This is a genomic window from Nocardioides sp. Z30_9 (genome assembly GCF_058215735.1).
Genome location: NZ_JBZAJF010000001.1, coordinates 277,860 through 498,553 on the forward strand (window position 1 = coordinate 277,860; position 220,694 = coordinate 498,553).

Annotated in this window: 230 protein-coding genes, 1 tRNA gene, 1 pseudogene and 1 riboswitch (2 of these 233 cut by a window edge); of the genes and pseudogenes, 111 read left to right on the forward strand and 121 right to left on the reverse strand. The window is 70.1% G+C overall.

Going from position 1 to position 220,694, the window contains the following annotated elements:
• Positions 1-208, reverse strand: partial view of an Rv3169 family protein gene (locus AC4BGB_RS01380; RefSeq protein ID WP_490544174.1) — the beginning only. Its footprint begins 905 nt before the window's first position; the window shows 208 of its 1,113 coding nt (coding positions 1-208); its start codon is at positions 206-208; its stop codon lies off the left edge, out of view.
• On the reverse strand, positions 208-1,335 hold the full coding sequence (locus AC4BGB_RS01385) for a phosphotransferase family protein (RefSeq protein ID WP_490544175.1): 1,128 nt from the start codon (positions 1,333-1,335) through the stop codon (positions 208-210). Before AC4BGB_RS01385 ends, AC4BGB_RS01380 begins: the two co-directional genes overlap by 1 nt.
• 92 nt (positions 1,336-1,427) lie before the next feature.
• On the opposite strand from AC4BGB_RS01385, the gene AC4BGB_RS01390 reads away from it, so the two are divergent.
• Positions 1,428-2,525 (forward strand): NAD(P)-dependent alcohol dehydrogenase, encoded by a 1,098-nt coding sequence (locus AC4BGB_RS01390; protein WP_490544176.1) that lies wholly within the window; start codon positions 1,428-1,430, stop codon positions 2,523-2,525.
• Here the strand turns inward: AC4BGB_RS01390 and AC4BGB_RS01395 are convergent.
• On the reverse strand, positions 2,503-2,937 hold the full coding sequence (locus tag AC4BGB_RS01395) for a DUF309 domain-containing protein (protein ID WP_490544177.1): 435 nt from the start codon (positions 2,935-2,937) through the stop codon (positions 2,503-2,505). The genes AC4BGB_RS01390 and AC4BGB_RS01395 overlap by 23 nt on opposite strands.
• Positions 2,938-2,996: 59 nt before the next feature.
• On the opposite strand from AC4BGB_RS01395, the gene AC4BGB_RS01400 reads away from it, so the two are divergent.
• Positions 2,997-4,148: an FUSC family protein gene (locus AC4BGB_RS01400; protein ID WP_490544178.1), complete on the forward strand. Its 1,152-nt coding sequence runs from the start codon at positions 2,997-2,999 to the stop codon at positions 4,146-4,148.
• Here AC4BGB_RS01400 and AC4BGB_RS01405 read toward each other — a convergent pair whose 3' ends face one another.
• On the reverse strand, positions 4,149-5,207 hold the full coding sequence (locus AC4BGB_RS01405; RefSeq protein WP_490544179.1) for a hypothetical protein: 1,059 nt from the start codon (positions 5,205-5,207) through the stop codon (positions 4,149-4,151).
• 111 nt (positions 5,208-5,318) lie between these two features.
• A complete protein-coding gene (locus AC4BGB_RS01410; RefSeq protein ID WP_490544180.1) occupies positions 5,319-5,486 on the reverse strand; it encodes a hypothetical protein in 168 nt (55 codons plus the stop codon).
• Between the two features lie 108 nt (positions 5,487-5,594).
• Here AC4BGB_RS01410 and AC4BGB_RS01415 point away from each other — a divergent pair, with 108 nt between their 5' ends.
• Positions 5,595-5,729: a hypothetical protein gene (locus AC4BGB_RS01415; RefSeq protein ID WP_490546767.1), complete on the forward strand. Its 135-nt coding sequence runs from the start codon at positions 5,595-5,597 to the stop codon at positions 5,727-5,729.
• A gap of 72 nt (positions 5,730-5,801) precedes the next feature.
• Positions 5,802-6,314 (forward strand): VOC family protein, encoded by a 513-nt coding sequence (locus AC4BGB_RS01420; RefSeq protein WP_490544181.1) that lies wholly within the window; start codon positions 5,802-5,804, stop codon positions 6,312-6,314.
• A gap of 116 nt (positions 6,315-6,430) precedes the next feature.
• Here the strand turns inward: AC4BGB_RS01420 and AC4BGB_RS01425 are convergent.
• Positions 6,431-6,516 (reverse strand) — tRNA-Leu (locus AC4BGB_RS01425).
• Between the two features lie 57 nt (positions 6,517-6,573).
• Positions 6,574-8,010, reverse strand: a complete 1,437-nt coding sequence (locus AC4BGB_RS01430; RefSeq protein ID WP_490544182.1) for a GuaB1 family IMP dehydrogenase-related protein — start codon at positions 8,008-8,010, stop codon at positions 6,574-6,576.
• Between AC4BGB_RS01430 and galK the strand changes: the two genes are divergently transcribed.
• Positions 7,991-9,109 (forward strand): galactokinase, encoded by a 1,119-nt coding sequence (gene galK / locus AC4BGB_RS01435; RefSeq protein ID WP_490544183.1) that lies wholly within the window; start codon positions 7,991-7,993, stop codon positions 9,107-9,109. The two genes, AC4BGB_RS01430 and galK, sit on opposite strands and share 20 nt — an antisense overlap.
• Positions 9,110-9,243: 134 nt before the next feature.
• Here the strand turns inward: galK and AC4BGB_RS01440 are convergent, their stop codons facing one another.
• Together AC4BGB_RS01440 and AC4BGB_RS01445 are read right to left on the reverse strand one after the other, a co-directional pair.
• Entirely contained in the window at positions 9,244-10,212 is a 969-nt protein-coding gene (locus AC4BGB_RS01440) for an HNH endonuclease signature motif containing protein (protein ID WP_490544184.1), read from the reverse strand.
• Positions 10,209-10,505: a hypothetical protein gene (locus AC4BGB_RS01445; RefSeq protein ID WP_490544185.1), complete on the reverse strand. Its 297-nt coding sequence runs from the start codon at positions 10,503-10,505 to the stop codon at positions 10,209-10,211. The genes AC4BGB_RS01440 and AC4BGB_RS01445 overlap by 4 nt, the downstream gene beginning before the upstream one ends.
• A gap of 880 nt (positions 10,506-11,385) precedes the next feature.
• On the opposite strand from AC4BGB_RS01445, the gene cobT reads away from it, so the two are divergent.
• A complete protein-coding gene (gene cobT / locus AC4BGB_RS01450; protein WP_490544186.1) occupies positions 11,386-12,459 on the forward strand; it encodes a nicotinate-nucleotide--dimethylbenzimidazole phosphoribosyltransferase in 1,074 nt (357 codons plus the stop codon).
• Positions 12,452-13,201, forward strand: a complete 750-nt coding sequence (locus AC4BGB_RS01455; RefSeq protein ID WP_490544187.1) for an adenosylcobinamide-GDP ribazoletransferase — start codon at positions 12,452-12,454, stop codon at positions 13,199-13,201. The genes cobT and AC4BGB_RS01455 overlap by 8 nt, the downstream gene beginning before the upstream one ends.
• On the opposite strand, the gene AC4BGB_RS01460 is transcribed toward AC4BGB_RS01455, so the two are convergent.
• The 4 genes from AC4BGB_RS01460 to AC4BGB_RS01475 are packed head-to-tail and all read right to left on the reverse strand — an operon-like array spanning position 13,198 to position 17,847.
• Positions 13,198-14,526 (reverse strand): DUF2252 domain-containing protein, encoded by a 1,329-nt coding sequence (locus AC4BGB_RS01460; protein WP_490544188.1) that lies wholly within the window; start codon positions 14,524-14,526, stop codon positions 13,198-13,200. The two genes, AC4BGB_RS01455 and AC4BGB_RS01460, sit on opposite strands and share 4 nt — an antisense overlap.
• On the reverse strand, positions 14,523-15,158 hold the full coding sequence (locus tag AC4BGB_RS01465) for a hypothetical protein (RefSeq protein WP_490544189.1): 636 nt from the start codon (positions 15,156-15,158) through the stop codon (positions 14,523-14,525). The genes AC4BGB_RS01460 and AC4BGB_RS01465 overlap by 4 nt, the downstream gene beginning before the upstream one ends.
• A 36-nt stretch (positions 15,159-15,194) precedes the next feature.
• The gene (locus tag AC4BGB_RS01470; RefSeq protein ID WP_490544190.1) at positions 15,195-16,409 is read right to left on the reverse strand and encodes an acyl-CoA dehydrogenase family protein; all 1,215 of its coding nucleotides are present in this window, start codon (positions 16,407-16,409) and stop codon (positions 15,195-15,197) included.
• Between the two features lie 52 nt (positions 16,410-16,461).
• Positions 16,462-17,847, reverse strand: coding sequence for an acyl-CoA dehydrogenase family protein (locus AC4BGB_RS01475; protein ID WP_490544191.1), 1,386 nt, complete (start codon positions 17,845-17,847; stop codon positions 16,462-16,464).
• Between the two features lie 78 nt (positions 17,848-17,925).
• On the opposite strand from AC4BGB_RS01475, the gene def reads away from it, so the two are divergent.
• A complete protein-coding gene (gene def / locus AC4BGB_RS01480; RefSeq protein WP_490544192.1) occupies positions 17,926-18,585 on the forward strand; it encodes a peptide deformylase in 660 nt (219 codons plus the stop codon).
• Here the strand turns inward: def and AC4BGB_RS01485 are convergent.
• From AC4BGB_RS01485 to cobA, 3 genes are read right to left on the reverse strand one after another with little or no spacing between them, the layout of a single operon-like run.
• Positions 18,498-20,042 (reverse strand): sensor histidine kinase, encoded by a 1,545-nt coding sequence (locus AC4BGB_RS01485; protein ID WP_490544193.1) that lies wholly within the window; start codon positions 20,040-20,042, stop codon positions 18,498-18,500. The genes def and AC4BGB_RS01485 overlap by 88 nt on opposite strands.
• 25 nt (positions 20,043-20,067) lie before the next feature.
• Positions 20,068-20,886: a TrmH family RNA methyltransferase gene (locus AC4BGB_RS01490; protein WP_490544194.1), complete on the reverse strand. Its 819-nt coding sequence runs from the start codon at positions 20,884-20,886 to the stop codon at positions 20,068-20,070.
• Between the two features lie 2 nt (positions 20,887-20,888).
• Entirely contained in the window at positions 20,889-22,172 is a 1,284-nt protein-coding gene (gene cobA, locus AC4BGB_RS01495; RefSeq protein WP_490544195.1) for a uroporphyrinogen-III C-methyltransferase, read from the reverse strand.
• A 69-nt stretch (positions 22,173-22,241) separates the two neighbouring features.
• Here cobA and AC4BGB_RS01500 point away from each other — a divergent pair, with 69 nt between their 5' ends.
• The 4 genes from AC4BGB_RS01500 (at position 22,242) to AC4BGB_RS01515 (ending at position 24,813) form a co-directional block, all read left to right on the forward strand.
• On the forward strand, positions 22,242-22,769 hold the full coding sequence (locus AC4BGB_RS01500) for a YbhB/YbcL family Raf kinase inhibitor-like protein (RefSeq protein WP_490544196.1): 528 nt from the start codon (positions 22,242-22,244) through the stop codon (positions 22,767-22,769).
• 63 nt (positions 22,770-22,832) lie between these two features.
• The gene (locus AC4BGB_RS01505; protein ID WP_490544197.1) at positions 22,833-23,453 is read left to right on the forward strand and encodes a LysE family translocator; all 621 of its coding nucleotides are present in this window, start codon (positions 22,833-22,835) and stop codon (positions 23,451-23,453) included.
• Positions 23,454-23,480: 27 nt separating this feature from the next.
• Positions 23,481-24,419 carry an alpha/beta hydrolase gene (locus AC4BGB_RS01510; RefSeq protein WP_490544198.1) on the forward strand — a complete coding sequence of 313 codons (939 nt, stop codon included), beginning with the start codon at positions 23,481-23,483 and terminating at the stop codon, positions 24,417-24,419.
• A gap of 37 nt (positions 24,420-24,456) precedes the next feature.
• Positions 24,457-24,813 carry a hypothetical protein gene (locus AC4BGB_RS01515; RefSeq protein WP_490544199.1) on the forward strand — a complete coding sequence of 119 codons (357 nt, stop codon included), beginning with the start codon at positions 24,457-24,459 and terminating at the stop codon, positions 24,811-24,813.
• Between the two features lie 37 nt (positions 24,814-24,850).
• Here the strand turns inward: AC4BGB_RS01515 and AC4BGB_RS01520 are convergent, their stop codons facing one another.
• Genes AC4BGB_RS01520 through AC4BGB_RS01535 form a run of 4 tightly spaced genes read right to left on the reverse strand, consistent with a single transcriptional unit; the run spans position 24,851 to position 28,114 of the window.
• Positions 24,851-25,618: a sulfite exporter TauE/SafE family protein gene (locus AC4BGB_RS01520; RefSeq protein WP_490544200.1), complete on the reverse strand. Its 768-nt coding sequence runs from the start codon at positions 25,616-25,618 to the stop codon at positions 24,851-24,853.
• The gene (locus tag AC4BGB_RS01525; protein ID WP_490544201.1) at positions 25,615-26,799 is read right to left on the reverse strand and encodes an SPFH domain-containing protein; all 1,185 of its coding nucleotides are present in this window, start codon (positions 26,797-26,799) and stop codon (positions 25,615-25,617) included. The genes AC4BGB_RS01520 and AC4BGB_RS01525 overlap by 4 nt, the downstream gene beginning before the upstream one ends.
• A 37-nt stretch (positions 26,800-26,836) precedes the next feature.
• The gene (locus AC4BGB_RS01530) at positions 26,837-27,298 is read right to left on the reverse strand and encodes an NfeD family protein (protein WP_490544202.1); all 462 of its coding nucleotides are present in this window, start codon (positions 27,296-27,298) and stop codon (positions 26,837-26,839) included.
• 30 nt (positions 27,299-27,328) lie between these two features.
• On the reverse strand, positions 27,329-28,114 hold the full coding sequence (locus AC4BGB_RS01535; RefSeq protein WP_490544203.1) for an ABC transporter ATP-binding protein: 786 nt from the start codon (positions 28,112-28,114) through the stop codon (positions 27,329-27,331).
• A 63-nt stretch (positions 28,115-28,177) separates the two neighbouring features.
• Between AC4BGB_RS01535 and AC4BGB_RS01540 the strand changes: the two genes are divergently transcribed.
• The gene (locus AC4BGB_RS01540) at positions 28,178-28,879 is read left to right on the forward strand and encodes an Rv1486c family protein (protein WP_490544204.1); all 702 of its coding nucleotides are present in this window, start codon (positions 28,178-28,180) and stop codon (positions 28,877-28,879) included.
• Positions 28,880-28,912: 33 nt separating this feature from the next.
• Positions 28,913-30,139, forward strand: coding sequence for a phosphoserine phosphatase SerB (serB, locus tag AC4BGB_RS01545; protein ID WP_490544205.1), 1,227 nt, complete (start codon positions 28,913-28,915; stop codon positions 30,137-30,139).
• A 9-nt stretch (positions 30,140-30,148) separates the two neighbouring features.
• Here serB and AC4BGB_RS01550 read toward each other — a convergent pair whose 3' ends face one another.
• A complete protein-coding gene (locus AC4BGB_RS01550; RefSeq protein WP_490544206.1) occupies positions 30,149-30,688 on the reverse strand; it encodes a SixA phosphatase family protein in 540 nt (179 codons plus the stop codon).
• A gap of 34 nt (positions 30,689-30,722) precedes the next feature.
• On the opposite strand from AC4BGB_RS01550, the gene AC4BGB_RS01555 reads away from it, so the two are divergent.
• Together AC4BGB_RS01555 and cphA are read left to right on the forward strand one after the other, a co-directional pair.
• Positions 30,723-31,691 (forward strand): cyanophycinase, encoded by a 969-nt coding sequence (locus tag AC4BGB_RS01555; protein WP_490544207.1) that lies wholly within the window; start codon positions 30,723-30,725, stop codon positions 31,689-31,691.
• Positions 31,688-34,498: a cyanophycin synthetase gene (cphA, locus tag AC4BGB_RS01560; RefSeq protein ID WP_490544208.1), complete on the forward strand. Its 2,811-nt coding sequence runs from the start codon at positions 31,688-31,690 to the stop codon at positions 34,496-34,498. Before AC4BGB_RS01555 ends, cphA begins: the two co-directional genes overlap by 4 nt.
• 13 nt (positions 34,499-34,511) lie before the next feature.
• Here cphA and AC4BGB_RS01565 read toward each other — a convergent pair whose 3' ends face one another.
• The 3 genes from AC4BGB_RS01565 to AC4BGB_RS01575 form a co-directional block, all read right to left on the reverse strand.
• Complete coding sequence (locus AC4BGB_RS01565) at positions 34,512-35,711, reverse strand: NYN domain-containing protein (protein ID WP_490544209.1); 1,200 nt, start codon at positions 35,709-35,711, stop codon at positions 34,512-34,514.
• A 125-nt stretch (positions 35,712-35,836) separates the two neighbouring features.
• Positions 35,837-37,537: a Mur ligase family protein gene (locus tag AC4BGB_RS01570; RefSeq protein WP_490544210.1), complete on the reverse strand. Its 1,701-nt coding sequence runs from the start codon at positions 37,535-37,537 to the stop codon at positions 35,837-35,839.
• A gap of 7 nt (positions 37,538-37,544) precedes the next feature.
• On the reverse strand, positions 37,545-37,757 hold the full coding sequence (locus tag AC4BGB_RS01575; RefSeq protein ID WP_490544211.1) for a dodecin: 213 nt from the start codon (positions 37,755-37,757) through the stop codon (positions 37,545-37,547).
• An 84-nt stretch (positions 37,758-37,841) separates the two neighbouring features.
• Here AC4BGB_RS01575 and AC4BGB_RS01580 point away from each other — a divergent pair, with 84 nt between their 5' ends.
• Together AC4BGB_RS01580 and AC4BGB_RS01585 are read left to right on the forward strand one after the other, a co-directional pair.
• On the forward strand, positions 37,842-38,138 hold the full coding sequence (locus tag AC4BGB_RS01580) for a DUF3099 domain-containing protein (protein WP_490544212.1): 297 nt from the start codon (positions 37,842-37,844) through the stop codon (positions 38,136-38,138).
• On the forward strand, positions 38,135-38,341 hold the full coding sequence (locus AC4BGB_RS01585; RefSeq protein ID WP_490544213.1) for an acetone carboxylase: 207 nt from the start codon (positions 38,135-38,137) through the stop codon (positions 38,339-38,341). Before AC4BGB_RS01580 ends, AC4BGB_RS01585 begins: the two co-directional genes overlap by 4 nt.
• Before the next feature lie 131 nt (positions 38,342-38,472).
• Here the strand turns inward: AC4BGB_RS01585 and moaA are convergent, their stop codons facing one another.
• The gene (gene moaA, locus AC4BGB_RS01590; protein WP_490544214.1) at positions 38,473-39,483 is read right to left on the reverse strand and encodes a GTP 3',8-cyclase MoaA; all 1,011 of its coding nucleotides are present in this window, start codon (positions 39,481-39,483) and stop codon (positions 38,473-38,475) included.
• Between the two features lie 67 nt (positions 39,484-39,550).
• Between moaA and AC4BGB_RS01595 the strand changes: the two genes are divergently transcribed.
• Positions 39,551-40,432 (forward strand): SURF1 family cytochrome oxidase biogenesis protein, encoded by an 882-nt coding sequence (locus tag AC4BGB_RS01595; protein ID WP_490546768.1) that lies wholly within the window; start codon positions 39,551-39,553, stop codon positions 40,430-40,432.
• On the opposite strand, the gene AC4BGB_RS01600 is transcribed toward AC4BGB_RS01595, so the two are convergent.
• The 4 genes from AC4BGB_RS01600 to AC4BGB_RS01615 are packed head-to-tail and all read right to left on the reverse strand — an operon-like array spanning position 40,373 to position 45,571.
• Positions 40,373-41,128: an SDR family oxidoreductase gene (locus tag AC4BGB_RS01600; protein ID WP_490544215.1), complete on the reverse strand. Its 756-nt coding sequence runs from the start codon at positions 41,126-41,128 to the stop codon at positions 40,373-40,375. The genes AC4BGB_RS01595 and AC4BGB_RS01600 overlap by 60 nt on opposite strands.
• A 9-nt stretch (positions 41,129-41,137) precedes the next feature.
• Complete coding sequence (locus tag AC4BGB_RS01605; protein ID WP_490544216.1) at positions 41,138-43,081, reverse strand: ABC transporter ATP-binding protein; 1,944 nt, start codon at positions 43,079-43,081, stop codon at positions 41,138-41,140.
• 57 nt (positions 43,082-43,138) lie between these two features.
• The gene (locus tag AC4BGB_RS01610; protein WP_490544217.1) at positions 43,139-43,930 is read right to left on the reverse strand and encodes an enoyl-CoA hydratase/isomerase family protein; all 792 of its coding nucleotides are present in this window, start codon (positions 43,928-43,930) and stop codon (positions 43,139-43,141) included.
• A 42-nt stretch (positions 43,931-43,972) separates the two neighbouring features.
• Positions 43,973-45,571 (reverse strand): ABC-F family ATP-binding cassette domain-containing protein, encoded by a 1,599-nt coding sequence (locus AC4BGB_RS01615; protein ID WP_490544218.1) that lies wholly within the window; start codon positions 45,569-45,571, stop codon positions 43,973-43,975.
• A 115-nt stretch (positions 45,572-45,686) separates the two neighbouring features.
• On the opposite strand from AC4BGB_RS01615, the gene ypfJ reads away from it, so the two are divergent.
• Positions 45,687-46,601 (forward strand): KPN_02809 family neutral zinc metallopeptidase, encoded by a 915-nt coding sequence (gene ypfJ / locus AC4BGB_RS01620; protein WP_490544219.1) that lies wholly within the window; start codon positions 45,687-45,689, stop codon positions 46,599-46,601.
• 100 nt (positions 46,602-46,701) lie between these two features.
• Positions 46,702-47,289, forward strand: a complete 588-nt coding sequence (locus AC4BGB_RS01625) for a biotin transporter BioY (protein WP_490544220.1) — start codon at positions 46,702-46,704, stop codon at positions 47,287-47,289.
• Here the strand turns inward: AC4BGB_RS01625 and AC4BGB_RS01630 are convergent.
• Positions 47,276-47,719: a DUF6314 family protein gene (locus tag AC4BGB_RS01630; RefSeq protein WP_490544221.1), complete on the reverse strand. Its 444-nt coding sequence runs from the start codon at positions 47,717-47,719 to the stop codon at positions 47,276-47,278. The two genes, AC4BGB_RS01625 and AC4BGB_RS01630, sit on opposite strands and share 14 nt — an antisense overlap.
• 9 nt (positions 47,720-47,728) lie before the next feature.
• Positions 47,729-48,454 carry a Clp protease N-terminal domain-containing protein gene (locus AC4BGB_RS01635; protein WP_490544222.1) on the reverse strand — a complete coding sequence of 242 codons (726 nt, stop codon included), beginning with the start codon at positions 48,452-48,454 and terminating at the stop codon, positions 47,729-47,731.
• 125 nt (positions 48,455-48,579) lie between these two features.
• Here AC4BGB_RS01635 and AC4BGB_RS01640 point away from each other — a divergent pair, with 125 nt between their 5' ends.
• Positions 48,580-49,254, forward strand: a complete 675-nt coding sequence (locus AC4BGB_RS01640; protein ID WP_490544223.1) for an alpha/beta hydrolase — start codon at positions 48,580-48,582, stop codon at positions 49,252-49,254.
• 24 nt (positions 49,255-49,278) lie between these two features.
• Here AC4BGB_RS01640 and AC4BGB_RS01645 read toward each other — a convergent pair whose 3' ends face one another.
• A complete protein-coding gene (locus tag AC4BGB_RS01645) occupies positions 49,279-50,184 on the reverse strand; it encodes a phosphotransferase (protein ID WP_490544224.1) in 906 nt (301 codons plus the stop codon).
• A gap of 93 nt (positions 50,185-50,277) precedes the next feature.
• Between AC4BGB_RS01645 and AC4BGB_RS01650 the strand changes: the two genes are divergently transcribed.
• Positions 50,278-52,101 carry an amino acid permease gene (locus tag AC4BGB_RS01650; RefSeq protein WP_490544225.1) on the forward strand — a complete coding sequence of 608 codons (1,824 nt, stop codon included), beginning with the start codon at positions 50,278-50,280 and terminating at the stop codon, positions 52,099-52,101.
• Here AC4BGB_RS01650 and AC4BGB_RS01655 read toward each other — a convergent pair whose 3' ends face one another.
• The 3 genes from AC4BGB_RS01655 to AC4BGB_RS01665 form a co-directional block, all read right to left on the reverse strand.
• Positions 52,102-52,713 (reverse strand): acVLRF1 family peptidyl-tRNA hydrolase, encoded by a 612-nt coding sequence (locus AC4BGB_RS01655; RefSeq protein WP_490544226.1) that lies wholly within the window; start codon positions 52,711-52,713, stop codon positions 52,102-52,104.
• Positions 52,710-53,441 (reverse strand): dienelactone hydrolase family protein, encoded by a 732-nt coding sequence (locus AC4BGB_RS01660; RefSeq protein ID WP_490544227.1) that lies wholly within the window; start codon positions 53,439-53,441, stop codon positions 52,710-52,712. Before AC4BGB_RS01660 ends, AC4BGB_RS01655 begins: the two co-directional genes overlap by 4 nt.
• Before the next feature lie 76 nt (positions 53,442-53,517).
• Positions 53,518-54,039, reverse strand: a complete 522-nt coding sequence (locus AC4BGB_RS01665) for a hypothetical protein (protein WP_490544228.1) — start codon at positions 54,037-54,039, stop codon at positions 53,518-53,520.
• Positions 54,040-54,545: 506 nt separating this feature from the next.
• Here AC4BGB_RS01665 and secD point away from each other — a divergent pair.
• The 3 genes and pseudogenes from secD to AC4BGB_RS01680 all read left to right on the forward strand — a co-directional run bounded on the left by secD (position 54,546) and on the right by AC4BGB_RS01680 (position 58,406).
• Entirely contained in the window at positions 54,546-56,870 is a 2,325-nt protein-coding gene (secD, locus tag AC4BGB_RS01670; protein WP_490544229.1) for a protein translocase subunit SecD, read from the forward strand.
• Between the two features lie 176 nt (positions 56,871-57,046).
• Positions 57,047-57,442 carry a hypothetical protein gene (locus AC4BGB_RS01675; protein ID WP_490544230.1) on the forward strand — a complete coding sequence of 132 codons (396 nt, stop codon included), beginning with the start codon at positions 57,047-57,049 and terminating at the stop codon, positions 57,440-57,442.
• A pseudogene (locus AC4BGB_RS01680) lies at positions 57,379-58,406 on the forward strand (HNH endonuclease signature motif containing protein). The gene AC4BGB_RS01675 and the pseudogene AC4BGB_RS01680 overlap by 64 nt, the downstream one beginning before the upstream one ends.
• 184 nt (positions 58,407-58,590) lie before the next feature.
• Here AC4BGB_RS01680 and AC4BGB_RS01685 read toward each other — a convergent pair.
• The 3 genes from AC4BGB_RS01685 to AC4BGB_RS01695 form a co-directional block, all read right to left on the reverse strand.
• Positions 58,591-59,100 carry a hypothetical protein gene (locus AC4BGB_RS01685; protein ID WP_490544231.1) on the reverse strand — a complete coding sequence of 170 codons (510 nt, stop codon included), beginning with the start codon at positions 59,098-59,100 and terminating at the stop codon, positions 58,591-58,593.
• A gap of 229 nt (positions 59,101-59,329) precedes the next feature.
• Positions 59,330-59,554 carry a hypothetical protein gene (locus AC4BGB_RS01690; protein ID WP_490544232.1) on the reverse strand — a complete coding sequence of 75 codons (225 nt, stop codon included), beginning with the start codon at positions 59,552-59,554 and terminating at the stop codon, positions 59,330-59,332.
• 114 nt (positions 59,555-59,668) lie between these two features.
• Positions 59,669-59,902 carry a hypothetical protein gene (locus AC4BGB_RS01695; protein WP_490544233.1) on the reverse strand — a complete coding sequence of 78 codons (234 nt, stop codon included), beginning with the start codon at positions 59,900-59,902 and terminating at the stop codon, positions 59,669-59,671.
• Positions 59,903-61,623: 1,721 nt separating this feature from the next.
• On the opposite strand from AC4BGB_RS01695, the gene AC4BGB_RS01700 reads away from it, so the two are divergent.
• The 4 genes from AC4BGB_RS01700 to AC4BGB_RS01715 all read left to right on the forward strand — a co-directional run bounded on the left by AC4BGB_RS01700 (position 61,624) and on the right by AC4BGB_RS01715 (position 66,795).
• Positions 61,624-61,893 carry a hypothetical protein gene (locus AC4BGB_RS01700; RefSeq protein WP_490544234.1) on the forward strand — a complete coding sequence of 90 codons (270 nt, stop codon included), beginning with the start codon at positions 61,624-61,626 and terminating at the stop codon, positions 61,891-61,893.
• An 83-nt stretch (positions 61,894-61,976) separates the two neighbouring features.
• Positions 61,977-62,414 (forward strand): hypothetical protein, encoded by a 438-nt coding sequence (locus AC4BGB_RS01705; RefSeq protein ID WP_490544235.1) that lies wholly within the window; start codon positions 61,977-61,979, stop codon positions 62,412-62,414.
• Between the two features lie 2,149 nt (positions 62,415-64,563).
• Positions 64,564-65,295 carry a hypothetical protein gene (locus AC4BGB_RS01710; RefSeq protein WP_490544236.1) on the forward strand — a complete coding sequence of 244 codons (732 nt, stop codon included), beginning with the start codon at positions 64,564-64,566 and terminating at the stop codon, positions 65,293-65,295.
• A gap of 882 nt (positions 65,296-66,177) precedes the next feature.
• The gene (locus AC4BGB_RS01715) at positions 66,178-66,795 is read left to right on the forward strand and encodes a hypothetical protein (protein WP_490544237.1); all 618 of its coding nucleotides are present in this window, start codon (positions 66,178-66,180) and stop codon (positions 66,793-66,795) included.
• A 589-nt stretch (positions 66,796-67,384) separates the two neighbouring features.
• Here AC4BGB_RS01715 and AC4BGB_RS01720 read toward each other — a convergent pair.
• The gene (locus tag AC4BGB_RS01720) at positions 67,385-67,738 is read right to left on the reverse strand and encodes a hypothetical protein (protein ID WP_490544238.1); all 354 of its coding nucleotides are present in this window, start codon (positions 67,736-67,738) and stop codon (positions 67,385-67,387) included.
• Between the two features lie 225 nt (positions 67,739-67,963).
• Between AC4BGB_RS01720 and AC4BGB_RS01725 the strand changes: the two genes are divergently transcribed.
• The 5 genes from AC4BGB_RS01725 to AC4BGB_RS01745 all read left to right on the forward strand — a co-directional run bounded on the left by AC4BGB_RS01725 (position 67,964) and on the right by AC4BGB_RS01745 (position 72,747).
• Positions 67,964-68,374 (forward strand): VOC family protein, encoded by a 411-nt coding sequence (locus tag AC4BGB_RS01725; RefSeq protein WP_490544239.1) that lies wholly within the window; start codon positions 67,964-67,966, stop codon positions 68,372-68,374.
• 201 nt (positions 68,375-68,575) lie between these two features.
• On the forward strand, positions 68,576-69,007 hold the full coding sequence (locus AC4BGB_RS01730) for an META domain-containing protein (protein WP_490546769.1): 432 nt from the start codon (positions 68,576-68,578) through the stop codon (positions 69,005-69,007).
• 376 nt (positions 69,008-69,383) lie between these two features.
• Positions 69,384-71,588, forward strand: a complete 2,205-nt coding sequence (locus AC4BGB_RS01735; RefSeq protein WP_490544240.1) for a carbon starvation CstA family protein — start codon at positions 69,384-69,386, stop codon at positions 71,586-71,588.
• Positions 71,585-71,773: a YbdD/YjiX family protein gene (locus AC4BGB_RS01740; RefSeq protein WP_490544241.1), complete on the forward strand. Its 189-nt coding sequence runs from the start codon at positions 71,585-71,587 to the stop codon at positions 71,771-71,773. The genes AC4BGB_RS01735 and AC4BGB_RS01740 overlap by 4 nt, the downstream gene beginning before the upstream one ends.
• 563 nt (positions 71,774-72,336) lie before the next feature.
• Entirely contained in the window at positions 72,337-72,747 is a 411-nt protein-coding gene (locus tag AC4BGB_RS01745) for a VOC family protein (RefSeq protein ID WP_490544242.1), read from the forward strand.
• A gap of 136 nt (positions 72,748-72,883) precedes the next feature.
• Here AC4BGB_RS01745 and AC4BGB_RS01750 read toward each other — a convergent pair whose 3' ends face one another.
• Entirely contained in the window at positions 72,884-73,831 is a 948-nt protein-coding gene (locus tag AC4BGB_RS01750) for an alpha/beta hydrolase (RefSeq protein WP_490544243.1), read from the reverse strand.
• An 80-nt stretch (positions 73,832-73,911) separates the two neighbouring features.
• On the opposite strand from AC4BGB_RS01750, the gene AC4BGB_RS01755 reads away from it, so the two are divergent.
• Together AC4BGB_RS01755 and AC4BGB_RS01760 are read left to right on the forward strand one after the other, a co-directional pair.
• Positions 73,912-74,463 carry a TetR/AcrR family transcriptional regulator gene (locus tag AC4BGB_RS01755; RefSeq protein ID WP_490544244.1) on the forward strand — a complete coding sequence of 184 codons (552 nt, stop codon included), beginning with the start codon at positions 73,912-73,914 and terminating at the stop codon, positions 74,461-74,463.
• A 275-nt stretch (positions 74,464-74,738) separates the two neighbouring features.
• Complete coding sequence (locus tag AC4BGB_RS01760; protein ID WP_490544245.1) at positions 74,739-75,248, forward strand: cupin domain-containing protein; 510 nt, start codon at positions 74,739-74,741, stop codon at positions 75,246-75,248.
• Between the two features lie 402 nt (positions 75,249-75,650).
• Here the strand turns inward: AC4BGB_RS01760 and AC4BGB_RS01765 are convergent, their stop codons facing one another.
• From AC4BGB_RS01765 to AC4BGB_RS01800, 8 genes are all read right to left on the reverse strand, one after another.
• Entirely contained in the window at positions 75,651-76,025 is a 375-nt protein-coding gene (locus AC4BGB_RS01765) for a metal-sulfur cluster assembly factor (protein WP_490544246.1), read from the reverse strand.
• The gene (gene sufU, locus AC4BGB_RS01770; protein WP_490544247.1) at positions 76,022-76,480 is read right to left on the reverse strand and encodes a Fe-S cluster assembly sulfur transfer protein SufU; all 459 of its coding nucleotides are present in this window, start codon (positions 76,478-76,480) and stop codon (positions 76,022-76,024) included. Before sufU ends, AC4BGB_RS01765 begins: the two co-directional genes overlap by 4 nt.
• A complete protein-coding gene (locus AC4BGB_RS01775) occupies positions 76,480-77,733 on the reverse strand; it encodes a cysteine desulfurase (protein WP_490544248.1) in 1,254 nt (417 codons plus the stop codon). The genes sufU and AC4BGB_RS01775 overlap by 1 nt, the downstream gene beginning before the upstream one ends.
• Positions 77,734-77,862: 129 nt before the next feature.
• On the reverse strand, positions 77,863-78,621 hold the full coding sequence (sufC, locus tag AC4BGB_RS01780) for a Fe-S cluster assembly ATPase SufC (protein ID WP_490544249.1): 759 nt from the start codon (positions 78,619-78,621) through the stop codon (positions 77,863-77,865).
• A 29-nt stretch (positions 78,622-78,650) separates the two neighbouring features.
• Positions 78,651-78,974, reverse strand: a complete 324-nt coding sequence (locus AC4BGB_RS01785) for a non-heme iron oxygenase ferredoxin subunit (RefSeq protein WP_490544250.1) — start codon at positions 78,972-78,974, stop codon at positions 78,651-78,653.
• Complete coding sequence (sufD, locus tag AC4BGB_RS01790) at positions 78,974-80,131, reverse strand: Fe-S cluster assembly protein SufD (RefSeq protein WP_490544251.1); 1,158 nt, start codon at positions 80,129-80,131, stop codon at positions 78,974-78,976. The genes AC4BGB_RS01785 and sufD overlap by 1 nt, the downstream gene beginning before the upstream one ends.
• 154 nt (positions 80,132-80,285) lie before the next feature.
• On the reverse strand, positions 80,286-81,704 hold the full coding sequence (gene sufB, locus AC4BGB_RS01795; protein ID WP_490544252.1) for a Fe-S cluster assembly protein SufB: 1,419 nt from the start codon (positions 81,702-81,704) through the stop codon (positions 80,286-80,288).
• Complete coding sequence (locus AC4BGB_RS01800; protein ID WP_490544253.1) at positions 81,701-82,417, reverse strand: helix-turn-helix transcriptional regulator; 717 nt, start codon at positions 82,415-82,417, stop codon at positions 81,701-81,703. The genes sufB and AC4BGB_RS01800 overlap by 4 nt, the downstream gene beginning before the upstream one ends.
• A gap of 100 nt (positions 82,418-82,517) precedes the next feature.
• On the opposite strand from AC4BGB_RS01800, the gene AC4BGB_RS01805 reads away from it, so the two are divergent.
• The 4 genes from AC4BGB_RS01805 to AC4BGB_RS01820 are packed head-to-tail and all read left to right on the forward strand — an operon-like array spanning position 82,518 to position 85,682.
• Entirely contained in the window at positions 82,518-83,021 is a 504-nt protein-coding gene (locus AC4BGB_RS01805) for a mycothiol transferase (RefSeq protein ID WP_490544254.1), read from the forward strand.
• A gap of 23 nt (positions 83,022-83,044) precedes the next feature.
• Positions 83,045-83,983 (forward strand): ABC transporter ATP-binding protein, encoded by a 939-nt coding sequence (locus AC4BGB_RS01810; protein WP_490544255.1) that lies wholly within the window; start codon positions 83,045-83,047, stop codon positions 83,981-83,983.
• Entirely contained in the window at positions 83,980-84,750 is a 771-nt protein-coding gene (locus AC4BGB_RS01815; RefSeq protein ID WP_490544256.1) for an ABC transporter permease, read from the forward strand. Before AC4BGB_RS01810 ends, AC4BGB_RS01815 begins: the two co-directional genes overlap by 4 nt.
• A 2-nt stretch (positions 84,751-84,752) precedes the next feature.
• On the forward strand, positions 84,753-85,682 hold the full coding sequence (locus tag AC4BGB_RS01820; protein WP_490544257.1) for a COX15/CtaA family protein: 930 nt from the start codon (positions 84,753-84,755) through the stop codon (positions 85,680-85,682).
• Here AC4BGB_RS01820 and AC4BGB_RS01825 read toward each other — a convergent pair.
• The gene (locus AC4BGB_RS01825; RefSeq protein ID WP_490544258.1) at positions 85,666-85,980 is read right to left on the reverse strand and encodes a DMT family transporter; all 315 of its coding nucleotides are present in this window, start codon (positions 85,978-85,980) and stop codon (positions 85,666-85,668) included. The two genes, AC4BGB_RS01820 and AC4BGB_RS01825, sit on opposite strands and share 17 nt — an antisense overlap.
• Before the next feature lie 11 nt (positions 85,981-85,991).
• Positions 85,992-86,056, reverse strand: a riboswitch (guanidine-III (ykkC-III) riboswitch).
• A 134-nt stretch (positions 86,057-86,190) separates the two neighbouring features.
• Here AC4BGB_RS01825 and AC4BGB_RS01830 point away from each other — a divergent pair.
• On the forward strand, positions 86,191-86,742 hold the full coding sequence (locus tag AC4BGB_RS01830) for a hypothetical protein (protein ID WP_490544259.1): 552 nt from the start codon (positions 86,191-86,193) through the stop codon (positions 86,740-86,742).
• A gap of 9 nt (positions 86,743-86,751) precedes the next feature.
• Here the strand turns inward: AC4BGB_RS01830 and AC4BGB_RS01835 are convergent, their stop codons facing one another.
• Positions 86,752-87,693: a heme o synthase gene (locus tag AC4BGB_RS01835; RefSeq protein ID WP_490544260.1), complete on the reverse strand. Its 942-nt coding sequence runs from the start codon at positions 87,691-87,693 to the stop codon at positions 86,752-86,754.
• A gap of 209 nt (positions 87,694-87,902) precedes the next feature.
• On the opposite strand from AC4BGB_RS01835, the gene tkt reads away from it, so the two are divergent.
• Genes tkt through pgl form a run of 6 tightly spaced genes read left to right on the forward strand, consistent with a single transcriptional unit; the run spans position 87,903 to position 96,068 of the window.
• The gene (tkt, locus tag AC4BGB_RS01840) at positions 87,903-90,023 is read left to right on the forward strand and encodes a transketolase (RefSeq protein WP_490544261.1); all 2,121 of its coding nucleotides are present in this window, start codon (positions 87,903-87,905) and stop codon (positions 90,021-90,023) included.
• 41 nt (positions 90,024-90,064) lie between these two features.
• Positions 90,065-91,180: a transaldolase gene (gene tal / locus AC4BGB_RS01845; protein WP_490544262.1), complete on the forward strand. Its 1,116-nt coding sequence runs from the start codon at positions 90,065-90,067 to the stop codon at positions 91,178-91,180.
• The gene (locus AC4BGB_RS01850) at positions 91,177-92,814 is read left to right on the forward strand and encodes a phosphoglucose isomerase-related protein (protein ID WP_490544263.1); all 1,638 of its coding nucleotides are present in this window, start codon (positions 91,177-91,179) and stop codon (positions 92,812-92,814) included. The genes tal and AC4BGB_RS01850 overlap by 4 nt, the downstream gene beginning before the upstream one ends.
• 11 nt (positions 92,815-92,825) lie before the next feature.
• On the forward strand, positions 92,826-94,394 hold the full coding sequence (gene zwf, locus AC4BGB_RS01855; protein WP_490546770.1) for a glucose-6-phosphate dehydrogenase: 1,569 nt from the start codon (positions 92,826-92,828) through the stop codon (positions 94,392-94,394).
• Between the two features lie 49 nt (positions 94,395-94,443).
• Positions 94,444-95,352, forward strand: coding sequence for a glucose-6-phosphate dehydrogenase assembly protein OpcA (locus tag AC4BGB_RS01860; protein ID WP_490544264.1), 909 nt, complete (start codon positions 94,444-94,446; stop codon positions 95,350-95,352).
• Positions 95,349-96,068, forward strand: a complete 720-nt coding sequence (gene pgl, locus AC4BGB_RS01865; RefSeq protein ID WP_490544265.1) for a 6-phosphogluconolactonase — start codon at positions 95,349-95,351, stop codon at positions 96,066-96,068. Before AC4BGB_RS01860 ends, pgl begins: the two co-directional genes overlap by 4 nt.
• 53 nt (positions 96,069-96,121) lie before the next feature.
• Here the strand turns inward: pgl and AC4BGB_RS01870 are convergent, their stop codons facing one another.
• The 10 genes from AC4BGB_RS01870 to uvrC form a co-directional block, all read right to left on the reverse strand.
• Positions 96,122-96,901 (reverse strand): type IV toxin-antitoxin system AbiEi family antitoxin, encoded by a 780-nt coding sequence (locus AC4BGB_RS01870; RefSeq protein ID WP_490544266.1) that lies wholly within the window; start codon positions 96,899-96,901, stop codon positions 96,122-96,124.
• 342 nt (positions 96,902-97,243) lie between these two features.
• Positions 97,244-97,603: an RNA polymerase-binding protein RbpA gene (locus tag AC4BGB_RS01875; RefSeq protein ID WP_490544267.1), complete on the reverse strand. Its 360-nt coding sequence runs from the start codon at positions 97,601-97,603 to the stop codon at positions 97,244-97,246.
• A gap of 27 nt (positions 97,604-97,630) precedes the next feature.
• Positions 97,631-97,867 carry a preprotein translocase subunit SecG gene (gene secG, locus AC4BGB_RS01880; protein ID WP_490544268.1) on the reverse strand — a complete coding sequence of 79 codons (237 nt, stop codon included), beginning with the start codon at positions 97,865-97,867 and terminating at the stop codon, positions 97,631-97,633.
• Positions 97,868-97,909: 42 nt separating this feature from the next.
• Entirely contained in the window at positions 97,910-98,710 is an 801-nt protein-coding gene (gene tpiA, locus AC4BGB_RS01885; protein ID WP_490544269.1) for a triose-phosphate isomerase, read from the reverse strand.
• Positions 98,711-98,720: 10 nt separating this feature from the next.
• Complete coding sequence (locus AC4BGB_RS01890; RefSeq protein ID WP_490544270.1) at positions 98,721-99,929, reverse strand: phosphoglycerate kinase; 1,209 nt, start codon at positions 99,927-99,929, stop codon at positions 98,721-98,723.
• Between the two features lie 15 nt (positions 99,930-99,944).
• The gene (gene gap / locus AC4BGB_RS01895; protein WP_490544271.1) at positions 99,945-100,949 is read right to left on the reverse strand and encodes a type I glyceraldehyde-3-phosphate dehydrogenase; all 1,005 of its coding nucleotides are present in this window, start codon (positions 100,947-100,949) and stop codon (positions 99,945-99,947) included.
• A gap of 57 nt (positions 100,950-101,006) precedes the next feature.
• On the reverse strand, positions 101,007-101,993 hold the full coding sequence (whiA, locus tag AC4BGB_RS01900) for a DNA-binding protein WhiA (RefSeq protein ID WP_490544272.1): 987 nt from the start codon (positions 101,991-101,993) through the stop codon (positions 101,007-101,009).
• 9 nt (positions 101,994-102,002) lie between these two features.
• On the reverse strand, positions 102,003-102,953 hold the full coding sequence (locus AC4BGB_RS01905; RefSeq protein WP_490544273.1) for a gluconeogenesis factor YvcK family protein: 951 nt from the start codon (positions 102,951-102,953) through the stop codon (positions 102,003-102,005).
• Between the two features lie 3 nt (positions 102,954-102,956).
• Entirely contained in the window at positions 102,957-103,832 is an 876-nt protein-coding gene (rapZ, locus tag AC4BGB_RS01910; RefSeq protein ID WP_490544274.1) for an RNase adapter RapZ, read from the reverse strand.
• Entirely contained in the window at positions 103,832-105,811 is a 1,980-nt protein-coding gene (gene uvrC / locus AC4BGB_RS01915) for an excinuclease ABC subunit UvrC (protein WP_490544275.1), read from the reverse strand. Before uvrC ends, rapZ begins: the two co-directional genes overlap by 1 nt.
• A gap of 111 nt (positions 105,812-105,922) precedes the next feature.
• Between uvrC and AC4BGB_RS01920 the strand changes: the two genes are divergently transcribed.
• Genes AC4BGB_RS01920 through AC4BGB_RS01935 form a run of 4 tightly spaced genes read left to right on the forward strand, consistent with a single transcriptional unit; the run spans position 105,923 to position 109,308 of the window.
• Positions 105,923-107,020: a substrate-binding domain-containing protein gene (locus AC4BGB_RS01920; protein WP_490544276.1), complete on the forward strand. Its 1,098-nt coding sequence runs from the start codon at positions 105,923-105,925 to the stop codon at positions 107,018-107,020.
• A 25-nt stretch (positions 107,021-107,045) separates the two neighbouring features.
• Positions 107,046-108,083 (forward strand): ABC transporter permease, encoded by a 1,038-nt coding sequence (locus AC4BGB_RS01925; RefSeq protein ID WP_490544277.1) that lies wholly within the window; start codon positions 107,046-107,048, stop codon positions 108,081-108,083.
• Positions 108,080-108,901, forward strand: coding sequence for an ATP-binding cassette domain-containing protein (locus AC4BGB_RS01930; protein WP_490544278.1), 822 nt, complete (start codon positions 108,080-108,082; stop codon positions 108,899-108,901). The genes AC4BGB_RS01925 and AC4BGB_RS01930 overlap by 4 nt, the downstream gene beginning before the upstream one ends.
• Complete coding sequence (locus AC4BGB_RS01935) at positions 108,898-109,308, forward strand: universal stress protein (protein ID WP_490544279.1); 411 nt, start codon at positions 108,898-108,900, stop codon at positions 109,306-109,308. The genes AC4BGB_RS01930 and AC4BGB_RS01935 overlap by 4 nt, the downstream gene beginning before the upstream one ends.
• On the opposite strand, the gene AC4BGB_RS01940 is transcribed toward AC4BGB_RS01935, so the two are convergent.
• Together AC4BGB_RS01940 and uvrA are read right to left on the reverse strand one after the other, a co-directional pair.
• Positions 109,309-109,770 (reverse strand): Rieske (2Fe-2S) protein, encoded by a 462-nt coding sequence (locus tag AC4BGB_RS01940; RefSeq protein ID WP_490544280.1) that lies wholly within the window; start codon positions 109,768-109,770, stop codon positions 109,309-109,311.
• 35 nt (positions 109,771-109,805) lie between these two features.
• Entirely contained in the window at positions 109,806-112,751 is a 2,946-nt protein-coding gene (gene uvrA, locus AC4BGB_RS01945; protein WP_490544281.1) for an excinuclease ABC subunit UvrA, read from the reverse strand.
• A gap of 124 nt (positions 112,752-112,875) precedes the next feature.
• On the opposite strand from uvrA, the gene AC4BGB_RS01950 reads away from it, so the two are divergent.
• From AC4BGB_RS01950 to AC4BGB_RS01980, 7 genes are all read left to right on the forward strand, one after another.
• Positions 112,876-113,562 carry a phosphatidylserine decarboxylase gene (locus AC4BGB_RS01950; RefSeq protein WP_490544282.1) on the forward strand — a complete coding sequence of 229 codons (687 nt, stop codon included), beginning with the start codon at positions 112,876-112,878 and terminating at the stop codon, positions 113,560-113,562.
• Positions 113,529-114,455, forward strand: a complete 927-nt coding sequence (pssA, locus tag AC4BGB_RS01955) for a CDP-diacylglycerol--serine O-phosphatidyltransferase (RefSeq protein ID WP_490544283.1) — start codon at positions 113,529-113,531, stop codon at positions 114,453-114,455. The genes AC4BGB_RS01950 and pssA overlap by 34 nt, the downstream gene beginning before the upstream one ends.
• A gap of 18 nt (positions 114,456-114,473) precedes the next feature.
• Positions 114,474-114,902: a cupin domain-containing protein gene (locus tag AC4BGB_RS01960; protein WP_490544284.1), complete on the forward strand. Its 429-nt coding sequence runs from the start codon at positions 114,474-114,476 to the stop codon at positions 114,900-114,902.
• 5 nt (positions 114,903-114,907) lie between these two features.
• On the forward strand, positions 114,908-115,603 hold the full coding sequence (locus tag AC4BGB_RS01965; protein ID WP_490544285.1) for an MBL fold metallo-hydrolase: 696 nt from the start codon (positions 114,908-114,910) through the stop codon (positions 115,601-115,603).
• 95 nt (positions 115,604-115,698) lie between these two features.
• A complete protein-coding gene (locus tag AC4BGB_RS01970; protein WP_490544286.1) occupies positions 115,699-115,977 on the forward strand; it encodes a type II toxin-antitoxin system RelE/ParE family toxin in 279 nt (92 codons plus the stop codon).
• Between the two features lie 17 nt (positions 115,978-115,994).
• On the forward strand, positions 115,995-116,279 hold the full coding sequence (locus AC4BGB_RS01975; protein ID WP_490544287.1) for a HigA family addiction module antitoxin: 285 nt from the start codon (positions 115,995-115,997) through the stop codon (positions 116,277-116,279).
• A 148-nt stretch (positions 116,280-116,427) separates the two neighbouring features.
• Entirely contained in the window at positions 116,428-116,757 is a 330-nt protein-coding gene (locus AC4BGB_RS01980; RefSeq protein ID WP_490544288.1) for a hypothetical protein, read from the forward strand.
• 66 nt (positions 116,758-116,823) lie between these two features.
• Here the strand turns inward: AC4BGB_RS01980 and AC4BGB_RS01985 are convergent, their stop codons facing one another.
• The gene (locus tag AC4BGB_RS01985) at positions 116,824-117,225 is read right to left on the reverse strand and encodes a hypothetical protein (RefSeq protein ID WP_490544289.1); all 402 of its coding nucleotides are present in this window, start codon (positions 117,223-117,225) and stop codon (positions 116,824-116,826) included.
• 116 nt (positions 117,226-117,341) lie between these two features.
• On the opposite strand from AC4BGB_RS01985, the gene AC4BGB_RS01990 reads away from it, so the two are divergent.
• On the forward strand, positions 117,342-117,821 hold the full coding sequence (locus AC4BGB_RS01990) for an Imm8 family immunity protein (protein ID WP_490544290.1): 480 nt from the start codon (positions 117,342-117,344) through the stop codon (positions 117,819-117,821).
• A gap of 648 nt (positions 117,822-118,469) precedes the next feature.
• Here the strand turns inward: AC4BGB_RS01990 and AC4BGB_RS01995 are convergent.
• The 7 genes from AC4BGB_RS01995 to AC4BGB_RS02025 all read right to left on the reverse strand — a co-directional run bounded on the left by AC4BGB_RS01995 (position 118,470) and on the right by AC4BGB_RS02025 (position 123,705).
• Positions 118,470-118,856, reverse strand: coding sequence for an aggregation-promoting factor C-terminal-like domain-containing protein (locus tag AC4BGB_RS01995; protein WP_490544291.1), 387 nt, complete (start codon positions 118,854-118,856; stop codon positions 118,470-118,472).
• Positions 118,857-119,322: 466 nt separating this feature from the next.
• Positions 119,323-119,718 (reverse strand): YybH family protein, encoded by a 396-nt coding sequence (locus tag AC4BGB_RS02000; RefSeq protein ID WP_490544292.1) that lies wholly within the window; start codon positions 119,716-119,718, stop codon positions 119,323-119,325.
• Positions 119,719-120,189 (reverse strand): hypothetical protein, encoded by a 471-nt coding sequence (locus AC4BGB_RS02005; RefSeq protein ID WP_490544293.1) that lies wholly within the window; start codon positions 120,187-120,189, stop codon positions 119,719-119,721.
• A gap of 18 nt (positions 120,190-120,207) precedes the next feature.
• On the reverse strand, positions 120,208-121,290 hold the full coding sequence (locus AC4BGB_RS02010; protein ID WP_490544294.1) for a 2Fe-2S iron-sulfur cluster-binding protein: 1,083 nt from the start codon (positions 121,288-121,290) through the stop codon (positions 120,208-120,210).
• Positions 121,280-121,582 (reverse strand): hypothetical protein, encoded by a 303-nt coding sequence (locus AC4BGB_RS02015; protein WP_490544295.1) that lies wholly within the window; start codon positions 121,580-121,582, stop codon positions 121,280-121,282. The genes AC4BGB_RS02010 and AC4BGB_RS02015 overlap by 11 nt, the downstream gene beginning before the upstream one ends.
• On the reverse strand, positions 121,582-122,763 hold the full coding sequence (locus AC4BGB_RS02020) for a 3-ketosteroid-9-alpha-monooxygenase, oxygenase component (protein ID WP_490544296.1): 1,182 nt from the start codon (positions 122,761-122,763) through the stop codon (positions 121,582-121,584). The genes AC4BGB_RS02015 and AC4BGB_RS02020 overlap by 1 nt, the downstream gene beginning before the upstream one ends.
• A 63-nt stretch (positions 122,764-122,826) precedes the next feature.
• Positions 122,827-123,705, reverse strand: coding sequence for an SDR family oxidoreductase (locus AC4BGB_RS02025; RefSeq protein ID WP_490544297.1), 879 nt, complete (start codon positions 123,703-123,705; stop codon positions 122,827-122,829).
• 178 nt (positions 123,706-123,883) lie between these two features.
• On the opposite strand from AC4BGB_RS02025, the gene AC4BGB_RS02030 reads away from it, so the two are divergent.
• From AC4BGB_RS02030 to AC4BGB_RS02040, 3 genes are read left to right on the forward strand one after another with little or no spacing between them, the layout of a single operon-like run.
• Positions 123,884-125,098 carry an acyl-CoA dehydrogenase family protein gene (locus AC4BGB_RS02030; RefSeq protein ID WP_490544298.1) on the forward strand — a complete coding sequence of 405 codons (1,215 nt, stop codon included), beginning with the start codon at positions 123,884-123,886 and terminating at the stop codon, positions 125,096-125,098.
• 8 nt (positions 125,099-125,106) lie between these two features.
• Positions 125,107-126,231, forward strand: a complete 1,125-nt coding sequence (locus AC4BGB_RS02035) for an acyl-CoA dehydrogenase family protein (protein WP_490544299.1) — start codon at positions 125,107-125,109, stop codon at positions 126,229-126,231.
• Positions 126,228-127,802, forward strand: coding sequence for an AMP-binding protein (locus tag AC4BGB_RS02040; protein ID WP_490544300.1), 1,575 nt, complete (start codon positions 126,228-126,230; stop codon positions 127,800-127,802). The genes AC4BGB_RS02035 and AC4BGB_RS02040 overlap by 4 nt, the downstream gene beginning before the upstream one ends.
• Before the next feature lie 148 nt (positions 127,803-127,950).
• Here the strand turns inward: AC4BGB_RS02040 and AC4BGB_RS02045 are convergent, their stop codons facing one another.
• Positions 127,951-129,222 (reverse strand): HNH endonuclease signature motif containing protein, encoded by a 1,272-nt coding sequence (locus tag AC4BGB_RS02045; RefSeq protein WP_490544301.1) that lies wholly within the window; start codon positions 129,220-129,222, stop codon positions 127,951-127,953.
• A gap of 254 nt (positions 129,223-129,476) precedes the next feature.
• Here AC4BGB_RS02045 and AC4BGB_RS02050 point away from each other — a divergent pair, with 254 nt between their 5' ends.
• Positions 129,477-130,088, forward strand: a complete 612-nt coding sequence (locus AC4BGB_RS02050; RefSeq protein ID WP_490544302.1) for an MBL fold metallo-hydrolase — start codon at positions 129,477-129,479, stop codon at positions 130,086-130,088.
• 222 nt (positions 130,089-130,310) lie between these two features.
• Here AC4BGB_RS02050 and AC4BGB_RS02055 read toward each other — a convergent pair whose 3' ends face one another.
• Complete coding sequence (locus AC4BGB_RS02055) at positions 130,311-130,805, reverse strand: DUF3995 domain-containing protein (RefSeq protein WP_490544303.1); 495 nt, start codon at positions 130,803-130,805, stop codon at positions 130,311-130,313.
• Positions 130,806-130,880: 75 nt separating this feature from the next.
• On the opposite strand from AC4BGB_RS02055, the gene AC4BGB_RS02060 reads away from it, so the two are divergent.
• Entirely contained in the window at positions 130,881-131,381 is a 501-nt protein-coding gene (locus AC4BGB_RS02060; RefSeq protein ID WP_490544304.1) for a DUF1990 domain-containing protein, read from the forward strand.
• A gap of 11 nt (positions 131,382-131,392) precedes the next feature.
• On the opposite strand, the gene AC4BGB_RS02065 is transcribed toward AC4BGB_RS02060, so the two are convergent.
• Together AC4BGB_RS02065 and AC4BGB_RS02070 are read right to left on the reverse strand one after the other, a co-directional pair.
• Complete coding sequence (locus AC4BGB_RS02065; protein ID WP_490544305.1) at positions 131,393-131,896, reverse strand: hypothetical protein; 504 nt, start codon at positions 131,894-131,896, stop codon at positions 131,393-131,395.
• A gap of 9 nt (positions 131,897-131,905) precedes the next feature.
• Positions 131,906-132,535: a TIGR03086 family metal-binding protein gene (locus AC4BGB_RS02070; RefSeq protein ID WP_490546771.1), complete on the reverse strand. Its 630-nt coding sequence runs from the start codon at positions 132,533-132,535 to the stop codon at positions 131,906-131,908.
• 128 nt (positions 132,536-132,663) lie between these two features.
• Here AC4BGB_RS02070 and bsh point away from each other — a divergent pair, with 128 nt between their 5' ends.
• The 7 genes from bsh to AC4BGB_RS02105 all read left to right on the forward strand — a co-directional run bounded on the left by bsh (position 132,664) and on the right by AC4BGB_RS02105 (position 139,906).
• Complete coding sequence (bsh, locus tag AC4BGB_RS02075) at positions 132,664-133,611, forward strand: choloylglycine hydrolase (protein WP_490544306.1); 948 nt, start codon at positions 132,664-132,666, stop codon at positions 133,609-133,611.
• Between the two features lie 88 nt (positions 133,612-133,699).
• Entirely contained in the window at positions 133,700-136,258 is a 2,559-nt protein-coding gene (locus AC4BGB_RS02080) for a helix-turn-helix transcriptional regulator (protein ID WP_490544307.1), read from the forward strand.
• Between the two features lie 64 nt (positions 136,259-136,322).
• Positions 136,323-136,769: a cupin domain-containing protein gene (locus AC4BGB_RS02085; RefSeq protein WP_490544308.1), complete on the forward strand. Its 447-nt coding sequence runs from the start codon at positions 136,323-136,325 to the stop codon at positions 136,767-136,769.
• Positions 136,766-137,224: a hypothetical protein gene (locus AC4BGB_RS02090; RefSeq protein ID WP_490544309.1), complete on the forward strand. Its 459-nt coding sequence runs from the start codon at positions 136,766-136,768 to the stop codon at positions 137,222-137,224. Before AC4BGB_RS02085 ends, AC4BGB_RS02090 begins: the two co-directional genes overlap by 4 nt.
• A gap of 103 nt (positions 137,225-137,327) precedes the next feature.
• Positions 137,328-138,224, forward strand: a complete 897-nt coding sequence (locus tag AC4BGB_RS02095; RefSeq protein WP_490544310.1) for an arginase family protein — start codon at positions 137,328-137,330, stop codon at positions 138,222-138,224.
• Between the two features lie 337 nt (positions 138,225-138,561).
• Positions 138,562-139,374, forward strand: coding sequence for a hypothetical protein (locus AC4BGB_RS02100; protein WP_490544311.1), 813 nt, complete (start codon positions 138,562-138,564; stop codon positions 139,372-139,374).
• On the forward strand, positions 139,367-139,906 hold the full coding sequence (locus tag AC4BGB_RS02105) for a PIN domain-containing protein (RefSeq protein ID WP_490544312.1): 540 nt from the start codon (positions 139,367-139,369) through the stop codon (positions 139,904-139,906). Before AC4BGB_RS02100 ends, AC4BGB_RS02105 begins: the two co-directional genes overlap by 8 nt.
• A gap of 194 nt (positions 139,907-140,100) precedes the next feature.
• Here the strand turns inward: AC4BGB_RS02105 and AC4BGB_RS02110 are convergent, their stop codons facing one another.
• The 5 genes from AC4BGB_RS02110 to AC4BGB_RS02130 all read right to left on the reverse strand — a co-directional run bounded on the left by AC4BGB_RS02110 (position 140,101) and on the right by AC4BGB_RS02130 (position 147,174).
• Positions 140,101-144,363 carry an NACHT domain-containing protein gene (locus AC4BGB_RS02110; RefSeq protein WP_490544313.1) on the reverse strand — a complete coding sequence of 1,421 codons (4,263 nt, stop codon included), beginning with the start codon at positions 144,361-144,363 and terminating at the stop codon, positions 140,101-140,103.
• A gap of 70 nt (positions 144,364-144,433) precedes the next feature.
• Complete coding sequence (locus tag AC4BGB_RS02115) at positions 144,434-144,847, reverse strand: DUF6375 family protein (protein ID WP_490544314.1); 414 nt, start codon at positions 144,845-144,847, stop codon at positions 144,434-144,436.
• Complete coding sequence (locus AC4BGB_RS02120) at positions 144,844-145,614, reverse strand: radical SAM protein (protein WP_490544315.1); 771 nt, start codon at positions 145,612-145,614, stop codon at positions 144,844-144,846. Before AC4BGB_RS02120 ends, AC4BGB_RS02115 begins: the two co-directional genes overlap by 4 nt.
• Before the next feature lie 676 nt (positions 145,615-146,290).
• Positions 146,291-146,437, reverse strand: coding sequence for a hypothetical protein (locus AC4BGB_RS02125; RefSeq protein ID WP_490544316.1), 147 nt, complete (start codon positions 146,435-146,437; stop codon positions 146,291-146,293).
• 161 nt (positions 146,438-146,598) lie between these two features.
• Positions 146,599-147,174, reverse strand: a complete 576-nt coding sequence (locus tag AC4BGB_RS02130; RefSeq protein WP_490544317.1) for a GNAT family N-acetyltransferase — start codon at positions 147,172-147,174, stop codon at positions 146,599-146,601.
• A gap of 170 nt (positions 147,175-147,344) precedes the next feature.
• Here AC4BGB_RS02130 and AC4BGB_RS02135 point away from each other — a divergent pair, with 170 nt between their 5' ends.
• The 5 genes from AC4BGB_RS02135 to AC4BGB_RS02155 all read left to right on the forward strand — a co-directional run bounded on the left by AC4BGB_RS02135 (position 147,345) and on the right by AC4BGB_RS02155 (position 149,640).
• Positions 147,345-147,806, forward strand: a complete 462-nt coding sequence (locus AC4BGB_RS02135) for a hypothetical protein (protein ID WP_490544318.1) — start codon at positions 147,345-147,347, stop codon at positions 147,804-147,806.
• A gap of 6 nt (positions 147,807-147,812) precedes the next feature.
• Positions 147,813-147,977, forward strand: coding sequence for a hypothetical protein (locus AC4BGB_RS02140; protein ID WP_490544319.1), 165 nt, complete (start codon positions 147,813-147,815; stop codon positions 147,975-147,977).
• 53 nt (positions 147,978-148,030) lie between these two features.
• On the forward strand, positions 148,031-148,555 hold the full coding sequence (locus AC4BGB_RS02145) for a 2'-5' RNA ligase family protein (RefSeq protein ID WP_490544320.1): 525 nt from the start codon (positions 148,031-148,033) through the stop codon (positions 148,553-148,555).
• Between the two features lie 103 nt (positions 148,556-148,658).
• Positions 148,659-149,291, forward strand: coding sequence for a dihydrofolate reductase family protein (locus AC4BGB_RS02150; protein ID WP_490544321.1), 633 nt, complete (start codon positions 148,659-148,661; stop codon positions 149,289-149,291).
• 127 nt (positions 149,292-149,418) lie between these two features.
• Entirely contained in the window at positions 149,419-149,640 is a 222-nt protein-coding gene (locus AC4BGB_RS02155; protein WP_490544322.1) for a hypothetical protein, read from the forward strand.
• Positions 149,641-149,656: 16 nt separating this feature from the next.
• On the opposite strand, the gene AC4BGB_RS02160 is transcribed toward AC4BGB_RS02155, so the two are convergent.
• Entirely contained in the window at positions 149,657-151,243 is a 1,587-nt protein-coding gene (locus tag AC4BGB_RS02160; protein WP_490544323.1) for a long-chain-fatty-acid--CoA ligase, read from the reverse strand.
• A 122-nt stretch (positions 151,244-151,365) separates the two neighbouring features.
• Here AC4BGB_RS02160 and AC4BGB_RS02165 point away from each other — a divergent pair, with 122 nt between their 5' ends.
• Genes AC4BGB_RS02165 through AC4BGB_RS02180 form a run of 4 tightly spaced genes read left to right on the forward strand, consistent with a single transcriptional unit; the run spans position 151,366 to position 154,354 of the window.
• Positions 151,366-152,124 carry an SDR family NAD(P)-dependent oxidoreductase gene (locus AC4BGB_RS02165; protein WP_490544324.1) on the forward strand — a complete coding sequence of 253 codons (759 nt, stop codon included), beginning with the start codon at positions 151,366-151,368 and terminating at the stop codon, positions 152,122-152,124.
• Positions 152,114-152,959, forward strand: coding sequence for an alpha/beta fold hydrolase (locus tag AC4BGB_RS02170; RefSeq protein ID WP_490544325.1), 846 nt, complete (start codon positions 152,114-152,116; stop codon positions 152,957-152,959). The genes AC4BGB_RS02165 and AC4BGB_RS02170 overlap by 11 nt, the downstream gene beginning before the upstream one ends.
• Positions 152,952-153,263 carry a hypothetical protein gene (locus tag AC4BGB_RS02175; RefSeq protein ID WP_490544326.1) on the forward strand — a complete coding sequence of 104 codons (312 nt, stop codon included), beginning with the start codon at positions 152,952-152,954 and terminating at the stop codon, positions 153,261-153,263. The genes AC4BGB_RS02170 and AC4BGB_RS02175 overlap by 8 nt, the downstream gene beginning before the upstream one ends.
• Positions 153,260-154,354: an alpha/beta fold hydrolase gene (locus tag AC4BGB_RS02180; protein ID WP_490544327.1), complete on the forward strand. Its 1,095-nt coding sequence runs from the start codon at positions 153,260-153,262 to the stop codon at positions 154,352-154,354. The genes AC4BGB_RS02175 and AC4BGB_RS02180 overlap by 4 nt, the downstream gene beginning before the upstream one ends.
• Before the next feature lie 3 nt (positions 154,355-154,357).
• Here AC4BGB_RS02180 and AC4BGB_RS02185 read toward each other — a convergent pair whose 3' ends face one another.
• The 5 genes from AC4BGB_RS02185 to AC4BGB_RS02205 are packed head-to-tail and all read right to left on the reverse strand — an operon-like array spanning position 154,358 to position 158,896.
• A complete protein-coding gene (locus AC4BGB_RS02185) occupies positions 154,358-154,672 on the reverse strand; it encodes a DUF6510 family protein (RefSeq protein WP_490544328.1) in 315 nt (104 codons plus the stop codon).
• Between the two features lies 1 nt (position 154,673).
• Complete coding sequence (locus AC4BGB_RS02190) at positions 154,674-155,480, reverse strand: ferredoxin reductase (protein ID WP_490544329.1); 807 nt, start codon at positions 155,478-155,480, stop codon at positions 154,674-154,676.
• Complete coding sequence (locus AC4BGB_RS02195) at positions 155,473-156,072, reverse strand: molybdopterin-dependent oxidoreductase (RefSeq protein WP_490544330.1); 600 nt, start codon at positions 156,070-156,072, stop codon at positions 155,473-155,475. The genes AC4BGB_RS02190 and AC4BGB_RS02195 overlap by 8 nt, the downstream gene beginning before the upstream one ends.
• A gap of 58 nt (positions 156,073-156,130) precedes the next feature.
• Positions 156,131-157,234 (reverse strand): NAD(P)H-dependent flavin oxidoreductase, encoded by a 1,104-nt coding sequence (locus tag AC4BGB_RS02200; RefSeq protein ID WP_490544331.1) that lies wholly within the window; start codon positions 157,232-157,234, stop codon positions 156,131-156,133.
• Between the two features lie 3 nt (positions 157,235-157,237).
• Positions 157,238-158,896 carry an acyl-CoA synthetase gene (locus tag AC4BGB_RS02205; protein WP_490544332.1) on the reverse strand — a complete coding sequence of 553 codons (1,659 nt, stop codon included), beginning with the start codon at positions 158,894-158,896 and terminating at the stop codon, positions 157,238-157,240.
• Positions 158,897-158,942: 46 nt separating this feature from the next.
• Here AC4BGB_RS02205 and AC4BGB_RS02210 point away from each other — a divergent pair, with 46 nt between their 5' ends.
• On the forward strand, positions 158,943-159,788 hold the full coding sequence (locus tag AC4BGB_RS02210) for a crotonase/enoyl-CoA hydratase family protein (RefSeq protein ID WP_490544333.1): 846 nt from the start codon (positions 158,943-158,945) through the stop codon (positions 159,786-159,788).
• A 37-nt stretch (positions 159,789-159,825) separates the two neighbouring features.
• Here the strand turns inward: AC4BGB_RS02210 and AC4BGB_RS02215 are convergent, their stop codons facing one another.
• From AC4BGB_RS02215 to AC4BGB_RS02235, 5 genes are read right to left on the reverse strand one after another with little or no spacing between them, the layout of a single operon-like run.
• The gene (locus tag AC4BGB_RS02215; RefSeq protein WP_490544334.1) at positions 159,826-161,580 is read right to left on the reverse strand and encodes an ABC transporter ATP-binding protein; all 1,755 of its coding nucleotides are present in this window, start codon (positions 161,578-161,580) and stop codon (positions 159,826-159,828) included.
• Positions 161,577-163,283 (reverse strand): ABC transporter transmembrane domain-containing protein, encoded by a 1,707-nt coding sequence (locus tag AC4BGB_RS02220; RefSeq protein WP_490544335.1) that lies wholly within the window; start codon positions 163,281-163,283, stop codon positions 161,577-161,579. Before AC4BGB_RS02220 ends, AC4BGB_RS02215 begins: the two co-directional genes overlap by 4 nt.
• A 10-nt stretch (positions 163,284-163,293) precedes the next feature.
• A complete protein-coding gene (locus AC4BGB_RS02225; protein ID WP_490544336.1) occupies positions 163,294-164,091 on the reverse strand; it encodes an ABC transporter ATP-binding protein in 798 nt (265 codons plus the stop codon).
• Positions 164,084-165,178: a FecCD family ABC transporter permease gene (locus tag AC4BGB_RS02230; protein WP_490544337.1), complete on the reverse strand. Its 1,095-nt coding sequence runs from the start codon at positions 165,176-165,178 to the stop codon at positions 164,084-164,086. The genes AC4BGB_RS02225 and AC4BGB_RS02230 overlap by 8 nt, the downstream gene beginning before the upstream one ends.
• Positions 165,175-166,191, reverse strand: a complete 1,017-nt coding sequence (locus AC4BGB_RS02235) for a FecCD family ABC transporter permease (protein WP_490544338.1) — start codon at positions 166,189-166,191, stop codon at positions 165,175-165,177. The genes AC4BGB_RS02230 and AC4BGB_RS02235 overlap by 4 nt, the downstream gene beginning before the upstream one ends.
• A gap of 56 nt (positions 166,192-166,247) precedes the next feature.
• Here AC4BGB_RS02235 and AC4BGB_RS02240 point away from each other — a divergent pair, with 56 nt between their 5' ends.
• The 8 genes from AC4BGB_RS02240 (at position 166,248) to AC4BGB_RS02275 (ending at position 174,041) form a co-directional block, all read left to right on the forward strand.
• On the forward strand, positions 166,248-167,237 hold the full coding sequence (locus AC4BGB_RS02240) for an ABC transporter substrate-binding protein (protein ID WP_490544339.1): 990 nt from the start codon (positions 166,248-166,250) through the stop codon (positions 167,235-167,237).
• Positions 167,237-168,106, forward strand: coding sequence for a siderophore-interacting protein (locus AC4BGB_RS02245; RefSeq protein WP_490544340.1), 870 nt, complete (start codon positions 167,237-167,239; stop codon positions 168,104-168,106). The genes AC4BGB_RS02240 and AC4BGB_RS02245 overlap by 1 nt, the downstream gene beginning before the upstream one ends.
• A 43-nt stretch (positions 168,107-168,149) precedes the next feature.
• Positions 168,150-168,728, forward strand: a complete 579-nt coding sequence (locus tag AC4BGB_RS02250; RefSeq protein WP_490544341.1) for a DUF1707 SHOCT-like domain-containing protein — start codon at positions 168,150-168,152, stop codon at positions 168,726-168,728.
• Positions 168,729-168,738: 10 nt separating this feature from the next.
• Positions 168,739-169,299, forward strand: coding sequence for a DUF1707 SHOCT-like domain-containing protein (locus AC4BGB_RS02255; RefSeq protein ID WP_490544342.1), 561 nt, complete (start codon positions 168,739-168,741; stop codon positions 169,297-169,299).
• A gap of 155 nt (positions 169,300-169,454) precedes the next feature.
• Positions 169,455-170,129 carry a class I SAM-dependent methyltransferase gene (locus AC4BGB_RS02260; protein WP_490544343.1) on the forward strand — a complete coding sequence of 225 codons (675 nt, stop codon included), beginning with the start codon at positions 169,455-169,457 and terminating at the stop codon, positions 170,127-170,129.
• Between the two features lie 29 nt (positions 170,130-170,158).
• Positions 170,159-171,727, forward strand: coding sequence for an alkaline phosphatase D family protein (locus AC4BGB_RS02265; RefSeq protein ID WP_490544344.1), 1,569 nt, complete (start codon positions 170,159-170,161; stop codon positions 171,725-171,727).
• The gene (locus AC4BGB_RS02270) at positions 171,727-172,983 is read left to right on the forward strand and encodes an alkaline phosphatase family protein (protein WP_490544345.1); all 1,257 of its coding nucleotides are present in this window, start codon (positions 171,727-171,729) and stop codon (positions 172,981-172,983) included. The genes AC4BGB_RS02265 and AC4BGB_RS02270 overlap by 1 nt, the downstream gene beginning before the upstream one ends.
• A 65-nt stretch (positions 172,984-173,048) precedes the next feature.
• Entirely contained in the window at positions 173,049-174,041 is a 993-nt protein-coding gene (locus AC4BGB_RS02275) for a YihY/virulence factor BrkB family protein (protein ID WP_490544346.1), read from the forward strand.
• Positions 174,042-174,050: 9 nt separating this feature from the next.
• Here AC4BGB_RS02275 and fadD8 read toward each other — a convergent pair whose 3' ends face one another.
• From fadD8 to AC4BGB_RS02290, 3 genes are all read right to left on the reverse strand, one after another.
• Entirely contained in the window at positions 174,051-175,709 is a 1,659-nt protein-coding gene (gene fadD8 / locus AC4BGB_RS02280; protein WP_490544347.1) for a fatty-acid--CoA ligase FadD8, read from the reverse strand.
• Between the two features lie 31 nt (positions 175,710-175,740).
• Entirely contained in the window at positions 175,741-176,142 is a 402-nt protein-coding gene (locus AC4BGB_RS02285) for an SseB family protein (protein WP_490544348.1), read from the reverse strand.
• A 99-nt stretch (positions 176,143-176,241) separates the two neighbouring features.
• Entirely contained in the window at positions 176,242-176,643 is a 402-nt protein-coding gene (locus tag AC4BGB_RS02290; protein WP_490544349.1) for a hypothetical protein, read from the reverse strand.
• 195 nt (positions 176,644-176,838) lie between these two features.
• On the opposite strand from AC4BGB_RS02290, the gene AC4BGB_RS02295 reads away from it, so the two are divergent.
• Complete coding sequence (locus AC4BGB_RS02295; RefSeq protein ID WP_490544350.1) at positions 176,839-177,807, forward strand: MsnO8 family LLM class oxidoreductase; 969 nt, start codon at positions 176,839-176,841, stop codon at positions 177,805-177,807.
• A gap of 52 nt (positions 177,808-177,859) precedes the next feature.
• On the opposite strand, the gene AC4BGB_RS02300 is transcribed toward AC4BGB_RS02295, so the two are convergent.
• The 3 genes from AC4BGB_RS02300 to AC4BGB_RS02310 all read right to left on the reverse strand — a co-directional run bounded on the left by AC4BGB_RS02300 (position 177,860) and on the right by AC4BGB_RS02310 (position 179,775).
• Positions 177,860-178,216, reverse strand: coding sequence for a methyltransferase domain-containing protein (locus tag AC4BGB_RS02300; protein WP_490544351.1), 357 nt, complete (start codon positions 178,214-178,216; stop codon positions 177,860-177,862).
• A 71-nt stretch (positions 178,217-178,287) separates the two neighbouring features.
• On the reverse strand, positions 178,288-178,671 hold the full coding sequence (locus tag AC4BGB_RS02305; RefSeq protein ID WP_490544352.1) for a hypothetical protein: 384 nt from the start codon (positions 178,669-178,671) through the stop codon (positions 178,288-178,290).
• Positions 178,672-178,731: 60 nt separating this feature from the next.
• Complete coding sequence (locus AC4BGB_RS02310; RefSeq protein ID WP_490544353.1) at positions 178,732-179,775, reverse strand: LLM class F420-dependent oxidoreductase; 1,044 nt, start codon at positions 179,773-179,775, stop codon at positions 178,732-178,734.
• 122 nt (positions 179,776-179,897) lie between these two features.
• Here AC4BGB_RS02310 and AC4BGB_RS02315 point away from each other — a divergent pair, with 122 nt between their 5' ends.
• From AC4BGB_RS02315 to AC4BGB_RS02325, 3 genes are read left to right on the forward strand one after another with little or no spacing between them, the layout of a single operon-like run.
• The gene (locus AC4BGB_RS02315) at positions 179,898-180,959 is read left to right on the forward strand and encodes a Zn-ribbon domain-containing OB-fold protein (protein ID WP_490544354.1); all 1,062 of its coding nucleotides are present in this window, start codon (positions 179,898-179,900) and stop codon (positions 180,957-180,959) included.
• A gap of 30 nt (positions 180,960-180,989) precedes the next feature.
• A complete protein-coding gene (locus AC4BGB_RS02320; RefSeq protein WP_490544355.1) occupies positions 180,990-182,051 on the forward strand; it encodes a thiolase family protein in 1,062 nt (353 codons plus the stop codon).
• Complete coding sequence (locus AC4BGB_RS02325; protein WP_490544356.1) at positions 182,051-183,229, forward strand: thiolase family protein; 1,179 nt, start codon at positions 182,051-182,053, stop codon at positions 183,227-183,229. Before AC4BGB_RS02320 ends, AC4BGB_RS02325 begins: the two co-directional genes overlap by 1 nt.
• 4 nt (positions 183,230-183,233) lie before the next feature.
• Here the strand turns inward: AC4BGB_RS02325 and AC4BGB_RS02330 are convergent, their stop codons facing one another.
• On the reverse strand, positions 183,234-183,683 hold the full coding sequence (locus tag AC4BGB_RS02330; RefSeq protein WP_490544357.1) for a GNAT family N-acetyltransferase: 450 nt from the start codon (positions 183,681-183,683) through the stop codon (positions 183,234-183,236).
• A gap of 91 nt (positions 183,684-183,774) precedes the next feature.
• Between AC4BGB_RS02330 and AC4BGB_RS02335 the strand changes: the two genes are divergently transcribed.
• On the forward strand, positions 183,775-184,101 hold the full coding sequence (locus AC4BGB_RS02335; protein WP_490544358.1) for a helix-turn-helix domain-containing protein: 327 nt from the start codon (positions 183,775-183,777) through the stop codon (positions 184,099-184,101).
• A 19-nt stretch (positions 184,102-184,120) separates the two neighbouring features.
• On the opposite strand, the gene AC4BGB_RS02340 is transcribed toward AC4BGB_RS02335, so the two are convergent.
• Genes AC4BGB_RS02340 through AC4BGB_RS02350 form a run of 3 tightly spaced genes read right to left on the reverse strand, consistent with a single transcriptional unit; the run spans position 184,121 to position 186,185 of the window.
• Positions 184,121-184,903 carry a maleylpyruvate isomerase family mycothiol-dependent enzyme gene (locus AC4BGB_RS02340; protein ID WP_490544360.1) on the reverse strand — a complete coding sequence of 261 codons (783 nt, stop codon included), beginning with the start codon at positions 184,901-184,903 and terminating at the stop codon, positions 184,121-184,123.
• A 38-nt stretch (positions 184,904-184,941) separates the two neighbouring features.
• A complete protein-coding gene (locus tag AC4BGB_RS02345; protein WP_490544362.1) occupies positions 184,942-185,547 on the reverse strand; it encodes a ClpP family protease in 606 nt (201 codons plus the stop codon).
• A complete protein-coding gene (locus AC4BGB_RS02350) occupies positions 185,544-186,185 on the reverse strand; it encodes a ClpP family protease (protein ID WP_490544365.1) in 642 nt (213 codons plus the stop codon). Before AC4BGB_RS02350 ends, AC4BGB_RS02345 begins: the two co-directional genes overlap by 4 nt.
• A gap of 152 nt (positions 186,186-186,337) precedes the next feature.
• On the opposite strand from AC4BGB_RS02350, the gene abmR reads away from it, so the two are divergent.
• Complete coding sequence (abmR, locus tag AC4BGB_RS02355) at positions 186,338-186,856, forward strand: ATP-binding transcription factor AbmR (RefSeq protein ID WP_490544367.1); 519 nt, start codon at positions 186,338-186,340, stop codon at positions 186,854-186,856.
• A 37-nt stretch (positions 186,857-186,893) separates the two neighbouring features.
• On the opposite strand, the gene AC4BGB_RS02360 is transcribed toward abmR, so the two are convergent.
• Both AC4BGB_RS02360 and AC4BGB_RS02365 read right to left on the reverse strand, forming a co-directional pair.
• Complete coding sequence (locus AC4BGB_RS02360) at positions 186,894-187,790, reverse strand: alpha/beta fold hydrolase (RefSeq protein WP_490544369.1); 897 nt, start codon at positions 187,788-187,790, stop codon at positions 186,894-186,896.
• On the reverse strand, positions 187,787-188,362 hold the full coding sequence (locus tag AC4BGB_RS02365; protein ID WP_490544371.1) for a TetR/AcrR family transcriptional regulator: 576 nt from the start codon (positions 188,360-188,362) through the stop codon (positions 187,787-187,789). The genes AC4BGB_RS02360 and AC4BGB_RS02365 overlap by 4 nt, the downstream gene beginning before the upstream one ends.
• 71 nt (positions 188,363-188,433) lie before the next feature.
• Here AC4BGB_RS02365 and AC4BGB_RS02370 point away from each other — a divergent pair, with 71 nt between their 5' ends.
• The gene (locus AC4BGB_RS02370) at positions 188,434-189,366 is read left to right on the forward strand and encodes a DMT family transporter (RefSeq protein ID WP_490544373.1); all 933 of its coding nucleotides are present in this window, start codon (positions 188,434-188,436) and stop codon (positions 189,364-189,366) included.
• On the opposite strand, the gene AC4BGB_RS02375 is transcribed toward AC4BGB_RS02370, so the two are convergent.
• Both AC4BGB_RS02375 and AC4BGB_RS02380 read right to left on the reverse strand, forming a co-directional pair.
• Complete coding sequence (locus AC4BGB_RS02375; RefSeq protein ID WP_490544375.1) at positions 189,353-190,585, reverse strand: cytochrome P450; 1,233 nt, start codon at positions 190,583-190,585, stop codon at positions 189,353-189,355. The genes AC4BGB_RS02370 and AC4BGB_RS02375 overlap by 14 nt on opposite strands.
• A gap of 43 nt (positions 190,586-190,628) precedes the next feature.
• Complete coding sequence (locus tag AC4BGB_RS02380) at positions 190,629-191,861, reverse strand: cytochrome P450 (RefSeq protein ID WP_490544378.1); 1,233 nt, start codon at positions 191,859-191,861, stop codon at positions 190,629-190,631.
• A gap of 135 nt (positions 191,862-191,996) precedes the next feature.
• Between AC4BGB_RS02380 and AC4BGB_RS02385 the strand changes: the two genes are divergently transcribed.
• Positions 191,997-193,163, forward strand: a complete 1,167-nt coding sequence (locus AC4BGB_RS02385) for a steroid 3-ketoacyl-CoA thiolase (protein WP_490544380.1) — start codon at positions 191,997-191,999, stop codon at positions 193,161-193,163.
• A 1-nt stretch (position 193,164) separates the two neighbouring features.
• Here AC4BGB_RS02385 and AC4BGB_RS02390 read toward each other — a convergent pair whose 3' ends face one another.
• Genes AC4BGB_RS02390 through AC4BGB_RS02400 form a run of 3 tightly spaced genes read right to left on the reverse strand, consistent with a single transcriptional unit; the run spans position 193,165 to position 196,202 of the window.
• Positions 193,165-194,628, reverse strand: a complete 1,464-nt coding sequence (locus AC4BGB_RS02390; protein WP_490544383.1) for a protein adenylyltransferase SelO — start codon at positions 194,626-194,628, stop codon at positions 193,165-193,167.
• A gap of 39 nt (positions 194,629-194,667) precedes the next feature.
• Positions 194,668-195,741 (reverse strand): NAD-dependent epimerase/dehydratase family protein, encoded by a 1,074-nt coding sequence (locus AC4BGB_RS02395; RefSeq protein ID WP_490544385.1) that lies wholly within the window; start codon positions 195,739-195,741, stop codon positions 194,668-194,670.
• Positions 195,738-196,202, reverse strand: coding sequence for an SRPBCC family protein (locus AC4BGB_RS02400; RefSeq protein ID WP_490544387.1), 465 nt, complete (start codon positions 196,200-196,202; stop codon positions 195,738-195,740). Before AC4BGB_RS02400 ends, AC4BGB_RS02395 begins: the two co-directional genes overlap by 4 nt.
• Before the next feature lie 119 nt (positions 196,203-196,321).
• On the opposite strand from AC4BGB_RS02400, the gene AC4BGB_RS02405 reads away from it, so the two are divergent.
• Positions 196,322-196,720, forward strand: a complete 399-nt coding sequence (locus tag AC4BGB_RS02405; protein ID WP_490544388.1) for an SRPBCC family protein — start codon at positions 196,322-196,324, stop codon at positions 196,718-196,720.
• Between the two features lie 21 nt (positions 196,721-196,741).
• Here AC4BGB_RS02405 and AC4BGB_RS02410 read toward each other — a convergent pair whose 3' ends face one another.
• Entirely contained in the window at positions 196,742-197,644 is a 903-nt protein-coding gene (locus AC4BGB_RS02410) for an SDR family oxidoreductase (protein WP_490544390.1), read from the reverse strand.
• Positions 197,641-198,435, reverse strand: a complete 795-nt coding sequence (locus AC4BGB_RS02415; protein WP_490544392.1) for an SDR family oxidoreductase — start codon at positions 198,433-198,435, stop codon at positions 197,641-197,643. Before AC4BGB_RS02415 ends, AC4BGB_RS02410 begins: the two co-directional genes overlap by 4 nt.
• Before the next feature lie 121 nt (positions 198,436-198,556).
• On the opposite strand from AC4BGB_RS02415, the gene AC4BGB_RS02420 reads away from it, so the two are divergent.
• The 4 genes from AC4BGB_RS02420 to AC4BGB_RS02435 are packed head-to-tail and all read left to right on the forward strand — an operon-like array spanning position 198,557 to position 202,099.
• Entirely contained in the window at positions 198,557-199,363 is an 807-nt protein-coding gene (locus AC4BGB_RS02420; protein ID WP_490544394.1) for an enoyl-CoA hydratase family protein, read from the forward strand.
• 2 nt (positions 199,364-199,365) lie between these two features.
• Positions 199,366-200,229, forward strand: a complete 864-nt coding sequence (locus AC4BGB_RS02425; protein ID WP_490546772.1) for a CoA transferase subunit A — start codon at positions 199,366-199,368, stop codon at positions 200,227-200,229.
• Complete coding sequence (locus AC4BGB_RS02430; protein WP_490544396.1) at positions 200,226-201,035, forward strand: CoA-transferase subunit beta; 810 nt, start codon at positions 200,226-200,228, stop codon at positions 201,033-201,035. Before AC4BGB_RS02425 ends, AC4BGB_RS02430 begins: the two co-directional genes overlap by 4 nt.
• A complete protein-coding gene (locus tag AC4BGB_RS02435; protein ID WP_490544398.1) occupies positions 201,032-202,099 on the forward strand; it encodes an NAD(P)H-dependent flavin oxidoreductase in 1,068 nt (355 codons plus the stop codon). Before AC4BGB_RS02430 ends, AC4BGB_RS02435 begins: the two co-directional genes overlap by 4 nt.
• Positions 202,100-202,231: 132 nt before the next feature.
• On the opposite strand, the gene AC4BGB_RS02440 is transcribed toward AC4BGB_RS02435, so the two are convergent.
• Positions 202,232-202,939, reverse strand: a complete 708-nt coding sequence (locus AC4BGB_RS02440) for a TetR/AcrR family transcriptional regulator (RefSeq protein WP_490544400.1) — start codon at positions 202,937-202,939, stop codon at positions 202,232-202,234.
• Positions 202,940-203,072: 133 nt separating this feature from the next.
• Between AC4BGB_RS02440 and AC4BGB_RS02445 the strand changes: the two genes are divergently transcribed.
• Entirely contained in the window at positions 203,073-204,023 is a 951-nt protein-coding gene (locus AC4BGB_RS02445) for an NAD-dependent epimerase/dehydratase family protein (protein WP_490544401.1), read from the forward strand.
• Positions 204,024-204,083: 60 nt separating this feature from the next.
• On the opposite strand, the gene arr is transcribed toward AC4BGB_RS02445, so the two are convergent.
• The 5 genes from arr to AC4BGB_RS02470 all read right to left on the reverse strand — a co-directional run bounded on the left by arr (position 204,084) and on the right by AC4BGB_RS02470 (position 208,512).
• Positions 204,084-204,491 (reverse strand): NAD(+)--rifampin ADP-ribosyltransferase, encoded by a 408-nt coding sequence (gene arr / locus AC4BGB_RS02450; protein ID WP_490544403.1) that lies wholly within the window; start codon positions 204,489-204,491, stop codon positions 204,084-204,086.
• Between the two features lie 206 nt (positions 204,492-204,697).
• A complete protein-coding gene (locus AC4BGB_RS02455) occupies positions 204,698-205,864 on the reverse strand; it encodes an acetyl-CoA C-acetyltransferase (RefSeq protein WP_490544405.1) in 1,167 nt (388 codons plus the stop codon).
• Positions 205,857-206,534 (reverse strand): TetR/AcrR family transcriptional regulator, encoded by a 678-nt coding sequence (locus tag AC4BGB_RS02460; protein ID WP_490544407.1) that lies wholly within the window; start codon positions 206,532-206,534, stop codon positions 205,857-205,859. Before AC4BGB_RS02460 ends, AC4BGB_RS02455 begins: the two co-directional genes overlap by 8 nt.
• The gene (locus tag AC4BGB_RS02465; RefSeq protein ID WP_490544408.1) at positions 206,531-207,334 is read right to left on the reverse strand and encodes an SDR family oxidoreductase; all 804 of its coding nucleotides are present in this window, start codon (positions 207,332-207,334) and stop codon (positions 206,531-206,533) included. Before AC4BGB_RS02465 ends, AC4BGB_RS02460 begins: the two co-directional genes overlap by 4 nt.
• Positions 207,331-208,512, reverse strand: coding sequence for an acyl-CoA dehydrogenase family protein (locus tag AC4BGB_RS02470; protein WP_490544410.1), 1,182 nt, complete (start codon positions 208,510-208,512; stop codon positions 207,331-207,333). The genes AC4BGB_RS02465 and AC4BGB_RS02470 overlap by 4 nt, the downstream gene beginning before the upstream one ends.
• A gap of 52 nt (positions 208,513-208,564) precedes the next feature.
• Here AC4BGB_RS02470 and AC4BGB_RS02475 point away from each other — a divergent pair, with 52 nt between their 5' ends.
• From AC4BGB_RS02475 to AC4BGB_RS02505, 7 genes are all read left to right on the forward strand, one after another.
• The gene (locus tag AC4BGB_RS02475) at positions 208,565-210,157 is read left to right on the forward strand and encodes a FadD3 family acyl-CoA ligase (protein ID WP_490544411.1); all 1,593 of its coding nucleotides are present in this window, start codon (positions 208,565-208,567) and stop codon (positions 210,155-210,157) included.
• A complete protein-coding gene (locus AC4BGB_RS02480) occupies positions 210,154-211,323 on the forward strand; it encodes an acyl-CoA dehydrogenase family protein (protein ID WP_490544413.1) in 1,170 nt (389 codons plus the stop codon). Before AC4BGB_RS02475 ends, AC4BGB_RS02480 begins: the two co-directional genes overlap by 4 nt.
• Positions 211,323-212,375, forward strand: coding sequence for an acyl-CoA dehydrogenase family protein (locus tag AC4BGB_RS02485; protein ID WP_490544415.1), 1,053 nt, complete (start codon positions 211,323-211,325; stop codon positions 212,373-212,375). The genes AC4BGB_RS02480 and AC4BGB_RS02485 overlap by 1 nt, the downstream gene beginning before the upstream one ends.
• Entirely contained in the window at positions 212,375-213,373 is a 999-nt protein-coding gene (locus AC4BGB_RS02490; RefSeq protein WP_490544417.1) for an acyl-CoA dehydrogenase family protein, read from the forward strand. Before AC4BGB_RS02485 ends, AC4BGB_RS02490 begins: the two co-directional genes overlap by 1 nt.
• A gap of 32 nt (positions 213,374-213,405) precedes the next feature.
• Complete coding sequence (locus tag AC4BGB_RS02495; protein ID WP_490544419.1) at positions 213,406-214,638, forward strand: serine hydrolase domain-containing protein; 1,233 nt, start codon at positions 213,406-213,408, stop codon at positions 214,636-214,638.
• A 70-nt stretch (positions 214,639-214,708) separates the two neighbouring features.
• On the forward strand, positions 214,709-215,770 hold the full coding sequence (locus AC4BGB_RS02500) for an HpcH/HpaI aldolase/citrate lyase family protein (protein ID WP_490544420.1): 1,062 nt from the start codon (positions 214,709-214,711) through the stop codon (positions 215,768-215,770).
• Positions 215,770-216,645 (forward strand): HpcH/HpaI aldolase/citrate lyase family protein, encoded by an 876-nt coding sequence (locus tag AC4BGB_RS02505; protein WP_490544422.1) that lies wholly within the window; start codon positions 215,770-215,772, stop codon positions 216,643-216,645. The genes AC4BGB_RS02500 and AC4BGB_RS02505 overlap by 1 nt, the downstream gene beginning before the upstream one ends.
• Before the next feature lie 34 nt (positions 216,646-216,679).
• On the opposite strand, the gene AC4BGB_RS02510 is transcribed toward AC4BGB_RS02505, so the two are convergent.
• The 6 genes from AC4BGB_RS02510 to hsaD all read right to left on the reverse strand — a co-directional run.
• Positions 216,680-216,892: a hypothetical protein gene (locus AC4BGB_RS02510; RefSeq protein ID WP_490544424.1), complete on the reverse strand. Its 213-nt coding sequence runs from the start codon at positions 216,890-216,892 to the stop codon at positions 216,680-216,682.
• A gap of 68 nt (positions 216,893-216,960) precedes the next feature.
• On the reverse strand, positions 216,961-217,854 hold the full coding sequence (locus tag AC4BGB_RS02515) for a type IV toxin-antitoxin system AbiEi family antitoxin domain-containing protein (RefSeq protein WP_490544426.1): 894 nt from the start codon (positions 217,852-217,854) through the stop codon (positions 216,961-216,963).
• 63 nt (positions 217,855-217,917) lie between these two features.
• Complete coding sequence (locus tag AC4BGB_RS02520) at positions 217,918-218,349, reverse strand: TetR/AcrR family transcriptional regulator (protein WP_490544428.1); 432 nt, start codon at positions 218,347-218,349, stop codon at positions 217,918-217,920.
• 21 nt (positions 218,350-218,370) lie between these two features.
• On the reverse strand, positions 218,371-219,060 hold the full coding sequence (locus AC4BGB_RS02525; RefSeq protein ID WP_490544430.1) for a flavin reductase family protein: 690 nt from the start codon (positions 219,058-219,060) through the stop codon (positions 218,371-218,373).
• Positions 219,061-219,094: 34 nt separating this feature from the next.
• Entirely contained in the window at positions 219,095-219,991 is an 897-nt protein-coding gene (hsaC, locus tag AC4BGB_RS02530) for an iron-dependent extradiol dioxygenase HsaC (protein WP_490544432.1), read from the reverse strand.
• On the reverse strand, positions 219,988-220,694 hold the 3' portion of the coding sequence (hsaD, locus tag AC4BGB_RS02535) for a 4,5:9,10-diseco-3-hydroxy-5,9,17-trioxoandrosta-1(10),2-diene-4-oate hydrolase (protein WP_490544434.1). It continues 190 nt past the right edge of the window; the window shows 707 of its 897 coding nt (coding positions 191-897); its start codon lies beyond the right edge, outside the window — the gene reads right to left on this strand; it ends in the stop codon at positions 219,988-219,990. The genes hsaC and hsaD overlap by 4 nt, the downstream gene beginning before the upstream one ends.

Below are 220,694 nucleotides of genomic sequence, written 5' to 3' on the forward strand. Positions count from 1 at the left end.
TCTGCCGGCCGTCCCGGGCGACCAGCAGGAACGCGTCCTTGGTGCCGAGGTTGGGGTAGTAGCCCAGGCCGGTGATCACGAAGATGTCACCGGTGCGGTCGTGGGCGTTGAAGTAGCACCGGTCGTAGAAGTTGCGGTCGCTGCTGGCGGGCCAGGTCACCGGCAGCGGCGCCTGGTGCAGGGGGTACTCGTCGAGGTGGCTGACCATCAGGCACCGACCTTCGCCAGGAGGCTCTCGAACAACGGCCGGTGGTGCATCAGCCCGTCCACGTCGTCGGGGCGATCGATCTCGCCGAAGTGGATCTGGCGGGCGCCGGTGCGCATGAACACGATGGCCCACTGCAGCGCGTTGTAGACGTGGTACCAGTCGAGGTCGCCCAGGGTGGTCCCGGTGAGCTGCTCGTACGTCGCGACGACGTCCTCCTCCCGCAGGAGGTGCGGCATCCCCGGCAGCTCCAGCAGGCCGGTGATCGACTCGAAGACGCGGTGCGCGAACACCATCCAGGAGACGTCGAGCTCGCGGGGACCGAGCGTGGCCATCTCCCAGTCGAGGACGCCGACCGGTTCGAAGGCGGCGTACAGGACGTTGCCGATGCGGGCGTCGCCCCAGCACAGCACCGCCTCCTCGGTGTCTGGCAGGTGCGCATCCAGCCACGCAAACGCCCGCTCGGCGATGATGGAACGTCCGACGCCGGGAACCGCGAAGTCGTACCAGGACCGGGTGCGGGCGAGGTTGCGCGCGAGGGCGGTCTCCCCCTGGTGGGCCGGGTTGAGGAAGGCGAAGGTGGCGGCTGCGTCCGGGATGGAGTGCAGGTCGGCCACGACCTTCACGGTGGCGTCCTGCAGCCGGCGCTGGTCCGCGAGCGGGGCGTCGTGGAGCCAGTTGTCGCCGAAGTTGTAGGGGAGCACGTCGCGCGGCACCAGGCCGTCGATGCGGTCCATCAGGAAGAACGGCGTGCCCAGGACCTCCCCGGTGGTCTCCAGCCACCGGACCTGCGGGACCGGGACATCGGTGGTCTCCCCCACGATCCGGATGGCGGCGTGCTGGTCCTGAAGCGCGTAGCGCTCGAAGACGGGGACGTCCTCGGTCGCGGGCTGCACCCGGGCGACGTACTCGCCGGTGCGCTGCTGGCCCTCAGCGGTCCAGGTCACGTCCAGGAGCACCGTCTCGGAGGAGAGGCCGTTCTCCTCGATGCCGGCGTGGACCACGACGGCAGGCTCGGCGCCCTCGGGCAGCACGGTCGCGAGCCAGCTGGTGAGGCGGGCCCGGAGTGCCTCGGGGTCGCGACTGGAGCGTTGCAGGGTCATGTCCGCGGCCGGCGGTGTCTGGGTCACTGCGCTCCCTCGTGCCCGCACTCGTGTGACGAGTGTCTCGGCTTCTGACAGCATGGGTAGAACATGTTCTAGTGTCAACCGTCGGGAGCCCCATGCGCACCACCGTCGCCCTGAAGACCGGGCCCAACGCCGACTTCACCTTGGAGCACCTGGAGCTCGACGCTCCGCGTGGCGACGAGATCCTGGTCCGGGTGGTCGCGGCCGGCCTCTGCCACACCGACGTCACCGTGCCCGCCCTGTTCCCGCAGGAGATGTTCCCGTTCGTCCTCGGGCACGAGGGCGCAGGCGTCGTGGAGGCGGTCGGCCCCGACGTGGTGGGCGTCCGGGTGGGCGACCACGTGGTGATGAGCCTGCGCTCGTGCCGCGCGTGCGCCCAGTGCGCTGCCGGGAGTTACGGCTACTGCGACTCGAACCTGGTGCTGAACTACATGGGGATGCGGATGGATGGGTCCACGACGTACTCGCGCCGGGGGACGCCGGTGTTCGGGTCCTTCTTCGGCCAGTCGAGCTTCTCCCAGCACGCGCTCGCCTACGCAGACAACGTCGTGGTCATCGACCCGTCTCTGGACCTGACCCGGGCCGCGCCGTACGGCTGCGGCTTCCAGACCGGGGCGGGGGCGGTGCTCAACGTGCTGCAGCCCGCCGAGGACGACTGGCTCGCGGTGTACGGCGCCGGGGCCGTGGGGCTGTCCGCGATCGCGGCCGCCGCCGGTGCCGGGGTGCGCCAGGTGGTCGCGGTCGACCTGGTCCCGGAGCGGCTGGCGCGGGCCGCGCGGCTCGGGGCCGTCACGATCAACCCCGCCGAGCTGGGCGAGCAGACCGTGGTCGAGGCGGTGAAGGAGGCGACCGGCGGCGGATCCACGCACGCCATCGACACCACCGCCGTCCCCGGCGTGCTGACCGGGGCCGCGCAGGCGCTCGCCGTCCGCGGCACGCTGGTGGTGCTCGGCCTGGGCGCGCCGGAGTTCAGCATCGACGCGATCGACCTGTTGCAGCAGGGCAAGGTCGTCCGCGGCTCCGTGGAGGGCGACTCGGACCCGCAGGAGATGGTGCCGCGGCTCCTCGAGCTCAACGCCGCTGGCAGGTTCGACGTGGACGACCTGGTGGTGACCTACCCGTTCGAGGAGATCAACCAGGCCGTGGCCGACTCCGTCCTCGGAGCCGTGGTCAAGCCGGTGCTGGTCTGGTGAGGCTGCGGGCGCAGGCCACGATCTCGTCCAGGTCGAGCCCGTACGCCGGGGCCGCGGTGTCCTGGTAGCGAAGCAACCGGCCCGCGGCTCGCTCGACCAGCCGCTCGGCCCCCACCGCGTTGCCGCGGGCATGGTGGGTCAGGCCCACGCAGATCTGGGCGAGCCCCTGCCACAGCTCGCGTTCCTCCTCGGGACAGGACTTCCAGCGCGCCTCCAGCACCTCGTGGGCCGAGAACGGCCGGCCCTGGTCGAGCAGCTCCCGGGCGAACCGGATCGTCTCGTCGGCGGGAAGCGGGTCCTCCGAGACCGGCTCCACGCCGGTGGCGCCGTACGGCAACGGGCGGCCCAGCTCGTCACGGGGCCGGGCCTGTCTGGCGCGGCCCTCCTCGTCCCGGTCTCGTTCACTGCTCACGTCGTCACGTCCATTCCCGTGATCCTAGAGCCGCCCGGGCGACAGGTACGTTTGCTGCCATGCGGCCGTTCAGGGAGGACCGTCGCGCCTCGTGGTGGGAACGCGTCTCCGCCCGCAGACCCGATCCGATCCTCACGGTCGACCTGCTCCAGACCGGCAAGGCCGCCCTTGCCGGCGTGCTGGCCTGGGTCATCGCGACGGACGTGCTGCACCTCGAGCAGGCGTTCCTCGCCCCGTGGTCGGCGGTCCTGGTGGTGCACGCGACCGTCTACCGCACGATGTCGCGAGGCGGCCAGCAGATCGCGGCCACTTTCGCGGGGGTGTTCCTGGCCTGGGGCTGCGGCGAGCTCCTGGGTGTGGGTGCTGTCGGCATGGGCGTGATGCTGCTGGTGGCGTTCGCCCTGGGCCGGAACCGCTGGCTGCGGGAGGAGTCGACCACCATCGCCACGACAGCGATCGTGGTGCTGGCCACCGGGGCCATCAACGAGTCGAACCTGCTGCTGAGCCGGTTGCTCGACACCACGGTCGGCGTGCTCGTCGGCCTGCTCGTCAACCTGCTGGTGTGGCCGCCTCTCGGTGACCGGGCGGCCTGGGCTCGCGCGGCCGAGCTGCCGAGCGAGCTGGCCGATGTGCTCGCCAAGATGGCGGCGAACACGGCGTCGAACCTCGAGCCGGCTGTCGCCGAGCAGTGGGTGGCCGACCTTCGCCTCCTCGACGAGCGCCTCGACGAGGCGTGGCACCTGCTCGGCCAGGCGCGGGAGAGCACCAAGCTGAACCCGCGACGCAGCCAGCCGGCCGGGTTGGACGACCTCGTGCGCATCCTGCAGCTGCTCGAGCAGGCCGTGGCCGACACCATCAGCATGGCCCGCACGGTCGCCACCAGCGCCGCGAACGAGACCTTGTGGGAGGAGGAGTTCCGCGCCCCCTGGAAGGAGCTGCTCGAGCAGACCGCGCAGGGGGCCCATGACCAGGACGAGCAGTGCCTGCGCGAGGTGCGGTCGCGGCTGAACGTGGTCGCCAACGACCTGTCGACCGACAACCTCGCCGGCAGCGCCTGGCACGAGTACGGCGGCCTCCTGGTGAACCTGCGCAACGTGGTGGACGCGATGCTGGAGCTCACCGAGTGGGGCAAGGGCTCTGCCTTCTCACCGCCCCGGGTCAAGCGCCAGCGGCCCAGGCTGCGCCGTCGGGGAGGCAGCGGCGGCTCCTGACTACTCGGCGACCACGCATCCGCTGGCCGTCTTCACCGAGACGAAGCCGGGTTCGAGCTGCACCACCAGTGCGGCTTCGGTCTCGCCGTTCGCGAACGTCATCGCGCGAAGCGCGCCGCCGCCACGTCGCGTGTCGACCAGGCTCAGGTCAGCGCGTTCCGCAGCAGCGCTCACCTTGGAGATGTCCGCACTGGTGTAGGGGCGCGGCTCGGTCGTCTCCGCCGCCATGATCCGCTGCCACCCGTCACCGGTTCCGCAGTCCCCAGCCTTCAGTGGGGCGTGGTCCCAGGGGGCGTCCGTGCCGAGCATCAGCTGGACCTCGGCCTGGAGACGGTTCTGGGTCGTGTTCGCAGCACGTGAAAGCTGCTGCGCGGGGGACTTCGCCTGAGGGCGACTCCGGGCCTCCCCGCCGGAGTCAGGGGCATCGTCACGGACTGCTGTGAGAGCCGCGATCGCCGCCATGACCCCCACGACGGCGAGCACGGCGACGAGGACGAATCCGATGGCGAACCGGTGCGGATGCGTGGTGTGGAACGGCAGCAGGCCGGGGAACTCCTTGTCGAACTGCTGGACGGTGACGGCCGCGGGATCGGTGGTCCATCTGACCCGGTCCCCCGCGATTGCGACGAGGTCCTCCTCGGACCACATCTCGATGTTCAGCCTGAAGCTGCCCCCGTCGCCGGCGAAGACCAGGTAGCGGGACTCGAACCCGTGCTGGTCGACGACGAGCCGGGCAGCGGCGGTGGTGTACTCGTCCAGCCTGATCGTGGTCCAGCGCCCGTAGCTCCGGAACGTGAGCTCGGCCGCCGACACGGTGACGCTGAGCTGGCGCGGGAGCGTCAGACGCCAGATGAGCACGAGGACGAGGGTGACCACCGCGGTCCACCCCATGATGGGCAGCACCCTGGCGGGGCCGAGTGCGAAGAAGCCGCCGGCTCCGAGCGGCACTGCGGTCAAGAGCGCCGTGAGCGCGGCACGGTAGGGCTGCTTGCGCTTGCTGCGGTGCCGGAGGTCGGGGGCGTAGCGAACGCTGCCGTCGGGGAGAGGGGTGCGACTCACCGGGGCACCCTCGCACGCCCACGACGCGCGCGGGGGGCGGCTCGCCTGGGGCAGCGATCACCGAGCCACCACGTCATTCACACCCCCGGGTCGGTGCCGGGGTCTCCGGCTCTAGCAGAGCTCGGCCAGGAGATCGGCTGCCCGGGCCGCCCCGTCGGTCTCCACGGGACGGCCGTTCGAACCGGCCGCGAGCGTCGTCGAGGCGAGCACCTGCGGATCGCAGGCCCGCGCGTAGTCCAGGTGCCGGCCCGCGCCGTACCGCTCCAGTCGGTGGCGCACGGGGAACGTCTGCTCGAAATGGTGTCGCAGCGGGACGTGCACGAAGGGCGTTCCTGCTGCGGCCAGCTCCATGCACGTGGACAGACCACCCGGGAGGCGGCAGCGGCGATGTTCCCCAGCCCCAAGCCCGTGGAGTACTACCTGCGCCACGTATACACGAAGCTCGGGATCAACGACCGGGCGCGCCTGGCTGCGGCCCTGGCCGAAGCGCCTCGCCGGACTGTTCGGACCAGCCTGTCGTAGAGGACGGATTCTGACCTGAACGCTTCCTACGCTTTCTGTGCCGCTACTCACCAGCTGCCGAAGGAGGCCGTCATGAGCACCCCCGCTGGATACACCACCGTCGCCCCGTGGATCGTCACCGACGACACCCGAGGGCTGCTCGAATTCATCGCCGAAGCGTTCGGGGGCATCGACCCCGGGTTGGTGCCGCTTGAGGACGGAACGATCGGCCACGCCGAGATCTGCGTGGGAGACACCGTTCTGCTCGCCTTCGATCGGAAGAAGGGCTGGCCCCGCACCCGTTCGCTGTTGCGCGTGTTCGTCGAGGACACCGATGCTGCGACGACCGCGGCGGTGGCTGCCGGTGCGACGATCGTGACACCGCCGCTGACGCAGGCGTTCGGTCAGCGCATCAGCCGGGTTCGTGATCGGTTCGACAACATCTGGTGGATCTTCGCCACCGTCGAGGACGTTGCCCCCGACGAGGCATTGCGCAGACTTTCCGAGCCCAGGTACGCCGAGGCCATGCGCCAGGCACAGGAGAGCCTGGATCGAGAGCTCAGCGGCCCCGAAGACAGCGAGGCCAGTCCTCCGGCCGCGCTCTAGCCAGCGCTGCGCCTGCGAGGCAGTACTCACCTCGATGTTCCCCAGATGTTCCCCGGGGCCCTGGACGCAGAACAGCCTCTGACCTGTTCTCGCAGGTCAGAGGCTGTTTCTCTACGTGTCCGAGGGGGGACTTGAACCCCCACGCCCGATAAAGGGCACTAGCACCTCAAGCTAGCGCGTCTACCTATTCCGCCACCCGGACAAGCGACCGCAACCTTAGCAACAGGCCGCCCGAACAAGTAATCGGGGTCGGTACCCGTCACCAGCCACCGGGCAACGGCCTGCCCTCGGCGAATCCGGCCGGGGACTGCACCCCGACCACGGCGCGTTCCGCGAACGAGGCGAGGTCGCTGGAGCCGGTGTAGGTGCAGGCCGAGCGGACCCCGGAGCAGATCTCGTCGACGAGGTCCTCGACGCCGGGACGATCCGGGTCCAGGAACATCCGCGAGGAGGAGATCCCCTCCTCGTAGAGGGCCTTGCGGGCGCGGTCGAAGACGCTCTCGTTCGACGTACGGTTCGCGACGGCTCGGGCCGAGGCCATCCCGAAGCTCTCCTTGTAGGGGCGCCCGTCGGCGCCCACGTGCAGGTCCCCGGGGGACTCGTGGGTGCCGGCGAACCAGGAGCCGATCATCACCTGCGAGGCGCCTGCCGCCAGCGCGAGCGCCACGTCGCGGGGGTGCCGCACTCCCCCGTCCGCCCACACGTGCTTGCCGTGCCGTCGCGCCTCCTGGGCGCACTCCAGCACCGCGCTGAACTGCGGCCGGCCGACCCCGGTCATCATCCGGGTCGTGCACATCGCGCCGGGCCCGACGCCGACCTTGACGATGTCGGCACCGGCCTCGATCAGGTCGCGCACCCCGTCGGCGGCGACCACGTTGCCGGCCACGACGGGCACGGCCGGGTCGAGGGCACGTACGACGGCCAGCGCCTCGAGCATCCGCTCCTGGTGCCCGTGGGCGGTGTCCAGGACAAGGCAGTCCACGCCCATCTCGAGCAGGCGACGGGCCTTGCCTGCGACGTCGCCGTTGACCCCGACTGCCGCCGCGATCCGCAGCCGACCGTGCTGGTCGAGCGCGGGCTCGTAGATGGTGGAGCGCAGCGCCCCGGTCCGGGTCAGGATCCCGACGAGCTCGCCGTCGTCGCCCACCGCGGGCGCGAGGCGGTGCCGGGAGGAGGCGAGGACGTCGAAGGCCTCGCGCGGGTCCATCGTGGCCTTCAGCGTGACCATGCCGGTCGTCATCGCGTCGCCCACCTGGGTGAACCGGTCGACACCGAGGCAGTCGGCCTCGGTGACCAGCCCGACCGGTACGCCGTCCTCGAGCACGACCGCAGCCCGGTGGGAGCGCTTGGGCAGCAGCGCCAGGGCGTCGCTGACGGTGTCCTGCGGGGAGAGGGTGATCGGTGTCTCGAAGACTGGATGCCGGTTCTTGACCCAGGCGACGACCTCCTCGACCACGTCGAGCGGGATGTCCTGCGGGATCACGGCCAGTCCACCGCGGCGGGCGATGGTCTCGGCCATCCGGCGACCGGAGACAGCGGTCATGTTGGCGACCACGATCGGGATCGTCGTACCCGTCCCGTCAGTGGAGGCCAGGTTCACGTCGTAGCGGGACGCGACCGCCGAGCGACGCGGCACCATGAAGACGTCGTCGTAGGTGAGGTCATACGCTGGCTGCGTGTCTGAGAGGAATCGCACGGAAACCGAATCTACCGGGCAGGTGTTCGAGGCCGAAGCTGTGACCGGTGTCGCGCCGGGACGGGTGAACCTGATCGGTGAGCACGTGGACTACAACGGCGGCCGGTGCCTGCCGATGGCGCTGCGCCAGCGGACCCAGGCCGTGGTCAGCCCGAGGTCCGACGACCGGGTGCGCGTCACCAGTGCGGAGCGCCGCTGGGAGGGCTCGGTCGACGAGCTCGCCGGGGCGGATCCGTGGGCGCTCTACGTGACCGGGGTGCTGCTGGCCCTCGGCGTACGCCGCGGGATGGACATCGACATCACCAGCGACGTCCCGATCGGGGCGGGGCTTTCCAGCTCGGCCGCACTGGAGTGCAGCGTCGCCGTGGCCGTCGACGAGCTCTTCGACCTCGGGCTGACGTCGCAGGAGCTGGTCGAGGCGTGCATCCGCGCCGAGCAGGACCACGTGGGGGCCCCGACCGGGGGGCTGGACCAGACGATCGCGGTGTACGCCGAGCCGCGGCACGCCCTGCTCATCGACTTCGCCGACGGCACCCGTGAGCAGGTGCCGTTCGATCCGGAGGCCCACGGTCTCGCGCTGCTCGTCATCGACACCCGGGTCAGCCACGAGCTGACCGACGGCGGCTACGAGACCCGCCGTGACGAGGCCTGGGCGGCTGCGGAGAAGCTCGGCGTCAACCACCTCGGTGAGCTCACCGGGAGCGAGGCGATGGACGACCTGCCGGATCCGTTGCGGCGCCGAGCACAGCACGTCACCAGTGAGATCTCACGTGTCGATGCGTTCGTGGAGGCACTGCGCCGTGACGACTGGGCCGCCCTCGGTCCGCTGCTGCAGGCCTCGCACGTCTCGCTGCGCGACGACTACGAGGTCTCCTGCGAGGAGCTGGACGTCACCGTCGACGTGGCGGTGCAGGCGGGCGCCGTCGGCGCCAGGATGACCGGCGGCGGCTTCGGCGGTTCCGCGATCGCCCTCGTCCCCGTGGAGCGGATGGCCGCGGTCGAGGCTGCAGTGACCACCGCCTTCACCGCCCGCGGCTGGAAGTCCCCCGACTTCATCACCGCCGCCCCCGGCCACGGCGCCACCACCGTCCCCGAGTAGTCGAGACCCCAAGGTGGTCGAGCAGCGAGCGAAGCCTTGCGTCGAGCAGCGAGCGTCAGCGAGTGGTCAGTCGAGACGAGCGGACAGTCGAGACCACTCCGTGAGTCGAGAACAAGACCCGACCCCGCCGGGACTCAGTCGTCAGGCGGTTCTCGCCCCACGGCTCTCATCCGGCGTACACCCGGCGGCGGGTCGAACCTGAACTCGTTGGGTCCGGTGCGGGTGATCCGCCACGGCCCGGCGTGGATCAGGCGGTGGTGGTGGCCGCAGAGCAGGATCGTGTTCGAGAGTGAGGTCTCGCCGCCCTCGCACCAGTGCACAAGGTGGTGGGCGTGGCACATCACCGGTGGACGGGTGCAGTTGGGGAACCGGCAGCGCTTGTCCCGGGCGACCAGCGCCTCCCAGATCGCCGCGGAGGCAAGCCGCATCTGCCGGCCGACGTCGAGGACCTCGGAGACGCCACCGAGCACGATCGGGATGATGTCGGCGTCGCAGGCCATCCGGCGTACGGCTCCGGCGTAGAGGTCCTCGCCGGTCTCGGTGGTGCCGAACCCGGACAGCTTCTTGAGGTCCTCGAAGTCGATGGTCACCGAGACCCGCGGTCGGGCGCCGTGGCACTCGGGAAGCAGGTCCACAGTGGCGGCGCGGTCGCAGAGCTCCACCAGCGCGTCGAGCATCCGGGCGCCGTGGTCGCGCGGGTCGCGGCCGTCGTGCCCGCAGCCGGGGATCTCGCAGGTGCCGGGGTCACAGACCGGTCCGGCGGCGGGCTGGGGCTTGGCCAGGGGCAGCAGGGTGGCGCGGAGCTTGGCGCCGTCCTCGGCCGAGCAGCGGCCCTTGATCCAGCAGCCGCCGGCGGTGTCGAACCGGATGCAGAGGTCGCGGTCGAGGTGGGCGGCGCGTTCCTCGCGGTCCAGCTCGCGTTCGGCGCGACGCTCCTCGCCGTCGGGATCCACGATGGAGACGAGGACGCGGCCGACCTTGGCCAGGTCGGTGGCGTCCAGTGCCTTGGCCTCGGCGAGCATCGCGTGCACGCCACGGGTCCGGAGGTCAGGGTTCGTGGGAAGGGCGTCGACAGCGCGCTCGATCACCTGGGCCTTGGTCACCGAGAGCCAGCCGTCGGCCAGTGCGTCACCAACCGGCGCACCGGGGTGTGCACGGCTGCCGCGAGCCGCACCGTCGCCGCGCCGGTGCCCTTGCGGCCGCCCGCGACCGCCGTCACGAAGTCCTGGGTCGAGGCCCAGCCGACCGGCTTCACAGCGTGGCTGACTTCCAGCTCGTGGACCACTTGAAGCTCGACGGCATCCAGGGTCGACTTCAGCCCTTCGATCTCGGCGACGGTGTCCATCAACTCCTCGCCACGACCGGCCGCCCACAAGGTGTCGATCATGCCGTCCACCTCGCCGCGGATCCTGGCCAGCGCAGCCGCGACTCCCCCGGCGCAGGAGGCGCCGGCGGAGTGTCCGGCTGGGAAGTCATGAGTCAATCCAAGCATCGAGCACTGACAGGAATCTTCGAGAATCCCCTTGTTCTATGGGGATTCAGGGATATATCTGGACGGTTTCCTGTGAGGTGGATCCGCTGGAAGGTGGAGCGTGCGCCTTGGGTTTGGCTGTGGCGTCGCCCGAGTGGTCTCGACTATCCGCTCGCTTCGCTCGCTGCTCGACCACCTATGGGTCCCTTGAGTGGCCTCGACTGTTCGCTCGCTTCGCTCGCTGCTCGACCACGTATGGGTCGCCTGAGTGGTCTCGACTGTTCGCTCGCTTCGCTCGCTGCTCGACCACGTATGGGTCGCTTGAGTGGTCTCGGCTGTTCGCTCGCTTCGCTTGCTGCTCGACCACGTATGGGTCGCCTGAGTGGCCTCGGTTGTTCGCTCGCTTCGCTTGCTGCTCGACCACGTATGGGTCACCTGAGTGGTCTCGACTATCCGCTCGCTTCGCTTGCTGCTCGACCACCTATCGGTCCGCTTGAGTGGTGTCGGCTGTTCGGTCGCTTCGCTTGCTGCTCGACCACCTTTGGGTCGCCGGAGTGGCCTCGACTGTCCGCTCGCTTCGCTCGCTGCTCGACCACCTATGGGTCACCTGAGTGGTCTCGACTATCCGCTCGCTTCGCTCGCTGCTCGACCACCTTGTGGGTCCGGAGTGGTCTCGGCTGTTCGCTCGCTTCGCTCGCTGCTCGACCACCTATGGACTGCCGCTCGACTGGCTACCTTGCGGCTGGTCGGGCACCGCAGGGCGGTGGTGCTCAGCTGCGGGGTGGGGCTCTGGTAGAGATCGCCCATGGACAACACCTGGTGGAGCCTCCCCTGCGCCGAGCCCTCCGAGGCGCATCGTCGGGACGCGCTGGAGCGGCAGGGACAGCTCACCAAGCCCGCAGGCTCCCTTGGGCGGCTCGAGGAGGTCGCGGTGACCCTGGCTGCGCTACAGGGACGGGAGCGACCCTCCGCGGACCGGGTCCCGGTGCTGGTCTTCGCCGGTGACCACGGCGTCGCCCGGCGGGGCGTCTCGGCGTACCCGCCCGAGGTCACCGTGCAGATGCTGCACAACTTCATCGGCGGCGGGGCGGCGATCTCGGTGCTCGCACGCCAGCTGGGCCTGCCCCTGACCGTGGTGGACGTGGGCACGCTCGCCGAGGAGCCGATCCCGGGTGTGGTCGACGACAGGACTCGCCGCAGCACCGCCGACTTCACCACCGAACCGGCGATGACCGAGGCCGACCTGGCGCACGCGCTGGACGCCGGCCGCCGCGCCGTCGCCGAGGCGTTGGCCGCCGCACCCGCCGGGGGCACCGACCTCGTGGTGCTCGGTGAGCTCGGCATCGGCAACACCACCTCCGCCAGCGCGGTGGCCGCCGCCGTACTCGGCGAGGACCCCGCCCGGCTGGCCGGGCCAGGAACCGGCCTCGACAACGAGGGCGTACGCCGCAAGGCAGCCCTGATCGCCGAGGCGCTGGAGCTGCACGGGCCGGCCATCACCGAGGCGGACGTTCCTGCCTACGAGGCGCTGCGCCGACTGGGCGGGCTGGAGATCGCCGCGCTGACCGGGGCAGTGCTCGCCGCGGCACAGCAGGGCGTACCCGTCCTGGTCGACGGGCTGATCGTCTCGGCGGCTGCGCTGGCCGCAGTCGGCATCAACCCCGGCTGCCGCGAATGGCTGGTGTTCTCCCACCGGTCCGCCGAACAGGGCCACGCGCGGGTGCTGGAGGCGCTGGACGCACGCGAGCTCCTCCAGCTCGACCTGCGGCTCGGCGAGGGCTCGGGTGCCGCGCTCGCCGTACCGCTGCTGCGGCTCGCGTGCGCGCTGCACAACGAGATGGCGACGTTCGCTGAAGCCTCGGTCTCCGACCGTGGCTAGCGGACCCGTGCAGGTGCTGCGCGCCCTCAGCGTCGCGTTCGGGTTCATGACCCGGCTCCCGATGCCGGCGGTCAAGGACTTCGGTCCGCGCGACCTGGAGCGGGCCTCGACCTACTTCCCCGTCGTGGGCCTCGTCCTGGGGGCGGGCGTCGCCGCGTCCCTGGCGTGGGCACCCGGCGGTCCGTGGGTGGGCGCCTGGCTCGGCCTGCTGATCTGGGTCTGGGTGACCGGGGCGCTGCACCTCGACGGCCTCGGCGACGTCGCGGACGCGTTCGGGGCCGCCCACCGCGTGCCGGAGCGGTTCTACGAGGTGCTCAAGGACCCGCACATGGGGGTCTTCGGTGTCGTCGTGGTGCTGATGCAGGTGCTCACCAAGCTGGTCCTGCTCGCCGAGCTGGCCCCCTCCGGATGGTGCTGGGGCATCCTGCTCGTCCCGGCGTGGGCCCGCTGGTCCACGATGCTGTGCGGGCGCGTCGTCCCCCGGTTCGACGGCAGCGCCGCCGAACCGCAGACCGCGCCCACCAGCTGGACCCCGATCATTGTGTGGGCCGTGCTGCTCGGCGGCCTCGCGCTCTGGCTCGCGCCGGTCACCCTGGTCGCGCTCCCCCTGGCCGGACTCGTGATCCTCTACTGGCGGCTGCGGCTCGGCTGGGTCTCCGGCGACTGCTTCGGCGCCAGCATCGAGGTCATCGAAAGCGTCCTGATCGCCGCCCTCGTGCTCGCAGCAGCCGTCCAGCTCTAGGTCGCCGCGACCCCGATGCGGCCGCTGCGGAACGCCTCGACGAACAGCGCGTGGTCCCGGCGCACGCGCTCCGCGTAGGCGAGGGCGAACTCCACCAGGTGGTCGCCGAACTCGCGGCGGCGGCCCTTGAGTGAGGCCACGATCGCGCCCTCGACCTGGAAGTCGACCAGGTCCTGGTCGCTGTCCTCGTCCGAGGCGCAATGCACCTTGGCGGTCGCCTGCCCGAGCAGGTCCACCACGGCAGCGATGTCGTCGGGCTCGGTGATGTTCGCCCAGTCGAGGTCGACCTCGTAGGGCGAGACCTCGGCGACGACGTAGCCCACGCCGCCGAGCTCGGCGTACCCCAGCAGCGGGTCGGTGTGCACCTGCAGCGCGCGCTGGCTCACCACCGTGCGATGGCCCTCGTGGTCGAAGTAGCGGCCGACTGCCGCACTGTCCACGAACCTGCTCAGCGCCGGCACATTGGCCTGCTTCATGGACAGCACCACGTCGTTGTCCAGGGCCTGGCTGTAGCCCTCGACCAGCAGGTTGTACGCCGGGAGCCCGGCACTGCCGATCCCGAAGCCCGACTTGCCCACCACGTCGCGCAGCTCGTAGAACAGCTCGCGATCAAACCGCTTGGAGGGCGGGATCGTGTCCAGGTAGGACTCGAACGCCGCCGCCACCGCGTCGCGCTCCTTCGCGGGGAGTCGGCGGATGCTGGCGTCCTCGGTGAACACCCGGACGTGGTTCTCGACATGGGTCATCTCGTCGAGCAGGTCCGCCCTGCGGATCGACCGCGCGGCGACCAGGGCGTCCTGGACCGGGCCGGCGGTGTTGTCCAGGTGCAGCCCGAAGTCCTCGTCCTGTGCCGTGCTCGCGTAGTGGTCCACCTGCTTGAGATAGGAGCGGAGGTAGCGGCGGATCAGCGACTCGATGTCCTTCTGCGGCAGCGCCTTCTGCCACGCCATCAGGGCCAGGCTGGCGACGAACCGCTGCAGGTCCCAGCTGAAGTGGCCGATGTAGGCCTCGTCGAAGTCGTTGACGTCGAAGACCAGCCGCCCGTCGGAGCTGAGGTAGGTGCCGAAGTTCTCCACGTGCAGGTCGCCGTGGATCCAGATGGCGCCGCTGCGCTCGTCGACCCACGGGTCACGGGTGGCCGTCACGTCGGCGTAGTAGAGGCAGGCCGCGCCGCGGTAGAACGCGTGCGGGTCGGCTGCCATCTTGCGGTACTTGGCGCGGAACGCCTTCGGGTCGGCCCGCATCAGCGGGGCGAACGCGTCCCGGAAGACCTCGATCACCAGATCGGTCCGGCGGGCGTCGTTCATCCGGGGCACGATGCTCACGAGGTGCCCCCTTCCGGGAGCCGCTCCGGCACGCGCAGACCAGCCGAGCGCAGCTCGAGACGCGCCAGCCGGTCGATCACCGCCGGGTCGCCGCGGCGCCACGCGCCGGCCGGGTCCGGGTCGATCCGTGCGAGCACGTGCAGCGGCTGCGAGGACATCGCCCGCAGGGCGAACAGGTCGAGGTCGGCGCCGGAGTCCACGAACTTCCGCCCCGCGGTGGGCCGGCGGACGAACGCGATCCGCGCGGGCAGGTAGAACCCCAGCACCACCAGGATCGGGATCAGCGCCACCGCCAGGCCCAGCCAGTTGGCGAGGCTGCCCACGGCGTCGACCTGCTGCTGACCGGCGGCGGCCAGCCCGCTGGCGGCCTTCCCGGCGTCGTCGAACGGGCTGCTCGCCTGGTCACCCACGAGCGGCACGTCGGCCACGATCCTGCCGGCGTCGCGGAGCCGCTCGGCCAGGTCGCTGGCCGACGAGTCGATCTTGCGCCCGGGGGTCGCGAGTCCCAACGTGGCGTCATGGACCTGGTCGGCGACCGTGATCCACAGCCACACCCAGACCACGACAGCCAGGTCCCCCACGATCTGGAGAGTGCGACGGACGCTGGTGTCGGCGTACAGCTTGAGGCTCATACGGTGACTGTGCCCGCTGGCCTCAGCTTGGAACGCTCACTTCAGCTGGGCTGAGGTGAGGCCCAGCACGCGGCGAGCCACGATCAGCTGCTGGATCTGCTGAGTGCCCTCGAAGATGTCGAGGATCTTGGAGTCCCGGCCCCACTTCTCGAGCAGCTCCACCTCGGAGTAGCCGAAGGTGCCGGCGAGCTCCACGCAGCGCAGGGTGACGTCGGTGCCCATCCGGCCCGCCTTCGCCTTGGCCATCGAGGCCTGCATCGAGTTCGGCTTGCGGTTGTCGGCCATCCAGGCCGACTGCAGCGTGAGCAGGTACGCCGCCTCCCAGTCCGCCTCGAGCTGGAGGAAGGTGGCTGCGGCCGCGGACTGGGCGAGCGCCGGCCGGTCGTAGTCGATGGTGATGCCGGCCTCGGCCAGGATGTCGCGGGTCAGGTCGAGCGAGGCCCGGGCGCAGCCGAGCGCCATCGCGGCCACCAGCGGACGAGTGTTGTCGAAGGTCGCCATCGCGCCCGCGAACCCCTGCTTGGGGTCGACTCCGGCATCGCCGAGCAGGTCCTCGGCCGGGACCCGGCACTCGTCGAGGATGATCACCGCGGTGTCGGAGGCACGGATCCCGAGCTTGTGCTCGAGGCGCTCCACCCGCATCCCGGGGTTGCCCTTCTTGACCACGAACGACTTGATCGCCGCGCGGCCCAGGCTCTTGTCCAGGGTCGCCCAGACCACGACGCTGTCGGCGCGCTCGCCGGAGGTGACGAAGATCTTCTCGCCGTTGAGGACGTACTCGTCGCCGTCCTTGCGGGCGGTGGTCTGGATGGCCCCGGAGTCCGAGCCGGTGCTGGGTTCGGTGATCGCCATCGCGGCCCAGGTGCCGGCGAAGCGCTCGAGCTGCTCGTCGTTGGCCACCGAGGCGATCGCGGAGTTGCCCAGGCCCTGCCGCGGCATCGAGAGGAGCAGGCCGACGTCGCCCCAGCACATCTCCATGACGGAGAGCACCGAGGCCAGGTTGGCGCCGTTCTTGTTGCCCTGCTTCTCCTCGGGCCTCTCGTCACGGCGTACGCCGGCCGCGCCTGCGCCACCGGTCGCACCGGACTCGGAGATGCCGTCGATCATCGCGGCGAGCATGTCGAGTTCCTTGGGGTACTCGTGCTCGGCCTCGTCGTACTTGCGCGAGATGGGCCGCAGCATGTTCATCGCGACCTGATGGGCCTGGTCGATCAGCGGGCGGATCTTCTTGGGGGTCTCGAGGTTGATCATGAGTGTGTGCTCCTGGGTCGAAGAGTGACGGACGTGTCGGGGACGGCCGTGCTCAGACCAGGACCGCTCCTTCCATGAGTCCGATGGCGCGCAGGTCGCGGTACCAGCGCTCGACGGGGTGCTCCTTGACGAACCCGTGCCCGCCGAGGAGCTGGACGCCGTCGAGGCCGATCTGCATGCCGCGCTCGGCGCACAGGCGCCGTGCCAGCGCGATCTCGCGCTCGGCCGGCTTGCCCTGCGCCACCCGGCTGGCGGCCCGGTAGGTGACCAGCCGCATCCCCTGCAGCTCGATCGCGATGTTCGCGACCATGAACGCCACCGACTGCCGGTTGGCGATCGGCTCGCCGAAGGCCTCGCGCTCCTTGACGTAGGGCGTCACGTAGTCGAGGACCGCCTGTCCGGTGCCCACGGCGAGGGCGCACCAGGCCAGGCGGGAGAACCGGACGCAGTCCCGGTAGTCGTCGGCGTCGCCCAGCAGGGCGATCTTCTCCACGGCGACGTCCTTGAGCACGAGGCGCGAGAGGCTGGCGGCGCGCACGCCCATGGAGGGGTCGGACTCGATGGTGATCCCGTCGGTGGAGGACTCCACGACGAACAGCTGCGGCCGGCCGTCGAGCTCGGCGCCGACGATGAACAGCTCTGCCTCGGAGCCGCGGACCACGGCGGACTTCACACCGTTGAGCACGTAGCCGTCACCGCGGGCCTCGGCCGTGGCCGAGGGTGAGAGCGGGTCGAAGAGCGCGGTGGGCTCGCTGAGGGCCAGCGCGGCAGCCGGGACCTCGTCGCCGGTGAACGCGGGCAGGTAGGTGGACTGCTGCTCCTCGGTGCCCCACAGGGACAGGGCGGTGGCCACGGCGCCGGGGGCGAGGGCGGAGACCGCCAGGCCCATGTCGCCCTTGGCGAGAGCCTCGTGGACCAGGGTCCCGGCCATCGCGGAGCGCTCGGTGGCGATGCCGCCGAGGTCCTCGGGGACGCCGAGGATCGGCAGCCCGATGTCCAGGGACGCCTTGAGGATGTCCTCGGGTGCGGCGCAGGACTCGTTGGCCGCCGCCGCGGCAGGCCGCACGACCTCTGCGGCGAACTCGCCCACCACGTCGGCCAGCATCTGCTCGTCCTCGCCGGGGGTGAGGTCGAACAGGCCGGTGTTCTTCGCCGGCGGCACCCGGTTGCCCTGGGTCGCCTTGCCGGCGCGGGCGAAGGTGCGCCCGACGCTGCCCGCGGTCCGGAACCCCGCACTGGTGACGCGGTAGACACCCCGCTCGCTGGCCTTGCGCAGGCCCAGGGAGTCCAGCAGGTCGCTGGAGGCCAGCCGGTTCAGGGCGGCGACAGCCAGCCCGATCGGGTCCCGCTTCTCGCTGTCGGAGAGCCCGTGACGGCCTCCGGCGCGGAGGAGGCTCCAGGGCAGCTTCTGTGGCTCGTTGACCGTGTTCGAAGACATGACAGGTAATGTAACTGCGAGTTACACATCGTGCCACACCCGCCCGGCGTGTCGCGGGTCACGCACTAGGATTCGGGCATGCCCACATCGCAACCTGTCCCCGAGGCCGCCCCTGGTTCGGCTGTCCTCCCCACGGGAGGAACGGTGCGTCCCGTGGTCCGCTGGGGCACCGAGGTGATGCATCGTCCGGCCCGGCCGGTCACGGCGTACGACGAGGAGCTGCGCAGCCTGGTGGCCGACATGGTCGCCACGATGTACGCCGCCAACGGGGTCGGCCTGGCCGCCTGCCAGATCGGGGTCGACCTCGCAGTGTTCGTCTTCGACTGCCCCGACGACGCGGGGACGCCGCACCGAGGCGTGGTCTGCAACCCGGAGCTCCACCTGCCCGAGGGACGCGACCGTCGGCTCGACGACGGCGACGAGGGGTGCCTGTCCTACCCCGGCGCGTTCGTGGAGTGCGCGCGACCCGACTGGGCCCGGGTCACCGGGTTCGGTCTCGACGGGCAGCCGGTCGCCTACGAGGGCGACGGGCTGCTGGCGCGCTGCCTCCAGCACGAGACCGACCACACCGTCGGCACGGTGTTCGGTGACCGGCTCAACAACCGGGCACGCAAGCGGCTCCGCAAGGAGATGGAGGCCGCGATCGCGGACTACCCGCCGGACTGGCCCGTGGGCGAGTCGGGGACCCCCGAGGGGCCCGCTGACACCACGGCCGAGGACGACCACGACGCTCTCTGAGTCGCAGGGAGTTCACGCAGCGACCCGGGTGCGGGCAGCTCCACGGTGACCGTGGTGCCGACCCCCACCTCGCTCTCGATGGTGACGGTCCCGTCCTGCTGCTCCATCAGCTCACGGACGCTGGTCAGTCCCAGGCCGGTGCCGCCGTCGTCCTCGGAGAGCCGGCCGCGGACGAACTCGTCGAAGATCGTGCCGAGGTCCCCGGCGTCGATCCCCCGGCCTTGGTCCCGGATCGACACGCGCACCCGGCCGGGTCCGGCGCGGCCGAAGGTGACCTCGACGGGCGAGTCCGGCGCGGAGTACTTCAAGGCGTTCACGAGCAGGTTGCTCATCACCCGGTGCATGGCCACGCCGTTGGCGCGGGCGAGCGCCACCACGTCGTCGGACAGCCGGACCCGCGAGGAGCCCAGCACCGGCGCCAGGTCCCGGACGACGCTGCGGGTGACCTGGACGATGTCGATGTCGGCCATCAGCAACGTGGCGCTGCCGGTGCGCTGGCGAGCGAACTCGACCAGCCCCTCCACCATCCCGAGCAGCCGGTCCGCGCTCGCCTCCACCCGCTCGATCAACGTCTCCCGGGACTCCGGACCGGCGTTCCGGAGGGCGTCGACGAACCCCTTGATCGCGGTGATCGGCGTCCGGAAGTCGTGGTTGAACGTGGCGTAGAACGCGTCCTGGGCGTCCTCGAGCGTCTTGGCGTCGGTGCGGTCACGCGTCACCTTGGCGTAGCCGGTCAGCGTGCCGGACTCGTCCCGCAGGGCGGTGATGATCACGTCGCCCCAGAACCGGGAGCCGTCCTTGCGGACCCGCCACCCGGTGTGCTCGACCCGGCCCTTCTCGCGCGCCTCGGTGAGCAGTCGCTCCGGCAGGCCCGCGGCCAGGTCCTCGAGGGTGTAGAACATCTCGAAGCTGTGGCCGATCGCCTCCTGGGCGCTGTACCCCTTCACCCGCTGGGCGCCGAGGTTCCAGGTCTCGATGATCCCGTCGGGGTCGAGGGCAATGATCGCGTAGTCGACGACCTGGCCCACCAGCAGCCGCAGGCGCTCCTCGCTGGCGCGCAGCGTGGTCTCGAGCTCGTGCTGCTCGGTGAGGTCGCGGGTGACCTTGGCGTAGCCGATCAGGTCGCCCGCGTCGTCGTGGAGGGCGGTGATCACCACGTCCGCCCAGAACCGGGATCCGTCCTTGCGGACCCGCCACCCGGTGTCCTCGACCCGGCCCTCCTCACGGGCCAGCGCCAGCAGCTTGTGCGGGCGGCCCGAGTCACGGTCGTCCTCGGTGTAGAACATCTCGAAGCTGCGCCCGATGGCTTCCTGGCTCGAGTAGCCCTTCACCCGTTGAGCCCCGAGGTTCCACCGCCTGATGATGCCGTTTCGGTCCAGGCCGATGACCGCGTAGTCGACGACCTGGCTTACGAAGTCGTCGACGAAAGGTGAGCCCTGATCGGCTTCCGATCCCACGGGAGAGAAATATAGGGGACAACCCTCATTTCGGGGCCAGTTCTCTGCGAGCGGTTTCGTAACAGGCGATCGCCGAGGCCGCCCCCACGTTGAGCGAGTCGATCCCCGCGCGCATCGGGATCACCGCGCACCGCTGGGCGGTCCGCTCCCACCGCGAGGACAGCCCGTGCCCCTCCGAGCCGAGCACCAGCGCGACCCGCTCCTGGCCGGCCACCGCCTCCTCGATCGGTACGGCGCCCGGCGCCAGGGTGAGGGCGACGGTGGTGAACCCGTGCTCGGCGAGGGTGGGCAGTGCGTCGTACCAGTCGGGAAGGCGGGTCCACGGCAGCGCGAAGACCGCGCCCATCGCCACCTTGATCGACCGGCGGTAGAGCGGGTCCGCGCACCGCGGGGCGAGCAGGATCCCGTCGACGCCGAGCGCCGCGGCCGAACGGAAGATGGTGCCGAGGTTGGCGTGGTCCACCAGTTCCTCGCACACGACGACCGTGCGGGCGCCGTCGAGCACCTCCTCCACCGAGGGCAGCGGGGTCCTGGCCAGCGAGGCGAGCGCCCCGCGGTGCACGTGGAAGCCGGTGACCTCCTCGGCGAGCGACTCCGCCAGCACGTAGCAGGGGGCGTCGGTGCGGTCGAGCACGTCCGCGAGACCCTCCAGCCAGCGCGGAGCCATCACGAACGAGCGCACCGGGTGCCCCGCCTCGACGGCACGGCGCACCACCTTCTCGCCCTCGGCGATGAACAGCCCGTGCTCGGCCTCCAGCGACTGGCGCAGCTGTACGTCGCGCAGGTTGCGGTAGTCGTGCAGCCGGGGGTCCTCGGGGTCCGAGATCTCGACGTACGTCGCCACGTTCAGGCGTCCTTCGCGACGGCAGTCCCGGTCGCGTAGCGGTCGGGGAACGCCACCCGCACCACCTCGCCGACCACGATGATCGCGGGCGGTTGGACGCTCTCGGACTCCAGGGTTCCGGCCAGCGTGCCGAGGGTGCAGAGCACGGTGCGCTCGGTGGGCATCGTGCCGTCGCAGACGACCGCCACCGCGGTGTCGGCGTCGCGTCCGCCGCGGAGCAGCACCTCGGCGATCAGTGGCGCGTTCTCCACGGCCATCATCAGCACCAGGGTGCCGCGGAGACGGGCCAGCGCACCCCACTGCACCAGGGACTCGGGGTGCCCGGGCGGCAGGTGCCCGGAGACGATCGTGAGGTCGTGGGTGACCCCGCGATGCGTCACCGGGATCCCGGCCATCGCGGGCACGGCCAGCGGGCTGCTGATGCCGGGTACGACGCTGACGGGCACCCCCGCGGCGCGGCACGCCAGCACCTCCTCGTAGCCCCGCCCGAAGACGAAGTTGTCACCGCCCTTGAACCGGGCCACCCGCCTCCCGGCCAGTGCCGCGTCGACGATGATCTGGTTGATCTGGTCCTGGGTGGCCGAGCGACCGCGCGGGAGCTTGGCGACGTCGACGATCTCGGTGTCCGAGGGGAGCTCGGCGAGCAGCTCGCGCGGTGCGAGCCGGTCCGCGACGACGAGGTCGGCCTCCATCAGGGCCTTGCGACCCGCCACCGAGATCAGCTCGGGGTCCCCCGGTCCCCCACCCACCAGCACCACGCCCGCAGGGCCGTCGACGTGGTGGCGCGAGGTCACCGAGCCCTCCCGGAGCCCGGCGACGATGTCGTCGCGCACGCCGGCCGAGCGGCGCGGGTTGCGGTCGGCCGCGGAGCTGCCCATCACGGCCACGGTGATGCCGCCGTGGCTGCCGACCGCGGGGGTGAACGCCGTGGCGGCGTCCGCGTCGTCGGCCCGCACGCAGAAGATCCGCTGCTGCTCGGCGAGCTCGCTGACCCGCTCGTTGACGGCCGAGTCGTCGGTCGCGGCCATCACGTACCACGCGCCCTCGAGGTCGTCGTCGGCGAAACCTCGGCGGATCCAGAGCACCTCGCCTGATCCGACCAGCCCCTCGATGGCGGGGGTGACCTCGGGCGAGACCAGGTGCACCACGGCCCCGGCGGCGATCAGCGTCGGCACCCGGCGCTGGGCGACGTTGCCCCCGCCGACCACCAGGACCCGGCGCCCCGCGAGCCGCAGCCCGGCCGGGTAGGTGGGGAAGTCGCCGGGGGTTCGAGAATGGGTTGTCACGGGTCCATTGTGCGGACTCGCGACGTGGGGTCCGTGTGCCGGGTTCACCCCGCGGACTATGTTCAGGCCATGACTCTCGAGCGCCCAGTCCACCCAGACCCCTACGAGCTGCTCCCGCGCGTTCCGTCGTTCACGCTGACCAGTGCCGACGTCACCGAGGGCGAGCCGCTCAAGGACGACCAGGTCGCCTCGGGAGGCGACAGCTCACCGCAGCTGTCCTGGAGCGACGCACCCGAGGGCACCAAGAGCTTCACGGTCACCTGCTTCGACCCGGACGCGCCCACCCCCTCCGGCTTCTGGCACTGGGTGCTGGTCGACCTCCCCGCCGACGTCACCTCGCTGGACGCCGGTGCCGGCTCCGAGGGCGCGGACCTGCCAGGCAACGCGTTCATGTGCCGCAACGACGGTGGCACCAAGGCGTTCATGGGCGCGGCTCCCCCCGAGGGCGACCAGGTCCACCGCTACTACTTCGTGGTGCACGCGGTGAAGGAGGAGACCCTCGGTGTCGACTCAGACGCCTCCCCCGCCGTGGTGAGCTTCAACCTCGCCTTCAAGACGGCCGGGCGCGCCATCGTGAAGGGCACCTACCAGCACTGACCATCGGGCCGGTCTCCGTATGCGCCGGTTGCCCACACTTCTCAGATCGGATGACCTCCTCACGTGGACCTGCTGCTGCTGGGCGCCACGATCGGCCTCACCGCCGGCATCAGTCCGGGGCCGCTGCTGTTCCTGACGATCACCTCGGCGCTGCGCTCCGGAGCCCGGGCCGGGGTCGTGGTCGCGTGCGCGCCGCTGCTCTCGGACCTGGTGGTCGTCACGTTGACCCTGCTGGTGCTCGGTCAGCTGCCGGAGGAGGCGCTCGCGGTCATCGGGGTGCTCGGCGGGGTGTTCATGGCCTGGCTGGGCGTGGGCACCTGGCGCGAGGCGGCCACTGCCTCCCTGTCCGCCGCCGAGGCGCAGTCCCGGCCCTCGACGCTACGCGCCCTGCGTGACGGTGCCGTGGTCAACCTGCTCAGCCCGCACCCGTGGATCGCGTGGGCCACGGCCCTGGGCCCCCTGACCCTGGCGGCCTGGCGCGAAGGACCGGTGGAGGCGGTCGCCTTCGTGGCGGCGTTCTACCTGCTCCTGGTCGGGGCCAAGATCGCGGTAGCCCTGCTCGCCGGCAGGGGGCGGCGGCGTCTCGGGGACCGGGGCTACCGGTACGCGCTACGGGTGGCGGGACTCCTGCTGCTGGTCAGCGGCGCCGCCCTGGTCGTCGAGTTCGGCCGGGCGCTGCTGTAGGCCGGGTCCCATGGCAAGATCGCGCGCATGGCATCGGCGCGCGAGGACATCCTGGGGGCGCCGTACACCTCGGAGACGCTGGCGCTGCGGCCCGACGCCGAGGGCGAGGTCGTCGCGACCCTGGTGCACCGCCCCGCGGAGGTTCCGACCGGCAAGGCCGTGCTGCACGTGCACGGCTTCTGCGACTACTTCTTCCAGACCGCGGCGGCCGACTTCTGGGTCGACCGGGGCTACGACTTCTACGCGCTGGACCTGAGGAAGTACGGCCGCTCGCTGCTCCCTCACCAGACCCCCAACTACGTCGCGGACCTCGCGACGTACTACGAGGAGCTCGACCTCGCGTTCGCTCGGATCACCCGCGACCACGACCACGTGGTGCTCTCGGCGCACTCCACCGGCGGCCTCACGGTGCCGCTGTGGCTGCACGACCGGCGCCACCGGGCCGCGGGCCTGTTCCTCAACGCTCCCTGGATCGACATGCACGGCGATGCCTTCACCCGGCTGCTCGCCATGCCCGCGATCCACCGGATCGGCCGCTACCAGCCGATGCGCCTGGTGCCGCGCGAGGTCAGCGGCGGGTACACCCGCAGCCTGCACCGCGGCTTCGGCGGCGAGTGGGACTTCGACCTCGCCTGGAAGCCGGAGCACTCCTGGCCGGTGTACGCCGGCTGGATCCGGGCCGTCCGGACGGGGCAGGCGCGGATCCAGCGCGGCCTCGAGGTGGACGCGCCCGTCCTGCTGGTCAGCTCGACGAGATCCGGTACGGCGCTCTCGCCGGCCGACCTGGCGGCCACCGACGTGGTCCTCGACGTGGAGCGGATGCGCAGGCGCGCGGCCCGGCTCTCCCGCCACGTCACGATCGTGCAGGTGCCCGGCGCGCTGCACGACGTCACCCTCTCCCCGGAGCCCGCCCGCGGGGTGGTCTTCGCCGAGCTCGACCGGTTCCTGTCCGCCTACGTGGACTGAACAGACAGGTCGCCCGCGCACCGCTACCCTCACCGCCATGGATCCCATCACCGGCCTGGCACTCGGCCGCATCGCCCTGGGCACAGTCGCCCTCGTCTCCCCCTCGCTGGCCGCCAAGGCCCTGATGCTCGACGGCGCCGCGAACCGGTCCCTGCCCTACATGACCCGCATGTTCGCCTCCCGCGAGATCGCCCTCGGCGGCCTCACCCTCGCCTCGACGGGCGCAGCCCGGCGCCGGCTGGTGCAGGTGGGCGTCGCCATCGACGCCGCCGACGTGTTCACCGGGATCACCGCCGCCGCCAGCGGAGCCGTCACGAAGAAGGCCGGGGTCGCTCTCGCCCTGGTCGCCGCCGGCGCCGTCGCGAACGGTGCGCTCGCCCTCCAGGAGGAGTGAGCCAGCCGGCCTTCGTTCGATCCGCGTTACGAGCAGCTCAGAGCGGGAAGACGAACGCCACCACCGCGACGAGCCCGACCACCACGATGATGGCGCGCAGCACGTTTGCGGGGAGCCTGCGGCCGACGGTGGCGCCGATCTGGCCGCCCACGATCGAGCCGAGGGCCAGCAGGCCGGCCACGGACCAGTCCACGTCGGCGACGAAGGCGAAGATCACGGCCGCGATTCCGTTGACCAGCAGGGCAAGCACGTTCTTGGTGGCGTTGTGGCGCTGCATCGAGTCGACTACGCCGATCCCGAGGATCGCCATCAGCAGCACGCCCTGGGCGGCGCCGAAGTAGCCGCCGTAGACGCCGGCGAGCGCGACGGCCGGCCACACCCACCACAGTCCGCGGTCGGGCACCCCGCCGTGCCCCGCGGCCCGCTGGGCGACGCGCCGGGAGATGCGGGGCCCGAGGATGACCAGGACGCAGCCGAGGAGGATCAGCACCGGCACGATCGTGTCGAAGGCCGCCGACGGCAGCACCAGGAGCAGTACGGCGCCCGCGACTCCGCCCACCAGTGAGGCGCTGCCCAGCCAGAACAGCCGGGACCGCTGCCCGGCGAGCTCGGCCCGATAGCCGATCGCACCCGAGAGCGAGCCCGGCGCGAGGCCGACGGTGTTGGACACGTTGGCCGTCACCGGGGGGATCCCGAACGCCAGCAGGGTCGGGAACGTGATCAGCGTTCCCGACCCCACCACGGTGTTGATCGTTCCGGCCGCCACCCCTGCGAGCAGGATGGCGACCACCTCCACGGGGCTCACCTGGCGGTGGGCGCCTCTCCTGTGGGATCACCCGGGTCCGTCAGGGACGGCGTCGGCGGCTCCACGGGATTGGTGTCCTGCGGCACCGACGGTGCGGCGGGTGCCCCGCCCGATGTCGGCGTGCCGCTCGCGGAACGGGCAGCCCCCTCCGCGGCAGCGATCGCCTTCTGCACCTCGGCGTGCGCGCTGGAGAGCGAGGCGTCGGAGTCGGTTTCCGGCTCGATGACCGGCACCTCCACGCGCTTGCGCGGGCCGTCGACCTTCTGCGGGATCCCGGCCGCCTGGTGCACGGCGGAGCCCAGGCCCTCGAGCGCCTTGGTGATCTCCGAGGGCACCACCCAGACCTTGTTGGCCGAGCCCTCCGCGATCTTGGGCATCATCTGGAGGTACTGGTAGGCCAGCAGCGCCTGGTCGGGCTGTCCGTCGTGGATGGCCTGGAAGACCGTCTGGATGGCCTGCCCCTCACCCTGGGCCTTGAGGATCGCGGCCTCCCGGTTGGCCTGGGCGCGCAGGATCAGCGCCTCGCGGTCGCCCTCGGCGTTGAGGATGGCGGCCTGCTTGTTGCCCTCCGCGGTGAGGATGGAGGACTGTCGCTGCCCCTCGGCGGTGAGGATGACGGCACGCTTGTCGCGGTCCGCGCGCATCTGCTTCTCCATCGAGTCCTTGATGGAGGGCGGCGGGTCGATCCCCTTGATCTCCACCCGGCCGACACGGATGCCCCAGCGGCCGGTGGCCTCGTCGAGCACCCCGGAGAGTCCGCGGTTGATCTCCTCGCGGGAGGTCAGGGTCTGCTCCAGCGTCATGCCGCCGACGATGTTGCGCAGGGTGGTCATCGTGAGCTGCTCGACGGCCGAGATGTAGTTGGCGATCTCGTAGGTCGCCGAGACCGGGTCGGTGACCTGGAAGTAGATGACGGTGTCGATGGAGACCACCAGGTTGTCCTCGGTGATCACCGGCTGGGGCGGGAACGAGACGACCTGCTCGCGCATGTCGATCACGTAGCGCACCCGGTCCACGAAGGGGGTGACCACGTTGAGGCCTGGCGAGAGCGTGTTCTTGTACTTGCCGAACCGCTCCACGATCCCGGCCCGCGCCTGCGGGACGATCCGGATCGTCTTCGCCAGCACCAGGACCACGAAGACCAGGAACAGTGCGAACAAGATGAGGATTGCCGAACCCATTGCGGGACCCCCTACTTTCTTCCGTGTGCTCGGGTCGTCATGACCCGAGGCTCTGGACACGCAGCACGTAGGCCGTCGCGCCCTTGATCTGTACCACGTCGACGAGCTCGCCGGGCTCGATCCGGTCGTCCTCGTCGTAGGGCAGCGCGGTCCACTCCTCGCCCTCGATCTTCACCCGCCCCGGGGTGGTGTGGGTCAGCTCGCGCAGCACGGTCGCCCGCTTGCCGATCAGCGCCTCGGCGCCGGTCTTCAGGTCGGGCCCGCTGTGCAGGCGGCGTACGACGCCCGGGCGGATGACGCCCAGGAGCCCCACCGCCGAGATCATCGCGAACACGATCTGCAGCGGGATCGGCCCGCCGAGCAGCGCGGTGACGGATCCGACGAGGGCTCCACCGGCCAGCATCACCAGGAACAGGTCGAGGCTGACCAGCTCGAGCACACCGAGCAGAACCGCAAGCGCCAGCCAGCTCTCCCACATGTGGTCCCGAAGCCAGTCCATGCGTGGACCCTACCCAACCGCCCGCAACGCTCAGACCACCCGGCGCGCCGTGTAGCGATCGTCCTCCTCGCGCAGCCTGAGCCGCATCCCGAAGGTATCGCTCAGCACCTGCTCGGTCATCACCTCGGGCAGCGGCCCCGCGGCCACGACCCGGCCCTCGCGCAGCATCAGCGCGTGCGTGAAGCCCGGGGGGATCTCCTCGACGTGGTGGGAGACCAGGATGGTCGCCGGGGCGTCCTCGTCCAGGGCCAGCCGGGAGAGGGTCGCGACGAGGTCCTCACGGCCGCCGAGGTCGAGCCCGGCCGCGGGCTCGTCGAGGATGAGCAGCTCGGGGTCGGTCATCAGCGCCCGCGCGATCTGCACCCGCTTGCGCTCGCCCTCGCTCAGGGTCCCGAAGGTGCGGTCGAGCAGCGGCGCGGCGCCCACCTCGACCAGCAGCTCACGGGCCCGGTCGTGGTCGAGCTCGTCGTAGTGCTCGCGCCAGCGACCGACCACCCCGTAGGAGGCCGAGACCACCACGTCTCGGACGATCTCGTGCCGCGGGATGCGCTCGGCGACCGCGGCGCTGGTCCAGCCGATGCGGGGGCGCAGCTCGAAGACGTCGACCGTTCCGACGACCTCGCCCAGGATGCCGGCGACCCCGGACGTCGGGTGGATCTGGGCCGAGCAGATCTGCATCAGGGTGGTCTTGCCGGCACCGTTCGGTCCCAGGATCACCCAGCGTTCGTCCTCCTCGACCGCCCAGTCGACGTTGTCGAGCAGGGTGGCCTGCCCGCGCCTGACGGTGACGGATGCGAGCTCGAGTACGGCGTTCACGGCCGCCAACCTAGCGCGACAGGTGCTGAGGGTCATCGGGCCGGGTGCGCCTAGGCTGCCCAGATGAGTGCTCTGCCGATGTCGGCCGTGCTGTGCACCTGGCTCGATGCCGTGCAGGAAGGCCGTGCGGGTCCCGACGACCTGGCCGACGCCGTGCGCGGCGACGCCCCGCGGCACCTCGTCACCGGACTGCCCGAGCGTGGGGACCTGGACCTGCACGAGCTGCCGGCGGCCCTGTCCGGGCGCGTCTCGCTCGCCCTGCCCGCTTCCGGGGACCCGCTGGGGCTGGGCGGCCCGGCTGCGTTCAACCTCGCGGCGCTGGACGCCGGCGAGGCCGTGGTCGCGGGCTCGGTGGGGCTGGTCCCGGTGGAGGACGCCCGAGTGGTGGTCTGGCACGCCCATCCCGCGAACCCGGCGCCGTGGGTCGACGAGCGGGAGACCGCCTCCGAGCTCCGGATCACCCTCGCGGAAGCCACGCAGCGGCTGGTGGACCTCGACGTGGCGTCGTGGCAGCCCGACATCCCGGACCTGCTGCTCAACCTGCGCCACCGGGCCCCGCTGCCGCTGCCTCCGGGGTACGACGCCCGGCGGCTCGAGACGACGGAGCGGGCGGTGCTCTGCCTCGACATCGTCGCCCTGGCCCGCCGGGACCCGGGAGGGGCCGTGTCGGCGTACGAGATGGACCGGAGGCGGGCCGCGCTCGACGACCTCGACCGAGCAGCGAGGCGCGCCCTGGTGGGCGCCTGCTCCTCGCGGACCGGCTGAGCCGGCGGGACCGCGCCCGGTTAACCTCGTCCCGTGCCGGAGGACAAGACCCGCGACCTGCCGCGGACGCTGCTGATCACCCTGACCGGCAAGGACCGTCCGGGCGTGACGTCCCTGGTCTTCGACACCCTGGCCGGGTTCGGGGTCGAGGTGATCGACATCGAGCAGATCGTGCTGCGCGGCCGGCTGATCCTGGGCGTGCTGGTGAGCGCGCCCCGGGACTGGAAGTCCCTGCGCAGCGCGATGGAGCAGGTCGCGGCCGACCTGGGGATGACCCTCGACGTCGACCGGGGCACCGGTGACAACCGGCCCCGCCCGCGGGGACGCAGCCACGTCACCGTGCTCGGCACCCCCCTGAAGTCCCAGGCGATGGCCGCCATCGCGGGCCGGATCGCCGACACCGGGGCCAACATCGACCGGATCGAGCGGATGGCGCGCTACCCGATCACGGCCATCGACCTGCACGTCTCCGGCGTCGACCCCGAGCGGCTGCGCGACATCCTGGCCCGCGAGGCCGCGGTCCAGCGCGTCGACATCGCCGTCCAGGCCGCGAACCTGCTCCGTCGCGGCATGCGGCTGATCGTGATGGACGTCGACTCCACCCTGATCCAGGGAGAGGTCATCGAGATGCTGGCGGCGTACGCCGGCTGCGAGGCCGAGGTGGCCGGCATCACCGAGCGGGCGATGCGCGGTGAGCTCGACTTCGCGCAGAGCCTGCGCGAGCGCGTCGACCTGCTCGCCGGCCTCGACGCCGACGTCCTCGACAAGGTCTACGACGCGCTGGTGCTCTCCCCCGGCGCCCGGACCACCGTGCGGGTGCTCAAGCGGCTCGGCTACCGGTTCGCCATCGTCAGCGGCGGGTTCAGCCAGCTCACCGACCGGCTCGCGGCCGACCTCGGGATCGACTTCGCCATGGCGAACGAGCTCGAGATCGTCGACGGCAAGCTCACCGGACACGTCGTCGGCGACATCGTCGACCGCGCCGGCAAGGCCTCCGCGCTGAGGCGGTTCGCGGCCGAGTGCGGCGTACCAGTCAGTGCCACCATCGCGATCGGGGACGGCGCCAACGACCTCGACATGCTGAACGCGGCCGGGCTCGGGATCGCCTTCAACGCCAAGCCCGTCGTGCAGGAGGCCGCGCACGCAGCGGTGAACGTCCCCTACATGGATGCCGTGCTCTACCTGCTCGGGATCAGCCGCGAGGAGATCGTGGCCGCGGACGCCGAGGCCGGGATCACCACCCCCGAACCGCTGATCTGAGCCCTGGGCTCAGCCGCCACCGGGGTGGAACGCCACCAGGTGGCCGGTGGCCAGCTCGAGGTCGGCCCAGGGCACGGAGATCTCCAGCACCGCGAGCGAGGCGGGCGAGAAGCCGTCGCTGAGCGCGCGGAACGCCTCGGCGTCGGGGGTCCCGTCGTCGAGCAGGTGGCCGAGCGAGGCCACGGTGGGGTTGTGCCCGACGTAGAGCACCACCTCTGCGTCCGCGGGCGCACCGCGGAGCACCTCCAGCGCGCCCTCGGTGTCGGCCGAGTAGACGGCGTCCTCGACGCTGGCCCGGGCCTGCGTCCCGGAGCCGGTCACCACGGCGTTCCAGGTCTGCTGGGTGCGGGTGGCCGAGGACACGAACGCGTGGGTGGGCACCAGGTCGTGGCGGGCCAGCCAGCGACCTGCGGCGAGGGCCTCGGCCCACCCCCGGTCGGTGAGCCGACGCCCGTGGTCGTCCTCGGCGAAACTCTCCGCCTTGCCGTGTCGCATCACCAGGAGCAACCTGCGTGGCACCGCAGCAGAATCGGGAGAAGACGGGCTCACCGAGGCCACTCTAGGACCCCTTAGGCTTCCTGTCATGCCACGGGATCCCGAGAACGGCGAAGGCGACCTGCTCGTCATCGGAGGGGCCGAGGACAAGCTCGGCAAGCGCACGGTGCTCAGGGAGTTCGTGGAGCGGGCGGGCGGTGCGAAGGCCCGGATCGCGGTGATCCCGACGGCCTCCTCGCTGGGACCCGAGATCATCGAGGTGTACGCCGCGCTGTTCGAGCGGCTCGGTGCCGCCGAGGTGTACGCCGTGCGCCCGGAGAGCCGGGCCCAGGCCGGCGACCCGGCGCTGGTGGCCGAGCTGGACCGCGCGACCGGCATCTTCATGACCGGGGGCAACCAGCTCAAGCTCTCCACGGTGATCTCCGGCACCCCGTTCGGGCAGGCGATCGTCGACGCACGGCACCGCGGGGTCACCGTGGCCGGCACCTCCGCCGGCGCCAGCATCCAGTCCTCGCACATGGTGGCCTTCGGGCCCGGGGGCTCGACCCCCAAGCAGCGGATGACCCAGGTCGCGGCCGGTCTCGGGCTGGTGCCGAACTGCGTGATCGACCAGCACTTCGCCCAGCGCAACCGCTACGGCCGGCTGCTGATGATCGTCTCGCAGAGCCCGCAGCTGCTCGGGATGGGCGTCGACGAGGACACCGCCGCGATCATCAGCACCACCGAGGAAACCCAGGTGCTCAGGGTCGTGGGCCGCGGGTCGGTGACCCTGATGGACGGCACCCACATGGTCACCAACGCCCACGAGGCGCACGAGCACCGGCCGATCCTGGCCTCCGGGGTGGCGCTGCACGTGCTGCCCGCGGGCGCCGTGTTCGACCTGCAGGCCAGGGTGCTGCTGTCCTCCCGGCCACCCGCGGACCCCGACGAGGCCGACGAGCTCGCCGGCGCCAACAGCGACCTGCGCAAGATGGCCCGTGACATCGCGGCCGGTGACATCGGGCCCCAGGTCCTGCGCCGCCGCATCGCCCGACGAAGCAGAGGAGCCACCCAGTGACCGACACGAACGACCGAGCGGGCGTCCGGGGCTCCGGAGGCCGGCCGACCGCCGACCTCGCGATCCTCGAGACCCGCGTCTACCGCGGCGCCAACGTCTGGTCCTACGACAAGGCGATCCACCTCGTGGTCGACCTCGGCGTGCTCGAGGACTACCCGACGAACACGATCCCCGGGTTCACCGCCCACCTCCTCGAGGCGCTCCCCGGCCTGCGCGAGCACTCCTGCTCACGCGGGCGGCGCGGTGGCTTCGTGGAGCGGCTCAACGAGGGCACCTGGCTCGGTCACGTCGCCGAGCACGCCGCCCTGGCGCTCCAGCAGATCGTGGGCCACGACATCCGCCGCGGGAAGACCCGGCAGGTCAAGGGCAAGCGCGGGCACTACAACATCATCTTCGGCTACGTCGACGAGCAGGTCGGCCTCGAGGCGGGCCGGCTCGCCGTACGCCTGGTCAACCACCTCGTCGAGGCCGACCCCGACCTCGACTTCGCCGACGAGCTGGACGCGTTCATCCTGCGCGCGCAGCGTACGGCGTTCGGCCCGTCCACGCAGGCCATCCTGGACGAGGCCGTCTCCCGCGACATCCCGTGGCTGCGGCTGAACAAGCACTCGCTGGTGCAGCTCGGCCAGGGGGTGCACGCCAAGCGCATCCGCGCGACGATGACCTCCGAGACCAGCTCGATCGCGGTCGACATCGCCTCGGACAAGGACCTCACCACCCGCCTGCTCAGTGCGGCCGGGCTGCCGGTGCCCAAGCAGGAATCGGTGCGTACGGCGGACCGGGCGGTCGCGATGGCCCGGCGGATCGGCTTCCCGGTCGTGGTCAAACCGATCGACGGCAACCACGGCCGCGGGGTGTGCCTGAACCTCGACGACGACGACGCCGTCCGGGAGGCCTTCGACATCGCGAAGGCCCAGTCCCGCGGCGGCACCGTGGTCGTGGAGTCGTTCATCACCGGCAAGGACTACCGGTGCCTGATCATCGACGGCAAGGTCGCCGCGATCGCCGAGCGCGTCCCCGCGCACGTCATCGGTGACGGCGACCGCACCGTGCAGCAGCTCGTCGACGACACCAACGCCGACCCGAGGCGCGGCGTCGGCCACGAGAAGATCCTCACCCGGATCCGGATCGACCCCGTGGCCGAGGAGGTGCTCGCCAGCCAGGGGCACACCCTGTCCTCGGTGCCCGAGCTGGGCGAGATGGTGAAGCTGGCCCTCACCGGGAACATGTCCACCGGCGGCATCTCGATCGACCGCACCCTGGAGGCGCACCCGGAGAACGCCGAGATCGCCGAGGAGGCGGCCCGGATGATCGGGCTCGACATCGCCGGCATCGACTTCATCTGCCCCGACATCACCCAGCCCGTGCGCGAGACCGGTGGGGCGATCTGCGAGGTCAACGCCGCGCCCGGCTTCCGGATGCACACCCACCCGACGATCGGCGAGCCGCAGTTCATCGCCAAGCCCGTCGTGGACATGCTGTTCCCGCCCGGTGCGCCCAGCCGGATCCCGATCGTGGCCGTCACCGGCACCAACGGCAAGACCACGACCAGCCGGATGATCAGCCACATCTTCAAGGGCATGGGCCGCAAGGTCGGGATGACCTCGACCGACGGCGTCGTCATCGACGAGCGCCTGGTGATCCGCGCGGACGCGTCCGGGCCACGCAGCGCCCGGATGGTGCTGCAGAACCCGCGCGTGGACTTCGCGGTCTTCGAGGTGGCCCGCGGCGGCATCCTGCGCGAGGGCCTGGGCTACGAGCGCAACGACGTCGCCGTGGTGCTCAACGTGCAGCCCGACCACCTCGGCCTGCGCGGCATCGACACCGTCGAGCAGCTCGCCGACGTGAAGGCAGTCCTCGTGGAGGCCGTGCCGCGCGACGGGCACGCCGTGCTCAACGCCGACGACCCGCTGGTGCGGGAGATGCGGCGCCGCTGCTCGGGCCAGGTGGTGTGGTTCTCCATGGCCGCGCCCGGGTCGGAGGAGCGCGACCTGATCGATGCCCACTGCCGTCGCGGTGGCAAGGCGCTGGTGCTGCACGCCACCGAGCGCGGCGAGATGATCGTCGTACGCCACGGAGGGCGCGACATGCAGCTCGCGTTCACACACCTGCTGCCCTCCACGTTCTCGGGGCGTGCCCGGATGAACGTGCAGAACGCGCTCGCGGCCGCCGCTGCGGCCTTCGCGGCCGGCGCTCCCCTGCACGACATCCGCCAAGGGCTGCGGACCTTCTCGACCAGCTACTACCTCTCCCCCGGTCGTCTCAACGAGATCGAGGTCAACGGCGTCAACGTGATCATCGACTACTGCCACAACGCGCCGGGCATGAAGATGCTGGGCGACTTCGTGGACCGGCTCGGTGACAGCCTCGACTCGGGAAGCGAGCTGGGCAAGCCCTCGCGGATCGGCGTGATCGCCACCGCGGGTGACCGGCGCGACGAGGACATGCGGGAGCTCGGCCAGATCGCCGCCCACCACTTCGACGTGGTCGTCGTGCGTGAGGACGAGGCGCTGCGGGGACGCGCTCGCGGCGAGACCGCGGCGCTGGTGGCCGAGGGCGTGCGCACCGCCATGGACGAGGGGGTCCGGTGCAAGCAGCTGGAGGTGATCGTCGACGAGATCGAGGCAGTCCGGCACGCGATGAGTCGCGCCAACCGCGGTGACCTGCTGATCGTGTGCGTGGACAAGCACGGCGAGGTGATGGCCGAGCTGGAGAACTGGTCCCCGCACGCCCAGGCCGGCGCCACCTCAGGCGGTGACGCCAGCCGGGTCGCTGATCCTGACTACACGCCGCCGCCGGAGGCCTGAGCAGCGTCCCGGCCTAGGGCTCTACCGGGGCCTGTGCGTTCGTCGCGGAGACCTTCCGGGTGGTACGCCGGCGCGCAGGAGCCTTCTTCACCGGCTCCTCGTCGCGGTCTCGCGACGCGGGCTCAGCAGTCTTCTGAGCGGGCTTCTCGGCGGGCTTCTCGGCAGGCTCCTCGGGCGCCTTCGCGGCAGTCTTCCGGGTGGTCCGGATGGTCCTCTTCCGGACGGCCCTCTCAGGTGCCTGCTCGGCAACTGGGTCAGGTGCCTGCTCAGCAACTGGCTCAGGTGCCTGCTCGGCAGCCTTCTCAGGTGCCGGTTCAAGCGCCCGCTCGGGTGACTGCTCGGGCGCGGGTGCCTTGACCGGGGTCGGCTCGTCCGCCTGGGGAGCCGGCTCGTCCTTCGCCTTGCGGGGTGACCTCGCCGCGGCCTTCTTCGGGGCGCTGCCGCTGCCGCCGCGGCGCTTGAGCCGCACCCACAGCTGCGCGCGGCCCGAGTCGCTCTCGACCGACCTGGTCTCCAGGAAGGGCTGGTCCTTGACGAGGTCGCTGAGCTTGGCGAAGCCGTAGGTGCGCGGGTCGAAGGACGGGTCGGTGCGGTTCAGGTGGCTGCCCAGCGACCCGAGCGCTGCCCAGTCGTCCTCCCCGGCCATCTTGTTCAGCGCCTTGGTCAGCATGCTCTGCAGGTTGCCGCCCTTGGCCTCGCGCACCGGCTCGGGGGCGGTCGTCTCGTCCTCGGTCAACGTGGAGACTGCCGTCGGGGCGTCGGCCTCGTTGTTGTCGGCGCGCAGCACCTCGAGGAAGGTGAACTTGTCGCACGCGTCACGGAAGGCGCGCGGCGTCTTCTTGGCGCCGACGCCGTAGACCTTCATCCCCGACTCCCGCAGCCGGGTGGCCAGCCGGGTGAAGTCGCTGTCGCTGGAGACGATCACGAACCCGTCCAGGTGTCCGGCGTAGAGCAGGTCCATCGCATCGATGATCAGCGCGGAGTCGGTCGAGTTCTTGCCGACGGTGTAGGCGAACTGCTGCATCGGGGCGATGGCGTAGGCGTGCAGCTGGTCCTTCCAGCCGTTGAGCTGGCTGGTCGTCCAGTCGCCGTACGCCCGCTTCACGGTCAGCGTGCCGTAGCTGGCCAGCTCCTCGAAGATGTCCTTCGCGACCTTCGCCGAGATGTTGTCGGCGTCGATGAGTACTGCGAGCCGACTGTTGTCGTCGCTCATGGTTAGTCCCTCTCCCTGGTGGGGGTGTGGCGGGGTCTCGGTCGAACAGGCGGCCGCGTGGGGGCCGGACCAGGAGATGACCCCGTCCATGGGCCAGCATGCCTGATCGCGGTCGCGGCGGGGACTCAGCCCCGCTCGGCGGCCCGCAGCACCTTGTCCCGCAGCTGCTCGGAAGAGTCGGGGGTGGCGCCGTTCCCGGCGAGCCAGTCGTAGACCTCCTGGCGTTCGGCGTGGCACATCAGTCCCACCACGTCGCCGGGCTCCGCCTGCGCCACGAGAGCCTCCAGGGAGGCCAGCTCGGTCGGGTAGGACTCGATCTCCGTGACGCCGACCCGGGCCGCCCCGGCGCGGAGCAGCGCGTCGAGCTCCCCGACGGTGCGGTCGCGCAGGTACTTCTCCTTGTGCCCGATGGCCACCACGTCCGCGTCCCGGGCGGCGATCTCCCCGAGCATCTCGAGCAGGACGTCCTGGCGGTCGCCCACGGCGCCCAGCCCCAGCAGCAGGCGCCGCCCGGGGGCGCGTACGCCGCGCATGATCTCGATCATCGCCTCCAGCCCGGCCTCGTTGTGGGCCAGGTCCATCACCACGGTGACCTCCCCTGCCGGGGTGGGCAGGGTGAAGAAGTTCATCCGGCCCGGGTTGTGCTCGGCGTCGGGGAGGAAGGAGCGCAGCCCGGCCGCGACGTGGCCGGCGGGGATGCCGGCCGCGAGCGACGCCGAGGCCGCGGCGAGCGCGTTCTCGACGTTGAACCGGGAGAGGCCGCTCAGGGTCATCGGCACGTCCACGACCTCCACGAGGGGGTCGGCGCGGTTGCCCTCGAGCACGGTGATCCAGCCGTCGATGACGGTGGTGGCCCGTCCTCCCTGGGCCAGGACCTCGCGCAGGGCCGGCGAGTCGGGGTCGCGGGTGAACACCCAGGGGCGGGCAGGGGTCACGCTGCGCATGGCCAGGACGCGGGGGTCGTCGGCGTTGAGGACCGCCCACCCGGACCTCTTGGTGATCCGGGGGACCACGCTCTTCACCTCGGCCAGCTGGTCCACGGTGTCGATGCCCTGGAGCCCGAGGTGGTCCGCGGTGACGTTCGTGACCACGGAGACGTCGTTGCTGGCCACCCCGATCCCCTTGAGCAGCACGCCGCCGCGCGCGGTCTCGGTCACCGCGAAGTCCACGCCCGGAAACGCCAGCACCCGGCCGGCGCCCGAGGGCCCGGAGTAGTCGCCGGCCTCCACGAGCCGGCCGTCGAGGTAGATCCCGTCGGTGTTGGACCACCCGACGTGGTGACCGGCCTGCCTGGCGACGTGGGCGATCATCCGCGAGGTGGTGGTCTTCCCGTTGGTGCCGGTCACCGCGACCACCGGGACGCGCGGCCGGATCGTCGTGGGCGCGGGTCCGCGGTCCACCGAGGAGACGTGCTCGGCGGCACGCTCGACCAGCACGCCCACCTCGGCGGTGCCGAGGTCGTCGAGGACCGAGGCGACCGCCTCCCCCAGCGCCTGGGCGCGGTTGCGGTCACGCCAGGGGTAGGCAACCACGATCAGCTCCGGCTGCGCCGTCGGACGGACGCGTACGCCGAGCCGGGTCGTGCCCGCCTCGGCCGCGATCCGGCGTACCAGCTTGACCAGCAACCGGGTCAGGGACCGCTGGCGGAACCCGCTCAGCGGTACCCCGGGCCGGATCGAGGCGATGCCGAGCCGCTGGGCCAGCCTGCGGACCTCCTCCTCGGGCGCCTTCGCCAGGGACGTGACGTCCAGGGTGAGCTTGACGGCGGCACGGGGGAAGTAGAGGTTGGGCCCTTCGAGGACCCTCAGCTCGACCAGCGACGACACGGGTGGGTCAGTCGTCCTCGAGGCGGAACCCGACCTTGAGCCCGACCTGGAAATGCTCGACCTGGCCGTCGACGACCGCACCACGGACCTGGGTGATCTCGAACCAGTCCACGTGACGCAGGGTGCGCGCGGCCCGCTCGACGCCGTTGCGGACGGCCTGGTCGATCCCCTCGGGAGAGGTCCCGACGATCTCGGTGATGCGGTAGGTGCGGTTGGACATCGGCGCTCCTGTGCTCGGTGGTGTGGGGCCCCAGAATGTCACGTCGGGTCGGGGCTGCCGTACTCGCGACGTAGGCTGGTGGACGTGGCAGCAGGAGGCAGGGCACGACGCGAGCCCGAGGCGGTTCGGATCACCACGGCCGCGACCAGCAGGCACGACGACATCGACCTTCGCCGGCGCCGCTACATGTTCTCGATGGCGGTGCGGACCCTGTGCTTCCTGGGCGCCGTGGTCGTCGGCGACAACTGGTTCCGGTGGGTGCTGGTCGCCGGCGCGTTCATCCTTCCCTACATCGCCGTGGTGGTGGCGAACACCGCGACCCAGCGCGTCGAGGGAGCCGACCTCGTCGGCCCGCAAGACACCCACCGGGAGCTGCAATGAGCGACGACCAGGGGCCGGCGATCTGCTCGGCCAAGGGCTGCCAGACGCCCGCGACGAACGAGCTGCGCTGGAACAACCCCAAGCTGCACACCCCCGACCGCCGCAAGGTGTGGCTCGCCTGCGACGACCACCGCCAGAGCCTCTCCGACTTCCTCTCCGCGCGGAAGTTCCTCCGCGAGGTCGCCCCGCACGAAGCCGGGTAGGGGGCCTCGCCAGCCGTGGCTTGGCCTCGCTCGCTCCTCACCGCGGTCTCGTGACGCGTCGCTGTGCCGTCGCGGGCTCCGGTGCAGACGACGCTCCTCGACCTCCGCCATTTTCGGAGGCTTCGCTTCGCTCAGCCTCCGATGGCGGACATCGAGCGGGTGGGCTGGAGGAAGGACTGGTCGTCGATGCCGTGGCCGGGGCGCTTGGTCATCATCGCCAGGCGCCACTGGTCGGCGATCTCGGCGTCGCTGGCGGTGCCCCGGAGCGCCTTGCGCAGGTCGGACTCCTCGCGGGCGAACAGGCAGTTGCGGACCTGGCCGTCGGCGGTGAGGCGGACGCGGTCGCAGTCGCCGCAGAACGGCCGGGTCACCGAGGCGATCACCCCGACCTTCGCGGGGCCGCCGTCGACCAGGAAGGTCTCGGCGGGCGCGCTGCCGCGGTGCTCGGGGTCGGGGGTCAGCTCGAACTCGGACTCCAGCGCGGCGAAGATCTCCTCCGCGGTCACCATCGCCTCCCTCGACCAGCCGTGCTGGGCGTCGAGGGGCATCTGCTCGATGATCCGGAGCTGGTAGTCGTGCTCGAGGCAGAAGCGGAGCAGCTCGGCGGCGTACCGGTCGTTGACCCCGCGCAACAGCACGGCGTTCACCTTGACCGGCCCGAGTCCGGCCCGCTGGGCGGCTGCGAGGCCCTCCAGCACGTCGTGGAGGCGGTCACGGCGGGTGATCTCGTGGAAGACGTCGCGGCGAACGGTGTCCAGGCTGACGTTGACGCGGTCCAGACCCGCCGCAGCGAGCGCCCCGGCGGTGCGCGAGAGGCCGAGCGCGTTGGTGGTCAGGGAGACCTCCGGCGACGGGGAGAGCGCCTTGGTACGGGCCACGATGTCGGGCAGGCCGCGGCGCAGCAGCGGCTCGCCGCCGGTGAACCGCACCTCGCGGATGCCGAGGCTCTCCACACCGATCCGGACCAGCCGGACGACCTCGTCGTCGGTCAACGTCTCCTCGGTCGGCAGCCACTCCAGCCCCTCGGCCGGCATGCAGTAGTTGCAGCGCAGGTTGCACCGGTCGGTGAGCGAGACACGCAGATCCGCGGCGACACGTCCGTAGCTGTCGACCAGTCCGAGATCACGTGTGGAATTGCTCACTGAGCCAGTCTAGGGCCACGTCAAGGGGGGTCACCGGTGACGAACTACTGTCGCGGACGTGAGATTCATGTTGAGCCGGCGATGGGGGCTGTTCGCACTGACGGTCGGGCTCCTGGCATGGGGAGCCGTGGAGCTGGGCCAGTGGCAGTTCCATCGCCTCGAGGACCGCAAGCGCGACAACGACATCGTCTCCACCAACCTGTCCGAGCCGCCGGTCCCGATCCAGGACGTGCTCTCCACGGACCGGCAGCCCGCGCCCGACCAGGAGTGGCGCCGCGTCACCGCGCACGGCACCTGGGACGACGAGAACACGATCGTGCTGAAGTACCAGACCCGCGACAAGGGCGCCGGCGTCGACGTGATCACCCCGCTGGTCACCGACAGCGGCGACGCCGTCCTGGTTGACCGTGGGTGGATGGCCACCGACAACTCCGGCGGCGCCCGCCCAGACCTCCCCGCCGCGGCCGAGGGGCAGGTCACAGTCACCGGATGGGTACGCCGGGACGCGACCGGGAACGCCACCAAGGTCGACGACATGTCGACGCGTGCGGTGTCCTCGGTCGTGATCGCCGAGGAGCTGCCCTACCCGCTCTACCAGGGCTTCCTGGACCTGGCGGCGGAGAGCCCGACTCCCCCGGACGAGCTCAAGCTGACCGAGCTGCCCGACGACACCAGCAACGGCCCGCACTTCTTCTACGGACTGCAGTGGTGGTTCTTCGGAGCGCTGGCGATCTTCGGCTTCTGCTACCTGGCCTGGGACGAGTTCCGCCAGGCCCGGACCCGGCGGGCGGACGCAGAGGCCGCGGCTGCCGCAGGCCCGGACCCGGATCCGGGCAACAAGCAGCCAGGCAACCCGAAGTCAGGCAACCAGAGGCCGGGGAGCCCGGGTTCAGAGGGCGCGGAGCATGCCGCCGTCCACGGGGAGCATCGTCCCGGTGATGAAGGATGACGCCGGGCTGAGCAGGAAGGCGGCTGCGGCCGCGAACTCCGCGGGTTCTCCGTAGCGGCCCAGCGGGATCGTGGCGATGGCCTTGGCCCGAGCGGCCTCGGCGTCCCCGGTGGAGGCGTCGAGCTCCTCGAGCCGCTCGGTGCCCACCCGGCCCGGCAGCAGGCCGTTGACCCGGATGCCCTCCGGCCCGAGCTCGTCGGCGAGGTTCTTGGCGACCATGGCCAGCCCGGGACGCAGGCCGTTGGAGATCGCGAGGTTGGGCAGCGGCGCCCGCACGGAGCTCGACAGCACGAACGCGATCGACCCCGGCCCCTCGATGGCGGAGGCGACCGCACGGGCGACCCGGAGCCCGCCCAGGAACACCGACTCGAAGCTCGCCGTCCAGGCCTCGTCGGGGGTGTCCATCACGGTGCCGGTCGGCGGGCCACCGACCGAGACCAGAGCTCCGTCCAGGCGGCCCCAGGTGGACAGGGCGGCGTCGACCAGGCGCTGTGCGGCCCCGGGGTCGGCGTTGTCGGCGACCACGGTGACCACGTTCTCACCCAGCTCGGCGGCCGCGGCGGAGAGGGACTCCTCGCTGCGGCCCGAGATCACCACGCGAGCGCCCTCGGCTACGAGGAGGTCGACGGTGGCCCGGCCGAGGCCGCGGCTCCCGCCGGTGACGAGGTAGACGTGCTGGGAGAGTCCGAGGTCCATGGCGACAACCTAGCCAACCCGCTCGGGACGGGTCACCCCGTCCACTCCTCCCGCCCCGGTCGCGCGCCGGCTCCCCTCGACGTCGACGGTGGCGTCCTCGATGAACTGGGTCCGGTAGAGGTCGGCGTACAGACCCCCCTCGGCGAGCAGCTCGGTGTGGGTGCCGCGCTGGACGATGCGTCCGTCGTCGATCACCAGGATCATGTCGGCATTGCGGACCGTGGAGAGGCGGTGCGCGATCACCAGGGACGTGCGCCCCTCGAGCGCCTCGTCCAGTGCCCGCTGCACGGCGTACTCCGACTCGGAGTCGAGGTGGGCAGTCGCCTCGTCGAGCACCACGATGTCGGGCGCCTTCAGCAGCAACCGGGCGATCGCCAGGCGCTGCCGCTCGCCGCCAGAGAGGCGGTAGCCGCGGTCGCCGACCACGGTGTCGAGGCCGTCGGGCAGCGAGCGCACCAGCGCTGCGACCCGCGCCGACTCCAGGGCGGCCCAGATCTGCTCCTCGGTGGCACCGGGAGCGGCGTACAGGAGGTTCTCCCCGATGGTGTCGTGGAACATGTGCGCGTCCTGGGTCACGTAGCCCACCGCGTCCTCCAGGGACTGCAGGGTGACCTCGCGGACGTCCTCGCCGCCCACCCGTACCGCTCCCCCGGAGACGTCGTAGAGCCGGGCGACCAGGTGGGTGATCGTGGTCTTCCCCGCGCCGGACGGCCCGACCAGTGCGACCATCTGCCCGGGTTCGGCGGTGAAGGTGACGTCGTGCAGCACCTCGGTGTTGTCGCGTCCCTCCGCCCGCGACACCGTCTCCAGGGACGCCAGCGACACCTCGTCGCCGCGCGGGTAGGTGAAATCGACGTGGTCGAACTCGACCCGAGCCGCACCAGGGGTGAGCGGCTTGGCGTCGGGCTTCTCCACCACGGTCGAGGGCAGGTCGAGCACCTCGAAGACGCGGTCGAAGCTGACCAGGGCGGTCATCACGTCGACGCGCACGTTGGAGAGCCCCTGCATCGGGCCGAGCAGGCGCAGCAGCAAGGTGGCGAGAGCGGTCAGCGTCCCGATGGTGAGCGCGCCGTTGACGGCGAGCGTGCCGCCGATGCCGTAGACCAGCGCGATGGCCAGTGCCGGGATCAGCGTCATGATCGCCATGAAGATCCGGGTGATCAGGGAGATCCGGACCCCCAGGTCGCGCACCACGCCTGCCTTCTCGGCGTACTTCGCGTCCTCCTCGTCACGGCGGCCGAACAGCTTGAGCAGCAGGGCTCCGCCCACGTGGAAGCGTTCGGTCATCATGTTGCCCAGGTCGGCGTTGCCGTCCATCTGCTGGCGGGTGAGCCCGCTGATCTGGCGCCCGACCCAGCGGGAGGCGAGCAGCAGCAGCGGGAACAGCGCCAGGCAGGCCAAGGTGACCTGCCAGCTCAGGAAGAACATGGTGATCCCGACGACCACCACGCTGATCGAGTTGGACACGGTGCTGGACAGGGTCGAGGTGAAGGCCCGCTGGGCGCCGATGACGTCGTTGTTCAGCCGTGAGACCAGGGCGCCGGTCTGGGTGCGCGTGAAGAACGCCAGGGACAGTCGCTGCACGTGGGCGAAGACCTGCGTGCGCAGGTCGAAGATCAGGCTCTCGCCGATGCGGGAGGACAGGAAGCCGGACCCGACCCCGAGGATCGCCGTCACGATCGAGACCACCCCCATCGCCAGGGCCAGCCAGAGAACGACGCTGGCGTCCTTGGCGAGGACACCGTCGTCGAGCAGATGCTTGATCAGCAGCGGGTTCACGACCACGAGGCCGGCGTCGAGCACCACGAAGAACAGGAAGCCCGCGATCAGCTTCTTGTGGGGTACGGCGAACCCGACCACCCGTCGTACGGTGTCGCGGGTCAGCTTCTGCTCGACGACCGAGGGGTCGCGCCGCATCGATCGCATCAGCATTCCGGGATGCATGGAGCTCATCTGCGCTCCCTCCTTCTCAGTCGGCGGGTGGGAGCCCGGCCGACTCTCCTGAGCGTCTCAGGCTCCGCTGACAAGCTCGCGGAACCTGCGAAGCTGTGCTTCACGCTCCGCGCGACGTTGCTCCTCCAGGTCCCGCTCGCCGGCGCCGATCAGCAGCGCCTTCGTCTCCCGGACTGCTCCGGTGTTCGTGGCGAGCAGGGCCCCGACCAGGTCCGACGTGGTCGCGTCGAGCTCGGTCCGTGGCACGACCGCGGTGGCGAGCCCCAGGTGCTGGGCCTCCCCTGCCTCGACGTACCGCGCGGTGGCGCAGATCTCCAGCGCCCGCGAGTAGCCAACAAGGTCCACCAGCGGTTTTGTTCCCGCGAGGTCGGGGACCAGGCCCAGCGCGGGCTCCTTCATGCAGAGCTTCACGTCGTCGGCCACCACCCGCAGGTCGCAGGCCAGCGCCAGCTGGAAGCCCGCACCGATCGCGTAGCCGTGCACCGCGGCCACCGAGACGATCCGGGGGTCCGAGAGCCAGACGAAGCCGCGCTGGTAGCCCTCGATGGCGTCCAGCACGTCCTGGTCGCTGCGCTGCATCAGCTCGAAGACCGAGTCCTCGCCCTCGACGCCCTCGGGGCCGAACAGGCGGGTGTCGATGCCGGCGGAGAAGCAGTCGCCCTCGCCGCGTACGACGACCACGCGGACGTCCTCGGGCAGGTCCTCCCCGATCGCGGCGAGCGCGTGCCACATCCGCGGGGTCTGGCTGTTGCGCCGCTCCGGCTTGTCGAGCGTGATCGTCAGGGTCGCTCCGCTGGTCTCGACGCGGAGGCCGGCGGCCCGGAGGTCTGCCTCAGAAGGAAGTGCCATGTGGCGCACTCTAGGTCAGGACCCGGCGGTCACAGGCCCGGGTCAGGCCAGGGTCACGAGGTCCGCGTAGTCGGGGGTCCAGAGGTCCTCGACGCCGTCGGGGAGGATCAGCACCCGGTCGGGCTCCAGCGCGTGTACGGCGCCCTCGTCGTGGGTCACCAGCACGATCGCGCCGGCGTACTCGCGGATCGCGGCGAGCACCTCCTCGCGGGAGGCCGGGTCCAGGTTGTTCGTGGGCTCGTCGAGCAGCAGCACGTTGGCGCTGGAGACCACCAGGATCGCCAGTGCGAGCCTGGTCTTCTCCCCGCCGGAGAGCACCGCGGCCGACTTGTTGGCGTCGTCGCCGGAGAACAGGAACGAGCCCAGCACCGAACGCGCCTCGGCGTCCTGGAGCTGCGGGGCGGACGCGTGCAGGTTCTGCAGCACGGTGCGCGAGGTGTCCAGGGTCTCGTGCTCCTGGGCGTAGTAGCCGATCTTGAGCCCGTGCCCGGGCACGACCCGGCCCGTGTCCGGCTCGTCCACGCCGGCCAGGATCCGCAGCAGCGTGGTCTTGCCGGCGCCGTTGAGCCCGAGGATCACGACGCGGCTGCCCTTGTCGATGGCCAGGTCCACGTCGGTGAACACCTCCAGCGACCCGTAGGACTTGGAGAGCTCGGTCGCGGTCAGCGGGGTCTTCCCGCACGCGGCAGGCGCCGGGAACTTGATCCGGGCGACCTTGTCGGCCTTGCGCTCCCCCTCGATGCCGGCCATCAGCTTCTCGGCGCGCTTGAGCATCGACTGCGCCGCCTGGGCCTTGGTGGCCTTGGCGCGCATCTTGTTGGCCTGGTCGGTCAGCGTCTTGGCCTTGGTCTCGGCGTTGATGCGCTCGCGCTTGCGGCGCTTCTCGTCGGTCTCCCGTTGGGCCAGGTAGGCCTTCCAGCCGATGTTGTAGATGTCGACCACCGCGCGGTTGGCGTCGAGGTGCAGCACCCGGTTCACGCACGCCTCGAGCAGGCCCACGTCGTGGGAGATCACCACGAGGCCGCCCTTGTGGTTGCGCAGGAACTCGCGCAGCCACCCGATGGAGTCGGCGTCGAGGTGGTTGGTGGGCTCGTCGAGCAGCAGGGTCTCGGCCCCGGAGAACAGGATCCGGGCCAGCTCGACCCGGCGGCGCTGTCCACCGGAGAGGGTGCCCAGGGGCTGACCCATCAACCGGTCGGCGATGCCGATCGAGGAGGCGATCTGGGCTGCCTCCGCCTCGGCGGAGTACCCGCCCGCGGCGTGCAGGGCTGCCTCGGCCTTCTCGTAACGGCGCATCCCCCGGTCGCGGACGTTCGGGTCGTCGCTGCCCATCTCGGCCTCGGCCTCCCGCAGGCGGCGTACGACGGTGTCGAGCCCGCGTGCGGACAGGATCCGGTCCCGGGAGAGCACCTCGGGATCCCCGATGCGCGGGTCCTGGGGCAGGTACCCGATGTCGCCGGAGGTGGTGACCGTGCCGCCGGCCGGAGCAGCCTCACCGGCGAGGATCTTGGTCAGCGTGGTCTTGCCGGCGCCGTTGCGGCCCACGAGGCCGATCCGGTCCCCCGCAGCGATCCGGAAGGAGACGTCATCCATCAGGAGGCGGGCACCGGCACGGACCTCGAGCTTTGAAACAGTGATCAAGACAGACTTTCGAAAGAGTGTGGCGGCGCCGCCTCGCGATGGGCATGGCCGATGGGGGCGCGTCAGGGCACCCGGTGACTAGTCTACGAGCCCGGTACTGGTGAAAGGGACACGCATGCGCTTCAACCCCAGGGCCAGGATCGACCGGAGCCAGATCCAGACCCGCGGCGGCGGTGGCGCGGGCCGTGGCGGGATGCGGTTGCCGCTCCCCGGCGGGGGCGGTGGTGGCGGCAGGATCGGCCTGGGCACGGTCGTGGTGGTGATCCTGTTCGTGGTCGTCAGCCAGTTCGCGGGTGTCGACCTCCTCGGCGGGAGCTCCGGCGACGGGGAGACCACCAGCGCCGAGGAGTGCCGCACCGGCGCGGACGCCAACGCCTCGGACGCCTGCGCGATCGACCTGTTCACCAACTCGGTCCAGGACTTCTGGAAGAAGACCTACCCCGAGCAGGTCGGCGGCGAGTACGACGTCGTCCAGACCGTGCGGTTCGAGGGGTCCACCAGCTCCGGCTGCGGCCAGGCGAGCTCGCAGATGGGGCCGTTCTACTGCCCCAACGACAGCCTGGTCTACCTCGACGACAGCTTCTTCGACGACATGCTCGAGGGCGAGCTGGGCGCTCGGGGAGGCCCGTTCGCGATCGGCTACGTGATCGCCCACGAGTACGGCCACCACGTCGAGGACCAGCTCGGGTTCCTGGGCAGGATCCGCACCCAGAAGGGGCCGAGGAGCGACGCGGTCCGGGTCGAACTGATGGCCGACTGCCTCGCCGGCATGTGGGCCGCGGGTGCCCAGGAGACCGAGGACAGCTCGGGGCAGCCGATCATCTCCGACCTCACCCCGGAGGACATCCGGCTCGCGATCGACGCCGCGGAGGCCGTGGGCGACGACAGGATCCAGCAGCGGTCCTCCGGCCGGGTGGACACCGACTCGTTCACGCACGGCTCCGCCGAGCAGCGCGTGAAGTGGTTCAACCGCGGGATGGAGAAGGGCACGATCAAGGCCTGCGACACCTTCGCGACCGACAAGTTGTGATGCTCAAGCCCCTTGCTGCGTGGGGTAGGTCACTGCTCTGGTAGACATGTCCGCAATCCTGACCAGTCGCCCCGGAGGTCGTCCCGTGTCCAGCTCTGCGATGTCTGCCCCACTGCACCAGCAGCGTCCGCTCGTCCTCGCCGACCTCGTGCCCGGCGCCCGGGTGCGCGACGTGCTCCTCGTCGTCGGGGGTGCGGCGCTGACCGGGCTCGCGGCCCAGGTCGTCATCCCGGTGGCCGGCTCCCCGGTCCCCGTGACCGGCGGCACCTTCGCAGTGCTCGCGGTGGGCGCTGCCCTCGGCTGGCAGCGTGGCGCGGCCTCCCTCGCGCTCTACCTCGTCGCCGGCATGGCCGGGATGCCGTGGTTCGCGGCGGCCGGCTCGGGCTTCGGCTTCCCGGCGTTCGGCTACATCGTCGGCTACGTGTTCGCGGCGGCGATGGTCGGCGCGCTCGCCAGCCGTGGCGGTGACCGCTCGGTCGCGAAGACCATCGTCACGATGCTGCTCGGCAACGCGGTGATCTACGCCTTCGGCCTCGGCTACCTGATGTACGACCTCGACCTGAGCATCGTCGGCGCCTGGGACATCGGGATGAAGAACTACCTGCTCGGCGACGGCCTCAAGATCCTGCTGGCCGCCGGCTGCCTGCCCGCCGTCTGGCGCGGCGTGGACGCGTTCAGGAAGGGCTGAGCCCCGACGGGCGCAGCGTCGTCCGCATCAGGTAGTCCTTGGCCGGGCCGGTGACGTCCCAGGCCACGGTCCACTGCTCCGGCGTACCGGCCACGACCCCGCGGTAGGTGTCGGCCCCGCACGGGTGGGTGACCTGCTCCCCCGGCGACCAGGGGTGGAACTCGCGCTCGTCGTCGAACCTGACCCACCAGCCCGCGGTCTCGGGGTCCCGCACCACCCAGAGGTGGCGGTGCACCTCGACGTCGCCGCCGGGCTGGTGCCAGTGGCCGCGCTCCACCCAGCGGACGCGGTCCGGGGACACGGCGGTGAGCGTGAGCACCCCGTCGATGCTGCTCTCCTGGCCCGACAGGCGGTCGTCGATGACCCGGGAGAGCTGCCAGGTGCCGGTGAGGCTGAGCGGGTCGCTGAGCACGTCGGAGCCGGTCGCCATGATTGAAGACTAGGCGGTCGAGGACGAGGCGCCGGCGTCCCGGAGCAGCCGGACGATCTCGGGCTCCACCGTGGCCTTGGTGACGCCGAGCCCGCCCAGGGGTCCACCGTCGCCCTCCTGCTCCAGCAGGGCCAACAGCACGTGCTCGGTGCCCACCGCGTCCTGCCCCAGGCGCAGCGCCTCCCGGAACGTCAGCTCCAGCACCTTGCGCGAGGCCGCGTCGTAGGGGACCAGGCTCGGCGGGTCCTCCGCCGCCGCCGGGAGGGTGACGGCCCCGCGAACCGCGGCGGGTGCGGTCCCCAGCGCCTCGAGGGCCCGGCAGGCCAGGCTCTCCGGCTCCGAGAGCAGGCCGAGCAGCAGGTGCCCCGGAGTGATCTCGGCGCTGGCTGCCGCCACGGCCTCGTTGTGCGCGGCCATCACGGCGTTGCGGGCACGCGGGGTGAACCGGTTGAACCCCTGCTCGGCGTCGAGGTCGTTCTGCTCCTTGGGCACGAACCGCTTCTGCACGGCTTGCTTCGTCACCCCCATGCTCCTGCCGATCTCGGCCCACGAGGCGCCCGCGCGGCGGGCCTGGTCCACGAAGTGCCCGATCAGGTGGTCGGCGACGTCGTCGAGGTACTCCCCTGCCTCCACGGCGCCCGAGAGCTGCGCGAGCGGGTCCTCGCTGGTCTGCTTGATGGCGACGATCAGGTCGTCTAGCCGGATCGGTCGCATCGGGCGGGTGGGCTGGGCCATGGCGTCAACCCTAGGTTGACGATCTAGGTGCGTCAACCCTGCGTTGACGCTTTCTGGTGGTGGGTACGTTCTCGTCAGGGCCGCGACTGGCCCGTTTCAGCGCGACCGCCGAGCACAGGAGCACCATGGACACCGCCGCCAGGTTGATCACCACCCGCCTCCCGCGGGACCCCGAGGGGCTCGTCCTGGTGCTGCACGGAGGTGCGTCGCGGCGCGAGACCACCGCGGTCAGCCCCACCCAGCTCTCGGTGGTCCGGATGATCCCGATCGCGCACCGGATCGCGCGGGCCGGACGCGGCCGCCTGGCCGTCGTACGCCTGCTGAACTCCGTGCGTGGCTGGGACACCGGGCACACGCCGGTGGAGGACGTGCGGTGGGCTCTGGCGGAGCTGACCGAGCGCCACGGGGGTCCACTCCCGACCTGCCTGGTCGGGCACTCCCTCGGCGGGCGTGCCGCGCTGCTGTCCGGTGACCAGCCCGGGGTGACCAGCGTCGCCGCCCTGAACCCGTGGGTGCAGGTCAGCGACCAGGTCGACCTGGACGGGCGACCCACCCTGTTCGTGCACGGCACCCGGGACCGGGTCGCGGACCCGCGTCGCGCCGAGGTGCTCGCCGAGCGGCTGGCCCGTACGGCGCCGGTGGGCTTCCTGCGGGTCAGCGGAGGCAAGCACGCGATGCTGGGTCACCGGGACGTCTTCGAGAAGGCGGCCGCCGACTTCGCCACCGCCACCCTGCTCGGCGCCGAGGTCGACGGCCCAGTCGCCACACTGCTGTCGGGCGAGCGCAGCGTCACCGTGTGAGAGCACCTGCGTGAGGCCGGCCGGTCACAACAGCTGCTCGATCTGGGCCCCTTGCCGCTGCAGGGCCCGCAGGTGCGGGGCCACGGCCGGGTGCCGGAACTTCGCGGCCAGGGCACCCTCCCCCGGGGCCGCACGGGCCAGGGCCCACTCGGCGCGGCTCAGCACGGTGTAGACGGCCGTGACCTGGGCGGCCATCCTGATCGCCGTCCGGTCGGCGCCGGGGCCGACTCCCTCGAGGAACGCCTCGAGCAGCACGTCGAACTCCTCCCGGGTGGACAGGGAGTAGTAGCCGAGGTCCGAGCCGATCGGCCCCACCCCGAAGCACTGCCAGTCGACGGCCACCACTTCCTCACCCCGGCGGGTGAGGAAGTTGCCCGGTACGGCGTCACCGTGGAGCCTGCCCGCGGGGCCCTGCGCGCAGCGCGCCAGCCAGTGGCCTCGGCGTCTCCACAGCACGTCGGCGACGTCCGCCAGGGTGGTCCTGGCCAGGGTGGGCCAGCCGCCGCGCGCCTCGGCCATCAGCAACCGGTCCGCCAGCAGGCCGCGCGAGGCCCAGGCGGGCACCGCGGTCTCGGCGGCGGCGAACCGGCCCAGGGCCCGGGCCACGAACAGCCCCGGAGGGGGCTCCCCGACCTCCTCGAGGGTGCGCACGGTCACCCCGTCCTCGTCCTCCTCCACCGGCCCGAACTCCGGTGCCACCAGCCCGGGTCCGTCCACGAACTCCGGGGCCAGGGCGACCTCGGCCTCGCGCCGCCAGTAGCCGGCCCGGGTCGGCTGGGTCAGCGCCGGGTCACGGTCGTGGGGCGCACCGAGCCGCTTCACCACCCACCGGTGTCCGTCCGCCTCGGCGAGCCACAGGCCCACGGTCGACGGGCCGCCCGCCCCAGGGAGGCGGCGCCACGACGGGTCCGGCTCCCACATGCTGGTCATCTTGACAGAACGCGGGTCTCACCGGCGGTTATGCATGCTGCGGCGCGGGGTACGACCTCGGCACTGCCCGCCCCAGGGGATCGAGGACGCGCCATGACCGAACCCGCACAGCTGCAGAAGGGCCTCAAGCAGCGGCACCTGACGATGATCGCCATCGGCGGCGTGATCGGGGCCGGCCTGTTCGTGGGCTCCGGGGTCGTGATGAACGAGGCGGGCCCCGCGGCGTTCATCACCTACGCCATCACCGGGGTGCTGATCATCCTGGTGATGCGGATGCTCGGGGAGATGGCCACCGCGAACCCCTCCACGGGATCCTTCGCCGACTATTCGCGCCGAGCGCTGGGCGGCTGGGCGGGCTTCTCGGTCGCCTGGCTCTACTGGTACTTCTGGGTGATCGTCGTCGGCTTCGAGGCGGTCGCCGGCGGGAAGATCATCCAGGAGTGGGTCGACACCCCGCTGTGGGTGCCGGCGCTGGTCCTGATGGTGCTGATGACCGCGACGAACCTGTTCTCGGTGGGGTCCTACGGCGAGTTCGAGTACTGGTTCGCCGGCATCAAGGTGGTCGCGATCATCCTGTTCCTGGTCATCGGCGCGGCGTTCGTCCTCGGGCTCTGGCCCGACCGCAGCGTCGACTTCGGCAACCTCACCGACCAGGGCGGCTTCCTGCCCAACGGGGTGGGTGCGGTGTTCTCCAGCGTCGTGGTGGTGGTGTTCTCGATGGTCGGCGCCGAGATCGCCACCGTGGCGGCCGCGGAGTCGCGCGACCCGGAGAAGGCGATCGCCAAGGCCACCAACTCGGTGATCGTCCGCGTCGGCACCTTCTACGTCGGCTCCATCTTCCTGCTGGTGTGCATCGTCCCCTGGAACGACAGCGAGCTGGGAGCCTCGCCGTACGTCGCAGCGTTCCGGCAGATGGGGATCCCGTACGCCGACCACATCATGAACGCGATCGTGCTGACCGCCGTGCTGTCCTGCCTGAACTCGGGGCTGTACACCGCCTCGCGGATGCTGTTCGTCCTCGCCGCCCGCCGCGAGGCCCCGATGCAGCTGATCACCGTGAACAGGCGCGGTGTGCCGGTCTGGGCGATCCTCGCCTCCACCGTGGTGGGGTTCCTCAGCGTGATCGCCGCCTACGTGGCCGAGGACACCGTGTTCAAGTTCCTGCTGAACTCCTCGGGCGCGGTGATCCTGTTCGTCTACCTCCTGATCGCCGTCTCGCAGTTCGTGCTGCGCCGGCGTACGCCCAAGGAGGACCTGAAGGTAAAGATGTGGCTGTTCCCCTGGCTGACGATCGCTGCGGCGCTCGGCATCCTCGCGGTCCTGGCGCAGATGGCCTTCAAGAGCGACACCCGGTCCCAGCTGCTGCTCAGCCTGCTGTCGTGGGTCGTGGTGCTGGTCCTGTACGGCGTCACCCGCTGGCGTGGCGGCTCCGTGTCACCCGACGAGCTCGAGGAGGACGCCGGGCCCGACCCGCAGCCGGCCCAGCGCGTCCTGCTGCTCGCGAACCAGACGCTGGCCGAGAGCCAGCTGCACGACGCGCTCGAGCGCATCGTGGGCAGCCAGGACGCCAGCTACTTCGTCGTGGTCCCTGCCAACCCGGTCGACACGGGACAGGCCGAGCTCGAGGGGGCGGCCTTCGTGTGGCAGGCGACCACCGAGGCCGCGCAGCGGCGGCTCGACCAGACGATGGAGGCCCTCCGCGACCGCGGCCTGAGCGTGGAGGGGGAGCTCGGTGACCACCGGCCGCTCGTCGCGCTGGACAAGGCGGTCCGTGAGTTCGACCCGGACCACGTGGTGATCGCCACCCACCCCGAGGACCGGTCGACCTGGTGGCGTCAGGGAGTCGTCTCCCAGGCGCGCAGGCGCCACGACGTCACCATCCAGCACGTGGTGGTGCAGGGCGTGCTCACCGGGTAGTCAGGCGTTGTGCACGACCAGGCGCACCGAGGAGGCGTCCGCGACCGCCTGCTCGAGCACCGACCTCCGGGGATCGGGCACCGCGAGGAACGGCGGCACGACGACGAGCCGGGTGAGCCGGCGGTCGCCGAGCACCGCTTCCACGGCGGAGTGGTCGCCTCCGGTGACGACGAGATCGACGCCGGCCAGGATCCTGGCCGCGTGCTCGGCGGCCGCCTCGTACGCCGCTCGCGCCTGGTTGTCCCGGCGCCTGGCGAACCGCTGCTGGCTCTGCCCGCCCGCCTTGGTCCGGCCCTGGACGTGTCGCTGGCCGACCTTCGACTCCTCGGTGCGCTCCCCCGCCAGCCGCGCGACGGCGAAGCCGCCCTTGCGGACGAGCAGCACGCCCCACAGCGGGGGCGGTGCACAAGCCGCGACGAGCGAGGCCGGGTCTGCCGGGCCGGCGTACGGCCGGCCGAAGGGTGGATGTGCGGCGAACCGGGAGCCGTCCTCGGCCAGTCCGGTGAGCCGCCCGTCAGCCACCGAGAGGTCTGTCTGCCCGTGACGGGTGCCGAAGTTGGCCACCCACCGCTCCAGCCGGGCCGGCGGGACCAGGACGTCCTGACCGGTCATCGGGTGGGCAGGTGCCGGCCCAGGAAGTCGACGGTGCGGTCCCAGGCCAGCGCCGAGGACTCGGCGTCATAGAGGAAGAAGTCGTCGTTGTCGAAGGCGTGGTCGCCGGACTCGTAGGTCTCGAAGGTGACCTGATCCAGCGGGGACAGCAGGTCGCGGAGCTGTTCGACCGTCGGGCGGGTCAGGAAGCGGTCCTGGAGCCCGAAGTGGTGCAGCGAGCGCGCCCGCACCTGGGTGGGGTCGAGGACGGGCATGCCCGGCGCCGCCGGGGCGAGGCCGAGCAGCTGGGGCAGCGCGGAGCCGTAGTAGCTGACCAGGACCTCCGGCGAGCGCTCGGCAGCGACGTTGAACCCGAGCCCTCCGCCGAAGCAGAAGCCGACGATGCCCGCTCCCCCGGTGGCCTCGGGCCGCTCCTCGAGCACGTCGAAGGCGAGCGCGGCGTCCTGCACCGCCGTGGGCCAGTCGGTGCGCTGGAGCAGCGCCGAGGCCTCGTCGAGCGCGGTCGGCCCGTCCTGGACGCTGGAGACCCCGAGCCGCCAGAAGATCTCCGGGGCGAGGACGACGTACCCGAGCTCGGCGAGGTCCGCGGCGCGGCGCTCGATGTAGGGGCTGATCCCGAAGATCTCCTGCAGCAGCAGGAGGCCAGGGCCGGTTCCCGAGGCAGGACGCCACAGATGGGCGGGCATCGCCCCGTCGGCTGTCTCCACCGTGATGACGTCGTGATCCATCCTCGGAACCTACGCCACGGGCGGTGCGGGCAGGCTTCCCGTCCGACGCTCGCCCCAGACGTCTCTATCGGTCGGTTCAGCGGTCGGCCGCAGTGATGCGTACGTCGACTCCGTCCCCGACCGGCGCGGCGAGCCCACCCAGCGCGCCCACGAGCACGCCCACCGCGACCAGGTGACCGATCCGGGCGCCTTCGCGGACCGACGGTCTCGTGCGCTGCCAGGCGTACCAGTCGCTGCGTCGGAACCTTGCAAGTGCGGCGAGAGCCACCGCCGTGCAACCGAGCGAGAGCGCGGCGACTGCGGCCTGACCCAGGTCGTCGACCAGGACCAGGCCGACGAGCCCACCGATCGCGCTCAAGGTGAGCACGACCCAGGCAAGGACGAGGCGGACCGTTCGGCCGCGAACGACGCCCGCGGAGACGTACCCCACGAGGAGCCCGCTGATCACGACGGACAGGCCCAGCGAGACCTCGTCGCCGAGCCGGAACCCTTCGCGGCCCAGCAGCACTGCTTGTCCCGCCAGCGAAGCCCAGGCGACCACCCAGATCGAGCTCGGCAATGGTGGCGGGGCAACGTCGACAGCACGTTCCTCGTTCACGGGCGCCATGCTCGCACCTGGGGCGCACGGGCTGTAGCGGTTCGGTCGATCCGGTCCGCGCGGAGGCACCTACACTCGGACGATGCCACGCGTCTCGCACCACGACGGCCGCCGCGCGGTCGTGGCGGTGCTCTCGGCGGTGTTGCTCCTCTTGGGGGCGCTGGCAGGCGTGCAGTCCTCGGCGTCCGACCCGGTCGGCCACAGCGACCTGCACTCCTCGAGCCACCTGGACCTGGGGACGCTGGCCGTGGCGAAGAGCCATTGGACCAGCCACCACCAGCGACCCGACGTGCACACGCAAGGAGTCCTGACCTCTCGGGCCGAGTCGGCCGATGCGTGGTTCCCGGTGCGACCTCGCCCGCGTCTCTGGCTCCGCGGTGCGCCGCGTGCCAGGTCCCCCTGCGAGGCCGAGCTCCTCCGGCCTGAGGTACCCACCAGTCCGTCCGGTCCTTTCCTGTCGCCGCTGTCTGCGGTCGTCAGGGCGCCCCCCTTTTCGTGGAGTCCGCATGCCCACAGCACCGTCAGCTCGTCCGCCGTCCCGCGCGCCACTGTGGCGCGCCGTCGCCTCCTTGGTCGTGATCGGGCTCGCCCTGTTCGCAGCGCTCTCCCTGTCACCCCGGCTCGGCCTCGACCTCGAGGGCGGCACCCAGATCGTCCTCGAGACCCAGGACACCGAGCGGGTCACGGCCGACCGCGAGTCCACCGATCGTGCCCTGGAGGTACTCCGAGGGCGGGTCGACGCGCTCGGTGTCGCCGAGCCCACCCTCGCCCGCGCGGGTGAGCGGCGCATCATCGTCGAGCTGCCCGGGGTGCAGGACCCACGGGAGGCGGCGCGGGTGATCGGACGCACGGCCCAGCTCGGGCTGCACGTCGTCCAGGGTCCTGGCCAGACCGACGACGCTGCAGCCGACCCCTCGACCCCGGAGGGAACCACGCAGGTGGACGACGAGGACGGTCAGCCGATCCTGATCGGCCCCCTGGTGCTGGACGGCAACGGCATCAAGGACGCACGGGCCGAGATGCAGCAGAGCGGCGTCGGCGCCTGGGTCGTCGCCGTCACCTTCAACGGGTCCGGTGTGCCGCAGTGGCGCGAGCTGGTCGAGGGCGCCTGCAGCACACCTGAGGGCAACCAGCGGATCGCGATCCTCCTCGACCGGGAGGTGATCTCATCACCCGCAGTGCAGCCCGGACTCTGCTCGGGGCCGGGGACCGCGACCGAGATCACCGGACAGTTCACCCAGCAGTCCGCCGAGGACCTCGCGGTCCTGATCAAGGGCGGCGCGCTGCCCGTTCCCGTCGAGGTGATCGAGCAGCGCACCGTCGGTGCGACGCTGGGCGACGCCGCGATCGACGCCTCCGTGAAGGCCGGCATCATCGGCATCGCGCTCACCGGGTTGTTCATCGTGCTGGTCTACCGGTTGATGGGCCTGATGGCGACGATCGCACTGGCGTCGTACGCCCTCATCTCCTATGGCCTCCTGCTGTGGTTCGGCGCCACGCTGACGCTTCCAGGACTCGCGGGCTTCGTGCTGGCCATCGGCCTCGCCATCGACGCCAACGTGCTGGTCTTCGAACGCGCCCGGGAGGAGTACGCCGCCCGCCGCGGCGAAGGGCTCGCGCCAGCGCTCGACACGGGCTACCGCAAGGCCTGGTCGGCGATCCTCGACTCCAACGTCACCACCCTGCTCGCGGCGGCACTGCTGTTCTTCTTCGCCTCCGGTCCCGTCAAGGGCTTCGGCGTGACACTGTCGATCGGCGTGGTGGCCTCGATGGTCTCGGCGCTCGTGATCGCGCGCACGCTCACTGACTGGGCAGTACGACGATCCTTCACCTCACCGGGACTCTCCGGCTTCGGCGGTAGCGGCCGACTGCGCACCTGGCTGGTCACCAGCGGCCCGTTCCTGATGCGTCGCGCAGGCGCCTGGATCGGCGTTGCTGTGGTGATCGGCGTGGTCGCCATCGGCGGTATCGCCCTGCGCGGACTGAACCTCGGAGTGGAGTTCACCGGCGGGCGCCTGTTGGAGTTCTCCACCACCCAGGACGTCGACGTGGACCAGGCCCGCGCTGCGGTGGCGGACGCCGGCTTCCCGGGCGCGGTCGTGCAGAGCTCCTCTGGCACCGGCGACTCGGAGAACATCACCGTCCGCACCGGGCAGATCAACAATGATGAGGCCGTTGCCGTCGAGGAGTCGCTCGGACAGGTGGCCGGGCAGGTGACCAAGGAACGCGACGAGCTGATCGGCCCGACTCTCGGCCAGGAGCTTCGTACGAAGGCACTGATCGCGTTCGCGATCGCCATCGGTGCGCAGATGGCCTACCTGGCCTTCCGGTTCCGCTGGACGTACGCCGCTGCGGCTGTCCTGTCGATGGCGCACGTCGTGCTCACCGTGGTCGGCATCTTCGCCTGGCTCGGCAAGCCCGTGGACGGCGTGTTCCTCGCCGCGGTCCTCTCCATCATCGGGCTCGCGGTCAACGACACGATCGTGGTCTTCGACCGCATCCGGGAACGAGTACGAGCCGCGGATGGGGGCCTGCGGGAGACCGTCAATCTGGCCATCCTGCAGACCATCCCCCGCACCCTGAACACCGGGCTCGGCGCGATGTTCATCCTGGCCACGCTGGCCGTGCTGGGTGGCGACTCCCTGCAGGACTTCGCCGTTGCGCTGCTGCTCGGCCTGACGATCGGCATCTATTCGACGATGTTCACCGCGGCTCCGCTGGCCATCTGGGCCGAGGAACGGTGGGGGCCACGAGTGCGCTCCTCGCGCCCGCCCACCACTGACCCTTACGCGGAGGTGCCGGTCGCCGGACGGGAGAGCGGATCGCTCTAGGAGAGGCCTTTCCTGTGGCTCTCGGCGGATGTCGCGCTGGGGCAGCGATCCAACACCCAGGTCGGTAGGCAGCCGCTGATCTTCACACAGGAAACTGCTCAGAAAGTTTGAGAATCCCCTGTAGAACAAGGGGAATCTCGCCAGTTCCTGTCGGTGGTCGCTGCTTGGATTGATCCATGACCAGCCAGCCGGACACTCCTCCGGGCGCCTCGTGCGCCGGCCGGGTCGCGGCCGAGCTCGCGCGGATCCGGCGTCAGGTCCAGGGGCTGCAGGACACGTTGTGGGCGGCTGGGCGCGGCGAGGAGCTGATGGACACCGTCGCCGAGATCGAGGCGCTGAAGTCGACCCTGGATGCCGTCGAGCTCCAGGTCGTCCACGAGCTCGAGGTCACCAACGCCGTCAAACCGGTCGGGTGGGCCTCAACCCAGGACTTCGTAACCTCGGTCGCGGGTGGCGCAAAGGCGCCGGGTCCGGCACCGTGCGCTTGGCGAACGCGGTGCAGACCCCAGTGCTCGCCCCGGTCGGCGAGGCCCTCGCCGACGGCTGGCTCTCCACCGCCAAGGCGCAGGTGATCGAACGCGCCGTCGACGACCTGCCCAGCAACCCCGACCTCCGCGTCCGTGGGTGCCAGGCGATGCTCGCCGAGGCCAAGGCGCTCGACGCCACCGACCTAGCCAAGCTTGGCCGGATCCTGGTCACCCTGGTGGACCCCGACGGTCAGGAGCGCCGTGCAGAGCGGGAGATGGAGCGTGAGGACCGCGCCGCCCACCTCGACCGTGACCTCAACGTCCGCTTCGACACCGCCGGAGGCTGCTGGATCAAGGGCCGCTGCTCCGCCGAGGACGGCGCAAGCTCCGCGCCACCCTCCTCCCCCTGGCCAAGCCGGTCCCTGCCGCCGGTCCTGTGTGCGACCCCGGCAACTGCGAGATCCCCGGATGCGGGCACGACGGCCGCGACCCCCGCGACCACGGCGCCCGGATGCTCGACGCCCTGGTCGAGCTCTGCGACCGCGCCGCCACCGCCGAGTTCCTCCCCGAGTGCCACAGCGCGTCCCCGCGGCTCTCGGTCACCATCACCCTGGACGACCTCCGCAACCAGACCGGGTTCGGGACCACCGAGACCGGCGAGGACCTCTACGTCGCCGCCGTACGCCGGATGGCATGTGACGCCCACGTGATCCCGATCGTCCTCGGCGCCGCCGGTGAGGTCCTCGACGTCGGCCGGCAGATGCGCCTGGTCACCGCGGCGATCTGGAGGGCCCTCGTCGCCCGGGACAAGCACTGCCGGTTCCCGAACTGCACCCGGCCACCGGTGATGTGCCACGCACACCACCTCGTCCACTGGGTAGACGGCGGGCCGACATCGCTGGCGAACACGCTCCTGCTCTGCGGGCACCACCACCGCCTCATCCACGCCGGCCCCTGGCAGATCGTGCCTACCGGGCCCAATACCTTCGACTTCGTGCCACCGCCCGGCGTACGCCGGATGATCTCTGGCGGACGAGAACCACCCGACGGTCAGAGGCTCAGGGGCTGAGGGAACCAGGGATGGCACGCACGAGCAGCCGCTCCCCGGGACGGCTACGTCGTTCGCCCTCGCCGGATCGCCAGCGAGAGCCCAGCATCAAGGGCAGCCACCCGAGGTGGACGGTTCCCGAGTTGGGGCCGGTCGACTTTCCGACAACATACGGACATGCCGATGTGAGGTCGTTCTTTGGGTCTCAGTCTGTGTCAGTGATGCAGAGCACGGTCATCTCGGCGTTTCGATAGTCGGTGAGGACAAACGTCTCGTCCCATGCCACATCGAAGAACCATGGTGTCCAGGGTTCGTTCGTCCTGTCGAGACGAAAGTCCTCATACCTTCTGCCCGTAAGTTCCGCGACCGCTTCATCTGCCAGTCGCTTTGCCTCGGCTCCGCGACCTGCGAACGCCTCGTGGGCACCACCGTGAACGATGGTCGTCGCGAGGATGCCGTCCAGGGTGAGCGCACCGCCAGGCACCTCCTCCAACGCGCCTGGCAGAGGGTCGAGCTTCGCGGGAATCTTGAGCGGTGACAGGTCATCGCGGACGACCGGACTGTCGAAGAGCAACCTGTGCATCTCGTACTCCTCTAGACGATTGCGCGATGCGAACCAGGCGGCAGCGTCGCCATATCGAACGGCGCGCCATCGTCCAAGCAGGTACCCGCCGTTCACGTGAGTCTCTTTGACCTGGCCGAGGTACTCGTCCACGGGATCGGAATCCACCGGCACCGATTCCCAACTCAGTTGCGGCCAGGAGTCGACTAGTTCCTGGATCGACGGTCGCGACTGATCCCAATCGATGTCCTTCCAAGAGCGCATAGCGCCGATCATCTCAGCAAGGAGGATTCGCAAGGGCTCTCATCGATCAGACCACAGGCAGGCGCACTCTCATGCCGCGATCCGAGCGGTTCATGCCGTGCGTTGTTCGCCCCCCCCGTCAGCACGGCTCGATGCGCCCTTCACTGACGATGATCGGCACCTCGACGCCCTCGACACGAACGGGATGTTCGCTGAAGTAGCGCCTCGCCTGCTCGCCCTCGCCGGTCCATACGCTTATCTCTACCGTGCCCGGAACGTCTCCATCAGCAATCATCTGGATGAAGAACGGAAATTCGTCCCGCTCTAGGAAGGTCTTTGCTTCGGCAATGCGCAGGCGGCCCATTGCGCGATCGTAGCGACGGAGCCGTATCGGAGTAACGCGTCAACGTCCGCATCTGCCGCAAAGTGCGCGGTCGTGCCGAGATCCGGTAAACCCGATCTGCCGATGAGCGGGTGTTCAGTCGCCTGGCGTCAGGCGTGCCCGGGCGTCCCTAACGAGGTCGGAGTAGCGAGCGCTGAAAGGCTCGCGCAACTCTCTTTCCAACACCGCCGACAGGCTCCACAGCGCAACTTGTTCGGCTTCGTGCTGCGGCGCGCGCACCTGCTCGTCGTCCTCCCAGCGATGGAGTAGTTCGAACAGAACCAACGCCTCGTCGGCGGTGAGCGAGATCGTCACGTTCTCCTGGGCCATTGCGGCATCATGCCCTCGAACGCGCTCTCATCCCGAGATGCGGACGTTGGTTCAGGTGACGACCGACCGCGCGGCGAGGAACAGGAAGAAGGCGATGAGCCCTAGGACGGAGACGAGAAGCGAAACCCAGCAAAGCCATATCAGGGTGTTGCCCGCTCGGACGGGCGTCCCGAACCAGTCCCGTAGTTTTTCCATGACGCGAGTATCGGCACAGATCCTGACTTCGGCGGCTTTCATCGAACTACCAGATATGCCGCGATCCGCGCGCCGATGAGCGGCTCAGTCGCTGGTCTTCTCCGTTGGTGTCTTTGCGCCGCGTCTGTGAGAGAACAGCGCCCATATCGAAAGCACAATCCCTACGATAAATACGACTAGGGAGCCGGAGCTGCTGAAATCTCCGTCGGGGAAATCGAGTAGCAGAATCCAAGCGCTTCGAGCGGTTGCCAAGACCAGGAAGATCCAGATCAAAGTGATCCGGTCGAGACCGTTGGGGAGCCAGCGTGCCATTCGGACGACCCTACCTAGTTTCGGTGACCGCTCGGAGCAGCATGACTAACGAAGTCAGCAGCGAACCTCAGCGTCCCACAGGCCTGATTGATTCGAAGGGACATGAGCGATGAGAATGGCCGCATCTGCCGCTGTGAGTGCGAGCTGAAACAACGGGGTGGATCGCACGCACCTGGCGGGTGTAATCCACCCCATTGTCGAAGACCCACCCGTGCTCACGTCGCGCGCGTCCGGATCTGCCGCTATCCGCGCGCCGTCACGCCCATCTGATCCTGCGAAGATGTCATGCCTCATCACCGAAGTGATTAAGGAGCGAAGGATGGCCAGTCAGATCAGGCCCGAAGACTACGTCGGACTGCGGCTGAGCGAAGCAGAGGCTTTGGCCCCTGAGTCACGGCTGGCAGCCAAGATCCTTGCAACTCAATCAGGCGATCACGCTTGAGTACAACCCCGAGAGGATTAACCTCCACGTGGATGCGCAGGGCCTGGTGTACGAGGTGAGCGCTGGCTGAATTGGAACATCCGGATCTAATGCTCCTGCCGCGATCCGCGCACACCGCGAGCAGGAGCCCTATCCCGGGTTTAGGCTTCACTTGTGGCTGAGGGGACCAAGACCTGCGTTCATTGCGCAGCAGCGATGCCAGCCGATACGCCCGTCTGCACAGAATGTGGACGTGACTTCGACCCCACGCCAGCGGTGCCGCTCCGACGCCAACGGTTTGGACGCCTGCTTCGCCGCAAGCGCTGAGGCGTTACGAGCGCGACATGGACGACAATGGCCTCCACTCTTCGACATCCGCATCTGCCGCTGATCGGGCTCCCTGCCGAAATGCGCAGCCCTATGGTGGTCCCGTGAGCAACCCTCTACGTCGCGCCTATCGTGACGCCTGGCGAGTCCGACAGCAGACAGGGAACGAGTCGCCTGATCTACTGCTGGACCACCTGCGGGCAGAATCCGCCGACCCGGTGTGGTTGGAGCCGGACGGGGAGTTGCACAGGTGGCTGATGGGGGTTTGGGGGCGCGGCGTCTCGCCTCGAGGGATGACTGTGGAAGCGGCCAAGAAGATGGGCAGCCTCATTCCGCGCATCGTAAAGCCGTATCGAGAGATTCTTCGATACATGCGTTGAGAGGCCTTGCCGTCCGCATCTGCCGCTGATCTCGCGCTCGTGCCGAGTCGGGTGGGTTCGGGCTAACGGCGTGAGAACCTCTGCGCATGACCACTGCGGAGGCGGACCAGCGCAGACTGTTTCTCTGCGCAGCGGGGTTGGCGACGCTATTGGTTGCTGGTCTCGTGTTGGCCTCGGCCTGGTTCGTGTCGTACCCCCCAGCAGTGCTGCAGGGGGCATGGCTGCTGGCTGTGTCGGCGATGACCGCTGTGGTCGTACTCGCCTTTCGGCAGGCTAGAGCAACCGGCAGCACCTTCTTCGCGGCAATCGGTCATAGTTTCAAGGCGCTGGGACAGTTCATCCTCGCCTTCTTCTAACGACCCAGCGGACCGCAACAGCAACGTCTGCATCTGCTGCGAATGCGCTCCCTACGCGCGGGCAGGCGTGCCAGACTGCGTTGGTGACTTCATGGCGAGACTCTGTCCCTGCAGCCGTTCAGGAGGAGCTCGACGGCCTGTTCAACGTCGCCCTTGATGCGGCGTCGGAGTTCTTGGTTAAGAACGGCGAGTTCGTCCCCTTTGGGTTTTCAGTCGATGACGAGAACGAGGTCGCGATGTTCGGAGCGGATCCGGCCCTTGGTGACCATCCGCCGTCGACCGAGGTGCTCAATCTGCTCGGCGAAGGAGCCCGCACAGACCGTGAACGGCTTCGAGCTGTCGCGTTCGTGGCCGATGTATCGCTTCGCGATGGCGGCGATGCCGTACGCATCGAGCTCGAGCACCGAGAGGGCGCCGTGCTGGAAATCCACGTCCCGTACAGGCGTCGAAGGTTCGGCGGCAAGCTGACTCTTGGCGAGATGTCTGTGAGTGAAGGACACGCTCAGGTATGGGCAGTCTGAACGTCCGCATCTGCCGCGATCCGACGGTCATGCCGATGGAGCGGACGTTCCCCTATTGGAGAAGTAAGGGACTCACCAGCGACGGTCAGCACTAGCGAGTGGTCTGGCGTCCAACCGGTCGGGTCAGTCAACAGAGCCCGAGCATCCGCGTCAGGAAGGTCCGCTTGGGTGCTTGTTTCCATGACCGTCAGGAGCCCCTGGTCGAACCACTCGACAAGTAGGCGGCTGCATTCATCAGGCGGCTGCGCCGGGACTGGCTCCGGCGGCGACCCGTGATTGACCTCAGGCCAAGGCAACTCGTGCAGCATCGTCTCCTCACGGGTCGCCCAGTACATCTTGCGTGCCTGGGCGCTCATGTCCGTAAGCGACTTCCATGCCATGCAGCCAGAGTGTCAGCACAGCGGGTCAAGTGGGAGAGAACATCCGCATCTGCTGCGATCCGGCGGTCATGCCATTGCACGGATGGCGCGCGTTCGTTGGTCGGACTATGCAACCCTGAGCCCCAAAAGCAGGACGCTGGGAAAGGCGAAATGGTCCCTCACATGACACGCGGTACCACCGGATGGTTTCAGAGCCGCCGACAGAACGAGGACCGGCGTCGCACCAGTGACGGCGGCACCGTGTGGTTTCCCGATGAGCCAGAGAACACGCGTGCCGAGAACGATGGGTGGCTCCTCGCAGGAGGTGAGCGATGGAACGCAGAGGCACAGGAAGGTGGCGTCGACCTGACGTCGCTGCGCCTTGACGAGCCGTTGGGTCTCAGTCTCACCTTCCAGATCGATGGCCGTTCCCCACTAGATCTCAACTTCCCCAACCTACGGCACATAGCGACTGACGGCGATCTTTCGCCGGGTTGGGGTCACTCCGGCTGGGAAGTCTTGGGCACAACGATGCTCGTAGCATCACGAGCCCGCAGCGACCGACGGCTCGTCTACCTCTTGGAGCTCCCCGCACTCGCGTTCTGCTTTGCAAGCCTTCCGGGGCGATGGGTACAACCGGACTGACCGTCCGCATCTGCCGCGATCCGGGCGGGTATGCCGAATGAGAATGCGTTCCTCTCCGGTGAGACCTACGCTGTGGCCGAACCCGCCCAAGGCGCATCTACCCGGTAAGGGTGCGTCCTGCCCGCCGCACGGCGAGGGTGGCTGCCCGTTCGAGCCGGGCCGGGTCCGGGGAACTCACTCCTCGGCGGGAGGTGTCGGGGTTTCCACCTTCTCCGGACATCCGCATCTGCCGCGATGCGCCGGGTCGTTAGTTGCAGTCCTTTCGTTGCCCTGGCGTCGACCCGCACGCCAGCCCTCGCGGCTTTCCGTTATCGCGGTCTTTCCCATGAGCGTCATGCGAGGATCTGATGGTGATCGTCTCCGGGGGGGCAACCGCTCAACCCGATCGTTCTCGGAGCGATCCGCGCGGCGGCGGTGTTAGCGGTCTCGAGCTCAACGGTACTTGTTCTCCTCCCATTTCTCGATGGGAGTGATGGTCCCGCCGACTTGAACTTGTACGCCCTCGTGTTCCTGCTGGGGCTCCTGCCGATGTGGATACTCCCGATGGTGATCTTCGGGCGCAGGACCATCTCGCAAGAGTCGAATCTAGTGACCGGAGAGACTCTCAGGCAGCGCGTTAACGTCGACATGAGCAAGGTGACGCGCGTGTGGTCTCGTTGCGTCCTGGCGGGACTTGACGAGGTCGTGTACCTCGGCATTCACGACTCTGCTGGAGGCCGGTTATGGATCTCGTGGTTTGCCTCGCGCGAACAAGCCTTCGGTGAGGCGATGCTGAACCTGGCCGCCGGGCTTGCGGAGAACCCGAGTGTCAAGACATCGGCGCGGGCGCGGGCTCTTCTGAGACTGCCTGGGGCGCCAGACAGACTCGGTCGGTGTGTCCTGGCGCTGCGCACCTGTGGCCTATTCGCGTTGCTCGGCGCCGCACTGGCCTTCACATGCGCCGCGTACTTCGAGCTCGCGTAATCCCGGGTTCGACCGACGACTGACAGCCAATTTGCAGCTGTCGAGCAGGTGAGCGCGGCCAGGCCTATGAGGAGTTCAAAATTGCCCAGAGCAATGAACCCCAAGGTCCGCTCATGCCGCGATCCGCGCGTGGTCGTGCCGATGAGCGAATGTTGCCACCACAGCCATGGAAGTGTGTGCCTATGTCGGCGCATGGGGCGAAGTTGCGTTACGAGGCAGCGCACCTCGTAGAGGCGATTGATCGTGCTGGCGATGGTCGCTATTTCTTGGTGAAAGCACTTTGCGACCTGCCCTCAAATGAACGTGAGGATGCGCTAGCGCAAGCGCTGGGGAAAGACCTACGACTAGGCGAGCGCCAAGTTGTACTTGCCGAACTCGCGCGGCTACGACCGACGACGTATCTCGCGCCTCTGATCGAGACGGGGCTCCGGTCCCGATCTATCAACGTTCAGCAGATGGCTGTTGCCAGCCTTCCCGGGTTGGTTCGCGAGGGCCTGGCGCCTGCACTCGCGGATCAGGTTGAGGCCTGGCTGCGCCGCAGGCTCGCGAACCCGCGACGAGAAGGCACATGGGCAATGTGGGAGATACCTAGCGCTGCCCTATCGCTGTTGCCGTCGTACGGAACCGACCGCGTCGTCGCACTGCTCACTGACCTTGACCCATGCATGCAGGCAGAAGAGCGGGACACCTGGCGGTCACTGAAGAAAACGGTGAACGATTCCGGGGCATTAAAGGAGGGGCTGGTGGACTGGATGCCCGAGAACAATCACCCGACTACGGAGTCCGATCCGCGCGACCCGACCGCGGAGGTCAGCGTCGACCGAGTGATGAAACGGCTGGGTTATACCCTGACAACCCCGAGAGTGACGTCTACGACTCCCTTGCGGCGGGCTTTGATGTACCGGCATACGTGATTGGCGTAGGCGGTAATGGACGGTTCACGAACGAGGGCTGACCAGCAGAACGTCCGCTCTTGCCCTATCCGCGCGCCGTCACGCCGATCTGATCCTGCGAAGATGTCATGCCTCGTCACCGAAGTGATTAAGGAGCGGTGGATGGCCAGTCAGATCAGACCCGAAGACTACGTCGGACTGCCGCTGAACGAAGCAGAGGCTTTGGCCCTGAGTCACGGCTGACAGCCAAGATCCTTGCAACTCAATCAGCCGATCACGCTCGAGTACAACCCCGAGAGGATTAACCTCCATGTGGATGCCCAGGGCCCGGTGTACGAGGTGAGCCTGGCTGAGAGTGGAACGTCCGGATCTGCCCGATCCACGCGCTCTCGCGGATAGTGGCCACCCTCAAAGCGTTGTAGGGGCAGACTCTCGTGTCATGCGTCTGGCGAGCTCCCAAGCAGCGTCATCGCGGGCACGGCTAAGGGTGGCCATAGTTCAGTTGGCCGTCGTCGCTGGCCTCTTGGCTTACCTCTTCACGGCAGAAAGCGATTCCACAGATACGAGGGTCGACTGGCCGTCTCTCATCCTCGGCGGGTTTGTGATCCCGTTCATCCTCGGCATTTCCTGCTGGGCGGGCCGATTGACGCGTGGGCGAGCCAGTTTCAACTGAGCCGCGAGCGACTCGGCACCTAGCAACAATCGCTCAAGGACTAACCCTGTTCCTGCTCGGACTGGCGCTCGTAATCGCACCGATCTGGATCATCGGGGAGCTTGTATCCGACCCGATCGGGTGATTCCGGCATGCTCGCGAAGTTCGGCCATGCGATGACCGCGTGCGTCCTTGTCGTAGTCATTCCCGGAAAGGGCCCTGCGCCCCTGGTTGGCTGGGAGACTCTGCGCGTGAGCAGCGCGAGCCCCGAGATTGAGCCGACCCCTGGGGCTCGGCCGCGGCGTTGGAGTCAGCGGCGCACGGTCGGCCTGGTCCTGCTCGTGGGGGTCATGCTCGGCGTCGCGGCAGGTGCTTGGTGGTGGACGCATCCTCGGGCGTTCATGAGCGGCGCCGGCGCCGAGATGAAGCTCGACGCGGTGCCCCTGGATGACGTTCCGTTCTACGTCGGCTTCGCACATGCCGGAGCAAGCAAAGACTCCGAGACCGTCACCCTGCGCTCGGTGCGAGTACGGCTACGCGACAACACCGCTGGGGCGACCGCGAGTGTGGCGGTGTGCACGCCGCGTCCGGTCGCCGAAGGCACAAGCGCCTTGGGGAGCGGTACGCATGCAACCATGCCCGACCTCGGCAAGTACTGCACGAGCCTGAGGCCGGTGCGTCCCGGATCAAAGATGCGGCTCGAAGACGGCGGTCAATACTTGATCGCGTCCATCTCTGCATCCCGGCCCGGACACGCGATCTTCGCGAATGCTGATCTGACCTACAGCCGCGACGCGAGTCACCTGTACCAGCGCGGTACCCAACACATCGAGATCGGCACCATCACGACCCTGCGGGTTAGTGAATAGATAGCTACTCCTGCCCAGGGTTCACTTCTACGGGCATCAGGTGCACATGAAGGTTCGTCGTCCACCCACCGATGCTGGCATCGACATCCTCGTCTGGAGCGATCCGGGCGATCGCGCCAATCAGTGGTGCGATTGAGAGCGCATGGCCAGACGGCGGCGTCGGCAGCGCCATCGATCGTCCAGGCAGGCAGCTTGAAGTCAACAAACTGCATCGCTTGGCGCACTAAGATCGGTAAATGCCCCCAGCGCAGGAACAGCCCGCACCGGAACCTGCGCCTGCCTCTCCCCTCTCGTGGCGGAGGGTGATGGCGACAGTGTCACTTCCCGTATTGGCCGTCTCGGCTGTGCAAATCATCTTCGACCTTGCGGCGGGTGAAGACATCAACTGGATCGCACAGGCCCTCGGGGCGGTCTTGGTCTTCCTTCTCCTCACAGTCTTGGTCCTCTGCGGACAGCGCCTCGCTCGGTCGAACGGGTAGTGCGCCAGAGGCCCTAGTCGTGGAGCCGTGCTCCTGCGGGTGCTCGGATCGCACAGGAACCACTCACATGCCGCCGATTGCGCGCTCGTGCCGATGTGCGTGCGTATCGACTAGTGAATGGGCCGTCCGGCTCGACGCCACCAGGCAGCAATCAGACCAGCGCCAAGCACGGCCAGCACCGCTGTCAGGACAGCGAACATCCGGGCGTCCTTCGTGTCATCCTCGAACCCGTTGGTGGAAACGGCCACCCATAAGAAGCCCGTCATGAAGGACGACAGCAGGCACAGGTAGCCAGCCTTCATGAGCGCTCGGTAGCGTCCCCGCCGGACAGCGAAGGATGGCCTGCGAAAGATCGTCTCCTTCGCCTCGTCCACAGCAAGGTCACCGATAACCATGAGGACTATCCAGCCGAGTCCTGATAGGACCACCGCACCCACTGCAAGAAGGGATGCCTGGGTCACCACCGCTCAAACGGTACTTCACCACGCCTGCCATCGCGGGTGATTACAGCCCTCAACAACATCCGCATCTGCCGCGAAGTGTGCGGTCCTGTCGATGGGCGAACGTTCCCCACACCACAGCAAAGAGAGCGGTGCCGTGAAGGCACCTCTCAACTCTTCGATGACTATTGAACCCGGTCGCGGTCCCTACCGATGGACCAACGACACCAGGCCAGAAGGAACGTGCTGATGCCAGACCCCGCCGCACAGTCGATCACGGTGAGCCTGCCCATCGCCGACCGCCCAGCATCGTCGGCGTTCTACCGAACGTTCCTCGGGCAGGATCCTTCGGGCGAGGCCCAAGACGACGGTGAGCCGGAGCCGTTGCAGTTCGTGCTCAACGACGGCACACGCCTGATGCTGATCCCCACAGGTGGTTTCGCGTGGGTGGTCGGGGACGATCACCAAGTCGCCGGACCCGGCCAGGTCGAGGTCTTGCTTAGCCGAGCAGCAGCCAGCGAAGAGGAGGTTCGATCCTGGTGCCTCCTCGCGGTGTCCGGGGGCGGCGGGGTCGTGGCCGAACCTGATCGCCAGCCGTGGGGCTACACCGCCGTCGTCGCCGACCCAGATGGCCACCTGTGGCAACTCGCCACGGACTGACGGTCTAGCTCTGACGCCGCCGTGCATGTCACCCGGGCGCAACGCGCGTCACTCCTTCGCCTACGAGCGCTTCAGTGTCCGGATCTGCCTCGATCCGCGCTGGTGCTGTAAGCGCGTGCTATCCCATGGGGACCGACCGGGTCATCATTGCGTCCCATGAACGTGACCTCTGGATCTCGCCTCGCTACGGCAGCGACATTGATGACCTTGGCTGCCGTACTTACGGCATGCGGAGGGAGCGCCAAACCTTCTGCCGAAACGTCAGCAACCCATGGTGCCGGGGTCGCCGGCTCGACGTTGAATGGAGTTTGGACCGTACGAGAACTGCACGACCGAGAGGGGCACGCCACGCTCAGGTCCTCGTATGCCGGCAAGGTGCAGTTGACCTTCGATGGCGACACCATGACAGGGAACACCGGCTGCAACTCCATCTCAGGCCCTTACCGACAGTCGGGCCATCAACGGCAAGACCTCGTGTTCTCCAAGAACATGTCCACAACCTTGGTGGGTTGCCCCGACGAGCCACAGCTGATGCAACGTTTGCTTGACGTCCGACATGTAAGCGGAGTTGGCGACATCCGGTATCTACGCGACGCAGACGATTCTGTGATCGCGGAGATCCGCAGGGCATAGCCATCCGATCCACCTCGCGGATCTGCTGCTGACCGGGCGCGCGATCGTGCCGATGTGCGGGCGGCGGAATCCCGCGTCAGGGACCTTCCGCGGCTCCCCGGTCTGCACCGAAACGACCACGACGTGGATCGCCCGGGTGACCGAGGCGACATGATTGGGTATCCACGAAGGAATCGTGGGTCGCCTCTCACACGACGCGGTGAAAGCTGCTGGTCGGTAGCGTGACCGTCGTTCTGACGGTGTAGTCGACAGGACGGGCCGACCGGCACATACGGACCCGGAACATCTGCACGATCCAGCAGCATGAGGTGGCTGTGGGCGGATACTGATCCGGTGCAGGGCCTGCCGGGCCCGCAGGACGCTCGAGGAGGACCCCATGTCGACGACCATGTCCGGACGCACCAGGCCCCCTGGCGGCAAGCCGCGGATGAGTATGAAGTCGGTTGCGATCTGGGGGGCGGTCGCCGTTGTCGGAGCCGTCTGCTGGAGCGTGCTGGCCCTCTCCCGTGGTGAAGACGTCTCCGCGCTGTGGATCCTGTTCGCCGCCCTCTCGTCGTACGCCATCGCCTACCGCTTCTACGCACGCTTCATCGCCTACCGCGTGCTCGAGGTCGACGACACCCGGGCCACCCCCGCCGAGCGCCTCCAGAACGGCCGTGACTTCGACGTCACCGACCGACGGGTGCTGTTCGGCCACCACTTCGCGGCGATCGCCGGCGCGGGACCGCTCGTAGGTCCCGTGCTGGCCGCGCAGATGGGCTACCTGCCGGGCACCATCTGGATCATCGTCGGTGTCATCTTCGCCGGCGCCGTCCAGGACATGGTTGTTCTGTTCTTCTCGATGCGCCGCGACGGCAAGAGCCTGGGTCAGATGGTCCGCGAGGAGATCGGCACCATCGGTGGGATCGCCGCCCTCATCGCCGTCTTCGCGATCATGATCATCATCCTCGCCGTGCTGGCGCTTGTGGTCGTCAACGCGCTCGCTGAGTCGCCGTGGGGCGTCTTCTCGATCGGGCTGACCATCCCCATCGCACTGTTCATGGGCTTCTACCTGAGGCACTTGCGACCCGGCCGTGTTGCCGAGGTCACCGCCATCGGCGTCGGCCTGCTGCTGCTCGCCATAGTCGGTGGCGGCTACGTCGAACAGATGGGTCTCGAAAGTGCCCTGACGCTCTCCCCGGAGCGGCTGACCCTCGGCCTGGTCGTTTACGGCTTCGTCGCCTCGGTCCTGCCGGTCTGGATGTTGCTGACGCCGCGCGACTACCTGTCGACCTTCATGAAGGTCGGCGTCATCGCCCTGCTGGCCATCGGTCTACTGTTCGCCGCGCCGGTCCTGCAGAACGAGGCCATCACTGACTTCGCCATCGAGGGCACCGGCCCCGTCTTCGCCGGAAAACTCTTCCCGTTCGTCTTCATCACCATCGCCTGTGGCGCGCTGTCCGGCTTCCACGCGCTGATCGCGTCGGGGACCACGCCCAAGATGGTGGCCAAGGAGAGCCACGTCCGAATGATCGGCTACGGCGGCATGTTGATGGAGTCGTTCGTGGCGATCAGTGCCCTGATCGCTGCCTCGGTCATCGACCCGGGCCTCTACTACGCGATCAACTCGCCGATCGGTGCGACCGGCGGCGACGCGCAGGCCGCCGCGGAGTTCGTGAAGTCGATCGGCTTCTCGATCAGCCCCGACACCCTCACTGCGGCAGCGGCGTCGGTCGAGGAAGGGACGCTGATCTCCCGCACCGGCGGCGCGCCGACCTTGGCGTTCGGCATGTCGTCGATCTTCACGACCGCTTTCGGTGGCGGGCTGGCGGCGTTCTGGTATCACTTCGCGATCATGTTCGAGGCACTCTTCATTCTCACCGCTGTCGACGCCGGCACCCGGGTCGGCCGGTTCATGCTGCAGGACACCATCGGCAACGTGTGGCCGAAGTACGCCGACCTGTCCTGGAAGCCCGCCTCCTGGTCCGCGAGCGCGATCGTCGTCGGGCTGTGGGGCTACATGCTCTACGTCGGGGTCACAGACCCGCTCGGGGGCATCAACCAGCTCTTCCCGCTGTTCGGCATCGCCAACCAGCTGCTGGCCGCGATCGCACTGACCCTCTGCGTCACGCTGCTCATCAAGCACGGCAAGGTGAAGTGGGCCTGGGTGCCCGGCATCGGCCTGGCGTGGGACCTGATCACCACCATGACCGCCAGCTACCAGAAGGTGTTCTCGTCCAACCCGAAGATCGGCTACTTCGAGCAGCGGTCGACGTACCAAGCAGCGATCGACAACGGCGAGGTCCTGGCCCCTGCGACCGACATGGACCAGATGCAGACCGTCGTCACCAACTCCACGGTCAACGGCACCCTGCAGTCCATCTTCGCGATCCTGGTGATCATCATCGTCGCGAACGCCCTCGTGATCTGGTTCAAGGCCATCCGCGCTGGCGGGCTGCCCACCACCGAGGTGCCGGCTACGAAGTCCGACATGGTGGCTCCCTCCGACTTCTTCGCCACCAAGGAGGAGAAGCAGGCGGTCCGCGAGTGGGAGGCTAGCCACGACCAGGTCGGCGCCATGGGAAGCGGTGACCGGCAGTGAAGGCCGCGGTGCTCCGTGCCGGACGCGGTCTGCGCTGGTACCTGCGGCAGGCCACCGGCGAGGCCAAGTGGGACGAGTACCTCGCCGTGTGCCGCGAGCAGGGTGCCGAGCCGATGAGCCGCCGCGAGTTCGAGCGTCGCCGCGCCGACCACCGCGAGGCGCATCCCCAGTCCCGCTGCTGCTAGTGATTGCGAGGTTGTCCCGTGGAAGCGCACTCACATGCCGCGATCCGCGCTCTCGTGCCGATGAGCGGGCGTTGCCGTCAAAAGAGGGAGACGGCTTGGAAGGCCAAGAACACGGCGAACGTGCCAACCATGGCGACCTGCGCCCACATCGGCATGTTCCCGCGCCAGCGCAACCGCTCGGCCGCCGCAAGAGCAAAACCAACTGTCCAAGCGGTGGCGCTCCCAGTCTGAGCCCACTCACCTTGAACAGCGGCGACAACGGCACCACAGGCACCAAGGGCGCTCAAGGCACCGAAGAACCACCCGAGCCATGGACGCCTCACCGCGCCTCGGCCCGGGGACGTGCCTTGGACAGTAGAAGGCTTGCTCATGGGGGCCAGTATGCGGGCAGGAACGTCCGGATCTGCCGCGAAGTGTGCGGTCCTGTCGATGGGCGAACGTTCCCCGCACCACAGCAAAGAGAGCGGTGCCGTGAAGGCAGCTCTCAACTCTTCGATGACGATTGAACCCGGTCGCGGTCCCTACCGATGGACCAACGACACCAGACCAGAAGGAACGTGCTGATGCCGGACCCCGCCGCACAGTCGATCACGGTGAGCCTGCCCATCGCCGACCGACCAGCATCGTCGGCGTTCTACCGAACGTTCCTCGGGCAGGATCCTTCGGGCGAACCCCAAGACGACGGTGAGCCGGAGCCGTTGCAGTTCGTGCTCAACGACCGCACAGGCCTGATGCTGATCCCCACAGGTGGTTTTGCGTGGGTGGTCGGGGACGATCACCAAGTCGCCGGACCCGGTCAAGTCGAGGTCTTGCTGAGCCGAGCAGCAGCCAGCGAAGAGGAGGTCCGATCCTGGTCTCTCCTCGCGGTGTCCGGGGGCGGCGGGGTCGTGGCCGAACCAGATCGCCAGCCGTGGGGCTACACCGCCGTCGTCGCCGACCCAGATGGTCACCTGTGGCAACTCGCCACGGACTGACGGTCTAGCTCTGACGCCGCCGTGCATGTCACCCGGGCGCAACACGCGCGTCACTCCTTCGCCTACGAGCGCTTCAGTGTCCGCATCTGCCGCGATCCGCGCGGACATGCCGACGTGCGACGTCCGGCCGGCCCCCTCAGTCGCGACCGGGTGCCGGGACCTGGGCGCGCAGGAAGTCGAGCTGGTCGGACACCACCTGGTCGAAGTGTGGTTCCACGTAAGGGTCGAAGTGCCCGCAGTCGTACACGTGCACGGTCGACTGGGGCATCTTGGCTGCGGCTCTCTCGGCGACTGGGCGTGGGGTGACGGCGTCGTGGGCGGCGATCTGGACCAGCGCCGGGCAGCTCACGCGAGCTGCGTGCCTGCCTGGCGAGTAGAGGCCGATCTTGAGAGTGACCCGGGCTGCGACGTAGGCGGGGTAGTCGTCCTCGACCAGACCGGACGCGTCGATCTGACGCGCGAGACCCGGCGCGGCGTCCGGGGTGGTCATCACGGCGGTCGTGCCGGGCTCCCCCACGGCCTCGACGTAGACAGGAGGTCGTCGGAGCAACGCCGCGACCTGATCGAGCACTGCTGGGCGCATGAGACGCATAGCTGGTAACAGGCCAGTCGCCCGCACGGCTGCGGGACCGCTGACGTGCGGGACCTGGGCGATGATCGCGGCGAGCCTCTCGCCCTGCCCCGCCAGGGTGATGACGTGCCCACCTCCGAACGAGGTGCCCCACGCGATGAGCCGCTCCGGGTCGGCGCCCGGCAGTGCGCGGGCGAAGCTCAGCGCGGATCGCCAGTCCTGAAGCTGCATGCCGACGTCGAGCAGCTGCCGGGGGCTGCCTTCGCTCTCCCCGAACCCGCGGTAGTCGAAGACCACGACCAGATAACCGGCGGCGACGAAACGCTCGGCATAGGCGTAGAGCCGCAGCGCCCGGACCCCGCCGAAACCGTGACCCATCACGATGACCGGCCTGCGCTCATCCGCGGCCGAGGGATCGCCGACGGGACGATAGACCCGCGCCGCGCACGTCGTCCCCTCGGAGCGGAATGTCTGCTCCGAGGTGGTGAACGGGAGCTCAGAGGAGTTGGGCACGGGGCCTCCCGGCGTAGTTCTTGAACGGAATGCGAGAAAGGCTCGCCTGCTCTTGAACAGCAGTCAAGATAAGGTGACCCATGCCTCGTAACCGCCGGCCGCAGGACCGCGAGGAGAAACGCGCCGAGATCATCGACGCAGCCGCCGGCCTGTTCACCGAGGCCGGCTACGACCACACCTCCATGGCCAAGGTCGCAGCAAGCGCCGGAGTCACGACGAACACGATCTACTGGTACTTCGAGGACAAGGACGCCCTTCTCGTCGGCGTGCTCGACCACCTTCTCAGCGAGTCACTGGCGGCCGCGTCACTCCATGCCGACGAGCCCTGGGTCGACCAGGTGCTGTGGGCGGTCGAGCAGCTCGACCAGTACAACCGCCTCGTCACGGACGTCCACGCAAGAGCCTCGACCTCGCCCACCATCGAGACCTGGCACAAGAACTTCCACGACCTGATGGACTCGCTGATGGCCAGCGGTTTCCGCGGAGTCGGCGTAGCCGAGGCTGACCTGGCCGCAATGAACCGGATCGGCGCCTTCGTCGTCGAAGGACTCCTCATGCACCCACACACGGGGCCAAGCCGACGCGAGATCATCGCACTACTTGCCCGCCCTCGCGGAGACCGGAGCGGGTAGCTCACCTTTCGCTCGGCATGCGCCAACGTCCGGTAGTGCCGCGAAGTGCGCTTGCCCTTTGGCGCGGTGGGTGTCGCTGATGCCCCGCCGGCCAACCGACGAGCAACCTCACGAGTTGGCTTGCTGTCACGAAGCGGTTCTCGCCTGCCCTTTCAGGTATCCCTATTCGGTCCTACTCTCGGGAGAGAACCTGTCGGTCCCCCCGGCCGAGCTACCGGACTTGTCGGGCCGGCAAGGGGTGGAGCCATCTTTTCCGATCGAGAGGAGGCGTGGACATGGAGCCGGAGCGCCTGTCGATCAGCCCCGAGGATGGCGAGCAGCTGCAGATCGGCGCCGGCCTGGGAGTCGTGTTCAAGATCGAGGGAAACGAGACAGGTGGTGCCTTCTCAGTCGTGGAGCACCCTGTCGAGGCTCGCACGCTCGTGATTCCACACGTGCATGAGCGGGAGGATGAGTACTCCTACGTCCTTGAGGGCGAGATCGGGGTTCGAATCGGCGACCAGGAGTTGACCGCAGGGCCAGGGTCATACGTGCTGAAGCCCCGTGGCATACCGCATACCTTCTGGAACCCCACAGATCAGCCGGCTCGCCTTCTCGAGATCATCTCGCCTGCAGGGTTCGAGATGTTCTTTCGCGAGTTGGCCTCTGTACTCGCAAACCCCGGAGAACCCGACCCGGCCGAGATGGATGCCCTCGACGACCGGTACGGCGTTGGGGGCCAGGTGGGCCAGATGGACTGGATTCCTGACCTGGTGCAGCGCTACGGGCTGAACTCAATGCTGTAGTCGTCGCGGGCGATCCGAACGGCCGAACACCCCCGGCATCCCTGCGGTGGACCAATGCCTTGGGTGCCATTTTGTCTACGCCACAGTTGAGCAACCTCAGCTTGCCAGCGAGATCGAACTCCAGGCTGCGCACATTGCGTCAGTCACGAGACGAACCTCCAGCCGGGCGCTGCGCTCAAGAAGCGAGCCCGACGTCTGGTCGCCGCTGGAGTACTTTTCCCACCACCCAGACCCGCTCGGTGGGCTGGATCGCGAGACACACGTTGCACGAGCTGGTCCACCACCTCCTGACCTCGAAGAGGGTGCCAGGCATGAACGGTTCAGGGTTCCTTGACGGCACATCGGGACTGGCCATGATCGTTGCGATCATCCACGAGCACCGACGCTATCGCGCAGGCGAGCTCAGACGTTGAAGCCCAGTGCCCGGAGCTGCTCGCGGCCGTCGTCGGTGATCTTGTCCGGACCCCACGGCGGCATCCAGACCCAGTTGATCGTGACATCGCCGACGAGGCCCTCGAGGGCCGTGTTGGTCTGGTCCTGGATCACGTCGGTCAGCGGGCAGGCCGCCGAGGTCAGCGTCATGTCGAGCACGGCGTTGGAGTGCTCGTCCAGGTGCACGTCGTAGACCAGGCCGAGGTCGACCACGTTGATGCCCAGCTCGGGGTCGACGACGTCCTTCATCGCCTCGAAGACATCGTCACGGCTCGCGGTGGCGGTGCCGACACCGGTTGCCTCGGGAACCTCGGGCAGGTCGTCGTGGTTGGCTGTCTCGGTCATGAGTCCTCCTTGGTGATGACCTGGGCAGTGGCGTCCTTGAACGCCATCCAGGAGAGCAGGGCGCACTTGATGCGTGCGGGAAACTGGGCGACACCGGCGAACGCGATGCCGTCCTCGAGCACCTCTTCGTCGGGCTCGACCTTGCCACGGCCGTGCATCAGCTCGACGAAGGCCTCGTGCGTCGCGAGGGCCTTGGTGACCGGTTGACCGATCACGAGGTCGGCCATCACGGAGGTCGCGGCCTGGCTGATCGAGCAGCCCTCCGCGTCGTAGGACACGTCGGTGACGGTCTCGGCGCCCGGCTCGCCCTCGAGCTGGACGCGCAGCGTGATCTCGTCGCCGCAGGTGGGGTTGACGTGGTGCACCTCGGCCCCGAACGGGTCCCGCAGGCCTGCATGGTGCGGGTTCCGGTAGTGGTCGAGGATGATTTCCTGGTAGAGGCTGTCGAGATCCATCACGTCACCTTGAAGTACTTCTTGGTGTAGTTGATTCCCTCGATCAGGGCGTCGATCTCGCCAGGTGTCGTGTAGAGGTACGACGAGGCGCGGGTCGAGCTCTGCACGCCGTACCGCTTGTGCGCGGGCTTGGCGCAGTGGTGACCGGCGCGTACGGCGATCCCGCGGGCGTCCAGCGTCTGGGCGACGTCGTGCGGGTGGACGCCCTCGATCTCGAAGGACACCGCTCCCCCGCGCATCGTCGGGTCGAGCGGACCCATCACCGAGACCCCGCCGACGGTGGCGAGCCCCTCGAGCAGGTAGCCGGTGATCGCCTGCTCGTGGCGGTGGATGTTGTCCAGGCCGATCTCGCGCAGGTAGTCGACGGCGGCGCCGAGGCCGACCGCCTCCACGATCGGCGGGGTGCCCGCCTCGAAGCGGTGCGGGATGGCGGCGTAGGCCGACTTCTCCATCGTCACGGTGGTGATCATCTCGCCACCGCCGAGGAACGGCGGGAGCTGCCCGAGCAGCTCCGCCTTGCCCCAGAGCACTCCGATACCGGTCGGGCCGGTGACCTTGTGAGCGGTGAAGGCGAGGAAGTCGGCGTCGACGGCCTGCACGTCCACCGGCAGCTGCGGGGCCGCCTGGGAGGCGTCCACGACGACCACAGCACCCACCTCATGGGCACGGCGGGCGATCTCGGCGACCGGGTTGATCGTGCCGAGCATGTTCGAGACCCAGGTGAGCGCGACGACCTTGGTCGCCGGCGTGATCAGCTCGTCGATGTTCGACAGGTCGAGCTGGCCGTCCTCGGTGAGCCCGAACCAGCGCAGCTCGGCACCCTTGCGCTCGGTGAGCAGCTGCCACGGGACGATGTTGGAGTGGTGCTCCATCTCGGTGATCACCACCCGGTCCCCGGCCTTCACCTCCAGCGGGCCGGCCCAGGCCATCGTGTTGGCGACCAGGTTCAGCGCCTCGGTGGCGTTCTTGGTGAAGATCACCTCGTCGCGCGAGGGCGCGTTGAGGAACGCCGCGACCTTGTCGCGGGCCTCCTCGAAGGCCGCCGAGGACTCCGCACCGAGCTGGTGCATCGCCCGGGCCACGTTGGCGTTGTGGTGCTCGAGGTGGTCGACCATCGCGTCGATCACGCACTGCGGCTTCTGGGAGGTGTTGGCGCTGTCGAGGTAGACGAGCGGCAGGTCACCGCTCATCCGGCGCTCCAGGATCGGGAAGTCCTTGCGGATGACTTCCAGACCGGGCAGTAGCCCTTCCATCAACCGGACTTCCTTTCCATCATTGTCGCTGTCGGCGTTGTGAGAGGTGGTGCGGGGCAAGGCGGAGGAGCGAAGGCGGCCTTTGAGCGAAGCGGGCCGTCGAGTGACGACAACGCAGCCCAGCGCCGCTTATCGCAGCGCCGACTGGTACTTGTCGTAGCCCTCGGCCTCGAGCTGGTCGGCCAGCTCGGGGCCGCCCTGCTCGACCATGCGCCCGTCGACGAAGACGTGCACGAAGTCGGGGGTGATGTAGCGCAGGATGCGGGTGTAGTGCGTGATCAGCAGCACGCCCTTGTCGCCGGACTCCTTGAAGCGGTTCACGCCCTCGGAGACGATCTTGAGCGCGTCGATGTCCAGGCCGGAGTCGGTCTCGTCGAGCACCGCGACCTTGGGGTCGAGCAGCTCGAGCTGGACGACCTCGTGGCGCTTCTTCTCACCACCGGAGAAGCCCTCGTTGACGTTGCGGGTGGCGAACGCCTTGTCCATGTGGACCCGGTCCATCGCCGCGTTGACGTCCTTGACCCACGTGCGGAGCTTGGGGGCCTCGCCGGAGATGGCGGTCTTGGCGGTGCGCAGGAAGTTCGACACCGAGACGCCGGGGACCTCGACGGGGTACTGCATCGCGAGGAACAGGCCGGCGCGGGCGCGCTCGTCCACGCTCATCGAGAGCACGTCAACGCCGTCGAGGGTGATCGAGCCCTGCGTCACGGTGTACTTCGGGTGCCCGGCGATGGAGTAGGCCAGAGTGGACTTGCCGGACCCGTTGGGGCCCATGATCGCGTGGGTCTCGCCCTCGTTGATCGTCAGGTCGACCCCCTTGAGGATCTCCTTGGGGCCGTCCTCGGTATCCACCGAGACGTGCAGGTCCTTGATGTCCAGCGTTGCCATGTGTTGCTCCTTGTTCGTGGAAAGTCGGGTCAGCCCGCGAGGGGCGTGTCGATGTCGATGAGTACGTCGTCGCCGTCGATCTGCACGGGGAAGACAGGGACGGGATCGGTCGCCGGAGGCCCGGTCGGCTTGCCGGTGCGCAGGTCGAAGCACGAGCCGTGCAGGAAGCACTCGATCGTGAGGTCCTCCACCTCGCCCTCGGACAGCGGCACGGCTGCGTGGCTGCACTCGTCCTCGATGGCGAAGACCTCGCCGCCGTGACGGACCACGGCCACGGAGTGGCCGTCGACCTCTGCCTTGAACGGCTCGCTGTCGACGAGCTCGGCGAGCGAGCACGCGCGGGTGAAGGCCATCAGAGGATCCTGTGCACGTTCTTCTCGAGCTCCGCCTCGACGGTGCTGACCAGCTGCTCCTCGAGCTCGGGCACGCCGATCTTGTGGATCAGGTCGATGAAGAACCCGTGCACCACCAGGCGGCGGGCCTCGGACTCCTCGATCCCGCGCGAGCGCAGGTAGAACAGCTGGTTGTCGTCGAACCGGCCCGTGGCCGAGGCGTGCCCAGCTCCGAGGATCTCGCCGGTCTCGATCTCCAGGTTGGGCACGGAGTCGGCCTGGCAGCCGTCGGTGAGCACCAGGTTGCGGTTCTCCTCGTAGGTCTCGATGCCCTCGGCGACCTTGCGGATCAGGACGTTGCCGATCCACACGGCGTGCGCACCCTCGCCCTGCAGGGCGCCCTTGTAGACCACGTTGCTCTTGGTGTGCGGCTGGTTGTGGTCCACGAACAGGCGGTGCTCGATGTGCTGGCCACGCGAGTCGCCACCACCGTCGGCGAAGTACAGACCGAGCATCTCCACCGAGCCGCCGGGAGCGGAGAACTCGGCGGTCGCGTCGTGGCGGACCAGGTCGCCACCGAAGGAGACGGCGACGTGGCGCAGGTTGGCGTCGCGGCCGACCTTGGCGTGCTGGGTGGAGTGGTGCACGGCCTCGTCGTCCCAGTCCTGCACGGTGACGAGCGTGAGTTCGGCGCCGTCGCCGACGACGATCTCGACGTTCTCGACCAGGGTGGCGGTGCCGAGGAACCTCAGCACCACGGTGGACTTGGAGAAGGCGCCCGCACGGACCACCAGGTGGCCCGCCGAGGCGACGTCGTTGCCGGTGCCGGTGAGCGTCACCGTAGTGGCCGCGTCACCGACGTGGTCCTTGGGGACGTCGACCAGGAACACCGAGTCCGCAGCGGCCCAGGCACGGGCACTGACCCGGTCCGGGGGGACCAGGCCGGAGGTGCCGCGGGACTCGTGGTCGACGCCGACCTGGCCGGCGACCACGCCGTCGGCCGCGGAGACCGCGATCTCGAAGGAGTGGCCGTCCAGCGGCGCATCGGCGTGGATCCCGCGGAGACGCTTGAGCGGCGTGAACCGCCACACCTCCTCGCGCCCCGTCGGGACGTCGTGGTCGGCGAGGTCGAAGGACCCCTCCGGGTGCAGGTGGCTGAGCACCTTCTCAGCAGGCATCTCGAGCGCGTCGCGCACAGATGATTCAGTAAGAGTCACGATCTACTTTCCTAGTTCAACATGTCTGGCAATGGTGAGACCGGCACAGAGCCGAGCTGACGAGTGCGAGCCGCCAGGCGAGCACGAGCCCGCATGTGGGCAGAGCGCAGAGCGCTCAGCCCACTGCCCCCTCCATCTGCAGCTCGATCAGCCGGTTCAGCTCGAGGGCGTACTCCATCGGCAGCTCCTTGGCGATCGGCTCGACGAAGCCACGCACGATCATCGCCATCGCCTCGTCCTGCTCCATGCCTCGCGACATCAGGTAGAACAGCTGGTCGTCGGAGACCTTGGAGACGCTGGCCTCGTGACCCATGGAGACGTCGTCCTCACGGATGTCGACGTAGGGGTAAGTGTCGGAGCGGCTGATCTGGTCGACCAGCAGGGCGTCGCACAGCACGTTGCTCTTGGAGCCGTGAGCACCCTCGTTGATCTGGATCAGGCCGCGGTACGACGTACGCCCACCGCCGCGGGCCACCGACTTGCTCAGGATCGAGCTCGAGGTGTTCGGGGCGGCGTGCACCATCTTGGCGCCGGCGTCCTGGTGCTGGCCCTCGCCTGCGAAGGCGATGGAGAGCGTCTCGCCTTTGGCGTGCTCGCCCATCAGGTAGACGGCGGGGTACTTCATCGTGACCTTGGAGCCGATGTTGCCGTCGACCCACTCCATCGTCGCGCCGGCCTCGCAGGTGGCGCGCTTGGTGACGAGGTTGTAGACGTTGTTCGACCAGTTCTGGATCGTCGTGTAGCGGACGCGGGCGCCCTTCTTCACGATGATCTCCACGACCGCGGAGTGCAGCGAGTCCGAGCTGTAGATCGGCGCGGTGCAGCCCTCCACGTAGTGCACGTAGGAGTCCTCGTCGGCGATGATCAGCGTGCGCTCGAACTGGCCCATGTTCTCGGTGTTGATCCGGAAGTAGGCCTGCAGCGGGATCTCGACGTGGACGCCCTTGGGGACGTAGATGAACGAGCCGCCCGACCACACCGCGGAGTTCAGCGCGGAGAACTTGTTGTCACCGACCGGGATCACGGTGCCGAAGTACTCCTGGAAGATCTCCGGGTGCTCCTTGAGCGCGGTGTCGGTGTCCAGGAACAGCACGCCCTGGGCCTCGAGCTCCTCGTTGATCGCGTGGTAGACGACCTCGGACTCGTACTGCGCGGCGACACCGGAGACCAGGCGGGCCTTCTCGGCCTCGGGGATGCCGAGCTTGTCGTAGGTGTTCTTGATGTCCGCGGGAAGGTCGTCCCAGGTCTGGGCCTGCTTCTCGGTCGAGCGGACGAAGTACTTGATGTTGTCGAAGTCGATCGTCGACAGGTCCGAGCCCCACTTCGGCAGCGGCTTGCGGCCGAAGAGCTTGAGGCCCTTCAGGCGCAGGTCGAGCATCCACTGCGGCTCGTTCTTCAGCATGGAGATGTTGCGCACCACGTCCTCGTTCAGGCCGCGCGTGGCGTTGGCACCCACGTCGTTCTTGTCGGCCCAGCCGAACTCGTAGCGGCCGATCCCCTTCAGTGACGGGTTCAGCTCTTCGATCGAAGTCATCGGGTGACCCTCTCCTTGCTTGGTGTGGCCTTGCTGTGGGTGGTGCTGATGGCAGGAATGCAGGTGGTGCACACGCCGTCGCCGTGGGCGATGGTCGCGAGGCGTTGGACGTGACGACCGCCGAGCATCCGGCTGATGGCGGCCGTCTCGGCCTCGCACAGCTCCGGGAACTCGTGGGCGACGTGGGAGACCGGGCAGTGCTGCTGGCACAGCTGCTCCCCGACGGGACTGTTGCGCACAGCGGCGGCGTAGCCCTGGTCGGTGAACACCATGGCCAGTGCCTCGACCGGGTCGAGGTCGGGACGGTCCGCGAGCAGCCGGTCGAAGCCCTGCTCGATCTTGTTGGCCCGCCGCTCGGCGAACAGCCGGACGGCCTCCGCTCCCCCCGTCTCGGCGAGGAAGCGGATCGCCTGCGCGGCCAGGTCGTCGTAGGCCTGGTCGAGCCGGTCACGGCCCGCCGCGGTCAGCGCGAAGACCTTGGCCGGGCGACCACGCCCGCGTACGGCGGTGGCCCGTGGTTCCCGGGCCTCCAGGGTGCCCTCCTCGATCAGGTGGTCGAGGTGGCGGCGTACGGCGGCCGGGGTGAGCTCGAGACGCTTGGCCAGTGCTGCGGCGGTGGAGGGACCGTTGACCATGACCGACCGCACCACACGCTCACGCGTGGGCTGGTCGACCTGGGTCTGCTCACTGGGGAGCGGTCCGGCGATTTCCACAACGTCAGTGTGCCTTTAATACGGAGGCCCTTTCAAATAAGGTGACCCTTACCTCGATCGGGGCCTGTCGGGCCGCCGACCCCCGTCGTAACGTCGGGGCATGAAGACCTCAGACCTGCTGGCCGACCACTTCGGACGCGTCCGTGAGCTCTACGTCGACGTCGCCTCCGACCTGGACCCCGCTGCGGCCCGGTACCGCCCCGGCGGAACCGGCAACCCGATCGTGTGGCTGCTGTGGCACACCGCCCGGGTCCAGGACGACCACGTCGCCGGTCTCGCCGGCACGCAGCAGGCCTGGCACTCCGGCTGGGCCGACCGGCTCGACCTCCCCCTGGAGCCCCACGACATCGGCTACGGGCACTCCTCCGAGCAGGTCGACCTCGTCCGGGTCGAGAACCTCCAGGACCTCGTCGACTACCACGCCGAGGTGCACCAGCTCTCGCTCGACTACGTCTCCCGGGTCGATGCCGACGAGCTGGACCGGGTCGTCGACCGGAGCTGGAACCCCCCGGTCACGGCCGGGGTCCGGCTGGTCAGCGTGCTCGGCGACTGCCTGCAGCACCTCGGCCAGGCCGCCTACGTCAAGGGCCTGCCGGTCCCGTGAGCAACGCTCCGTAGAATCCAGGAGTGCCTTCTTCCCCCACCGCCGCGGTTGCGGTCGAGGGACTGGTGATGCGCTACGGAGACAAGGTGGCCGTCGACCACCTCGACCTCGTCGTGGACCGACACACGATCACCGCGGTCCTCGGACCCAACGGCGCCGGCAAGACCACCACGCTGGAGACCTGCGAGGGCTACCGCAAGGCGCAGTCCGGCTCGGTCTCCGTCCTGGGCCTCGACCCCCAGCGGCAGCGCCGCGAGCTGCTCCCCCGGATCGGGGTGATGCTCCAGGACGGCGGGGCCTGGTCGGGCGTGCGGGCCATGGAGATGCTCACGCACGTCTCCCGGTTGCACGCGCACCCCCTCGACGTCGACCTCCTCGCCGAGCGCCTCGGCCTCGGCGAGTGTGGCCGCACCCCCTACCGGCGACTCTCGGGCGGCCAGCAGCAGCGGCTGAAGCTCGCCCTGGCGGTGGTCGGGCGGCCCGAGCTGGTCTTCGTCGACGAGCCCACGGCCGGGATGGACCCCGCGGCCCGGCGTACGACGTGGGAGCTGCTCCAGGAGATGCGCACCGACGGGGTCACCGTCGTGCTGACCACCCACCACATGGACGAGGCGGAGCGGCTCGCCGACCGGATCCACATCATCGACCACGGCCGGATGATCGCCTCCGGCACGCCGCTCGAGCTCACCCGGGGCGGGACCTCCACGATCCGGCTCGTGGTCACCAAGCCGTTCCCCGACGGGGCGCCGGCGCTGCTCCAGGGCGCGCTGGGCCGCGGCCTCGACGTGCGCACCATCAGCGACGTCAGCCTGCTGATCACCGGACCCGCCGACAGCACCACCCTGGCCACCGTCTCGGCCTGGTGCGAGCAGCACGGGGTGCTGCCCGAGTCCCTCCAGCTCGGCCAGCGCAACCTCGAGGACGCCTTCTTGGAGCTGACCGGCCGGGAGCTGACCACATGAGCGCGACCGGGATGTTCACCCCGCGACCGGGCGCGGCACCCCTGCCCCGCCAGGTGCTGGCGCAGGCGTCGATGGAGTCGCGGCTGATGCTGCGCAACGGCGAGCAGCTGCTGCTCGCCGTCGTGATCCCGGTGATCGTGCTCGTCGGCGGCGTGCTCGGGTCCAGGCACCTCGACCTGTCCTTCACCCGCGAGCCCATCGACGTGTTCGCCCCCGGTGTCCTGGCCCTCGCGGTGATGTCCACCGCGTTCACCTCGCTGGCCATCGCCACCGGCTTCGAGCGGCGTTACGGGGTGATCAAGCGGCTGGGGTCCTCACCGCTCCCCCGTTCCGGCCTGCTGCTGGGCAAGGTCGGCGCCCTGCTGCTGGTCGAGCTGCTCCAGGTGACGGTGATCACGGCGGTCGCCCTGGTGATGGGCTGGGACCCGCACCTGAGCGTGCTCGCGCCGCTTCTGATGATCGTGGCGGGGACGGCCGCCTTCGCGGCGCTCGGCCTGTTCGTGGCGGGCGTGCTGCGCGCCGAGGCCACCCTGGCCGCCGCCAACCTGGTCTACCTGCTGCTGATGGCAGGCGGTGCCGTCGTGCTCCCCGCCTCGGCGTACGGCGCCTTCGGCGGCCTCACCCAGCTGCTCCCCTCCGGCGCGCTGGGTGAGGGACTCCGTGAGGCATTCTGGACAGGGACCGTCGACTGGGCGGCGCTGCTGGTCCTCCTCGTGTGGGCGGGGATCGGCACGGCGCTGACCGCCAGAACGTTCAAGTGGGAATGAGAATGACCTTGAAGCAGGACCTCGTCACCGAACCGGCCCGCTCCGCCGGGGACCCGACCGGGCTGGGCACACCCGCGTGGCTGCGCCGGCTCGGGTTCGCGACGCTGTTCGCCAACATCGCCATCGTGGTCACCGGCGGCGCGGTCCGCCTGACCGCCTCGGGGCTGGGCTGCCCCACTTGGCCGCGGTGCACCGAGGAGTCGTTCACCCCGCACGGCGCCCTGGACTTCCACTCCGCGGTGGAGTTCGGCAACCGGATGCTGACCTTCGCGCTGGCGGCGATCGCGATCGCCACGTTCATCAGCGCCTGGCAGTCGGGCCGGCGCGACCTGCGCCTGTTCGCCTTATGGCTCGGGCTCGGCATCCCCGCGCAGGCGGTCGTCGGGGGCATCACCGTGCTCACCGACCTGAACCCCTGGGTGGTCTCGCTGCACCTGCTGGTGTCGATGGCGATGATCAGCCTCGCCGTGCTCTACCTGCGCCGGATCGACCATCCCGCGCCCGACCCCGTCCCGGGCCAGTCCCGGCACGTCGCGATCGCCTGGGCGACGTACGCCGTGGCCTGGGTGGTCCTCTACCTCGGCACCGTGGTGACCGGCTCGGGACCGCACGCCGGCGACCTCGACGTGCCGCGCAACGGCCTCGACCCGCTGCAGCTCTCCCAGCTGCACGCCGACGCCGTGTTCCTGCTCGTCGGGCTCTCGGTGGCGCTGCTGCTCCTGCACCGCAGCCGGGCCACCTGGACCCTGCTCCTGGTCGAGCTCGCCCAGGGCGCGGTCGGCTTCGTGCAGTACTTCACCGACCTCCCGGAGATCCTCGTCGGCCTGCACCTGCTCGGCGCGGCGGTGCTCTCGGCAGCAGTCACGTGGGCGGTGATCGACGTCCGCGAGTCCCGCTCGGCCCGCGCGGACGAGATCAGTGCGCGAGCTTGAGCCCGACCACGCACCCGACCAGGCCGACCAGCAGCAGCACCTTGACCACCGAGAAGGACTCGTCCCCGGTGGCCATCCCGAAGGCGACCGTGAGCGCGGCGCCGATGCCGACCCACACGGCGTACGCCGTGCCGATGGGCAGCGTCCGCATCGCGTAGGCGAGTCCCGCCATGCTGGCGCCGATCGCGACCAGGAACACCACTGACGGCGTCAGCCGGGAGAACCCCTCGGACTTGCCGAGGGCCACGGCCCAGACGGCCTCGAGGACACCGGAGAGAACAAGGACCAGCCATGCCATGGGGAGCTCCATCCAGGCCGTCTTGTCGCGTTCCGGGTACGGCTCCCTCGTCCGGTGAGCCGGTGCGGCTCGCGCCCAAGGCTACGTGGCGGCACAGGTCCTCGCGACACCTCGATCGTTCGGCCTGTCACCGCGCCCACGCTGTGGTGAAATGTGGCCCGTTGCGACCTCACTGGGCCGCGCGGGTTCCCAGGACAGCGAGGAGGGGTGATGGCGACAGCACGGCGTCATGCTCGTCTGGGGACGGTGCTCGCCGCCCTGCTGCTGGCCTCGGGCTGCGGGACCCCGGAGCCCGAACCCCTCCAGCCGCTGGAGCCGGTCGTCCCGGCCGACCTGTGCGCGACGGTCCCCGAGCAGGCCCGGGAGGGGTTGGTCGCCAGCTCGAACAGCGACGCGACCGGCAACCCGACCGCTGCGTGCTCGCTGCGCTCCCCGGACGGCGCCGCGGCGACGGTGCAGGCGGTGGTGACCTGGTTGCAGGCCTCCGACGAGATCTCGGCCGACGACGTGTGGACGAGCCAGTGCCAGGCGATCGACCGGGCAGAGCTGAGCGATGTCGCCGGCTTCACCCCTCAGGGAGCCGACCAGGCGTGTGCCGCGGCAGGGGCCGAGGGCGGATCCGGCTCGGTCACGATGGCTGCCGTCAGCGGTCTCGAGGTGGTCACCGTGCGGCTCAGCGCCGACAAGGCGACCCGGCCCGCGGTGATCTCCCGGGGACAGCAGATGCTCGAGGGCGTCCTGGAGTCGCTGGCAGGCTCCTGAGCGCCGGCCTCAGCCCTTGACCAGCGGGTCCAGGGCGACGGCGACGAACAGCAGCGAGAGATACATGTTCGACCAGTGGAACAACCGCATCGGCCGCACGTCGGTGAGCTGGTTGCTGCGACGGGCCCGGCGCCACATCAGGTGGGCCTCGACCAGGAAGAAGGCGCCCAGAACGGTGGCCGCGATCGGGTAGAGGACGTGGGTCCCCGCCACCGGCCACAGCAGCAGCGAGGTGGCCACCATCACCCAGGAGTAGGCCACGATCTGCTTCGAGACACCCTCCGCGTCCTTGACGACGGGCAGCATCGGCACGTCGACGCGGGCGTAGTCCTCGCGGTAGCGCATCGCCAGGGCCCAGGTGTGCGGCGGAGTCCAGAAGAACACCACCAGGAACAGCACGACCGGGGCCCACGCGAGCTCGTTGGTCACCGCAGTCCAGCCGATCAGTGTGGGGAAGCAGCCGGCCAGGCCGCCCCACACGATGTTCTGCGTCGTACGCCGCTTGAGCACCATCGTGTAGACGAAGAGGTAGAACGCGCTCGCCGCGAGCGCGAGGCCGGAGGAGAGCCAGTTGACGAAGAACCCGAGGACCAGCGTCGAGAGCGCGACAAGCGTCAGCCCGAAGACCAGGGCGGCCCGCGGAGTGACGATGTGGCGAGGCAGCGCGCGGCGACGGGTGCGGCGCATCTGCTCGTCGATGTCGCGGTCGTAGACGCAGTTGAGCACGCTGGCGCCACCGGCCGAGAGGGTGCCGCCGACCACGGTCGCGACCACCAGCCACAGCGGGGGCACCCCGCGCTCGGCGAAGAACATCACCGGGACCGTGGTGAGGAGCAGCAGCTCGATCACGCGCGGCTTGGTCAGTCCGACGTAGGCGGCGACCACATCGCGGACCCCCGGGCGCCCGGAAGCGCGCGTACCGACGGCCACGTCGGAGTCAACTGCGGTCATTCGGGGTCCCTGCGTCCGGGCGTGCGCGTCGAGGTGCGAACGAGAAAGATCACGCGGCCTCGCCTTCAGGGCCCGGGGACAGCTGGATCGTGGTGCACGAACGGGGTACTACCCGATCGAGCATATCTCCGGGGGGTCTCGGTCCACGACCCGACCGACGTGACCTGCACTGCACCGGCGCACTACGCTCGAACACAACGCTCAAGCCGATGAGAGGACCCACCGACGTGCCCACAGATGCCCGACTCGACTGGACCGAGCTGGACGACCGGGCGGTGGACACCGCGCGGGTCCTGGCCATGGACTCCGTGCAAAAGGTGGGCAACGGTCACCCCGGCACGGCGATGAGCCTCGCTCCGGCGGCGTACCTGCTGTTCCAGAAGGTGATGCGGCACGACCCCGCCAACCCCGACTGGATCGCGCGCGACCGGTTCGTGCTCTCCGCCGGCCACTCCAGCCTGACGCTCTACATCCAGCTCTTCCTGGGCGGCTGGGGCCTCGAGCTCGAGGACCTCAAGTCGCTGCGCACCTGGGGAAGCAAGACCCCCGGGCACCCCGAGTACGGCCACACCGCCGGCGTCGAGACGACCACCGGACCCCTGGGCCAGGGCATCGGCAACGCGATCGGCATGGCGATGGCCGCCCGTCGCCAGCGCGGCATGCTCGACCCCGGACCGGCCCCGGGCAACTCGGTCTTCGACCACCAGATCTACGTGCTGTGCTCCGACGGCGACCTGGAGGAGGGCGTCAGCTCCGAGGCCTCCTCGATCGCGGGCACCCAGAAGCTGGGCAACCTCACCGTGATCTACGACGACAACCAGATCTCGATCGAGGACGACACCAACATCGCGTTCACCGAGGACGTGGCCAAGCGCTACGAGGCCTACGGCTGGCACGTGCAGACCGTCGACTGGACCAACGGCGGGCAGCAGTACCAGGAGGACGTGCCCGCCCTGCACCGCGCCATCCAGGCAGCGGCCGAGGTCACCGACCAGCCCAGCTTCATCGTGCTGAAGACGATCATCGCCTGGCCCGCGCCCAACGCACAGGGCACCGGCGAGGCCCACGGGTCCGCGCTCGGCGAGGCCGAGGTCGCCGCGACCAAGAAGGTCCTTGGCTTCGACCCCGACCAGACCTTCGAGATCGCCCCCGAGGTGATCGCCCACACCCGGCAGCTGCGCGAGCGCGGCGTCACCTACAACAGCGACTGGGACAAGAAGTACGCCGCCTGGGCCAAGCGGCACCCGGAGCGCCAGGAGCTCCTGCACCGGCTGCAGAACCGCGTGCTGCCCGAGAAGTGGGACGCCGACCTGCCCGGCTTCCCGGCCGACGAGAAGGGGATGGCCACCCGCAAGGCCTCGGGCGCGGTGATTCAGAAGATCGCCGCCGTGCTGCCGGAGTTCTGGGGCGGCTCGGCCGACCTCGCCGGGTCCAACAACACCACCATCGAGGACGCCGCCTCGTTCATCCCCAAGGAACGCTCCACGAAGATGTGGAAGGCCGACCCCTACACCGGTCGGGTGCTGCACTTCGGGATCCGTGAGCACGGCATGGGCGCGATCATGAACGGCATCGCGGCGCACGGCGACACCCGCGTCTTCGGCGGCACGTTCCTCACCTTCTCCGACTACATGCGCGGCGCGGTGCGGCTGGCCGCGCTGATGCGTCTCCCGGTCACCTACGTGTGGACCCACGACTCCATCGGCCTCGGCGAGGACGGCCCGACCCACCAGCCGGTCGAGCACCTCGCCGCCCTGCGCGCGATCCCCGGCCTGGACGTCGTACGCCCGGCCGACGCCAACGAGACCACGGCGTGCTGGAAGGCGATCATCGAGAACAGTGACCGCCCGGCCGGGATCATCCTGACCCGGCAGAACGTGCCGGTCTTCCCGCGCGGCGAGGACGGCTTCGCCGGTCTCGACGACGTCCGCAAGGGCGGCTACGTGCTGCTCGACGCCGAGAACGGCACCCCGGACGTGGTCCTGGTCGGGACCGGCTCCGAGGTGCAGCTCGCCGTCCGGGCACGCGAGATCCTGGCCGAGCAGGGCGTGCAGGCGCGCGTCGTCTCGATGCCGTGCCGGGAGTGGTTCGACGAGCAGGAGCCCGCCTACCGGGAGACCGTGATCCCACCCACGCTCAAGGCGCGCGTCGCCGTCGAGGCCGGCGTCGCCCAGGGGTGGCGCGAGATCGTCGGCGACCACGGGCGGATCGTCTCGCTGGAGCACTACGGCGCCTCTGCCGACTACGCCCGCCTCTACCGAGAGTTCGGCATCACCGCCGAAGCGGTGGCTGCGGCCGCCGAGGACAGCATCCGCGTGGCCACCGGCTGAGCGGCAACCGACACCCGCACCATCGAACAGGGAGTACCGACATGTCTGACAACCTCAAGCAGCTTTCCGACGTAGGGGTCTCCATCTGGCTCGACGACCTCTCCCGCGAACGCATCGAGACCGGCAACCTCGCCGAGCTCATCAAGAACGACAGCGTCGTGGGCGTCACCACCAACCCATCGATCTTCGCCTCGGCGCTGGCCGAGGGTGAGCGCTACGACGCGCAGCTCAAGGAGCTCGTCGCCGACGGCGCCGACGTGGACCGGGTCGTCTTCGGGCTGACCACCACCGACGTCCGCAACGCCTGCGACGTGCTGATGCCGGTCTTCGAGTCCACCGGCGGGGTCGACGGACGGGTCTCGATCGAGGTCTCCCCCGAGATGGCGCACGACACCGACGCCACCCTGGAGTCCGCGCGCGATCTGTGGAAGGAGGTCGACCGGCACAACACCTTCATCAAGATCCCGGCGACCACCGAGGGCGCGCCCGCGATCAGCGACGCGCTCGGGGACGGCATCAGTGTCAACGTCACCCTGATCTTCGGCCTCGAGCGCTACAACCACGTGATGGAGGCCTACGTCGCCGGGCTGGAGAAGGCGCTGGAGAACGGCGAGGACCTCTCCAAGATCCACTCGGTGGCCTCGTTCTTCGTCAGCCGGGTGGACAGCGAGATCGACAACCGCCTCGACGAGATCGGCGGTCACGACGACCTCAAGGGCAAGGCCGGGGTCGCCAACGCGCGACTGGCCTACCAGGCCTACGAGAAGTTCTTCTCCGGGGAGCGCTGGGAGAAGCTCGCCCAGGCCGGCGCCAACAAGCAGCGGCCGCTGTGGGCCTCCACCGGGGTGAAGAACCCCGACTACGACGACACGATGTACGTCGTCGACCTGGCCGTGGAGAACACCGTCAACACCATGCCCGAGAAGACCCTCCAGGCCGTCAAGGACCACGGTGAGGTCAAGGGCGACCAGGTGCGTCCGCACTACGACGACGCCCGCAAGGTGATGTCCGACCTGGCCGAGGCGGGCATCGACTACGACGACGTGATCGCCACCCTCGAGGAGGAGGGCGTCGAGAAGTTCGTGAAGTCGTGGCAGGAGCTCCTGGGCACGGTCGAGGAGAACGTCGAGGCCGCCCGCGAGGGGTCCGGTAAGTGAGCGGCTGGAGCATGTCGGCCGCCGACGACTTCGAGCTGTTCCTCACCCCGGGAGACCCGGCGGCCTTCGACTCTGTCGTCGAGGAGCTCGTCGCCGCCGGGGTCCCGTCGGGCATCGCTGCCCGCGACGCCTCGCTGTGGGGGCCCGAGGCCGCCGACGAGGCCGGCAAGCGGCTCGCCTGGGTGGGCCTGGCGCAGGAGTCGCGCGACCTGGTCGCGGAGATCACCGGCCTGCGTGACGTGCTCGCCGACCGCGGCCTGGGACACGTGGTGCTCTGCGGAATGGGCGGCTCCTCGCTGGCACCGGAGGTCATCTGTGCCGCGCACGGCGTCGAGCTGACCGTGGTGGACTCCTCCGACCCTGACTACGTCCGCCGCGCGCTCCAGGACCGCCTGGAGGAGAGCATCGTGGTGATCTCCAGCAAGTCCGGCGGGACCGTGGAGACCGACAGCCAGAAGCGTGCGTTCGAGAAGGCCTTCCGCGACGCGGACCTCGAGCCGAGCGCCCACGTGATCGTGGTCACCGACCCCGGCTCCCCGCTTGACCAGTCCGCGAGCGAGGCGGGCTACCGCGTCTTCCACGCCAACCCCGACGTGGGTGGCCGCTACTCGGCACTGACCGCGTTCGGCCTCGTGCCCAGCGGCCTCGCCGGCGCCGACATCGGCCGGCTCCTCGACGAGGCGGAGGCGGTGCAGTCCTTCCTGGAGGAGGACGACCCCGAGAACCCCGGGCTCCGGCTCGGCGCCCTGCTCGGCGCCGCCAACACCGCAGGTGCCGACAAGATCGTGCTCGCCGACTCGAACTCGGGCATCCCCGGGTTCGGGGACTGGGCCGAGCAGCTGATCGCCGAGTCCACCGGGAAGAACGGCAAGGGCATCCTGCCGGTCGTCGTACCTTCCCTGGACGCACCCAACTTCGCCCCGAGCACCCCCGACGAGGTGCTGGTGACCATCGGCACCGAAGTCGCCCGGGACACCCAGCCCGCTTCGGGCTGGGCCGCCGCGGTGCGCGCTCCCCTGGGTGCCCAGCTGTTGCTGTGGGAGTACGCCACGGTGATCGCCGGACGGGTGATCGGGATCAACCCGTTCGACCAGCCCGACGTCGAGAGCGCCAAGCAGGCGGCCCGCGACATGCTCGAGGGCGGCGGGGAGAAGCCGTCGCCGGTGTTCACCGACGGCTCCGTCGAGGTCTACGCGACCGACGGGCTGCTCTCCGAGGAGTCGACCGTGGGCGAGGCCGTGGCGACGCTCCTGGACCAGCTCGACGGCGAGCGCGGCTACCTCGCGGTGATGGCCTACCTCGACCGGCTCGGGGACAAGGACCTCGCCGCAGTGCGTGAGTCCCTGGCCACGCGCACCGGGCGGCCGACCACGTTCGGGTGGGGACCCCGGTTCCTGCACTCCACCGGGCAGTACCACAAGGGCGGACCCCCGGTCGGCGTCTTCCTGCAGGTCACCACGCAGCCCCACGAGGACCTCGAGATCCCCGACCGCCCCTTCAGCTTCGCCACGTTCATCAGCGCGCAGGCGATCGGCGACGCCGCCGTACTGGCCGAGCACGGACGCCCCGTGCTGCGGCTCCACCTGACCGACCACGACGCGGGACTCGACGCCGTACGTCGGGTCCTCGGGTGACGGAGCCCCACATGGCCGAGGCCGGCAGCGGGAACCAGCGCGAAGTGTGGACCAACCCCCTGCGGGACCCGGAGGACCGGAGGCTGCCGCGCATCGCCGGCCCCAGCGGGATGGTGCTGTTCGGGGTCACCGGCGACCTGGCGCGCAAGAAGGTGATGCCGGCGATCTACGACCTCGCCAACCGTGGCCTGCTGCCCCCGGGGTTCAGCCTCGTGGGCTACGCCCGGCGGGAGTGGGAGGACCAGGACTTCGCGAAGATCGTGCACGACTCGGTGCGCACCCACGCCCGTACCGAGTTCCGCGAGGAGGTGTGGCACCAGCTCGCCGAGGGCCTGCGGTTCGTGCAGGGGGACTTCTCCGACGACGAGGCCTTCGACAACCTGCGCCGCACGATCAAGGAGCTCGACGAGGCCCGCGGCACCCGCGGCAACCACGCGTTCTACCTCTCGATCCCGCCCAAGTTCTTCGGTGACGTGATCGGCCAGCTCCAGGAGCACGGCCTGACCGACCCGGACGAGGACTCCTGGCGGCGTCTCGTGGTGGAGAAGCCGTTCGGCCACGATCTGGCCTCGGCGCGTGAGCTCAACGCTGCCATCGACAAGGTGTTCCCGCCCGAGGCCGTCTTCCGGATCGACCACTACCTCGGCAAGGAGACGGTGCAGAACATCCTCGCGATGCGCTTCGCCAACAACTTGTTCGAGCCGATCTGGAACGCCAACTACGTGGACCACGTGCAGATCACCATGGCCGAGGACATCGGCATCGGTGGCCGGGCCGGCTACTACGACGGCATCGGCGCGGCCCGTGACGTGATCCAGAACCACCTGCTCCAGCTGATGGCGCTCGTGGCGATGGAGGAGCCGGTCTCCTTCGACGCCGAGAGCCTGCGGATCGAGAAGCAGAAGGTGCTGTCCTCCGTCGTACTCCCGCGGCGGCTGGACCTCTACACCGCCCGCGGCCAGTACGCCGCCGGGTGGGCCGGCGGCGAGAAGGTCGGCGGCTACCTCGACGAGGAGGACATCCCCCGGTCCTCGACCACCGAGACGTTCGCCGCGATCCGGCTCGACGTCGAGACCCGGAGGTGGGCCGGCGTCCCGTTCTACCTGCGCACCGGCAAGCGGCTGGGCCGGCGGGTCACCGAGGTGGCGCTGGTGTTCAAGCGCGCACCGCACCTGCCGTTCTCCGAGACCTCGACCGAGGACCTCACCCACAACGCGGTGGTGTTCCGGATCCAGCCCGACGAGGGCATCACGATGCGGTTCGGCTCCAAGGTGCCTGGGACGGCGATGGAGATCCGCGACGTGAACATGGACTTCGCCTACGGGGGATCCTTCACCGAGGCCAGTCCGGAGGCCTACGAGCGGCTGATCCTCGACGTGCTCCTCGGCGATCCCCCGCTGTTCCCGCAGCACCGTGAGGTGGAGCTGTCCTGGCAGATCCTGGACCCGATCCTCGACCACTGGGCCAGGCAGGACGCCGCCGGCAAGGTGAAGGTCGAGCAGTACGCCTCGGGCCGGTGGGGTCCCGACTCCGCCCACGAGATGCTGGCCCGCGACGGACGCACCTGGCGGCGACCATGACCTCGCGCAGGCCGCAGGACCGTCGGTTGGACGAGGCAGGGAGCCCGAGATGATCGAGCTGAAGGCGACGAACTCCGCCGGCATCGCCAAGGAGCTCACCCGGGCCCGGATGCGCGCCGGCTCCCCCGCCATGGGCATGGTGATGACCCTGGTCGTCGTCGTGGACGAAGACGACGCGGACGAGGCGATGCGCGCAGCCCAGGAGGCGTCCAAGGAGCACCCCGCACGGGTCCTCGGCGTGATCCTCGGGGACGGGCGCGGCACCGCCGTCGTCAACGCCCAGGTCGGGACCGGTGCCGGCTGGAGCGGGGAGACCGCGCTCATCCGGCTCCAGGGCGAGGTCGTCAAGCACCCCGAGTCCGTCGTACTCCCGTTGCTGCTCCCTGACTCCCCGGTGGCGGTGTGGTGGCCCACCGACGCGCCGCAGGACCCGGCCACCGACCCGCTCGGCGCCCTGGCGCAACGACGGGTCACCGACGCCGCGGCCGCGACCCGGGCCAAGACCAAGGCGCTGCACCACCAGTGCTCGTCGTACGCCAAGGGCAACACCGACCTCGCCTGGACCCGGATCACCCCGTGGCGGGCGCTGCTGGCGGCGGCGCTCGACCAGTACCCGCACAAGGTCACCCACGCCTCGGTCACCGCCGAGCGGATCAGCCCCAGTGCGGACCTGCTGGTGGCGTGGCTCGTCGACCGGCTCAAGGTGGAGGTGGACCGGAAGAGCTCCAAGGGCCCGGGGATCACCGAGGTCGTGCTCACGACCCGGACCGGAGACATCCGCATCCGCCGCCCCGACGGCAAGCTGGCCCAGTTCATCTCCCCCGGCCAGCCCGACCGGCCGGTCGCGCTGAAGCGGCGCTCGGTCCCCGAGCTGCTGGCCGAGGAGCTGCGCCGTCTCGACGAGGACGACATCTACGCCGCCACCACCCGACGACTCGTGAAGATGGGATCGCTGTGACCACGACCAAGGTGCTGCCCACCGCCGATGCCCTCGCCCGCAGCGTGGCCGAGCACCTCGTGGCCCGGATCGCGGAGGTGCAGGCGCAGGGCAGGGTGCCCTCGATCGTCCTGACCGGCGGCACGATCGCCAACGAGATCTACCGCGCCGCAGCACAGCTGCCCTCCGACGACGTCGACTGGACGCAGGTTGACTTCTGGTGGGGCGACGAACGCTACGTCCCCGCGGACTCCACCGACCGCAACGACCGCGCCGCCGAGCTCGACCTGCTCGACGTGGTCGGGGCGGACCCGGCGCGCGTGCACGCGATGCCCGCGGCCGACGAGGTCCACCCTGACCGCGACGCGGCCGCGGCGGCGTACGCCGAGACCGTGGGCAAGCACCTCGACGGCGACTTCGACCTCGTCCTCCTCGGGCTCGGCCCCGACGGCCACGTGGCCTCGCTGTTCCCCGGCTTCCCCCAGCTCGAGGTCGAGGACCAGCTCGTGGTCGGCGTCGACGACTCCCCCAAGCCGCCCCCGGAGCGGATCACGCTCACGTTCCCGCTGCTCAACCGCGCCCAGGAGGTCTGGTTCCTGGTCGCCGGCGAGGGCAAGGCCGACGCCGTGGCCCGCGCCCTGGCCCCCGAGGGCACCGTCCAGGAGACTCCCGCCCGCGGCATCACCGTCCCCAACGCCACCTGGTGGCTCGACGAACCCGCCGCCAGCGCCCTCTAGCGCGCCGAGCGGGCACAAACGTCACGCTCTAGCGCGCCGAGCGGGCACAAACGTCACGTCGTGCGGCGGCGCGGCGTCCACAGCGTGGTCGACCGACGCGCTGCCACGAACCCGGCCTGCAGCTGTGCCACCGGAGACGGATTGCGCCCGTACACCTCGACCTTGGTGAACGGCAGGATCTCCCAGCCGCGCTCGTCGCAGAGCCAGGCTCGCCGCTTCTCGTCGTACTCGACGTCCTCTGGCTCGGTGTGGAACTCCTCGCCGTCGTACTCACTGCCGAAGAGGAGCTCGGGAAGAGTGATGTCCAGCCGGTAGATCGGCACGCCGTCGTCGTCGTAGACCCAGTGCTGCAGCTCTGGTTTCGGCAGGCCCGCGTCATACCAGTGCAGGCGCAGCCCGGACTCTCCGAGGGACTCCGACCGCCCGTCGCCGAGCGGCGCCAGCCTGCGCAGCTGGATGACCCCGCGGAATCCCCGGAACCGACCGATCTCGGCCATCAGCAGCTCGTGCGGAACGCCCAGGCGCAGCGCTCCGTCGATCGCCCCGAGGGCATCGAAGCGCCACAGAAGTCGACCCAGGTCCAGCGCGGTGCGCACCACCGTGGTGACGCGGATGCCGTGTACGACGGTGATGTCACTGGCGATCAGCCCGCGCCGACGGCCGTCGACCTCCGGGCGGCGTACCCGAGTGTCGTCGACGTGCACGATGTCGATCGGGGGAGCCTGGGTGAGTGCAGTGCGGGGAAGAATGTCGATCCCGTGCAGCCAGGCAGCCGTGCGGTCGGTGACCACGGCGGTCGGCGGGATCACCAGCGCGAGAGCGTTCGCGCGCATGAGTGGGTCGTCAGGCGCCTGCACCGTCGCGTAGACGCCGTGCAGCACACGGCGCAACAGGCCGCAGTCGAACATGAACCGCAAGGAATGTGGCGAGACTCCCAGGCCCTGGGCCTGCGCACGGGTGAAGGGTCGGTCCAGTGGAAGCGGGCAGCGCGGGCCGAGAAGGACGCCTTGGTCATCGAGCCATGTCATGTCCATGAGCGGAATGATGGATCGCAGGAGCGATGTCGCGCTCCCGTCATCCACAGGCACTGCTCGGACTGCCCGCTCGGCGGCGTACGCGCGACGTTTGTGCCCGCTCAGCGTGCTACAGCGCGACGTTTGTGCCCGGTCGGCGGGCTAGAAGATCAGGTCGCCGCTCTTGCGGCGGGCGCGGAGGGTGGCGAGGGCCTCGTTGAGGATCTGCTTGGCCTCGGCGTCGGAGCGGCGCTCCTTCACGTAGGCCAGGTGGGTCTTGTACGGCTCGATCTTGGGAGCCGGCGGCGGGTTGTCAGAGTCCAGGCTGGCCGGGAGGCCGCAGCGCGGGCAGTCCCAGGTGGCCGGAGCCGTGGCCTCGACCGCGAACGCGATCATGGTGCGGTGCTCGTTGGAGCAGAAGTACGTGACGTTCTGGCGCGGGGCCGCGTCGCCGCGCTCCGCCTCGCCCATGGGCCCGGCTCCGACACGGCTGCCTCTGATGGCGCTTCCTCCGCCTGCCACGCTGTGTCTCCTTCGAGCCGTTGAGGATCAGTTGGTGGTCTTGAGCAGGAGCCCGAGCCCGACGACGCACGCGAACCACACCAGGCCGATGCCCACCGTGATCCGGTCGAGGTTCCGCTCAGCCACCGAGGATCCGCCGAGGCCGCTGGAGACGCCGCCACCGAACATGTCGGAGAGCCCGCCACCGCGCCCCTTGTGCAGCAGCACGAGCAGGATCAGCAGCAGGCTCGTGATCACGAGCAGGACCTCGAAGACGATAACCACGGGGTGAGCCTAACAACACCCGGCGCACATCACAGGCACCGGTCAGCTGAGAACTGGCATGTCATAGAACCGGCAGATGCCGCCGAACTCCTCCGGCTGCAGGCTGGCGCCGCCGACGAGGCAGCCGTCGACGTCGGGCTGCTGCATGATCCCGCCCACGTTGTTCGCCTTCACCGAGCCGCCGTAGAGGATCCGGAGGCCGGCAGCCGCCTCCTCGCCCGCGGTCTCGGCGACGCGCGCACGGATCGCGGAGCAGACCTCCTGGGCGTCGTCGGGGGTGGCGACCTCGCCGGTCCCGATCGCCCAGACCGGCTCGTAGGCGACCACGAGACCAGCCAGCTGCTCGGCGGTGAACCCGGCGAGGGAGCCGTCGACCTGGGCGAGGGTGTACTCGACCTGGCGGCCCTCCTGGCGGACCTCGAGACCCTCACCCACGCACACGATCGGGGTCATCCCCGCGGCGAGCGCCTTGTGCGCCTTGGCGTTGACCAGCGCGTCGTCCTCACCGTGGTGCTCACGACGCTCCGAGTGGCCCACGCACACGTAGGAGCAGCCGAGCTTGGCCAGCATCGCCGCCGAGACCTCGCCGGTGTAGGCGCCCTGGTCGTGCTGCGAGACGTCCTGGGCGCCGTACTTCAGCTGGAGCCGGTCCCCGTCGACCATCGTCTGCACGCTGCGCAGGTCGGTGTACGGCGGAATCACCACGACCTCGACCTTGGAGTAGTCGTGCTTCTTGTCCGACAGCGTCCAGGTGAGCTTCTGCACCAGGACGACTGCTTCCTGGTGGTTCAGGTTCATCTTCCAGTTGCCGGCCATCAGGGGCGTCCGGGAGTGCTTGGGCATGGTCCTTCTCTCAGTCGGTCAGTACGTCGATACCGGGGAGGTTCTTGCCCTCGAGGTACTCCAGGCTGGCCCCTCCTCCGGTGGAGATGTGGCCGAACGCGTCGTCGGCGAACCCGAGCTGGCGTACGGCGGCCGCGGAGTCGCCACCGCCGACCACGGACAGGCCGTCGACCTCGGTCAGCGCCTGGGCGACCGCCCGGGTCCCGCCGGAGAACGCCTCGAACTCGAACACGCCCATGGGCCCGTTCCAGAACACCGTGCGTCCCTCGGCGATCGCCTCGGCGAAGGCCCGTGCGGAGTCAGGGCCGATGTCGAGGCCGATCTGGTCCTGCGGGATCGCGTCGACGGCGACCGTGGTCGCAGGTGCGTCGGCCTTGAACTCGGGGGCCACCACGATGTCGGTGGGCAGCACGATCTCCACCCCGGTGTCCTTGGACCGCTGGAGGTACTCCCGGCAGGTCTCGACCTGGTCGGCCTCCAGCAGGCTGTTGCCGACCTCGTGACCGTTGGCCGCGAGGAAGGTGAACACCATCCCGCCGCCGATCAGCAGCTTGTCGGCCTTGCCGAGCAGGTTGTCGATCACGGCGAGCTTGTCGCTGACCTTCGAGCCGCCGAGCACGACCACGTAGGGCCGCTGCGGCGACTCCGTCAGCCGCTGGAGCACCTCGACCTCGGCGCGGACGAGGCCACCCATGGCGTGCGGCAGCCGCTGCGCCACGTCGTACACGCTGGCCTGTTTGCGGTGCACGACCCCGAAGCCGTCGCTGACGAAGGCGTCACCGAGGGCGGCGAGCTGGTCGGCGAACGCACCCCGCTCCGCGGCGTCCTTGCTGGTCTCGCCCGCGTTGAAGCGGACGTTCTCCAGCAACGCCACCTCGCCGTCCCCGAGGGCGGCGACGACCTCCTGGGCCGACTCCCCCACCGTGTCGGTGGCGAAGAAGACCTCGGTGCCGAGCAGCTCACTGAGCCGAGTGGCGACCGGGCGCAGCGAGTACTTCGGGTCGGGCTCCCCCTTGGGGCGGCCGAGGTGCGCCATCACGACGACCCGGGCCCCCGCCTCGGACAGCTCGCGGATCGTGGGCACGCTCGCCCTGATCCGGCCGTCGTCACCGATCTTCTCTCCGTCGAGAGGCACGTTCAGGTCCGAGCGGACCAGAACGCGCTTGCCCGAGACGGAGCCGCCGAGCTGGCTCGCCAGCGCGTCGAGGGTGGCGCTCATCTCAGCAGCTGCCGATCAGAGGGTGGCGCCGACGTGGGTGACCAGGTCGACGAGGCGGCAGGAGTAGCCCCACTCGTTGTCGTACCAGCCGACGACCTTGACCTGGTTGCCGAGCACCTTGGTCAGGCCGGAGTCGAAGATGCAGGAGCTCGGGTCGGTGACGATGTCGGAGGACACGATCGGGTCGGCCGTGTACTTCAGGTAGCCCTTGAGGGGACCCTCGGCGGCCTTCTGGACCGCGGCGTTGACCTCCTCGGCCGTCGTCTCGCGGCCGACCTCGATGGTGAGGTCGGTGGCGGAGCCGGTGGGGACCGGGACGCGGATGGCGTAGCCGTCGAGCTTGCCCTTGAGCTCGGGGAGCACCAGCGAGATGGCCTTGGCGGCGCCGGTGGAGGTCGGCACCAGGTTGATCGCGGCCGCGCGGGCGCGGCGGAGGTCCTTGTGCGGCCCGTCCTGGAGGTTCTGGTCACCGGTGTAGGCGTGGATGGTGGTCATCAGGCCCTTGACGATGCCGAACTCGTCGTGGATGGCCTTGGCCATCGGCGCGAGGCAGTTCGTGGTGCACGAGGCGTTGGAGATCACCTGGTGCTTGTCGGTGTCGTAGTCCTCGTGGTTGACGCCCATCACGATCGTGATGTCCTCGTTGGAGGCCGGCGCGGAGATGATGACCTTCTTGGCGCCGCCGTCGATGTGCGCCTTCGCCTTGGTCGCGTCGGTGAAGAATCCGGTGGACTCGATCACCACGTCGACGCCGAGGTCGCCCCACGGGAGCGCGGCCGGGTCCTTCTCGGCCAGGATCTTGATCGTCTTGTCCCCGACCTTGATCCCGTCGTCGGCGACGGAGACCTCCTCGGGGAAACGACCGAGGATCGAGTCGTACTTGAGCAGGTGAGCCATCGTCTTGAGGTCGCCGAGGTCGTTGGCGGCGACAACCTCCACGTCGGCGCCCATGGAGTGGACGGCGCGGAAGAAGTTGCGGCCGATGCGGCCGAAGCCGTTGATGCCTACGCGAACAGTCACAGTCGGTACTCCTGGTCAACGAGAAATGGGCTGAGTCCCGACCCTATCGTGATCGGGTCAAGCCTCTTCTACGAGCATCTCCGGAGTCAGTGACGACTCCGTGTCCGGAATGCCGAGCTCCTCGGCACGCTTGTCGGCCATGGCGAGCAGCCGCCGGATCCGGCCGGCGATCGCGTCCTTGGTCAGGACCGGGTCGCTGAGCTGGCCGAGCTCCTCCAGGGAGGCCTGCTTGTGCTCCAGACGGAGACGCCCGGCCTGCTGGAGGTGGTCGGGGATCTCGTCGCCGAGGATCTCCAGGGCGCGGTCGACCCGGGCGCCGGCAGCCACGGCAGCGCGTGCGGACCGACGCAGGTTGGCGTCGTCGAAGTTGGCGAGGCGGTTGGCGGTGGCGCGGACCTCGCGGCGCATCCGGCGCTCCTCCCACGCAAGGAGGGACTCGTGGGCGCCGAGCCTGGTGAGGAGCTGGCCGATGGCGTCGCCGTCGCGGATCACGACCCGGTCGACGCCACGTACCTCGCGGGCCTTGGCGGAGATGCCGAGGCGACGGGCGGAGCCCACCAGCGCCAGGGCCGCCTCGGGCCCGGGGCAGGTGACCTCCAGGGAGCTGGAGCGACCGGGCTCGGTGAGCGAGCCGTGGGCGAGGAACGCGCCCCGCCAGGCGGCGACGGCGTCGCAGCCCGACCCGTTGACGACGGCGGGCGGCAGGCCACGGACGGGACGGTTGCGCTGGTCGATCAGGCCGGTCTGCCGGGCCAGGGACTCACCCTCGCGAGCGACCCGGACCAGGTAGCGGGTGCCGCGCCGGATGCCGCTCCCCTTGAGGAGCACCACCTCGGGCTGGTGGCCGAAGACCTCGGCGATGTCCTTGCGCATGCGGCGTGCGGCGGACCCGGTGTCGAGCTCGGCCTCCACCACGATGCCGCCGTTGACCAGGTGGAGTGCGTCCGCGAAACGGAGCATGGCCGAGACCTCGGCCTTCCTGCAACAGGTCTTGGTCACCTTCGTGCTGGCCAGTTCTGCTTTCACCTGTGCCGTCATCGCCATGCGGTCACCTTAGTTCGCCGCGAAGACACGCGCATAAGTGGCGGCAAGTTTTTGCGGGTCGTGGACACCGGGCTCGGCCGACGCGACGTCCGCGATCTCCAGCCTGGCGCCCGCGGCAGCCACCGTTGCCTGCAGCCGGCCGCTGTCTCGCACCGCGGACGGATCGGCGAGAACGGTGTGGATCCGCAGGTCAGGCGCATGCCGCCGGAGTACGTCGAGATGGTCGGCCAGGTCGTAGCCCCGTGTCTCGTCCATGTCCGGCTCCAGGTTCAACGAGACGACCACCCGGGCCTGGGTGGAGCACAGCGCCTCCCGAAGCTCGGGCACCAGGAGGTGCGGGATCACGCTGGAGTACCAGGAACCCGGCCCGAGCACGACCCAGTCGGCCTCCCGGATGGCCGCGACGGCCTCCGGGCACGCCGGGGCGTCCTCGGGCACCAGGCTGACCGAGAGCACCTCGCCCGTGGTCGTCGCCACCTCGACCTGCCCGCGGGCCGTGGATATCTCGTCGGGGTCCTCCCCCGCGCCGCGTACCTCGGCGGTGATGTCCAGCGGGGACAGGGACATCGGCAGCACCCGTCCCCGTGCCCCGAGCAGCCCGGCGACCCAGTCGAGGCCCTCGACGTGGTCGGGCAGCAGCTCCCAGAGGGTGACGATGAGCAGGTTGCCCAGCGAGTGCCCGTCCATCTCGCCCTCGGACTCGAACCGGTGCTGCAGCACCCGCGCCCAGGTCTGGCCCCACCGGTCGTCCCCGCACAGCGCGGCGAGCGCCATCCGCAGGTCACCGGGCGGGAGCACCCCGAACTCGTCGCGCAGCCTGCCGGAGGAGCCGCCGTTGTCGGCCACGGTGACCACCGCGGTGAGGTCGGTCGTCACGGTGCGCAGGGCGGTCAGCGAGGCGGCGAGGCCGTGCCCGCCACCCAACGCGACGACGGAGGGTTCTGTGGACCAGAGCTTCAAGGACTACTCCCGCCCCAGGTCGCGGTGCGAGGCCTCTGCCTCGAGCCCGCTCGCCCGGAGCCGGGCCACGATCTCCTCGGTCATCGCGACGCTGCGGTGCTTGCCGCCGGTGCAGCCGATGGCCACGGTCATGAAGCGCTTGCCCTCGCGCGCGTAGCCGGCGTCGACGGTCTCGATCACCGGCACGTAGCGGTCCAGGAACTCCTGGGCGTCCTTGCGGTCCCGGACGTACGCCGCGACGTCGGCCTCCAGGCCGGTGCGCTCCCGCAGCTCCGGGACCCAGTGCGGGTTGGGCAGGAAGCGCATGTCGGCCATCAGGTCGGCGTCCACCGGGACGCCGTACTTGAACCCGAAGCTGAGCACGGTGATCCGCTGCCGGACGGTTTCACGGGTGCCGAAGGCGCGGGCGACGGTGCTCTTGAGCTGGTTGACGTTCAGTGAGGTGGTGTCGATGACCAGGTCGGCGTCGCCGCGCAGGTCCGCCATCACCTTGCGCTCGCGGGCGATTCCCTCGAGCAGGCGTCCGCTGCCCTGCAGCGGGTGCGGGCGCCGGGCCGCGTCCTGGCGGCGAACCAGGATGTCGTCGCGGGCCTCCAGGTAGAGCAACGAGGTACGGCGGGTCGGGAGCGCCATCGCCAGCTGCTTGCGCAGCGACTCGAAGAACACCCCGGCACGTACGTCGACCACCGCCGCCACCGGCTGACCGACGCCCTGCTTGTCGTCGACGAGGCGGACGAGGTCGGCGACGAGCTCGGGGGGCAGGTTGTCCACGACGTAGTAGCCGAGGTCCTCGAGCTCCTTGGCAGCCGTGCTTCGCCCGGCCCCGGTCATCCCGGTCACCACCACGAGCTCGCCGATCTTGTCGGGCGGGGTCTCCATCAGTGCTCCTCGATCTCTCCGGTCGCCGTGTTCACGGAGGCGCCGCGTGGCGAGCGCGAAACCGCCTCCGAGATCGCCGTGGCGGTGCGGGTCCCGATGCCCGGGACCTCGGCGATCTGCTCGATAGTGGCAGTCCTGAGCTTGCGAAGTGACCCGAAGTGCTTGATCAGTGTCTTGCGGCGCACCTCGCCGAGGCCCGGGACGTCGTCCAGCAGGCTCTCCACCATCGTCTTGGAGCGGCGCGAGCGGTGGTGGGTGATCGCGAACCGGTGGGCCTCGTCACGGATCCGCTGGAGCAGGTAGAGGCCCTCGCTCGAGCGCGGCAGGATCACCGGATCCTTCTCCCCCGGCACCCACACCTCCTCGAGCCGCTTGGCCAGGCCGCACAGCGGTACGTCGTCGATCCCGAGCTCGTCCAGGGCCCGCTGGGCCGCCGCGACCTGCGGCGGGCCGCCGTCGACGACGACGAGGCCGGGGACGTAGGCGAACTTCCTGGGGCGGCCCGTCTCGGGGTCCACCAGCATCGGGCCGGCCGTCGCGTCCCGGTCGATCTCCCCGCCGGGCAGCTCGGGGCTGTCCATCCGCTCGTCGAGCATCCGCCGGAAGCGGCGGCTGATCACCTCGTGCATCGAGGCGACGTCGTTCTGGCCGTCCACCCCGCGGATCACGAACCGGCGGTACTCGCTCTTGCGGGGCAACCCGTCCTCGAAGACCACCATCGAGGCCACCACCTCGGTGCCCTGCAGGTTCGAGACGTCGTAGCACTCGATGCGCAGCGGGGCGGAGGGCAGGTCGAGCGCCTCCTGGATCTCCTCCAGCGCCTGGTTGCGGACGGTGAGGTCGCTGGCGCGCTTGGTCTTGTGCAGCGCGAGCGACTGGGCGGCGTTCTTGGCGACGGTCTCCTGCAGCGCGCGCTTGTCGCCGCGGCGGGGCACCCGGATCGAGACCTTGCTCCCCCGGGTCTCCGACAGCAGCTGCTCGAAGGTGTCCGCGTCCGGGGGCATCTCCGGCACCAGGATCTCGCGCGGGATCGAGTCCCCTTCCTCCCCGGCGTAGAGCTGGAGGAGGAACTCCCCGACCAGGCCGGCGGTGTCGATGTCCTCCACCCGGTCCGCCACCCAGCCGCGCTGCCCGCGGATCCGGCCGTGGCGGACGTGGAAGATCTGCACCGCCACCTCGAGCGGGTCCTCGGCCAGTGCGATCACGTCGGCGTCGGTGCCGTCGCCGAAGACGACCGCCTGCTTCTGCAGCGCCTTGTTCAGCGCCCCGAGGTCGTCGCGCAGCCGGGCGGCTCGCTCGTAGTCCTGGGCCGCGGAGGCGGCGTACATCTCGCGCTCGACGCGCTTGACGAAGGAGTCGGTGCGACCGCCGATGAACTCCGCGAAGTCCTCGGCGATCGCGCGGTGCTCCTCGGCGTCGACCCGCCCGACGCACGGCGCCGAGCACTTGTCGATGTAGCCGAGCAGGCACGGGCGGCCGATCTGCTCCGAGCGCCGGAAGACGCCGTTGCTGCACGAGCGCATCGGGAAGACCCGCAGCAGCAGGTCGACGGTCTCGCGGATCGCCCAGGCGTGCCCATAGGGGCCGAAGTACTTCACGCCCTTCTTCTTCGCACCCCGCCCCACCATCACCCGGGGGAACTCCTCGTTCATGGTGATCGCGAGCCAGGGGTAGGACTTGTCGTCGCGGTACTTGACGTTGAACCGCGGGTCGAACTCCTTGATCCAGGAGTACTCCAGCTGGAGCGCCTCGACCTCGGTGGCGACCACGGTCCACTCCACCGAGCACGCGGTGGTGACCATCGTGGCCGTGCGCGGGTGCAGGTTCGCCAGGTCCTGGAAGTACGACGAGAGCCGCGGCCGCAGGCTCTTCGCCTTGCCGACGTAGACGACGCGGCCGTCCTTGTCGCGGAACCGGTAGACGCCCGGCTGGGTAGGGATGGACCCCGGCTCCGGACGGTACGTCGAGGGATCGGCCACGGGCTCAACCCTACGAGGGCCCGGGGACAGCGCCGTACCCGTGGTGGCCGGGGGGGTTGCGCGACTCCCCCACTGGGGCTAGACCTGAAGGTGGAGCTTGGAGGCCCTCGGATGCCGACTGTCCTGCGTGGTGGTGACTCGGGCCCACGGCGGGCAGTCGTGGCCCTGGCCCTGCTACTGGTGTCCCTGCTCGTGTCCGGGCTCCTCTCCAGCTGCGGCGGCAGCGACGACCGGACCGGCATCGCGCTGATCCTGAAGACGCAGAGCAACCCCTACTTCGTGGCGATGAAGGACTCCGCCAGCGCCCAGGCACGCAAGTCCGGCGCACGGCTCTCGGTCGCGACCGGCAACGCCGACGGGGACACCCAGACCCAGATCAACGCGATCAACACGGCGATGGCCCGTGGCGACAAGGGCATCCTGATCACCTCCAACGGCCCCGCCGTCAACGCAGCCCTGCGCCAGGCCAAGGACTTCGGGCTGTTCGTGATCGCGCTGGACACGCCCCTGGACCCTCCGAAGACGGCCGACCTCACCTACGCGACCGACAACTTCAAGGCCGGCCGGCTGATTGGGGAGTACGCCGCCCAGCGACTCGACGGCAAGCCGGCCGTGATCGCCATGCTCGACCTCTACGACGACCAGGTGGTCTCCGTCGACGTGGACCGCGACCACGGCTTCCTCGAGGGGATGGGGATCGATCCCGGCAGCAAGACGCTGAACGCCAAGGAGGAGAAGTCCGGGCGCTACACCGGCGGCAAGGGTGGGACCTACGAGATCGCCTGCCACCAGGCGACCCAGGGCGCCGTCGACGGCGGCCGGCAGGCGATGGAGCAGTGCCTGTCCCGCAACCCGGACATCAACGTGGTCTACACGATCAACGAGCCCGCGGGCGAGGGCGCCCACAGCGCCCTGAAGGCGGACGGGCACGAGGACAAGGCGTTCATCGTCTCGATCGACGGCAGCTGCCGTGGGATGGAGGACGTGGAGAAGGGCATCTTCGCCGCGGACGCCACGCAGTACCCCGGCAAGATGTCGCAGCTCGGCGTCTCCGCCGTCACCGCCATCGCGAAGGACGAGGACGCGCCGTCCCTCGACGCGGGGCAGACGTTCCTGGACACGGGGACCGCCCTGGTCACCGCGGAGCCGCTGGAGGGCATCGAGAGCCAGACCGTGGCGGAGGGCAAGAAGGCCTGCTGGGGCGACTAGGGCTGGACGAGAAGAGGAGCGCACCGTGAACGACGAAAGGTCATCGACCGCCGAGGCACCGGCCTCGGCGGACGACCTGGTGCCCACGCGGCACACACCGGCTCAACGCGTCCAGCACGTCCTGCACGGCAACCCGGCGCTGAGCCCACTCATCGTCCTGGTGCTCGGCGTGATCATCTTCGGCATCGTCGCCGACAACTTCCTGCGGCCGCAGGCGCTCTCGCTCCTGGTGCAGCAGGTGGCGGTCGTCGGCGCGCTGGCGGTGGGCCAGACGCTGATCATCCTCACGGCCGGGATCGACCTGTCGATCGGGATGGCGATGGTGCTCTCGTCGCTGGTGATGGTGAAGCTGAACGCCGACCAGGGGGTGCCCGGGCCGATCGCGCTGCTGATCGGGATCGGTGTCGCGATCCTCACCGGCCTGGTCAACGGGCTGCTGGTGACCCGGCTGAACCTGCCGCCGTTCATCGTGACCCTCGGGACCTTCTCGATCTTCACCGCGATCTCGCTGCTCTACGCCGCGGGCCAGACGATCGCGCTGCCGCCCGACGCCTTCCTGGTGTGGACGGGCGAGACGATCAGCATCGGCAACGTCAGCGTGACCTGGGGCGTGGTGCTGATGCTGGTGCTCTACGCCGTGGTCGGGTTCGCGCTGCGCAACACCGCCTGGGGCAGGCACCTCTACGCCACCGGCGACGACCGTGAGGCCTCCCGGCTCGCGGGCATCTCGACCGACCGGGTGCTCCTCAGCGCCTACGTCGTCGCCGGGGTGACCGTCGGCGTCGCCGCCTGGATCGTCTGTGGCCGGGTCGGTGGCGCCGACCCCAACGCCGGCCTGAACTACAACCTGCTGAGCATCACGGCGGTGGTGATCGGCGGCACCAGCCTGTTCGGCGGCCGCGGGCTGGTGATCGGCACGCTGATCGGCGCCCTGATCGTGCAGGTGTTCAACAGCGGTCTCGCCCTGGCCGGCGTCGACCCGAACTACCAGGTGCTGGCCACCGGGATCCTGGTGATCCTGGCGGTCTCGGTGGACCAGTGGATCAGAAGGGTGAAGGCATGACCGAGACCCGAGGAGCGACCCAGGCGGCCCGGAGCGCGGACCAGCCCATCCTGGAGGCGCAGGGGCTGGTGAAGCTGTTCGGCCGGGTGGTGGGCCTGCGCGGCGTCGACCTGCGCCTGTACCCCGGCGAGGTGCTGGCGGTGATCGGCGACAACGGCGCTGGCAAGTCGACGCTGATCAAGTGCCTGTCCGGCGCGATGGTCCCCGATCGCGGCACCCTGAAGGTCGAGGGCCGCGAGGTCGCCTTCCGGTCCACGCAGGAGGCTCGGGCTGCGGGGATCGAGACCGTCTACCAGACCCTCGCAGTCGCGCCGGCGCTCGACATCGCCAGCAACCTCTACCTCGCCCGCGAGATCCGGCGGAAGGGCTTCGCGGGGTCGGTGCTGCGGATGCTCGACCAGAAGGCGATGCGCCAGCACGCCTCCGACCACATCAAGAGCCTCGGCATCTCGACCCTGCAGAACATCAACCAAGCGGTGGAGACCCTCTCAGGCGGCCAGCGCCAGATCGTGGCAGTCGCTCGCACCGGCGCGTTCGGAAGCAAGATCGCCATCCTCGACGAGCCGACGGCCGCCCTCGGCGTACGCGAGACCGAGCAGGTGCTGCGGCTGGTGCGCGACCTGCGCGACCGGGGCCTCGGGGTGATCCTGATCAGCCACAACATGCCCAACGTGTTCGAGACCGCGGACCGGATCCACATCCAGCGCCTCGGCGGCCGAGCGGCCGTGATCACCCCCGAGTCGCACTCGATGCAGGACGCCGTGGCGATCATGACCGGGGCGATGACGGTGCCTGAGGACGAGCAGAGCGTGCGATGAGCCAGCTCGTCGGCACCATCGTGGTCGGCTACCTGCCCTCCCCCGAGGGCCAGGCCGCCTTCGAGTACGCCAAGCAGGCGGCCGTGGAGAGCGGTGCCCGGGTCGTGGTCGTGAACACCGGCCACCTCGGGGACAACTCGCACCCCAGCTATGCCAGCGGCCAGGACCTCGACGCGATCGAGGAGGAGCTCACCGGGGCGGGGGTCGAGCACGAGGTGCTCCAGCTCAACGACGCCAGGCCCGCCGCCGAGGTCCTCCTGGGCGCGGCGCTGCGCTCCTCCGCGGACCTGATCGTGCTCGGGCTGCGGCGGCGTACGCCGGTGGGCAAGCTGCTCCTCGGCAGCACGGCCCAGCACGTCCTGCTCGACGCGACCTGTCCCGTCCTCACCGTCAAGGCGGGCGGCTGATCAGCTGACGCTGATGCTCTCGCCGTCGACGGTGGCCGTCAGCTTGTCCAGCGGCTGCTCGGCCGGGCCGTCGATCACGGACCCGTCGGTGATCGAGAACTTGCTGCCGTGGCAGGTGCACTCGATCTCGTCGCCCTCGATCTTGGTCACCGGGCAGTTCTGGTGAGTGCAGATCGCGCTGAACGCCTTGAACTCGCCGTCGGTCGGCTGGGTCACCACGACCTTCTCGGCCTTGTAGATCTTGCCGCTGCCGACCGGGATCTCCGAGGTCTTGGCGATGCTGCCGCTGGAGGTGGTGCTGCTCCCCTGCCCGTCGGTGCCCCCGGACCCCGTGGACCCGCCGTCGTTCGAGTCCGAACCGCAGGCGGCCACCAGCGGAACGCCCACTCCGAGTCCGACGACCCCCGTGACCAGAGTCCGGCGCGAGGCCTTCCCTGTTGTCGCATCGCTGCTCTGTGACATCTGACCTCCAGATAGGTGTGGTTGTCGCTTCAACCTTACTTGCTGGAGGAAACCTTGCGGGCCTTTGCGCCCGCCCTGCTCTTCCTGGGCGCCGGCTGTGGGGTGCGCGCGGTGCCGGCCAGGAGCGGAGCGAGGAACTCGCCGGTGAAGCTGCCCTCGTGGGCCGCGACCTGCTCCGGGGTGCCGGTGGCGACCACGGTGCCGCCCTTGTTCCCTCCGGCGGGGCCCATGTCCACGACCCAGTCGGCGGTCTTGATCACGTCGAGGTTGTGCTCGATCACCAGGACGGTGTTGCCCTTGTCGACCAGGCTGGACAGCACGCCGAGCAGCTTGCGGATGTCCTCGAAGTGCAGGCCGGTCGTGGGCTCGTCGAGCACGTAGACGGTGCGTCCGGTGGACCGCTTCTGCAGCTCGCTGGCCAGCTTGACCCGCTGTGCCTCGCCGCCGGACAGGGTGGTGGCCGGCTGGCCGAGACGGACGTAGCCGAGGCCGACCTCGACGAGCGTGGTCAGGTGGCGCGAGATCGCCGGGATCGCGGCGAAGAACTCCACCGCCTCCTCGATCGGCATGTTCAGCACGTCGGCGACCGTCTTGCCCTTGTAGTGCACCTCGAGCGTCTCGCGGTTGTAGCGCGCGCCGTGGCAGACCTCGCACGGGACGTAGACGTCGGGCAGGAAGTTCATCTCGATCTTGAGCGTCCCGTCGCCGGAGCACGCCTCGCAGCGGCCGCCCTTGACGTTGAACGAGAACCGGCCCTGGAGGTAGCCACGCATCTTGGCCTCCGGGGTGGAGGCGAACAGCTTGCGGACGTGGTCCCAGACCCCGGTGTACGTCGCCGGGTTGGAGCGCGGCGTACGCCCGATCGGCGACTGGTCGACGTGGATCACCTTGTCCACGAGCTCGACGCCGGTGATCTTGCGGTGCCGTCCGGGGACGGTGCGGGCGTTGTAGATCTGCTTGGCAAGCGAGGTGTACAGGATGTCGTTGACCAGCGTGGACTTGCCGGACCCGGACACCCCGGTGACCGCGACGAAGCACCCCAGCGGGAACGCGACGTCGACGTTCTTCAGGTTGTTCTCGTGGGCGCCGTGGACCTTGAGCTCACGCCCCGGAGTCACCGGGCGGCGTACGTCGGGGACGGGAATCGACTTGCGGCCGGAGAGGTAGAGCCCGGTCTCGGAGTCGCGGTGCTTGAGCAGCTGCTTGACGGTGCCGGAGTGCACCACCTGGCCGCCGTGCTCGCCTGCCCCGGGCCCGATGTCGACGACCCAGTCGGCCGCCATGATCGTGTCCTCGTCGTGCTCGACCACGATCAGGGTGTTGCCGAGCTCCTTGAGCCGGACCAGGGTCTCGATCAGTCGCTTGTTGTCGCGCTGGTGCAGGCCGATCGAGGGCTCGTCGAGGACGTAGAGCACCCCGACGAGGCCGGCGCCGATCTGGGTGGCCAGCCGGATCCGCTGCGCCTCGCCGCCCGACAGGGTGGCCGAGGGACGGTCGAGCGAGAGGTAGTCCAGGCCGACGTCGAGCAGGAACCGGAGCCGCTCCTGGATCTCCTTGAGCACCCGGTCGGCGATCTGGCGCTCCCGGTAGGACAGCTCCACGCCGTTGAGGTAGGCCGAGGCCTCGTCGATCGGGAGGCGGCACACCTCGGCGATGTTGAGCCCGCCGGCGTCCTTGTCCCCCAGGGTGACCGCCATCGAGACGGGCTTGAGGCGGGTGCCGTGGCAGACCGGGCAGGGCACCTCGCGCATGAACTCCTCGAAGCGGTCCCTGCTGGTGTCGGTCTCCGCCTCGCGGTGGCGGCGCTCGATGTAGGGGCGGACGCCCTCGAACGCGGTGTAGTAGGACCGCTTGCGGCCGTAGCGGTTGGTGTGCTGGACGTGCACCTTGGTCGAGTGGCCCTCGAGGATCGCCTTGCGCGCCTTCGCGGGGAGGTCCTCCCAGGGCGTGTTCAGGTCGAAGCCGAGCTCGTCGCCGAGCGCCCCGAGGAGCCGGATGAAGTAGTCCCGGACGTGTGCGCCCGACCACGGACCGATGGCGCCCTCGCCGAGGGTGGCGCCGGGGTCGGAGATCACCAGCTCGGGGTCCAGCTCGAGTCGGGTGCCGATGCCGTGGCACTCGGGGCAGGCACCGAAGGGCGAGTTGAACGAGAACGAGCGCGGCTCGAGCTCGTCGGTCTCGATGTCGTGCTCGTTGGGGCACGACATCTTCTCGGAGAACCGCATCTCCTTCTGGGGGTCCTTGTCGTCGAGGTCGACGAAGTCCAGGATCACCAGGCCGGAGGCGAGGTTGAGGGCGGTCTCGATGGAGTCGGTGAGCCGGCGCTTGGAGGACGCCTTGGCCGAGAGCCGGTCGACGACCACCTCGATGGTGTGCTTCTTCTGCTTCTCCAGCTTCGGCGGGCCGTCGATCATGTCGGCGAGCTGCACGGTCTCGCCGTTCACGCGGGCGCGGCTGAAGCCCTGGGACTGCAGGCTGCGGAACAGCTCGACGTACTCGCCCTTGCGGCCGCGGATCACCGGGGCGAGGACCTGGAACCGGGTGCCCTCCTCGAGCTGGAGAACCCGGTCGACGATCTGCTGCGGGGTCTGCCGCTCGATCGGGGCGCCGCAGACGGGGCAGTGCGGGCGGCCAGCGCGGGCGTAGAGCAGGCGGAGGTAGTCGTAGACCTCGGTGATCGTGCCGACGGTCGAGCGGGGGTTCTTCGAGGTGGACTTCTGGTCGATGGAGACCGCAGGGCTCAGGCCCTCGATGAAGTCCACGTCGGGCTTGTCCATCTGGCCGAGGAACTGGCGGGCGTACGCCGAGAGCGACTCGACGTAGCGGCGCTGGCCCTCGGCGAAGATCGTGTCGAAGGCGAGGCTGGACTTGCCCGAGCCGGAGAGGCCGGTGAAGACGATCAGCGAGTCGCGAGGCAGATCGAGGGAGACGTCCTTGAGGTTGTGCTCACGCGCACCCCGAATGACCAGTTGATCCGTCACGAAATGAGACCCCTGTTGTGGATACGAGTTGTTCGAACAAGTGTTCGCCATCCTAGCGGAGATGGCAAGCCGTGGAGCGGGTGGCCAGAGCACCGGGAATACCCAGCATCTAGGCTGCTCAACCGTGTCCTCCCTCATTCGCTACATCGACCGCGCCGCCGTCTCGGCCGTCGCCGTGGGCTGTGTACCCGCCCTGGCTGCCGCCCTGACCGGCCACCGCCGCACCGCGGGAGCACTGACGGCCCTGCCGGTGGCGCTGGCTGCGTTCTTCCGCGACCCCGACCGTACGCCGGACCGCGAAGCCGTCGACGCCGACCTCGTGGTGGCGCCCGCCGACGGCCTGGTGATGTACGCCGGGCCGGGCCAGGTCGGGGTCGCGCCCGCCGGCCAGTGGCAGCAGATCAGCATCTTCTTGTCGGTCTTCGACGTGCACATCAACCGGACGCCCTACAGCGGCCGGGTCGAGGAAGTGACCTATCGCCCCGGCAAGTGGCACGCGGCCTACCGCTTCGAGAGCGCCACCGAGAACGAGCGCAGCGAGATCACCCTGGTCGACACCGTGGCCGGTGAGGAGCGCCGGGTGGTGTTCCGGCAGATCGTGGGCCTGGTGGCGCGCCGGGTGGTCACCCGGGTGCAGGCCGGCGACGTGCTGCGGACCGGCGAGCGCATCGGGCTGATGAAGTTCGGCTCGCGGATGGACGTCTTCGTCCCGCCCGGCGTCGAGCTGGTGGCACAGAAGGGTGACCGCACCGTCGCGGGCGAGACCGTGATCGCACGGTGGTCCTCCCCCGATCGCGGGAGCACCCCCTGAGCCGCGCTGCGGATAAGCCCAACCGCCGGCTGCTCGACCGCTGGCGGTTGCAGTCCCCCTCGGGCGCCGAGGTCGTCTCGCTGCGGCAGCTGAACCCCAAGGAGCGGTTGCGGGTCACCGCACCCAGCATGTTCACCACCGGGAACATGGCCTGCGGGTTCTCGGCGATCCTGCTGGCGTTCGCCGACGAGTTCCACTGGGCCGCGATCATGCTGGCCGGGTCGATCGTGCTCGACATCGCCGACGGCGCCGTGGCGCGTCTCGTCGGAGCAACCTCCCCGTTCGGCGTACAGCTCGACTCGCTCGCCGACCTGGTCTCCTTCGGCCTGGCCCCGGCCGTGCTGGTGCACACGTGGGCGCTGCCGGAGAACCCGGTGATCGCCTGGCTGTCCGCGTTCTTCTGGCTGGCGTGCGCGGCGTTCCGGCTGGCCCGGTTCAACGTCACCGTGAACCCGATGGCGGACAAGAAGTACTTCGTCGGGCTGCCCAGCCCGGGCGCGACCCTGGTGGTGATCGCCACCATCCTGGGGCTCGGGACCCCCGAGCACGGCCCGTGGATGCTGGTCCCGGTGGCCGTGAGCATCATCCCGGCGTTGCTGATGATCACCACCGTCCGGTTCCGGTCGTTCCGCGGCCTGCTCGCCCCCGACACGCGCCAGGCTCGCGTGGTCACCACCGTCCTGGGCGCCGCGCTGGTGGTGGGCCTGGCGGTGGACGCCGCGACCACCGGGCTGGTGGTCGCATGCGCCTACCTGCTCACCGCGCCGCTCGGAGTGTGCACCGCGCCCCTGCGGGCCCGGGTCTTCGGGCCCCAGTCGGTGGCCCCGCCGCGCACCAGGCTGCAGTCGGTGTTCCTGCCGATCGTCGACGACGTCGAGACGGAACCCCTCTAGCCCCTAGCCTGTGGGCCCATGGACGACCGACCCGCGCTCGCGGCAGCACTCGACCTGGCACCGCACCCGGAGGGCGGGTGGTTCCGGCAGTCCTGGGCGGCGCCGGAGACCGTCGTACTCCCCGACGGGCGCGCCCGGCCCACCGCCACCCTGATCCACTTCCTGCTGCCCGCCGGCGAGTGCTCCGCGTGGCACCGGGTCGCCTCCGACGAGATCTGGCTCGCCCACCTCGGGAGCGTCACGCTCGAGCTGGGTGGCTCCGGCCCCACACCGTCTCCGGAGTCCTCGACCACCGTGGGCACCGACCACGCCGCCGGACAGCAGACCCAGGCGCTGGTGCCCGCCGGCGTCTGGCAGCGCACCCTGCCGGGGGTTGACGACGCGTTGGTGAGCTGCCTCGTCTCCCCGGGCTTCGACTTCGCCGACTTCGAGCTCGCCCTAGGCTGACCCCCATGGCAGCGAGCATCGGCGACAGCGGTCCCTACTCCGGCGAGGTCTCCCCCGGCGGTCCCCCCGACACCCGCGAGCTCGCGGGCCTGATCATCTCCAAGCTGGCGGTGGACCCGGACATGTCCAACAACTGCTACCTGCTGCGCTGCCGCGCCACCGACGAGCAGGTGCTCATCGACGCGGCCGCGGAGCCGGAGCGGCTGCGCACTCTGATCGGCGACGGCGGGCTGAGCAAGGTGATCACCACCCACCAGCACTGGGACCACCACCGCGCCCTGGCCGACGTCGTCGCCGCGACCGGCGCCGTCGTGGTGGCCGGCGAGCCCGACTCGGACGCGATCACCGAGCAGACCGGCGTCACGGTCGACGACCGGGTCCAGCACGGTGACACGATCGAGTTCGGCGACTGCCGCCTCGAGGTGATCCACCTCGTCGGGCACACTCCCGGCTCGATCGCGCTGCTGTACGACGACCCCGAGGGCACCCCGCACCTGTGGACCGGCGACAGCCTCTTCCCCGGTGGGGTGGGCAACACCTTCGGCGACGCCGAGGCGTTCCAGACCCTCGTCGAGGAGGTCAGCACCAAGGTCTTCGACCGGCTCCCCGACGAGACCTGGTTCTACCCCGGCCACGGCAACGACTCCGTCCTCGGCAACGAGCGGCCCCACCTCGAGGAGTGGCGCGAGCGCGGCTGGTAGGGCGCCCGACACCAGGGCATCCGGCAGGAACAGGGCGCGAGCGGGCAGCGGCGAACATCGTTGTATCGTGTCACGTTACGCGATACAGTGTGAGAGTGATCGTGAGCTTCCGGCACAAGGGGCTTGAGAAGTTGTACCGCGACGGTGTGAAGAAGGGCGTCCAAGCCGACCACGTCCCGAAGCTGCTCCGAATCCTTTCGGCTCTGGACGTGGCCCAAAGCCTCGACGACCTGGCGATCCCATCGTTCCGGACCCACAGGCTCAAGGGCGACTTGTCCGGGCACTACTCGATGTGGGTGAACGGGAACTGGCGGATCACATTCCGGTTCATCGAATCGGATGTCGAACTGGTCGACTATCAGGATTACCACTGAACAGGAAGGAGAGGCCCATGATGAAGAACCCCGTCCACCCCGGCGAGATCCTGCGTGAGGACGTGCTCGCCGACATCGGCCTCAGCGTCAGCGAGGCCGCCTCACGGCTCGGCATCTCCCGTGTGACGTTGAGCCGCGTGCTGCACGGTCATGCCCGGATCAGCTCCAACCTCGCCGTCCGCCTCGAAGAGGCCGGCGTGGGAACCGCACGCGCCTGGCTCGCCATGCAGGCGGCCTACGACCTCGCCACCGAGCGGGCCGCTGGCACTCCCAAGGTCCGCCGCCTGCAACCAGTCGCCTAGCTCGAGGCCGGCAACCCAGATCATCGACGCCGCCACCATGGCGGGCTCACGACGAGGATGCACTCCAGCGACCGCGCGGGATCGCGGCAGATGAGTGCGTTCTTGCAAGACCCGTGCGTAGCGCCTCGATTTGAATAACACTTTTGGTGTGCGCCTCGATGAGCCTCTGCCGTTCCACGGATACGTGGTGTGGCTGACGCCAGAACAGGGTGGGCGGGAATCCGGTCCACCACCGACCCCAGCCGACAAGGACTACGCCGCAACGGGCTTCGTTCCACCGGCGACAGTCGACTCGGGGCTTGCATCGGTGGTGCTCCGCGTGCGGGACCGTGCAGCGTGGCGGTCCGAGGCGGATGCCCAGTGGCTGCTCGAGGACAACGTGCCTCCGCAGCGCGTGGGCGAAGGCGGCGTCATCGTCGTTACCGAGGGTCGCCGAATCACGGCGTACTTTCACGTGGAGTCCATAGACGCTGTCTGACGACTCACCGGTTACAGACCATCCGACATCGGCATGACCGCGCGGATCGCGGCATGTCAGGACGTTCTATCGAGGGTCGCGCCAAGAGTCGCCGTCTCGCTCGAACAACGTCCCTACAGCGTCGGAGGACTCCACCACCCACTCTTCGACGAAACCTGCGGCGGGCTTCTCTGGACGGTCGAGCCACCTCGTGGCCGCCACTCGCAGAGTGGCGTGTGCGTCGGCGATGGGGGTCTTGCCCGTCGCGTACAGGTCAGCGAGTTCGGACCATGCGACGTAAACGACGCCCGTGTGCGGGAAGTCCCACGACCCTCCGGGCGACGTGTCGGTCAGGAGCCCGCGCACCGCGTTCGCTCGTTGATAGGCCCCCCAAGGGTCATCGACTGCCAACAACTCTCGTACCAGGGGGTCGATGAACCCGGAGAAGAAATCCCACTCGCGTTGTGCGCTCTCCGCTGGCCTGGTCACCCGTGCACCCTAAGGTGCCCACCAGACTCACTGGTGCTCCAGAAGCAAACGTCCGGCTCTCGGCATGACGTTCACGGATCGCGGCAGATCCGCGCTGCCGCTGCCAGACTCACGGCATGGGTCTTACAGGAGTCATCGCCGAGGTCAAGGAAGTCAGCTACCACTGGTGGCAGGGCTCTGCGCCCGACCCAGGGGCGACACATTTCGGGGTCGAGGCGCAAGTGTTCATCGGCTCAGCGGACCGCGAAGAAGCGGACTCCTTCGACTGCATCGTGTGTTCTCCCAGCATGTTCACTGAGCGATTCAGCGTCGCTCAGTGGGGCACCGGGTTCGCCGACGACGTTCTACCGGGCGGGGATGTGCTGCCCGTTCACGGGGTATGGCTCATGAAGGCGTGGTCACCGGTGACCTTCGAGTCTGCCGTTGACCGGCTGGCCACCGCGATGAGTCCAGGTCCTGACTGGCAGACCGTTGCAGCCCGCATCGGGCGACACCTGCCATGGGAGTACGACTACAAGCACGATGAGGAACTGAACCAACGGGTCGGCCTGCCGAGGCTTCAACGCTCGTTCTGGCACGACGAGTACCGGGCGTAGCAACGCCCGCTCATCGCCATGACCGCGCGGATCGCGGCAGATCCGGACGACCCACTAGATATCCGAATCTCACCGTCTGGGGCGCCGGGTCTACCTAGCAAGAGAGATACTTCAGACGTGACGCTGACGCGGCCCCCGCAACGATCGCTTGTGAGCCGCCTTTGGCCGCGTTCCTGGATCATCTACCTGGTTTGTGGCCTCGCGCACCTAGCGACGTACTGGAGTGGCGGGTCGCCACTGTGGATGGCTCTGGTTTGGCTGGCCGGTGCTGCCGTACTTTTCGTACGGGAGCGGTTCGAAGCGCGATCAGGCTCAGAACACAATCCGACCGACGCCTGATCTACTTCCCCCGTTGCGGACTACCGCGCGGATCGCGGCAGATGAGTGCGTTACCCCTGGAGACGCGGAGCAACGCGTTCTCAGCGCAAGTTCCTGACAATCTCGATATGCCTCTCGGGCATGGGGGCGAAACCCAAGGCCGCTCGGATGTGGCGGGAAAAGGCCGCCCGGGCTACACACAGACGCATGCTGAGTACGGAGTGAACAAGGCTGGCCTCAACGAAAGTTGCGCAGCACCCAACTACGCCTCGATCCAACTGGACGGGTGCTCCTCCATCCACCGCTCGCCCCGACCGCTCGGGCCCGTCGTCAGTACCATCCGACGCGCTGGGAGTGTCCCCACGCGCCCTGGGGGTTGTCGTAGCGCGCCGCGATGTAGGCCAGCCCCCAGGTGATCTGGGTCTCCGCGTTGGTGCGCCAGTCGGGAGCGACGTCCGCCATCTTCGAGCCCGGCAGCGACTGCGGGATGCCATAGGCACCTGAGGAGGCGTTCTCGGCCAGGTGGTTCCAGCCGGACTCGCGCTGCCACAACGCGTCAAGGTACTGCCACTGGTCGGCCGCAAAACCGAACTGGAGCATCAAGCGATGTCCGAGCCCGCGGTTGGAGTCGGGGTCGACGTCGGTGGGCAGCACCTCGGGAGAGGCGCTGGCCATGGACGCGGCGATGCGCTCCGCGCGCCTGGCCAGCTGCTCCATGATGACGCGGTGCGGCACGCTGGCGGCGGCGCCGGTGCGCTTGACCGGAGCCTTCGTCCTCGTCGGGGTCGGTGCCTCGGTGGTCTGCGTCGCAACCGGTTCTTGGGACAGGGTCCGCGTCGGCTCGGCCGCTGCGCAACCAGCGGTCAGTAGCGCGACGATCAGTAGCGCGACGATCGTCGCGGCTGGCCGCCTGGGAACCCCTCGATACCTGCCGGAGTGTTGGCGCCGATGCCATACTCGCCACTCCGTGCTTGCGTTCACCGGCACAGCGTGGCATGGGGCCGTTGATCTGCGCACCGAACATTCCGGATCTCGACATGTCCGGACGTCTGGCCGAGGCGCTCACCAGGTCGTTTCCGGGTGTCGGCGGGGCTGACCTCATTGCTGGGTTGGTTGTGCCACGGACGTTTCCACATCCCGCCGGGCGGGGGCGTCGGAAGTGCATCGTGGTGTTGCAGGACGCTCACTCGGTCAGCGGGAACGAGTGGTGCTCGTGCGCGACGACCCAACGGTCGCCCTTCCGCCGCAGGCCCAGGGTCAGCCGCAGCCGGCGGTCCGGCGCCGCCGCCAGGCCCTCGGGGGTGTCGCACCGGAGCAGCGCGTGCGCGAACGCTACGTCCTCCCCCGCAGTGACCTCGAGCGAGTCGATCTCGAAGACGGCACCCTGCTGCTGCCAACCGAAGAAGGCCGGCCACACGTCACGGTACGCAGCCAGCCCGCGGACGCCCGGGTCCGGTGGGGGTACGTCGAACATCACGATGTCCTCGGCATGGTCAGCGAGGACACCGTCGAGGTCTCCGGCATGGACCGCGGCGGCCCAGCGTCGCACCAGCTCCTCGATCCGGTCCTCGTCCCTCATTCAGCTCTCCACGGGTTCCCGGAAACCTGAGACAACCTCGGCGAGCAGCCACACCACCGCCGACGGGACGGACACCAGCAAGCACGACACGAACACCCAGCCCAGGATGTCGACGGTGAAGATCGGCACGACGAACAACAGCACCAGCATCACCAGCATGGTGACTGCGCAGATCTCGAACACCATCAACGCCCACCGGCCGACGACGGACTTCGTCAGGGCGTGCCGGCTCTGCATGTTGCGGCGGCCGACGACGACGAGCAGTACTCCCTGGGCGGCCGCACAGACCGTGATCGCGGCGAGGGCTGCCGTCTCCAGGCCGCGGCCCAACGTCGTCTCGGAGGACCGCCCCGGAAGCAAGGCGTCCGCGAGCAGGTAGACCAGCATCAGCACCAGGAACGCGAAGAACGCCCAGGAGCGCACCGTCGCGGCGTGGCTCGCGACGCGGTTCCGGCTCACCGGGCTGGTCATGACCTCACCTTGGCACATTCAGCCGCTGTAGGTGATCCGGATCTTCTCGCTCGCCGGCAGCGACTGGCAGACCAGGCGGATGCCGTCGGAGAGGTCCTCCTTGTCGAGCACCTCGTTGTTCTTCATCCGAACCTCGCCCTCGAGGACCACGCAGGCACACGCGCTGCAGTTGCCCTCGCGGCAGGAGAACGGGGCGTCGAGCCCCTTCTCCTCCAGGAAGTCGAGCAGGGGCTTGTCGCCCTGCCAGTCGTCGAAGGAGTAGTCCTGGCCGTCGAGCTCGACCTCGACCGCGATCGGTCCCGTGACCGGCTGCTCGTCGTCGTCCTCGTGGTCGTCCGCGTCGGCCAGGGTCTTGGCCGCCGCCTGCATCTCCTCCACGTCACCGAACGGGTTGCCGCCCAGCGAGACGAACTTCTCCTGGTGGCGCCGGTCGCGCGGGAAGCCGAGCTCCTTGAGGCTGCTCACCACCGACTTCATGAACGGCGGCGGGCCGCAGACGAAAGCGGTGTGGCTGGAGAAGTACGCCGCGAACGCCTTCAGCTGGTCGGGCTCGGGAAGCCCTTGCACCGACTCCAGCCAGTGCACGACGACGAACCGCTCGCCGTACTCCCGGCCGAGCTCGGCGAGCTCCTCGGCGAAGATCACCGACTTCTCGTCGCGGTTGGCGTAGAACAGGACGACCTTGCCCTGGCCCTTCTCCAGCGCGCTGCGCGCGATCGACATCACCGGGGTGATCCCGGACCCGCCGGCGAACAGCAGCAGGTCGGAGTCGAGCTCGCGCGGGGTGAAGATGCCGCTGGGCGGGAGCACCCGCAGCGAGTCACCCACCCGGACGTTGTCGCAGATCCAGTTCGACGCGTAGCCGTCGGCCGTGCGCTTCACCGTGATCTGGTGGCGCCCCGAGTGCGGCGCCGAGGACAGCGAGTAGCACCGCGCCGCCAGCCCGGTCTGCTCACTGGGTACGGCGACCGTCAGGAACTGTCCCGGTGTGTAGGTGAACTGCTCGGCCAGCTCCTCGGGCACCTCGAAGACGATGGAGTGCGCGTCCGCGGTCTCCTCCACGACATCGAGCACCTTCAGGACGAAGGACTCAGTAGCCATCCTCTGCTCCGATCTCGAGCTCACCCTCGGCCACTGCGCGGTCGATCGAGGAGCTCAAGCGAGAGCATGAGGCATAGACGTGGCGGCCTCCCGGCTGCCCCTCCATCTTGCGGAACTCCGCGCACTGCGAGAGCGCGCCGGCGTGCCACTGGATGGAGGTGTGGTGCTCGCTGTTCTTCTTCACGCCGACCTTGGCGAGGCAGTCCAGGCAGGCCACCTCGGTCAGGCGCGCCTGGGTGTAGAGCCGCTGGTCCTCCAGGGTCTCCTGGTTGGTGGGGGCGAACGAGACCATCAGACCCCGCCGGCAGCGGTCGGCGCGTCCACCTTCTCCTGGGCGTCCTCCGAGGTCCCTTCCTCCGCGGCCCGCTTCTGGAGGTTCTCGGAGACCTCGGCGCGCCAGAACTCGTTGGCCTTGGTGGTGTCGACCTCGAACTCGAAGCGCTCGGCCATCTCCGGGGTGACGTCGGCCTTGTCGACGTAGAACTGCTCGTACCAGCGGCGCAGCTGGTAGACCGGCCCGTCCTCCTCGCACAGCAGCGGGTTCTGCACCGGGGCCTTGTTCAGCCAGATGTGCACGTCCTGCATGAAGCCGTCACCGAACATCTGGGTGTACTTCTTGCCGATGTAGTCGGTGGTCTTCGCGTCCATCCCCTCGGGCTTGAGCACCTTCAGGCCGTACTGCAGCACGAAGGAGTTGTCGCCCGTGGGGATGTGGCAGTTGACCAGGACCACGTCGGTCACGAAGCCCTTGTAGTCGTTCTTGATCCAGTTGACCATGAACGACGGTCCGAAGTACGTCGCCTCCGACTTCAGCACGAGGTCCTCGTCGCCGTACCCCTCGCCGGCCATGTCCGGACGGCCGGTGGACTCCATGAACTGGGTGGCCATGTGGCCCTCGAAGACGTTGCGGAAGCTCGTCGGGAACGCGAAGTGGATGTAGAAGAAGTGCGCCATGTCCACGACGTTGTCGACGATCTCGCGGCAGTGGGCGCCGGGCACGTCGAGGGTGTTCCAGCTCCAGTCCGTGTAGACCTCGGGGTCCAGGATCCGGTCGAGCTCGGGAGGCAGCAGGTCGTGGTCGGCGGCGCTGCCCTCGACGTCGTGCCAGATCATCAGCAGACCGTTGCGCTCGACGGTCTCGTACTTCTGGGTGCGGGCGCGGAGCGGGATCCGGCGCGCGTAGGGGATCGCCTTGCACTTGCCGTCACCGCCCCAGCGCCAGTCGTGGAACGGGCAGGCGATCTCGTCGCCCTTGACACTCCCCTGGGTGAGGTCGCCGCCCATGTGGCGGCAGTAGCCGTCGAGCACGTTGAGCTTGCCGTCGGTCGCAGCCCACACCACGAGCTTGCCGCCGAAGGCCTGCACCGCGTGCGGCTTGCCGTCCCGGAACTGGTCCACGGGCCCGAGGCAGTGCCAGCCACGCGCGAACCGCTCAGGCGGCTTGCCCTTGTCGAGGTATCGGGTCTCGCTCATCGGGGGTGCCTCTCCATCCGTGCTCGTCGAACCTGGTGGATCGAACGTCAAAACAAGAACAGGTTATAGTTTTTGGCGTAGCGAGGCCAGCCTTCCGGGCCGCTGTCCCACCTCTGCCGCCGAGGCCCGGGCCGCCTGGAGCTTGCGCTGCTTGGCCACGAACCGGATCGACATCTGCTGGGTCGTGCGCGGTGCGAGCCGGCCGACCAGCCAGGTCACCCGGGCGGTGCGCGGCGTCACCAGCAGCGCCCGGTTCGCCGCCACGGCGGCGAGCACCTCCGCGGCGAGGACGTCGGGGTCGTGCGGGCGTCGTACGCCTTGGCCCTTGAGGAAGTAGTCGCGCCCGTGGAACCGCCCGACGGCGCCCTTGTCCAGGATCGGGGTGTCCACCGCCGAGGGGCACACAGCCGTGACGCCGACCCCCTTGGCGGCCGCCTCGGAGCGCAGCGCGAGCGAGAGCCCGACCACCGCGTGCTTGGTCATCACGTAGCTGGTCAGCAGGCCGGCCGCCATCAGGCCGCCCATCGAGGCGGTGTTGACGATGTGACCGCTCCCCTGCCGCACCATCACCGGGTACGCCGCCGCCACGCCGTGCACCACGCCGCGGATGTTCACGTCGATGATCGAGTCCCAGTGCGCCAGGGTGAGCTCCTCGGTCTCGCCGCCCAGCGAGATGCCCGCGTTGTTGAAGATCAGGTCCAGGCGACCGTGCTCGGCGACGACGCCGTCGACCGCGGCCTGCACCGCCGCCGCATCGGTCACGTCGAGGGTCAGGGCCCGCGCGTTCGGAGACCCCGCGGCCGCACGCTCGGCGGCCTCGGCGTCGATGTCGGCGCAGACCACGTGGGCACCGGCGGAGGCCAGGGCTCGAGTGAGGGAGAGTCCGATGCCGGAGCCGGCCCCGGTCACGATGGCGGTCTTGCCGCGCAGGTCCTGGCTCATGAGTTCCTGACATCTGTGAGGTATTCCTGACACCTGTCAACTTAAGGCGCAGGTCGCACCCTGGCAACGGTTCCGAGAAACAAGAACAGGTTATAGTTTTGCGCCGGTGCCGATTTGCCGTCTTTCTGCCGGCGGCGTCGTCCCCGAACCGTGTCAGGAACCCGTGTCAGGAGCCCCCATGCACATTGCGCTGAGCGCCGAGCAGGAGGCGTTGCGCGCAGAGCTGCGTGACTACTTCGCGGAGCTGGTCACCCCGGAGCGACGTACCGCCCTGGCCGCAGCCACGAGCGACTTCGGCGCCAGTGACGGCGACGCCGAGGGCGGCGAGTTCGGCGACGCCGACGTCTACCGCGAGGTGATCCGCCAGGTCGGTCACGACGGGTGGCTCGGCATCGGCTGGCCCGAGGAGTGGGGCGGCCAGAACCGCTCGATGATGGACCAGCTGATCTTCACCGACGAGGCGGCGATCGCCGGCGTACCGATCCCCTACCTGACGCTGAACACCGTCGGCCCCACGATCATGCGCTTCGGCACCGACGCGCAGAAGCAGGAGATGCTGCCCAAGATCCTCAAGGGCGAGATGCACTTCTCGATCGGGTACTCCGAGCCCGAGTCCGGGACCGACCTCGCCAGCCTGAAGACGCGGGCGCGCCTCGAGGGCGACGAGTGGGTGATCAACGGCCAGAAGATGTGGACCTCGCTGATCCAGTACGCCGACTACATCTGGCTCGCCTGCCGCACCGATCCCGACCTGCCCCGCCACAAGGGGCTCTCGATGATCCTGGTGCCGGCCGATGCACCCGGCTTCTCCTACACCCCGGTGCACACGGTCGCCGGCGTCGGGACCAGCGCCACCTACTACGAGGACGTGCGGGTGCCGCACGACAACCTCGTCGGCGAGCTCAACGGCGGCTGGGCGCTGATGACCAACCAGCTCAACCACGAGCGGGTGGCGCTGACCTCCGCCGCCCCGGTGACCCACTCCATCGCGCTGGTCACCGACTGGGCCCAGCAGACCCGCAACTCCGACGGGTCCCGGGTGATCGACTCCGAGTGGGTCCAGGTCCTGCTCGGACGTGCGCGCGCCCGGGCCGACATGCTCAAGCTGCTGAACTGGCAGCTCGCCTCCGCGACCAAGGACCTCTCCCCCGCCGACGCCTCGGCGACGAAGGTCTACGGCTCCGAGATGGCCACCGAGGTCTACCGCTCCCTGATGGAGGTGGTCGGGCCCAAGTCGCTGGTGGCCGGCTCCTCCCCGGGCGCCGTGCTGCGGGGCCGGCTGGAGCGCTACTACCGGTCCTCGCTGGTGATGACCTTCGGTGGCGGCACCAACGAGATCCAGCGCGACATCATCGGGTACGTCGGACTCGGCCTCCCGGCCGCGAAGCGATAGGCAGCTCCATGGACTTCAGCCAGACCCCGGACGGCGTCGAGGCCGCAGAGCTCGCGGCGGTCATCCTCGACAAGCACTGCACCCCCGACGCGCTCAAGGCGGTCGAGAACGCGGCAGCGCGGTTCGACCACGACCTGTGGCGCCGCTTCGCCGACTCGGGGCTGATCTCGCTCACGATCCCCGAGGAGCACAACGGTGCCGGGCTCGGCGTGCTCGAGCTGTGCAGCGTGCTCGTGGAGGTCGGCCGCAAGGTCGCCCCGCTCCCGCTCGGGGCGCACGCCGTCACCGGGATGGCGATCAGCCGGTTCGGCTCGGTCACCCAGCAGGCGCGCTGGCTGCCGGTGGCCGGCCTCGGCGAGTTCATCCTCACCTCGGCCCTGTCCGAGGACCGCGAGTTCGCCCCGGCCGTGCCGATCACCCGGGCCGACAACGACGGCTCCCACTGGCTGCTGACCGGCAGCAAGGTCGTCGTACCGTCCGGCCCGCTGGCGGACCTCTTCCTGGTCCCGGCCGAGACGACCAACGGGCTCACCGTGTTCCTGGTGCACTCCGACGACCCCGGCGTGGCGGTGGTGCCGCAGCAGCTGAGCGGCAACGAGGTCGCGGCGCGGCTGGAGCTGGACCGGGCCTCGCTGCCGCTGGACCGGGTGCTGGGCACCATCGGCGACGGGCTGGAGATCTCCGAGTGGCTCTCCCGGCACCTGACGCTGGCCCTGTGCGCCGAGCAGCTCGGCACGCTGGAGGGCGCCCTGTCCCTCACCGCGGAGTACGCGAAGACCCGGGAGCAGTTCGGCCGGCCCATCGGCACGTTCCAGGCCGTCTCCCAGCGTCTCGCGGACGGCTACATCGACGTGCTGGGTGCGCGCCTGACGATGTGGCAGGCCGCGTGGAAGCTGAGTCAGGGCCTCGACGCGCTCGAGGACCTGGCGACCGCGAAGCTGTGGTCGGCCGACGCCGGGCACCGGGTCGCGCACACCACCGTGCACGTCCACGGCGGCGTCGGCATCGACCTCGACGGCGAGGCGCACCGCTACTTCACCGCAGCCAAGCGCAACGAGTTCGCCCTGGGTGGCACCACCGAGCACGCGCGGGCCCTCGGTGCGCTGATGGCGGCGGAGACCCCCTCCGCATGAGCACGATCCGCGACGCCCTGTGCCGGCGGCTCGCGGACGACCGGCCCGCCCTCCTGGCGGGGGACGAACGCTGGACCTGGCGCGAGTACGTCGAGCAGGCAGCCCGGCGCTCGCGCGTCCTCGGCGGGCTGCTCGACGAGGCCCGCCCACCGCACGTGGGGCTGCTGCTCGACAACACCCCGGAGATGGCCTTCCAGCTGGCCGCGGCCGGGCTGGGCACGCACGTCGCCGTCGGGCTGAACACCACCCGGCGCGGCGACTCGCTTCTCGCCGACATCATCAAGGCCGACTGCCAGCTCGTGCTCGCCGATCCGCGGCACCTGCCCCTGCTCGATGACCTCGACCTGTCCGGCGTACGCGTGATCCGCAGCGATGACCCCGACTGGGTGCGGGCGGTGACCGTGGCGGACGCGGTCGCGCCGGAGGCCGCGCCGGAGCCGGACTCGCTGTTCATGCTGATCTTCACCTCGGGCACGAGCGGGAGCCCGAAGGCCGTGCGGATCACCCACGAGAAGGTGACCTATCCCGGCGGCTACCTCGTCGAGCGGCTCGGCCTGAGCGGTGACGACGTCTACTACGTGTCGATGCCGCTGTTCCACAGCAACGCGGTGATGGCCGGCTGGGCACCCGCGCTGGTCACCGGGGGCACGGTCGCGCTGGCGGAGAGGTTCTCGGCGCACCAGGTCCTCCCCGACCTGCGGCGGTACGGCGCGACGTACCTCAACTACGTCGGCAAGCCGCTCGCCTACGTGCTGGCCACCCCCGAGCAGCCCGACGACGCGGACAACCCGCTGCGGCTGGCGTTCGGCAACGAGGCCGGGGACCGTGACATCGCGGCGTTCGCGAAGCGGTTCGGCTGCCGCGTGATCGACGGGTTCGGCTCCACCGAGAACGCCATCGTGATCTCCCGGATCCCCGGCACCCCCGCGGGGTCGCTGGGCCAGCCGCTGGCGGGCGTCGCCGTGCTGGACCGGGAGACGGGGCACGAGTGCCCGCGCGCCACCTTCGACGACACCGGCCGGGTGACCAACCTCGACGAGGCCACCGGCGAACTCGTCAACACCACCGGCGGCGGCCAGTTCGCCGGCTACTACAACGACGACGCCGCCACCGCCGAGCGGCTGCGCGACGGCATGTACTGGAGCGGCGACCTCGCCTACCGCGACGCCGACGGCTGGGTCTACTACGCCGGCCGCACCGCCGACTGGCTCCGCGTCGACGGCGAGAACCTCGCCGCCGCCCCCATCGAGCGCATCCTGGTCCGCCACCCCGCGATTGCCCAGGCAGCGGTGTACGCCGTCCCCGACCCGCGCTCGGGCGACCAGCTCGTCGCAGCGCTGGTGCTCGCCGATTCGCTCGACCCCGGCACCTTCGAGCAGTTCCTCTCCGAGCAACCGGACCTCGGCCCCAAGCAGCGCCCGCGCTTCGTCCGGATCCTCGACGAGCTTCCCCGCACCGCGACCAACAAGGTCCTCAAGCGGGAGCTGAAGGCGGAGGGACTGGGAAGCGAGGGCGTGGTCTGGGAGCGGGAAGAGCGCGGTACGGCGTACACGGTTGCTGGGATGGGTTGAGCAACCCGACGCCAGGAATGTCTATCGCGCCGACCCGCCTACGAGGTGGCGAGGCGCTCCACAACCTCCGTCACCTCACCGCGCATGCCCGCCCTTCCAAACGCCCGGCGCTGGCTCGGGCGCTGACCAGCCGGAATCTCCGAGCCGGTCACTCCCGCCGATGAAACCGCACCTTCCCGTTGGGGAGCCGTTCCGTCCGATACGCCGGGTCGTGCACCCTGCGGTGGTGGTGCGGACACAACAGCCGGCCAGTCTCCACGTTGGTGTGCCCGCCGTCGGCCCAGCGTTTGTCGTGGTGGGCGTGGCAGAGGCCGGGTGGGGTTTCGCAGTGCTCTGCGGTGCAGCCACCGTCGCGGACTCCCATTGCCAGGCGCATGGCTTCGCTGTGCAGCCGCCGACGTCGCCCTACGTCGAGGACCTGGCTCTTCCCGCCGAGGACCATCGGGATGATCCCGGCGCGGCAGGCGAGGCGGCGGGCCTCGCTCGCTGAGATACGCCCGCCGGTGTCCAGGGTGCACACGCCGGCGGCATCGAGGCGACCCATCAGCTGGTCCAGGGTCATGGTGACCACGATGGTGGCGCCGCAGCCGCCGGTCTGGGGCAGTGACTTCGCCGGGACGGCTTCGAGCAGCTGGGTGAACGCGATCCCGTGCCGGACCGGGGTGGGGAGGTCGGGGTCGATCCCGGTCTGGTCCACGGTGACGGCCCGGGACGGGGACGTGAGCGCGAGGATCATCTTGGTGAGGATCTGACCGTGCAGAGCGGGGATCCGGAACCGTCCGTGGCAGGTGCCTTCATCGTCCTCGTGCATCGACAATGTCGTACGCCGCAGCGCCTCTGCCTCCTCGCGCTCCAGCGCCCGGCCCTCGAACTCCTCGGCCAGTGCGGGGGCGATCACCTCGAACAGGTGCCGGCCCAGCAGCCGCAGCATCTTGGCGTCGTGATCCGCAGCCAGTCCGACGAGATGCGCCTCCGCAGCAACCCGCTGCTCGGCCGAGACCGCGAACGGGCCGGTGCGGGGCAGGCGGTCCAGGGACGCGACGATCGCTCGGGCCTGGGGCAGGTTCACCTCGCCGGACGCCAACGCGGCGGCGAGGACTTCGTGGTCCTCCAGCTTCAGGGCGAGCTTCAGGTCAGAGCGAGCGTCGCGGCGGGTCTGGTGAGTCTCGACCGCGAGCCAGTCGGCGGCGGTCGCGGCGCCGGTGTCCACGGTGGCCTCGCTGTGCTCGGCCTCGGCGAGCAGCCGAAGACGGAGCGAGTCGAGCTGAGCACTGGCATCGGAGAGCTCCACCAGGGCCTCTCGCTTCTCCGACGCCGTCATCGACCAAAGCGGGGTCGAGGCCAGCGAATCGAGCCGCCCCTTCAGCCGGTGGGCGAAGTCGACCACCGGGTGGAGGTGGTCGACCGGCTGGCTGCTCATAGTGAAATCCAAGCACCGAGCACTGACAACAATGGGCCTCTGACCTGCGGTTTTGACCAAAATGCGGTAGTCCTCGAAAGAAATGTTTCTCGGCTTCTCGAGGACTACCGTGGTGCGCGATGACTTCCGCGCGGTCGTGGGGTCCAGACGTCGAGAGCCGCGCCCAGCGGCGTACACATGCACGGGAGCTGAGGGCGATGAGTGAGTCACGACCCCGCACAGACCAGACCGCGAGCGGGAGCTCGGCGCCGACCGTGACCCCGGTACTCGTGGCCGAGCTGCTCGCCGAGGACGAGCGGATGCCGGTCTACGTCCACGTGATCGACCATCCCGAGGCGCGCGTACTGGTCGACACCGGGATGACGGAGCTGCACCCGGCGGTGGCCGACATGGATCCACGCCTGACCCCACTGAGCACGCAGGCCGACTTCGACCTGGACAGCATCGACATCGTCGTCAACACCCACCTGCACTTCGACCACTGTGGCGGCAACCGCCTCTTCGCCGGCAAGCCGATCTACGTCCAGCGCGTCGAGCTCGACGACGCACGCAGCAAGGACGACTACACGATCCGCGAATGGGTCGAGGCGCCCGGCGTGGAGTACGTCGCGGTCGACGGCGAGCACGAGCTGCTGCCGGGGATCCGGCTGGTCCCGACCCCGGGGCACACGCGTGGCTCGCAGGTGGTCGTCATCGAGACGGGCGGGCAACCAGTCGTCGTCTGCGGCGACACGGCGGTCTTCCACGGAGAGCTGGACGAGCCGAGCACCGAAGGCCAGCGGCTGGTCCGCGCGCTCGACCCTGCGGAGGTCTGGCTCTCGCACGAGCACGAGCCGTGGCGTCCACAGGTCGAGCAGGGCGGGTGACGCGGCGAAACCGTGGGGCCGCCCGATAGCTGATCGAGCGCCGAATACCCACCGGAAGCGAACACGTCCGATACCTGCTGACCTCTCCCCCATCGTCCGCGAACGCCATCCTGAACCCCGATGGCTCCGTCTCAAACGGTAGGGACGAGGACATCGACGCTGCCCATGGCTGGGTCATGTCAGCACTCCGGCGAGGAAGCGGTGCCCGCCGGGAGGCGATCCCTACCGCGATCCAGTGGTGTGCTCTCGCACGTGGTCAGGACCCCGTGCGGTGGGCCCCCTTCGAAGCCCGAGGAGGATGAGAATGCCCCAGAGCAGGAACAGCGGATCCCACAGCGCGGCGTGGCCGATCATCGCGTCCCGGTCGTAGCCATCGGATGAGGTCACGACTCCGCCCAGGACGAGCCAGGCCACGGCTGCGTTCACGCCGCCGTACAAGACGAGAAGCCAGGCACCTGCGCGGCACAGCGTTCGCCATACCCGGGGCGCCGGCAGTCGACCTGAGGCGAGCAGCAATGGAACTGCCGCCGCCGCGAGCTTGAGCACACCGACAGCCGTCAGACCCAGACCAGCGACGACGGGCCTCGTGTCCACCAACGTCACTGCCCAGGGGCCCACGGTGGCCAGCAGTGCTCTCCCGCCCACCGCCCAGTACAGGCTGAAGCCGGCGTGGATCCCACCAGCCAGGGCAGCGGCCCACAAGAATCGCCTGCTCATCACACGACGGTAGGTCCAGTCACGGCGCCAGCGGATCAGGGATGACCCCGATCCGGGAGGTGCGAGGATGCGCCCGTGGAGCCCGACCTGCTGACCAGCCGAGAAGTCGCTGCACTGGAACAGCAGGAACTGACGTACGCCGAGGTGGGCGCCTCGCTCGGGAGACTGCCTCGCGGTTATGCGCACCTGCAGCGCTACCGAGTCCTGGGCAGCGGCTCCGCCAGGTTCGAGGAGGCTTCCCGCACGTTGCTGGGGTGGGACATGCACCGCAGGGCCGGGCTGGCCGTTCGCCCCTCGAGCCCCGACATCGTCGAAGGCGCTGTCGCGGTGCTGCGCATCGGCTGGTCGCGACTCGGCCTGGACGCACCGGTGCGTGTGGTGGAGGTCATCGACGAGCCACGGCATCGCGGTTTCGCCTACGGCACCTTGCCCGGGCACCCCGAGCGCGGCGAGGAGGCCTTCGTCGTCGAGCTGCGCGAGGACGGGCAGGTGCAGTTCACGATCACTGCGTTCTCTCGGCCGGCGTCCTTGCTCACGAAGCTCGGTGGCCCCGTCAGCGCAGGCGTCCAGAGCTGAATGACGAACCGCTATCTGCGTTCGGTCTGAGCCTCGGCCAGCTCCTTGAGAGTGAGCAGTTGCTTGCGCGCCATCACGAGATCGTCGACCGCGAACAGCGGTCCGAGCGCGCGCCCGTTGTGCGCGGCGAGCTTCAACAGGAGCCGGGTCACCCGCCCAGTGCCCTCCAGGACGTAGGACATGTGAACGCCCATGATCTTGGCCGTCAGGTGGACTCCGGGCTCCACCGCCACGATGGTCCCCAGTGGACGGCCCGCGGTGGCGCTGAACGGCTCGCCGGCCTCGGGCTCGGCCAGTCCACGGAGCTCACGAGGCGAGCGCCGGCCGCGGTTGTCGATCCAGTCATAGGAGTAGGGCGCGAGCCTGATCTGTGCGATCCAGGGCCACACCACGTCGGGCGAGGCGTTGACGGTGACCCCGCGCCAGGCCTGCCACGCGGGGTTCGGGACCAGGTCGTCGCACGGGTAGCGCATGGACACCTCGGCGGGCGTCACACCCCAGCGGTCGCCGATCATCAATCGATCCTAGGTCGCGGGCGGCGGAGCCCAGTAAGGGTCGCGACCCAAGAATGCGACCAGCCGCGTTTCAGGGTCGGCGTCCCCCTGCACCTCGACGCGAGGTCCGAAGTGCCCGCTGTCCCTCAGCAGCTGGTCGATGGGCTCCATCTCGGCGAGCAGTGACTCGCATCGCTCCGGGTCGAGTGCCGGCACCTGACCGGTCGCCATGGCCAGATCCCACGCGTGGTTGAACACGTCGGGCGTGAAGAACCGCGAGACCGCTTGGTCGAGCGGCACCCCACCGAAGTTCGGGTCGGGGGGCACGAGTGCGGCGGAAGCGGGGTCTTCGAGCAGCGAGATCACCCCTCCTGCGAAGACCCGCCAAGCCGCACCAGGGTCCGTCTCAGCCGAGGGACCAGCCGGGAGCGCCAGGTCCAAGTCATGCACGAGTGCCGGGAACCACCCGATCAGGTGACCGACGACGTCGCGTGCCTTCCACCCGGCCACTGGCGTGGGGGCATCCCACTGGTCGGAGCGGACCGCGTCCACGATCTCGCTGAACCGACCCCCGATCTCACGAAACTCTTCAGCTGGTGTCATGCAGGTGAGACTGCCTGACGGCTGGCGAATCATCGCCGCCAGCGCACTTCGCGGCATTTCGTCCGGCGCTACGGTGGAAAGGACTACCACCGGGGCCCGTCGGGTCACGGCGCACCGGACGAGCGAGGTCGGGCGGCGACTGTCACGCGGGGTCGTCGGAGCTCGCCACAGGCAGGGGCAACGACATGTGCACGAGCATCAGGTTCACCGACGCAAGCAGCAATCTCTATCTCGCACGAAACCTCGACTGGACTTTCGGCTACGGCGAGCGGGTGGTGGTGACACCCACTGGGTACGACACGAACTCCCCCTTCGGCGCGGTGCCGCGCATCCAGTACGCCGTCATCGGCATGGGGATCGTGGAGGAGGACACGCCGCTGTACTTCGACTGCGGCAACGATGCCGGCCTGGCCGTGGCGGGCCTCAACTTCCCGGGCTACGCGAGCTACGCGCCGGCGCCACTGGACGGTGCGACGAATGTCGCCGCCTTCGAGTTCCCTCTCTGGGTGGCCTCTCAGTTCGCCAGCGTCGACGAGGTCGAGGCCGCGCTCGGCGATGTCGTCATCGTCGACAAGCCCATCAACGACAAGTACCCGAGCTCGCTGCTGCACTGGATCATCGGCGACTCGGACCGCGCCATCGTGGTGGAGTCCACGAGCGAGGGCCTGCAGGTCTTCGACGACGACGTCGACGTCCTCGCCAACCAGCCGGGTTTCTCGTGGCACCACGAGAACCTGCGCAACTACCTCAACGTGGACCCCGCCTTTCCCGAGGAGATCGTGCTCGGGCGGGCGCATCTGGGCCCGTTCGGCTCGGGGTCGCACATGCGGGGGGTCCCCGGGGACTACTACTCACCGTCCCGGTTCGTGCGCGCGGCGTACGTGAACGCGCACTACCCGGAGAAGGCGAGCGAGGAGGAGAACGTCAGCAGGGCGTTCCACACGCTCCAACAGGTCGCGATGGTCGACGGCAGCGCAGCCATGGGCGACGGCGACTTCGAGAAGACCATCTACACCGGGCTCTACTCGGCGCGGAGCAAGACCTACTACTGGAACACCTATGACGACCCCGCGATCCAGAGAGTCGCGATGACCGACCACGCACCCGACGGAAGCAAGCTCGTCGTCGTCTGACCGGAGCCGGCCCGACGGCGCGCGTCAGGGAAGCAACGCCTGGTCGGCGTGGGTGCGCCGTCCATCCCACGCTGGCTAACCTGAGCCGATGGAGCGGTCGTGGCCGCTGACCGGCCGGGACGAGGAGCTGCGCAGGGTCGTGTCGGCGATCCGGCCCGACGCGGCGGGCATCGTGGTGGCTGGCCCGGCCGGGGTGGGCAAGACCCGGCTCGTCCGCGAGGCGCTGGCTGTCCCCCGGGGGCGCGGCGCGACGGTGGTCTGGGCGCACGGCAGCACGGCCGCCCGGCCGTTCCCGCTCGGCGCCTTCGCCGGTCTCCTCGACGTACCCTCCGGGGACGCCGCCCAGACCGTCGTCCAGACCGTCGCCCGGGCGCTGGACCAGCTCGCCCGGCAGCAGCCGCTGGTGCTGGCCGTCGACGACGCGCACCTGCTCGACGAGCACTCCGCGATCGTGCTGCACCGCGCGGTGCAACGCCGCGTCGCACCGGTCGTGGTCACGCTCCGCAGCGGGGAGCCGGCCCCCGACACGGTGACCTCGGTGTGGAAGGACGACCACCTCCCGCGCCTGGACTTGGCGCCGCTGGACGTCGCCGAGACCACCGGCCTGGTCGCCCGGGTGCTCGGCGGCCCGGTCGACTCGGCCTCCGCGCACCGGTTGTGGACCCTGACCCAGGGCAGCCCGCTGTTCCTGCGGCACCTGCTGGCCGGGGAGGTGTCGGCTGGCCGGTTCACCGCGGCGTCCGGGATCTGGCGATGGACCAGCGAGCCGGCGATCTCCCCGGAGCTGGCCGACCTCCTTGCCCGCGAGATCGGCAGCCTTCCGGCGGGGGTGCACGACGTCGTCGACGTGGTCGCGCTGGCCGAGCCGGTGGCGGTGCCGGCGCTGTCCGCGCTCACCTCACCCACGGACCTGGAGGAGGCCGAGAGCCGAGGGCTGGTGCGCATCGACGGGCATGTCGCCCGGCTGGCGCACCCGCTGTACGGCGAGGTCCGCCGCGCCGCGATGGGCACCCTGCGCGCGCGCCGCCTGCGGGGCCGGGTCGCGCTGACCCTGGACGCAGCACCGGACCCGATCCCCCGCGCCGTGCTCACCCTCGACTCCGACCTGCCACCGGACCCCACGCTGTTCCTGCAGGCCGCCCAGGCGGCAACTGCGGTGTACGACCTGCCCCTGGCCGAGCGGCTGGCCCGCGCGGCTGCCGCCACCGGTGACCCTGCCGCCCGGCTGGTGCACGCCGCAGCGCTGTCCTGGCTCAGCCGCGGCGACGAGGCCGAGGCGCTGCTCACCGAGATCGCCACCCGCGCGCCGGACCCCGGGACCCGCGCGCTGGCACAGCTGCACCGCACCGGCAACCTGCTCTTCACGATGGCCCGTCCCGACGAAGCGCGCCGGGCGCTGGCCGCAGCCGAGGCCACCGGCGTGGCCCCGCTGCACGTCGCCGCGATGTCCATCGCCCTGGCTGCCGCGGTCGGCGACCTCTCGACCGCCCTCGGTCACGGTCGGGCGCTGCTGCGCGAGGAGCTGCCCGACGACCTGGCCCGCATCCTGGTCGCCTCCGGGGTGTCCGCGGGAGCCGCGGTCGCCGGGGACGCCGGACTCCTCGACGAGGCCTCGGCCGTGGGCGGTCTCACCGCGGACCGCGTGCCGACGGTGATTCCCGGGTTCGGGCTCGCGGACTACCAGGTGCTCGGGCACCGCCTCGCCGGGACGCCCGACCGAGCCAGCGACCAGGCCCGCAGGATGCAGGCCGCCTCGGACGACCTCCCGGGCCCGGCCAGGTTGATGGGGCTGGTCGTCACCGGGCATGCCGCCCTTGCCGGTGGCCGGGTCCGCGACGCCCTGGTCCCGCTGCGGGAGGCGTGGGCCGGGCTGGCGGACTCGCGCCACGAGTTCCGGTTCCGCTGCCGCACACTGCTGGTCACGGCCCTGGCGCAGGCAGGCCAGGCTGCGCCGGCCGCTCCCCTGCTGGCCGACCTGGCCGCGGGGCAGCACCCGGCGTACCGGATCTACGCCCCCGACGACCTGCTGGCGCGGGCGTGGGGAGCGGCCGCGGAAGGCGCCACGACCGAGGCGCTCGGCCACGCCGTGGCCGCGGCCGGTCTCGCCCACGAGACCGGCGCCCCTGGCTACGAGGTGCTCGCCTGGCAGAGCGCCGTCCAGCTCGGCGACCCCGAGGCGTGGCCCCACCTCGCGGCGCTCGCCGGGCTGAGCCCTCGCGCCGCGGCGGCCTGCGCCCATGCCCGGGCGTGGGCCGACCAGGACGGGCAGGCGCTACTCGACGCGGCCGATGACTGGGCCCGGCTCGGCGACCTCCTCGCCGCCGGCGACGCGGCGGCGCAGGCGGCCGACGTACGCCGCCGCGAGGGCCGCCAGGGTTCGGCGCTCACCGCCGCGGCCCGCGCCGCGAAGCTGGCCGACCGGTCCGGCGCCCACACCCCGGCCCTGGCGATCGCAGCCCGGCCGCTGCCGCTGACCGCGCGCGAGCGCGAGATCGCCTCGCTGGCCGCCCGGGGGCTGACGAACAAGTCCATCGCCGAGCGGCTGAGCGTGTCGGTGCGCACCGTCGAGGGGCACCTGTACCGCGCAGGCCTCAAGCTGGGCGTCTCCGAGCGCACCGCGCTGGCCGACGTCCTCGGAGTCGAGTAGCGCACTACTCGCCCCCCTGCCCCTCCCCCGGCGGATGCTGAATCTCCCGACCCGAGGAGGAACCATGAGCACCACCCACATCCGGCCCGGAGAGGGCCGGCACTACCCGATGATCGACGGCGACCACATCGCGAAGGCCACCGTCCAGGACGCCGCCGGGGCCTTCGAGGTCTTCGAGGTGGTCGCGCCGGCCGCGCCGATGGCGCCCCCGCACGTGTCGCCGTGGACCGGCGTGCTGTTCCTGCTGGAGGGCAGGGTCAACGCGCTCGTCGACGGCACGACCTACGACGTCGAGCCGGGCGGCGTGATCGTCTTCCCGGCCGGGACACCGAGCACCTTCGAGGTCGTCAGCGAGTCCGCGCGGTTCGTGGCGATCACCTCCGGCGACGGGGCCGGTCGGTTCTTCGCCGACTTCTCCAGCTCGGTCCCGGCTGACCGGCCGGTCGAGGACTCGATGGCGGAGATCATGTCGGTGACCAGCCGCCACGGTGTCCAGCTCGTCGGTGCGTGAGCCCGATGCGCTTCGAGGTGGACACCCTCGCGTCGCCCGAGCAGGTCCTGGGGGCCCTGACCGACTTCACCGAACGTCGTACCCAGATCTGGAGCCGCACCCTCGACCCGAAGGCCTACGAGGTGCGCGCACTCGGAGACACCTGGGCGGTGGCGAGGGAGAGCACCGCCGGATCGCCGTTCTGGGTCGTCTCCCGCTACGACTGGTCCGATCCCGACGTGCTCCGGATGACGGTCGAGGACAGCAGCTGGGGTGGGTCCGGCACGGGATCGGTCCGAGCCGTCGCCGCGGACGGCGGTGGCAGCCACGTGTACGTCGAGTGGACGCACACCGGCGTCACCCGCACCCGCGACAAGGTCGCGCTGGCGTTGTTCCACACTCCGCCGGTGAGGCGGTTGATCGCCCGCCTCTGGGTCAAGGCCCTGAACCGGTACGCCGAGTCGGACTTCGCCTAGCCCGCCGGCAGCCACCGTGCGATCGGAGTCCGAGACGCCAGGCCCCACACCGGTCCGGGGAACCCCCTTGCTGCGTTCCGGGACACGGATGTAGGTGTGGGACGTGGCCACGCTCACCGTCCTCGGCTATCCCAGCAGCGCAGGCGCCTACTGCCTCGGCACCGAGCAGGCGCCCGCGGCTCTGCGCGCAGCCGGACTGCTCGACGCGCTCGAGGCCGCCGGGCACACGGTCACCGATGCAGGCGACCTGCGGGAGCGCCGCTGGCGCCCGGACCGCGATCGTCCGCTGGCCCAGAACCTCGACGAGGAGGTGGACGCGCTCCGCGAGCTCGCCGAGCGGGCCGCCGCCCTGATCGCGCCGGGCGAGCGCCTGTTGGTGATCGGCGGCAGCTGCACCGTCGCGCTGGGCGTGTGCGCCGCCGCCGAGCGGGCGCGAATCGAACCCGGCCTGATCTACATCGACCGCCACCTCGACCTGAACACCCCCGCCTCGACCTCGCAGGGATCACTGAGCTGGATGGGCATGGCGCACGCCTTGAACCTCGAGGGAACGGCCAGGGAGCTCGTCGAGGTAGGGCATCGGTCGCCCCTGCTGCGGCCGGACCAGCTGAGCTATCTCGGAGTGGACCTGGGCGCCACCACGGACTGGGAGCGCACCCAGGCCACGGAGCTCGACCTGTCCGTCGTACCCCAGGACGAGCTGGTCGCGGCCCCGGAAAGCGCAGCGGAAAAGGCGAGGCAGGCACTGCCCGCGGGCGCGTTTCTCGTCCATGTCGACGTCGACGTCCTGGACTTCCTGGACGCCCCGATCGCGGAGGACACCAACGGGCGCAACAGCGGCCCCACCCTCGCGCAGCTCGGACTGGCCCTGGCACACCTGTGGCGAGACCCCGACTGCCTGGGCGTCTCGGTCGGCCAGATCGTCCCGGCGCACGCGGCGTCCGACCCCACGTCCCTGGCGCGCCTGATTCAGGCGCTCACGCCGCCTGGGGATTTGTGAGGGAGCATTCCGGACCCAAACGCAACCTCCCAAGACGTCGCCGCGCGATGGCGCGTCACAGCACCCAGAATGACGCGACCTCATCTTCACGCGCTGCACCGCTCAGTCTTGGAATTGGACAGGCTCCACGCCGCCAATTCGTGAACTCACCGCCAAGGGCCCTTGGCAAGAGGCGCGGCCTGTGCATGACGAGCGTTGTGATGTCCTGACGAACCGGCGGCGCACGCTCCGCCAATGCGCTCGGCGGGAATCCACCCCACAGGTCCTCGAACTCGCCGATGACGGTAACGCAGCGAATCGGGTGACGGGTAGCCCACTCGGCGCTACCGTGCGTCTCATGACAGCGGTCTCGGCGATAGAGGTTCGAATCACCCAGGGTGATCGCGAGCCAGATGTCGGTCGCTTCACCTCCACGTTGACGCGACTCGCGAAGGCGCTGGATGAGATCGACCGCGTCGCGATAGTCGATCGCGTGCCGCGACCGAACTGGGTCGTCAACGACCTCACGCACCAGAGACGAGAGTTTAAGGTCCGGCTCACCGCGGCCGCCAGCCCACGCGATCGTGCAAGCCTGATGATGCCCGTGACTGCACTTGTCAATGGTGTGCGTGCACTTCAGCAGGCACCGGAGTTGCCAGAGTTCTACTCCGAGACGACGGTGCATCGCCTCATCAGTGTCGCAATGCCACGCGACGGAATCCACGAGGTTTCCCTGGCAGTGGTCAACGGCCGTGTGGGCGAGCACGTGCCGCTAAGCCAGGAAGTCGTCGCGAACGCTCGGTCTGCAGTGCGGCAGGCCGAGGTATCCATCGGCTCCATCACAGGCAGCCTTGACGCGATCAAGAAGGTCCGCAGCGGTGTGCGAGCCACTATCTACGACCCGGTCCGACACCGCGCCGTGACCTGCTCGGCAGGACTTGGCATGGCCGACGACATCCGAAAGGCCTGGAATCACCGGGTCACGCTGCGAGGCAGGATCACCCGAAACGCTTACGGCCAGCCGATCCGCATGACGGTGGGCGGCATCGAGGTCCTTCCCGACGACGACTCGGGTCGTGGTCCTGTACGCGAACTGTACGGCGCACTGCCCGACATGACCGGTGGGCTATCGGTGACCGAGTTCCTCAACCAGGAGCGTCGCCGTGCCTAAAAGCAAGAAGAGGGTCGAGCCCCCTCTGGTGTATCTCGACACCGACATCTATGTGGACTTGCTCACCCTCAACAACGAGTTGCACCCCGAGGACGGGCGGCCGCGACATGTAGTGGCCAAGGAGGTCTTCGACGCCGTCGCCAACGGCGACATCCAGTTGGCGGCGTCCTCGCTCACCGAGGCCGAGACCGGATGCAACGCCTCATCCAAGGCCAAAGACAAGAAGCATGTCCAAGAACTGCTTATCGGATGGTTCACGGCTCGCTCAACGACCTGGATCGAAGTCGACCGTCACCTCGCACGCGAGGCGGTACGCCTCTTTGCTGAGTGGAGAAACAAGAACGCCGTCGCGACAAAGAAAATCAGCACGGCGGACGCCGTCCACCTCGCCGCTGCCGTCGCGGTCAGGAGCGACTTCTTCATGACCTACGACGGCGGTCAACCCATTGGCCAGACCGTCGAGGGCGTCCAAGTCATCCGTCCCAAGGTGGTCTGGCAGCAAGACCTCTGGGCCAGTGCGTCGGGCGAGTAGACCGGTCCTGCTACGTGTCTCAAGTTGGCGGTTCCTCTCGGCGATGTCGTCATCCAGGAACTAGTCGGGGATCCCCCGTGCGGTCAGCTCTCGTTCTCCGCGACCCCCGGGTCTGTCTACACCTGGAGGACTACGCAAAGCTCTCCGCCGACCTTCTCAACGCACCGCTCGGGCCGCGAGGATCTTGGCCGTTGTCAGGAGTCCGCCTTCGCTGGTGAATCCGGCGGGTCCGGGGCCGCGGACACTGCCGACGACGAGCCCCCGTTGGCGAACACACGGTGGATACGCCAGATGTTGCGGTCCGAGTGGTACACGTCTCGAAGTCGATCGGAGATGCTGTCCGGCCGGGCAAGATGAATCTCCCGCTCACCCCAACCGAACAAGACGATCGCTCGTCCCTGGGCGTACGTCTGGACACAGTCCTCGCGGATGTAGAGCAGGTGTCCCTCCCGCCCCTGGGGAGCCGCGTAGGCCTTCGCCGCCGGTCGCCCTGCCTGGTCGACCTGATCGAAGCTCGCACCAACAGCGCGCAGTTGGCTGTGTAGCGACAGGCGGCGGCTAGGCAGATAGGCGAACTCCTGGTTCTCCGCGCTGTGGTGACCTTCCCAAGCAAAGGTGTGCGCCAAGGACTCGAACGGGATGCTCTCATGGGTAGGCCACTTGCGATTGGTGCCGGGAAAGGCCCCGCCGTACTCCGCGATTAAAGCGTCAAGGGCCGAACCATCCTCGTCCCCGTCGTCCTCGACGTCGGTGTAGATGCGAATTTCATTGAAATACGGGTCTTCGACATCGTGCGGATCGACCACCGGATCCCCACCACTGGAATGCTCAGCCCAACTGGAATTCTCTTCACCATCCCCGAGAGCGGCCGCAGCCGATGATCTCCTGGTTCCCGCCAAGTCATCGCCCGACGTAACCATCCGGGGGTGCCACGGGACCTCGCCCGCGAACACGTAGTAGGCGGTCGGCAGATCGATGATGTCCCGCCCCGGATGCCCGACTGAGCTCCACCAACCGAGCGCTCGGTCAAGGTCGTCGCGTTCGACCGCGACAGTGTTGAAGAGTCCGAAGGTCCTGCGCCCAGTCACGTCGTCCGTGTCATTCAGCTCAGCGTGCACCAGAACCCACGGCCCCGCGTCGCCGTCCAGGACATCGCGATACAAGAGGTCATCCGGGATGTCCACAGGGCCGTCCAGCAACCAGTCCCGGTCGTCCTCGGGCGCCTTCGCCGCCCAGGTCGGGACCGTGACGGGTACCTGTGGTGACGGTTGAGGGAACGTGGGATCGATGTCGACTTCGAGCCACGGGATCCAACTTCCCTGCGCAACGAGCCGACCGGAGACCAAGTAGAACCCGATCCATCCGTACTTCTTTCCGTATCGCTCGACGCGTCCTGGATTCCGGTCCAGGCCGCGACGTCCGACGGAGGAGTCGACATCGGCGAAGAGTTCCTCGCGCCATCCCAGGTCATAGACCACGCCGAGCACCTGTGCGGTTGCGTCCGCGTGTCCTCGGTGCTTGTTGTCGTAGTTCCTGCGGTCGTCGAAGAGCCGGCCGATGGTGTAGTTGCCGAAGTCCATCTGGATGGTGTGGTCCACCTCCGCCCGTCGCGGGTCACCTCCAGGCAACGGCTCGGGGAGTGTGGCGTCCGCGAAGACAATGCCGTTCACCGCGTCGCCCGGCACCGCACGTGGGTAATGCTGGCGGGCGAATTCGAACGTGCCGGCGATGTAGTAACGGATCAGGCGGTGGTAGGTCGGTGCGGACGGCTCCGGCCCCGAGACAATCCGCAGCAGGCCGTCGAGGTAGGACGCCAGGATCTCCTCGAATCCGGCGTCATACTGCTGGTGAGCTGTGACAGCTCCGTAAGCAGAAGCGACCATCCGCTCGCCGACGTACGGATCGTTGATGGCCAGTGCGTCGAGTGCCAGCGCGAACAATCCGGCAGCGTCGTGACGGCCGTACCAGTACAGCGCCGCCGTAGCCGCGTCGCGCAGGTCGCGGACGGCGCTGGTCAGCACCCACATGAGCCACCGGGCCCGTAAGGCATCTCCCGCAGTGCGCCGGGCGTCGCTCTGCCAGTGGGCCCGGAGCGCGCGCACGTCCGAGAGAGCCGCGCCTTGATCGGTCCTGAGCCACTCGGTCCACAGCAGGTCCCGGTCTCCGACGGCCATCGGGGCCAGGATCGAGTCGAGGAACACCGCGTTCAACGGGTGCGACTCCGCAGCGCGGACTGACTGAAGGCGCGTCCAGAGCGCCCGGCTACGGGCCAGGGACGGCAGATTCCTTACAAGCGCGTCAACGGTTTCGGTGTCGACGACCGCCGCCCGGAGCGCCGTGGCGCGCAGCAACGCCCCAGCCGCGACCGACGGGTCGAGCGCCTGCCAAAGGTGCCCCCGGCCCGACTCGGGCAGGACGTAGGCCAGGCCGTCGAGAATGTCGGTCGCGAGCGGATGCCGCTCCTCGCTGCCACCGGCCAATCGTGCGGTGAGCTTTGGCGTGTCTAGGGAGTCGACGAACGTCTGTCCCCCAGATCTCACCACAGCCGACGCCACAATGTGTCCTGCGAGAAGGTCGTAGGCGACCGCGACCCTCGAATCATCGCCGGAAGCACGTCGCACTCCGCGAGACTGCGGGGCATCGTTCAGCGGCGCCTGCCGGATCAGCACACCCTCCTGTTCGAGCGCAATCAGGATGCTGTCGCTCCAGCGCCGTTCCGCATCGCCGAACAACTCGCGTGCACGGCCCTTCCCAACGTCGCGAGCAGTGGTCTCCCACATCTCCATCCCGAACTGGTCGAGCGCATCGAGCACGTCCTCGCGGCTGAGCTGATGGTTAAGCTGTTCGATCCGCTCGGCTACGTGAAGCAGATACGCGTCGAACATCTCGTTCAGGGAGCGCGGAAGGTCCGCCAGCGCGACCCAGTCCCTCCGATCGGGGTTGGCGACCGAGCAGTAGATCCTGAGGGCCAACGGCCGTCGCAGTAGTTCACGCGGAAGGTCGGCCCCACGAGGGTCGATCTGGAAGTACTCGAAGTACTTCGCCGCGACTTCGTCCAGGGTTTCATAGAACCCCTCCAGTTCGACGAAGTTGCCGACCGATGAGGGGATGGAGCTCGGCACGAACTCGCCCCGGATCGTGCACACGACCAGCACCGAGGAGTACTTCTTCAGTAGCGCGTGCAGCCTGCTCAGGAGCGGTTTCCAATCCGCCGGCGACTCGGCTTCGTTGAGGCCGTCGATAACGATCGGGATCCTGCATCGCCCCCTGGATCCGGCGGCGTCGACTGCCGCAAGGAGCGCCTCGAACGTTTCCACTGGCTTGCCCGCCAATGAGACCTGGGAGGCGAAACGATCGAGGGTGTCGCGGGCACTCAGCAGGCGCCCGTGCAGAAGGACACCTGCGGGCCGAGAGGACGCGTCGGTCGTCAACTTCGCAGCGAGCTGGGTCTTTCCGTAGCCGGCGTCGCCAGTCACGACGGCAAGTCGAACCTGCAGCTCGTCGAAGACGTCCTTCGCGAGGTCGCCGGCGCGGCGGGCATGCGCGACCAGATTGGTACACGCGAGCGAAGCGGGATGGTTCATAGCCCTGAGCCGACGTAGCACCGGAGGTGTGTGTGGCGGTGACGCCGGGACCTCGACCTCGTCGATCTCCAACCAGCTGCCATCCCCATTCGGGCTGAGCCGCTCGTGAGCCTGTGCGAGGAGGTCGCGGATTGTCGCCGCCGTAGTCAGCAGTTCGTCGAGCTCTGCTTGCATCGGGTCAGGAAGCGGGCTCGCGGCCACCTCCCGATCGATGATGGCGGTCAACGTCTCGATCTCGGACCCGATGGCCGCCAGATGAGTCCAGGCGTCCGGCTCGGCGAGCATGCGCCGAAGCGCCTCTTCGGCCTCGGTGGTCTGGTGTACCTCCGGGAACCAGCGCTCGCTCACCTCCTCGACTGAGCCTCCCTGCAGTTCCTCCAGGCGATGCGGAGTGAGGATGAGGTCGCCGAAGAACGTCTCCCGCAGGAGCGCTGCATCCCCGGTGAGCAGAACAGAAAGTTCCTCGGCGACTGCGTTGTGGAGCCGGAACCCGGGGGCCAGGTCGTCGTACCACTGTTGGTCGGTCGGGGTTAGGGGCCTTCGCGTGCATAACACCCAGTCCGTCAAAGTCGGCAGGTACTTCTTCGTCGTCTTCAGCGAGTCTTCGACATCCGTCCGCCGATTGACGCCGATCTGAGTGCCGGACGCGATCTTCCACCACTTGGTCTGCCACCCGTACCAGCGCCCAGGCTCGCCGAGATCGCACTCTTGCTCCAGCTCTAGATGGAACTCCACACCCGGCTGTTGGGCGCGCGCACGAAACCGTCCATAGCGGCCGTAGTTGTGCTTGATCGCTCCCCGCCACAACAGCTCGAAGTTCGTTGTGGAGTCGCCCGGAAGTTCCTCAAAGCGTTCCCAGTTCAGTTCCGTCATCGGCCTCACACCCCGACGTGGGGCCTCTCTAGCGTCGGAAAAGCGATGTCACGGCTGCGGCTCATCGTGGTCACGTCGCCCGCCCGTAGCCGGTGTCCTTGAAGTCGTGACCGGAGTACATCTCCAGCTTTGCGCCCTTGTCCAGGAGCACCTTGACGAACGCGATGACCTCAACCTCGTCGGTCTCGACCACGATCTGGTCGCCCGAGAGGCTCACCTTCGTGTCGTCGTACAAGAACTGCTCGAAATCGGCGTAGGTGAGGCTGTAAAGATTCACCTCACGCAGGATCTTGAACAGTTCGTCACTAAACTCCGCCAAGGACTCCCCGACGACAAGCCGGCCGGCCATCTCCTCAGCCTTCGCCCCGTCTTTCAACTGATCCAGGACATGTTTTGCGGCCCGCGCTGACCTCTCGTCCTTGAACTGGCCGATCATCACCAGATTCATCGAGTGTTCGGTCCCGTAGCCGTCCCAGACCTTCATGCCGCGTCCATTGCTGCGAGTCGGTCAAGTGCCGCCAGGACGCCGTCCTCGGTGACTGGCTCACCGATGGTTGAGTACGAGGTCGTGCGTGCCAACCCGGTGGCGTCAATGTGGGCGTACGACCGCAGACCTTCTTCCTTCGGAAGCGCGACGGCAATCGGCAATCCCGACGCCCCACCTGCCGAGATGGCCAACGGCACCGGTCCCGCGTAGGCGAGCACCCACGTCCGCAGCGCCGACACCACCTGCGGCGCAGCGCCTGGCCGAGCGCCGGTGGGCTGCTCGGGCAGGAGCAGCAGCTCGGATGCACCGTGGGCGGACGCGAGGTCCGCGACCTTATTGAGCTGACCGACGGTGTCTTCGTTCACGACACAGTTCAAGCCGATCGGGAAAGCCTCACTGATCAGGTCGAGCCGGTCACGCAAGGCGTCGTAACTCCGCCGTCGTAGCCGCTGGTACGTCGCTTCGACGCCGTCGACGCTGATCCGGACGAAGTGGACGGAGCCGCGAAGCCGCTCGATCAGTTCGGCGTCCCACCTGTGACCGTGGGTGGTCATCGTGACCGCCAAGCGCGTCTGTTCGGCAGCGTAGGTGCACACCTCGACCAAGTGTCGATACAGGGTGGGTTCCCCGCCGCCGAATCCGACACCGAGGGTGCCGGCCGCATCGAGCTCGGTGATCCATGCGCGGAGACGGTCCGGGCTGAGCCGGGCGTGGTGCTTGGGTGCGTAGCAGTACGCGCACGCCAGGTCGCAGGCGTTGGTCACGGCGATAGACACCTGACGGGGGGCAGGAGACCACCGCGCTTCGGGCACCGCCACCTCGTCGAGCAGAACGTTCAGGCCGCTGGATCGGTCGAAGAAGTGGACGCCGTCGGGCCCAAACCGACACTTCACCGCGTTCGCCCCCTCGCTCTTGCATCCTGCGTGGCCGGGTCGTCAGTTTGCCACCGATCCCACGTTTCAGCGTGCGCCGCTCGGGCGAGCCGGCTTTCAATCGAGAAGCACGCAAGAACTGGCGCAACGAGTCACACCTGCACCGTGACGTCGCCCCTGACATCACTGGCCTGTCCCTCGACGCGCCCGTCACCAGCAGAGTGGCTGTCCGTTGTCGGCGAGACCCGCCACGATGTGCGCGTGCCGAGCACGATCAGGGCTCATGCCCGTTGGTCCATTTGCCGCCACGTCACTAGGGCTCCTCGGAGCAATGCGGGTGCAGTCTGTGAGCAGGCCGCAGTTGGCCTTCGGGCTAGGAGACGCCCAGCTTGGCTTAAGAACCTGGCGTCAAACGTCGAGCAGAGCGCACGGATCTGCCCCGGCGAGCGCGCTCTCAGGGGTGCGCCTTACCGCCGCGTGCAGGACGCGACCGACCCGACCTATTCCGAGGCTCGGCAGGAGAGGTACGTGTGAAGGACCTGGAGAGCCTCGTGCCCACGAAGTCGCACTACACACCGACCATCGGTGCTGTGCGCTTCCTCTTCCGCACGGGCAACTGCATGGCGTCGGTGAACTCGCTTTCGGTCTTACAGACCAGGTCGTAGAAGTCCCTCTTGAGGAAACGGACAGTCTCGCCGTCGAGTTCGACTCGCACGCAACCCACTGGATGCTTTGGGTGGAAGGTGACTGAAGCCCTCATTGTCATGAGGACATCTTCACCCTGTGGCTTCCCAGTTCGACGCAGTCTTGCAGTGCGTCTTAACACCGCCTGTCGGCGCCGTGACACGCCCCGCGCAGTGGCCTCAGCCCCACGCCCTACTGCAGGTCGAGCCGCATGAGGACACGAGGGAACCCGTTGAGGACCGAGTCGGTCTCGACCGCTTGCCGGAACCCGGCCCGTCGGAACAGGCTCGCGGTGCCGACGTACGCCATCGTCAGGTCGACCTTCGATCCTTTGTTGTCGACCGGGTAGCCCTCGATGGCGGGAGCGCCCAGGCTTCGAGCGAACTCGACGGCACCGGAGAGCAGGTGGTGCGAGATGCCTGTGCCGCGATGCCCGGGGCGCACGCGGATGCACCACACCGACCAGACGTCGAGGTCGTCGAAGTGAGGGATCTTGCGGTTGCGGGCGAAGCTGGTGTCGGCTCGAGGGTGCACTGCGGCCCAGCCGACGACCTCCTTCCCGTCGTACGCGAGGACACCGGGAGGCGGTACTTCTTCGACCAGGGAACGCACGTACTCGCCGCGTTCAGGTCCTACCAGCTCCCGGTTGGCCTTGGACGAGGTCAACCGGTAGCTCAAGCACCAGCAGACGTTGGCGTCTGGGCGCTTGGGGCCGAGCATCGTCGCCACGTCCTCAAAGTCGGTGGCCGGGCGTACCTCGATCCCCATGGAGCGACCCTGCCAGCCGGTACGCCGAGCGGCAACCATCGGAATTCGCACGCACGAGTGGCCGCTTTCCCGGCACATCGCTCAGCTCGCCCCACCTCCCGATCCGGGCCGGCCGAGGCTTCGAGCTGCCGCGCGGAACGTGTGCGGGGACACCCGGCAGGATGTCCCCCGTGACAGCTGCGACCCCCTGGATCTCGTTCGAGTGGCCGGCCGACGGCGTCGACCCCTTCGATCGAGCGGCGCCCGAGCCGTTGTGGCTGCTCAGCGACGGATCCGGCATGTGGGGCCGTGGCTGGCCCGCGGGTGACCAGCGCGGCTTCGCGGGAAGTGACGAGTTCCTCCACCGGGTGCCGATGGGCTATCGAGTCGTGCAGATCCGGGAGCGGGTCGCGCTCGTCGCCGGCGGCGAGCTGGTGCATTCCTCGCCCCGAAGTGTCGCGCCGACCTGGCGGGGGTCGTGGGGCGTGGTGGGGCACCTCCCCTACGGCGCGCACCCGCAGGCGGGGTCCGAGTCCCGGGCCGACTGCCCGACCGAGGACGAGGCCGTCGACGCGGCGCTGCGGTTCAGCCTGGCCGAGCCCGATGTCACCTGGTTGGTGAGCCGCCGGATCGTGATCCGGAACTGGCACTGAGCCCGGATGGGCCGGCGCGCGATTGCGTGGCTGGTCTCGGTGCGTGACGTCTTCCACAACGAGCACGACGCCATGGGTGTCGAGGCGGGCTACGTCGAGGTGCGGGTGATGGCCAACGACGCCGCCGAGCCGGACGAGGTGGTGTTCGTCGTACGGCCCCGTGGGTGGTGATCGTCAGCACTCGGGCCGTGGCCACCGAACCGGGCACCGGGGATGCTGGGTGAGTGGCACTCGCTGTCTGCCTGCTCTTCGACGCTCGGTCAGAACGCCGGGTGCGGGAGCTGTGGTCGCGCGTCGAGGAGGCCGGGATCGCCACGCTGGCCAGCCACACGCACCGCAACCACCATCCCCACCTGTCCTACGCCGTCCTGCGCCGCTGGGACCTGGCCCGAGTGCAGGAGGAGGTCGGGTCGCTCCCGGACCCCGGCCCCGTGTCCGTGTCGGTGCACGGCACCCTGGCGTTCCCTCGCGGCCGGGCTGCACTGGCGCCGTCGATCACGCCGGACATCGCACAGCGACAGGTCGCCACCGTCATGGCGTTGGAGGCGAGCGGCGCTGAGCTGCACCGGCACTACGAGTTGGGCGAGTGGGTGCCACACGTCTCGGTGGCGACGCGGGCCCGACGCACACAGCTGACGACCGTCACGAGGATGGTCTCCGACGTCCTGCCACTGACCGTCCGCTTCGACCGGGCCGCGCTCATCGACAGCTCGACCGGCCAGACCTGGCCACTGCCCCACCTGCTCTGACCCAGGCCCCGGGCAGCCGAGAAATCCTCCGCCGCAACGACGATTCTCGCCCGTGGGCGCAGTCATAACGGCGAGAGACCACAGCCATCAGGATGCGACCCCCATGGGCCAGATCCACATCGACCTGTTCACCACCCTCGACCTCGTGGCGCAGGCGCCCGGCGGTCCCGAAGAAGACCCTGAGGGGGGCTTCCCCTTCGGGGGCTGGCAGGCGCCGCTGTTCGACGACGTCGTTGGGCACGAGGTCGCCGCCGGACTGGCGGAGATGGACGCGCTGCTGCTCGGTCGCCGGACCTACGACATCTTCGCAGGCTACTGGCCGCACCAGGAGGGCGGCGAGGACGGCGGCATCGCCGAGCAGCTCAACAGCGTGCCGAAGTACGTCGCCCCCCGAGGCACCCCTGACCTCGGCTGGGCCGGCTCCGAGCTCCTCGGGCCCGACCTGGCCAGCGCTGTACAGGAGGTGCGGGACCGGCACCAGGACGTGCACGTGATCGGCAGCGTGGACCTGGTGCAGACGCTGCTGCGGGAACGGCTCTTCGACCGGCTCAACCTGTGGGTCTACCCGATCGTGCTCGGGGTCGGTAAGAAGGTCTTCGCCGACGGTGCCGTCCCCACGAACCTCGCTCTCCTCGAGCCGCCGGTCGCCAGCCCGGTCGGTGCGGTGCTGCTGCGCTACGGCCTCGCCGAGGGCGAGCCGCAGCTCGGTGACATGAGTCAGGACCCGGACGACTGACCGAACCGGGATCGGGAGGGCTCGCGGGGACGAACCCGAGGAGTGGGCGGACCGCCAGGGCGGCCCACCCCAGGCTGGTGTGCAATAGTACGCATCACGACTCGACTTCTGCCGTACCTTCCTCGACGTGAAGGATGCACTCGCCTGGTTCGGATACGGCGTCGTCGCTCTCTGCATGATCGGGACGGTGGCGTCGTACTTCTGGTCAGCCGACTACTTCTGGTGGCCCCTCCTGTTCGCCTGCATCGGCGCCGCTGTGCTGGTCACGCTCCTGTTGGCTCCCGCGGTCCGCGCCATCATGGATTCGCTCGAGCCACGACAGAAGGGTCGTCGACCCGACGGCGACTGAGCGAGGAGCGCCGAGCTCAGCCCAACTGCTCGCGCAGCACCGGCTTCAAGATCTTGCCGGCCGCGTTGCGGGGCAGCTCCTCGACCAGCTCCAGGGCCGTGGGCAGCTTGTAGCGGGCCAGCCGGCTGCCGGCCCACTCCCGCAGGGACTCGATGTCGAGGCCGGTGTCCGGGCCGGTGGCGATGACCACGGCGACCGGGGTCTCGCCCCACTTCTCGTGCTCGCGGCCGATCACGGTCACCTCGCGGATGTCGGGATGGTCGGCGAGGACGTTCTCCACCTCGGCGCAATATATATTTTCGCCGCCGGAGATGATCATGTCCTTGGACCGGTCGACGACGTAGAGGAAGCCTTCCTCGTCCATCCGCACCAGGTCGCCGGAGTGGAACCACCCGCCCGCGAACGCCGCCGCGGTCGCCTCGTCGTTGTTCCAGTAACCCTCCATCAGCCCGGTGCCCTGGTAGACGATCTCGCCGACGTCGCCGGGGCTCACGTCGTTCATCTCGTCGTCGACGATCCGGATGGCGACCGTGGAGACGGGCTTGCCGACCGAGCCGAGCTTGCGCAGCGCGTCCTTGCCCTCCAGCACGCAGGTGATCGGGGACATCTCGGTCTGCCCGAACACCGCTACGTTCAGAGCGTCGGGGAAGGCCTCCCCCATCTGGCGCAGCAGCTTGTCGGTGGCCGGGGCTGCTCCCCAGGAGGTCGTCCGCAGGTGCGACAGGTCCCGCTTGTCGACACCGGGCGCGGCGCACAGCGCCTGCCACTGGGTGGGGACCAGGAAGGAGCTGGTCACCTGCTCGGACTCGAGGAGGTCCAGCACGTGCTCGGCGTCGAAGGCCACTGACGGCAGCACCACCATCGTTCCGCCGATCAGCATCATCGGGGCGAGCGAGCCGATCGCGCCGATGTGGAACATCGGCGAGGCGACGAGGTTCACCTCGGTCTCGGAGCACAGCTCGTAGGCCCGGATCAGCACCACGCTCTGCGAGAGCAGGTTCTGGTGGGACAGCACCGCGCCCTTGGGCCGCCCGGTGGTGCCGGAGGTGTACATGATCAGCGCCGGCGAGTCCTCGGGTACGTCGATCGGCCCGAGCTGTGACTCGCCGGCGGGACCGTCGCGCAGGAGGTCGTCGTAGCTCTCCGCCCCCTCCCAGGGCGTCGCACCCACCGCGACCACCGCGATGTCTCGCGAGCTGAGCTCGGCCGCGTCCCGGGCGGAGCGCTCAGCGATCTCGTCGGCGAACAGCAGCTCCGCCCCGGAGTCGTCGAGGATGTAGGAGACCTCTCCCCCCGAGAGCCGGAAGTTCACGGGTACGCCGATCGCCCCCAGCCGGTTGGCGGCGAGCACGATCTCCATGAACTCGGGACGGTTGCCCATCACCAGCGCCACCCGGTCACCGTCACCGACCCCGCGCTCGGCCAGCACACCGGCCAGCCGTTCCACCCGGTCGCGCAGCTCGCGCCAGGTGGTGCTCTCGCCCCGGAACCGGAACGCGGGCAGGTCCGGTCGCGCGTGCGCATGGCGCTCGAGGTGGTTGTTCCAGTGCGACCTGCGGGAGGAGCGTGGGGCCCGGGTGAGGTGGGAGTTGAGGTGGGACATGTCGATGCCTCTCTCTGCTCGTCGCCCGGTCTCGAGCCGATGGGTGCCGTTGACAGCACGCCCACCGCGTTCGATCCTCGTTGAGAGCGTCCGCTCGGTCAACGGCCACGAGGAGTCGTCCGATGGATCCACTCTCTGCTTTCAGGCTCGACGACCAGGTGGTCGTCGTGACCGGTGCCAGCTCCGGTCTCGGGGTGGGCTTCGCCCGGGCCCTGGCTGCTGCCGGCGCCGACCTCGTGCTCGCCGCACGCCGGCTGAACAAGCTCGAGGAGCTCGCGCCCTCGCTGCAGGAGGCCGGCGCCAAGGTGGTCACGGTCGCCGCGGACGTGAGCTCCCCGGAGGACTGCGCCGGCGTTGCCCGAGCAGCCGAGGAGCAGTTCGGCCGGGTGGACGTGCTGGTCAACAACGCGGGTGTCGGCACCGCCACCCCGGCGTCCCGGGAGACGCCGGAGGCCTTCCGGCAGGTGATCGACGTGAACCTCTCCGGCACCTTCTGGATGGCACAGGCCTGTGCGCCGCTGATGCCGCCGGGCTCCGCGATCGTCAACATCGCCAGCGTGCTGGGCCTGGTGGCGCCACGGTTCCCGCAGGCGGCGTACGCCGCGAGCAAGGCCGGGGTCCTCGGCCTCACCCGTGACCTCGCGCAGGAGTGGTCGGCGCGCAAGGGAATTCGTGTGAATGCGCTGTGCCCGGGGTACTTCGAGAGCGAAATGACGCAGGGAGAGGACGTTCTCCAGGAGATGGTGAGGACCGAGAGCATGATGGGTCGCTTCGGTGAGCAGGCCGAGCTGGACTCTGCGCTCATCTTCCTGGCCTCCCGCGCCTCGGCGTACATGACGGGCACCAGCCTGGTGGTCGACGGAGGGCTCAGTGCGCTCTGACCCCGGCCACCATCGCGGCGGCCGGGGCACCCCGCTGCTGCTGCTCCACGGGCTGGGCATGTCGTGGCGGGCGTGGGCTCCCCTGCTCACCGGACTCCAGGCGCGCCACGACGTGCTGGCGCTCACCCTCGCCGGTCACCGCGGCGGACCTCCGGCCCCCTCGGTCGTCAGCGTCGAGCGGCTCGCCGACGCCGTGGAGTCGCAGCTCGACGACGCCGGCATCGAGACCACGCACGTCGTGGGGAACTCCCTGGGTGGCTGGCTGGCGCTCGAGCTCGCCCGGCGCGGACGCGCCCGCACGGTCACCGCCGTCTCACCGGCCGGGGCGTGGCGCAACCCGCTGGACCTCCTCCGGATGCAGTTCACCCTCGGCGTGGCGGGCCGGGTCTCGGCGATGCCGCTCACGGCCGCGGCGATGGCCCCGATACTGCACTCCCCCATGGGTCGGCGGCTGGCGTTCCACCAGCTCCTCGAGCGCGGCGACCGGATGACGGCGAGGGCGGCCGCGGAGATGATGGCCGATGCGCGCGAGTGCACCGTGCTGCCCGCCCTGCTCCGGGCCGGCCGCCGGGACGGCCAGATCGCCCAGCTCAGCGGGGCCGGCTGCCCCATCCGCGTGGTCTGGGGACGCCGAGACCGGATCATCCCCTACGCGCGGCACGGCCGTCCGCTGCTGCGCCGGCTGCCCGACGTGGAGCAGGTCAGCCTTCCCGGCGCGGGCCACGTGCCGATGTACGACGCACCGGTGCTGCTGCGGAGCCTGATCCTCGACCTCACCGGGACCGTGGACGGCGCAACGACCGAGGTGCCGACTCGAGGAGTCCGCAATGGCTGAGCCCCCACTGTGGCAACGAGCGGTGCTGGCCGCCCAATCCCGCGCAACACCGGTCCTGCGCAGCGCCGTGGACCGCCAGGAGGTCGCGGCCGGCCTCGGCCTCCTGCAGGCCGTCCGCGGGCTCGTGGTCCGCACGACCGAGGGTCCCTCACGTCGGCTGCTGCACCTGCTCAACCTGCCGGCCGGCAGCGACGTGAACCGGATGCTGGTCCAGATCGCGTCGTTGGAGCGCGAGCTCCGCGAGGTGCGCAAACGGATCGAGGACCAGCAGCGCGACGGAACCCTCAAGGAGCCGTTCTCATGAGCCGTGACCTCGGAGGCGGCGCCGGCAGCGCTGTCGAGTTCGTACGACACACCGGGGTGCGGGCCCGCAACGCCGTCCGGAACGCGACCGGCCGCAACCTGCCGGCCGAGAGCCCCTCGCCCCGGCTGCAGGTGTGGTCGCGCGACAAGGTCCGGCTGTACCGCTACCTGCCCGCCGTGGAGCCGGCCGAGACCCTGGGCACGCCGATCCTGTTCGTGATGAGCCTGGTCACCACCGCGAAGGTCTTCGACCTCCAGGAGGACAACAGCCTGGTACGCCGCTTCCTCGAGGCCGGGCACGACGTCTACCTGCTCGACTGGGGCGTGCCCGACGCGGTGGAGTCGCAGAACACGCTGGAGACCTACTGCGACGAGTACATCCCCCGCGCGGTGCGGGCCGTGCTCGACGAGTCCGGTGCCGAGGAGGTCAACCTCTTCGGCTACTGCCTCGGCGCCGTGCTCACCCTGCTCAGCGTCGCGGGCCACAAGGCGATGCCGGTGCGCAACATCGTGCTGCTGGCGACGCCGGTGGACATGGGTGAGCTCGGGCCGCTGACCAGCATGCTGCGGTCAGGCCAGCTCAGACCCGAGGACCTGGTGGACTGGACGGGCAACGTGCCCGCGGACCGGATCAAGGACTCCTTCCACCTCGTCGAGCCCGCCGGGGAGATCACCACCTATCTGAGCCTTTGGAACAGCCTGGGGCACCCCGACCGGCTCGAGGCGCACCAGGCGCTGGTGCGGTGGTCGAGCGGGCACGTCCCCTTCCCGGGCGCGGCGTTCCGCCAGATCGTCGACCTCTTCGTCGACCAGGACTCGCTCATCGACGGGAAGGTGCCGCTGGGCAACCGGGTGGTCGACCTCGCCGACATCACGGTGCCCGTCCTCGCGGTCACCGGGGCCAGGGACAAGCTGGTGCCGGCCGCCTCCAGCGCCCCGCTCGAGCTCCCCGGCGCCGAGCTCGACCGGCTGGAGCTGAACGCGGGCCACGCCGGACTGATCGTGGGACGTCGCGCGCACAAGGAGATGATCCCGACCATGCTCGACTGGCTCGCCGAGCACTCCGGATCCTCCGAGCCGGCGCGGGGATAGGCCTCACCCCAGCCCGAACCGCCACGACGACGAGCCACTCAGGTCGAGCCACACCGCGGTCGGCGTCTGCACGACCCGCGCCATCACCTGGTCGCAGTCCGGACAGCGCAGCACCGTGCCCGGACCACCCAGGAACGCGCGCTGCTCGGCGAAGACGCCCGACCACTCGCACCCGCCGCACGTCACCATCGCCGAGCTGACGTCGAGGCCGAAGACGTCCGCGAACGGTCCAGCGGCGGCGTTGCCGTCGAGCGCCCGCTCGAGTGGGGGGTCGAGCGCCCAGTGCTGGGCGGGGTCGGGGCCAGGTTCGTCGGTCATCTCAGGCTCCTGTGGGTCCGAAGCGTTCTGCACGGATGCTGCTGTTGCCGTAGCCGAGCTCCAGGAGCCGGCGGATGACGTCCTCCACGAACCCGGTGGGGCCGCAGACGTAGGCCCGGGGTGGCGGTACGGCGGGCCACCCTGCCCCCGCGGGAGTGACCAGGTCGGCGGTGGTCAGCCTGCCCGGCGGCCGGCTGCTGCCCTCGGGCGCCCGGCGGGTGTGGACGAGGTCGACCACCAGCCCGTCGTCGACGGCTCGCCGGGCGAGCTCCTCGGCGTACAGCACCTGCCCGGGGTCACGCACCGAGTAGACGAGACGGAAGGGTGCCCGACTGCCCAGCCGGGCCCGCTCGCGGATCATCGCCATCAGCGGCGCCACCCCCGAGCCGCCGCCGACCAGCAGCACCGGCTGCTCCACCGGGGCATCGGCGCTGGGCGACCACACGAACCAGCCACCGATCGGCCCGCGCATCTCGAGCTGGTCACCGAGCTCCATCCCCTCCACGAGGTACGGCGAGACCTCACCGCCCGCCACCTCCTGGACGGTGATCGCCACCCGCTCGCCATCGGTGGGTGCCGCGATCGAGTAGCCCCGCTGCGCGGAGTACCCGTCGGCCGCGGTGAGCCGCACGTCGACGTGCTGGCCCGCGAGGTGTCCCGGCCACCCGGGCACCGCGAAGGTCAGCGTCCGCGCTGTCGCGGTCTCCGAGCGCAGACCGACCAGCTCTGCCGGGAACCACCGCGGGCGAGGCCCGCCGAGCTTTCCGCGCGTGCGCGCGGGTGCCCCAGTCACGGGTGTCTCAGTCACCGGCGTAGCGCTCCTCGCGCCAGGGATCGCCGTAGTTGTGGTAGCCGAAGCTCTCCCAGAACCCGGGCTCGTCCCCGGTCATCATCGTGAGGCCACTGAGCCACTTGGCCGACTTCCACAGGTACAGGTGCGGCACGAGCAGCCGGACCGGGCCGCCGTGCTCAGCCGGGATCGGGCCGCCGTCGTACTCGTGGACCACCCAGGCCTTGCCGTCGGGGAGGTCCTCCAGCGGCAGGTTGGTCGTGTATCCCCCGTAGGAGTGGGCCATCACGTAGTCCGCCGTGCTCTCGAGCTCATCGAGGAACGCCTCGACCGGGACACCGCGCCAGCGGGTCGCGAGCTTGGACCAGCGGGTGACGCAGTGGAGGTCCACCTCCACGTCCTCCTGGGGCAGCCCGTGCAGGGCGTCCCACGAGAAGGTCTGCGTTTCGCCGGTCTCGGTGGTGACCGCGAGGGACCAGTCCTCGGTGTCGACGTACTGCGTGGGACCGGCGCTGAGCACCGGGAAACCGTCGGTGAGGTGCTGCCCAGGGGGCAGCGTGACAGCGGCGGGGTCGCGGCGGCCGCCGAAGCCCCGCGTGAAGATGGCCATGGTCGAACCTAGGAGCGCGCCCCGTCAGAGTCAACGGGCCGATGGAGCTGAAGGGCGGCTAGCCCCGGATCTTCTCCAGGCGCTCGACGGCCTCGTCGTACTCGCGCACGAGACCGGCCATCACCTCGGCGACCGGGCGCACCTCGTTCATCCGGCCGACGATCTGGCCCACCGGCATCGAGACGACGTCGGGGTCGCCGTGCTCGTTCATCCGGCTGTGGGCGTCGGAGACGAGCAGGTTCTGCAGCGGCATCGGCAGCGGGCTCGGTGCGCCCTCCTGCTCCCAGGCCTCGGTCCACTTGGTCTTCAGCAGCCGCGCGGGCTTGCCGGTGTAGACGCGCGTGCGGACGGTGTCGGAGCTCGTCGCGCGCAGGAACGCCTCGGTCATGCCCTTGTTGGTGTTCAGGTTCGCGTACTCCTCGGTGGTCAGCCACATCGAGCCGGTCCACACGCCCTGGGCGCCCAGCGCGAGCGAGGCAGCGATCTGGCGACCGGTGCCGATGCCACCGGCGCCGAGCACGGGTACGTCGGGGCCGACCGCGTCCACGATGTCCGGGGTGAGCACCATGCTGGCCACCTCGCCGGTGTGTCCGCCGGCCTCGTAGCCCTGCGCGACGATGATGTCGACGCCGTTCTTGAGGTGCGACAGCGCGTGCTTGGCGGCGCCGGCCAGCGCTGCGACGGCCACGCCCTTGGCGTGCGCCTGCTCGATCACGTCGACGGGCGGCGAGCCGAGTGCGTTCGCGATCAGCACCGGGCGGTGCTTGAGCGCGATGTCGACGTGGGAGCGGGCCATCGAGTGCAGCCAGCCGAGCACGCCCTCGCGCCCGTCACCCTCCGGCAGCGGGGGTACGCCGAGCTGTTGCAGCGTGCGCTCCACGAAGCTCACGTGCTCCTCGGGGATCATCGCCTTCAGGTCGACCGACTTGCCCTCGGTGGGGATCTTCATCGGCATCACGACGTCGACGCCGTACGGCTTGCCGTCGGTGTTCTCGTCGAGCCAGTCCAGGGTCCGGTCAAGCTCCTCGGGGTCGTTGAACCGCACCGCGCCGAGGACGCCGAGACCGCCCGCGCGCGAGACCGCGGCGGCGACGTGCTCGGAGGGGGTGAACGCGAAGATCGGGTAGTCGATGCCGAACCGCTCGCACAGCTCTGTGCGCATCCCTCAGGCCTCCACGGGCGAGGTGGCGACCTTGGCCGCGAACGAGGCGAGCGCGAGCTCCTTGGCCTTGGGGTACTGCGCCTTGCCGGTGGCGTTGCGCGGGATCTCCTCGACCAGGGTCAGGGCACGCGGGAGCTTGTAGCCCGACAGCGATGAACGCAGGAAGTTCCGGATGTCGTCGAGGTCGACCTCCATCCCCTCGCGCGGCTGGATCACCGCGGTGACCGACTGGCCGAACTTCTCGTCGGGCACTCCCACGACGAGCACGTCGTAGACGGCCGGGTGGGCCTTGATCGCCATCTCGACCTCCTCGGGGTAGACCTTCTCCCCGCCGGTGTTGATGCAGTTGGAGCCGCGACCGAGCAGGGTCACCTTGCCCTCGGGCTCGATCCGCGCGAAGTCGCCGGGCACCGAGTAGCGCTCGCCGTCGATCTCCAGGAAGGTCTTGGCCGACTTCTCCGGGTCCTTGTAGTAGCCGATCGGCACCGACCCGCCGCGGCCGAGGCGGCCGATCGCGCCGATGTTGGTGGCGAGGTCGAGGACGTGGTTGTCGTCGTCGATGACCACGGAGTGCGGGCCGAGCCCGACCACGGGACCGTCGGTGCTGAGCTGGTCCTTGTCCTGCAGGCCCATCCCCTGGAAGCCGGTCTCGGAGGCGCCGACCGAGTCGGTGAACACGGCGTTGGGGAACCGTGCCATCCAGCGCTCCTTGACCGAGGCGCTGAAGATGGCGGCGCTGCTGGCGATCGCGAACAGGCTGGACCCGTCGTACGGCGCGTCGGTCTCGGCCTTGCGCTCGTACTCCTCGATCAGCGGACGGGCCATCGCGTCGCCGGTCATGAACATCAGCTGGACGCCCTCGCGGTCGATGATCTCCCACGTGCGCTGGGCGTCGAACTTCGGCTCGAGGATCGTGAGGTGGCCGGCGAACAGGTGCATCAGCAGGCCCGCCTGGGCGCCGCCGTGCATCAGCGGGCTGAGCGGGAAGGTGACCATCCGGGGGTCGGTGGCCTGCTTGGACTGGTCGTACTCGGTCAGCGGGGTGCCGGTGTAGAAGTCGATGCCGCCGCCCAGCACCCGCCAGAAGTCCTCGTGGCGCCACATCACGCCCTTGGGGAACCCGGTGGTGCCGCCGGTGTAGATGATGTGCAGGTCGTCGGCGGAGCGCTCCTCGAAGTCGCGCTCGGCGCTCTGCCCCGCCAGTGCCTCCTCGTAGAGCACGCCGCCGTAGGAGCTCACGTCGGAGTCGTTGTCCGGGTCGAGCAGGTCGGTGAGCGCCACGAAGGTGTTCAGCTTCTCGTGCTTGGGCGCGCAGGTGGCCACCAGCGGCGCATAGCTGCGGTCGTGGATCAGCGCGACGACCTCGGCGTTGTCGAAGAGGTAGTCGAGCTCGCCCTCGACGTAGCGGTAGTTCACGTTGATGTTCACCGCACGGACCTTGACGATCGCGAGGACGGCCACGACGTGCTCGATGCTGTTCTTGGCGTAGATCCCGACGTGGTCGCCGGCGCCCACGCCCTGCGAGGCGAGGTAGTGGGCGAGCTTGTTGGACTCGACCTCCAGCTCCCCGTAGGTGATCACTCGATCCCCCACCTTGAGCGCCGGATTGTCGGGTGCGGCGTCCACGGCGTGCTCGAACAGGTCAGCGATGTTGAGGGCCATGGCGGAAGACTAGAACACGTTCTCGTTTCTGACTAGCATCGTCCGCATGACCGAAACGGCCCCCGAACAGACGTCCGCACAGACCCCGGAACCCCCGGCCGGCGACGACCAGCCGCACGCCCTGGTCGAGCTCGAGGGGCACACGCTGGTGGTGACGATGAACCGGCCGAAGGCCCGCAACGCCCTCTCCGGGGAGATGCTCGCGATCATGGAGCAGGCCTGGGAGCGGGCCAACAACGACCCCGAGGTGCGGGTGGTGATCCTCACCGGGGCGGGTGGCTACTTCTGCGCCGGGGCCGACCTGAAGGCGATGTCGTCGAGCTCCCCCTCGGACAAGTTCGAGTCCGGGGAGTTCGATCCGTCGGTGATCAAGTCGCTGCTCAAGGGCTACCGGGTGGAGAAGCCCCTGATCGCCGCGGTCGAGGGCCCGGCGATCGCCGGGGGCACCGAGATCCTCCAGGCCACCGACATCCGCATCGCCGGTGAGTCGGCGCGCTTCGGGGTCTCCGAGCCGAAGTGGGGGCTCTACCCGCTGGGCGGGTCCGCGGTCCGGCTCCCCCGCCAGCTGCCCTACACCGTGGCGGCCGAGCTGCTGCTCACCGGACGGCACATCAAGGCTCCCGAGGCGAAGGAGATCGGGCTGATCGGCCACGTCGTCCCCGACGGGCAGGCGCTGGCCAAGGCCCACGAGATCGCCGACCTGATCGCGGCCAACGGCCCCCTGGCCGTGCAGGCGGTGCTCAAGACGATCCGCAGCTCCGAGGGCAAGCACGAGGACGACTGCTGGAAGGACGACGCCCGGGTCGGGGCGGCGGTGTTCGCCTCCAACGACGCCAAGGAGGGCCCGCGGGCCTTCGGCGAGAAGCGGGCGCCCAACTTCACCGGCACCTGAGCAGCGGGCGGCTGAGCCGCACCGGCGGTCGGTCGGGTCAGCTGCCGCTCCAGGCCTTCCACAGCTCGGCGTAGAGGCCGTCGCGTCCCAGCAGCTCGTCGTGCGTCCCCTCCTCCAGGATCCGCCCCTCGCTCATCACCACGACCCGGTCGGCGCTCTGCGACTGGGTGAGGCGGTGCGCCACGACCAGGGCGCTGCGGCCCTTGGTCACGGCCAGGGCGGCCTCCTCGAGCACCCGGGCCCCGGCCGAGCCGGCCTCGGCGGTGGCCTCGTCGAGGACCACCACCCGCGGGTCGCGCAGCGCCACCCGCGCCAGCGCGAGCTGCTGGGCCTGGGCGGCGGTGATGCTGCGGCCGTGGTCACCGACCACGGTGTCGAGCCCGTCGGGCAGGGCCCGGACCCACTGCCAGGCGAGTGCCGTCTCCAGCGCCTCCACCACCTGCTCGTCGGTCGCGTCGTGCCGCGCCAGGGTGACAGCGTCGCGCACCGTCCCGGAGAACACGTGCACGTCCTGGCTGACCAGCACGACCTCGTCGCGGATCGAGCGTGGGTCCAGCTCGGCGTACGACCTGCCGGCGAGGGTGACGCCACCGCTCGTCGGCCGCAGGATGCCCGCGACCACCGCGGCCAGCGTGGTCTTCCCGGCCCCGGTCGCCCCGACCAGGGCCACCCGCTCGCCGGCTCGCAGGACGAGGTCGACCTCGTGCAGCACCGGTACGCCGTCGACGTACTCGTGCGTGGCGGCGGTGACCACCAGGTCTCCCGGCCTCTCCGTCCGGGGGCTGGCCGGGCCGCCGGGACGCTCCATCAGCGCGACGCCGGCGAGCCGGCTCAGCGAGGCACCCGCCGACTGCAGCTGGTCGAACAGCATCATCAGGGCGCCGATCGGGTTGAACAGCCGGTGGAAGTACAGCGCGGCAGCAGTCACCGCGCCGACCGTCACCGCGTCCGCGCGGACCAGGTAGAAGCCGGTCACCAGCACGGCGCCCAGCCCGAACAGCTCCGAGCGGTTGTTGCGCGCGCCGAACCGGGTGAGCAGGCCGAAGACGGTGATCGCGATGCTTGCGGCCGTCCAGGAGGTGGTGCGCACCTGGTCGAGCTGCTCCCGCTCGCGTCCGAACGCTCGCAGGGTGGTGGCTCCCTGGATGCCGCTGATCAGCACCTGGGCGCGCTCCCCCTGCGCGGCGCGCTGCTCGCGGTAGAGCGGGGCGGAGCGGGGCAGGTACCACCGCAGTCCCAGCAGGTACGACGGCGCCGCGACCAGGCCGGCCAGGCCCAGCCGCCAGTCGAGCGCGAACAGCCCGACCGCGGTGAAGCCGACGGCGACCGCGGACTCGACCATCAGCGGCACGACCTCCTTGATCGAGTCGGCCACCGCGCGCACGTCGTCACCGACCCGGGAGAGCAGGTCGCCGGCGCCGGCCCGCTCGAGCCGCTCCGCGTCGAGGTGCAGTGCCCGGTCGAGCACCCGCTCGCGCAGGGTCGCCAGTGCCGGCTCGGCGGCGCGGGCCAGGAAGCTCAGCGAGAGCGCGGAGGAGACACCGACGAGCACGGCGGAGCCGGCGATCACCGCGGCCATCACCAGCACGGAGTCGCTCTCACCGCCCGAGCGCACCTCGTCGACGATCAGGCCCAGCACCCACGGCGGGACCAGCCCGGCGAGCCCGCCCACGACGAAGGCCAGCACGCACGCGACCAGGGCGCCGCGGTGACGGCCGATCAGGGTGGCTGCGAGCCGGAAGGTCTCCCGCCGGCCGGCGATGGGAAGCAGGTCGCGGTCCGGGGCGGTCATCGCAGCACCAGCTCCCGGTACTCCTCGCGTGCGGAGAGCTCCGCGTGCGTGCCCTCGGCCACGACCTGTCCGCCGCGGACCAGCAGCACCCGGTCGGCCTGCGCCAGCAGCGCCGGGCTGCTGGTGAGCACCCAGGTGGTCAGCTCGCTGCCGGCCGGGTGCCGGACCTCGCGCAGGCCGCGCGCCATCCGGTGCTCGGTGACCGCGTCGACGGCGGTGGTCGGGTCGTGCAGGACCAGGATCGGCACCCGGCTGGCCAGCGCCCGGGCGTAGGCGATCCGCTGCCGCTGACCCCCGGAGTACGTCGCGCCGTCCGGCGTCACGGGTCGCTCCAGCCGGTCGGGGTGCAGGTCCAGGACATCGGTGACCGCGGACGCCTCGACCAGCCGGTCGAGCTCGTCCGCCGGAAGCGTGCCGTCCGGGTCGACGTTGGTGTGCACGGTGCCCTCGAAGAGGTCCACTCGGTGCGGCGCCACCGCGAGCACGCCGCGCCGGGCCTCGGCGCTGAGCTCGGGCAGCGGCACTCCGCCGAGCCGGACCGACCCGGCCCCGGCGGGCTCGAGGCCCTCGGAGAGCAGGCCGATCAGGGCGGCGGCGTCGGCGGGGTCCTCGGCCGCGATCCCGAGCAGCTCGCCGGGCCGGGACCGCACGGTGAGTCCGGCCAGGGACTCCGTGCGCACGTCGCGGAGCTCGATCACGGGCGGCACCTGCTCGACGGCGCGCTCCCCGGTGGCCACCAGCGGCGGCGAGCCGAGGTAGTCGACGATGCGTCCGGCCGAGGCGTGCGCGCCGGCGACCTCCGCGCTCACGTGGCCCAGCAGGGCGATCGGGCTGGCCAGGAACTGGGCGAGGCCGACGATCGAGATCAGCTCCCCGATGCTGATCGAGCCGTCGAGCCCCCGGAGGCCGGCGAGCAGGGCGACCGCGGCGAGGAACAGGGCGCTGAGCCCGTTGGTGAGACCGGCCATGGCGCCGTACGAGTTGGCGGTGCGGATGCCGGCGGCCCGGGCGCGGTCGCTCTCCACGCGGTAGCGCTCGCTGGCCACGTCCTCGGCGCCGATGCCCTTGAGGCCGCGCAGCCCGCGGACCAGGTCGGTGGCGACGCCGGCAGTGTGCGCGATGCTCGCCTGCTGGGCCGCGCTGCGCCGGGCGATCGCCGGGGAGACCACCTGGACCAGCACCAGCACTGCGGGGGCGCCGAGGAGCACGACCAGGCCGAGGACGAGGTCGATCCGGAGGAGCACCACCGCGCTGACCACGAGCGCGAGCACCGAGGCCAGGGCGTAGCCCAGGGACCTGATCGTGAAGCCGACCTGCTCGACGTCCGAGGTGGCCAGGGAGAGGGTCTCGCCGGCGAGCAGCCCGCTGCGGACACCCCTCGGGTCCAGCTCGCGCTCAGCGATCTCCAGCCGCAGCCGGTGCGTCTCCCGCTGCATGGCGCCGAAGCCGATCGCGGCGCCCCAGCGGTAGGAGTAGCTGAGCACGGCGAACAGCGCGACCAGCACGCCGATCCAGAGCAGGAGCTGCTGCGAGTCCCCCGTGCTCACGGCACGGTCGATGGTCACCCCGATCAGCACCGGGACCATCAGCTCGCACAGCTGCCACACGCTGAGGAGTGTCAGGTAGCCGAACAGGGGCCCGCGGGAACGCCGCAGCGCCCGCAGCATCAGCCGCGTCGCGGTGGCCGGTGACGCCTCAGTCATGGTGCTCGCCTCAGCCATGGTGGGCCGGGACCACGGTCGGGAGCCCGTCGACGGGGTCGGCGAAGACGTGGGCGCGCAGGCCGAAGACGTCGAGGAGGAGATCGCTGCTCATCACCTCGGCGGGCGGGCCCTGCGTGACGATCCGGCCCTGCTCCATCACCACGAGGTGGTCGCTGTAGCGGGCGGCCAGGCTCAGGTCGTGCAGCACCAGGACGATGGTGCGGCCGGTGTCCCGGCGCAGGCGTACGACGAGGTCGAGCACCTCGACGGCGTGGGCGAGGTCGAGGTGGGTGGTCGGCTCGTCGAGCAGCACGATGCCGGTCTCCTGGGCCAGGGTCATCGCGATCCACGCGCGTTGCCGCTGGCCCCCGGAGAGCTCGTCGAGGGGCGATTCGGCGAGCTCGAGCATCCCGGTGGCGGCCATCGCGCGCTCCGCGATCAGGTCGTCGGCGACCGACCACTGGCGGTACCAGGGCTGGTGCGGCTGTCTCCCCCGGGCCGCGAGGTCGCCCACCGTCATCCCCTCGGGTGCGACCGGCGACTGCGGGAGCAGCGCCAGCTCGCGGGCGACGTCGCGTGCGCGCAGCGACGCCATCGGGCGGCCGTTGAGCAGCACCCGGCCGTGCGCGGGCGGGAGGATCCGGCCGAGCACCCGCAGCAGCGTCGACTTCCCGCAGCCGTTCGGCCCGATCACGGTGGTCACCTGTCCGGGCGGGACGTGCAGGGTGAGGTCCTGGAGGACCGGCCGTGCGCCGTACCCGACCTCGATCGACTCGGCGACCAGCGGGGCGACCCGGGTCTCAGACACTTTCCCTCCGAACATGCTGGGTGAGCAGGTACAGCAGGTACGGCGCCCCGATGACGGCCGTGAGAATACCCACCGGCAGCTCCGCGGGCAGCCGCTGGGCCCCCAGGTCGGCGGCGAGCACCAGCGCCGCCCCGAACAGGCCACCTGCCAACGGAGTCGGCCCGGCTGTGCCGAAGAGGCGCATCGCCGCCTGCGGTGCGACGAAGGCCACGAACCCGATCGGGCCGGCGACCGCGGTGGCCGCCGACGCCAGCACCACGGCGACCAGCAGGCTGATCGCCTCGACCCGTCCCGCAGGGACGCCCAGGCTCGGCGCCACCTCGCGGCCGAGCCGCAAGGCTGCCAGGGACGAGGACAGGGCGGTGCAGGCCGCCACCCCGAGGACCACCACGGGGAGCAGCATCGCGACGTCGCTCATCCGGACACCGGCGAGCGACCCGGTGAGCCACCTGCTCGCCACCTGCGCCTCGACCAGCTCGGCTCGGGTGAGCAGCCAGGACACGCCGGCCAGGCAGATGGCGTTGACGCTGAGGCCCACCAGGATCAGCCGGAGTCCGTCGAACCCGGAACGCCACGACAGCGCCAGGATGATTCCGGTCGTCAGCAGGCCACCGACGAGGGCGGCGGGTGCCAGCAGCTGGCCTGCGTTCCCCTCGCCGATCGCCTCGATCACCTCCGGCCGGGTGACGAGCAGCACCGCGAACAGGCTCGCGCCGGCGGTGACGCCGAGGATGTCCGGGCTCGCGATCGGGTTGCGGGTGATCGACTGGGTCAGGGCACCGGAGGCCCCGAGCACGAAGCCCACCAGAAGCGCGCCCAGGGCCCGGGCAAGGCGGCGCTCCACCACGACGAGGTTCTCGATCCGGGAGCCGGCGCCCTGCAGCGCGGCCCACACCCGGTCGACCGGGAGGTCGAGGGTGCCGGTGAACACGGAGACCACCAGCAGCGCGACGACGAGGACGGTCAGGGCCGCGGTCGCGGCGACCCCGCGCCGCTTCACCCGGAGCCCGACGGGCCCGAGGGCCACCCCACGGCGGCGAGTCCGGTTCCGGGGACGGCGGTCCCGGCTCTCCAGCAGCGCGCTCACAGCGGCAGCAGCCTGCGACGACGGGTGAGCGCCAGGAGCACGGGTGCGCCCACGACGGCCATCACGATCCCGACCTGGAGCTCACCGGGGCGGGCGCTCACCCGGCCGATCGTGTCCGCGACCAGCAGCACGATCACCCCGACCAGTCCGGCGAACGGCACCAGCCAGCGCTGGTCGTGCCGGGTGAGCGCACGCGCGACGTGGGGGGCGACCAGGCCCAGGAAGGCGATCGGCCCGCACATCGCGGTGGCCGGCCCCGCGAGCAGGGTGATCGCCACGATGCCGGTGATCCGGCTGGCCCGGACCCGGGTGCCGAGCGACTGGGCCACGTCCTCCCCCAGCGACAGCGAGTTGAGCGAGAACGCGTTGCCCAGTGCCAGGGCAGACCCCACGGCCACCAGGCCCGCGACCGGGAGGAGCAGCTCGAAGGACCGGTTGGCGAGCGCGCCGACCTCCCAGAAGCGCAGCACGTCGAGGGTCTCGCGGTCCAGCAGCACCAGCGCGGAGGTGAGTGCGGCCAGGAGCGCCCCGAGCGTCGTACCCAGCACGGCGAGCATCACCAGGGCTCCGCCCCGCATGGCGCGCAGGCCGAGCAGGAACACCAGCGTGGTCACGGCCGCGGCGCCGGCCATCGCGGCCAGCACCGTCACCCCGGCGGACTGGACTCCGAAGCCGAAGACCATCACCGCGACCGCGAACGTGGCGCCCGCGTTGACGCCGAACAGGCCGGGGTCGGCCAGCGGGTTGCGGGTGTGCCCCTGCATCAGCGCTCCGGCCATCCCGAGCGCGAGTCCGGCCAGCACTCCGAGGGCGGTGCGGGGCAGGCGCTGGGAGGTGATCACGGTGGCGTTGTCGGAGTCCACGTCGGTGAACAACGCGGCCAGCACCTCGCTGAACGGGATCGTCCGGGTGCCCACCGCCAGGCTCAGCAGGATCGCGAGCAGGACCCCCGCCGCCAGGACCCCGGCCCAGTGCTGCAGACGCAACACAGGCACCCGGCTGCTGGAGGACATTAGGCGAGGCTAGCCTTAGCGCCCGTTCGAGCCAGAACTGCCCCGAGGAGACCTCCATGAAGTCCACCCACCGCCGCTCCCGCAGGGTCGGCCTCGCGGCCGCCGGCGTCGCCACCGCGATGCTCCTGGCTGCCTGCGGATCCGACGGGAACGCCTCCGAGGACACCCCCGCCGAGGAGTCGAGCACGCGGACGGTCAAGGACACCTTCAACGGCGACATCACCGACGTCCCCACCAAGCCCAAGCGGGTGGTGGCCCTGTGGCGGACCGGGTCCGAGCTCGCCGAGCTGGGCGTCGTGCCGGTGGGCGCGCTGGAGGGCGAGTTCCTCGAGGAGGAGCTCGGCATGGAGGCCTACGGCCCCGTCGCGGACGTGCCGACCGTGGGCACCACCGATGGTGTGGACGTGGAGAAGGTGATCGCGCTCAAGCCCGACCTGATCATCGGGATGGACAACAAGGGCCTCAGCATCGACTACGACGAGCTCCAGGAGGTCGCCCCCACCGTGATCCTGAAGATCGCCGAGCCGACCGACGTGTGGAAGAACTACCCCGTGGTCGCCGACCTCGTCGGAAAGACCACGGACTTCGAGGAGCGCGAGGCCGAGCTGGAGAAGAGCCTCAAGGCAGTCAAGGACGAGTACGGCGACGCGATCGCCGGCGCGCAGGCCACGGCACTGAGCGCCTTCGAGGGGAGCCTGCTGATCGACACCAGCAAGTCCCTGTCGTGGCAGCGGATCGACGCCGCGGGCTTCGGCTACAACCCGACGTACACCGCCGACCCCGAGCGCTACGTCGCGGAGGTCTCCCAGGAGAACGTCGCCAGCCTCGCCGACCAGGACATCATCTTCTACGACGCGAACCTCGACGGCTCCCCCACCGAAGGGACCGACAAGCTCCTCGAGGCCGCCTCCTTCAAGCGGCTGCCCGCGGTGAAGGCCGGCAACGTCTTCCCCCTGATCTCCGGGACCATCTACACCTTCGAGGCCGCCGCCAAGCAGGTCGAGAACCTGCGCACCGCCGCACAGAAGTACCAGCCGGCGAGCTGATGGCGGCGCAGGGCGAACGTCCCCGGGCCACCCTGGCCACCTGGGACATCAAGATCCGCCAGGTCGAGGTGCTGCGGCGCGAGCAGGTCACGCCCGGGATGCTGCGGCTCACCCTGGGTGGCTCGCAGATGGACGGCTTCGAGAGCCACCTGCCCGACGAGCACTGCAAGCTGGTCTTCCCCGACGCGGACACCGGGCTCACCCGAGCCCCCGTCCCCGACGGCGACCACCTGTCCTGGCCACGCCCGTTCCCCACCTGCCGCGACTACACGATCAGGCGGTACGACGCGGCGTCCGGCGAGGTCGACATGGACTTCGTCCTGCACGAGGGCGGCGTCGCGTCGACGTGGGCGCAGACGGCGGGGATCGGGAGCACCATCTGGCTCGCCGGGCCGCGCCCGTCGCGCTTGGTCCCGCCGGAGTTCGACTACCTGGTGATCGTCGGCGACGAGACCGCGCTCCCGGCGATCGGCCGCTGGCTGGAGGAGATGCCCGAGCACCAGCGTGGCGTGGTCGCGGTCGAGGTGGCCTCGGCCGCCGAGGAGCAGCCGCTGCGGGTGCCCGCCGGCGTCCGGCTCGCCTGGCTGCACCGGGACGGCGCCGCACCGGGGACGACGACGCTGCTGGGCGACTTCGTCCGCGACCTCGAGATCCCCGACGACGTGCAGCACACCTACGTGTGGGCGGGCGGCGAGGCGATCTCCCTCAAGCCGGTGCGCACCTGGGCGAGGTCGCGGGGCTTCGGCAAGGACGACAGCGACATCACCGGGTACTGGCGTCGCAACGTCACCCAGGACCAGATGGAGAAGCCGACCGTGCTGGAGCGGGTCGAGCACGCGGTCGCGCACCTGCTGCGTCGCGAGCACTAGGGACACCGGGTGTGGTGGGTCCACGAGCACCTAGGATCTCGCCATGGCTGGAGCGAACGTGTGGGACCGGTTCCCCCTGGACCCGCGCGCGGAGCAGCACGCACGGCTGCGCGCCGCCGACCGGGACCGCGACATCGTCAACGAGGTCCTCGGCTCGGCGTACGCCGAGGGCCGGCTCGCTCCCGAGGAGCTCGACGAGCGCAGCAGTGCCGTCGCCCAGGCCAAGACCCTCGGTGAGCTGCCGGCCCTCCTCGAGGACCTCGTGCTGCCGGGCGGACCCGCCGCCGCGCCCTCGTCGCGGCCCCTGGCCGGCCGCCGCGCCGCAGGCAGCGTGAGCCCGCACCATGAGCAGGCCGAGCGTCGCTACCGCGTGCTGCGGCTGGTGACGCTGATGGTGTTCCTGGTGCCCACGCTGATCTGCTGGGTGGTTTGGGGGACGCTGAATCTCTTCGACGCCGGCACAACGTTCCCGTGGCCGATCTTCCCCACGATGGGCACCTCCATCCCGTTGTTCGTGGTGCTGGCCGCGCACCGCGACATCGTGTCCGGGTCCGAGCACCATCTGGAACGACGCGAGATCCGCCGCCGCAACCGAGAGCTGCCACCGCCGCCGACGCCCTAGGCTGGTGCTCATGTCGGAGAGCATCTGGGAGCGGTTCCCCCACGACCCGCGCCGACCGGAGAACGCGGCGCTGAGGGCCAGCGACCACGACCGCGACCTGATCAGCGACGTGCTCTCCTCGGCGTACGCCGAAGGGCGGCTGACTCCGGCGGAGCTCGACGAACGCGGCACCGCGGTCGCGCACGCGAGGACGCTGGGCGAGCTCCCCGCCGTGATCGAGGACCTGGTGCCCGCCCTGGTGGTCCCCAAGCAGCTGGTCAGCGAGCGCCGGGCCGAGGCCGAGCGGCGCTACCGCCAGCAGCGGCAGCAGGCGCTGTTCTCGTTCCTCACCCCGACGCTGATCTGCTGGGCGGTGTGGATCGCCGTGCTGTTCAACGGCGGGGGCACTCCCTTCCCGTGGCCGCTGTTCGTGATGATCGGCACCGGGATGCGCTACGCGCAGCTGTCCACCAGCCGGGAGGACACCATCGCCGAGATCGAGCGCGACCTGGAGAAGAAGGAGCGCAAGCGCCTCGAGAAGGAGGGGAACCAGTCCCCCAGGGAGCTTCCCCAACAAGACGACCGGCCCTGAGCCGGGTCGCCGTTCCACTAGGAGGTGGGTCCGATGGACGTCCGCGATCTGGTGCGCAACCACTACGGCGGTGGTGACTGAGCGGGGCGGTCCTCGCGGCACTCGCCACCGCCGGCGTCGACGCCGACCACCTCCGCCCGGCGGACCTGTTCCCCGTGGACCAGCTGCACGCCGGGGGCGCAGCCGCGACCGAGCACGTGCTGAGCACGCTCGAGGTGCGGCCCGGCCAGCGGCTGCTGGACGTCGGTTGCGGGATCGGCGGCACCTCCCGGATGGCGGCGATGGCAGGTGCGCGGGTCACGGGCATCGACCTGACCCCGGACTTCGTGGAGGCAGCCACTGCGCTCACCGAACGCGTCGGGCTCTCCGACCGGGCCTCGTTCGTCGCCACCTCCGGTGAGTCGGCGCCGTTCGAGGAGGCCACCTTCGACGCAGCCGTGATGATCCACGTCGGGATGAACGTCCCCGACAAGGCCGAGCTGTTCGCCCAGGTCCACCACGTGCTCCAGCCCGGCAGCCGGTTCGCGGTCTTCGAGCAGATGCGTTCGGAGGATGGGGACCTCCCCTACCCGATGCCCTGGGCCGAGGACGAGCGGTCGTCGTTCGTCGAGACGGCCGATCAGTACGTCGCCCACCTGGAGGCCGCGGGCTTCACGATCGAGCAGGTCGAGGACCGTACGGCGTCGACGGCCGGCCCGCCGCCGACCGGCCCCATCTCCCCGGTGGTGGTCTTCGGCCCGGAGTTCGCCCGGCGCATCGGCAACAACGTGGCGGCGACCAGATCCGGGCTCCTGGCAGCCGTCCTGGTGATCGCGATCGCGCGACCATGACCTGAGGGACGTGCCGTCGTTGAGGTGGCATGTCCAACGCCTACTTCCCTCACGGCGTCGCGTCGGGAGACCCCACACCCGGCGCCGTGGTGATCTGGACCCGGGTCACGCCCACTTCTGCGAGCCGACCGGGATCCGGCGCCGGTCCCGACGTCGTCGTCACCTGGCAGGTCTCCACCAGCGCCAGCTTCAGCCGGGTCGTGAGCTCGGGCCGCGTCACCACCGGAGCCGCCCGCGACCACACGGTCAAGGTGGACGTCACCGGCCTGCAACCGGGACGCACCTACTACTACCGGTTCGGCTACGGACGCCGGTTCAGCCGGAGCGGGCGGATGCGCACCGCACCTGCGCCCACCTCCTCCCCCGCCAACCTGCGGTTCGGGGTGGTCTCCTGCGCCAACCTCCAGGCGGGCTGGTTCAGCGCGTACCGGCACCTCGCGGACCGCGAGGACCTGCACGCGATCCTGCACCTCGGTGACTACATCTACGAGTACGGTCCCGGCCAGTACGGCTACGGCCAGCAGGACGTCGACATCCGCAAGCACGAGCCGGCGCACGAGACGGTCTCGCTCGCCGACTACCGGCAGCGGCACGCGCAGTACAAGCTCGACGCCGACCTGCAGCGGCTGCACGCGAAGTACTCCTTCATCCACACCTGGGACGACCACGAGTCCACCAACGACGCCTACCGCGACGGCGCCGGGAACCACAACCCCGACGACGGCGAGGGCACCTGGTCCGCGCGCCGCGAGGCCAGCCACCGCGCGTACGACGAGTGGATGCCGGTCCGGATGAGCGGGACCGCGACCACCGGTGACGGCACCCAGCTCTACCGGCGGCTGCAGTTCGGTGACCTCGCCGAGATCAGCATGCTGGACCTGCGCACCTACCGAGACGTCCAGGTGGCGCACCAGCTGGACCCCGAGCAGGCGAACCCCGACCGGAGCATCACCGGGCGGGCGCAGCTGGACTGGCTCAAGGCCTCGTTGACCCGTCAGGTCGCGCAGTGGAAGGTCGTCGGCAACCCGGTGATGATCGCGCCGGTGACGTTCGTCGGCCTGCCCCGCAACCTGGTGAAGCCGGTCAACGACACGATCGGTCTGCTGCCCCCCGACGGCGTCGCCTACAACGTCGACCAGTGGGACGGCTACACCGACGACCGGCGCGAGGTCTTCGAGCACCTCCGCGACCACGGAGTCACCGACGCTCTCTTCATCACCGGGGACATCCACTCCGGCTGGGCGGCCGACCTCCCTGCCGAGAAGGCGACCTACCCCGGCACCCGCGACTCCGTCGGAGTCGAGTTCGTGGCCAGCTCGGTGACCTCGAACAACCTCAAGGACATCACCGGCACGCCGCGGCGCACGACCAGCATCGCGGTCGAGGGGATCATCAAGGTGAACAACCCACACATCAAGTACCTCAACTTCGACGACCACGGGTACTCGGTCCTCGACATCACCGCGAAGCGCGCGCAGATGGACTGGTACGTGATCGGCGACCGGGCCGTGCGCGGGACCGGCGCGACGTGGAGCGCGTCCTGGGCAACGAGCGCCGGGACCCAGACCGTCCGCCCGGTGAAGGGGCCGGTGGCGTGATGGGCACCGGACCCGTGCGGCTCGACCGCCGTACCCTGTTGAAGGTCGCCGGCACCTCCGGTGCGGTGACGACGTTCTCCACCGCGGCGGCGGCACCCGCGCGTGCCTCGGCCGGACGCAAGCGCGCCTACGTGCTGGTGATCGACGGGTGCCGGCCGGCCGAGATCGACGCGATGCCCGCGGTCGCGGCCCTGCGCGACGGCGGCACCTGGTACCCCGCCGCCCGGTCGCTGCCGGTGATGGAGACGATCCCCAACCACGTGATGATGATGACCGGCTGCCGCCCGGCCCGTAACGGGGTGCCGGCCAACAGCATCTACGACCGCACCCTCGGCGAGCTGCGCGACTGCGACCGCCCCGAGGACATCCGGGTCCCCACGATCATCGAGCAGCTGAACGCCTCGAAGCGGACGACCGGGACGGTGCTGTCCAAGGACTACCTCTACAACGTCTTCGGCACCCGGGCCACGCACCGCTGGGAGCCGTTCCCGCTGCTGCCGATCACCGACCACGCCCCGGACGCGGCCACGATGCAGGCGGCACTGACCATGGTCGAGAAGCTCGACCCGGACATGATGTTCGTCAACCTCGGCGACGTCGACCGGGTCGGTCACTCCGACCTGACCGGCACCACCCTCAAGCTGGCCAGGGCCGCCGCACTGGCCTCGACGAACCTCCAGGTCGCGCGGTTCGTGGCGAAGCTGAAGTCCTCGGGACGGTGGGCCTCCTCGATGATCATCGTGCTCGCGGACCACTCGATGGACTGGTCGCTGCCGGCCAACGCGGTCAGCCTCACCCACGTGTTCAAGGCCGACCCGAGCCTCACCGGCAACTACGTGATCGCCCAGAACGGGGGCGCGAACCTCGTCTACTGGACCGGGCCCGCCTCGGGCCGCACCGCCGGCCTGGGCTCGATGAGATCGCTCGCCCTCGCCACCGAAGGGGTCTTCCAGGCTCACCGCGTCGACCAGACCCCCTCGCTCGGGCTCGACTCCAAGGCCGGGGACCTCCTCGTCTACTGCAAGGCGGGCTGGCGGTTCACCGACCCGCTGCCGGTGAGCAACCCGATCCCGGGCAACCACGGCCACCCGGCGACCGAGCCGATCCCGTTCCTCATCGGCGGCGGCTCACCGGCCGTGCGCACCGGCGTGGCCCGCTCGGCGAGGGCGACCACCATGGACGTCGCTCCCACGCTGGGCCGCTACTTCGGGATCGCCGCACCCAGGACCGGCTGGGAGGGCGTCAGCCGGCTCTGAAACCGCGGCCGAGACACACCGGTGGTTGCGGCTGCTCCCGGGACCACCCACGTACCGTTTGTCTGGTGCCCGGGCCGCTGGATCGTGTCGATGCCTTCCAACGCCGTCGGCGCGTCGCCGGCTTCCCGCTCGCCGTGGTCTACAAGTTCTTCGACGACCAGGGCGGCTACCTCGCGGCGGTGCTGACCTACTACGCGTTCGTGGCGATCTTCCCCCTCCTGCTGATCGGCTCCTCCGTCCTCGGGTTCGTGCTGCAGGGCTACCCCGAGCTCCAGGAGGACATCTTGAACTCCGCTCTGGCGCAGTTCCCGATCGTCGGGGACCAGCTGGGCCGCCCCGAGGGGCTGCAGGGCAGCACCTCCGCGGTCGTGGTCGGCTCCCTGACCGCGTTGTACGGCGTGGTGGGGCTCGGCCAGGCAGCGCACAACGCGGTGAACGTCGCGTGGGCGATCCCGCGCAACAGCCGGCTGAACCCGATCGTGAGCCGGTTGCGCAGCCTGGTCTGGCTGGTGCTCGCAGGCATCGGCCTGGTCGTGGTCGCCCTGATCACCAGCCTGGCCGGCAACCTGGACGTGCTCGGTGTCGACCTGGGCGCCGAGATCGCGTGGGTGGTGGCCGCGGCGACCGTCGCCCTCAACGCGCTCGTGCTCTCGGTGATGATGCGGCTCTCCACCCCGCGCGAGGAACGGCTCCGCGACGTGCTCCCCGGCGCGACGACGATCGCCCTGCTGTGGCAGGTGCTCCAGGTCCTCGGCGGCGTGTACGTCGAGCAGGTGATCGGCAAGGCCAACCAGATGAACGCCGTGTTCGCGGTCGTCCTCGGGCTGGTGGCGCTGCTCTACGTCGCCACGGTGATCGCGATGATCGGGCTCGAGGTCAACGTGGTGCTCTCCAAGCACCTCTACCCACGCGCCCTGCTCACCCCGTTCACCGACGCGGTCCAGCTGACCGAGGCGGACCGGCGGGTCTACCGCGAGTACGCCCTCGCCCAGCGGCACAAGGGCTTCGAGCAGATCCAGGTCAGCTTCGACGACCAGCCCCAGCAGGCGGGCGACTGACCCGGGACCTCAGCCGACGCTGCGCTCCAGGGCACCCCAGTACTGCGCCCGCAGGGCCTTCTTGTCGGGCTTGCCGAGACCGGTCAGCGGCAGCGCGTCGGTGGCGATCACCTGCTTGGGTGCCTGCACGGCGCCCTTGCGCTCCTTGACCGCGTCCTTGATCTCCCGGACGACCTCGTCGGTGAGCTCGGCGCCGTCGCGGAGCACGACGATCGCGGTGACCGCCTCGCCCCAGCGCTCGTCGGGGAGGCCGATCACCCCGACCTGGGCGACCGCCGGGTGCTCGGCGACCACGTCCTCGACCTCGCGCGGGAAGACGTTGAAGCCGCCGGTGACGATCATGTCCTTGGTGCGGTCCACGATGTACCAGAAGCCGTCCTCGTCCTCGCGGGCCACGTCGCCGGTGTGCATCCAGCCGTCGTGGAAGGTGTCGGCCGTCTCCTCGGGCAGCTTCCAGTAGCCGCCGGCCAGCAGCGGCCCGGCCACGCAGATCTCCCCCGGCTCGCCGACCGGCACCGGCTGCCCGGACTCGTCGAGGAGCGCGGTGCGCAGCAGCGCGGAGGGCCGCCCGCAGGAGGAGAGCCGCTGCCGGTTCTCCAGCGAGTGGTCCTTGCGGGCCAGGTAGCTGATCGCCATCGGGGCCTCGGACTGTCCGTAGTACTGCGCGAAGATCGGGCCGAACCGCTCGATCGCCTCGGCCAGCCGCACCGGGTTGATCGCCGAGGCGCCGTAGTAGACCGTCTCCAGGGAGGACAGGTCGCGCGTGCGCGAGTCGGGATGGTCCATCAGGGCGTAGAGCATCGAGGGCACCAGCATGGTGGCGGTGATCTTCTGCTCCTCGATCGTGCGCAGCACCTCGGCCGGGTCGAAGCGCGGCAGCACGATCAGGCAGCCGCCCTTGATCACGGTGGGCACGAAGAACGCCGCCCCCGCGTGCGAGAGCGGGGTGCACATCAGGAACCGCGGCGACTCCGGCCACTCCCACTCCGCGAGCTGGACCTGCGTCATCGTGGCCATCGCCTGGCTGGTGCCGATGACGCCCTTGGGCTTGCCGGTGGTGCCGCCGGTGTAGGTGATCGACACGATGTGGTCCGGGGGCAGCAGCGCCGCCTGGAGCGGCTGCGGGGCGAAGGTCTCCGCCGCGGCGGCGAGGTCCTTGCCGACGTGCGCGAGCTCCTCGGGCACCGGCCCGATCGTGAGCACCTGGGTGAGGTTCGGGACCTTCTCCAGCAGCCCGAGCGCGCGTTCGGTGAACATCGGCACCGGGTCGATGATCAGCGTGGTGATCTCCGCGTCCTCGAGCACGTAGGCGTGGTCGTCGAGCGAGCCGAGCGGGTGCAGCGACGTACGCCGGTAGCCCTGGGTCTGACCCGCGCCGAGGATGAACAGCACCTCGGGCCGGTTCAGCGCGAGCAGCGCCGAGGGAGCGCCCGTGCCGGCGCCGAGCGCCTCGAACGCCTGCACGTACTGGCTGATCCGCTGCTCGACCTCCCCGCCGGTCAGGGTGGTGTCGCCGAGGAACATCACCGGCTTGCTGCGGTGCCGCTTCAACGCGGCGACCATCAGGTGCCCGTTGTGCGTCCCCAGCCGCATCGGATCCCAGGCGGTCGAGCCACCGTCGGTTGAGCTCGTCGAAACCACGTCCTCGTCCGGCAGCGCATCCGTCATGCCGCGAGACTAGAACGTGTTACAGAAATGATCAATCAGGATTGACGGGCGAGGCGAAGCTCGCCAGCGCGTGGACCGCCTCCGGCGGGAGCGTGAGCCCGTCCTGGCTGCCGGGGTCGATGGCCAGCCACAGGTCCTCGGCCGGCCAGTTGGCCGCGAGCTCGGCCACGGCCATCCGCACGGCCGGCTCGGGGTCGGCCCCGGCCGCCATCAGGGCCTCCTCAGAGGTGAACACCGGGACGTACTGCGTGCCGTCCTGCTCGATCACCGGGATGGCGATCGTCCCCTCGGGAAGCGTCTCGTCCTCGTCCATGCCGTCCTGGGGAAGCAGGGCGATGCTGGTCGCGATGCTCTGCAGCAACGCGGTGGCCTCGGCCTGCGTGGTCAGGGAGTCAGCGGAGACGTCCGCCGGCTGATCGTCGAAAGTGCTCATCGTCGTGCCTCTCGTCGGGTTCGCCGGAGCCCGTCACAGTCGGCCCCCGGGGGGAACGACCCACGGTAACGACGCCTCCAAGGAAGCGCGCCCCGGTCCTCAGCGCTGGACGAGAACGACCGCAGCGTCGGCAGTGTCGTCGTCCACCGCGTGCGCGGGCGACCAGAACACCGCGACGCAGATGTTGACGACCGTCAGCACCAGCAGCGTGGCCCAGATCCCGGTCGAGATGCGCTCCTTGCGCAGGTTCGCCATCGCGAGCACGAGGATGATCAGGCCGATGCCGAGCTTGACCCCCACCTTGGCGTGGTTGACGTCGGCGTCGAGGCCCTCGAGCACCCCGACGAGGAGTACGCCGGCGAGGAACGCCGTACCGGCACCGTCACGCACGAACCCCGTCACCTTCTTGTTGGGCTCCTTGGCCTGCACCACCAGTCCACCGAGGAGCACGGCGAAGCCGAGCAGGTGGACGAACAGCAGGACGAGGCGAAGGAAGTCCATGTCTACTCCAGAACATGTCAGGGGCGAGGGGAAGGCCGGCCAGGGGCGGCGCAAGAGGCCGTCGGAGCGGCCGCACGCGCCACACCGTAGCGGCGCCTCCGCCCGCACACACGCTCGGGGCGACCTTTGTGAACACGATCACAAGCCGCCGGGAGACGGGGGAAGCCTGAGCGATCTGCCACTGTTGGGCCCACTGTGAAGCTCTCCCTCCTCGACCGGTCCAGGGCCCGCGCCGGCCGCCCCGGGGCCGAGTCGGTGACCGGCACGGTGGAGCGCGCCGTCCGGGCCGAGGCGCTGGGCTACGACGGGTTCTGGGTGGCCGAGCACCACGCGGTGCCCGGCATCGGCTCCGGCTCCCCGCCCGTGCTCCTCGCGGCCATCGGCCCGCGCACCTCCTCGATCCGGCTGGGGTCCGCCGGGGTGATGCTCCCCCACCACCAGCCCCTCGTGGTCGCGGAGCAGTTCCGGATGCTCGACGCCCTCAACCCGGGCCGGATCGACCTCGGGCTGGGGCGTTCGCTCGGGTTCACGGCCCCGGTACGCCGGGCACTGCGACACGAGGAGGCCGAACCGGACACCTTCGCCGCCGACCTGACCGAGCTCCGCGACTACCTCGAGGGACGGGCCGAGGTCACCGTGCGGCCCGACACCGGCCGGGTCGTCCCGATGCACGTGCTCGCCACCGGCAAGGGGCTGGAGGTGGCCGCCGGTCTCGGCCTGCCCGTGGTCGTCGGCGGCCCCATCCTTGACAGCGACCACCTCGAGGACGCCCTGGCCGGCTACCGCACCCGGTTCCGGCCACACCACGGCAGCGAGCCCGCCGTCACGGTCTCGCTGGACGTCACCGTGGCCGACGACGACGCCACCGCACGCGAGCTCGCCCTGCCCGAGGCGTGGGCGATGGCCCGCGCCCGGCAGACCGGCGAGTTCCCTCCCCTGGAACCCGTTGCGAGCATCCGCGAGGCGCACTGGCCCGCGCAGGTGCGCCGCCGGGTCGAGGCCTCCCTGGACCGGGCCGTGGCCGGCAGCCCGGACACCGTGCGACGCAGGCTGGAGCGGCTCGTGGAGCGCTGTGCCCCGGACCAGCTGATGGCCAGCACGTCGACGTACGACCGGGAGGCGCTGTTCGCCTCGGACGCGCTCCTGCACGACCTCGCGCATTGACCCCGGTGTCCCTCGCCCAGGTCCGTCCTCCTCGTGGTAGGACCTCTTCTCGTCACAGGACCTCGCGCAGCGGATCCGCCGTGTCGAGGAAGATGCGCCCGCCGGGGACGAGCATCCGTCGCAGGCAGCCAAAGGCCTCCGCCTCGCGCGCCGGGTGTCGCCCGTCCAGCACACCGACCCGGCATGCGAAGGCGAGGTCGTAGGGAACCTCGTCGGGTGTCAGCGATGCCTCCTCGACAGCGACCGCCCGCACGCTGAGCAGCCCTGCCGCGATCACGTCGGCACAGGACTTCTCGGTCAGGGCGACACCCTTCGTGGAGCGATCGAGCACCAGGACGTGGCCACCGGGACCCACCCGCCTGGCCACCTCCCGCGCGGCCGCGCCCGGGGCGCCACCCACCTCGATCACCCGTTGCCCTGGACGCAGAGGCAAGGCGTCGACCACGGCCCGTAGGCGCGGTGACAGGTCGCCCGAAACCATCAGGGCCCTGCGTCGGCGGGCAGCGGCAGCCGGGTGACCCCGCCGAGCCGGCGGTGGAAGCGGACGTGCGACGCCCAGTGCGCCAGCTCGCGCCAGAGCGCCTGGTGGGCCGACCACGGCAACGGCTCGTCCCCGTCGCGCCAGGTGGCGCCGAAGCCGATCCACACCGGCGTCCAGTCCGCGGCGAGGTCCCACTCCCCACGCTGCTGGGTCACCAGCCGCCGCCGGAGCTGGAACGCCTCCCGCGGCCCGTCGGCCGAGATCGGCGCGGTGTGCACCGGCCACAGCCGCAGGTCCAGGGGCATCAGCGCCAGCTCGAGGTCCTCCAGCACGCACGGCTCGACCAGCACGGTCGCGACGTTCTCGTGTGGTGCGCGTCTCACATCGGCACGCTAACCCGTGACGCCGACGGCCGTCAGCCCCCCGAGGGATGAGAACGAGCCCTACGCCAGGGTCTCGGCCACCAGGCGCACCTCGTCGGGCGAGCGCAGGCTGAGCAGCAGCGTGGTCACGCCGGTCTCCTCCCACGCGGCCACGCGCTCGCGCACCTGGCCGGCGTCGCCGACGATGTGCATGTCCTCGACGAGGTCGTCGGGGATCAGCGCGGTGGCGCTGTCGCGGTCTCCGGCGAGGAACAGCTCCTGCACCTTCTCGGTGAGCTCCGCGTAGCCCATCCGGTCGAAGACGTTCTTGTGGAAGTTCTGCTCCTTGGCGCCCATGCCGCCCATGTAGAGCGCCACCGATGGCTTGAGCGCGTCGATCACCGCGCGGCGCTCCCCCTCGCTGTCGGTGATCTGCAGGTGGCAGGTCGCGGCGATCTCGAAGTCGTCGCGGGTACGCCGGGCGCCGGGCCGGGCGAACCCCTCGTCGAGCCAGGGCTGGTACATCCCGGCGCTCCGGGGCGTGTAGAAGATCGGGATCCACCCGTCGGCGATCTCGGCGGTCTGCGCGACGTTCTTGGGCCCCTCGGCGCCGAGCCAGATCGGGATGTCCGCACGCAGCGGGTGCACGATCGGCTTCAGCGGCTTGCCCAGCCCGGTGGAGCCCTCACCGTTGTACGGCAGCGGGAAGTGCGGCCCGTCGTTGGTCACCGGCGCCTCGCGGGCCAGCACCTTGCGGACGATGTCGACGACCTCGCGGGTCCGGGCCAGCGGCTTGGCGAACGGCTGGCCGTACCACCCCTCCACGACCTGGGGACCGCTGACGCCCATCCCCAGCACCACCCGGCCGCCGCTGAGGTGGTCCAGGGTGAGCGCGTGCATCGCGATCGAGGTGGGGGTCCGTCCGGACATCTGCACGATCGAGGTCCCCAGCCGCACCCGGCTGGTCTCCCGGCCCCACCAGGCCAGCGGGGTGAACGCATCCGACCCCCAGGCCTCGGCGGTGAAGATGGAGTCGAACCCGGCGTCCTCGGCCGCGGCGACGAGCTCCCCGACCCCCGCCGGCGGCTGTGCGCCCCAGTACCCGAGCTGCAGTCCCAGCTTCATGCGTCTCCTCGCGTCGTTCGGTGGTCGAGCTGTCCTTGGGGTGGTTGAGCTGTTCCCGTGGTGGTTGAGCCTGTCGAAACCCGCCTTGCTCGCAAGACTAGAACGTGTTTCACTTTCGGGCCATGACCACCGCCCCAGTCTCCCGCACCCTGCACGCCCCGATGAAGGTGGAGTTCGACTACACCCGATCCCTGGGCCCGGTGCTCTCGCAGTTCATGACCGGCCTGCGCGACCGGCGGGTGATCGGTGGCGTCCTCTCCGACGGGACCGTCGTGGTCCCCCCTCCGGAGTACGACCCGTCCACCCACCAGGCGCTCTCCGAGCTCGTCGCGGTGGGTGACGAGGGCGTCGTACGCAGCTGGTCGTGGGTGCCGGAGCCGGTGATGGACCAGCCGCTGGACAAGCCCTTCGCGTTCGCGATGATCCAGCTCGACGGCGCGGACGCGCCCCTGCTGCACGCGGTCGACGTGGACTCCCCCGCCGCGATCGAGACCGGCATGCGCGTGCGGGTGCGCTGGGCCGACGAGACCGTCGGCCAGATCACCGACATCGCCTGCTTTGAGCCCGTCGCCGGACTCGACGGAGTCGAGGACGGCGCTGGCGGGCCAGATCGAGCGCGACTGCAGCCGAGGCACGAGGCTGCAACGGAGCAGTCGAGATCCGGTGAGATGTCCAAGGAGCCCACCACCACTCCCACCCGCGACCCGGTCACCCGCATCGTCAGCCCGGTGCGGCTGGCCTACGAGTACGCCGCTTCCCCGGAGGAGTCGAAGTTCTTCCGCGGCCTCGCGGAGGGGCGGATCCTGGGGCAGCGCTGTCCCACGTGCGGGAAGGTCTACGTGCCGCCGCGCGGGGCCTGCCCGGTCGACGGGGTGCCGACGACCGACGAGGTCGAGCTTCCCGACAAGGGCACCGTCACGACGTACTGCATCGTGAACGTGCCGTTCCTGGGGCAGAAGATCAAGCCGCCCTACGTGTCGGCCTACGTGCTCCTCGACGGCGCGGACATCGCGTTCCTGCACCTGATCCTCGACGCCGAGGCGGACGAGGTGCGGATGGGGATGCGGGTCGAGGCCGTGTGGAAGCCGCGCGACGAGTGGGGCACCACGATCGAGAACATCAGCCACTTCCGTCCGACCGGGGAGCCCGACGCGGACTACGAGACCTACAAGCAGCACCTCTGATCCCGAGCTGCCCCGAAAGAGGTATGGCGTATGCGTGACGTTGCGGTCGTGGGGTTCGCCCAGCGACAGATGAAGGAGATGGACGGGTCCCCCACGTGCGTGGAGATCCTCGTCCCGATCTTCGCCGAGCTGTTCGAGCAGACCGGGTGGACCAAGTCCGACATCGACTTCTGGTGCTCGGGCTCCAGCGACTACCTGGCCGGGCGCTCGTTCTCGTTCGTCTCGGCGGTGGACGCGATCGGTGCGCTGCCGCCGGTCAACGAGTCGCACGTGGAGATGGACGCCGCGTGGGCGCTCTACGAGGCCTGGGTGAAGATCCAGACCGGCGAGGTGGACACGGCCCTGGTCTACGGGTTCGGCAAGTCCTCGGCCGGCGTGCTCCGCCGGACGCTGGCGATGCAGCTCGACCCGTACACGATGACCCCGCTGTGGCCCGACACCGTCTCCATGGCGGGGATCCAGGCGCGGCAGGGCATCGAGCAGGGGCTGTGGGACGAGCGCGCGATGGCCGAGGTCGCCGCACGCTCGCGCAGCTCGGCGGAGGGCAACGAGTACGCGATCCGCAAGGGCGCCACCACCGCCGAGGACCTCCTCGCCCAGGAGCTGTACGCCGACCCGCTGCGCCGCTCCGACTGCGCCCCCGTCTCGGACGGTGCCGCGGCGATCGTGCTCACCACGGCGGAGGCGCCCGGCTTCGACAAGGTCGCGGACCGCGCCGCCTGGATCACCGGCTTCGAGCACCGCACCGACCAGCTCGCGCTCGGCACCCGTGACCTGACCCGCTCCCCCAGCGCCGCGCTGGCCGGCTCGGCCGCCGGCGCCCACGCGGTGGACACCGCCGAGCTGCACGCCCCCTTCTCGCACCAGGAGCTGATCCTGCGTCGCGAGCTCGGGCTCACCGAGGACGTGACGATCAGCCCCTCGGGCGGGGCGCTGTGTGGCAACCCGATGTTCGCCTCGGGGCTGATCCGGATCGGCGAGGCAGCCAGCCGGATCTGGTCCGGTGAGTCCCAGCGGGCGCTGGGCCACGCGACCTCGGGGCCGGCCCTGCAACAGAACCTCGTCTGCGTCATGGAAGGACGTGGCAACTGATGGGTCTCGACAAGCGCACGCTGGCCGCCGTGATGGGGGTCGGGCAGACCCACCACCGCGCCAAGCGCGAGGACGTCTCGATCGCCGGCCTGCTCCGCGAGGCGATCGACCGGGCCCTCGAGGACGCACAGCTCACCTTCGACGACATCGACGCGGTCGTGGTCGGCAAGGCGCCGGACCTCTTCGAGGGCGTGATGATGCCCGAGCTCTACCTCGCGGAGGCGCTCGGCGCCGTCGGGAAGCCGTTGCTGCGGGTGCACACCGCCGGCTCGGTGGGCGGCTCCACCGCGATCGTCGCCGCCTCGCTGGTGCAGGCGGGACTGCACGAACGGGTGCTCACCGTGGCGTTCGAGAAGCAGTCGGAGTCCAACGCGATGTGGGCGCTGTCGATCCCGGTGCCGTTCATCATGCCGGTGCACGCGGGCGCAGGCGGCTACTTCGCGCCGCACGTCCGCTCCTACATCCGTCGCTCCGGCGCGCCCACCCACGTCGGCGCGATGGTCGCGGCCAAGGACCGGCAGAACGCGCTGAAGAACCCCTACGCGCACCTGCGCAACGACAAGACCACCGTGGAGACGGTGCTGGCCTCACAGATGCTGTGGGACCCGATCCGCTTCGACGAGACCTGCCCGTCCTCCGACGGCGCCTGCGCCATGGTGATCGGCTCCGAGGCGGCCGTGGACGCCTCGGCGATCGGGAACCCGGCCTGGATCCACGGCACCGTGATGCGCTCGGAGCCGACCACCGCGGCCGAGCGCGACCAGGTCAACCCGCAGGCGGGCCGCGAGGCCGCCGCCAAGCTGTGGAAGCAGACCGGGATCACCAACCCCTACGACGAGATCGACTGCGCCGAGATCTACGTGCCGTTCTCGTGGTTCGAGCCGATGTGGCTGGAGAACCTCGGGTTCGTGCCCGAGGGCGAGGGCTGGAAGGCGACCGAGCGCGGCGCCACCGCGCTCGACGGCGACCTCCCGGTCAACATGAGCGGCGGGGTGCTCTCCTCCAACCCGATCGGCGCCAGCGGCATGATCCGCTTCGCAGAGGCGGCGCTGCAGGTGATGGGCGAGGCGGGCGAGCACCAGGTCGACGGTGCGAGGAAGGCGCTCGGGCACGCCTACGGCGGCGGCTCGCAGTTCTTCGCGATGTGGGTCGTGGGCTCGGAGAAGCCGACCAACTGAGTCCTCACGTGTCCAAGTCGTAGGTCACCCACTGGGTACGCCGGGCCACGGCGTCGTACAGCCGTTGCGCGGCTGTGTTGTCCGAGGCGGTGATCCAGCGGACCTTGGCGCACCCGTTCTCGCGGGCGATCCCGCCCAGCGCCTCGATCAGGGCGCGACCCACGCCCTGCCCGCGCAGCGACGCGCTGGTGAACAGGTCGTCGAGGAACAGCCCACGCTCCCCCTCGGAGGGCCGGGCGAAGAACCGGTGGTGCGCGAAGCCGGCGACCTCGCCGTCGAGGGTCGCCACCAGGGCGTTGGTCTCGTGGGCCGGATCACCGATCCACTCCCACACCCGGTCCACGACCGCGGGCTCCTCCGCGAGGCCGTAGAACTCGCGGTAGGCCGCGAACAGCGTGGCCCACCCGTCTTGGTCCCCAGGCTCGACAGGTCGTACGACGAGGTCAGCGCTCATGGGCCCCATCATGGCCCCGGCTCGTTCCGCCGAGGGCGAACGATCCCCAAGCGTCATGGCGCGCCGGGGAGCGGCGGCCTAGTGTCGGAACATGGGAGAGGTCATCGGATTCCGTCCGGACCGCCGGGCGCCCCTCGCGGGGTCCGCGGCCGAGCCGCTGTGGCGTGAGGTGATCGGTCGCGAGCTCAGGGCGGAGCGGCTGCGCCAGCAGCGCACGCTCGCCGACGTGGCGCAGGAGGCCGGCGTCTCCACGCAGTACCTCTCCGAAGTCGAGCGTGGCCGCAAGGAGGCGAGCTCGGAGATCCTCGGTGCCGTGCGCGGTGCCCTCGGGCTGCGGCTCGTCGACCTCACCGAGCGGATGACCCGCTCGCTGACCAGCGCTCCCTCCGGGCCGCTGGCGCTCGCCGCCTCCCTTTGACCGGCCCGGGGCCGAGCCCTCAGTAGCCGGGGAAGACCTGGCGCAGCTCGTCGAGGCTGACGTTGCCGGTGACCTCGACGCCTGCCGGGGTGAACTCGGGGCGCAGCCGTCCCGACAGCAGGCGGATCGCTGCCTCCAGCGGCCCGGAGAACGTCGCGGTCGCGTCCTCGGACCGCCCCCGGGCCACCCGTACCGAGTCGTCGATCACCAGCTCGTAGCCCTCGAGTGTCACGACCGCTCGCTGTGGCAGCTGGTCAGCCTTCGCCGCGAACCCGAGCAGGAACCCGAGCCCGCCCGCGAAGTGCTCGGCGAGCAGGGACGCGGAGCCGGCGTCCAGGGTGGCCGCCCGGTCCAGGCCCACGTGCACGTCCCAGGCGTGGGCGGTGACCTCGTTGAGGCGCATCCCCACGGCGACCTCGAGCGACACCGGCTCGGGCAGGAACCCCATGTCGATCCGCGCCGTGTCGCGCTGGTCGGGGGTGAGCCCCTCGAGCAGCGAGACCAGGCGCTCGTCGTGCTCGACGAACCAGGCCGCCTGCTCCTCCGGGGACGCCGCGTTCCACCGGTCCCAGATGCTGTGGTTGTCCGGCTTCCCCGACTCGGCGCCCGGGAGGGACGAGGAGATCGTGGCCGCCGAGATCTCGCCGCCACTGCCGAGGTGGGAGAGCACCTGCGCCACGGTCCACTCCGCGGCGCCGCTGGGACCGGTGAGCTGCTCGGGCGAGAGCTCCGCCACCACCTTCGCGAGGTCGTCGTGGCGGGCGCGCAGCGCCTCGATCGATCGGTCCGTGAGCTCGGTCATGGTCGCGGCAACACCGCCTCCGGGGAGTCTCTTCCGGCTCAGCGTGCCGGTGCGAGCTTGCGACTGCCGAGCACCCCGTCGATCAGACCGTAGGCCACCGCCTGCTCCGCATCGAGCACCAGGTCGCGGCCGGTGTCCTCGCGGAGCCGCTCCACCGGCTGCCCGGTGTGCCGGGACAGGATCTGCTCCATCTCCGCGCGCAGCCGGACGATCTCCTTGGCCTGGAGGGCGAGGTCCGGCAAGGTGCCCTGTCCCCCGCCCGAGGGCTGGTGCAGCACCACGCGTGCGTGCGGCAGCGCCATCCTGCTCCCCGGTGCCCCCGCAGCCAGGAGCACTGCGGCGCCGGAGGCCGCCTGCCCGACACACGTCGTGGCGACCGGCGACCCGATGAACTGCATCGTGTCGTAGATCGCGAGCACCGCGGTGACCGATCCACCGGGTGAGTGGAGGTAGAGGTTGATCGTCGAGCCGGGGTTGTCCGACTCGAGGTGCAGCAGCTGCGCGATGGCCACGTTCGCGACGCCGTCGTCGATCTCGGTGCCGATGTAGACGATCCGGTCCGAGAGCAGCCGGCTGTAGATGTCGACGGCCCGCTCGCCCCGGACCGTCTTCTCCACCACGCTCGGGATGGTGTAGCCGCTCACCGCACGACCCCTGTCCCCGTCTGCCGGACCATCCCCACCGGTCGCGGCAGCCGTCCCGGCGTGACGGCGGAGACGTCGGTGAGGATCTCGTCGACCAGCCCGTAGTCCCGGGCCTCCTCGGCGGTGAACCACCGGTCGCGTACGGCGTCCTGCTCGACCTTCGCGACCGGCTGGCCGGTGTGCTCGGCGATCAGCTGCATCATCACGTTCTTGGTGTGCTCGAGGTTCTCGGCCTGAATCTCGATGTCGACGGCGCTGCCGCCGATGCCACCTGACCCCTGGTGCATCAGCACCCGGGAGTGCGGCAGGGCGTAGCGCTTGCCCGGCGTACCGGCCGAGAGCAGGAACTGGCCCATGCTCGCGGCCAGCCCCATCGCCAGCGTGCTGACGTCGTTGGGGATCAGGCGCATGGTGTCGTAGATCGCCAGGCCGGCTGAGACCGAGCCACCGGGTGAGTTGACGTAGAGGCTGATGTCGCTGCGCGGGTCCTCGGCGGAGAGCAGCAGCAGCTCGGCGCACAGCCGGTTGGCGATCGCGTCGTCGACCTCCTTCCCGAGCACGATGATGCGCTGGTGCAGCAGCCGGGCGGTGAGCTGGTCGTCGAGCGACCCCGCCGCCAGGGTCTCGGTCCTGTTCATCGGTACCTCCGGGTCGTGGGACCTCCACAGTGCGCCGAGCCATGGGGGCGAACCCAGCGAATCCGCCGTGGGCGGTTCTGCCGACAGCAGCACGCCTTGATTGCACCCCTGTCGGATTACATGATTACTGAATTACAACTTCTGGAGGAGTGATGGCGACGAACACGAACGAGATCACCGGCTGGCTGCGCGGCCGGCTCCCCGACGACTGGTTCACCGGACCCGTCGAGGTCACCGTGGATCGCGAGGAGATCCTGGTCATCGGCACCCTGGCAGCCCCCGAAGGGGTCGAGGGAGCACCCGACGGTCCGGAGGTGACCGAGGCGGCGCACGGGCGGATCTCCCGGTTCCGCGAGGACACCCGGGACGAGCGGATCGGCATCGCCCGCGAGGCCGAGCACCGGTTCGGCCGCAAGATCGCCTGGGGCGCCGAGTGCGGCCCGGTGCGCACGGTGTTCACGCACCTGGCGGTCCCGGTGATGACCCGGCTGCGGCAGTCGGAACGGATCGTCCTGGACACCCTGGTCGAGGCCGGCGTGGCGCGCAGCCGCGCCGACGCCCTGGCCTGGTCGGTGCGCCTGGTCGGCGAGCACGAGGAGGAGTGGCTGGGCCAACTGCGGGAGGCGATGAGCGACGTGCAGAAGCTGCGCGAGGAGGGCCCCGCCCTGTGACGGGGCCGTCCGACCCGCGCAGCCCCGAGGTCGCCGGTCACTCCAGGTAGGCCGCCACGAGCTCGTTGACCGTGTCCGGTCGCTCGAGGTGCAGGAAGTGCCCGCACCCGGTGAGCACCTCGGCCCGGCCACCCGCGACCAGCACCGGGGCCACCCGGTCGGCCAGCGCGACGGTCAGCGCCCCGTCGCGCTCGCCGTGGAGGTAGAGCATCGGGACCCGCGGGCGCTGGTCCCAGGTCCGGTGCCAGGCGCGGTAGGGCTCCGCCACCCGGAGGTTGCGGAAGGCCCGGTAGTAGCCGACCGCGGCCGACCTGTTCGCGGGAGCCGCCAGCGAGCGGCCCACCTCGGCGAGGTCCACCGCGGCGTCGTACCCGGGAGACCACGCGCCCCACAGGTGCCGGACCAGTCGCTGCAGGAGCCGCTCGGGCAGCACCGGCACCTGGTTGAACCCGATGTACCAGCTCATCCGCAGCTGTCGCGGCGCGATCCTCAACCAGGCGGCGACGTCCCGCCCCGCGGCCATCGCAGGGACCGGCGGGACCGCCATCGAGACCACCCGGCGGAACGGGGAGTCCGGGTGGGCGCTGAGCCCGTTGGCCGCGAGCGCTCCCCAGTCGTGCCCGACGAGTACGGCGCGCTCGTCGCCACCGAGCACGCGGTGCAGCTCCACCGCGTCGCTCATCAGGGCGCCGATCGAGTAGTCGCCATCCTGCGGAACCTCGGTGGGTGCGTAGCCGCGCATGAACGGGGCGACCACCCGGTATCCGCGCTCGGCCAGGAACGGTCCCAGGTGGCGCCAGGTGAAGGCGGTGTCCGGGAACCCGTGCAACGCCAGCACAAGGGGCCCGGACGGAGGACCCCAGGCGAGGGCCTGCACGGTCAGCGCAGGGAGCCGGAGCTCGAGGCGCTCGGCATCGTGGAGTGCGGGATTCACGACTCGATCAGCCTCCGGGTGGCGCGGCGGGCGTCGTCGAGGGCGTCGGGAGAGCCCCCGGCTGTGAACGCGATGATCGCACCCTCGTGGACCAGCGCCAGCTGGCGTCCGAGATCCTCGGGGGCGCCGAGGCCGGCTTCGGCGGCCAGGTCGGCGTACAGCCGGCGCATCCACTCCTTCTCGCGGCGCACGACGCGGGTGGCCGCCGGGGACTGGGTGGAGAGCTCGGCGTAGGCGTTGACGAAGCCACAGCCGCGGGTGCCTGCGGCCAGCCAGGTCCCGAGCGCGTCCAGCACGGCGAGGATGCGCTCGGGACCGGTCGAGCCGGAGCCGGCTAGATGCTCCTCGACGTGGGCCTGCCAGCGGGCCGCCCGCGCCTCGAGGTAGGCCACCACGAGACCGTCCTTGGAGCCGAACCGGTCGTAGATCGTCTTCTTGGTGGTGCCCGCGTGCTCGGCGACCAGGTCCATCCCCACGCTGGTGATGCCGCGGTCGTAGTACAGCTCGCTGGCCGCCGCCAGGATCCGGTGCGCCGCCGGGGTCATCCTCGGGGGCTGCTGGGTGATCGTCATCGCGTGCTCCTTCGGCGGTTTCCCGTTGGGTGCACTGCGAGTATACCTACCGGTGTGGTTACCTGTGTCCCATGACCTCGTTCTCCTGGCTTCGTCGCTGGGCCGGACCCGTCTCGGCTGTGGCCCTCGTGGTGACCTGGAGCTCGGGCTTCGTCGGCGCCGAGCTCGGCGCCCGCGCGGAGGCCGACCCGCTCACGCTGCTCGGCTGGCGGTTCCTGCTGCTCGCCGCCCTGCTGCTGGCGGTGTTCGCGCTGCGGCGTACGCCGTGGCCGACCTGGCGCGCCTGGCGCCGACAGGTGGTGCTGGGCGTGCTCAGCCAGGTGGGCTACCTGCTGCTCGTCTTCGAGGGGGTGACCCACGGCGTTCCCGGCGGTACGGCGGCCCTCGTCGCCGCCCTGCAACCGCTGCTGGTGGCGACCGTGGCGGGATCGCTGCTCGGCGAGCACTCCACGCCTCGGATGTGGGTCGGGATGGTGCTCGGACTGGTCGGCGTCGCGATCGTGGTCTCCGGCGACCTCGGCGTGAGCCAGGCGCCCTGGTGGGCCTACACACTGCCGGTCCTCGGGATGCTGTCCCTGTCCGCGGGCACGGTGCTCACCCGCCGGTTGCGCGCACGCGAGACCCTGCTGGAGACGATCATGATGCAGGCCGTGGTCACCGCCGTGGTCCTGATGGGACTGGCGATCGCCTTCGGCGAGGCCCGCCCGCCGGCCGCACTGGACTTCTGGGCCGCGGTGCTGTGGCTGCTCGTGCTCGCCAGCCTGGGTGGCTACGTGCTCTACGTGCTCGTGGCCCAGAAGCAGGGAGCGACCGTGGTGAGCACGCTGCTGTTCCTCACTCCCCCGACCACGATGTTCTGGGTCTACCTGATGTTCGGCACCAGCGTGACCCTGGCCGGTGTGGTCGGGCTGGCCGTGAGTGGTGTCGGCGTCTGGCTGGCGCTGGCCGGGCGGCGTACCTCCCCGTCGGCGTCGAAGCCGGCGGAAGCGGTCAGGAGTACCTGACCGGCAGGTGCTTGATGCCGTTGATCCACCCGTGCCGCAGCCGGATCGGCTCACCGGTCTGCGTGATGTCGGGCATCCGGTCGGCGATGGCGTTGAACATCACCTCGACCTCGAGGCGGGCGAGGTTGGCGCCGATGCAGTAGTGGGCGCCGTGCCCACCGAAGGCGAGGTGCGGGTTGGGGTTGCGCAGCACGTCGAAGGCGCCGGGGTTCTCGAACACCTCGGTGTCGTGGTTCCCGCTGGCGTAGAAGATGCCGACCCGCTGCCCCTTCTTCACCTCCTGGCCACCCACCAGCACGTCGGTGATCGCGGTGCGCTGGAAGACCGTCACCGGCGTCGCCCAGCGGATGATCTCGTCGGTGGCGGTCTTCGGCCGGTGCTCCTTGAACAGCTCCCACTGGTCGGGGTGCTCGAAGAAGGCGTGCATGCCGTGCGTGATCGCGTTGCGGGTGGTCTCGTTGCCGGCCACCGCGAGCATGATCACGAAGTAGCCGAACTCGTCCTCGCCGAGCTTCTCCCCGTCGACGTCGGCGTGGACGAGCTTGGTGATGATGTCGTCCTGCGGGTTCCGCTTGCGCTCCTCGGCCATCTGCATCGCGTAGCCGAGGATCTCCGCGGCCGCGACGTCGGGCTGGCCGCCGTACTCCGGGTCGTCCTGGGCGAGCATCTGGTTGGACCAGTCGAACAGCTTGCGCCGGTCCTCCTGGGGTACGCCGAGCAGGTCCGCGATCGCCTGGAGCGGCAGCTCGGCGGCCACCTCCTCGACGAAGTCGCCCTCCCCCTTGACGAGGGCGTCGTCGATGATCTTGTTCGCCCGGCCGATCAGGACGTCGTGCAGCGCGTTCATCGCCCGGGGCGTGAACCCGCGACTGATCAGCTGGCGGGTCCTGGTGTGGGTGGGCGGGTCCTGGTTGATCAGCATGATCTGCTGCAGCTCGACCTGCTCGCGTGTCATCCCGGGGCCGAACCGGATGATCGCCCCGTTCTCGGCGCTGGAGAAGTCCTTGCTGTTCTTGGAGACCGCAGCGATGTCCTCGTGCCTGGTCACGGCCCAGTAGCCGGTGTCGTCGAACCCGTCGCTGGCCCCGCCGGACTGCTCGACCCACCACACCGGCGCCGTCTGGCGCAGCTCCATGAACTGCCGGAGCGGGATCGCCTCCTCGCACAGCATCGGGTCGGTGGGGTCGAAGCCCGGGGGGAGAAGCTCGCTGGTGGTCACGGGGTCACCTTTCGTCGGGCCGAGAGGTTCGGGTTGGAGGAGCTCAGGTGTAGGAGACGTGCAGGTCCTTGACGCCGTTGATCCACGAGCTGCGCAGCTTGCGGGGTTCGGCGAGCTGGGTGATCTTCACGTCCCGGTCCGCCAGCGCGTTGAAGATCAGGTCGACCTCGAGGCGGGCGAGGTTCGCGCCGATGCAGTAGTGCGCGCCGTGGCCACCGAAGGCCTGGTGCGGGTTGGGGCTGCGGGTGATGTCGAAGGTGAACGGGTCCTCGAAGACGTCCTCGTCGAAGTTCGCGCTGGCGTAGAGCAGCCCGACCCGGTCGCCCTTGCTCACCTTCACCCCGCCGACCTCGACGTCGTTGATCGCGGTGCGCTGGAAGATCGTGACCGGGGTGGCCCAGCGGATGATCTCGTCGGTCGCGGTGCGCGGCCGCTCCTTCTTGAACAGCTCCCACTGCTCGGGGTGCTGCATGAAGGCGTGCATCCCCCAGGTGATCGCGTTCCGGGTGGTCTCGTTGCCTGCGACAGCGAGCAGGATCATGAAGAACCCGAACTCGTCGTCGGTGAGGCCGCGACCCTCCACGTCCGCGGTGACCAGGCGGGTGAGGATGTCGTCGCGCGGCGCCGCCCGGCGCTCCACGGCGAGGTTCATCGAGTAGCCCAGGATCTCCGCGAAGGCGATCATCTGGTCGCCCTCGATCTCGGGGTCGTCGTAGGAGAGCAGCTGGTTGGACCAGTCGAAGAGCTTGCCGCGGTCCTCCTGGGGTACGCCGAGCAGCTCGGCGATCGCCTGGAGCGGCAGCTCGGAGGCCACGTCGTTGACGAAGTTGCCCTCGCCCTTCGCCACAGCATCCGCGACGATCTTCTCGGCGCGCTCCTTGAGCTCGTCGTGCAGGGCGTTGATCGCCCGCGGGGTGAACGCCCGGGACACGATCGAGCGGAGCTGGGTGTGCTCGGGGGCGTCGTGGTTGATCAGCAGGAAGTTCGACTGCTCGACCTGGTCGCGGGTCATGTCGGGCGCGAACCGGACGATGACGCCGTTCTCCTTGGTGGAGAAGTCGGTCTGGTTCTTCGAGATCGCGGCGACGTCGGCGTGCCTGCTGATCGCCCAGAACCCGGTGTCCAGGAAGCCGGCTCGCGCCGCTTCCTCCTGCTCGATCCAGGACACCGGCGCGGTGCGTCGCAGGGTGAGCAGCTCCTCGTGCGGGACGCGCTGGCTCATCGTGTCGGGGTCGGTCGGGTCGAAGCCGGCCGGCAGGGTGGACGTCGTTGTCACGAAGTGAGCCTTCCTATTTCTGGAACATGTTCTAGTCCCGCATCTTGACATACTCAGGGTTTGTTAGGAAGGGATGCCCACGCCCGATCGAGTGCGGGGTTTGCCGCTAACCAGAACGTGTTCTAGTTTTGCACCATGGGTACTCCGGTCATCATCGACGCCGTCCGCACTCCCCTCGGCAAGCGCAACGGGGGGCTGGCCGGGGTGCACCCCGGCGAGCTGCTCGGCTTCGTCCAGCGCGAGGTGCTTGCTCGCGCGGGCGTGGACCCCGAGCTCGTCGAGCAGGTTGTCGGTGGCTGCGTCTCCCAGGCCGGCGAGCAGTCCAACGACATGGTCCGTCGCGCGTGGCTGCACGCGGGGCTCCCCCAGCCGACCGGCGCCACCACGATCGACGCCCAGTGCGGTTCGGGGCAGCAGGCAGCGCACCTGGTGCACGACATGATCAAGGCGGACACGATCAAGGTGGGCATCGCCTGCGGCGTGGAGTCGATGAGCCGGATCCCGCTGGGCGCCAACGTCCCTCCGGGGGCGGGCGACCCCCGGCCGGAGTCGTGGTCCATCGACATGCCCAACCAGTTCCTGGGGGCCGACCGGATCGCCGGCAACCGCGGCCTCACCCGCGAGGACCTCGAGCAGTTCGGTGCGGCCTCCCAGCACAAGGCCCGGGTCGCGGTCGACGAGGGCCGGTTCACCCGGGAGATCGCTCCCCTCGACGCCCCGGTGATCGACAAGGAGAGCGGGAAGCCGACCGGGGAGACCCGGACGGTCTCGGCCGACGAGGGACTCCGGGAGACCACGCTCGAGGGCCTCGCCCGGCTGCGCAGCGTGCTCCCCGACGGCCTGCACACCGCCGGCACCTCCTCGCAGATCAGCGACGGCGCCTCGGCGGTGCTGCTGATGGACTCCGACCTCGCCGCGTCCCTCGGCCTGACCCCGCGGGCGCGGATCGTGGACCACGCGCTGGTCGGGTCCGACCCCTACTACCACCTCGACGGCCCCATCGACGCGACCCGTCGGATCCTCCAGCGCACCGGGATGACCCTGGACGACTTCGACCTCTTCGAGGTCAACGAGGCATTCGCGGCCGTCGTACTCTCCTGGGCGCAGCAGACCGGCGCCGACCTCGACAAGACCAACGTCAACGGCGGCGCGATCGCCCTGGGCCATCCCGTCGGCTCCACCGGCACCCGGCTGATCACCACCGCACTGCACGAGCTCGAGCGCCGCGACGCCACCCGCGCCCTGATCTCCATGTGCGCCGGCGGCGCCATGGCGACCGGCACGGTCATCGAGCGGGTCTGACTCAGGTCCCGCAGAAGGTCCGGTAGTCCCCGAAGTCCTTCGGGGCGGGCTCGGCGTACCGCTCGAGGCCGGGGCGCTCGTCGAAGGGCGAGGTGACCGCGGACAGCAGCTGCTCGAGCGGGCCGGTGTCGCCCAGGGTCCCTGCGGCCAGCGCCTCCTCGACCAGGTGGTTGCGGGGCACGTAGAGGGGGTTCACCCGGTCCATCGCGTCCGGGTCCGGGCCCAGCGCCCGCCAGCGCTCCAGCCACTGGTCGAATGCCGCGAGGTCGAGGAACACCCCACGCACCGGCTCGGTCTGGCCGCGCGCGGCCACGGCCAGGTCGCGGTAGAACGACGTGTGGTCCACGTGGTTGTGGTGCATCAGCTCCAGCAGCTCGTTGACCAGCTGGCGCGACAGCTCCTCCTCCAGGCCCTCGGGCAGGCCGATCTTGGCCCGCATCCCCTCCGACCAGGCGTCGGAGTACGACGTCCGGAACCGGCCCAGCGACTCCACCGCCATCGCCACGGCCTGCTCCTGCTCCTCGTGCAGGAGCGGCAGCAGCGCCTCCGCGAGACGGGCGAGGTTCCACTCGGCGGCGACCGGCTGCATCCCGTAGGCGTAGCGCCCGCCCTCGTCGATGGAGCTGTACACGGTGGCCGGGTCGAAGGCCTCCATGAACGCGCACGGGCCGTAGTCGATCGTCTCGCCGGAGATCGTCATGTTGTCGGTGTTCATCACGCCGTGGACGAAGCCCACCAGCATCCACCTCGCCACCAGCTCCGCCTGTGCGGCCACGACCGCGTCGAAGAGCGCGAGGTAGGGCTGCGGCGCTCCGGCGGCCTGCGGGTGGTGACGTTCGATCGCGTGGTCGGCCAGGCGGCGCAGCAGGGCGTCGTCGCCGGTCGCCCGGGCGTACTGGAAGCTGCCCACCCGCAGGTGGCTGCTCGCCACCCGGGCGAGCACCGCGCCGGGGAGGACGGTCTCCCGCTGCACGCGCCGGCCGGTGGCGACCACGGCCAGCGACCTGGTGGTCGGGATGCCCAGTGCGTGCATCGCCTCGGCGACGACGTACTCGCGCAGCATCGGCCCGACAGCAGCCAGACCGTCACCGCCACGGGCGAACGGGGTGCGTCCCGAGCCCTTCAGGTGCAGGTCCCGGAGCCGTCCGTCGCGGTCGAGGAGCTCTCCGAGCAGCAGGGCCCGGCCGTCGCCCAACCGCGGGGAGTAGCCGCCGAACTGGTGCCCCGCGTAGCCCTGGGCCACCGGGTGGGCACCGTCAGGCACCTTCGTACCCAGCAGCAGCTGGACACCGTCGGGGGTGCGCAGGGACCGCGGGTCCAGGCCGAGCTCGTCGGCCAGCGGCTCGTTGAGCACCAGCAGCCGGGGCTCGGGGGCCTCCTCCGCCTGCCAGGGCACGGCCAGCTCCGGCAGCGCCTGGGCGAACCGGTCCTGCAGGGTGATGGTCAGGGGGGTTGTGACACTCACGCTTGCGAGACTACGCGGGCGTCCCGACCCGAGCCACCGTCACGACGCCGCGTGACCGAGCAGGGACCGGGCCCGGTGCAGCGCGAGGCTGGCACCGGCGCGCACGGTCGCCGGCGCCCGGAGCTCGTCGAGGACCGGGGCACGCATCCGGGTCCAGCCGGGATCGCTGGCCAGGGCCGCCTCGGGCGAGCTGCCGACCGGGCCGAGCGCGAGCTCCATCGCCTCGCGCACCCCCATCAGCGGCTTGCCGTCCTGCGGCACCCAGGTGTGTCCGACCCGGCAGACCATGTCGTGGCGCAGGCTCGCGATCAGCGCGGTCACCGTCCAGAACGGAGCGGCCGAGAGCGCCGCGGCCCCGAGCCCGACCAGGGGTGCCGGCACCCGGATCGTGGGTACCCGCAACCGCAGCAGCCCCGAGGCGCGCGAGCAGTGACCGAGCAGGTCGGCGTACGGCAGCACGTCGGGACCTCCGATGTCCACGGCGCCGCTGCGCTTCGCCAGACCTGCGTTCGACTCAGCGAAGGCCTCGACCATCGCGCGGAGCACGTCGCTGACCGCGATCGGCTGCACCTTGTGCCGCAGCCAGCCGGGTACGGGCTGAACCAGCAGCAGCGTGGCCAGCTGGCGGATCACCTCGAAGGAGGTGGAGCCGGCGCCGATCACGACGCCTGCGCGCAGGGAGAGCACGCTCCGCTCGGGGCCCTCGGCCTCCTCGAGCACCTCCTCGACCTCGAGCCGGGAGGAGATGTGCCGCGAGAGGTCTTCGGCCGCGACGTCGGGGACCAGGCCGGAGAGATAGACGATCCGGCGTACGTCGGTGCGCGCGAGCGCGTCCCGCACGGTCTCGGCGCCGAGCCGGTCGCGGTCCACGAACCCGCGTGAGCTCAGCGAGTGCACCAGGTAGCAGACGCCGTCGACGCCGGCGAGCGCGCGACGTACCGCCGCCTCGTCGGTGACGTCGCACGTGGCCCAGTCGACCCGGCGACCCCAGGAGAACCGCTCGGGTGCCGGCCTCGAGGACGAGGCCGCGACCACCTGGTGGCCCGCCTCCAGCAGCGCGGGCACCACGCGGGAGCCGACGTAGCCGGTCGCCCCGAGGACGAGGATCCTCACTTCTCGCCCAGGTGCCGCAACAGGTTGTGGGCGAAGCGCTTGCCCATGCCGGCCATCACGGCGCGGATCGCGCCCTCGACCGGAGCGCGCATGGCCTTGGGGAAGGGCAGCTCGACGGTCACGCCGAGGTCGATCGAGACGCGCGTCCCCGACCCGGCCTCCTCGAGCTGGTACTCCCCCTGGACGTGGGTCTTCTCCTCGGTGCGCTGGGGGTCGTGCTCGAAGCCGATCCGCTTGGGCTCGTCGAAGGTCATCACCTCGGTGAAGACCGAGCCGATGTTCTTGCCCAGGACGGGGACCTTGGTGACGTGCCAGGTCCACCGGTCGCCGTCGACGTCGATGCGCTGCAGGTAGGGGGTCAGCTTGGGGAGCAGCTCCGGGTCCGTCAACGCGGCCCAGACGTCCTTCCGGGTGGACTTCAGCGTGGCGGCGGAGTTGTTGCTCGCGGTGAAGCTGGTCATGGTGTCTCCTCGTGTCGCCCTCGCGGGCGGCTCGTCTACGGGCCGGTGCCCCGTGGCGGGGCGGCGCGGTCTGCTCGACGCCAACATGCCCAAAGTAGCGATCGGCTAACGTCAATGAGATGGCCGCCCTCACCCTGCACGCTCAGGGAGTGGCACCCGTCACGCTCGCCTGGGAGCGGTACGCCGATCCGGGCCTCTGGTCCACGTGGGCCCCGCAGATCCAACGCGTGGACACCACGATGGACCGGCTCGTGGCCGGTGGCAGCGGCACCGTGCGCGCCGGCCTGCTCCCCCGCCCCACGCTCGCTGTCCCCTTCCGGGTGCTGGCCGTGGACGAGGTGACCAAGGAATGGTCCTGGCGGGCGCAGCTCGGTCCCCTCAGCCTGCTGCTCGAGCACGGGGTGACCGCACAGCCCACCGGGGCGGCCACGTGGCTGCGGGTGCACGGGCCGCTGCCGGTGATCCTGGGCTACGCCCCGCTGGCACGCCTTGCCCTGAAACGGCTGGTCCGCGGCTGAGGCTCCGTGTGCCGGCGGGCCTCAGGTCCCGTAGACCGGGTCGGGGGTCGCCGCCTGCTCGATCAGCTCCCTGACCGCGGGACCCACCTCGCCCGCCTCCCAGCGACGACCGATGTCCTTGCGCGGCCCGTGGCGCCAACCCTCCTCCACGCAGATCTGCCCGCCCTCGATCTCGAGCACGCGCCCGGTGATCTCGCAGTCGGCCGAGGCCAGCCACGCGACCACGGGTGAGTTGTTGGCCGGGTCCATCGCGTCGAACCCGCCCGACCCCTCGGCCATCATCTCGGGGAACGCGCCCTCGGTCATCCGGGTGCGGGCCACCGGCGCGATCGCGTTGACGTTCACCCCGTAGCGGCCCAGCTCGGCGGCAGCGACCAGGGTCATCCCCGCGATCCCGGCCTTCGCGGCGGAGTAGGTGGTCTGCCCGATCGAGCCCTGCATCCCCGCGCCGGAGGAGGTGTTGATCACGCGGGCCGCGCGCTGCCGGCCTTCCTTGGCCTCGGTACGCCACCACGCACCGGCGTGCCGCAGGGGTGCGAAGTGACCCTTGAGGTGCACCCGGATCACGGCGTCCCACTCCTCCTCGGAGGTGTTCACCAGCATCCGGTCGCGCACGAAGCCGGCGTTGTTCACCAGGATGTCCAGGCCGCCGAACGTCTCGATCGCCTGGTGCACCATCGCCTCGGCCTGCGCGAAGTCCGCGACGTCGGCGCCGTTGGCGACCGCGGCTCCCCCGAGCGCCTCGATCTCGGCCACCACCTCGTGGGCCACCTCGGACGCCGACCCCTCCCCCGACCCGGAGGTGCCGAGGTCGTTGACCACGACCTGGGCACCCTGGCGGGCGAGCTCGAGCGCGTGCGCGCGGCCGATCCCCCGTCCGGCGCCGGTCACGATCGCGGTGCGTCCTTCGAGGATGCGGGTCATCGGTTCTCCTTGGCTTCGGCGGGCACGCTCTGGAGGTCTTTCTGGGCGATCAGGAAAGCGGGGGGTTCGCCGCCGCCGTGGCACTCCACGGTGGCGCCGGAGACGTAGGAGGCCAGGTCGGAGGCCAGGAAGCAGACCACGTTGCCGATCTCGGCCGGGTCGGCCATCCGGCCCAGCGGGATGGTCCGCTCGATCGCCGCAACGGTCGCGTCCCCGCCGTAGTGGTCGGTGGTCTGCTCGGTGCGGCACAGCCCGACATCGATGCTGTTGACCCGCACCTTCGGTCCCCACTCCACGGCGAGCGAGCGGGTCAGGCTGTCCACGCCGGCCTTGGCAGCGCCGTACGCCGCGGTGCCCGGCGAGGGCCGCAGCGCGGAAACCGAGGAGATGTTCACGATCGCGCCGCCGGTCTCCTGCTGCTGCATCACCCGGTTGGCGGCCTGCGCGACGAGCAGCGGCGCGGTGAGGTTCAGGCCCAGGACCTTCTCGAGGAACCGCGGGGAGGCGTCCGCGGCCGGGGCGTACGGCGAGCCGCCGGCGTTGTTCACCAGGACGTCGAGACGGCCGTGCTCGCGGACGAGGTCGGCGACCATCGCGGCCACCGCGTCGGGGTCGCGGACGTCGCACTGCACGTGCGTGGTCCCGGGAGCCGGGGACTCGACGGCGGAGCGGGCGCAGGTCACCACGCTCGCGCCTGCTGCCACCAGCACCCGGGTGATCCCGGCGCCGATCCCCTGGCTGCCGCCGGTGACCAGGGCGACCCGTCCGGTGAGGTCGAGTTCCAGGCTCACGGCGTCTCCTGAGGGTGTGCGGCAGGCATCGGCGGATGAGCCGGGCGACTGCTAGGGTACCAAGCAAGCGTTAGGTTCGGTACTCACCGGGTCGTCAACCTCCACGGTCAGGGGTCAGGACATGGGCATCTCCAGTCAGCTCGACGAGAGCGGGATCCGGGTGATCACCGTCGCCTACCCGCCGGTCAACGCCCTGCCGGTCCAGGCCTGGTTCGACCTCGCGGACGCACTCGACGTCGCCAGCCGCGACCAGTCGACCCACGTCGTGGTGCTGCGCGCCGAGGGCAAGGGCTTCAACGCCGGGGTGGACATCAAGGAGATGCAGCACACCGAGGGTTTCGACGCACTGATCGGGGCCAACCGTGGCTGCTTCGCCGCGTTCAAGGCCGTCTACGAGTGCTCGGTCCCGGTGATCGCGGCGGTCAACGGGTTCTGCGTCGGCGGTGGCGTCGGCCTGGTCGGCAACGCCGACTGCATCGTGGCCAGCGACGACGCGTTCTTCGGGATCCCCGAGGTGGACCGCGGCGCGCTCGGCGCGGCCACGCACCTGGCCCGGATGGTCCCGCCCCACCTGATGCGCACCCTCTACTTCACCGGGCGCAACATCGCGGCCGCCGACCTGGTCCAGCACGGCTCCGTGCTCGAGGTGGTCCCCCGCGACCAGCTCGACGACGCTGCGATGGCCGTCGCGGCCGAGATCGCCCGCAAGGACACCCGGGTGATCCGGATGGCCAAGGAGGCGATCAACGGGATCGACCCGGTCGACGTCAACCGCAGCTACCGGTTCGAGCAGGGCTTCACGATGGAGCTCAACCTCGCCGGGGTCGCGGACGAGCACCGTGACCGGTTTGTGAGTGGGCAGAGCGCGGGGACCGAGAAGGGGACCCGGGTCTCCACAGGATCGACCACCGAGGAGCGCAACCAGTGAGCATGCCCAGCAAGGTGATGACGGCCCAGGACGTGGTCGGGCGCATCAAGGACGGGATGACCGTCGGCATCGGCGGCTGGGGGTCGCGCCGCAAGCCGATGGCGCTGGTCCGCGAGATCCTGCGCAGCGATCTGGAGGACCTCACGATCGTCTCCTACGCCGGCCCCGACGTGGGTCTGCTGCTGCAGGCCGGGAAGGCGAGCAAGGTGGTGTACGCCTTCGCGACCCTGGACTCGATCCCGCTGGAGCCGCTGTTCTCCCGGGCCCGGCAGGAGGCCACCGCGTCGTTCCGCGAGTGGGACGAGGGCATGTTCGCCACCGGGCTCCGCGCGGCTGCGCAACGGCTGCCGTTCCTGCCCATGCGGGCCGGGCTGGGCTCCGCCGTACTGGAGAACGACCCCACGCTGCGCACCGTGACGAGCCCGTACGACGACGGACAGGAGCTGGTCGCCGTACCCGCGCTGGAGCTCGACGTCGCGCTGGTGCACATGAACCGTGCCGACCAGTACGGCAACGCGCAGTACCTCGGCCCGGACCCCTACTTCGACGACCTGTTCGCGATGGCGGCCACCGAGACCTTCGTCTCCACCGAGCAGGTCGTCGACACGGCCGGCCTGACCCAGGACGCCGCGCTGCAGACGATGCTGCTCAACCGGACCATGGTCACCGGGGTCGTGGAGACGCCGAACGGCGCGCACTTCACCACGTGCACGCCCACCTACGAGCGGGACGAGAAGTTCCAGAAGGCCTACGCGACTGCGGCAAGGACCCCCGAGGACTGGGCCGCGTTCGCCGAGCGCTTCCTCTCCGGCAGCGAGCAGGACTACCAGGACGCGGTGCGGGCGTTCCACGAGGAGGACAAGTGAGCGAGATCAGCAGGGCGGAGTACTGCGCGGTCGCGATCGCGGACTGCTTCGCCGACGACGGCGAGATCATGGGCAGCCCGATGGGGCTGCTCCCGAGCCTGGGGGCGCGGCTGGCGAAGCTGACCAGCAACCCGCTGCTGATGATCACCGACGGCGAGGCCCGCATCCTCCAGGGCGCTCCCCCACTGGGTGTCACCAACGACGTCGTCGAGGGCTGGATGCCGTTCCGGCTGGTGCTCGAGTCCGTGGTCACCTACGGCAAGCGCCACGTGATGATGGGCGCCACCCAGATCGACCGCGAGGGCAACCAGAACATCTCCGCCATCGGCGACTGGGCCCAGCCCAAGCGGCAGCTCCTCGGCGTGCGCGGCGCTCCGGGCAACACGGTGAACAACAAGACGTCCTACTGGGTGCCCAAGCACTCGGCGCGCGTGTTCGTCGAGCAGGTCGACATCGTCTCGGGCGTCGGCCGGACCCGCGCCGAGGCCGCCGGGCCCGCGGCCACCAGGTTCCACCAGGTGCACCGCGTGGTGAGCAACCTCGGCGTCTTCGACTTCGAGGGCCCCGGGCACACGATGCGGCTGGTCTCGGTGCACCCAGGAGTCACCGTCGAGGAGGTCCAGGATGCCTCGGCGTTCGAGATCGCCTTGCCGGACACAGCGGCCGGCGACGTCCCGTTCACGCGCGACCCCTCACCCGGCGAGCTGATGCTGATCCGGGACCTGCTCGACCCGAAGAACCTGCGCGACCGCGAGGTCCCGCCGGTGGAGAAGAAGGCGGAGCAGGCCCAGGAGACGACCCGGTGATCGAGCAGCTGCTCCGCACACCGCTGACCGACCTGGCCGGCGTACGCCATCCCGTCGTGCAGACCGGAATGGGCTGGGTCGCCGGGCCCCGTCTGGTCGTCGGTACGGCGAACGCCGGCGGCCTCGGCATCCTGGCCAGCGCCACGATGACCTTCGAGGAGCTCGAGCGGGCGATCCTCGAGGTGAAGAGCCGCACCCAGCAGCCCTTCGGGGTCAACCTGCGCGCGGACGCCGGTGACGCTCCCGCGCGGGTCGACCTGCTGATCAAGCACGGCGTGAAGGTGGCCTCGTTCGCGCTGGCGCCGAAGAAGGAGCTGATCGCCAAGCTCAAGGACCACGGCATCGTGGTGATGCCCAGCGTCGGTGCCGCCCGGCACGCCGAGAAGGTCGCGGGCTGGGGCGCGGACGCCGTGATGATCCAGGGCGGCGAGGGCGGCGGCCACACCGGCAGCGTGCCCACGACGCTGCTGCTGCCGACCGTCCTGGACGCCGTGGACATCCCGGTGGTGGCCGCGGGCGGGTTCTTCGACGGCCGCGGGCTGGCCGCCGCACTCTCCTACGGCGCCGCCGGCATCGGCATGGGCACCCGCTTCCTGCTCACCCAGGACTCGACCGTGCCCGACGCGGTGAAGCAGCGCTACCTCGAGGCCGACCTGAACGGCACCGTCGTCACCGCGAAGGTCGACGGGATGCCGCACCGGATGCTGCGCACCGAGCTCGTCGAGGAGGTCGAGGAGAGCAGCGGGCTCAGGCGGCTCGCGCCCACCGCTCGCCGGACCCTGGAGTTCAAGAGGATGAGCGGGATGTCCTGGCGCGAGCTCGCGGTCGACGGCCGCGCGATGCGCAAGGAGCAGGGACGCACCCTCGCCCAGATGACCCTCGCCGCGAACACCCCGATGATGCTCCGGGCCGGGCTGGTCGAGGGCGACACCGGCGCCGGGGTGCTGGCCAGCGGCCAAGTCGTGGGCGTGATCGACGACCTGCCCACCTGCGAGGAGCTGGTCGACCGGGTGGTCACCGAGGCGGCCGCCTGCCTGCGGCGTACGTCGTCGCTGCTGGTCTGACTTGGGGCGGGGACCAGGGGGCGGCAGTTTCCCAGGTGATGAACCCGAACTGTCTCTTCGCACACCTGACGCGGTGTGTGAAGAGGCGGTTTCCCATGTTCACCTGGGAAACCGGACCACGCCACCGTCCACTCAGGGAAGACCGGTGGTGTCGGCGAGCACCTGCAGCTGGCGGTCGAAGAGCACCTCGGGGGCGGCGAACGTGTCCGCGCCGTACTGGCCGAACACCTCGAAGCTCACGCAGCCGAACAGTGCCGCCCAGCTGAGCACGCCACGCACCACGAGCTCGTCCGGGGCCGTGATCGGGAACTCGGCCCGGATCCGCTTCACGTCGGCGGCGAGCTTGCGCGGTACGCCGCCCGCCGACCCCTCCGGCAGGCGCACGTCACCGGTGACCCACGCGTCCTCCCACAGCTGCACCAGCGCCCCGATCACCCGCGTCCCTGGTCCGGTCGTGCGCTCCGACGGCGCCTGGTAGCCCGGGACCGGGCTGCCGAAGAGCAGCGCGTACGTCGCAGGCTCGGCCAGCGCCCACTCGCGCACCGCGCGCCCGGCCGCCACGAACCGGCCACGGTGGTTCTTCCGCGGCACCTTGGCGATCGCGGCGTCGACCCGGTCACCGAGCTCGTCGTAGCCGTCGACGACCAGCAACGTCAGCAGGTCGTCGCGGCTGCGGACGTAGCGGTAGATCGCCGAGGACACCACACCGAGGTCGCGGGCCACGGCGCGCACGGACAGCGCTGCCGCCCCCTCCGTGGCCAGGTGCCGGCGCCCGATCTGGGTGATGTCCTCGAGGGTGCGTGCTCGCGCCCGCTCGCGCGGGGTGGGTGTCTCCTGCATGGCGCCATCATGGCAGACCCGCGAGCACCAGGCACGAAAGAGAGCGGTGCTCTTGACATTGGTGAACAACCCGGCGCACCATCAAAAGGAGAGCAGTGCTCTCGCATTCGCACTCCACATCGAGAGGCCAGTCATGTCCACCACCCCAACGCCCGCAGTCCACGTCGTCACCGGCGCCGGACCCGTCGGCGCCACCATCGCCCTTCAGCTGGCCGAGTCCGGTCATTCCGTGCGGCTGCTGACCCGCTCCTGCAGCGGCCCCGAGCACGCGCTCATCGACCGGCGTCAGGTCGACGTCTCCAGGCGCGAGGCACTCTCGGGGCATCTCGACGGCGCGGTCGCCGTGCATCACGCGATCCACGGCTCGGCGTACTCCGCGACCGCCTGGCGTGCCGAGCTCCCTGCCGCCGAGCAGGCGGTGATGGACGCCGCCGCCGAGGCGGGCGCGGTCGTCACCTTCCCGGAGAGCCTCTACAGCTATGGCCCGGTCAGCGGGCCGATGACCGAGGACCTCCCCCGCAACGCCACACGCGGCAAGCTCGCGGTCCGGGCCGAGCTGCTCCGCGCCCGTGACGCCCACCCCGCCGCGACGGTCAGCGTGGCGGCCTCGGACTTCTACGGCCCGGGCGTGCGCATGTCCCACGCGGGCGAGCGGCTGGTCCCGAAGCTGCTGGCCGGCAAGCGGGTCGCCGTGGTGGGCAGCCTCAGTCAGCCGCACTCGTTCACCTACGTCCCCGATCTCGCCCGGGCGATGATCACCGCGGCTGAGACCCCGTCACTGTGGGGACGCTTCCTGCACGCACCGACGGCTCCTGCGGTTACCCAGCGCGAGCTCGCCGAGGCGTTCGCCCGCGCCGCCGGGGCCCCGAGCCCGAAGCTCTCGGCGATCCCCGCCTGGGTGCTCAAGGCAGCCGGCCTCTTCTCGGCCGAGACCCGCGAGCTCGCCGAGACGTCGTACCAGTTCGCGCGCCCGTTCGTGCTCGACTCGACACACAGCGAGTCGCTGCTCGGCCTGTCCCCCACCCCGCTGGAGGTCGCAGCCAAGGAGACCGTCGACTGGTGGCGCGCCCGGGCCCAGGGGTGACCTGATGCCCGGCCCACGGATCAGGCCCGGCGGATCAGCCCGGCGGATGAGCCCGGCGGATCAGTTGATGATCTCGCCGTGCTCCTCCTCGAGGATCACCTTCAGCCGGTCGCGCCAGGCCTGGAGCGCCTCGGGGGTCAGCCGGGTCCAGTCGGTCAGCTCGCCGACGACCCGCAGCGGACTCGTGCTCCGGTAGGACCGGGTCGGGTTGCCTGGAAACTTCTTGTCCGTGACGTTCGGGTCGTCCTCGAAGTCGCCGGTCGGCTCGACGACGTACACGCGCGGCTCACCGTCGCCCGCCGCCAGCTCCGCGGCCAGCCCGGCGCCATCGGTGCCGGCAGTGAAGTAGATGTGGTTCATCACGATCTCGGGCCGGTAGTTGGACCGGAAGCCCGCCGAGAGCAGATCCCCCACCTGCAGGTCGGCCTTCGTGCCGTGGAAGAACGGCCCCTCGTCCAGCACACTCACGCGCTCAGCCTAGGTGAACCCGGCGGGTGGACCAGGCACATCGCCGGAACTCACCGGGTCACCGCTTCCCCACGGTGTCGGTGGCGTGGGGGACGGTTTCCCAGGTGATGAACCCGAACTGCCTCTTCACACACCTCACGCCGTGTGTGAAGAGGCAGATTCCCATGTTCACCTGGGAAACCGGCAGGCCGCACCCGCCCGAAACCTCAGCCCAGGCGCTCGATGATGGTCACGTTGGCCTGGCCACCGCCCTCGCACATGGTCTGCAGGCCGTAGCGGCCTCCGGTGCGCTCGAGCTCGTTGAGCAGCGTGGTCATCAAGCGGGTGCCGGTGGCGCCGATCGGGTGACCCAGGGCGATGCCGCCGCCGTTGACGTTCACCTTCTCCAGGGGTACGTCGAGCTCCCGCGACCAGGCGAGTACGACGGACGCGAACGCCTCGTTGCACTCGAACAGGTCGATGTCCGAGACCGAGAGGCCCGTCTTCTCCAGGGCGTGCCGGGTCGCACGGATCGGGCCGGTGAGCATCCACACCGGGTCGTCGCCGCGAACCGAGAGGTGGTGGATCCGCGCTCGCGGGGTGAGCCCGTGCTCCTCGACCGCACGAGCGGAGGCGATCAGCATCGCCGAGGAGGCGTCGCAGATCTGGGAGGCCACCGCAGCGGTGATCCGGCCGCCCTCGGCGAGCGGCTTGAGCCCGGCCATCTTCTCCAGCGAGGTCTCCCGCGGGCACTCGTCGGTCTCGAAGTCCCGTCCGTCGGCCAGGGTGACCGCGACGATCTCGTTCTTGAACCGGCCCTCGTCGATGGCGGTGCGTGCCCGGGTGTGCGAGGCGAGCGCGAACTCCTCCATCTCGGCCCGGCTGATGTCCCACTTCTCGGCGATCATCTCCGCGGAGCGGAACTGCGAGACCTCCTGGTCGCCGTACCGCGCCACCCAGCCGGGCGACTCGGCGAACGGCGTGGTGAAGCCGTACTGCTGGGCGACCAGCATCGCCGCCGAGATCGGGATCGCGGACATGTTCTGCAGTCCCCCGGCCACGACCAGGTCCTGGGTCCCGGACATCACCCCCTGCGCGGCGAAGTGCACCGCCTGCTGGGAGGAACCGCACTGGCGGTCGATCGTCACGCCGGGCACGTGGTCGGGCAGTCCGGCGACCAGCCAGGCCGTCCTGGCCACGTCGCCGGCCTGGGAGCCGATCGTGTCGCAGCACCCCATCACCACGTCGTCCACGGCTCCCGGGTCCACCCCGGTGCGCTCCACGAGCGCCGTGAGCACGTGCGCGCCGAGGTCGGCGGAGTGCATCGCGGCGAGGGACCCGCCGCGCTTGCCGACGGGGGTGCGGACGGCGTCGACGATGTAGGCCTCAGGCATGGGTGTCTCCGTTGTTCGATTCCGGGTTGTTCGATTCCGGCGTACGGGTGGCGATTCCGTCGAGCAGGATGTGCAGGTACTGGTCGGCGACCTGCCGCGGGGTCAGCTCTCCGCCGGGCCGGTACCACCGCACCGCCACCCACACGGTGTCGCGCAGGAACCGGTAGACCAGCTCCACGTCGAGGTCCGAGCGCAGCTCGCCGGACGCGACCCCCTCGGCGAGCAGCCCGGTCCACAGGTTGCGGAACCGGGTGTTGCGCTCCCCGAGGTAGGCGAACCGCTCGTAGGAGGCGAGGTGGGCCGCGTCGGTCTGGAAGATCGCGACCTCGCTGTGGTGCTGGTCGATCGCGTCGAACGAGGCCCGGACCACGGCCTCGAGCTTCTCGCGCGGGGTCCGGTCGGAGGCCTCGATGGCGTCGTAGGTCACCCACAGCTCGCGCTGGAAGGAGTCGAGCAGCTCGTCGACCATCGCCTCCTTGGAGTCGAAGTGGTGGTAGAGGCTGCCGGAGAGGATCCCCGCTGCGTCGGCGATGTCGCGCACAGTGGTGTTGTTGAACCCCCGCTCGGCGAAGAGCCTCGCCGCGATCGCGAGCAGCTCCTCACGCCGGGTCCTCCCCTGGCCGGCACTCGGCGCGTCAGCCACCGTGACCTCCTGGGGCGAGGCGATCATGCATGCTGGCTGCTCACCGAGACGACCTCACCGGTGAGGTACGACGAGTAGTCGCTGGCCAGGAACACCATCACGTTGGCGACCTCCCACGGCTCGGCCGCACGCCCGAACGCCTCGCGCTGCTTGAGCTCGTGCAGCAGGTCGTCGGAGGTGACCTTGGCCAGGAAGGGGTGCATCGCCAGGCTCGGCGAGACCGCGTTGACCCGGATGCCGTGCGGCGCCACGTCGAGCGCCGAGCAGCGGGTCAGCGCCATCACGCCGGCCTTGGCCGCCGCGTAGTGCGCCTGACCCTCCTGGGCCCGCCACCCGATCACCGACGCGTTGTTCACGATCACCCCACGCTTTCCGCTCTCCACCATCTTCCTCGACGCCGCGCGGATGCAGCGGAAGGTGCCGGTCAGGGTGATGTCGATGACCTTGCCCCACTGGTCGTCGGTCATCTCCAGGATGGAGGAGGTGCCGCCGAGACCGGCGTTGTTGATCATCACGTCGAGCCCGCCGAACTCGTCGGCGGCGTCGACCAGCGCCTGCACCTGCGCCTCGTCGGTGACGTCGCAGGCCAGCGAGCGGACCCGGTCCTCCCCGAACTCCCCGGCCAGCGACTCCTGCGCCTCGGCGAGACGACGCTCGTGGGTGTCGCCGATGATCACCGCGCGGGCACCCTCCTCCAGCACCCGGCGTACGACGGCCGCGCCGATCCCCGCGCCGGCCGCAGCCGTCACCACGATCACCTTGCCGCGGAGCAGGTCGTGCGGGGGGACGTAGTCGGGGGTGGGCTGTTCGGGCCTGGTGGCAGTCATCGGCTCTCCGTGGGTCGCTGTTCGCGTGGCAGGCCGAGCACCCGCTCGGCCAGGACGTTGCGCTGGATCTCGTCCGAGCCGCCGTAGATCGTGTCAGCCCGGGTGAACAGGTAGAGGCGCTGCCACTCGTCGAGGTCGTAGTCGGTTCCGGTCGAGAGCGAGTCGGCGCCGCGCACCTGCATCGCGAGGTCGCCCAGGTTGCGGTGCCAGCGCGCCCACAGCAGCTTGGCGACGCTGGCCTGCTGCGGCGCCTGGTCCTCCGAGAGCGTGCGCAGCGCGTTGAGCCGGATCACCTCGAGCTCCACCTGGGCCCGGGCGAGCCGGTCACGCAGCACGGGGTCCTCGAGGCTCCCGTTGGCGCGCGCCAGGTCGAGCACCGCGTCGAGCTCACGCTGGAAGCCGACCTGCTGACCCAGGGTGGAGACGCCGCGCTCGAACCCCAGGGTGGCCATCGCGACCTGCCAGCCGTTGCCCTCGCCGCCGACGACCAGGTCGGCGTCGGTGCGGGCGCCGGAGAAGAACACCTCGTTGAACTCCGACGTCCCGGTCAGCTGGACGATCGGCCGCACCTCGACACCCTCCTGGTCCATCGGCACCAGCAGGTAGGACAGCCCGCGGTGCCGCGTGGACCCGGGCTCGGTCCGCGCGATCACGAAGCACCAGTCGGACTGGTGCGCCAGCGAGGTCCACACCTTCTGCCCGTCGATGACCCACTGGTCACCCTCGACCTTCGCCCGCGTCGACACCGCTGACAGGTCCGACCCGGCCCCGGGCTCGGAGTACCCCTGGCACCAGAACTCCTCGACAGCCCGGATCCTCGGCAGGAACCGGTCCTTCTGCTCCTGCGTCCCGAACGCGATCAGCGTGGGCCCGAGCAGCTCCTCACCGAGGTGGTTGACGCGTGCCGGCGCGTTGGCGCGGGCGTACTCCTCGTGGAAGATCACCTGCTGGAAGAGCGGCAGCCCGCGGCCGCCGTACTCCTGCGGCCAGCCGATGCAGGTCCACCCGTGCGCGGCGAGGTGGCGGTCCCAGGCGACGCGCTCCGCGTGGGCCTCGTGCTCGCGCCCCGGCCCACCCTTGCCGCGCAGGTCGGCGAACTCGCCGACGAGGTGCTCGGCGAGCCAGGAGCGGACCTCGGCGCGGAACGCCTCGTCCTCCGGGCCGTAGGTGAGATCCATGTCGGTAAGGTAGCCTACCAAGCACTTGTTTGGTTAGTCCCGAGGAGCCCCGATGCCGTCGTCCACCAGCATGCCCCGGGACACGCTGCCCGCCGTGCTGCGCGCGGCAGCCGAGCGCTTCGGCGATCACCCGGCGTACGTCGAGGGCGACCGCACCCTGAGCTTCACCGACCTGCTCGCCCGCGTCCGGACCACCGCGCGCGGCTATGCCGCGCTGGGTCTCGAACCCGGTGGACGCGTCGTGCTCTGGGCACCGAACAGCATCGACTGGGTGGTCGCCGCCCTCGCGGTCTCGTACGCCGGCGGCACCCTCGTCCCCGCCAACAGCCGCTACACCGGGCACGAGGTGGCCGAGATCGTCGACCGCACGCACGCGGTGCTCGTCGTGGTCGACGACGGCTTCCTCGGACGGACCCAGATCGCCGACCTGCGCGCCGCCAGCGACCTGCCCACGGTGGCCGAGATCATCGACCTCGCGAACCTCGACTGGGTCGGCGGGCTGGGCGAGGACGCCAGCAGCGAGGACGTCGAGGCCAGGGCGGACGCCGTCACCCCCGACGACGTCGCCGACATCCTGTTCACCTCGGGCACCACGGGCCGGCCGAAGGGCGCGATGTCGGCGCACCGGCAGACCGTCGGCGTCGCCCGCACCTGGGGGGAGCTCGGCGGCGTCACCTCCGAGGACCACTACCTGGTGGTCAACCCGTTCTTCCACTCCTTCGGCTACAAGGCCGGCATCGTCGTCGGGCTCACCACCGGGGCAACGCTCCACCCGGTCGCCACCTTCGACCTCGACCGCACGATGCAGCAGATCCAGGACTCCCGGATCAGCGTGCTTCCCGGTGCACCGACCATCTACCAGTCGCTGCTCGACGCCCCGAACCGAGCCGACTACGACCTGTCCTCCCTGCGCCTGGCGGTCACGGGCGCCGCGGTGGTGCCGGTCGTGCTGATCGAGCGGATGCGCGCACCCGCCCCCGAGGGATTGGGGATCGACGAGGTGGTGACGGCGTTCGGGATGACCGAGGCCGTGGTCGCCACGATGTGCCGGCAGGGAGATCCCGCCGAGCTGGTCGCGACGACGTGCGGCCGCGCCGTCCCCGGCATGGAGACCCGCATCGCCGCACCCTCCGACCGGGGCGAGGGGGAGCTGCTGCTGCGCGGCGAGTTCGTGATGCTCGGCTACCTCGACGACCCCGAGGCCACCCGGCAGGCGATCGACGAGGACGGCTGGCTGCACACCGGCGACGTCGGCACGCTCGACGCCCAGGGCAACCTCACGGTCACCGACCGCCTCAAGGACATGTACATCTGCGGCGGCTTCAACGTCTATCCCGCCGAGGTGGAGCAGGCACTGATGCGCATGGAGGGGATCAGCGACGTGGCCGTCGTCGGCGTACCCGATCACCGGATGGGCGAGGTCGGCAAGGCGTACGTCGTCACCGCCGCCGGGGCCGGGGCCGGTTCCGGGATCACGCCCGAGGACGTGCTCGCGTTCGCCCGCGAGCGCCTGGCCAACTTCAAGGTCCCGCGCGAGGTGGAGCTGATCGACGCGCTCCCGCGCAACCTCGGTGGCAAGGTACTCAAGACCCAGCTCCGACCGAGGACCCCCGAGCCTCCCGATCCCGAAGGACCCCGCCTGTGAACCTCGAGCTGTCCGAGTCCGAGCTGGCCTTCCAGTCCGAGGCACGCCAGTGGCTGGCCGCCAACGTGCCCGCTGAGCCGTTGCCGTCGATGGACACCGCCGAGGGGTTCCGCGCCCACCAGGAGTGGGAGGCCCGGCTCGCCGAGGCCCGGTGGGCGGTGGTCAGCTGGCCCGAGAAGTACCACGGCCGCGGCGCCTCGCTGGTGGAGTGGGTGATCTTCGAGGAGGAGTACTACCGCGCCGGCGCACCCGGACGGGTCAGCCAGAACGGGATCTTCCTGCTCTCCCCGACGATCTTCGAGAACGGCACCTCCGAGCAGCAGGACCGGTGGCTCCCGTCGATGGCCACCGGTGAGCAGATCTGGGCGCAGGCCTGGTCCGAGCCGGAGGCGGGCTCCGATCTCGCGTCGCTGCGTTCGCGGGCCGAGCGCGACGACGAGCGCGGCGGGTGGGTGCTGAACGGGCAGAAGACCTGGTCCTCGCGTGCGTCGTACGCCCACTGGGGCTTCGGGCTGTTCCGCAGCGACCCGGACTCGCAGCGCCACCACGGCCTGACCTACTTCTGCTTCCCGCTGGACGCCGAGGGCATCACAGTCCGACCGATCGCCCAGCTCGACGGCGAGCCCGGGTTCGCGGAGCTCTTCCTCGACGACGTGTTCGTCCCGGACGCCGACGTCCTCGGCGAGCCCGGAGCCGGCTGGGCGGTGGCGATGAGCACGGCGGGCAACGAGCGCGGGCTCTCGCTGCGTTCCCCCGGCCGGTTCTGCGCCGCCGCGGACCGGCTGGTCGACCTGTGGCACCGCCAGGGAGCACCGGTGGAGCACCGCGACCGCGTAGTCGACGCCTGGCTCGCCGCGGAGGCCTACCGCCTCTACACGTGGGGGACGGTCAGCAGGCTGGCCACCGGCGGGCAGATCGGCTACGCGGGCTCGGTCAACAAGGTCTTCTGGTCCGACCTCGACGTCGCCCTGCACGAGACCGCGCTCGACCTCGTCGGTCCCACCTCGGAGCTGCGCGAGGGACCCGACTCCTCCTGGATCGACGGCTACCTGTTCTCCCTGTCGGGACCGATCTACGCCGGCACCAACGAGGTGCAGCGCAACGTGATCGCCGAGCGCATCCTCGGCCTGCCCAGAGAACCGCGCGGCGAATCGAAGGGATCCTGATGGACTTCCGCCTCACCCCCGAGCAGACCGGCTTCGCCCAGTCGCTCGCCGAGCTGATGACCAAGGCCGACTCGGTCTCGGCCGCCCGGTCCTGGGCCGCCGGGGACTCCGAGCCCGGCCTGGCACTGTGGCGCCGCCTCTCCGAGCAGGGGATCAACGCCCTCCTGGTGAGCGAGGAGGACGGCGGCATGGGCGGCACCGCCGTCGACCTCGTGGTCGCGTTCGAGGTCCTCGGCCACCAGCTCGCCGTCGGCCCCTGGATCGAGTCGGCCGCCTACCTCACCGGGGCCCTGGAGGGTGCGGAGCTCGCCGCGGTCGCGGAGGGCGCACTCGCCACCCTCGCCCTGCCGCCGCACGTGCCGCTCGCGCTCGACGCCGACGTGGCGCAGGCCGTCTACGTCCCCGGCGACGCGGGCCTGCAACGGCTCGAGGACCTCCCCTCCCCCGACGCCGTGCTGCACTCGGTCGACACAACCCGCAGGCTCTTCGACATCACCGGCGGTCGAGCAGCGAGCGAAGCCTTGCGTCGAGCAGCGAGCGTCAGCGAGCGGACAGTCGAGACGAGCGACCAGTCGAGACCCCCCGCAGCGGTCAACCAGCCGGCCTTCGACCGCGCCGCCCTAGCGGCCGCCGCCGAGCTCCTCGGCTGCGGTGAGCGCCTGCTCGCCGACTCGGTGGACTACGTCAAGGTGCGCAAGCAGTACGGCCGCACCATCGGTTCCTACCAGGCGATCAAGCACTCGCTGGCCGACGTGCGGATCGCCCTCGACTTCGCCCGGCCGCTGGTGCACGGCGCCGCCCTGTCGGTCGCCGAGGGCTCCCCCACGGCTGGTCGAGACGTGTCCGGGGCGAAGGTCGCGGCCGGGGACGCGGCGTACCTCGCCTCCCGCGTCGCCCTCCAGGTGCACGGCGCGATCGGCTACACCGCGGAGTTCGACCTCGGGCTGTGGATCAACCGGGTGCGCGCCCTCGTGGGCGCCTGGGGCAGCCATTCGCACCACCGCTCCCGGATCGCCGATTCGCTGGTCCCGGCCGATGCGGCGGGTGCCTGATGCACTTCGCCCGGACCGAGGAGCAGGAGGAGCTCGCGGCGATCGTCCGCTCGCTGCTCGACAAGCGCAGCGACAGTGCCGCGGTGCGTGCCGCCATCGAGTCGGAGACCGGGTACGACGAGTCGCTGTGGCAGGCGCTGTGCGAACAGGTCGGCGTGGCCGCCCTCCCGGTGCCCGAGGACCACGACGGCTTCGGGGCCTCGCTGGTCGAGACCGGGCTCGTCCTCGAGGAGCTCGGCCACAACCTCGCGCCCAGTCCCCTGCTCGCAACCGCGATCGCGACCGCTGCCGTGATCCTGTACGCCGAGCCCGGCAAGCAGGCCGAGCTGCTGCCGCGGATCGCCGCCGGCGAGATCGCCACCGTGGCGCTCGACGACCTCGTCCTCGACGCCCCCGCAGCCACCATCCTGCTCCGGGTCGCCGAGGGCCGGCTGGAGCTGGTCACGGGTCCCGACGTGGAGCCCGTGCCGGCGCTGGACCAGAGCATGCGGTTCGGACGCGTTGCCGGGACCGAGGTGGAGCCGCTGGGGACGGTGGCCGACGACCGCCCGCTGCGCGACGTCGCCGCGGCGCTCACCTCGGCCCTCCAGGTCGGCGCCGGGCAGCGTGGCCTCGACCTGACCGTGGCCTACAGCCTCGAGCGGGTGCAGTTCGGCCGCCCGATCGGCTCGTTCCAGGCGCTCAAGCACCGGATGGCCGACATGCTCGTGCTCGTCGAGGCGTCCCGCTCGGCCTCCTGGGGCGCGACGGCTGCCGCGGCGGCGTACCTCAGTGACCCGACGGAGGCCAACGCGGAGATCCTGCGCCGCCGCGCGGCCGTGGCCCGCTCCTACTGCTCGGACGCGTTGGACCACGTCGCGGCCGAGACGGTGCAGCTGCACGGCGGCATCGCGATCACCTGGGAGCACGACGCGCAGCTGGTGTTCAAACGAGCCCACGCGCTGAGCCACCTCTGGGAGGCTGCCCACGTGGCGAGAGCGGGCCTGCTCACCCCGTGACGAGGGCGCCTGCTGCTGGTTAGTGTCGGTGGATGGAGGCGACCACCGCTCAGCAGCTCCTCGACGAGACCCTCACCCGGTACGGCGTCCCCGGCGCCCAGATCGGCCTGCTGCGCGGGTCCGAGCGCGTCGTGGTGTGCGCCGGCTCCCGAGTGGCCGGGACCGACGACCCCGTCGTGCCCGAGACCGCGTTCCACGCAGGCTCCCTCACCAAGGCCCTGGTCGGACTGATCGTGATCGACGCAGCCGGTCGCGGGGCGCTGAACCTCGACGTCCCCTGCTCGGGCCAGGCCGACGGGCTGTGGGAGGAGACCCCGCGCTCGCTGCTCTCCCAGACCAGCGGCCGGCCCAACGTGCTCCCCACTGCCCACGAGGACCTCGCTGAGTTCGTCGCGAGCACCGCCAGCCTGCCGCTGCTCCATGCCCCGGGCAGGTTCTCCTACTGCAACGCCGGCTGGTGCGCGCTCGACCTGCTGCTGCAGCGCACGACCGGGAGGTCCTTCGAGGAGCTGGCACAGGCCGCGCTCGGCCCCACCACCACGTTCGGGATGCCGGAGGGGGCGGCGGGCGGCCACGTGCTGCGGCCCGGTGAGCAACCCGTCGCGACGCGCGACAACTACGCGACCGCCGCCTCGGCGGCCGGCTCCCGCTGGTGGGCCACCGCCGACCAGCTCCTCGACTTCATGGCGCTCAACCTCCACGGCGGGGACGGGATCTTCGCCGATGCCGACGTGCGGGGTGTCCGGGCCACGACTGCCCGGCTGCCGGGCGCGACCGCCTTCGACTCCTGGGGCCTCGGCTGGGCGCTGTGGGACCGCGGTGACCACCAGGCCTTCGGGTGGGCCGGGATGACCGGCGGGCACCGCGCGTTCGCCCGGGCGTTCCCCGAGCAGGACGCCGCCCTGGTCGTGCTGGCCAACGGCGCCGGGCCGCTGACCGGCCCGCCCGGCGGCAGCGCTCTGTTCGACGCGATCCTGCCGCAGCTGCTCGAGCTCCTCGAGGTGCCCGCCCTGCCCGCGCCGCAGTACGGCGAGGCCACCGCCCTCGACCAGCTGGCCGGCCGGTACGGCGGGGCCACGGTGGAGGCCTCCGGGCCTGACACGGTCAAGCTGCAGGCCGAGTCCTTCGGGATCGCGGAGCCGGTGACCTACGAACGCCTGGGCGGTGACACCTTCGACGTCGCCGGAAACGCCCCCGGGTCGATGCCGGTCGCCTTCGACGACGACCTGCTCTACCTGGGCCCGTTCGCCCTCCCGCGCAGCTGACGCTGCCCTTGGCGTCCGCGGGTGGCATCCGTCATACCGGCTCCCGAACCGCGCTGCTAGCGTCCGGTCCATGCGCTCTGCCAAGGACTTCTTCGCCCCACTCGCCGTCGGTGCACCCACCCCGCTGCGCGAGATCCCCGCTCGCCCCAGCCGGGCGATCCACTTCTTCGACCCGAGCAACGCCAAGATGGCCAGCAAGATCCCCGACATGGTCGGCAAGGTCGACGTGCTCCTGGGCAACCTCGAGGACGCCATCAAGGCCGACAACAAGCTGGCCGCCCGTGAGGGCCTGGTCAGGATCGCCAAGGACACCGACTTCGGTCCCACCCAGCTGTGGACCCGGGTCAACGCACTCGACTCGCCGTGGGGCCTCGACGACCTGACCACGCTGGTCTCCGAGATCGGCGACAAGCTCGACGTGATCATGGTTCCGAAGGTGCAGGGCGCCGAGGACATCCACTACGTCGACCGGCTGCTCGCCCAGCTCGAGGCCAAGGCCGGGCTGGACAAGCCGATCCTGGTGCACGCGATCCTCGAGACCGCACGCGGCATGGTCAACATCGAGGAGATCTGCGGCGCCTCCCCCCGGATGCAGGGCCTCTCCCTGGGCCCGGCCGACCTGGCCGCCGACCGCCGGATGAAGACGACGCGCGTGGGTGGCGGCCACCCGGGCTACCTGGTGCGCCAGGACCCGACCGACGGCGACATCGACGGGCCGCGGACGACGTACCAGCAGGACCTGTGGCACTACACGATCGCCCGGATGGTCGACGCGTGCGCGATGCACGGGATCTACCCCTACTACGGCCCGTTCGGCGACATCACCGACGTGGTCGCCTGCGAGGACCAGTTCCGCAACGCCTTCCTGCTCGGCTGCGTCGGCACGTGGTCGCTGCACCCCAAGCAGATCGCGATCGCCAACAAGGTGTTCAGCCCCTCGCCGGAAGACGTCGCCCACGCCCGGCGCGTCGTGGACGCGATGGGTGACGGCACCGGCGCGGTGATGCTCGACGGCAAGATGGAGGACGACGCCTCGCTCAAGCAGTGCCTGGTGATGGTGGAGCTGGCCGAGCAGCTGGCCGCGATCGACCCTGAGCTGAAGAAGCAGTACGACGCGATCGAGGCCTCCTGATGAGCGCCGAGGCGTTCCGTCCCCGCCGCTCCGTGCTCTACATGCCCTCCTCGAACGAGCGGGCGCTGGAGAAGGCGAAGTCGATCGCGTGCGACGGGCTGATCCTCGACCTCGAGGACGCGGTGGCACCTGACGCCAAGCCGGCCGCCCGTGAGGCCGCCTGCGCTGCCGCCACCTCGGGCGAGTACGGCGAGCGCGAGCTGGTCATCCGGATCAACGGCGCCGACACCGAGTGGCACAGCGACGACATGGCCGCCGCCTGCGCTGCGGGTCCCGACGCGATCCTGGTCCCGAAGGTGAACTCGGCCGACGCCGTGCTGCAGCTGGTCGAGTCGATGGCCGCCCACGACGCGCCGGAGCACACCAAGCTGTGGGCGATGGTGGAGACGCCGTACGCCATGCTGCACGCGGAGGAGATCGCCTCCGCCTCCGACCGGCTCACCGTGCTGGTGATGGGCACCAACGACCTCGCCAAGGAGCTGTACGCCGAGCACGTGCCCGGCCGCCAGCCGCTGCTCACCGGTCTCTCCCTCGCGCTGCTCGCGGCGCGGGCGACCGGCAAGGCGATCATCGACGGCGTCTACAACAACGTGAAGGACACCGAAGGGTTCCTCGCCGAGTGCCAGCAGGGCCGCGAGATGGGCTTCGACGGCAAGACCCTGATCCACCCCGGCCAGGTCGAGGGCGCCAACGAGGCCTTCGCTCCCTCCGAGAAGGCCGTCGAGGAGGCCCGCGGCATCCTGCAGGCCTGGGAGGACGGCAAGGGCTCGGGCGTGGTCACCTACAACGGCCGGATGGTGGAGAGCCTCCACGTCGAGTCCGCCCAGCGGACGCTGACCATGCACGACGCGATCACGGCCCTCCAGCAGGGCTGAGCCTCGCAGCGCTGTCCCGGCTCAGCGGGCCGGCTCAGCTGGTGCCTGTCGTGCCCGACCCCGGCGCGTCCGCGTTGCGCGGGCAGTCGGGGTTGGGGCAGAAGTCGACCGCGGCCATCTCACCGGGCCGCAGCTCCGGTCGGTCAGCCTTCTCGGTGTCGAAGTCGATCACCGCGTGCTGGAGCTCGGTGCCGCACTCGGGGCAGGTCGTCGGCCAGGTCGTCTCGTCCACTGTCGGTTCGTCCACCCACTCACCCTAGCCACGAGCGAGGCGTACTCCCGGCACGGACCTGAGGCCACCCGCCCGGCCGAGGCTCACCCCGACTGTGCCAGCAGCTGTTGGTGGAACTCCCGCTCGAGGTGGTGGGCCCACAGGGCGGGGTCGGTGCCCAGCACCCGCTCCGGCGTGAGTACGACGATCCGCCACCCGGCGCCCTGGAGGGCGACCAGCTCGGCCGCGGAGACCTGACCGAGCAGCACGGCCCCGAACTGTCGCTGGGGCACGGCCAGGCTGAGCCGGACCAGCCGGCCGGAGACGCACACCGGCAACCCCGGGGTCGCGGTCGGCAGACGCGCCTCGTGCCAGCGCAGCCGCAGCGCCGACTCCGCCAGGCTCAGGGAGCGGGGATCGACCTGCACGGCGAGGCGGCGCAGCTGGCCGACGCCGTGGTGGCCGGCCATCCGTGAGGTCTCGGCCAGCAGCTGGGCGAGCGTGAACCCGCCGTCGGCCAGCAGCCGGTCCATCGCACCCAGCGCCAGGTCCGGGGCCAGCGAGCGTCCCAGGTCCAGGGCCGTGCGCAGCGGGGTGGTCAGGCGCAGCTCACCGAGGTGCTGGACATCGCGGCCGAGGAGCTCGCGGGTGCCGAGCGCGGACCGCCCGGACCCGCCCGGGTGCACCGCCTCGACACCACGCACCTCCTCGGTGCCGGGTCGGCTCACGTCGACGCCGTGGATCCACGCAGCGGTCCGGTCCACGGCCACGGCCCGTCGTCCGATCGCGAGTGCGACCGCCGCGGCACGCATCGCGGTCGAGTCCTCGGTCGTGCTCGCGGCGTACACCCCACGCAGCACTCGCCGGACCGTGCCCTCACGCACCATCCGGTCCAGCGCGGAGCGGGAGACGCCGCGGGCACGTGCGGTCGCGGGGGTGAACGGCCGGTCCAGCGGCAGCAGCGGGTGGAGCGGGGTCAGCGGCAGCGTCTGGTCCATCCCGACAGGGTTGTCCCGCGGCGCGGATCCGTCGAACGGCAATCCACAGGCTCGCCGGTCGTCTCACCAGGGAAGCGGGACGAGCTCCCTCGAGTGGCAGCTGCACGCCGCGACGGCCTGCGGCCCGGGCTGCTGCCCGCTCGCACCCGAGAGGGTCTGGCGCAGGGAGGGCGCGAGCATGGGGACCAGCTCGTCGATCTCGACGGAGGCGATCGGCTCGACCTCGAGCACGTAGCGCATCATCGCCACGCCGATCAGCTGCGAGGCGACCAGCTCGAGCCGGACCGCGGAGGTGTCCATCCCGGTCGCGCGGGCCACCGGGCTGAGCACCATCCGGTTGACCAGCGCGTAGAGCCGCTTCCCGGCGCGTGAGTCGCTGACGCTCCCGCGCACCAGCGCGAGCACACGGCGTTGGGTGCGTGGGCTCTCGCACAGCGAGAAGAAGCCGCGCAGCAGCCGCTCGACGTAGTCCTCGGACACGCTCGTGGCGCTCATGGAGCCCACCGTGCCAGAGAACTACTCGGGTCGGGTGTAGGCGCCGCGGTGGAACAGCAGCGGAGTCCCGGCCGGCTCGGCCTCGGGTCGGCCGTCTCCCATGTCGAGCTCCTGCACGCGTCCGACGACGATGTAGTGGTCGCCGGCCTCGTGCACGCGGTCGATCACGCAGTCGACGTACCCCAGCACCCCGTCGATCAGCGGCGCACCCGTGGAGGCCGGCTTCCAGCCGACCCCGTGGAACTTCTCCGCCCCCTTGGTGGCCATGCCGTTGGAGATGTGCTGCTGGTCCGCGGCGAGGAAGTTGACGCAGAAGAACCCTGCTTGGCGCATCAGCGGCCAGGCGCGCGAGGTCTTCGCCGGGCAGAACATCACCAGCGGCGGGTCCAGGGAGACGCTGGAGAACGACTGGCAGGTCATCCCCACGGGCTCGTCGCCCGACATCGAGGTGACCACGGTGACGCCGGTCGCGAACATGCCGAGCACGTCGCGGAACCGGCGCGCCTCCTCGGCCGCCGCCGGGTCGTCGACCGGGATCGGGGTGTGCTCGCCGAGCCGCAGCTCGAAGTCGAACCCGGTGCCGAGGAAGGAGTCGATCAGCTCCCGGCTGGGCCAGGTCTCGCGTGCGTCCTGGCGGATCCCCTCGGGAACGTCGGAGGAAGGCCTCGAAGCCGGCCCGGAAGAGGACTCGGAAGGCCCTGAGGAAGACATGGAAACAGTCATATCAGTCCTGCCCGAACGGGTTTCACGCGCCGCCGAAGACGTGGCCCCAGTAGGAGACCGCGGTGCTCTCCCGGGCCACCCAGCGGGCGTCGTCCACGGTGAGGCCCTCGGTGCCGAACTCCACGTCGAACCCGCCCGGCGACTTCACGTAGAAGGACACCATCTGGTCGTTCATGTGCCGGCCGAGCGTCGCGGAGAGCGGCGCCTTGTGCTTGCGCACCCGCTCCAGGGCACGGCCCACGTCGTCGAGCTTGTCGACCTCGAGCATGATGTGGACGCACTTGCTGGGGTTCGGCATCGGGAGGAACGCCAGGCTGTGGTGCCGGGGGTTGACCCCGAGGAAACGCAGCCACACCTTGGAGCCGGGCTCCTTGCCGACGAACTCCCCCGGCATGCTCATCGAGTCGCGCAGCCGGAAGCCGAGCACGTCGGTGTAGAACCGCAGCGCCTCGACGTCGTCGGTGACCGGGATGACCACGTGGCCCATCCCCTGGTCGCCGGTGACGAAGCGTGCGGCGTACGGCGTGACGAGCGGATGCGACTCGTAGGTGATCCCGTGGAAGAGCTCGAAGACGTTCTCGAACGGGTCGCTGAACCGGATCAGCTCCTGGACCCTGCGCTCGGCGAGCTCCTCGGTGGTGCCCTCCTCGAAGGCGATGCCCTCTTTGGCGAGGTGCTCGCGGGCCTGCTGCAGCGCGGCGTGGTCGGCGAGCTCCCAGCCGATGCAGGAGAGCTGGTCGACCTCGGCGGGGAAGACGACGAGCCGCGCGGAGACCTCGTCGATGCGGTAGTAGAGGTTGTCCGGGTCGGGCCCGCGGCCCTCGGCCAGGCCGAGCACCTTGCCGGCGAAGAGCCGCCACTGGTCGAGGTCGGTGCTGGCGACCCGGGCGTAGCCCATGCTGCGGATGTCGATGGTCATGCGCCCACCTCGGCTTTCGGGACCCTCTCCACGTGACGGTTCAGGAAGTTGGTGGCCACCTCGCGGAACTCGTCCGCTGCCTCGATCTGCGCCCAGTGCCCACAGTTGGGGAACACGTGCAGCGAGGCCTTGGGGATCAGCTTGAGGGCGACCATGGCGCCGTCGAGGGGGTTCACCCGGTCCTCGCGGCCCCAGGTGAGCAGCGTGTGCTGGCGCAGCCGGTGCGCCTCGCGCCAGAGCATCCCGTCCTCGAAGGTGTCGGGCTTCCAGAACGAGGACCCCATCGAGATCATCGCCTCCTGGGCACCCGGCGCGGTGGCGTCGGCGTACCGCTCCTCGACGAGCTCGTCGGTGACGAGGTCCTGGTTGACCACCATCGTGGAGATGAACGCGCGCAGCGCCTCGCGGCTGGGGTTGGCCGAGAACTCCATCAGCCGCTTGACGCCCTCGGTGGGGTCGGCGTGGAAGATGTTGAGCGAGGCACCGCCGGGGCCCATCAGGATCAGCCGGCCCACCCGCTTGGGATGGGTCAGGGCCAGGCGCATCGCCGTACCACCGCCGAGGCTGTTGCCCAGCAGGTGGATCCGCTCGATGCCGAGCTCGTCGAGCAGCTGTACGACGTGGTCGGCGGCGAAGCGGTAGTAGTTGCCCTCGACAGGCGGCTTGTCGGAGCCGCCGAAGCCCGGCTGGTCGATCATCAGCG

What these genes read in the sequence shown, in the direction of transcription:
- AC4BGB_RS02470 (WP_490544410.1), bottom strand. Translation starts at nt 208,512, where the DNA reads ATGGATCTCACCTACGGCCCGGAGGACGAGGCGTTCCGCGCCGAGGTC.
- AC4BGB_RS02325 (WP_490544356.1), top strand. Translation starts at nt 182,051, where the DNA reads ATGGGTCTCGACAAGCGCACGCTGGCCGCCGTGATGGGGGTCGGGCAG.
- AC4BGB_RS02425 (WP_490546772.1), top strand. Translation starts at nt 199,366, where the DNA reads ATGCCCAGCAAGGTGATGACGGCCCAGGACGTGGTCGGGCGCATCAAG.
- AC4BGB_RS02465 (WP_490544408.1), bottom strand. Translation starts at nt 207,334, where the DNA reads ATGACTGCCACCAGGCCCGAACAGCCCACCCCCGACTACGTCCCCCCG.
- AC4BGB_RS02485 (WP_490544415.1), top strand. Translation starts at nt 211,323, where the DNA reads ATGGACTTCCGCCTCACCCCCGAGCAGACCGGCTTCGCCCAGTCGCTC.
- AC4BGB_RS01645 (WP_490544224.1), bottom strand. Translation starts at nt 50,184, where the DNA reads ATGACCAGCATGTGGGAGCCGGACCCGTCGTGGCGCCGCCTCCCTGGG.
- AC4BGB_RS02030 (WP_490544298.1), top strand. Translation starts at nt 123,884, where the DNA reads ATGCACATTGCGCTGAGCGCCGAGCAGGAGGCGTTGCGCGCAGAGCTG.
- AC4BGB_RS01730 (WP_490546769.1), top strand. Translation starts at nt 68,576, where the DNA reads ATGACCTTGGCTGCCGTACTTACGGCATGCGGAGGGAGCGCCAAACCT.
- AC4BGB_RS02180 (WP_490544327.1), top strand. Translation starts at nt 153,260, where the DNA reads ATGAGCCGTGACCTCGGAGGCGGCGCCGGCAGCGCTGTCGAGTTCGTA.
- AC4BGB_RS02015 (WP_490544295.1), bottom strand. Translation starts at nt 121,582, where the DNA reads ATGGTCTCGTTCGCCCCCACCAACCAGGAGACCCTGGAGGACCAGCGG.
- tal (WP_490544262.1), top strand. Translation starts at nt 90,065, where the DNA reads ATGTCTGACAACCTCAAGCAGCTTTCCGACGTAGGGGTCTCCATCTGG.
- AC4BGB_RS01510 (WP_490544198.1), top strand. Translation starts at nt 23,481, where the DNA reads ATGGCATCGGCGCGCGAGGACATCCTGGGGGCGCCGTACACCTCGGAG.
- AC4BGB_RS02400 (WP_490544387.1), bottom strand. Translation starts at nt 196,202, where the DNA reads ATGACCAGCTTCACCGCGAGCAACAACTCCGCCGCCACGCTGAAGTCC.
- AC4BGB_RS01860 (WP_490544264.1), top strand. Translation starts at nt 94,444, where the DNA reads ATGATCGAGCTGAAGGCGACGAACTCCGCCGGCATCGCCAAGGAGCTC.
- AC4BGB_RS01870 (WP_490544266.1), bottom strand. Translation starts at nt 96,901, where the DNA reads ATGCGCGCGAACGCTCTCGCGCTGGTGATCCCGCCGACCGCCGTGGTC.
- AC4BGB_RS02495 (WP_490544419.1), top strand. Translation starts at nt 213,406, where the DNA reads ATGGAGGCGACCACCGCTCAGCAGCTCCTCGACGAGACCCTCACCCGG.
- AC4BGB_RS02160 (WP_490544323.1), bottom strand. Translation starts at nt 151,243, where the DNA reads ATGTCCCACCTCAACTCCCACCTCACCCGGGCCCCACGCTCCTCCCGC.
- AC4BGB_RS01755 (WP_490544244.1), top strand. Translation starts at nt 73,912, where the DNA reads ATGCCTCGTAACCGCCGGCCGCAGGACCGCGAGGAGAAACGCGCCGAG.
- AC4BGB_RS01555 (WP_490544207.1), top strand. Translation starts at nt 30,723, where the DNA reads ATGCCACGGGATCCCGAGAACGGCGAAGGCGACCTGCTCGTCATCGGA.
- AC4BGB_RS02290 (WP_490544349.1), bottom strand. Translation starts at nt 176,643, where the DNA reads ATGGACTTCCTTCGCCTCGTCCTGCTGTTCGTCCACCTGCTCGGCTTC.
- AC4BGB_RS02005 (WP_490544293.1), bottom strand. Translation starts at nt 120,189, where the DNA reads ATGACCAGCCCGGTGAGCCGGAACCGCGTCGCGAGCCACGCCGCGACG.
- AC4BGB_RS01465 (WP_490544189.1), bottom strand. Translation starts at nt 15,158, where the DNA reads ATGAGCCTCAAGCTGTACGCCGACACCAGCGTCCGTCGCACTCTCCAG.
- AC4BGB_RS02310 (WP_490544353.1), bottom strand. Translation starts at nt 179,775, where the DNA reads ATGAAGCTGGGACTGCAGCTCGGGTACTGGGGCGCACAGCCGCCGGCG.
- AC4BGB_RS01635 (WP_490544222.1), bottom strand. Translation starts at nt 48,454, where the DNA reads ATGGCCCAGCCCACCCGCCCGATGCGACCGATCCGGCTAGACGACCTG.
- AC4BGB_RS01930 (WP_490544278.1), top strand. Translation starts at nt 108,080, where the DNA reads ATGACCGAGACCCGAGGAGCGACCCAGGCGGCCCGGAGCGCGGACCAG.
- AC4BGB_RS01565 (WP_490544209.1), bottom strand. Translation starts at nt 35,711, where the DNA reads ATGAGCGACGACAACAGTCGGCTCGCAGTACTCATCGACGCCGACAAC.
- AC4BGB_RS01830 (WP_490544259.1), top strand. Translation starts at nt 86,191, where the DNA reads ATGGCGACAGCACGGCGTCATGCTCGTCTGGGGACGGTGCTCGCCGCC.
- AC4BGB_RS01655 (WP_490544226.1), bottom strand. Translation starts at nt 52,713, where the DNA reads ATGACCGGTCAGGACGTCCTGGTCCCGCCGGCCCGGCTGGAGCGGTGG.
- AC4BGB_RS02035 (WP_490544299.1), top strand. Translation starts at nt 125,107, where the DNA reads ATGGACTTCAGCCAGACCCCGGACGGCGTCGAGGCCGCAGAGCTCGCG.
- ypfJ (WP_490544219.1), top strand. Translation starts at nt 45,687, where the DNA reads ATGCGCTTCAACCCCAGGGCCAGGATCGACCGGAGCCAGATCCAGACC.
- AC4BGB_RS01725 (WP_490544239.1), top strand. Translation starts at nt 67,964, where the DNA reads ATGCCAGACCCCGCCGCACAGTCGATCACGGTGAGCCTGCCCATCGCC.
- AC4BGB_RS02265 (WP_490544344.1), top strand. Translation starts at nt 170,159, where the DNA reads ATGTCCAACGCCTACTTCCCTCACGGCGTCGCGTCGGGAGACCCCACA.
- AC4BGB_RS02525 (WP_490544430.1), bottom strand. Translation starts at nt 219,060, where the DNA reads ATGTCTTCCTCAGGGCCTTCCGAGTCCTCTTCCGGGCCGGCTTCGAGG.
- AC4BGB_RS02000 (WP_490544292.1), bottom strand. Translation starts at nt 119,718, where the DNA reads ATGAGGGACGAGGACCGGATCGAGGAGCTGGTGCGACGCTGGGCCGCC.
- AC4BGB_RS01400 (WP_490544178.1), top strand. Translation starts at nt 2,997, where the DNA reads ATGCGGCCGTTCAGGGAGGACCGTCGCGCCTCGTGGTGGGAACGCGTC.
- AC4BGB_RS02175 (WP_490544326.1), top strand. Translation starts at nt 152,952, where the DNA reads ATGGCTGAGCCCCCACTGTGGCAACGAGCGGTGCTGGCCGCCCAATCC.
- AC4BGB_RS02455 (WP_490544405.1), bottom strand. Translation starts at nt 205,864, where the DNA reads ATGCCTGAGGCCTACATCGTCGACGCCGTCCGCACCCCCGTCGGCAAG.
- AC4BGB_RS01500 (WP_490544196.1), top strand. Translation starts at nt 22,242, where the DNA reads ATGACTCTCGAGCGCCCAGTCCACCCAGACCCCTACGAGCTGCTCCCG.
- sufD (WP_490544251.1), bottom strand. Translation starts at nt 80,131, where the DNA reads ATGCCTGCTGAGAAGGTGCTCAGCCACCTGCACCCGGAGGGGTCCTTC.
- AC4BGB_RS01470 (WP_490544190.1), bottom strand. Translation starts at nt 16,409, where the DNA reads ATGATCAACCTCGAGACCCCCAAGAAGATCCGCCCGCTGATCGACCAG.
- AC4BGB_RS01745 (WP_490544242.1), top strand. Translation starts at nt 72,337, where the DNA reads ATGCCGGACCCCGCCGCACAGTCGATCACGGTGAGCCTGCCCATCGCC.
- AC4BGB_RS01660 (WP_490544227.1), bottom strand. Translation starts at nt 53,441, where the DNA reads ATGGATCACGACGTCATCACGGTGGAGACAGCCGACGGGGCGATGCCC.
- AC4BGB_RS01990 (WP_490544290.1), top strand. Translation starts at nt 117,342, where the DNA reads ATGGGTCTTACAGGAGTCATCGCCGAGGTCAAGGAAGTCAGCTACCAC.
- AC4BGB_RS02330 (WP_490544357.1), bottom strand. Translation starts at nt 183,683, where the DNA reads ATGAGCGCTGACCTCGTCGTACGACCTGTCGAGCCTGGGGACCAAGAC.
- AC4BGB_RS01475 (WP_490544191.1), bottom strand. Translation starts at nt 17,847, where the DNA reads ATGTCTTCGAACACGGTCAACGAGCCACAGAAGCTGCCCTGGAGCCTC.
- AC4BGB_RS02490 (WP_490544417.1), top strand. Translation starts at nt 212,375, where the DNA reads ATGCACTTCGCCCGGACCGAGGAGCAGGAGGAGCTCGCGGCGATCGTC.
- AC4BGB_RS01775 (WP_490544248.1), bottom strand. Translation starts at nt 77,733, where the DNA reads ATGGAAGGGCTACTGCCCGGTCTGGAAGTCATCCGCAAGGACTTCCCG.
- cobT (WP_490544186.1), top strand. Translation starts at nt 11,386, where the DNA reads ATGGACAACACCTGGTGGAGCCTCCCCTGCGCCGAGCCCTCCGAGGCG.
- AC4BGB_RS01805 (WP_490544254.1), top strand. Translation starts at nt 82,518, where the DNA reads ATGAAGACCTCAGACCTGCTGGCCGACCACTTCGGACGCGTCCGTGAG.
- AC4BGB_RS02445 (WP_490544401.1), top strand. Translation starts at nt 203,073, where the DNA reads ATGTCCACCACCCCAACGCCCGCAGTCCACGTCGTCACCGGCGCCGGA.
- sufC (WP_490544249.1), bottom strand. Translation starts at nt 78,621, where the DNA reads ATGGCAACGCTGGACATCAAGGACCTGCACGTCTCGGTGGATACCGAG.
- AC4BGB_RS01820 (WP_490544257.1), top strand. Translation starts at nt 84,753, where the DNA reads ATGACCTTGAAGCAGGACCTCGTCACCGAACCGGCCCGCTCCGCCGGG.
- AC4BGB_RS02205 (WP_490544332.1), bottom strand. Translation starts at nt 158,896, where the DNA reads ATGGCCCTCAACATCGCTGACCTGTTCGAGCACGCCGTGGACGCCGCA.
- AC4BGB_RS01415 (WP_490546767.1), top strand. Translation starts at nt 5,595, where the DNA reads ATGTTCCCCAGCCCCAAGCCCGTGGAGTACTACCTGCGCCACGTATAC.
- AC4BGB_RS01890 (WP_490544270.1), bottom strand. Translation starts at nt 99,929, where the DNA reads ATGAGCGCCACCCTCGACGCGCTGGCGAGCCAGCTCGGCGGCTCCGTC.
- AC4BGB_RS01420 (WP_490544181.1), top strand. Translation starts at nt 5,802, where the DNA reads ATGAGCACCCCCGCTGGATACACCACCGTCGCCCCGTGGATCGTCACC.
- AC4BGB_RS01640 (WP_490544223.1), top strand. Translation starts at nt 48,580, where the DNA reads ATGGACACCGCCGCCAGGTTGATCACCACCCGCCTCCCGCGGGACCCC.
- AC4BGB_RS02215 (WP_490544334.1), bottom strand. Translation starts at nt 161,580, where the DNA reads ATGACCGCCCCGGACCGCGACCTGCTTCCCATCGCCGGCCGGCGGGAG.
- AC4BGB_RS02320 (WP_490544355.1), top strand. Translation starts at nt 180,990, where the DNA reads ATGCGTGACGTTGCGGTCGTGGGGTTCGCCCAGCGACAGATGAAGGAG.
- AC4BGB_RS02500 (WP_490544420.1), top strand. Translation starts at nt 214,709, where the DNA reads ATGCGCTCTGCCAAGGACTTCTTCGCCCCACTCGCCGTCGGTGCACCC.
- AC4BGB_RS01700 (WP_490544234.1), top strand. Translation starts at nt 61,624, where the DNA reads ATGACCACTGCGGAGGCGGACCAGCGCAGACTGTTTCTCTGCGCAGCG.
- rapZ (WP_490544274.1), bottom strand. Translation starts at nt 103,832, where the DNA reads ATGGAGACCCCGCCCGACAAGATCGGCGAGCTCGTGGTGGTGACCGGG.
- AC4BGB_RS02520 (WP_490544428.1), bottom strand. Translation starts at nt 218,349, where the DNA reads ATGAGCGCCACGAGCGTGTCCGAGGACTACGTCGAGCGGCTGCTGCGC.
- AC4BGB_RS01710 (WP_490544236.1), top strand. Translation starts at nt 64,564, where the DNA reads ATGTCGGCGCATGGGGCGAAGTTGCGTTACGAGGCAGCGCACCTCGTA.
- AC4BGB_RS02110 (WP_490544313.1), bottom strand. Translation starts at nt 144,363, where the DNA reads ATGACGGAACTGAACTGGGAACGCTTTGAGGAACTTCCGGGCGACTCC.
- AC4BGB_RS02150 (WP_490544321.1), top strand. Translation starts at nt 148,659, where the DNA reads ATGGGCCAGATCCACATCGACCTGTTCACCACCCTCGACCTCGTGGCG.
- AC4BGB_RS02245 (WP_490544340.1), top strand. Translation starts at nt 167,237, where the DNA reads ATGGCGGCGCAGGGCGAACGTCCCCGGGCCACCCTGGCCACCTGGGAC.
- AC4BGB_RS02185 (WP_490544328.1), bottom strand. Translation starts at nt 154,672, where the DNA reads ATGACCGACGAACCTGGCCCCGACCCCGCCCAGCACTGGGCGCTCGAC.
- sufB (WP_490544252.1), bottom strand. Translation starts at nt 81,704, where the DNA reads ATGACTTCGATCGAAGAGCTGAACCCGTCACTGAAGGGGATCGGCCGC.
- AC4BGB_RS01920 (WP_490544276.1), top strand. Translation starts at nt 105,923, where the DNA reads ATGCCGACTGTCCTGCGTGGTGGTGACTCGGGCCCACGGCGGGCAGTC.
- AC4BGB_RS02200 (WP_490544331.1), bottom strand. Translation starts at nt 157,234, where the DNA reads ATGCGCACAGAGCTGTGCGAGCGGTTCGGCATCGACTACCCGATCTTC.
- AC4BGB_RS01760 (WP_490544245.1), top strand. Translation starts at nt 74,739, where the DNA reads ATGGAGCCGGAGCGCCTGTCGATCAGCCCCGAGGATGGCGAGCAGCTG.
- AC4BGB_RS02270 (WP_490544345.1), top strand. Translation starts at nt 171,727, where the DNA reads ATGGGCACCGGACCCGTGCGGCTCGACCGCCGTACCCTGTTGAAGGTC.
- AC4BGB_RS02140 (WP_490544319.1), top strand. Translation starts at nt 147,813, where the DNA reads ATGGGCCGGCGCGCGATTGCGTGGCTGGTCTCGGTGCGTGACGTCTTC.
- AC4BGB_RS02040 (WP_490544300.1), top strand. Translation starts at nt 126,228, where the DNA reads ATGAGCACGATCCGCGACGCCCTGTGCCGGCGGCTCGCGGACGACCGG.
- tkt (WP_490544261.1), top strand. Translation starts at nt 87,903, where the DNA reads ATGAGAGGACCCACCGACGTGCCCACAGATGCCCGACTCGACTGGACC.
- AC4BGB_RS02335 (WP_490544358.1), top strand. Translation starts at nt 183,775, where the DNA reads ATGGGAGAGGTCATCGGATTCCGTCCGGACCGCCGGGCGCCCCTCGCG.
- AC4BGB_RS01605 (WP_490544216.1), bottom strand. Translation starts at nt 43,081, where the DNA reads ATGAGCTCCATGCATCCCGGAATGCTGATGCGATCGATGCGGCGCGAC.
- AC4BGB_RS01935 (WP_490544279.1), top strand. Translation starts at nt 108,898, where the DNA reads ATGAGCCAGCTCGTCGGCACCATCGTGGTCGGCTACCTGCCCTCCCCC.
- zwf (WP_490546770.1), top strand. Translation starts at nt 92,826, where the DNA reads ATGGCCGAGGCCGGCAGCGGGAACCAGCGCGAAGTGTGGACCAACCCC.
- AC4BGB_RS01650 (WP_490544225.1), top strand. Translation starts at nt 50,278, where the DNA reads ATGACCGAACCCGCACAGCTGCAGAAGGGCCTCAAGCAGCGGCACCTG.
- AC4BGB_RS01540 (WP_490544204.1), top strand. Translation starts at nt 28,178, where the DNA reads ATGAGTGCTCTGCCGATGTCGGCCGTGCTGTGCACCTGGCTCGATGCC.
- AC4BGB_RS02010 (WP_490544294.1), bottom strand. Translation starts at nt 121,290, where the DNA reads ATGGCTACTGAGTCCTTCGTCCTGAAGGTGCTCGATGTCGTGGAGGAG.
- AC4BGB_RS01585 (WP_490544213.1), top strand. Translation starts at nt 38,135, where the DNA reads ATGAGCGACGACCAGGGGCCGGCGATCTGCTCGGCCAAGGGCTGCCAG.
- AC4BGB_RS02365 (WP_490544371.1), bottom strand. Translation starts at nt 188,362, where the DNA reads ATGACGATCACCCAGCAGCCCCCGAGGATGACCCCGGCGGCGCACCGG.
- AC4BGB_RS02285 (WP_490544348.1), bottom strand. Translation starts at nt 176,142, where the DNA reads ATGAGCACTTTCGACGATCAGCCGGCGGACGTCTCCGCTGACTCCCTG.
- abmR (WP_490544367.1), top strand. Translation starts at nt 186,338, where the DNA reads ATGGCGACGAACACGAACGAGATCACCGGCTGGCTGCGCGGCCGGCTC.
- AC4BGB_RS01695 (WP_490544233.1), bottom strand. Translation starts at nt 59,902, where the DNA reads ATGGCCCAGGAGAACGTGACGATCTCGCTCACCGCCGACGAGGCGTTG.
- AC4BGB_RS02100 (WP_490544311.1), top strand. Translation starts at nt 138,562, where the DNA reads ATGACAGCGGTCTCGGCGATAGAGGTTCGAATCACCCAGGGTGATCGC.
- AC4BGB_RS02475 (WP_490544411.1), top strand. Translation starts at nt 208,565, where the DNA reads ATGCCGTCGTCCACCAGCATGCCCCGGGACACGCTGCCCGCCGTGCTG.
- AC4BGB_RS02385 (WP_490544380.1), top strand. Translation starts at nt 191,997, where the DNA reads ATGGGTACTCCGGTCATCATCGACGCCGTCCGCACTCCCCTCGGCAAG.
- AC4BGB_RS01515 (WP_490544199.1), top strand. Translation starts at nt 24,457, where the DNA reads ATGGATCCCATCACCGGCCTGGCACTCGGCCGCATCGCCCTGGGCACA.
- AC4BGB_RS02020 (WP_490544296.1), bottom strand. Translation starts at nt 122,763, where the DNA reads ATGAGCGAGACCCGATACCTCGACAAGGGCAAGCCGCCTGAGCGGTTC.
- AC4BGB_RS02405 (WP_490544388.1), top strand. Translation starts at nt 196,322, where the DNA reads ATGGCCGCCCTCACCCTGCACGCTCAGGGAGTGGCACCCGTCACGCTC.
- tpiA (WP_490544269.1), bottom strand. Translation starts at nt 98,710, where the DNA reads ATGCCCAAGCACTCCCGGACGCCCCTGATGGCCGGCAACTGGAAGATG.
- hsaC (WP_490544432.1), bottom strand. Translation starts at nt 219,991, where the DNA reads ATGACCATCGACATCCGCAGCATGGGCTACGCCCGGGTCGCCAGCACC.
- AC4BGB_RS01600 (WP_490544215.1), bottom strand. Translation starts at nt 41,128, where the DNA reads ATGGACCTCGGACTCTCCCAGCACGTCTACCTCGTCACCGGCGGGAGC.
- AC4BGB_RS02065 (WP_490544305.1), bottom strand. Translation starts at nt 131,896, where the DNA reads ATGATCGGCGACCGCTGGGGTGTGACGCCCGCCGAGGTGTCCATGCGC.
- def (WP_490544192.1), top strand. Translation starts at nt 17,926, where the DNA reads ATGCCCACATCGCAACCTGTCCCCGAGGCCGCCCCTGGTTCGGCTGTC.
- AC4BGB_RS02115 (WP_490544314.1), bottom strand. Translation starts at nt 144,847, where the DNA reads ATGAAGGTCTGGGACGGCTACGGGACCGAACACTCGATGAATCTGGTG.
- AC4BGB_RS02235 (WP_490544338.1), bottom strand. Translation starts at nt 166,191, where the DNA reads ATGTCCTCCAGCAGCCGGGTGCCTGTGTTGCGTCTGCAGCACTGGGCC.
- AC4BGB_RS02370 (WP_490544373.1), top strand. Translation starts at nt 188,434, where the DNA reads ATGACCTCGTTCTCCTGGCTTCGTCGCTGGGCCGGACCCGTCTCGGCT.
- AC4BGB_RS02220 (WP_490544335.1), bottom strand. Translation starts at nt 163,283, where the DNA reads ATGACTGAGGCGTCACCGGCCACCGCGACGCGGCTGATGCTGCGGGCG.
- AC4BGB_RS01765 (WP_490544246.1), bottom strand. Translation starts at nt 76,025, where the DNA reads ATGACCGAGACAGCCAACCACGACGACCTGCCCGAGGTTCCCGAGGCA.
- AC4BGB_RS01785 (WP_490544250.1), bottom strand. Translation starts at nt 78,974, where the DNA reads ATGGCCTTCACCCGCGCGTGCTCGCTCGCCGAGCTCGTCGACAGCGAG.
- whiA (WP_490544272.1), bottom strand. Translation starts at nt 101,993, where the DNA reads ATGGCGATGACGGCACAGGTGAAAGCAGAACTGGCCAGCACGAAGGTG.
- AC4BGB_RS01630 (WP_490544221.1), bottom strand. Translation starts at nt 47,719, where the DNA reads ATGGCGACCGGCTCCGACGTGCTCAGCGACCCGCTCAGCCTCACCGGC.
- bsh (WP_490544306.1), top strand. Translation starts at nt 132,664, where the DNA reads ATGTGCACGAGCATCAGGTTCACCGACGCAAGCAGCAATCTCTATCTC.
- AC4BGB_RS01965 (WP_490544285.1), top strand. Translation starts at nt 114,908, where the DNA reads ATGGCAGCGAGCATCGGCGACAGCGGTCCCTACTCCGGCGAGGTCTCC.
- AC4BGB_RS02460 (WP_490544407.1), bottom strand. Translation starts at nt 206,534, where the DNA reads ATGATCGCCTCGCCCCAGGAGGTCACGGTGGCTGACGCGCCGAGTGCC.
- AC4BGB_RS02165 (WP_490544324.1), top strand. Translation starts at nt 151,366, where the DNA reads ATGGATCCACTCTCTGCTTTCAGGCTCGACGACCAGGTGGTCGTCGTG.
- AC4BGB_RS01815 (WP_490544256.1), top strand. Translation starts at nt 83,980, where the DNA reads ATGAGCGCGACCGGGATGTTCACCCCGCGACCGGGCGCGGCACCCCTG.
- AC4BGB_RS01960 (WP_490544284.1), top strand. Translation starts at nt 114,474, where the DNA reads ATGGACGACCGACCCGCGCTCGCGGCAGCACTCGACCTGGCACCGCAC.
- AC4BGB_RS02025 (WP_490544297.1), bottom strand. Translation starts at nt 123,705, where the DNA reads ATGAGCCAGGACCTGCGCGGCAAGACCGCCATCGTGACCGGGGCCGGC.
- AC4BGB_RS01975 (WP_490544287.1), top strand. Translation starts at nt 115,995, where the DNA reads ATGATGAAGAACCCCGTCCACCCCGGCGAGATCCTGCGTGAGGACGTG.
- secD (WP_490544229.1), top strand. Translation starts at nt 54,546, where the DNA reads ATGCCCACAGCACCGTCAGCTCGTCCGCCGTCCCGCGCGCCACTGTGG.
- AC4BGB_RS01995 (WP_490544291.1), bottom strand. Translation starts at nt 118,856, where the DNA reads ATGGAGCAGCTGGCCAGGCGCGCGGAGCGCATCGCCGCGTCCATGGCC.
- AC4BGB_RS02085 (WP_490544308.1), top strand. Translation starts at nt 136,323, where the DNA reads ATGAGCACCACCCACATCCGGCCCGGAGAGGGCCGGCACTACCCGATG.
- AC4BGB_RS01530 (WP_490544202.1), bottom strand. Translation starts at nt 27,298, where the DNA reads ATGGACTGGCTTCGGGACCACATGTGGGAGAGCTGGCTGGCGCTTGCG.
- AC4BGB_RS02210 (WP_490544333.1), top strand. Translation starts at nt 158,943, where the DNA reads ATGACCGAAACGGCCCCCGAACAGACGTCCGCACAGACCCCGGAACCC.
- AC4BGB_RS02240 (WP_490544339.1), top strand. Translation starts at nt 166,248, where the DNA reads ATGAAGTCCACCCACCGCCGCTCCCGCAGGGTCGGCCTCGCGGCCGCC.
- AC4BGB_RS01735 (WP_490544240.1), top strand. Translation starts at nt 69,384, where the DNA reads ATGTCGACGACCATGTCCGGACGCACCAGGCCCCCTGGCGGCAAGCCG.
- AC4BGB_RS01690 (WP_490544232.1), bottom strand. Translation starts at nt 59,554, where the DNA reads ATGGGCCGCCTGCGCATTGCCGAAGCAAAGACCTTCCTAGAGCGGGAC.
- AC4BGB_RS01525 (WP_490544201.1), bottom strand. Translation starts at nt 26,799, where the DNA reads ATGGGTTCGGCAATCCTCATCTTGTTCGCACTGTTCCTGGTCTTCGTG.
- AC4BGB_RS01390 (WP_490544176.1), top strand. Translation starts at nt 1,428, where the DNA reads ATGCGCACCACCGTCGCCCTGAAGACCGGGCCCAACGCCGACTTCACC.
- AC4BGB_RS02045 (WP_490544301.1), bottom strand. Translation starts at nt 129,222, where the DNA reads ATGAGCAGCCAGCCGGTCGACCACCTCCACCCGGTGGTCGACTTCGCC.
- AC4BGB_RS02420 (WP_490544394.1), top strand. Translation starts at nt 198,557, where the DNA reads ATGGGCATCTCCAGTCAGCTCGACGAGAGCGGGATCCGGGTGATCACC.
- AC4BGB_RS02350 (WP_490544365.1), bottom strand. Translation starts at nt 186,185, where the DNA reads ATGAACAGGACCGAGACCCTGGCGGCGGGGTCGCTCGACGACCAGCTC.
- AC4BGB_RS01675 (WP_490544230.1), top strand. Translation starts at nt 57,047, where the DNA reads ATGACCAGCCAGCCGGACACTCCTCCGGGCGCCTCGTGCGCCGGCCGG.
- AC4BGB_RS02515 (WP_490544426.1), bottom strand. Translation starts at nt 217,854, where the DNA reads ATGGACCAGACGCTGCCGCTGACCCCGCTCCACCCGCTGCTGCCGCTG.
- AC4BGB_RS02410 (WP_490544390.1), bottom strand. Translation starts at nt 197,644, where the DNA reads ATGACCCGCATCCTCGAAGGACGCACCGCGATCGTGACCGGCGCCGGA.
- AC4BGB_RS02440 (WP_490544400.1), bottom strand. Translation starts at nt 202,939, where the DNA reads ATGCAGGAGACACCCACCCCGCGCGAGCGGGCGCGAGCACGCACCCTC.
- AC4BGB_RS02255 (WP_490544342.1), top strand. Translation starts at nt 168,739, where the DNA reads ATGTCGGAGAGCATCTGGGAGCGGTTCCCCCACGACCCGCGCCGACCG.
- sufU (WP_490544247.1), bottom strand. Translation starts at nt 76,480, where the DNA reads ATGGATCTCGACAGCCTCTACCAGGAAATCATCCTCGACCACTACCGG.
- AC4BGB_RS01835 (WP_490544260.1), bottom strand. Translation starts at nt 87,693, where the DNA reads ATGACCGCAGTTGACTCCGACGTGGCCGTCGGTACGCGCGCTTCCGGG.
- AC4BGB_RS01825 (WP_490544258.1), bottom strand. Translation starts at nt 85,980, where the DNA reads ATGGCATGGCTGGTCCTTGTTCTCTCCGGTGTCCTCGAGGCCGTCTGG.
- AC4BGB_RS02315 (WP_490544354.1), top strand. Translation starts at nt 179,898, where the DNA reads ATGACCACCGCCCCAGTCTCCCGCACCCTGCACGCCCCGATGAAGGTG.
- AC4BGB_RS01610 (WP_490544217.1), bottom strand. Translation starts at nt 43,930, where the DNA reads ATGGCACTTCCTTCTGAGGCAGACCTCCGGGCCGCCGGCCTCCGCGTC.
- AC4BGB_RS02505 (WP_490544422.1), top strand. Translation starts at nt 215,770, where the DNA reads ATGAGCGCCGAGGCGTTCCGTCCCCGCCGCTCCGTGCTCTACATGCCC.
- AC4BGB_RS02070 (WP_490546771.1), bottom strand. Translation starts at nt 132,535, where the DNA reads ATGCCGCGAAGTGCGCTGGCGGCGATGATTCGCCAGCCGTCAGGCAGT.
- AC4BGB_RS02195 (WP_490544330.1), bottom strand. Translation starts at nt 156,072, where the DNA reads ATGGCCATCTTCACGCGGGGCTTCGGCGGCCGCCGCGACCCCGCCGCT.
- AC4BGB_RS02130 (WP_490544317.1), bottom strand. Translation starts at nt 147,174, where the DNA reads ATGGGGATCGAGGTACGCCCGGCCACCGACTTTGAGGACGTGGCGACG.
- AC4BGB_RS02250 (WP_490544341.1), top strand. Translation starts at nt 168,150, where the DNA reads ATGGCTGGAGCGAACGTGTGGGACCGGTTCCCCCTGGACCCGCGCGCG.
- AC4BGB_RS01575 (WP_490544211.1), bottom strand. Translation starts at nt 37,757, where the DNA reads ATGTCCAACCGCACCTACCGCATCACCGAGATCGTCGGGACCTCTCCC.
- AC4BGB_RS01625 (WP_490544220.1), top strand. Translation starts at nt 46,702, where the DNA reads ATGTCTGCCCCACTGCACCAGCAGCGTCCGCTCGTCCTCGCCGACCTC.
- AC4BGB_RS01940 (WP_490544280.1), bottom strand. Translation starts at nt 109,770, where the DNA reads ATGTCACAGAGCAGCGATGCGACAACAGGGAAGGCCTCGCGCCGGACT.
- AC4BGB_RS02340 (WP_490544360.1), bottom strand. Translation starts at nt 184,903, where the DNA reads ATGACCGAGCTCACGGACCGATCGATCGAGGCGCTGCGCGCCCGCCAC.
- AC4BGB_RS02055 (WP_490544303.1), bottom strand. Translation starts at nt 130,805, where the DNA reads ATGAGCAGGCGATTCTTGTGGGCCGCTGCCCTGGCTGGTGGGATCCAC.
- fadD8 (WP_490544347.1), bottom strand. Translation starts at nt 175,709, where the DNA reads ATGACGGATGCGCTGCCGGACGAGGACGTGGTTTCGACGAGCTCAACC.
- AC4BGB_RS01595 (WP_490546768.1), top strand. Translation starts at nt 39,551, where the DNA reads ATGTTGAGCCGGCGATGGGGGCTGTTCGCACTGACGGTCGGGCTCCTG.
- AC4BGB_RS02080 (WP_490544307.1), top strand. Translation starts at nt 133,700, where the DNA reads ATGGAGCGGTCGTGGCCGCTGACCGGCCGGGACGAGGAGCTGCGCAGG.